This window comes from Mesorhizobium sp. C395A (genome assembly GCF_030323205.1).
Taxonomy (GTDB): domain Bacteria; phylum Pseudomonadota; class Alphaproteobacteria; order Rhizobiales; family Rhizobiaceae; genus Mesorhizobium.
Map to the genome: position 1 here is coordinate 1,187,351 of NZ_CP100473.1, position 220,151 is coordinate 1,407,501.

General features: G+C 62.2%; 233 protein-coding genes, 3 tRNA genes and 4 pseudogenes (1 of these 240 cut by a window edge). 136 read left to right on the plus strand and 104 right to left on the minus strand.

The window, feature by feature from the left end; genetic code table 11:
* Position 1: 1 nt before the first annotated feature.
* Entirely contained in the window at positions 2-1,195 is a 1,194-nt protein-coding gene (locus NLY37_RS05785) for an OpgC family protein (RefSeq protein ID WP_023742861.1), read from the plus strand.
* A gap of 15 nt (positions 1,196-1,210) precedes the next feature.
* Here NLY37_RS05785 and NLY37_RS05790 read toward each other — a convergent pair whose 3' ends face one another.
* Complete coding sequence (locus NLY37_RS05790; protein ID WP_023682412.1) at positions 1,211-2,293, minus strand: LacI family DNA-binding transcriptional regulator; 1,083 nt, start codon at positions 2,291-2,293, stop codon at positions 1,211-1,213.
* Positions 2,294-2,439: 146 nt separating this feature from the next.
* On the opposite strand from NLY37_RS05790, the gene NLY37_RS05795 reads away from it, so the two are divergent.
* A complete protein-coding gene (locus NLY37_RS05795) occupies positions 2,440-2,583 on the plus strand; it encodes a hypothetical protein (protein ID WP_023742860.1) in 144 nt (47 codons plus the stop codon).
* A gap of 63 nt (positions 2,584-2,646) precedes the next feature.
* The gene (locus tag NLY37_RS05800) at positions 2,647-2,790 is read left to right on the plus strand and encodes a hypothetical protein (protein WP_023697463.1); all 144 of its coding nucleotides are present in this window, start codon (positions 2,647-2,649) and stop codon (positions 2,788-2,790) included.
* A gap of 36 nt (positions 2,791-2,826) precedes the next feature.
* On the opposite strand, the gene NLY37_RS05805 is transcribed toward NLY37_RS05800, so the two are convergent.
* Together NLY37_RS05805 and NLY37_RS05810 are read right to left on the minus strand one after the other, a co-directional pair.
* Positions 2,827-3,201, minus strand: a complete 375-nt coding sequence (locus NLY37_RS05805; RefSeq protein ID WP_023697462.1) for a DUF423 domain-containing protein — start codon at positions 3,199-3,201, stop codon at positions 2,827-2,829.
* A gap of 43 nt (positions 3,202-3,244) precedes the next feature.
* Positions 3,245-4,510: a multidrug efflux MFS transporter gene (locus tag NLY37_RS05810; RefSeq protein ID WP_023697461.1), complete on the minus strand. Its 1,266-nt coding sequence runs from the start codon at positions 4,508-4,510 to the stop codon at positions 3,245-3,247.
* A 150-nt stretch (positions 4,511-4,660) separates the two neighbouring features.
* Here NLY37_RS05810 and NLY37_RS05815 point away from each other — a divergent pair, with 150 nt between their 5' ends.
* Both NLY37_RS05815 and NLY37_RS05820 read left to right on the plus strand, forming a co-directional pair.
* Positions 4,661-5,326 carry a GntR family transcriptional regulator gene (locus NLY37_RS05815; RefSeq protein WP_023742859.1) on the plus strand — a complete coding sequence of 222 codons (666 nt, stop codon included), beginning with the start codon at positions 4,661-4,663 and terminating at the stop codon, positions 5,324-5,326.
* 109 nt (positions 5,327-5,435) lie between these two features.
* A complete protein-coding gene (locus NLY37_RS05820; RefSeq protein ID WP_245259900.1) occupies positions 5,436-5,669 on the plus strand; it encodes a DUF982 domain-containing protein in 234 nt (77 codons plus the stop codon).
* Positions 5,670-5,741: 72 nt separating this feature from the next.
* On the opposite strand, the gene NLY37_RS05825 is transcribed toward NLY37_RS05820, so the two are convergent.
* Positions 5,742-5,900, minus strand: coding sequence for a hypothetical protein (locus NLY37_RS05825; protein WP_023673009.1), 159 nt, complete (start codon positions 5,898-5,900; stop codon positions 5,742-5,744).
* Positions 5,901-6,078: 178 nt separating this feature from the next.
* Here NLY37_RS05825 and NLY37_RS05830 point away from each other — a divergent pair, with 178 nt between their 5' ends.
* A complete protein-coding gene (locus tag NLY37_RS05830; protein WP_023742858.1) occupies positions 6,079-7,050 on the plus strand; it encodes a glycosyl transferase family 90 in 972 nt (323 codons plus the stop codon).
* Between the two features lie 20 nt (positions 7,051-7,070).
* On the opposite strand, the gene NLY37_RS05835 is transcribed toward NLY37_RS05830, so the two are convergent.
* Positions 7,071-8,114, minus strand: a complete 1,044-nt coding sequence (locus NLY37_RS05835; RefSeq protein WP_023689518.1) for an aldo/keto reductase — start codon at positions 8,112-8,114, stop codon at positions 7,071-7,073.
* Between the two features lie 243 nt (positions 8,115-8,357).
* Here NLY37_RS05835 and ppk2 point away from each other — a divergent pair, with 243 nt between their 5' ends.
* Positions 8,358-9,278, plus strand: a complete 921-nt coding sequence (gene ppk2 / locus NLY37_RS05840) for a polyphosphate kinase 2 (protein WP_023736466.1) — start codon at positions 8,358-8,360, stop codon at positions 9,276-9,278.
* A 189-nt stretch (positions 9,279-9,467) separates the two neighbouring features.
* Here the strand turns inward: ppk2 and NLY37_RS05845 are convergent, their stop codons facing one another.
* Both NLY37_RS05845 and NLY37_RS05850 read right to left on the minus strand, forming a co-directional pair.
* Positions 9,468-10,112 carry a dihydrofolate reductase family protein gene (locus NLY37_RS05845; protein WP_023742857.1) on the minus strand — a complete coding sequence of 215 codons (645 nt, stop codon included), beginning with the start codon at positions 10,110-10,112 and terminating at the stop codon, positions 9,468-9,470.
* Between the two features lie 109 nt (positions 10,113-10,221).
* On the minus strand, positions 10,222-10,917 hold the full coding sequence (locus tag NLY37_RS05850; protein WP_023682403.1) for a winged helix-turn-helix transcriptional regulator: 696 nt from the start codon (positions 10,915-10,917) through the stop codon (positions 10,222-10,224).
* Between the two features lie 176 nt (positions 10,918-11,093).
* Between NLY37_RS05850 and NLY37_RS05855 the strand changes: the two genes are divergently transcribed.
* Positions 11,094-11,420, plus strand: coding sequence for a DUF1330 domain-containing protein (locus tag NLY37_RS05855; RefSeq protein WP_023693250.1), 327 nt, complete (start codon positions 11,094-11,096; stop codon positions 11,418-11,420).
* A gap of 34 nt (positions 11,421-11,454) precedes the next feature.
* Here the strand turns inward: NLY37_RS05855 and hemB are convergent, their stop codons facing one another.
* Together hemB and NLY37_RS05865 are read right to left on the minus strand one after the other, a co-directional pair.
* Positions 11,455-12,510, minus strand: coding sequence for a porphobilinogen synthase (gene hemB / locus NLY37_RS05860; protein WP_023742856.1), 1,056 nt, complete (start codon positions 12,508-12,510; stop codon positions 11,455-11,457).
* Positions 12,511-12,598: 88 nt separating this feature from the next.
* On the minus strand, positions 12,599-13,105 hold the full coding sequence (locus NLY37_RS05865; RefSeq protein ID WP_031246478.1) for a pyridoxamine 5'-phosphate oxidase family protein: 507 nt from the start codon (positions 13,103-13,105) through the stop codon (positions 12,599-12,601).
* A 180-nt stretch (positions 13,106-13,285) separates the two neighbouring features.
* Between NLY37_RS05865 and NLY37_RS05870 the strand changes: the two genes are divergently transcribed.
* The 17 genes from NLY37_RS05870 to NLY37_RS05950 all read left to right on the plus strand — a co-directional run bounded on the left by NLY37_RS05870 (position 13,286) and on the right by NLY37_RS05950 (position 28,550).
* Positions 13,286-14,323 (plus strand): enoyl-CoA hydratase/isomerase family protein, encoded by a 1,038-nt coding sequence (locus NLY37_RS05870; protein WP_023708672.1) that lies wholly within the window; start codon positions 13,286-13,288, stop codon positions 14,321-14,323.
* The gene (locus NLY37_RS05875) at positions 14,320-14,742 is read left to right on the plus strand and encodes a DUF6163 family protein (protein ID WP_023682398.1); all 423 of its coding nucleotides are present in this window, start codon (positions 14,320-14,322) and stop codon (positions 14,740-14,742) included. Before NLY37_RS05870 ends, NLY37_RS05875 begins: the two co-directional genes overlap by 4 nt.
* 203 nt (positions 14,743-14,945) lie before the next feature.
* A complete protein-coding gene (gene ldtR / locus NLY37_RS05880; RefSeq protein ID WP_023672997.1) occupies positions 14,946-15,461 on the plus strand; it encodes a transcriptional regulator LdtR in 516 nt (171 codons plus the stop codon).
* A 378-nt stretch (positions 15,462-15,839) separates the two neighbouring features.
* The gene (locus tag NLY37_RS05885; protein ID WP_023708671.1) at positions 15,840-17,093 is read left to right on the plus strand and encodes a L,D-transpeptidase family protein; all 1,254 of its coding nucleotides are present in this window, start codon (positions 15,840-15,842) and stop codon (positions 17,091-17,093) included.
* Positions 17,094-17,454: 361 nt separating this feature from the next.
* The gene (gene glyA / locus NLY37_RS05890) at positions 17,455-18,768 is read left to right on the plus strand and encodes a serine hydroxymethyltransferase (protein ID WP_023669349.1); all 1,314 of its coding nucleotides are present in this window, start codon (positions 17,455-17,457) and stop codon (positions 18,766-18,768) included.
* 80 nt (positions 18,769-18,848) lie between these two features.
* A complete protein-coding gene (locus NLY37_RS05895) occupies positions 18,849-19,433 on the plus strand; it encodes an invasion associated locus B family protein (protein WP_023708668.1) in 585 nt (194 codons plus the stop codon).
* 138 nt (positions 19,434-19,571) lie between these two features.
* A complete protein-coding gene (gene nrdR / locus NLY37_RS05900) occupies positions 19,572-20,066 on the plus strand; it encodes a transcriptional regulator NrdR (protein ID WP_023669351.1) in 495 nt (164 codons plus the stop codon).
* A gap of 2 nt (positions 20,067-20,068) precedes the next feature.
* The gene (ribD, locus tag NLY37_RS05905) at positions 20,069-21,199 is read left to right on the plus strand and encodes a bifunctional diaminohydroxyphosphoribosylaminopyrimidine deaminase/5-amino-6-(5-phosphoribosylamino)uracil reductase RibD (protein WP_023708667.1); all 1,131 of its coding nucleotides are present in this window, start codon (positions 20,069-20,071) and stop codon (positions 21,197-21,199) included.
* 1 nt (position 21,200) lies between these two features.
* Positions 21,201-21,818, plus strand: a complete 618-nt coding sequence (locus NLY37_RS05910) for a riboflavin synthase (protein ID WP_023708666.1) — start codon at positions 21,201-21,203, stop codon at positions 21,816-21,818.
* A complete protein-coding gene (locus tag NLY37_RS05915; RefSeq protein ID WP_033003183.1) occupies positions 21,818-21,997 on the plus strand; it encodes a hypothetical protein in 180 nt (59 codons plus the stop codon). The genes NLY37_RS05910 and NLY37_RS05915 overlap by 1 nt, the downstream gene beginning before the upstream one ends.
* A gap of 78 nt (positions 21,998-22,075) precedes the next feature.
* Positions 22,076-22,570 carry a 6,7-dimethyl-8-ribityllumazine synthase gene (gene ribH, locus NLY37_RS05920; protein WP_023693260.1) on the plus strand — a complete coding sequence of 165 codons (495 nt, stop codon included), beginning with the start codon at positions 22,076-22,078 and terminating at the stop codon, positions 22,568-22,570.
* On the plus strand, positions 22,567-23,067 hold the full coding sequence (gene nusB / locus NLY37_RS05925; RefSeq protein WP_023682390.1) for a transcription antitermination factor NusB: 501 nt from the start codon (positions 22,567-22,569) through the stop codon (positions 23,065-23,067). Before ribH ends, nusB begins: the two co-directional genes overlap by 4 nt.
* Entirely contained in the window at positions 23,064-24,281 is a 1,218-nt protein-coding gene (locus NLY37_RS05930; protein WP_023742853.1) for an MFS transporter, read from the plus strand. Before nusB ends, NLY37_RS05930 begins: the two co-directional genes overlap by 4 nt.
* A gap of 178 nt (positions 24,282-24,459) precedes the next feature.
* The gene (osmF, locus tag NLY37_RS05935; protein ID WP_023742852.1) at positions 24,460-25,371 is read left to right on the plus strand and encodes a glycine betaine ABC transporter substrate-binding protein OsmF; all 912 of its coding nucleotides are present in this window, start codon (positions 24,460-24,462) and stop codon (positions 25,369-25,371) included.
* 316 nt (positions 25,372-25,687) lie between these two features.
* Positions 25,688-26,851 (plus strand): ABC transporter permease, encoded by a 1,164-nt coding sequence (locus NLY37_RS05940; protein ID WP_023742851.1) that lies wholly within the window; start codon positions 25,688-25,690, stop codon positions 26,849-26,851.
* A complete protein-coding gene (locus tag NLY37_RS05945; protein ID WP_023742850.1) occupies positions 26,848-27,786 on the plus strand; it encodes an ABC transporter ATP-binding protein in 939 nt (312 codons plus the stop codon). Before NLY37_RS05940 ends, NLY37_RS05945 begins: the two co-directional genes overlap by 4 nt.
* The gene (locus NLY37_RS05950; RefSeq protein WP_023700549.1) at positions 27,783-28,550 is read left to right on the plus strand and encodes an ABC transporter permease; all 768 of its coding nucleotides are present in this window, start codon (positions 27,783-27,785) and stop codon (positions 28,548-28,550) included. The genes NLY37_RS05945 and NLY37_RS05950 overlap by 4 nt, the downstream gene beginning before the upstream one ends.
* Before the next feature lie 40 nt (positions 28,551-28,590).
* Here NLY37_RS05950 and NLY37_RS05955 read toward each other — a convergent pair whose 3' ends face one another.
* Positions 28,591-28,821, minus strand: coding sequence for a hypothetical protein (locus tag NLY37_RS05955; protein ID WP_156933970.1), 231 nt, complete (start codon positions 28,819-28,821; stop codon positions 28,591-28,593).
* Between NLY37_RS05955 and NLY37_RS05960 the strand changes: the two genes are divergently transcribed.
* Positions 28,811-30,952, plus strand: a complete 2,142-nt coding sequence (locus NLY37_RS05960; RefSeq protein ID WP_023689501.1) for a sodium-translocating pyrophosphatase — start codon at positions 28,811-28,813, stop codon at positions 30,950-30,952. The genes NLY37_RS05955 and NLY37_RS05960 overlap by 11 nt on opposite strands.
* Before the next feature lie 77 nt (positions 30,953-31,029).
* Here NLY37_RS05960 and NLY37_RS05965 read toward each other — a convergent pair whose 3' ends face one another.
* Both NLY37_RS05965 and NLY37_RS05970 read right to left on the minus strand, forming a co-directional pair.
* Positions 31,030-32,028, minus strand: a complete 999-nt coding sequence (locus tag NLY37_RS05965) for a glycosyltransferase family 2 protein (protein ID WP_050588460.1) — start codon at positions 32,026-32,028, stop codon at positions 31,030-31,032.
* Between the two features lies 1 nt (position 32,029).
* The gene (locus NLY37_RS05970) at positions 32,030-32,575 is read right to left on the minus strand and encodes a dTDP-4-dehydrorhamnose 3,5-epimerase family protein (protein WP_245270997.1); all 546 of its coding nucleotides are present in this window, start codon (positions 32,573-32,575) and stop codon (positions 32,030-32,032) included.
* A gap of 300 nt (positions 32,576-32,875) precedes the next feature.
* On the opposite strand from NLY37_RS05970, the gene NLY37_RS05975 reads away from it, so the two are divergent.
* Both NLY37_RS05975 and NLY37_RS05980 read left to right on the plus strand, forming a co-directional pair.
* Positions 32,876-33,337, plus strand: a complete 462-nt coding sequence (locus NLY37_RS05975) for an anthrone oxygenase family protein (protein ID WP_023742847.1) — start codon at positions 32,876-32,878, stop codon at positions 33,335-33,337.
* Positions 33,338-33,412: 75 nt separating this feature from the next.
* Positions 33,413-33,970 (plus strand): hypothetical protein, encoded by a 558-nt coding sequence (locus NLY37_RS05980; RefSeq protein ID WP_023742846.1) that lies wholly within the window; start codon positions 33,413-33,415, stop codon positions 33,968-33,970.
* Between the two features lie 43 nt (positions 33,971-34,013).
* On the opposite strand, the gene NLY37_RS05985 is transcribed toward NLY37_RS05980, so the two are convergent.
* Positions 34,014-34,928: a LysR substrate-binding domain-containing protein gene (locus NLY37_RS05985; RefSeq protein WP_023700544.1), complete on the minus strand. Its 915-nt coding sequence runs from the start codon at positions 34,926-34,928 to the stop codon at positions 34,014-34,016.
* Positions 34,929-35,136: 208 nt separating this feature from the next.
* On the opposite strand from NLY37_RS05985, the gene NLY37_RS05990 reads away from it, so the two are divergent.
* Positions 35,137-36,177 carry a helix-turn-helix domain-containing protein gene (locus tag NLY37_RS05990; RefSeq protein WP_198024959.1) on the plus strand — a complete coding sequence of 347 codons (1,041 nt, stop codon included), beginning with the start codon at positions 35,137-35,139 and terminating at the stop codon, positions 36,175-36,177.
* A gap of 99 nt (positions 36,178-36,276) precedes the next feature.
* On the opposite strand, the gene NLY37_RS05995 is transcribed toward NLY37_RS05990, so the two are convergent.
* The gene (locus tag NLY37_RS05995; RefSeq protein WP_023669368.1) at positions 36,277-36,789 is read right to left on the minus strand and encodes an outer membrane protein assembly factor BamE; all 513 of its coding nucleotides are present in this window, start codon (positions 36,787-36,789) and stop codon (positions 36,277-36,279) included.
* Between the two features lie 115 nt (positions 36,790-36,904).
* Between NLY37_RS05995 and NLY37_RS06000 the strand changes: the two genes are divergently transcribed.
* From NLY37_RS06000 to NLY37_RS06030, 7 genes are all read left to right on the plus strand, one after another.
* Complete coding sequence (locus NLY37_RS06000; RefSeq protein WP_023742844.1) at positions 36,905-37,447, plus strand: ubiquinol-cytochrome C chaperone family protein; 543 nt, start codon at positions 36,905-36,907, stop codon at positions 37,445-37,447.
* A gap of 15 nt (positions 37,448-37,462) precedes the next feature.
* A complete protein-coding gene (locus NLY37_RS06005; RefSeq protein ID WP_023742843.1) occupies positions 37,463-38,011 on the plus strand; it encodes a YceD family protein in 549 nt (182 codons plus the stop codon).
* Between the two features lie 147 nt (positions 38,012-38,158).
* A complete protein-coding gene (gene plsX / locus NLY37_RS06010) occupies positions 38,159-39,229 on the plus strand; it encodes a phosphate acyltransferase PlsX (RefSeq protein WP_023700539.1) in 1,071 nt (356 codons plus the stop codon).
* A 9-nt stretch (positions 39,230-39,238) separates the two neighbouring features.
* Positions 39,239-40,210, plus strand: coding sequence for a beta-ketoacyl-ACP synthase III (locus tag NLY37_RS06015; RefSeq protein ID WP_023689495.1), 972 nt, complete (start codon positions 39,239-39,241; stop codon positions 40,208-40,210).
* Between the two features lie 104 nt (positions 40,211-40,314).
* Positions 40,315-40,638 (plus strand): integration host factor subunit alpha, encoded by a 324-nt coding sequence (locus NLY37_RS06020; protein WP_006201891.1) that lies wholly within the window; start codon positions 40,315-40,317, stop codon positions 40,636-40,638.
* Positions 40,639-40,772: 134 nt separating this feature from the next.
* Positions 40,773-41,315: a MerR family transcriptional regulator gene (locus NLY37_RS06025; protein ID WP_023669374.1), complete on the plus strand. Its 543-nt coding sequence runs from the start codon at positions 40,773-40,775 to the stop codon at positions 41,313-41,315.
* An 84-nt stretch (positions 41,316-41,399) separates the two neighbouring features.
* The gene (locus NLY37_RS06030) at positions 41,400-41,702 is read left to right on the plus strand and encodes a hypothetical protein (protein WP_023669375.1); all 303 of its coding nucleotides are present in this window, start codon (positions 41,400-41,402) and stop codon (positions 41,700-41,702) included.
* Positions 41,703-41,775: 73 nt separating this feature from the next.
* Here the strand turns inward: NLY37_RS06030 and NLY37_RS06035 are convergent, their stop codons facing one another.
* Positions 41,776-42,045, minus strand: coding sequence for a hypothetical protein (locus NLY37_RS06035; RefSeq protein ID WP_023715401.1), 270 nt, complete (start codon positions 42,043-42,045; stop codon positions 41,776-41,778).
* A 418-nt stretch (positions 42,046-42,463) separates the two neighbouring features.
* Between NLY37_RS06035 and NLY37_RS06040 the strand changes: the two genes are divergently transcribed.
* Entirely contained in the window at positions 42,464-42,667 is a 204-nt protein-coding gene (locus NLY37_RS06040; RefSeq protein ID WP_023697438.1) for a hypothetical protein, read from the plus strand.
* Positions 42,668-42,857: 190 nt separating this feature from the next.
* On the opposite strand, the gene NLY37_RS06045 is transcribed toward NLY37_RS06040, so the two are convergent.
* Both NLY37_RS06045 and NLY37_RS06050 read right to left on the minus strand, forming a co-directional pair.
* Entirely contained in the window at positions 42,858-43,064 is a 207-nt protein-coding gene (locus NLY37_RS06045; protein ID WP_084559020.1) for a hypothetical protein, read from the minus strand.
* A gap of 161 nt (positions 43,065-43,225) precedes the next feature.
* Positions 43,226-43,840, minus strand: a complete 615-nt coding sequence (locus NLY37_RS06050; RefSeq protein WP_023669379.1) for a hypothetical protein — start codon at positions 43,838-43,840, stop codon at positions 43,226-43,228.
* 296 nt (positions 43,841-44,136) lie between these two features.
* On the opposite strand from NLY37_RS06050, the gene NLY37_RS06055 reads away from it, so the two are divergent.
* Positions 44,137-44,418 (plus strand): helix-turn-helix domain-containing protein, encoded by a 282-nt coding sequence (locus tag NLY37_RS06055; protein ID WP_023689492.1) that lies wholly within the window; start codon positions 44,137-44,139, stop codon positions 44,416-44,418.
* Between the two features lie 77 nt (positions 44,419-44,495).
* On the opposite strand, the gene NLY37_RS06060 is transcribed toward NLY37_RS06055, so the two are convergent.
* On the minus strand, positions 44,496-44,948 hold the full coding sequence (locus NLY37_RS06060; protein WP_023742841.1) for a cupin domain-containing protein: 453 nt from the start codon (positions 44,946-44,948) through the stop codon (positions 44,496-44,498).
* A 244-nt stretch (positions 44,949-45,192) separates the two neighbouring features.
* Here NLY37_RS06060 and NLY37_RS06065 point away from each other — a divergent pair, with 244 nt between their 5' ends.
* Positions 45,193-45,654 carry a YbaK/EbsC family protein gene (locus NLY37_RS06065; protein WP_023689490.1) on the plus strand — a complete coding sequence of 154 codons (462 nt, stop codon included), beginning with the start codon at positions 45,193-45,195 and terminating at the stop codon, positions 45,652-45,654.
* Positions 45,655-45,704: 50 nt separating this feature from the next.
* On the opposite strand, the gene NLY37_RS06070 is transcribed toward NLY37_RS06065, so the two are convergent.
* Positions 45,705-45,781, minus strand: a tRNA-Pro gene (locus NLY37_RS06070).
* Positions 45,782-45,924: 143 nt separating this feature from the next.
* On the opposite strand from NLY37_RS06070, the gene NLY37_RS06075 reads away from it, so the two are divergent.
* Complete coding sequence (locus NLY37_RS06075) at positions 45,925-46,893, plus strand: glycosyltransferase family 8 protein (RefSeq protein ID WP_023742840.1); 969 nt, start codon at positions 45,925-45,927, stop codon at positions 46,891-46,893.
* A 47-nt stretch (positions 46,894-46,940) separates the two neighbouring features.
* Positions 46,941-47,924 carry a glycosyltransferase family 8 protein gene (locus tag NLY37_RS06080; RefSeq protein WP_023742839.1) on the plus strand — a complete coding sequence of 328 codons (984 nt, stop codon included), beginning with the start codon at positions 46,941-46,943 and terminating at the stop codon, positions 47,922-47,924.
* 108 nt (positions 47,925-48,032) lie between these two features.
* Here the strand turns inward: NLY37_RS06080 and NLY37_RS06085 are convergent, their stop codons facing one another.
* The 5 genes from NLY37_RS06085 to NLY37_RS06105 form a co-directional block, all read right to left on the minus strand.
* Positions 48,033-48,722 carry an FkbM family methyltransferase gene (locus tag NLY37_RS06085; protein WP_245271000.1) on the minus strand — a complete coding sequence of 230 codons (690 nt, stop codon included), beginning with the start codon at positions 48,720-48,722 and terminating at the stop codon, positions 48,033-48,035.
* Positions 48,723-48,940: 218 nt separating this feature from the next.
* Positions 48,941-50,209, minus strand: coding sequence for an O-antigen ligase family protein (locus tag NLY37_RS06090; RefSeq protein WP_023742837.1), 1,269 nt, complete (start codon positions 50,207-50,209; stop codon positions 48,941-48,943).
* Positions 50,206-51,741, minus strand: coding sequence for an undecaprenyl-phosphate glucose phosphotransferase (locus tag NLY37_RS06095; RefSeq protein ID WP_023708658.1), 1,536 nt, complete (start codon positions 51,739-51,741; stop codon positions 50,206-50,208). The genes NLY37_RS06090 and NLY37_RS06095 overlap by 4 nt, the downstream gene beginning before the upstream one ends.
* An 86-nt stretch (positions 51,742-51,827) precedes the next feature.
* Positions 51,828-52,958, minus strand: coding sequence for a glycosyltransferase (locus tag NLY37_RS06100; RefSeq protein WP_023742836.1), 1,131 nt, complete (start codon positions 52,956-52,958; stop codon positions 51,828-51,830).
* Between the two features lie 7 nt (positions 52,959-52,965).
* Positions 52,966-53,529 (minus strand): polysaccharide biosynthesis/export family protein, encoded by a 564-nt coding sequence (locus NLY37_RS06105; RefSeq protein ID WP_023669390.1) that lies wholly within the window; start codon positions 53,527-53,529, stop codon positions 52,966-52,968.
* A gap of 263 nt (positions 53,530-53,792) precedes the next feature.
* On the opposite strand from NLY37_RS06105, the gene NLY37_RS06110 reads away from it, so the two are divergent.
* Positions 53,793-56,018 carry a GumC family protein gene (locus NLY37_RS06110; protein ID WP_023742835.1) on the plus strand — a complete coding sequence of 742 codons (2,226 nt, stop codon included), beginning with the start codon at positions 53,793-53,795 and terminating at the stop codon, positions 56,016-56,018.
* A 98-nt stretch (positions 56,019-56,116) separates the two neighbouring features.
* Here NLY37_RS06110 and NLY37_RS06115 read toward each other — a convergent pair whose 3' ends face one another.
* The 6 genes from NLY37_RS06115 to NLY37_RS06140 all read right to left on the minus strand — a co-directional run bounded on the left by NLY37_RS06115 (position 56,117) and on the right by NLY37_RS06140 (position 62,100).
* A complete protein-coding gene (locus tag NLY37_RS06115) occupies positions 56,117-56,953 on the minus strand; it encodes a GNAT family N-acetyltransferase (protein WP_050588092.1) in 837 nt (278 codons plus the stop codon).
* A gap of 5 nt (positions 56,954-56,958) precedes the next feature.
* Positions 56,959-57,705 (minus strand): aspartate/glutamate racemase family protein, encoded by a 747-nt coding sequence (locus NLY37_RS06120; protein WP_023742833.1) that lies wholly within the window; start codon positions 57,703-57,705, stop codon positions 56,959-56,961.
* Between the two features lie 2 nt (positions 57,706-57,707).
* A complete protein-coding gene (locus NLY37_RS06125) occupies positions 57,708-58,526 on the minus strand; it encodes an ABC transporter permease (protein ID WP_023742832.1) in 819 nt (272 codons plus the stop codon).
* Position 58,527: 1 nt separating this feature from the next.
* The gene (locus NLY37_RS06130) at positions 58,528-59,439 is read right to left on the minus strand and encodes an ABC transporter permease (RefSeq protein ID WP_023742831.1); all 912 of its coding nucleotides are present in this window, start codon (positions 59,437-59,439) and stop codon (positions 58,528-58,530) included.
* Positions 59,440-59,675: 236 nt separating this feature from the next.
* The gene (locus tag NLY37_RS06135; protein ID WP_023689479.1) at positions 59,676-60,965 is read right to left on the minus strand and encodes an ABC transporter substrate-binding protein; all 1,290 of its coding nucleotides are present in this window, start codon (positions 60,963-60,965) and stop codon (positions 59,676-59,678) included.
* Between the two features lie 34 nt (positions 60,966-60,999).
* Positions 61,000-62,100: an ABC transporter ATP-binding protein gene (locus NLY37_RS06140; RefSeq protein ID WP_023742830.1), complete on the minus strand. Its 1,101-nt coding sequence runs from the start codon at positions 62,098-62,100 to the stop codon at positions 61,000-61,002.
* Between the two features lie 264 nt (positions 62,101-62,364).
* Here NLY37_RS06140 and NLY37_RS06145 point away from each other — a divergent pair, with 264 nt between their 5' ends.
* Entirely contained in the window at positions 62,365-63,075 is a 711-nt protein-coding gene (locus tag NLY37_RS06145) for a GntR family transcriptional regulator (protein ID WP_023697427.1), read from the plus strand.
* Positions 63,076-63,078: 3 nt separating this feature from the next.
* On the opposite strand, the gene NLY37_RS06150 is transcribed toward NLY37_RS06145, so the two are convergent.
* Entirely contained in the window at positions 63,079-64,308 is a 1,230-nt protein-coding gene (locus NLY37_RS06150) for a GNAT family N-acetyltransferase (RefSeq protein ID WP_023669399.1), read from the minus strand.
* Between the two features lie 91 nt (positions 64,309-64,399).
* On the opposite strand from NLY37_RS06150, the gene NLY37_RS06155 reads away from it, so the two are divergent.
* The gene (locus NLY37_RS06155) at positions 64,400-65,458 is read left to right on the plus strand and encodes a polysaccharide deacetylase family protein (protein WP_023742829.1); all 1,059 of its coding nucleotides are present in this window, start codon (positions 64,400-64,402) and stop codon (positions 65,456-65,458) included.
* 15 nt (positions 65,459-65,473) lie between these two features.
* On the opposite strand, the gene NLY37_RS06160 is transcribed toward NLY37_RS06155, so the two are convergent.
* Positions 65,474-65,689, minus strand: coding sequence for a DUF2842 domain-containing protein (locus tag NLY37_RS06160; RefSeq protein ID WP_023669401.1), 216 nt, complete (start codon positions 65,687-65,689; stop codon positions 65,474-65,476).
* A 151-nt stretch (positions 65,690-65,840) separates the two neighbouring features.
* Here NLY37_RS06160 and NLY37_RS06165 point away from each other — a divergent pair, with 151 nt between their 5' ends.
* Complete coding sequence (locus NLY37_RS06165) at positions 65,841-66,965, plus strand: COX15/CtaA family protein (RefSeq protein WP_023742828.1); 1,125 nt, start codon at positions 65,841-65,843, stop codon at positions 66,963-66,965.
* Between the two features lie 53 nt (positions 66,966-67,018).
* On the opposite strand, the gene NLY37_RS06170 is transcribed toward NLY37_RS06165, so the two are convergent.
* From NLY37_RS06170 to speB, 3 genes are all read right to left on the minus strand, one after another.
* Positions 67,019-67,858, minus strand: a complete 840-nt coding sequence (locus tag NLY37_RS06170; protein ID WP_023742827.1) for an aminoglycoside phosphotransferase family protein — start codon at positions 67,856-67,858, stop codon at positions 67,019-67,021.
* Between the two features lie 64 nt (positions 67,859-67,922).
* The gene (gene argC / locus NLY37_RS06175; RefSeq protein WP_023742826.1) at positions 67,923-68,849 is read right to left on the minus strand and encodes an N-acetyl-gamma-glutamyl-phosphate reductase; all 927 of its coding nucleotides are present in this window, start codon (positions 68,847-68,849) and stop codon (positions 67,923-67,925) included.
* Between the two features lie 29 nt (positions 68,850-68,878).
* Positions 68,879-69,880 (minus strand): agmatinase, encoded by a 1,002-nt coding sequence (speB, locus tag NLY37_RS06180; protein ID WP_023669405.1) that lies wholly within the window; start codon positions 69,878-69,880, stop codon positions 68,879-68,881.
* Positions 69,881-69,978: 98 nt separating this feature from the next.
* On the opposite strand from speB, the pseudogene NLY37_RS06185 reads away from it, so the two are divergent.
* Positions 69,979-70,193: pseudogene (locus NLY37_RS06185) on the plus strand (glycerophosphodiester phosphodiesterase family protein); the annotation flags it as partial.
* A 186-nt stretch (positions 70,194-70,379) separates the two neighbouring features.
* Here the strand turns inward: NLY37_RS06185 and NLY37_RS06190 are convergent.
* The gene (locus NLY37_RS06190) at positions 70,380-71,252 is read right to left on the minus strand and encodes an aldo/keto reductase family oxidoreductase (protein WP_023742825.1); all 873 of its coding nucleotides are present in this window, start codon (positions 71,250-71,252) and stop codon (positions 70,380-70,382) included.
* Positions 71,253-71,343: 91 nt separating this feature from the next.
* On the opposite strand from NLY37_RS06190, the gene NLY37_RS06195 reads away from it, so the two are divergent.
* A complete protein-coding gene (locus NLY37_RS06195) occupies positions 71,344-72,243 on the plus strand; it encodes a LysR family transcriptional regulator (RefSeq protein ID WP_023742824.1) in 900 nt (299 codons plus the stop codon).
* Positions 72,244-72,510: 267 nt separating this feature from the next.
* Here NLY37_RS06195 and rpsI read toward each other — a convergent pair whose 3' ends face one another.
* From rpsI to NLY37_RS06210, 3 genes are all read right to left on the minus strand, one after another.
* The gene (gene rpsI / locus NLY37_RS06200) at positions 72,511-72,993 is read right to left on the minus strand and encodes a 30S ribosomal protein S9 (protein ID WP_023669408.1); all 483 of its coding nucleotides are present in this window, start codon (positions 72,991-72,993) and stop codon (positions 72,511-72,513) included.
* A 1-nt stretch (position 72,994) separates the two neighbouring features.
* On the minus strand, positions 72,995-73,459 hold the full coding sequence (gene rplM / locus NLY37_RS06205) for a 50S ribosomal protein L13 (RefSeq protein ID WP_023669409.1): 465 nt from the start codon (positions 73,457-73,459) through the stop codon (positions 72,995-72,997).
* Between the two features lie 217 nt (positions 73,460-73,676).
* Positions 73,677-74,141, minus strand: a complete 465-nt coding sequence (locus NLY37_RS06210; RefSeq protein WP_023742823.1) for a PaaI family thioesterase — start codon at positions 74,139-74,141, stop codon at positions 73,677-73,679.
* Between the two features lie 145 nt (positions 74,142-74,286).
* Between NLY37_RS06210 and NLY37_RS06215 the strand changes: the two genes are divergently transcribed.
* The 6 genes from NLY37_RS06215 to NLY37_RS06240 all read left to right on the plus strand — a co-directional run bounded on the left by NLY37_RS06215 (position 74,287) and on the right by NLY37_RS06240 (position 78,783).
* On the plus strand, positions 74,287-75,108 hold the full coding sequence (locus NLY37_RS06215; RefSeq protein ID WP_023742822.1) for an enoyl-CoA hydratase: 822 nt from the start codon (positions 74,287-74,289) through the stop codon (positions 75,106-75,108).
* A 12-nt stretch (positions 75,109-75,120) separates the two neighbouring features.
* Positions 75,121-75,543: a VOC family protein gene (locus tag NLY37_RS06220; RefSeq protein ID WP_023742821.1), complete on the plus strand. Its 423-nt coding sequence runs from the start codon at positions 75,121-75,123 to the stop codon at positions 75,541-75,543.
* Between the two features lie 8 nt (positions 75,544-75,551).
* On the plus strand, positions 75,552-76,328 hold the full coding sequence (locus NLY37_RS06225; RefSeq protein ID WP_023682312.1) for an AAA family ATPase: 777 nt from the start codon (positions 75,552-75,554) through the stop codon (positions 76,326-76,328).
* Positions 76,325-76,846: a CoA-binding protein gene (locus NLY37_RS06230; protein ID WP_023711525.1), complete on the plus strand. Its 522-nt coding sequence runs from the start codon at positions 76,325-76,327 to the stop codon at positions 76,844-76,846. Before NLY37_RS06225 ends, NLY37_RS06230 begins: the two co-directional genes overlap by 4 nt.
* A 167-nt stretch (positions 76,847-77,013) precedes the next feature.
* Entirely contained in the window at positions 77,014-78,294 is a 1,281-nt protein-coding gene (locus NLY37_RS06235) for an O-acetylhomoserine aminocarboxypropyltransferase (protein ID WP_023742820.1), read from the plus strand.
* A 141-nt stretch (positions 78,295-78,435) separates the two neighbouring features.
* Entirely contained in the window at positions 78,436-78,783 is a 348-nt protein-coding gene (locus NLY37_RS06240) for a cupin domain-containing protein (RefSeq protein ID WP_023742819.1), read from the plus strand.
* Positions 78,784-78,803: 20 nt separating this feature from the next.
* Here NLY37_RS06240 and NLY37_RS30910 read toward each other — a convergent pair whose 3' ends face one another.
* From NLY37_RS30910 to NLY37_RS06255, 4 genes are all read right to left on the minus strand, one after another.
* Positions 78,804-79,235, minus strand: a complete 432-nt coding sequence (locus NLY37_RS30910) for a type 2 periplasmic-binding domain-containing protein (RefSeq protein ID WP_502882094.1) — start codon at positions 79,233-79,235, stop codon at positions 78,804-78,806.
* Positions 79,178-79,504: a transporter substrate-binding domain-containing protein gene (locus NLY37_RS30915; protein ID WP_502882095.1), complete on the minus strand. Its 327-nt coding sequence runs from the start codon at positions 79,502-79,504 to the stop codon at positions 79,178-79,180. Before NLY37_RS30915 ends, NLY37_RS30910 begins: the two co-directional genes overlap by 58 nt.
* An 18-nt stretch (positions 79,505-79,522) precedes the next feature.
* Positions 79,523-80,770 carry a cytochrome P450 gene (locus NLY37_RS06250; protein ID WP_023742818.1) on the minus strand — a complete coding sequence of 416 codons (1,248 nt, stop codon included), beginning with the start codon at positions 80,768-80,770 and terminating at the stop codon, positions 79,523-79,525.
* Between the two features lie 107 nt (positions 80,771-80,877).
* Entirely contained in the window at positions 80,878-81,468 is a 591-nt protein-coding gene (locus tag NLY37_RS06255) for a hypothetical protein (RefSeq protein ID WP_023742817.1), read from the minus strand.
* A gap of 309 nt (positions 81,469-81,777) precedes the next feature.
* On the opposite strand from NLY37_RS06255, the gene clpP reads away from it, so the two are divergent.
* The 4 genes from clpP (at position 81,778) to NLY37_RS06275 (ending at position 87,131) form a co-directional block, all read left to right on the plus strand.
* On the plus strand, positions 81,778-82,407 hold the full coding sequence (gene clpP, locus NLY37_RS06260; protein ID WP_023682306.1) for an ATP-dependent Clp endopeptidase proteolytic subunit ClpP: 630 nt from the start codon (positions 81,778-81,780) through the stop codon (positions 82,405-82,407).
* Positions 82,408-82,702: 295 nt separating this feature from the next.
* The gene (clpX, locus tag NLY37_RS06265; protein WP_023682305.1) at positions 82,703-83,977 is read left to right on the plus strand and encodes an ATP-dependent Clp protease ATP-binding subunit ClpX; all 1,275 of its coding nucleotides are present in this window, start codon (positions 82,703-82,705) and stop codon (positions 83,975-83,977) included.
* A 273-nt stretch (positions 83,978-84,250) separates the two neighbouring features.
* Positions 84,251-86,662, plus strand: coding sequence for an endopeptidase La (lon, locus tag NLY37_RS06270; protein WP_023682304.1), 2,412 nt, complete (start codon positions 84,251-84,253; stop codon positions 86,660-86,662).
* Positions 86,663-86,858: 196 nt separating this feature from the next.
* Complete coding sequence (locus NLY37_RS06275; protein ID WP_023669423.1) at positions 86,859-87,131, plus strand: HU family DNA-binding protein; 273 nt, start codon at positions 86,859-86,861, stop codon at positions 87,129-87,131.
* A 91-nt stretch (positions 87,132-87,222) separates the two neighbouring features.
* Here NLY37_RS06275 and NLY37_RS06280 read toward each other — a convergent pair whose 3' ends face one another.
* Positions 87,223-88,245, minus strand: a complete 1,023-nt coding sequence (locus NLY37_RS06280) for an aldo/keto reductase (protein ID WP_023705034.1) — start codon at positions 88,243-88,245, stop codon at positions 87,223-87,225.
* Between the two features lie 184 nt (positions 88,246-88,429).
* On the opposite strand from NLY37_RS06280, the gene NLY37_RS06285 reads away from it, so the two are divergent.
* Both NLY37_RS06285 and NLY37_RS06290 read left to right on the plus strand, forming a co-directional pair.
* The gene (locus NLY37_RS06285) at positions 88,430-88,996 is read left to right on the plus strand and encodes an SIS domain-containing protein (protein WP_023669425.1); all 567 of its coding nucleotides are present in this window, start codon (positions 88,430-88,432) and stop codon (positions 88,994-88,996) included.
* Between the two features lie 3 nt (positions 88,997-88,999).
* On the plus strand, positions 89,000-89,743 hold the full coding sequence (locus tag NLY37_RS06290) for a creatininase family protein (RefSeq protein WP_023742816.1): 744 nt from the start codon (positions 89,000-89,002) through the stop codon (positions 89,741-89,743).
* 112 nt (positions 89,744-89,855) lie between these two features.
* Here NLY37_RS06290 and NLY37_RS06295 read toward each other — a convergent pair whose 3' ends face one another.
* The 3 genes from NLY37_RS06295 to NLY37_RS06305 all read right to left on the minus strand — a co-directional run bounded on the left by NLY37_RS06295 (position 89,856) and on the right by NLY37_RS06305 (position 93,661).
* Positions 89,856-90,773: a carbohydrate ABC transporter permease gene (locus NLY37_RS06295; RefSeq protein ID WP_023669427.1), complete on the minus strand. Its 918-nt coding sequence runs from the start codon at positions 90,771-90,773 to the stop codon at positions 89,856-89,858.
* A 9-nt stretch (positions 90,774-90,782) separates the two neighbouring features.
* Complete coding sequence (locus NLY37_RS06300) at positions 90,783-91,898, minus strand: carbohydrate ABC transporter permease (protein ID WP_023705032.1); 1,116 nt, start codon at positions 91,896-91,898, stop codon at positions 90,783-90,785.
* 98 nt (positions 91,899-91,996) lie between these two features.
* Entirely contained in the window at positions 91,997-93,661 is a 1,665-nt protein-coding gene (locus tag NLY37_RS06305; protein WP_023705031.1) for an ABC transporter substrate-binding protein, read from the minus strand.
* A gap of 273 nt (positions 93,662-93,934) precedes the next feature.
* Here NLY37_RS06305 and NLY37_RS06310 point away from each other — a divergent pair, with 273 nt between their 5' ends.
* The 6 genes and pseudogenes from NLY37_RS06310 (at position 93,935) to NLY37_RS06335 (ending at position 98,256) form a co-directional block, all read left to right on the plus strand.
* A complete protein-coding gene (locus NLY37_RS06310; RefSeq protein ID WP_023823241.1) occupies positions 93,935-94,987 on the plus strand; it encodes an ABC transporter ATP-binding protein in 1,053 nt (350 codons plus the stop codon).
* A gap of 42 nt (positions 94,988-95,029) precedes the next feature.
* Positions 95,030-95,482 (plus strand): RbsD/FucU family protein, encoded by a 453-nt coding sequence (locus tag NLY37_RS06315; RefSeq protein WP_023711516.1) that lies wholly within the window; start codon positions 95,030-95,032, stop codon positions 95,480-95,482.
* 4 nt (positions 95,483-95,486) lie between these two features.
* Positions 95,487-96,416: a ribokinase gene (rbsK, locus tag NLY37_RS06320; RefSeq protein ID WP_023742815.1), complete on the plus strand. Its 930-nt coding sequence runs from the start codon at positions 95,487-95,489 to the stop codon at positions 96,414-96,416.
* 272 nt (positions 96,417-96,688) lie between these two features.
* Positions 96,689-97,057 (plus strand): annotated as a pseudogene (locus NLY37_RS30745) (alpha/beta fold hydrolase); the annotation flags it as partial.
* 278 nt (positions 97,058-97,335) lie between these two features.
* Positions 97,336-97,491, plus strand: coding sequence for an alpha/beta fold hydrolase family protein (locus NLY37_RS06330; RefSeq protein ID WP_023742813.1), 156 nt, complete (start codon positions 97,336-97,338; stop codon positions 97,489-97,491).
* Between the two features lie 390 nt (positions 97,492-97,881).
* Positions 97,882-98,256: a hypothetical protein gene (locus NLY37_RS06335; RefSeq protein WP_245270996.1), complete on the plus strand. Its 375-nt coding sequence runs from the start codon at positions 97,882-97,884 to the stop codon at positions 98,254-98,256.
* A gap of 61 nt (positions 98,257-98,317) precedes the next feature.
* Here NLY37_RS06335 and NLY37_RS06340 read toward each other — a convergent pair whose 3' ends face one another.
* Complete coding sequence (locus NLY37_RS06340; RefSeq protein WP_023700514.1) at positions 98,318-99,331, minus strand: NADP-dependent oxidoreductase; 1,014 nt, start codon at positions 99,329-99,331, stop codon at positions 98,318-98,320.
* 92 nt (positions 99,332-99,423) lie between these two features.
* On the opposite strand from NLY37_RS06340, the gene NLY37_RS06345 reads away from it, so the two are divergent.
* The 5 genes from NLY37_RS06345 (at position 99,424) to NLY37_RS06365 (ending at position 104,429) form a co-directional block, all read left to right on the plus strand.
* Complete coding sequence (locus tag NLY37_RS06345; protein WP_023742812.1) at positions 99,424-100,356, plus strand: LysR family transcriptional regulator; 933 nt, start codon at positions 99,424-99,426, stop codon at positions 100,354-100,356.
* 194 nt (positions 100,357-100,550) lie between these two features.
* Positions 100,551-100,955, plus strand: coding sequence for an MAPEG family protein (locus NLY37_RS06350; protein WP_023682292.1), 405 nt, complete (start codon positions 100,551-100,553; stop codon positions 100,953-100,955).
* A gap of 645 nt (positions 100,956-101,600) precedes the next feature.
* Positions 101,601-102,506 carry an SMP-30/gluconolactonase/LRE family protein gene (locus NLY37_RS06355; RefSeq protein WP_023693321.1) on the plus strand — a complete coding sequence of 302 codons (906 nt, stop codon included), beginning with the start codon at positions 101,601-101,603 and terminating at the stop codon, positions 102,504-102,506.
* A 68-nt stretch (positions 102,507-102,574) separates the two neighbouring features.
* A complete protein-coding gene (locus NLY37_RS06360) occupies positions 102,575-103,747 on the plus strand; it encodes an alpha-hydroxy acid oxidase (RefSeq protein ID WP_031246463.1) in 1,173 nt (390 codons plus the stop codon).
* Entirely contained in the window at positions 103,740-104,429 is a 690-nt protein-coding gene (locus tag NLY37_RS06365; RefSeq protein WP_023682289.1) for an RraA family protein, read from the plus strand. Before NLY37_RS06360 ends, NLY37_RS06365 begins: the two co-directional genes overlap by 8 nt.
* Positions 104,430-104,442: 13 nt before the next feature.
* On the opposite strand, the gene NLY37_RS06370 is transcribed toward NLY37_RS06365, so the two are convergent.
* From NLY37_RS06370 to NLY37_RS06400, 7 genes are all read right to left on the minus strand, one after another.
* Entirely contained in the window at positions 104,443-105,396 is a 954-nt protein-coding gene (locus NLY37_RS06370; protein WP_023669440.1) for a response regulator, read from the minus strand.
* 64 nt (positions 105,397-105,460) lie between these two features.
* Positions 105,461-106,480 (minus strand): chemotaxis response regulator protein-glutamate methylesterase, encoded by a 1,020-nt coding sequence (locus tag NLY37_RS06375; protein ID WP_023682287.1) that lies wholly within the window; start codon positions 106,478-106,480, stop codon positions 105,461-105,463.
* 22 nt (positions 106,481-106,502) lie between these two features.
* Positions 106,503-108,776 carry a hybrid sensor histidine kinase/response regulator gene (locus tag NLY37_RS06380; protein ID WP_023742810.1) on the minus strand — a complete coding sequence of 758 codons (2,274 nt, stop codon included), beginning with the start codon at positions 108,774-108,776 and terminating at the stop codon, positions 106,503-106,505.
* On the minus strand, positions 108,773-109,477 hold the full coding sequence (locus tag NLY37_RS06385) for a chemotaxis protein CheW (RefSeq protein WP_084559018.1): 705 nt from the start codon (positions 109,475-109,477) through the stop codon (positions 108,773-108,775). Before NLY37_RS06385 ends, NLY37_RS06380 begins: the two co-directional genes overlap by 4 nt.
* Positions 109,477-110,718 (minus strand): CheR family methyltransferase, encoded by a 1,242-nt coding sequence (locus NLY37_RS06390; protein ID WP_023742809.1) that lies wholly within the window; start codon positions 110,716-110,718, stop codon positions 109,477-109,479. Before NLY37_RS06390 ends, NLY37_RS06385 begins: the two co-directional genes overlap by 1 nt.
* Positions 110,715-111,182, minus strand: a complete 468-nt coding sequence (locus tag NLY37_RS06395) for a chemotaxis protein CheW (RefSeq protein WP_023700505.1) — start codon at positions 111,180-111,182, stop codon at positions 110,715-110,717. The genes NLY37_RS06390 and NLY37_RS06395 overlap by 4 nt, the downstream gene beginning before the upstream one ends.
* 23 nt (positions 111,183-111,205) lie before the next feature.
* The gene (locus tag NLY37_RS06400; protein ID WP_023689447.1) at positions 111,206-112,843 is read right to left on the minus strand and encodes a methyl-accepting chemotaxis protein; all 1,638 of its coding nucleotides are present in this window, start codon (positions 112,841-112,843) and stop codon (positions 111,206-111,208) included.
* A gap of 1,103 nt (positions 112,844-113,946) precedes the next feature.
* Between NLY37_RS06400 and nanR the strand changes: the two genes are divergently transcribed.
* The 14 genes from nanR to NLY37_RS06470 all read left to right on the plus strand — a co-directional run bounded on the left by nanR (position 113,947) and on the right by NLY37_RS06470 (position 126,016).
* Entirely contained in the window at positions 113,947-114,654 is a 708-nt protein-coding gene (nanR, locus tag NLY37_RS06405) for a transcriptional regulator NanR (RefSeq protein ID WP_023742808.1), read from the plus strand.
* A complete protein-coding gene (locus tag NLY37_RS06410; RefSeq protein WP_023742807.1) occupies positions 114,654-114,959 on the plus strand; it encodes a putative quinol monooxygenase in 306 nt (101 codons plus the stop codon). Before nanR ends, NLY37_RS06410 begins: the two co-directional genes overlap by 1 nt.
* Before the next feature lie 47 nt (positions 114,960-115,006).
* Positions 115,007-115,783, plus strand: a complete 777-nt coding sequence (locus tag NLY37_RS06415) for an HpcH/HpaI aldolase family protein (RefSeq protein WP_023726880.1) — start codon at positions 115,007-115,009, stop codon at positions 115,781-115,783.
* A gap of 14 nt (positions 115,784-115,797) precedes the next feature.
* A complete protein-coding gene (locus tag NLY37_RS06420) occupies positions 115,798-116,850 on the plus strand; it encodes an NAD(P)-dependent oxidoreductase (RefSeq protein WP_023742805.1) in 1,053 nt (350 codons plus the stop codon).
* Between the two features lie 120 nt (positions 116,851-116,970).
* Entirely contained in the window at positions 116,971-118,626 is a 1,656-nt protein-coding gene (locus tag NLY37_RS06425) for an extracellular solute-binding protein (RefSeq protein WP_023742804.1), read from the plus strand.
* Positions 118,627-118,713: 87 nt separating this feature from the next.
* Entirely contained in the window at positions 118,714-119,655 is a 942-nt protein-coding gene (locus NLY37_RS06430) for a carbohydrate ABC transporter permease (protein ID WP_023705662.1), read from the plus strand.
* Positions 119,656-119,696: 41 nt separating this feature from the next.
* Positions 119,697-120,503 (plus strand): carbohydrate ABC transporter permease, encoded by an 807-nt coding sequence (locus NLY37_RS06435; protein ID WP_050588456.1) that lies wholly within the window; start codon positions 119,697-119,699, stop codon positions 120,501-120,503.
* Positions 120,504-120,515: 12 nt separating this feature from the next.
* Positions 120,516-121,610, plus strand: coding sequence for an ABC transporter ATP-binding protein (locus tag NLY37_RS06440; protein WP_023705660.1), 1,095 nt, complete (start codon positions 120,516-120,518; stop codon positions 121,608-121,610).
* Positions 121,607-123,580 carry a D-apionate lactonase family protein gene (locus NLY37_RS06445; RefSeq protein ID WP_023742803.1) on the plus strand — a complete coding sequence of 658 codons (1,974 nt, stop codon included), beginning with the start codon at positions 121,607-121,609 and terminating at the stop codon, positions 123,578-123,580. The genes NLY37_RS06440 and NLY37_RS06445 overlap by 4 nt, the downstream gene beginning before the upstream one ends.
* 199 nt (positions 123,581-123,779) lie before the next feature.
* Complete coding sequence (locus NLY37_RS06450; RefSeq protein WP_156933967.1) at positions 123,780-123,983, plus strand: hypothetical protein; 204 nt, start codon at positions 123,780-123,782, stop codon at positions 123,981-123,983.
* A 36-nt stretch (positions 123,984-124,019) separates the two neighbouring features.
* Positions 124,020-124,514: a YidB family protein gene (locus NLY37_RS06455; protein ID WP_023742801.1), complete on the plus strand. Its 495-nt coding sequence runs from the start codon at positions 124,020-124,022 to the stop codon at positions 124,512-124,514.
* A 55-nt stretch (positions 124,515-124,569) separates the two neighbouring features.
* Positions 124,570-124,929: a DUF4112 domain-containing protein gene (locus tag NLY37_RS06460; protein WP_084559017.1), complete on the plus strand. Its 360-nt coding sequence runs from the start codon at positions 124,570-124,572 to the stop codon at positions 124,927-124,929.
* Positions 124,930-125,144: 215 nt separating this feature from the next.
* Positions 125,145-125,402, plus strand: a complete 258-nt coding sequence (locus tag NLY37_RS06465; RefSeq protein ID WP_280938695.1) for an ATP-dependent DNA ligase — start codon at positions 125,145-125,147, stop codon at positions 125,400-125,402.
* Entirely contained in the window at positions 125,402-126,016 is a 615-nt protein-coding gene (locus tag NLY37_RS06470; RefSeq protein ID WP_280938694.1) for an ATP dependent DNA ligase, read from the plus strand. The genes NLY37_RS06465 and NLY37_RS06470 overlap by 1 nt, the downstream gene beginning before the upstream one ends.
* Here NLY37_RS06470 and NLY37_RS06475 read toward each other — a convergent pair.
* The 3 genes from NLY37_RS06475 to NLY37_RS06485 form a co-directional block, all read right to left on the minus strand.
* Complete coding sequence (locus tag NLY37_RS06475; RefSeq protein ID WP_084559016.1) at positions 125,945-126,136, minus strand: DUF3606 domain-containing protein; 192 nt, start codon at positions 126,134-126,136, stop codon at positions 125,945-125,947. The genes NLY37_RS06470 and NLY37_RS06475 overlap by 72 nt on opposite strands.
* Before the next feature lie 579 nt (positions 126,137-126,715).
* Positions 126,716-127,753 (minus strand): sensor histidine kinase, encoded by a 1,038-nt coding sequence (locus NLY37_RS06480; protein ID WP_031246460.1) that lies wholly within the window; start codon positions 127,751-127,753, stop codon positions 126,716-126,718.
* Entirely contained in the window at positions 127,753-129,240 is a 1,488-nt protein-coding gene (locus NLY37_RS06485) for an ATPase domain-containing protein (protein ID WP_023742796.1), read from the minus strand. The genes NLY37_RS06480 and NLY37_RS06485 overlap by 1 nt, the downstream gene beginning before the upstream one ends.
* 137 nt (positions 129,241-129,377) lie before the next feature.
* Between NLY37_RS06485 and NLY37_RS06490 the strand changes: the two genes are divergently transcribed.
* Positions 129,378-130,203 (plus strand): IS5 family transposase gene (locus NLY37_RS06490; RefSeq protein WP_286441865.1). Its coding sequence is split into 2 segments (ribosomal slippage): positions 129,378-129,884 and positions 129,886-130,203, totalling 825 coding nucleotides; the frame shifts between segments, so codons are not numbered across the junction.
* Between the two features lie 118 nt (positions 130,204-130,321).
* Here the strand turns inward: NLY37_RS06490 and NLY37_RS06495 are convergent.
* On the minus strand, positions 130,322-130,525 hold the full coding sequence (locus NLY37_RS06495; protein ID WP_023682266.1) for a CsbD family protein: 204 nt from the start codon (positions 130,523-130,525) through the stop codon (positions 130,322-130,324).
* A 273-nt stretch (positions 130,526-130,798) separates the two neighbouring features.
* Positions 130,799-131,413: a CGNR zinc finger domain-containing protein gene (locus NLY37_RS06500; RefSeq protein WP_031198225.1), complete on the minus strand. Its 615-nt coding sequence runs from the start codon at positions 131,411-131,413 to the stop codon at positions 130,799-130,801.
* A gap of 137 nt (positions 131,414-131,550) precedes the next feature.
* Between NLY37_RS06500 and NLY37_RS06505 the strand changes: the two genes are divergently transcribed.
* Entirely contained in the window at positions 131,551-132,522 is a 972-nt protein-coding gene (locus tag NLY37_RS06505) for a DMT family transporter (RefSeq protein ID WP_050588487.1), read from the plus strand.
* 276 nt (positions 132,523-132,798) lie between these two features.
* On the opposite strand, the gene NLY37_RS06510 is transcribed toward NLY37_RS06505, so the two are convergent.
* The 4 genes from NLY37_RS06510 to NLY37_RS06525 form a co-directional block, all read right to left on the minus strand.
* Entirely contained in the window at positions 132,799-133,158 is a 360-nt protein-coding gene (locus tag NLY37_RS06510) for a hypothetical protein (protein WP_245271038.1), read from the minus strand.
* 21 nt (positions 133,159-133,179) lie between these two features.
* Entirely contained in the window at positions 133,180-133,392 is a 213-nt protein-coding gene (locus NLY37_RS06515) for a helix-turn-helix domain-containing protein (protein ID WP_050588486.1), read from the minus strand.
* A gap of 697 nt (positions 133,393-134,089) precedes the next feature.
* The gene (locus NLY37_RS06520) at positions 134,090-134,980 is read right to left on the minus strand and encodes an adenylate/guanylate cyclase domain-containing protein (RefSeq protein WP_023715432.1); all 891 of its coding nucleotides are present in this window, start codon (positions 134,978-134,980) and stop codon (positions 134,090-134,092) included.
* A gap of 405 nt (positions 134,981-135,385) precedes the next feature.
* A complete protein-coding gene (locus tag NLY37_RS06525; RefSeq protein ID WP_023697399.1) occupies positions 135,386-136,414 on the minus strand; it encodes a LacI family DNA-binding transcriptional regulator in 1,029 nt (342 codons plus the stop codon).
* Between the two features lie 355 nt (positions 136,415-136,769).
* Here NLY37_RS06525 and NLY37_RS06530 point away from each other — a divergent pair, with 355 nt between their 5' ends.
* The 14 genes and pseudogenes from NLY37_RS06530 (at position 136,770) to NLY37_RS06595 (ending at position 150,688) form a co-directional block, all read left to right on the plus strand.
* Positions 136,770-138,383 (plus strand): extracellular solute-binding protein, encoded by a 1,614-nt coding sequence (locus NLY37_RS06530; RefSeq protein WP_023682259.1) that lies wholly within the window; start codon positions 136,770-136,772, stop codon positions 138,381-138,383.
* Positions 138,384-138,464: 81 nt separating this feature from the next.
* Complete coding sequence (locus NLY37_RS06535; RefSeq protein WP_023669474.1) at positions 138,465-139,325, plus strand: carbohydrate ABC transporter permease; 861 nt, start codon at positions 138,465-138,467, stop codon at positions 139,323-139,325.
* On the plus strand, positions 139,322-140,278 hold the full coding sequence (locus NLY37_RS06540; RefSeq protein ID WP_023834197.1) for a carbohydrate ABC transporter permease: 957 nt from the start codon (positions 139,322-139,324) through the stop codon (positions 140,276-140,278). The genes NLY37_RS06535 and NLY37_RS06540 overlap by 4 nt, the downstream gene beginning before the upstream one ends.
* The gene (locus NLY37_RS06545) at positions 140,275-141,366 is read left to right on the plus strand and encodes an ABC transporter ATP-binding protein (RefSeq protein ID WP_023743528.1); all 1,092 of its coding nucleotides are present in this window, start codon (positions 140,275-140,277) and stop codon (positions 141,364-141,366) included. Before NLY37_RS06540 ends, NLY37_RS06545 begins: the two co-directional genes overlap by 4 nt.
* Position 141,367: 1 nt before the next feature.
* Positions 141,368-142,429 carry an ABC transporter ATP-binding protein gene (locus NLY37_RS06550; protein WP_023743527.1) on the plus strand — a complete coding sequence of 354 codons (1,062 nt, stop codon included), beginning with the start codon at positions 141,368-141,370 and terminating at the stop codon, positions 142,427-142,429.
* A 35-nt stretch (positions 142,430-142,464) separates the two neighbouring features.
* Complete coding sequence (locus NLY37_RS06555; protein WP_286441880.1) at positions 142,465-143,562, plus strand: Gfo/Idh/MocA family protein; 1,098 nt, start codon at positions 142,465-142,467, stop codon at positions 143,560-143,562.
* A 26-nt stretch (positions 143,563-143,588) separates the two neighbouring features.
* Positions 143,589-144,503 (plus strand): sugar phosphate isomerase/epimerase family protein, encoded by a 915-nt coding sequence (locus tag NLY37_RS06560; RefSeq protein WP_023741761.1) that lies wholly within the window; start codon positions 143,589-143,591, stop codon positions 144,501-144,503.
* Between the two features lie 55 nt (positions 144,504-144,558).
* On the plus strand, positions 144,559-145,500 hold the full coding sequence (locus NLY37_RS06565; protein ID WP_023689426.1) for a sugar ABC transporter substrate-binding protein: 942 nt from the start codon (positions 144,559-144,561) through the stop codon (positions 145,498-145,500).
* A 61-nt stretch (positions 145,501-145,561) separates the two neighbouring features.
* On the plus strand, positions 145,562-146,566 hold the full coding sequence (locus NLY37_RS06570; RefSeq protein WP_050586906.1) for an ABC transporter permease: 1,005 nt from the start codon (positions 145,562-145,564) through the stop codon (positions 146,564-146,566).
* Positions 146,563-147,345 carry an ATP-binding cassette domain-containing protein gene (locus tag NLY37_RS06575; protein ID WP_198018654.1) on the plus strand — a complete coding sequence of 261 codons (783 nt, stop codon included), beginning with the start codon at positions 146,563-146,565 and terminating at the stop codon, positions 147,343-147,345. Before NLY37_RS06570 ends, NLY37_RS06575 begins: the two co-directional genes overlap by 4 nt.
* Positions 147,346-147,355: 10 nt before the next feature.
* Positions 147,356-148,531 carry an aldose 1-epimerase family protein gene (locus NLY37_RS06580; protein WP_023741760.1) on the plus strand — a complete coding sequence of 392 codons (1,176 nt, stop codon included), beginning with the start codon at positions 147,356-147,358 and terminating at the stop codon, positions 148,529-148,531.
* Positions 148,532-148,648: 117 nt separating this feature from the next.
* Complete coding sequence (locus NLY37_RS06585) at positions 148,649-149,743, plus strand: fatty acid desaturase family protein (protein WP_023739476.1); 1,095 nt, start codon at positions 148,649-148,651, stop codon at positions 149,741-149,743.
* A 27-nt stretch (positions 149,744-149,770) separates the two neighbouring features.
* Positions 149,771-150,081, plus strand: a pseudogene (locus tag NLY37_RS06590) (Rieske 2Fe-2S domain-containing protein).
* A 406-nt stretch (positions 150,082-150,487) separates the two neighbouring features.
* Positions 150,488-150,688 (plus strand): hypothetical protein, encoded by a 201-nt coding sequence (locus NLY37_RS06595; protein ID WP_156929821.1) that lies wholly within the window; start codon positions 150,488-150,490, stop codon positions 150,686-150,688.
* Positions 150,689-150,942: 254 nt separating this feature from the next.
* Here the strand turns inward: NLY37_RS06595 and NLY37_RS06600 are convergent, their stop codons facing one another.
* From NLY37_RS06600 to NLY37_RS06620, 5 genes are all read right to left on the minus strand, one after another.
* Entirely contained in the window at positions 150,943-151,155 is a 213-nt protein-coding gene (locus NLY37_RS06600; RefSeq protein WP_023743179.1) for a DUF3606 domain-containing protein, read from the minus strand.
* Positions 151,156-151,482: 327 nt separating this feature from the next.
* On the minus strand, positions 151,483-151,689 hold the full coding sequence (locus NLY37_RS06605; protein WP_023708917.1) for a hypothetical protein: 207 nt from the start codon (positions 151,687-151,689) through the stop codon (positions 151,483-151,485).
* 195 nt (positions 151,690-151,884) lie between these two features.
* Positions 151,885-152,325: a hypothetical protein gene (locus NLY37_RS06610; RefSeq protein ID WP_023749387.1), complete on the minus strand. Its 441-nt coding sequence runs from the start codon at positions 152,323-152,325 to the stop codon at positions 151,885-151,887.
* 38 nt (positions 152,326-152,363) lie between these two features.
* Positions 152,364-152,720, minus strand: a complete 357-nt coding sequence (locus NLY37_RS06615) for a hypothetical protein (RefSeq protein ID WP_023743177.1) — start codon at positions 152,718-152,720, stop codon at positions 152,364-152,366.
* 188 nt (positions 152,721-152,908) lie between these two features.
* Positions 152,909-153,421: a DUF4142 domain-containing protein gene (locus NLY37_RS06620; protein ID WP_023743176.1), complete on the minus strand. Its 513-nt coding sequence runs from the start codon at positions 153,419-153,421 to the stop codon at positions 152,909-152,911.
* Between the two features lie 647 nt (positions 153,422-154,068).
* On the opposite strand from NLY37_RS06620, the gene NLY37_RS06625 reads away from it, so the two are divergent.
* Positions 154,069-154,566: a hypothetical protein gene (locus NLY37_RS06625; RefSeq protein WP_031253499.1), complete on the plus strand. Its 498-nt coding sequence runs from the start codon at positions 154,069-154,071 to the stop codon at positions 154,564-154,566.
* Between the two features lie 597 nt (positions 154,567-155,163).
* Positions 155,164-155,313 (plus strand): hypothetical protein, encoded by a 150-nt coding sequence (locus NLY37_RS06630; protein ID WP_023834193.1) that lies wholly within the window; start codon positions 155,164-155,166, stop codon positions 155,311-155,313.
* A gap of 141 nt (positions 155,314-155,454) precedes the next feature.
* Here the strand turns inward: NLY37_RS06630 and NLY37_RS06635 are convergent, their stop codons facing one another.
* Positions 155,455-155,970 carry a hypothetical protein gene (locus NLY37_RS06635; RefSeq protein WP_286441902.1) on the minus strand — a complete coding sequence of 172 codons (516 nt, stop codon included), beginning with the start codon at positions 155,968-155,970 and terminating at the stop codon, positions 155,455-155,457.
* A 551-nt stretch (positions 155,971-156,521) separates the two neighbouring features.
* Here NLY37_RS06635 and NLY37_RS06640 point away from each other — a divergent pair.
* Positions 156,522-156,659, plus strand: coding sequence for a hypothetical protein (locus tag NLY37_RS06640; RefSeq protein WP_023743172.1), 138 nt, complete (start codon positions 156,522-156,524; stop codon positions 156,657-156,659).
* A gap of 439 nt (positions 156,660-157,098) precedes the next feature.
* Here the strand turns inward: NLY37_RS06640 and NLY37_RS06645 are convergent, their stop codons facing one another.
* Positions 157,099-157,560 (minus strand): Ros/MucR family transcriptional regulator, encoded by a 462-nt coding sequence (locus NLY37_RS06645; RefSeq protein WP_084559042.1) that lies wholly within the window; start codon positions 157,558-157,560, stop codon positions 157,099-157,101.
* Positions 157,561-157,830: 270 nt separating this feature from the next.
* Between NLY37_RS06645 and NLY37_RS06650 the strand changes: the two genes are divergently transcribed.
* The 3 genes from NLY37_RS06650 to NLY37_RS06660 all read left to right on the plus strand — a co-directional run bounded on the left by NLY37_RS06650 (position 157,831) and on the right by NLY37_RS06660 (position 159,763).
* On the plus strand, positions 157,831-158,580 hold the full coding sequence (locus NLY37_RS06650) for a Crp/Fnr family transcriptional regulator (protein WP_023708903.1): 750 nt from the start codon (positions 157,831-157,833) through the stop codon (positions 158,578-158,580).
* A gap of 365 nt (positions 158,581-158,945) precedes the next feature.
* Complete coding sequence (locus tag NLY37_RS06655) at positions 158,946-159,296, plus strand: sensor histidine kinase (protein ID WP_023743171.1); 351 nt, start codon at positions 158,946-158,948, stop codon at positions 159,294-159,296.
* Between the two features lie 23 nt (positions 159,297-159,319).
* Positions 159,320-159,763 carry an ATP-binding protein gene (locus NLY37_RS06660; RefSeq protein WP_023743170.1) on the plus strand — a complete coding sequence of 148 codons (444 nt, stop codon included), beginning with the start codon at positions 159,320-159,322 and terminating at the stop codon, positions 159,761-159,763.
* A gap of 145 nt (positions 159,764-159,908) precedes the next feature.
* On the opposite strand, the gene NLY37_RS06665 is transcribed toward NLY37_RS06660, so the two are convergent.
* From NLY37_RS06665 to NLY37_RS06680, 4 genes are all read right to left on the minus strand, one after another.
* Complete coding sequence (locus NLY37_RS06665; protein ID WP_084559041.1) at positions 159,909-160,202, minus strand: helix-turn-helix domain-containing protein; 294 nt, start codon at positions 160,200-160,202, stop codon at positions 159,909-159,911.
* A 314-nt stretch (positions 160,203-160,516) separates the two neighbouring features.
* Entirely contained in the window at positions 160,517-160,816 is a 300-nt protein-coding gene (locus tag NLY37_RS06670) for a DUF1236 domain-containing protein (RefSeq protein ID WP_023743169.1), read from the minus strand.
* Positions 160,817-162,053: 1,237 nt separating this feature from the next.
* Positions 162,054-162,338 (minus strand): hypothetical protein, encoded by a 285-nt coding sequence (locus NLY37_RS06675; RefSeq protein ID WP_023743168.1) that lies wholly within the window; start codon positions 162,336-162,338, stop codon positions 162,054-162,056.
* Between the two features lie 408 nt (positions 162,339-162,746).
* Complete coding sequence (locus NLY37_RS06680; RefSeq protein WP_023743167.1) at positions 162,747-162,923, minus strand: hypothetical protein; 177 nt, start codon at positions 162,921-162,923, stop codon at positions 162,747-162,749.
* Between the two features lie 881 nt (positions 162,924-163,804).
* Between NLY37_RS06680 and NLY37_RS06685 the strand changes: the two genes are divergently transcribed.
* Together NLY37_RS06685 and NLY37_RS06690 are read left to right on the plus strand one after the other, a co-directional pair.
* On the plus strand, positions 163,805-164,014 hold the full coding sequence (locus tag NLY37_RS06685; RefSeq protein WP_156933983.1) for a hypothetical protein: 210 nt from the start codon (positions 163,805-163,807) through the stop codon (positions 164,012-164,014).
* Positions 164,015-164,102: 88 nt separating this feature from the next.
* A complete protein-coding gene (locus tag NLY37_RS06690; RefSeq protein ID WP_156933982.1) occupies positions 164,103-164,549 on the plus strand; it encodes a hypothetical protein in 447 nt (148 codons plus the stop codon).
* 756 nt (positions 164,550-165,305) lie between these two features.
* Here the strand turns inward: NLY37_RS06690 and NLY37_RS06695 are convergent.
* Positions 165,306-165,382, minus strand: a tRNA-Asp gene (locus tag NLY37_RS06695).
* Between the two features lie 217 nt (positions 165,383-165,599).
* Between NLY37_RS06695 and NLY37_RS06700 the strand changes: the two genes are divergently transcribed.
* A tRNA-Val gene (locus tag NLY37_RS06700) sits at positions 165,600-165,675 on the plus strand.
* 42 nt (positions 165,676-165,717) lie between these two features.
* On the opposite strand, the gene NLY37_RS06705 is transcribed toward NLY37_RS06700, so the two are convergent.
* A complete protein-coding gene (locus tag NLY37_RS06705) occupies positions 165,718-166,578 on the minus strand; it encodes a toll/interleukin-1 receptor domain-containing protein (protein WP_023739412.1) in 861 nt (286 codons plus the stop codon).
* A gap of 736 nt (positions 166,579-167,314) precedes the next feature.
* Positions 167,315-167,893, minus strand: coding sequence for a hypothetical protein (locus NLY37_RS06710; protein WP_245260457.1), 579 nt, complete (start codon positions 167,891-167,893; stop codon positions 167,315-167,317).
* Positions 167,894-167,950: 57 nt separating this feature from the next.
* Here NLY37_RS06710 and NLY37_RS06715 point away from each other — a divergent pair, with 57 nt between their 5' ends.
* Entirely contained in the window at positions 167,951-168,772 is an 822-nt protein-coding gene (locus NLY37_RS06715; RefSeq protein ID WP_156933981.1) for a M15 family metallopeptidase, read from the plus strand.
* Here NLY37_RS06715 and NLY37_RS06720 read toward each other — a convergent pair whose 3' ends face one another.
* From NLY37_RS06720 to NLY37_RS06740, 5 genes are all read right to left on the minus strand, one after another.
* Positions 168,773-169,543: an SDR family oxidoreductase gene (locus NLY37_RS06720; protein WP_023743160.1), complete on the minus strand. Its 771-nt coding sequence runs from the start codon at positions 169,541-169,543 to the stop codon at positions 168,773-168,775.
* Positions 169,544-169,555: 12 nt separating this feature from the next.
* On the minus strand, positions 169,556-170,551 hold the full coding sequence (locus NLY37_RS06725) for an ABC transporter permease (protein WP_023743159.1): 996 nt from the start codon (positions 170,549-170,551) through the stop codon (positions 169,556-169,558).
* Positions 170,552-170,712: 161 nt separating this feature from the next.
* Complete coding sequence (locus NLY37_RS06730; RefSeq protein ID WP_023743158.1) at positions 170,713-171,753, minus strand: sugar ABC transporter substrate-binding protein; 1,041 nt, start codon at positions 171,751-171,753, stop codon at positions 170,713-170,715.
* A gap of 41 nt (positions 171,754-171,794) precedes the next feature.
* Positions 171,795-172,559 (minus strand): ATP-binding cassette domain-containing protein, encoded by a 765-nt coding sequence (locus tag NLY37_RS06735; RefSeq protein ID WP_023669142.1) that lies wholly within the window; start codon positions 172,557-172,559, stop codon positions 171,795-171,797.
* Positions 172,556-173,722, minus strand: a complete 1,167-nt coding sequence (locus tag NLY37_RS06740; protein ID WP_023743157.1) for an ROK family transcriptional regulator — start codon at positions 173,720-173,722, stop codon at positions 172,556-172,558. The genes NLY37_RS06735 and NLY37_RS06740 overlap by 4 nt, the downstream gene beginning before the upstream one ends.
* 211 nt (positions 173,723-173,933) lie before the next feature.
* On the opposite strand from NLY37_RS06740, the gene NLY37_RS06745 reads away from it, so the two are divergent.
* Positions 173,934-175,115, plus strand: coding sequence for a M24 family metallopeptidase (locus NLY37_RS06745; RefSeq protein WP_023743156.1), 1,182 nt, complete (start codon positions 173,934-173,936; stop codon positions 175,113-175,115).
* Positions 175,116-175,162: 47 nt separating this feature from the next.
* Here the strand turns inward: NLY37_RS06745 and NLY37_RS06750 are convergent.
* The 3 genes and pseudogenes from NLY37_RS06750 to NLY37_RS06760 form a co-directional block, all read right to left on the minus strand.
* Positions 175,163-175,420: pseudogene (locus tag NLY37_RS06750) on the minus strand (ABC transporter permease); the annotation flags it as partial.
* 93 nt (positions 175,421-175,513) lie between these two features.
* Positions 175,514-176,797, minus strand: coding sequence for a M23 family metallopeptidase (locus tag NLY37_RS06755; RefSeq protein WP_023743155.1), 1,284 nt, complete (start codon positions 176,795-176,797; stop codon positions 175,514-175,516).
* A 164-nt stretch (positions 176,798-176,961) separates the two neighbouring features.
* Positions 176,962-177,429: a peroxiredoxin gene (locus NLY37_RS06760; protein ID WP_023706427.1), complete on the minus strand. Its 468-nt coding sequence runs from the start codon at positions 177,427-177,429 to the stop codon at positions 176,962-176,964.
* Positions 177,430-177,613: 184 nt separating this feature from the next.
* Between NLY37_RS06760 and NLY37_RS06765 the strand changes: the two genes are divergently transcribed.
* A complete protein-coding gene (locus NLY37_RS06765; RefSeq protein WP_023743154.1) occupies positions 177,614-181,000 on the plus strand; it encodes a YhdP family protein in 3,387 nt (1,128 codons plus the stop codon).
* A gap of 17 nt (positions 181,001-181,017) precedes the next feature.
* Here the strand turns inward: NLY37_RS06765 and tyrS are convergent, their stop codons facing one another.
* Positions 181,018-182,271, minus strand: coding sequence for a tyrosine--tRNA ligase (gene tyrS, locus NLY37_RS06770; protein WP_023743153.1), 1,254 nt, complete (start codon positions 182,269-182,271; stop codon positions 181,018-181,020).
* A gap of 254 nt (positions 182,272-182,525) precedes the next feature.
* Between tyrS and NLY37_RS06775 the strand changes: the two genes are divergently transcribed.
* The 4 genes from NLY37_RS06775 to NLY37_RS06790 all read left to right on the plus strand — a co-directional run bounded on the left by NLY37_RS06775 (position 182,526) and on the right by NLY37_RS06790 (position 186,214).
* Positions 182,526-183,260: a glycosyltransferase family 2 protein gene (locus NLY37_RS06775; protein WP_023739402.1), complete on the plus strand. Its 735-nt coding sequence runs from the start codon at positions 182,526-182,528 to the stop codon at positions 183,258-183,260.
* Entirely contained in the window at positions 183,253-183,585 is a 333-nt protein-coding gene (locus tag NLY37_RS06780) for a lipid-A-disaccharide synthase N-terminal domain-containing protein (protein ID WP_023669132.1), read from the plus strand. The genes NLY37_RS06775 and NLY37_RS06780 overlap by 8 nt, the downstream gene beginning before the upstream one ends.
* A 58-nt stretch (positions 183,586-183,643) precedes the next feature.
* Positions 183,644-185,287, plus strand: coding sequence for an ArnT family glycosyltransferase (locus NLY37_RS06785; protein WP_023743152.1), 1,644 nt, complete (start codon positions 183,644-183,646; stop codon positions 185,285-185,287).
* 195 nt (positions 185,288-185,482) lie between these two features.
* Positions 185,483-186,214: a phosphatase PAP2 family protein gene (locus tag NLY37_RS06790; RefSeq protein WP_245271018.1), complete on the plus strand. Its 732-nt coding sequence runs from the start codon at positions 185,483-185,485 to the stop codon at positions 186,212-186,214.
* 38 nt (positions 186,215-186,252) lie between these two features.
* Here NLY37_RS06790 and NLY37_RS06795 read toward each other — a convergent pair whose 3' ends face one another.
* Complete coding sequence (locus NLY37_RS06795) at positions 186,253-186,900, minus strand: FMN-binding negative transcriptional regulator (protein ID WP_023743150.1); 648 nt, start codon at positions 186,898-186,900, stop codon at positions 186,253-186,255.
* A gap of 212 nt (positions 186,901-187,112) precedes the next feature.
* Positions 187,113-187,787 (minus strand): alpha/beta hydrolase, encoded by a 675-nt coding sequence (locus NLY37_RS06800; RefSeq protein WP_023669128.1) that lies wholly within the window; start codon positions 187,785-187,787, stop codon positions 187,113-187,115.
* A gap of 255 nt (positions 187,788-188,042) precedes the next feature.
* Between NLY37_RS06800 and NLY37_RS06805 the strand changes: the two genes are divergently transcribed.
* The 7 genes from NLY37_RS06805 to sufA all read left to right on the plus strand — a co-directional run bounded on the left by NLY37_RS06805 (position 188,043) and on the right by sufA (position 195,275).
* Positions 188,043-189,206, plus strand: coding sequence for a cysteine desulfurase family protein (locus NLY37_RS06805; protein WP_023690212.1), 1,164 nt, complete (start codon positions 188,043-188,045; stop codon positions 189,204-189,206).
* 187 nt (positions 189,207-189,393) lie between these two features.
* On the plus strand, positions 189,394-190,911 hold the full coding sequence (gene sufB, locus NLY37_RS06810; RefSeq protein ID WP_023743149.1) for a Fe-S cluster assembly protein SufB: 1,518 nt from the start codon (positions 189,394-189,396) through the stop codon (positions 190,909-190,911).
* A 31-nt stretch (positions 190,912-190,942) separates the two neighbouring features.
* Positions 190,943-191,698 (plus strand): Fe-S cluster assembly ATPase SufC, encoded by a 756-nt coding sequence (gene sufC, locus NLY37_RS06815; RefSeq protein WP_023684862.1) that lies wholly within the window; start codon positions 190,943-190,945, stop codon positions 191,696-191,698.
* A 40-nt stretch (positions 191,699-191,738) separates the two neighbouring features.
* A complete protein-coding gene (gene sufD / locus NLY37_RS06820; RefSeq protein WP_023743148.1) occupies positions 191,739-193,007 on the plus strand; it encodes a Fe-S cluster assembly protein SufD in 1,269 nt (422 codons plus the stop codon).
* Between the two features lie 132 nt (positions 193,008-193,139).
* On the plus strand, positions 193,140-194,381 hold the full coding sequence (locus NLY37_RS06825; RefSeq protein WP_023743147.1) for a cysteine desulfurase: 1,242 nt from the start codon (positions 193,140-193,142) through the stop codon (positions 194,379-194,381).
* Positions 194,382-194,402: 21 nt separating this feature from the next.
* A complete protein-coding gene (locus tag NLY37_RS06830; protein WP_023669122.1) occupies positions 194,403-194,789 on the plus strand; it encodes an SUF system Fe-S cluster assembly protein in 387 nt (128 codons plus the stop codon).
* Positions 194,790-194,894: 105 nt separating this feature from the next.
* On the plus strand, positions 194,895-195,275 hold the full coding sequence (gene sufA, locus NLY37_RS06835) for a Fe-S cluster assembly scaffold SufA (RefSeq protein ID WP_013532156.1): 381 nt from the start codon (positions 194,895-194,897) through the stop codon (positions 195,273-195,275).
* 144 nt (positions 195,276-195,419) lie between these two features.
* Here the strand turns inward: sufA and NLY37_RS06840 are convergent, their stop codons facing one another.
* Positions 195,420-195,917, minus strand: a complete 498-nt coding sequence (locus NLY37_RS06840; protein WP_023743146.1) for a GFA family protein — start codon at positions 195,915-195,917, stop codon at positions 195,420-195,422.
* 83 nt (positions 195,918-196,000) lie between these two features.
* On the opposite strand from NLY37_RS06840, the gene NLY37_RS06845 reads away from it, so the two are divergent.
* On the plus strand, positions 196,001-196,324 hold the full coding sequence (locus tag NLY37_RS06845; protein ID WP_023724213.1) for a TfoX/Sxy family protein: 324 nt from the start codon (positions 196,001-196,003) through the stop codon (positions 196,322-196,324).
* A gap of 203 nt (positions 196,325-196,527) precedes the next feature.
* On the opposite strand, the gene NLY37_RS06850 is transcribed toward NLY37_RS06845, so the two are convergent.
* Positions 196,528-197,445 carry a pseudouridine-5'-phosphate glycosidase gene (locus tag NLY37_RS06850; protein ID WP_023726931.1) on the minus strand — a complete coding sequence of 306 codons (918 nt, stop codon included), beginning with the start codon at positions 197,443-197,445 and terminating at the stop codon, positions 196,528-196,530.
* Positions 197,446-197,515: 70 nt separating this feature from the next.
* Positions 197,516-198,460: a carbohydrate kinase family protein gene (locus NLY37_RS06855; RefSeq protein ID WP_023709317.1), complete on the minus strand. Its 945-nt coding sequence runs from the start codon at positions 198,458-198,460 to the stop codon at positions 197,516-197,518.
* A gap of 282 nt (positions 198,461-198,742) precedes the next feature.
* On the opposite strand from NLY37_RS06855, the gene recA reads away from it, so the two are divergent.
* Together recA and alaS are read left to right on the plus strand one after the other, a co-directional pair.
* The gene (gene recA / locus NLY37_RS06860) at positions 198,743-199,846 is read left to right on the plus strand and encodes a recombinase RecA (RefSeq protein ID WP_023669117.1); all 1,104 of its coding nucleotides are present in this window, start codon (positions 198,743-198,745) and stop codon (positions 199,844-199,846) included.
* A 273-nt stretch (positions 199,847-200,119) separates the two neighbouring features.
* The gene (alaS, locus tag NLY37_RS06865; RefSeq protein WP_286442831.1) at positions 200,120-202,786 is read left to right on the plus strand and encodes an alanine--tRNA ligase; all 2,667 of its coding nucleotides are present in this window, start codon (positions 200,120-200,122) and stop codon (positions 202,784-202,786) included.
* 112 nt (positions 202,787-202,898) lie between these two features.
* Here alaS and NLY37_RS06870 read toward each other — a convergent pair whose 3' ends face one another.
* The 4 genes from NLY37_RS06870 to NLY37_RS06885 form a co-directional block, all read right to left on the minus strand.
* On the minus strand, positions 202,899-203,483 hold the full coding sequence (locus NLY37_RS06870) for a demethoxyubiquinone hydroxylase family protein (RefSeq protein WP_023743145.1): 585 nt from the start codon (positions 203,481-203,483) through the stop codon (positions 202,899-202,901).
* Between the two features lie 14 nt (positions 203,484-203,497).
* Positions 203,498-204,112 carry a glutathione S-transferase family protein gene (locus tag NLY37_RS06875; RefSeq protein ID WP_023743144.1) on the minus strand — a complete coding sequence of 205 codons (615 nt, stop codon included), beginning with the start codon at positions 204,110-204,112 and terminating at the stop codon, positions 203,498-203,500.
* Positions 204,113-204,122: 10 nt separating this feature from the next.
* The gene (locus NLY37_RS06880) at positions 204,123-205,334 is read right to left on the minus strand and encodes an NADP-dependent isocitrate dehydrogenase (protein WP_023669114.1); all 1,212 of its coding nucleotides are present in this window, start codon (positions 205,332-205,334) and stop codon (positions 204,123-204,125) included.
* Positions 205,335-205,415: 81 nt separating this feature from the next.
* Positions 205,416-205,568, minus strand: coding sequence for a hypothetical protein (locus tag NLY37_RS06885; RefSeq protein WP_023756448.1), 153 nt, complete (start codon positions 205,566-205,568; stop codon positions 205,416-205,418).
* Here NLY37_RS06885 and NLY37_RS06890 point away from each other — a divergent pair.
* The 3 genes from NLY37_RS06890 to murI all read left to right on the plus strand — a co-directional run bounded on the left by NLY37_RS06890 (position 205,551) and on the right by murI (position 208,024).
* Positions 205,551-206,399 carry an RNA methyltransferase gene (locus NLY37_RS06890; RefSeq protein ID WP_023743143.1) on the plus strand — a complete coding sequence of 283 codons (849 nt, stop codon included), beginning with the start codon at positions 205,551-205,553 and terminating at the stop codon, positions 206,397-206,399. The genes NLY37_RS06885 and NLY37_RS06890 overlap by 18 nt on opposite strands.
* 81 nt (positions 206,400-206,480) lie before the next feature.
* Positions 206,481-207,089: a DUF805 domain-containing protein gene (locus NLY37_RS06895; protein WP_023743142.1), complete on the plus strand. Its 609-nt coding sequence runs from the start codon at positions 206,481-206,483 to the stop codon at positions 207,087-207,089.
* Between the two features lie 146 nt (positions 207,090-207,235).
* Positions 207,236-208,024 carry a glutamate racemase gene (gene murI / locus NLY37_RS06900; RefSeq protein ID WP_023697564.1) on the plus strand — a complete coding sequence of 263 codons (789 nt, stop codon included), beginning with the start codon at positions 207,236-207,238 and terminating at the stop codon, positions 208,022-208,024.
* 83 nt (positions 208,025-208,107) lie between these two features.
* Here the strand turns inward: murI and NLY37_RS06905 are convergent, their stop codons facing one another.
* Positions 208,108-209,490, minus strand: coding sequence for an RNB domain-containing ribonuclease (locus tag NLY37_RS06905; protein WP_023743141.1), 1,383 nt, complete (start codon positions 209,488-209,490; stop codon positions 208,108-208,110).
* Between the two features lie 162 nt (positions 209,491-209,652).
* On the opposite strand from NLY37_RS06905, the gene NLY37_RS06910 reads away from it, so the two are divergent.
* Positions 209,653-209,841 (plus strand): DUF3008 family protein, encoded by a 189-nt coding sequence (locus NLY37_RS06910; protein ID WP_023743140.1) that lies wholly within the window; start codon positions 209,653-209,655, stop codon positions 209,839-209,841.
* Positions 209,842-209,924: 83 nt separating this feature from the next.
* Here the strand turns inward: NLY37_RS06910 and NLY37_RS06915 are convergent, their stop codons facing one another.
* Positions 209,925-210,125, minus strand: a complete 201-nt coding sequence (locus tag NLY37_RS06915; RefSeq protein WP_023690200.1) for a hypothetical protein — start codon at positions 210,123-210,125, stop codon at positions 209,925-209,927.
* Positions 210,126-210,511: 386 nt separating this feature from the next.
* Between NLY37_RS06915 and rpsD the strand changes: the two genes are divergently transcribed.
* The 4 genes from rpsD (at position 210,512) to NLY37_RS30920 (ending at position 213,437) form a co-directional block, all read left to right on the plus strand.
* Positions 210,512-211,129 carry a 30S ribosomal protein S4 gene (gene rpsD / locus NLY37_RS06920; RefSeq protein WP_023669107.1) on the plus strand — a complete coding sequence of 206 codons (618 nt, stop codon included), beginning with the start codon at positions 210,512-210,514 and terminating at the stop codon, positions 211,127-211,129.
* Between the two features lie 107 nt (positions 211,130-211,236).
* Positions 211,237-212,124 carry a tRNA 2-thiocytidine(32) synthetase TtcA gene (ttcA, locus tag NLY37_RS06925; RefSeq protein WP_023743139.1) on the plus strand — a complete coding sequence of 296 codons (888 nt, stop codon included), beginning with the start codon at positions 211,237-211,239 and terminating at the stop codon, positions 212,122-212,124.
* Complete coding sequence (locus tag NLY37_RS06930) at positions 212,114-212,941, plus strand: inositol monophosphatase family protein (RefSeq protein WP_023743138.1); 828 nt, start codon at positions 212,114-212,116, stop codon at positions 212,939-212,941. Before ttcA ends, NLY37_RS06930 begins: the two co-directional genes overlap by 11 nt.
* 85 nt (positions 212,942-213,026) lie before the next feature.
* Positions 213,027-213,437, plus strand: a complete 411-nt coding sequence (locus tag NLY37_RS30920) for a UCP034077 family protein (protein ID WP_023669104.1) — start codon at positions 213,027-213,029, stop codon at positions 213,435-213,437.
* A 57-nt stretch (positions 213,438-213,494) separates the two neighbouring features.
* Here NLY37_RS30920 and NLY37_RS06940 read toward each other — a convergent pair whose 3' ends face one another.
* The gene (locus tag NLY37_RS06940; RefSeq protein ID WP_023743137.1) at positions 213,495-214,763 is read right to left on the minus strand and encodes a multidrug effflux MFS transporter; all 1,269 of its coding nucleotides are present in this window, start codon (positions 214,761-214,763) and stop codon (positions 213,495-213,497) included.
* Between the two features lie 118 nt (positions 214,764-214,881).
* Positions 214,882-215,217, minus strand: a complete 336-nt coding sequence (gene grxD, locus NLY37_RS06945) for a Grx4 family monothiol glutaredoxin (RefSeq protein WP_023669102.1) — start codon at positions 215,215-215,217, stop codon at positions 214,882-214,884.
* Between the two features lie 163 nt (positions 215,218-215,380).
* Between grxD and NLY37_RS06950 the strand changes: the two genes are divergently transcribed.
* Positions 215,381-216,211 (plus strand): phosphodiester glycosidase family protein, encoded by an 831-nt coding sequence (locus NLY37_RS06950; protein WP_023743136.1) that lies wholly within the window; start codon positions 215,381-215,383, stop codon positions 216,209-216,211.
* Between the two features lie 12 nt (positions 216,212-216,223).
* On the opposite strand, the gene NLY37_RS06955 is transcribed toward NLY37_RS06950, so the two are convergent.
* The 3 genes from NLY37_RS06955 to purL form a co-directional block, all read right to left on the minus strand.
* On the minus strand, positions 216,224-216,457 hold the full coding sequence (locus NLY37_RS06955; protein WP_010909092.1) for a BolA/IbaG family iron-sulfur metabolism protein: 234 nt from the start codon (positions 216,455-216,457) through the stop codon (positions 216,224-216,226).
* A 99-nt stretch (positions 216,458-216,556) separates the two neighbouring features.
* The gene (locus tag NLY37_RS06960) at positions 216,557-217,081 is read right to left on the minus strand and encodes a hypothetical protein (protein WP_023669100.1); all 525 of its coding nucleotides are present in this window, start codon (positions 217,079-217,081) and stop codon (positions 216,557-216,559) included.
* Positions 217,078-219,309 carry a phosphoribosylformylglycinamidine synthase subunit PurL gene (gene purL / locus NLY37_RS06965; protein ID WP_023743135.1) on the minus strand — a complete coding sequence of 744 codons (2,232 nt, stop codon included), beginning with the start codon at positions 219,307-219,309 and terminating at the stop codon, positions 217,078-217,080. The genes NLY37_RS06960 and purL overlap by 4 nt, the downstream gene beginning before the upstream one ends.
* 186 nt (positions 219,310-219,495) lie before the next feature.
* Here purL and NLY37_RS06970 point away from each other — a divergent pair, with 186 nt between their 5' ends.
* Complete coding sequence (locus tag NLY37_RS06970) at positions 219,496-219,660, plus strand: hypothetical protein (protein WP_023669098.1); 165 nt, start codon at positions 219,496-219,498, stop codon at positions 219,658-219,660.
* A gap of 30 nt (positions 219,661-219,690) precedes the next feature.
* Here NLY37_RS06970 and NLY37_RS06975 read toward each other — a convergent pair whose 3' ends face one another.
* Positions 219,691-220,151, minus strand: the end of a protein-coding gene (locus NLY37_RS06975) for an aminotransferase-like domain-containing protein (protein WP_023743134.1). Its footprint extends 949 nt past the window's final position; the window shows 461 of its 1,410 coding nt (coding positions 950-1,410); the start codon falls outside the window, past its right edge; it ends in the stop codon at positions 219,691-219,693.

The window sequence follows — 220,151 nt, forward strand, 5'->3', positions numbered from 1 at the left end:
GATGACCCTGCCAGTTCCGCCCGATCGCGCCCCGCGTATCGCCGATCGCGACACGCGCATTGACGTGTTCCGTGCGCTCGCACTCCTGACCATCTATATCGACCACGTGCCGGGCACCGTCTTCGAAGCGCTGACCTACAAGAATTTCGGATTCTCGGACGCGGCGGAAGCCTTCGTGCTGATTTCCGGCATGTCGGTCGCACTCGCCTATGGCAACAAGTTCCAGCCGGGCGGCCGGCTGCTGGCGATGTTGAAGATGTGGCGCCGGGCCGGCGTGCTTTACAGTGCCCACATCGTCACCACCATGGTTGTGATGGCGTTGTTCTGCGCCGCGGCGGTGTACGGCCGGCGGCCGGAACTGCTCAAGCTGATCAACATCGAGCCGCTGATGAAGAACACGCCGGAGGTCATGATCGGCATTGTCACGCTCGGCCACCAGCTTGGCTACAACAACATTTTGCCGGTCTATGCGGCGCTGCTGTTGATGGCGCCGCTTTTCCTGCTCTTCGTCAGCTACCGGCCGCTCCCGGCGCTGGTCTTTTCCGGCGCGCTGTGGCTTGCCGCCGGCCTCTGGCAGATCGCGCCGCCGAACTATCCCGAGCCCGGCTTCTGGTTCCTCAACCCGCTGTCCTGGCAATTCCTGTTCAACATCGGCCTTGCTGGCATGCTGCATGTCAGGCGCGGCGGCACAATTCCCGTCAATCGTTGGCTGGTGGGCGCCGCGGCGACCTATGTCGCGGCAGCGGCGGTCTGGGTGCACAGCCCGCTCTGGGGCGAGATAACGTGGTTTAACCTGCCCGTGGTGATCGGCGGCTTCGACAAGACGTTCCTGTCGCTGCCGCGGCTCCTGCACATATTGGCGGTGAGCTATCTGATCGTCGCCCTGCCGGCTTTCTCGAACCTGTTCCGTCTCAGCCCGGACCATCCGCTTGCCCTGCTCGGCAAGCGCTCCTTGCCGGTGTTCCTCGCCGGCACGCTGATCGCCATGGCGGCGCAGGTGATGAAGCTGATCAATCCGGGCGGCTTTGCCTATGACGTCTTGCTGATTTCGGCCGGCATCGCCATGCAATTCGCGCTCGCCTTCTATCTGGAGTGGCTGTCCGGCATCGGCTTGGGCAAAAAGCCGGTTCGCAAAGAAGCGCCAGCCGTTCACCAGACCTTCGGCATGCCCGCGATGCCAAGGCTAAGCCGATGATCCCACATCAGCCGCCTAGCTAGCAGGCGAGGGGCCGGACGACCCCCGCACCACAAGATCGACCGGCAGCAATTGCCGGTGCTGCGAGCCGTCATTTTCGAGGATCGCTTTGACGGCCAGCCGGCCCATCTCGGCGATCGGCTGGGCGACAGTGGTTAGTGGCGGCTCGGAGTCGGCGCCTTCCGGCACGCCGTCGAAGCCGACGATTGACACATCGCCCGGCACGGCAATGTTACGCTCGCGCAGCCAGTCGAGCGCATGCAGCGCGATCTTGTCCGACATGGCCAGGATTGCCGTCGGCGTCTGCGGCAGCGCGAAAATATGATCGAGGCCGGCCCGCACGCTCGCCTCGTCATTGAGGGTTTCGTAGATTGGCACTTGCGAGACGTCGATGCCGAAGCGGGAGAGCTCGCCGAAATAGCCACGCAGACGGTCGCGTGTGCCCGAGTAGAGGGATGTCGTCTCGACTTGCTCCTGCGTGACGGGACCAAAGCCGGCGTCGGCAGATTCCAGGGCGAGTACGGCAAAGCTGCGATGGCCGAACTCGGCCAGATGGCGCGCCGCCAGACCCGCGCCGGCGACGTTGTCGACGCCGATCGCAGCGACCGCCTCATTTTCCGAATCGAGATCAAGCGCCACGAAAGGCAGTTTGCGTTCGCGCGCCAGTTCGACCAGCCGCGACCCACCCTCGATGCAGAACACGATGAAGCCGTCGACCAGGGCGCTCTGGATGTTCCAGGCGAGCTGCTCGCTGTTGGCGGCCGAGACCAGCGAAATTCCGGCGCCGGTGGCGTCGCAGGCCTGCGAAATGCTGGCCATCATGACGCGGGCAAAGGGATCGTCGAAGAAATAGGACAATGGTTCTGCCGTTGCCACGCCGATGGCGTTGACCTTGCCGGCGCGCAGCAGCCGGCCCTTGGGATCCGGGCCGGCATAGCCCATCGCTTCCGCCGCCGCCTTGACCCGCTCGCGGACCTCTTCGCGCACGATTTCCGGGCGAGCGAACACGTTGGACGCGGTACCGTGCGAGACCCCGGCCGCCTTGGCGATGTCGGCAAGCCGCACTGGTCTCGTCTTGCCGGAGGTCAATGCCGTCATTTTCGTCCCCTGAACCGGAGCCTGTTTAGCACTTTCGTTGGATCGGTTCAAATTTTCCCTTGATCGGACGGCGGAGAGGGTCTATATTTGAATCGATCCAAGGGATTCATCAAGTAGAACTTGGATCGATTCAAGAGGAGGGTGCCATGCATCCCGTGAATTATCTGTTCGAAGACATCTACGGCGATGATTGGGGCATGGTCTCCGACGCCGCCACCCGCAGGCGCCGCGACAAGGTCAGGCCGTGGTGGCGTGACCTGCAATACCTTGTGAAACGCAAGCGCAGCTGATCGGCCAGACATTTTCGTGCCAGCTGATTGGATCGATTCAAGTTCTTGAAGAGGAGAACGAACATGCATCCCGTGAAACATCTGTTCGAAGACATTTATCGCAATTACTGGGGTATCTCGCCTGCCACGGAGCAGCCGCAACGGCGGCGGCCGACCAAGCCTGCCAAGCGCAACCGCGACCTGCTGCCGGAAAGCCGGCAGGATTAAATCTGCGATATTTGATGGGGCAGGGTTCTTGCCCCGTCAGGTCCGTTGTCGCACGAGCGCCGAGGCCGCGATCACCAGCCAGCCCGCGATGAGCAAGGTGCCGCCGATCGGCGCCGACATCGGGAACAGCCGCGATCCCACGAAATCCCGTGCCAGCAGATCGCCGCAGAACAGAACAAGCCCGACGAGCAGCACCAGGCTGCCGATCCGCAAGATCCGGCTTGCGCCGGCGAGGCCGACGGCCAAAAACACCGGCGCATGCATGATCAGGAAGGATGCCGCAGTGCCGACGAAGGCGCCGCCGAGATGCGCTGATGCCGCCGACAGCGCCACGCCCGCCGCGCCGGCGAGGCCGCCGGCGAAAACGAGGATGCGCGCGCTGTTTGCTGGTGCTGACTCGGCTATGCTCATGTCTCGGGCTCCGTGATTGACGATAGGCGGCGCAACCTGTCTGTCAGGATTTTTCCGATATCGCCAGCATGTCGCGCGTGCGGCGCGCCTGTGCCAGCCAATTATACACGGCACCGCCCGCCATCAGCACCGACGTGCCGAGAAACACCGCGCGCATGCCGAAATGGCCGCCGACGAAGCCGCCCAGCAGCGGCCCCGCGACCTGGCCGACATATTGCGCCGAGATTGCCAGGCCGAGCACATTGCCGCCGACGCCGTCGGGAACATTGTGGCGGATGACGCTGGTGATGCAGGGCAACAGCCCGCCCAGCACCAGACCCATAAGGAACCGCAGCCCGACCAACTGCCAGCTCTCGGTGACGAAGGCCTGCGGTATCAACAGCAGCGCCGAGACGGCCAGCGATGCGACGATGACGTTCCAGTGGCCGATGCGGTCGGCGAGTTTGCCCAGCCGTGACGCCGACAGGATGGCGCCCAGCGCCGCCGCCGACATGACGACACCTGAGACCAGGGTCACCCGGCTTGCGTCCGCGACCAGTTGCTGGACGTAAACGGTGATGATCGGCTCGATCGACATGTTGGCGAAGGTGAACAGCATGCCGGTCGCCAGCATGGCCACGACAGGGCGTTTGTCGGGGATCTGCGCCCAACTTCCCTTTGGTTTCTCCTCGCGTTTTGCCTGCATTGGCGGGCGAGGCATCTCCTTTATCAGGAACGTCGTCGCCAGCGCCGCCAGGAAAATGACGCCGCCCGCGATGAGGAAGGTGGCGCGAATACCGATCAATGGCGGCAGCGCGCCGCCAAGCAACGGGCCGACCAGGGAGCCTGCGGTGATGCCGGCCGACAGCACGCCGAGCGCCCAGCCGGAGCGCTTCTTCGGCGTCTGCATGGCGACAAGGATCGTCGAGCCTGAGGAATAGCCGCCGGCAAAGCCGATCAGCAGGCGCAAAAGCACCAATTGCCAGACGGTCTGCACCATGCCGGTCAGCGACATGCAGATCGCCATGCCGAAACTGGCGCGCACCAGCATCACCTTGCGGCCGTAGCGGTCGCCGAGCCGCCCCCACAGCGGTGCGACAAGGGCCGCGGCAAGGAAGGTGGCGCCGAAGGCGATGCCGGACCATTGCACGATCGCCGCGTGGCCCACGGCGCCCAGCTGTTCGACATAGAGCGGCAGGAACGGCAACAATAGCGTCATCGCCACAAGCGTGCTGAACGATCCGGCAAAGCACACGAACAGGTTGCGCCGCCAATGAATGTTGTAGGCGGAAGGCGCTTCGGCGGCCTGCGCTGCACTGTCCTGCGGCATGTCCTGTCCTGTCCGCTTGCTGCGGATACCATTTTGGGATACCAAGTTGGTACCCTCATGGACGCAAAGCCCGGCTGCTGTCAATCAGGCGCTCTCAATGTGATCGGCAAGACCAACGGGCAAGGCCGATCGCCAGCAATGGAAGCAACTATGTCGCAGATGCACATCGTAGAAAAAGCGCTTCGCGAGATGATCCTTGGCCTCGAGGTCGGTCCTGGCGAGCGGCTGACGGAGCGCTGGATCGAGAGCCGCTTCGGCGCCTCGCGCACGCCGGTCAGGGCAGCCCTGCTGCGGCTGGAGACGGAAGGGCTGATCTGCCGCGACGGGCGCGGCTGGACCGTGTCGCCGATCAACCTTGCCGAACTGGAACAGATCGCGGTGTACCGCGAAGCGGTCGAGGTCGCGGCGGTCAGGCTGACTTCGGCGCTGGCCGACAGGAGCGCAGCCGATGTCATCGAGGCGATGCTGGACTCCTGCGACACTGCCACGCCGCGCGAGGAATGGCACCGCGTCGGCATGGATTTCCATATCGAACTGGCGCGGCTCTCCGGCAACGAGTTCCTGTTTCGGGCCGTGCGCGATGCCATGACGCGGCTGTCGCGGGCGCGCTGGCTGGAGGTGCGCGACGAGGCGGCCCTTGGCCGCGCCTGGAGCGAGCATCACGCCATTCTGGCGGCGGTGCGGGCCGGCGATGCCGATGCGGCGGCGGCGCGACTTTCGGCCCATATCGCCGGCAGCCGCGACCGCCTGGTGACGTCGTTGCACAATGACCGGCGCGGCCTGCGCGCCAGGGGTTTTGCCGTCGTCGCCGCTTGATACTGGTCACGAAAACGAAAGAACGCCGTCGCGATCCGCTTTCGGCCTCGCTTCGCGGACGCCGATGGCGTAAGAGGCGGCCATGGAAAACAACCGATTTGAAACACCCGTGACCGTTAAGTCGGGCACGGAGGGAAGCACTCAGCTCTTGCGTACGGTGCGCGAGGCTTCCGATTACCTGCTCAACAGCTGGCCCGGCAAGCGCAGCCCCAAGCACCGCGAAGCGCTGCAGGCCTGCCATGACGCGCTGGCCGGCGACAAGCCGGCGATGATAGCAAGACGCGCCTTCATCGCCGCCGCGCGCGAGGTCAACGTCTTCGTCAGCGACAAGGCCCCGGCCTGATCACATCGGCCTGATCAGACCGGCATTTTGCCAGGATCCGGCCCGTTTCGTGGGCCGGTGATCCTGTCTTGCCTATTTTTCTGTCTCGGTGTCGGTTTTCGAACTTGCCTCGTTCTCAGGCTCGGCGCGCTCCTTGGCCGCGACCTTGGCGGCGAGCTTCTCCGCCTTCTTGGCGGCCTTCTGCCGGTCGCGCTCTTTGCGTTCCTGACCGTAATTCGGTGGTCGAGCCATATCGTTTCCTTTCGCTGTGCCTGATCCTGCCTAGAAGCATTGGCCGGCAAACACAACAGCGCCGCGAGGGCAGATGCCAGCGGTTCTGGACTTGCGTGATGGCGAACACAATGGTTTAGAAAAGGCTGCGGGACAGTTGCTGGAGCCGCCGCCGACCGATTTCGAATCAAAACGACCGATGGCCACGCTTCAAAGAAACGCACAGAAGCTGATCTACTATGCGCGCAACGCCATGCGCGACATCGCGCCGCCGGTTCTTTTCCGGCGCCGGCTCGGCCGGCTGCTCGATCAGGCCAGGCTTTCCGACGCATCGGTCCGCCAGCGGCTCAATTACTACAACACGCTGCGGGAGCCTTTTAGCCCCAGCCCCGAGGCCGTGCCGGTCAGCCGGCTGCCGTCGGACCGCAGCATGTACTATTACGATCTGAAGGAGTTCACCCGTTATTTCGACCCAGGTCTGCGCATCGACCTGGAATTCGGCGACGTCATCGAAGTGCCGAAGATGCCGTCGATCGTCAAGGACCGGCCGATAGCCGGCGACAACGGCAACGGCGTCCTATTCAAGCTGAACAAGTTCCGTCATTTCTACATGCCGGCCGACGATGTCGCCTTCGCCGACAAGCATCCGCTCGTCGTTTGGCGCGGCGAACTCAACAATCCGATCCGCACGCTGTTGCTGGACGCAGCCCGCAATCTGCCGTTCTGCGATGTCGGCACGCCGAGGGCGACAGCACCTGCGGAATACCGCAAGCCCTATCTCAGCATCGATCAGCAGCGCCGCTACCGCTACATCATCTCGCTCGAAGGCAATGATGTCGCGACCAATCTGAAATGGATCATGAGCTCGAACTCGCTCTGCCTGATGCCGCCGCCGACTTACGAGACCTGGTTCGCCGAGGGGCAGCTCGAGCCCGATGTCCATTATGTGCCGCTGGCGCCCGACTTCAGCGATCTGGCCGAGCGGGTGCATCATCTCGAGCAGCATCCGGCCGAGGCCCAGCGCATCGTTGCGGCGGCCAACGCCTATTGCCGCAAATTCGCCGACGAGCGGGCCGAGCAGGCGATCTGCCTGCTCGTGCTCTACAAATATTTCGTGCTCAGCGGCCAGATCGAGCCCGATCCGCAGGTCTGGCGGTTTATCGCGGGCTAGCGGCTTCCGGCGCCCTTAAGTCAGATGACGCTGCGGTCCATAACCAGATCGGCCGGGCCGAAGCGGTCCTTCGCCGTAAACTGCTGGTGCCAGTAGGGATAGAGCACCGGCGGCCGGCTGACGGCATCGAGACGCTGGCGTTCATCAAAGGACAGCGTCAGGCTTGCCGCGGCGAGATTGTCTTTCAACTGGGACTCATTGCGTGCGCCGATCACCAGCGAACTGACGGCTGGCCGGCCGAGCAGCCAGGTCAGCGCCACCTGGGCCGCCGAAACGCCGCGTGCCGCACCGATGTCGACCAGCACATCGACGATCCGCCACAGACGGTCTTCGTCGCGGATCGGCGGTTCCGACCAGCCGCCGATCTGGCGCGCCGTCGGGCTGTCGCGGCGGTATTTTCCCGACAGGAGGCCGCCGGCGAGCGGGCTCCACACCAGCACGCCAAGGCCCTGGTCGACCGAGATCGGCAAGAGCTCATACTCGGCCTCGCGTGCTTCCAGCGTGTAGTGGATCTGCTGGGTGACGAAGCGCGGCTGGTGCTGGCTGTCGCTGATGCCCAGCGCCTTCATGACCTGCCAGCCGGAATAGTTGGAGCAGCCGACATAGCGGATCTTGCCCTGGGCAACCAGCGTGTCGAGCGCGGCGATGGTTTCCTCGAGCGGCGTCGCGCCATCCCATTCGTGCAGGAAATAGATGTCGATGACATCTGTCCTGAGGCGCTTCAGGCTCTTCTCGCATTCGCGGATCAGATGATGGCGCGACAGGCCTTCGTCATTGGGGCCCTTGCCGATCCGCATGCGCGCCTTGGAGGCGATCAGCACGTCGTTCTTGCGCTTGCCGCCGAGCGCCTCGCCGATGATCTCTTCCGACAATCCGTTCGAATAGACATTGGCGGTGTCGATGAGATTGATGCCGGCATCGATGCAAGTGTCGATGATGCGCGAGGCCTCCGCGAGATCGGAATTGCCGACGGCAGCGAACGGCCCGCTGCCGCCGAAGGTCATGGTTCCCAAGGTCAGCGCCGAAACTTTCAAGCCGGAACGGCCAAGCGTGCGGTATTCCATGTCAGATCCTCGTAGTTTTGGTGGGGAGGCGGTTTTAGCAGGAAAGGGCGGGGAAGCCCGAACGGGTCCGCCATTTGTAGGACAATTTGAGCGGCTTGTCGCCATCCCAGGGCGATGGATCGGCAATGCTCGCTGGTTTGCAGTGATGACCGGCTGGCCGGCGGCTTGCAATAAAACCGTCATTGGCGGCCTATATCGAGTCGGCTCAGGGTTTCATGTCAGCCGGCAAGCGGAGCAGTGGAAATGACCGAGTTGAAGCAGAATTCTCCGGCCAGGGATTGGCTGGAAGCCGAACTCGCCGACACGCTCGACGAGGACTATGAGCTTGAAATGTCGGAGCCGGCGCTGTCGCTGGAGATCGCCAAGATCTACAAGAACGCGCATCCGCCGTCGATCGACCGCATGCAGTATTTCCGCGACCTGATCGGCTTGCAGTCGGAACTGATCAAGCTGCAGTCCTGGGTCGCCTACCACAAAAAGAAGCTGGTGGTGGTTTTCGAAGGACGCGATTCCGCCGGCAAGGGCGGCGTCATAAAGCGCATTACCCAGCGCCTTAACCCGCGCATCTGCCGCGTCGTGGCGCTGCCGGCGCCGACCGAGCGCGAAAAATCACAATGGTATTTCCAGCGCTACGTGCCGCATCTGCCGGCCGGCGGCGAGATCGTGCTGTTCGACCGCTCCTGGTACAACCGCTCCGGCGTCGAGCGGGTGATGGGCTTTGCCGAACCCGATCAGGTCGAAGAGTTCTTCCGCGACGTGCCGGAGTTCGAGCGCATGCTGGTCCGCTCCGGCGTCACGCTGGTCAAATACTGGTTCTCGATCACCGACGAGGAACAGCAGATGCGCTTCATGATGCGCATCCACGATCCGATGAAGCAGTGGAAGCTGTCGCCGATGGACCTGCAGTCGCGCGTGCGCTGGGAGCAGTACACCAAGGCCAAGGAAGAGACGTTTGCCCGCACCAACATCCCAGAGGCACCGTGGTACATCGTCGAAGGCAACGACAAGAAGCGGGCGCGGCTGAACTGCATCGACCATCTCCTCAAACAGCTGCCCTATGAGGACGTGCCGCACGAAGAAATCACGCTGCCCGAGCGGGTGTTCAACCCGGAGTACGAGCGCCAGGTCCTGCCGCGCGAGCTTTACGTGCCGGAGAAGTATTGAGCACTTTTCCTTCTCCCCGTTTCACGGGGAGAAGGTGCCCGAAGGGCGGATGAGGGGCAGCGCCGGCATCGGCGAATTCACAGTCGTCGGACGCTGCTAACCTCCAAAAGCAGCGCTGCCCCTCATTGCCTGCCGGGCATTTCTCCCCGTAGAACGGGGAGAAAGAAGCCTGCGCCTATCACTTCGCCACTACACCCGCTTGATCGTCACATGCGTGGCGAGCGCTGTCGCCACCTGCTCGGTGCACTGGTAACCCAGCTTCAGCATATCCAGCCCGGCAAACAGGCTCTCGCCCCTCCCGAGCAACACTGGCGACACAGCCAGATGCAACTCGTCGATGAGCTTCTCCTTGAGATATTGCCGGATAGTGGAAACGCCGCCGCCGACGCGGACATCCTTGCCGCCGGCCGCAGCCTTTGCTTGTTCGAGCGCGGCGTGGATGCCGCCGGTAACGAAGCGGAAAATGGTGCCGCCTTCCATCACAATGGAGTCACGCTTGTAGTGGGTCAGCACGAAGGTCGGCACATGATAGGGCGGGTTGTTGCCCCACCAGCCCTTCCAGTTCTCATCCGGCCATTCGCCGCGGATCGGGCCGAACATGTTGCGGCCGAGGATCCAGGCGCCGACATTGTCGAAGCTGCGGACGGTGAACCGGTCGTCCACATCGGTGCTGCCGCCATCCTTGCCGACCATCTCGTGGAAGGTGCGGGTGCCGGTCATCCATTTGTGCAGATCTTCGCCACCAACGCCGAGCGGATTTTGCAGGTCCTGGTCAGGACCGGCGCCGAAACCGTCGAGCGACAAGGTGAAGGCATTGACGCGCAGTTTGGACATGGAAGACTCCCTTTGGTGACCAGTTGTGATTTGCAATCAGTATTCAAACTGATTGCATTTTGCAACTAGTATTTTTAGAGGCAAGCGATCTGTGGAATGCGCAGGGACCTCAAGCCGCCACGCGCTTCGGCATCACCGCAAACGGGCTGAGCCCAAGCCAGATCTGCATCTTGCCGGCGACGTCGAGATCGCCGGTCAGGCTGATCTTGTCGCGTTCCTTGTGAACTGTCGTCAGCCCCATCCAGATCGAGGTCATGGTGCACAGATCGGTCGAGACGTAGAGATCGACGTCGAAGCCCGGATCGTACCAGCAAAGATCGACCTCGCCCTGCTTTTCGACGATCAGCCACCACGATCGTTTTGACGCCGGCAGGTCATGGTACAGGAATTGTATCACGGTGCGCCCGTCCGGCAGCGGACTGGGGTTCAGATTGCGCCGCATGTCCCACATCAGCAGCGACGGATCGAGGTTTTTGAGCGACAGCCTGGCCTCGACCCATTTCTGGCCCCAAAACCCCATCGCCTCGACAACCGGGCGCAAATCCCGGCCCGCCTCGGTCAGCCGGTATTCGAACACGCCCTTCTCGGTCGCGATCTCGGTCCGCTCGACGATGCCGCCGGCCTCGAGGTCCTTGAGCCGTTGCGACAGAAGGGTTGGCGACATTTTCGGCACGCCGCGGCGCAAATCGTTGAAGCGGGTCGATCCCGCCACCAGTTCGCGCAGCAGCACCATGGTCCAGCGTGTGCAGAGCAGCTCGGCGGCCATGGAGAGCGGGCAGAATTGCTTGTAACCGGCTTGTGTCATGTGGTGAGCTCCAAAAGATGTTGCCGGACCTTATTCAGAAAACCTGAGTTCAGCCAGTACAGAAGCTGTACTGGCACCCCCGGTACAGTTCTGTGACTGGAGCGGTCCGGCGCCGCCATGCGAGGCAGCGGTCACGTCACCGGGCAGTCCGGTGCCGATCCATGAGGAGTTGGACAATGACCGCTTACGTGATCGCAGACATCAAGGTGAAGGACGACAAATGGGTGCCGGCCTATGCCGCTTCGGTGCATGACCTCGTCCACAAGCATGGCGGCAAGTATCTCGCCCGCAGCGGCAATGTGAAGACGCTGGAGGGCAAGCCGCTCGACACCAGCCTGATCGCCATCATGGCGTTTCCGTCGGCAAAGGCAGCCGAAGCCTTCACCAACGATCCGCAATACGCTCCGTTTGTGGCGGAGCGTCAGAAGGGCAGCGACAGCCGCTTCCAACTGATCGACGATACCGATCTCGCCGGAACGATTCCTTATTTGCCAAAGGCGTGAGGAAAAGCCGGAACCCGGAGCATCCAGGTTCCGGCTAACCCTTCAGCAGCTGCGCCACTTCCGGCGCGAAGTAAGTCAGGATGCCGTCGCAGCCGGCGCGCTTGAAGGCGAGCAGCGATTCCAGCATCGCCTTTTCGCCGTCGATCCAGCCATTGGCGGCCGCCGCCTTGATCATCGAATATTCGCCCGAAACCTGGTAGGCGAAGGTCGGCATTTGGAACTCATCCTTCAGCCGCCGGATAATGTCGAGATAGGGCAGGCCAGGCTTGACCATCAGCATGTCGGCGCCCTCGGCGAGGTCCTGCTCGGCCTCGCGCACCGCTTCGTCGGAATTGGCGTGGTCGAGATAATAGGTCTTTTTGTCGCCCTTGAGCAGGCCGGCGGTGCCGACCGCCTCGCGGTAGGGGCCATAGAAGGCGGAGGCGAATTTCGTCGCATAGGACATGATCGCCACATCCTGAAAACCATTGGCGTCGAGTGCGTCGCGAATGGCGCCGATGCGGCCGTCCATCATGTCGGACGGCGCGATGATGTCGGCGCCGGCCGCGGCCTGGATGACGGCCGCGGCGGTCACCTGTTCCACCGTCTCGTCATTGACGATGATGCCGTCGCGCAAGATGCCGTCATGGCCGTGCGAGGTGAACGGATCGAGCGCGGCATCGGTGATGATGCCGATCTCCGGCACCGCGTCCTTGATGGCGCGGGTGGCGCGGTTGATGATGTTTTCCGGGTCGAGGATGTGCGATCCCGTTTGGTCGCGCAGGCTGAGTTCAACATTGGGGAAGGTGGCGATCGCCGGAATGCCGAGCTTAGCGGCCCGCTCGGCCTCCTTGACGGCGAGGTCCAGCGACAGGCGGAAGACGCCGGGCATGGCGGCGATCGGCTCGCGCGTGTTCTTGCCGTCGATGACGAAGATCGGCCAGATCAGATCGTTCACCGTAAGCCTGTTTTCCTGCACCAGGCGGCGCGACCAGTCGGCCTTGCGCATGCGCCGCAAGCGGCGGCTGCCGGTGATCTCGTCGACGCTGCGCGCACCGGCGGGCTTTGCCGGCGCGAATTTGTTGCTCGTCGCGGGGGTGAATTTGTTCATCGCAAAAACTCCGGGTCGGGGCGGCTTTTACCACGAGGCCTTGCCGCTGACCAATGCGACACGATTGTGCCAGTCGATAACGCGCTGCTTACGGCTTCGGCGGCCACGCCAGATCGGGGCCGGTTTTGAAGAACGACACATTGTTGGTGAAGATGCTCTTCGGGGCAAGCCGGATCAGGCGCCCGTCCGGATGGCCGATGTCGGCCACATTGTCGATGAACCAGCGGTTCCAGGTCGCCTCCGGGCCGAGATATTTGTGCAGCAGCCGTTTGAAGCGGTTCGGCGCCATCGGCTCGATGGTGGCGGAGCCGCGCAGGCCGAGATGCAGCAGGATGCCGGCCTCATTGTCGAAATGGACGATCTCCACGGCGCAGCGCGGGTCGCGTTCGAGGTGTTTGACAGCACTTGCCCCGGTCGAGCCGAGCAGCCAGATCGCAGCGTCCTCCCAGATGAACCACATCGGCGCGTTGCGCGGCGCGCCGTCAGCGGTCACGGTCGCCAGATTGGCCATCAGCGGGCGGCTGAGAACATCATCCGGGTCGAACTTTTTCGGCATCTCCCAGCCATGGCTCGGCGCTGCGGTTTCAAGCGTCATGCGTTTGTCCCTGCATCAGAAGAAAGGCTGTTTTGCCCGGCAATTTTGCGCGCATTTCTGTCGGGGGCAAAGCACGGTCGCGTTCCCTTGCGAAAATCCAAACCGCGCCCGCCGGTTGACGCACCCATGCGCCACCTTTAGCACTTCAGTCCCGCAGGCGCGGGGAGGGATTCTCTGACGATGGATTTTGGCGGCGGCGACGAGATCCGCTTCGAACGGTTGGGCAAGGCAGGCGTCGTCACGCTGACGCGGCCGCAGGCGCTCAATGCGCTGACACATCGCATGATCAAGGCGCTGGACAAGGCGCTCGACGCTTTTGAACGCGATACCGGTGTCGATGTCGTCGTCGTCAAGGCCGAGGGCAGAGCGTTTTGCGCCGGCGGCGACATCATGCACGTCTACGAGGCCCGCGCCGGGAAGCCGCCGGTCGAGTTCTTCGCCGACGAATACCGGCTCAACGCCCGCATCAACAGTTACAAAAAGCCCTATGTCGCGCTGATCGACGGGATCGTGATGGGCGGGGGCGTCGGCATCTCGTTCCACGGCTCGCAGCGTGTGCTGACCGAGAACGCCCAGTTCGCCATGCCCGAAGTCGGCATCGGCTTTTTCCCCGACGTGGGCGGCAGCCATCTGCTGCCTGACCTCGGCGGCAGCTTCGGCATGTATCTGGCGCTGACCGGCAACCGCATTCGCTATGGCGATGCGCTGTGGTCGGGCCTGGCCACCCACACCATCAAGGCCGCTGACCAGGCTGCCTTTCTTGACCGGCTCTGCGCCAATGGCGATCCGGAATCGGTGCTGCGCGGCTTTTTCGTGCCGGCCAGGCGCGAGACCGGCCAGCCGGTGTTGGAAGCCATTGCCCGGCATTTTTCCCAACCCTCGCTCGCCGAAATCCTCGAGAGCCTGGAGCGGGCGGCAGGCGCCGACGAGTTTGCCGCCAAGACGCTGGCCACCATCCGCACCCGCTCGCCGACCAGCCTTAATGTCGCGTGGCGCCAGATCAGCGCCGGGCTGACGCTGTCGATGGAAGCCTGCATGAAGATGGAGTTCCGCATCCTCAACCGCATGCTGGCCGGGCACGACTTCTATGAAGGCATCCGCGCCGTCCTCGTCGACAAGGGTTCGACGCCGCAGTGGCGGCCGGCAAGCCTGGCCGAGGTCGACGCTGCTTCGGTGGACGCCTATTTCGCGCCGCTCGAACGGGAGCTCGAACTGTGAGCGAGGTCACGTCGCGGCGCATCGTGCTGCAGCCCTCGGGTGTCGAGATCATCTTCGCCTGGTTCCAGCGCGTCATAGCGGGCTATTGCCTGCTGTTCGGCATCCTGTACTGGATCCGGCTGATCGGCTTTTATCCCGGCCCGCTGTGGCGCTTCGACCTGATGCCGGTGCACTGGCAGGTCGTGGCGGTGATGCTGGCCGTGTTCTTCCCCTTCGCCGCCGCCGGCCTCTGGATGCTGGCGTCGTGGGGCCCGGTGATCTGGTTCATCTGTGCTGTCACCGAGACCATCATGTATGCCGGCTTCCCCGATCTGTACGGCCACCGGCCGCTGATCGTCTTCTCGCATGCCGCGGTGGCGCTGCTCTACATCGCCTTCCGCGTCGTTATCTGGATGCGCAAGCGCCCCGCGCGCGCCTGAAACGCCGCCCCGCAGCCATTGGGTAAATCTTTAGGTTAATTATCCTTGCTCGGGTGACCGTTCGTTAAGCGTCTTGCGAAACCTATTACCGGTAAGCTCTTGTTAGCCCTAGCGTTTAAGTCGAATTTTATGAGTATTCGATAGTGTCGCAATCAAGGTGAAAAACAAAAAATCACCAGGGCGACAAACGAGAGGCAAAGACAATGATCAATTCGCGTCCGGCGGCGAAGACCGCCAACGTATCCGACGATCGCCGCGAGGCTATCCGTTCGCTTTACATGGAATCGCTGCAGCTGGTGGAGCGTCTGCATCGCCGTCTGCTTGACGTGATCAAGGACGAGTTCGACCGCAACGGCCGTTCCGACATCAATGCCATCCAGGCGCTGCTTCTGTTCAATATCGGCAATTCCGAACTGACCGCCGGCGAGCTGCGCTCGCGTGGCTACTATCTCGGCTCGAACGTCTCCTACAATCTGAAGAAGCTGGTCGATCTCGGCTTCATCAACCACCAGCGCTCGCGCATCGACCGCCGTTCGGTCCGCGTTTCGCTGACGCCGAAGGGCAATGAAGTGGCGGAAGTCGTCGCCGGTCTCTATGAGCGCCATGTCGGCTCGATCGAACAGGTCGGCGGCATCAACAGCGAAGAGTTCAAGCAGATGAACCGCGCGCTGCAGCGCCTCGACCGCTTCTGGAACGACACCATCGCCTACCGGATGTAATCAGCGGGCCATTGAATAGCAGCTGCGCCGGAAGAAGCGCGGCCGGAGGAAAGTCTCAGCCAACAGGCCGGTGCCGAAAAGCACCGGCCTTTTCTTTTCGAGCCGCCGGCGCTTCCAAATTCGGCGTAAGCCACGTTGCCGCCATATTCGCGGTGGAAGCGGGGATGCGGGTGATGCGGCGGCGAAAGCTGTTCGCGCGCCTGTAATGTCGCATCGCGGTCCGCTTTTCACGGCTCAGTGATGCAGGTCATGGTTGGCTAATTGTTAACAGTGCCAACTTTAGAGTGCGGGCGATATCGCCCAGGATCGAGCACGTAGCCGAACGCTGCAACAGCCAAACGCTAGAAGCCAAACACGACAAGAATGTCTGGAACGTCCATGAGAACCAGCCGCCGCCTTTTCCTTTCCGGAGCTTCCGCGCTCGCCGTTGCCATGGTTGCCAATGCCGCCAGCGCGCAGGATGTGATCGACGATATCCTGAAATCGTCGGGCCGCGGCAATTGGGACGACCAGTTCGATGCCCGCGCCTCGGAGGGCGGCAAGGTCGCCTCGACGCTGCCGATCTTCAGCCTGCAGACGGTCGCCTTCACCGAACAGGCGGTGGCGCAGTATCAGAACATCGTCGCCCAGGGCGGCTGGGGCGAGGTGCCGGCGACCAAGAAGCTGCAGCTTGGCGTCGACGATCCGGACGTGGTGCCGCTGCGCAAGCGGCTGATGGTTTCGGGCGACCTGGCGCAGAGCGCCGGCATTTCGACGTCGTTCGATTCCTACGTCGACGCCGCGGTCAAGCGCTTCCAGGCGCGCCATGGCCTGCCGGCCGACGGCGCCATGGGCAAATACACCTATGCTGCGATGAACGTTTCGGCGCAGATCCGCCTCGGTCAGCTGCAGACCAACCTGGAGCGCCTGCGCGAAAAGGCCGGCACGCTGGGCAGCCGTTATGTGCTGGTCGATATCCCGGCGGCACAGATCGAGGCGGTCGAGAACGATCGCGTCGTGCTGCGCCACACCGCAATCGTCGGCAAGATCGACCGCCAGACCCCGGTGGTCAATTCCAAGATCAACGAGATCATCGTCAATCCTTACTGGAACGCGCCGGTCTCGATCGTGCGCAAGGACATCATTCCGCTGATGCGGAAGAACCCCGACTATCTCAAGGACAGCCACATCCGGCTGTTTGCGCCTGATGGCAGCGAAGTCGATCCGATGACTGTCGACTGGTCGACGGATGATGCCGCAAAATACCGCTTCCGCCAGGATCCGGGTTCCGGCAACGCCATGGCCTCGGTGAAGATCAACTTCCCCAGCCCCGACGGCGTCTACATGCACGATACGCCGCAGCAAAGCCTGTTCGGCAAGATGATGCGCTTCGATTCTTCGGGCTGCGTGCGTGTCCAGAACGTGCGCGACCTCGTCACATGGATCCTGCGCGACACACCCGGCTGGGACCGCCAGCATTTCGAGGCGACCATCAAGACCGGCGAGAACACGCCGGTGCAGGTCGTCAACCCGGTTCCGGTCCACTTCCTCTATGTGTCGGCCTGGTCGACGGGTCCGGGCGTCGTGCAGTTCCGCGACGACGTCTACGCGCTCGATGGCGCCAGCGAACTGCAGATCACCTCTTCGCTTTAGCGGCTGATCTCGTTTTAGGAAAGGCCACCGCAAGGTGGCCTTTCCGTTCGAAGTCCCATGACGCCGAGCGCATCGCCGTGCGCGACATGTTAAGCAGCGGCGCGATCAACGACCATACGGCGCGGGCGCTGTTTACCGAGATCACGCTCACCGAAGCCTTGCTGCAGGGGCGGCAGGAGCGAAAATAGCGGTACAGGGCCGCTCTGGCGCAATCCGGCCAGCAAATTTCGCGCTGCAAACGTGGCGAGGCGAAAACAACTGTGTTAATGGCGCGGCAATGCATGTCGCCCGGAACCGTGCAGCGGTTTCGGGGCAACGATATGCATAGAAATAAATGCCCCGAACCGAAGGATTTCAGGCCATGGCAACTGCAGCGGCAGCGTCGAACAAATTCGAATCCTTCTTCGAAACCACGCTGGAAGATGCCGATCCGGAGATCTTCGGCTCGATCCGCAACGAGCTTGGCCGCCAGCGTCACGAGATCGAGCTGATCGCCTCGGAAAACATCGTTTCGCGCGCCGTGCTCGAGGCGCAGGGCTCGATCATGACCAACAAATACGCCGAGGGTTATCCGGGCAAGCGCTATTATGGCGGCTGCCAGTTCGTCGACGTCGCCGAGGAACTCGCCATCGAGCGCGCCAAAAAGCTGTTCGGCTGCAACTTCGCCAATGTCCAGCCGAATTCCGGCAGCCAGATGAACCAGGCGGTCTTCCTGGCGCTGCTGCAGCCGGGCGATACCTTCATGGGCCTCGACCTGAACTCCGGCGGCCACCTGACGCACGGCTCGCCCGTCAATATGAGCGGCAAATGGTTCAAGGTCGTTTCCTATGGCGTGCGCAAGGACGACCATCTGCTCGACATGGACGCGATCGAAAAGACCGCGCATGAGACCAAGCCGAAGCTGATCCTGGCCGGCGGCACCGCCTATTCGCGCATCTGGGACTGGAAGCGCTTTCGCGAGATCGCCGATGCGGTCGGCGCCTATCTGATGGTCGACATGGCCCATATCGCCGGCCTGGTTGCCGGCGGCGTGCATCCGTCACCGCTGCCGCACGCCCATGTCGTGACCACGACCACGCACAAATCGTTGCGCGGCCCGCGCGGCGGCATGATCCTGTGCAATGACGAGGACATCGCCAAGAAGATGAACTCGGCGGTTTTCCCCGGCCTGCAGGGCGGCCCGCTGATGCATGTCATCGCCGCCAAGGCGGTCGCCTTCGGCGAGGCGCTGAAGCCGAGCTTCAAGCTCTATGCCGAGAGTGTCGCCGCCAACGCGAAGGCGCTGGCGTCGAGCCTCAAGGAAACCGGCCTCGACATCGTCTCCGGCGGCACCGACAACCATCTGATGCTCGTCGATCTCAGGCCCAAGAACGCCACCGGCAAGCGCGCCGAGGCAGCGCTCGGCCGCGCCAACATCACCTGCAACAAGAACGGCATCCCGTTCGATCCGGAAAAGCCTTTCGTCACCTCGGGCGTGCGTCTGGGCACGCCGGCCGGCACCACGCGCGGCTTCGGCCAGGCCGAGTTCCGCGAGATCGGCAAGTTGATCGCCGAGGTGCTGGACGGGCTGAAGGTCGCCAATTCCGACGAAGGCAATGCGGCTGTGGAAGCAGCCGTGAAGGCCAAGGTCGTGGCGCTGACCGATCGTTTCCCGCTCTATCCCTATCTCGGTTGACCGCCAGCGGCGCATCGTCTTTTATCCCGCGCTCTGCGCCGCTTGCTGTCCGGGGCGGCGCGGCCTGTGGAGATCTGACGATGCGCATGTTCCATCCTGCCGTTCTGGCCTTCCTCGGCTTGCTTGCCACCTTCACTGTGTCGTGCGCGATCGCCGAGGAGCAGACGCAGCCGGGCACGGATATCCCGGCCACCAGCACCTTTGGCAGGTGGACCACGATCATCGATGCGCTCGACACCGGCCAGGATTCGCACAAGACCTGTGCGGCCTCGACAGCCTTTGTCGACGGCAACGGCAATGCCGGCACGCTGACGCTTTCGATCTCGACTGGCGACGCCCTGCCGCCCGATGCCTATCCGGCGATCATGTTCACCATCGCCAACAAGGAGCTGCCGACCGGCAAGAAGATCGCCGCGACCTTTGGCGACCCCGGCGTCAAGGTTTCCGCGACCGTCTATTCCAATGATGCCGGCCGCCCGAGCTGGACCGTCGACAACCAGGCCAAGACCAGTCTCGCTTTGTTGCGGGCCATGCGCCAGGTCATCTCGCTCGACGTGACGTTCGGCAAGCAAGCCGTCGCCAGCATCCCTATGGACGGCTTCACCAAGGCCTACCGCAACCTCGGAACGTCCTGCGGCTTCCCGACCAAGGACGTCGCGCCCTGACATATCTGGCGCGGCTGGCAATTTTCCTCCCGCCTCGCTATCTCTGAGGGCGCGAGCGGCCGTTGCCGAACCTTTGCCGTCCCGGCAAAAACCTCTAAGCCTATCGTTCCGCCAGAATCGCCAACCTGAAGGCTCTCCATGCGCTGTCCCTATTGCCAGTCCGAAGATACGCAGGTGAAGGATTCGCGCCCCGCCGAGGATGGCGCGGCGATCCGCCGGCGGCGCGTCTGTCCCGATTGCGGTGGCCGTTTCACCACTTTCGAGCGCGTCCAGTTGCGCGACCTCGTGGTGGTGAAGAAGTCCGGCAGAAAGGTGCCGTTCGACCGCGACAAGCTCTTGCGTTCGGTGGAGATCGCGGTGCGCAAGCGCAATGTCGATCCCGAGCGCATCGACCGCGCCGTCACCGGCATCGTGCGCCAGCTCGAAAGCTCCGGCGAGACTGAAATCGCCTCGGGCGAGGTCGGCCGGCTCGTCATGGAAGCGCTGAAGTCGCTCGACGACGTCGCCTATGTCCGCTTCGCCTCGGTCTATCGCAATTTCCGCGAGGCCAAGGACTTCCATGACGTGCTGGGTGAGCTCAAAGGTGACGAACTCAAAGGCGACGAGCTGAAGAGCGAAGAGGACGCCGGCTGAGCATGGCAAGCCAAACGTCAGGGAAGGCCGATCAGCAGGCCCTCGATCGCCGCTTCATGGCCGCGGCGCTGAGGCTCTCGCGCAGAAATGCCGGCCGCACCTCGACCAACCCTTCCGTCGGCACCATAATCGTTCGCGACGATGGCGCCGGCCCGATGATCGTCGGCACAGGGGTCACCGCTGTTGGCGGCCGGCCGCATGCCGAGACCGAGGCGCTGACTGAAGCCGGCGAGTTGGCGCGCGGCGCCACCGCCTATGTCACGCTGGAGCCCTGCGCCCACCATGGCCGCACCCCGCCTTGCGCCAACGCGCTGGTCAATGCCGGAGTGGCGCGGGTCGTCGGCGCCGCCAGCGATCCCGATCCGCGCGTCTCCGGCAAAGGCTATGCCATCCTGCGCGCCGCCGGCATCGAAGTGGTCGAAAAGGTGCTGGTCGAGGAAGCCGCCGAGCAGATGGCCGGCTATTTGATTCGATCCATGAAAAAGCGTCCGGAAGTGACTCTGAAGCTTGCGCTTTCCAGCGACGGCAAGATCGGCAGGCATGGCGCCGGCCAGGTCGCGATCACCGGCGATATCGCCCGCCGCGAAGTCTATCTGATGCGCGCCGAAGCCGATGGCATACTGGTCGGCATCGGCACGGCGCTGGAGGATGATCCCGCGCTCACCGTGCGGCTGCCGGGGCTGGAGAACCGCTCGCCGGCGCACATCGTGCTCGACCGCCAGATCAGGCTGCCGGAAGCCTCGAAGCTGGTCTCCGGCACCGACCGGGTGCCGCTCTATGTCGCCGCGAGCCTGGAGGCTGATCCGCTACGGCGGTCGGTGCTGGAGCGTGCCGGCGTGCGCTTCATCGGCACCGAAACCCATGAAGGCGGCGTGGCCTTGCCGGAACTGCTCGAGGATCTCGGCGCGCTCGGCATGGCCAGCGTTCTGGTCGAAGGCGGCGCCAAGGTAGCCAGCGCCTTCCTCGCCGAAGGACTGATCGACCGCATCGTGCTGTTCCAGGGACCGGAAGCGATCGGCGAGGGCGGCATTGCATCGCCCATCGACGCCAACCATATCCCGGCAGGCTTCCGCAAATTGCGCGAGATGCGCTTCGGGGAAGACAGCTATGCCGAATGGGTGAGAGATATCTGAAATGTTCACTGGAATTGTCACCGATATCGGCACCGTCGCGGCCGTCAAGCCGCTGAGCGAAGGCGTCGGCCTGCGCATCGACACCGCCTATGACCCCGCGACGATCGCCATCGGTGCCTCGATCTCCTGCGGCGGCGTCTGCCTGACGGTGACGGCGCTGCCAGACGGCGGCTCGAACGCCCGCTGGTTCGAGGTCGAAGCCTGGGAAGAGGCACTGAGGCTGACCACGGCGTCGGGCTGGAAATCAGGCACCAAGGTCAATCTCGAGCGGGCACTGAAGATCGGCGACGAACTCGGCGGCCACATCGTGTCGGGTCATGTCGATGGCATGGCCGAAATCGCCGAGCGCAAGGATGAAGGCGATGCCGTTCGCTTCACGCTGGAGGCGCCGCGCGAACTGGCGAAATTCATCGCGCCCAAGGGTTCCGTCGCACTCGACGGCACCTCACTCACCGTCAACAAGGTCGAAGGCGCCCGTTTCGACGTGCTGTTGATCCATCATTCGCTGACCGTGACCACCTGGGGCGAGCGCAAGGTCGGCGACAAGGTCAACCTCGAGATCGACACCATGGCCCGCTACGCCGCGCGGCTGGTCGAGGCCGCGAAGGAAGGTTTGTGATGACAAAAGACGAAATTCACTTCGGGCAGCGGGAAGAGCTCCACACTGAGGACGCGCTCGGCCTCAGTTTTTCGGTCAACGATCGCAAGGTTTTCCCTGAAGCTCTGATCAATGCTCAGCCCATAAACGATCGTCTTCGCGATACAGTGCGTCGGTATCGCGAGGCTACCGGTATCTGACGGCCTCACCTCCAGCAATCTTCCGCTTGCGATCAAACCGGCTTCGGCCTAAGTCACCGGCTACCCCCGGAGACATTCATGGCAGGCACATCCCAACACGGCAAAGCGTTCATTCGCCCGAAGAAGAAGGCCCACCTTCTGATTATCGAGGCGCGCTTTCATGACGATCTTGCCGACGCGCTGCTCGACGGCGCGACGAGCGCGCTCGACGAAGCCGGCGCGACCTATGACGTCGTCACCGTTCCCGGTTCGCTGGAAATTCCAGCAGTGATCACTTTTGCGCTCGACGGCATGGGCGAGGGCGGCAAGGACTATGATGGTTTTGTCGCGCTCGGCACCATCATTCGTGGCGACACCTATCATTTCGACATCGTCGCCAATGAATCGAGCCGCGCGCTGATGGATCTCTCGGTGCAGGAAGCGATTGCGATCGGCAACGGCATCCTGACCACCGAGAACGACGCGCAGGCCTGGACGCGCGCCAAGCGCTCGGAGGGCGACAAGGGCGGCTTTGCCGCGCGCGCGGCGCTGACCATGATCGCGCTCAAGGAGAAGCTGGGAGCGCAATCGTGAGCGAACCCGCTTCGCCCGGCCAGCCCGCGATACGCCACGCCAACAAGCGTGGCGCCGCCCGTCTGGCCGCCGTGCAGGCGCTTTACCAGATGGACGTGGCCGGCAGCGGCGTCTTCGAGATCACCGCCGAATACGAGGCGTTCCGGCTCGGCAAGGAAGTCGACGGCGCGCTTTATCGCGAGGCCGACGCGCAGTGGTTCCGCGCCATCCTGGCCGGCGTCGTCGAGAACCAGACGACCATCGATCCGATCATACGCCAGGCGCTGACGGAAGACTGGCCGCTGTCCAGACTCGATTCGACGTTGCGCGCCATCCTGCGCGCCGGCGTCTACGAACTGATGAAGCGAGACGACGTGCCGGTGGCCGTCATCGTTTCGGAATATGTCGACATCGCCAAGGCCTTCTACGAGGAAGACGAGCCGAAGCTGACCAACGCCGTGCTCGACCGTGTGTCGCGCCGGGTGCGGGGCGAGGGGCGCGGCAAGGACGCATTGTGACCGGCACCGTCGCCGGCGCAGCAAGGGAAGCGCGCCGCACGGCGATCATCCTGGCGACGTCGCAGGCGATTATCGGTTCGGCCGCGCCGATTGCCATTTCCATGGGCGGGCTGGCCGGGCAATATCTGCTTGGCCCCGATAAGTCGCTGGCAACGGCGCCAATCACCGGCTTCAACATCGGCGTGGCGCTCGGCGCGTTGCCGGCCGCGGCCATCATCCGCTGGCTCGGCCAGCGCGGCGGCTTCATGACCGGCACCATCGTGACCGCGCTTGGCGGCGTCATCTCCACGCTGGCACTGTTCCACGCCAGCTTCTGGCTGTTCGCTTTCGCCCTGCTGGTGATCGGCGTCGGCGGCGCCTTCGTCCAGCAGTTCCGCTTCGCCGCCGCCGATAATGCTCCGCCCGAATTCAAGGCGCGCGCCATTTCCTTCGTGCTGGCCGGCGGCGTCATCACCGCGATCCTCGGGCCGCAGATCGTCATCTTCACCCGCGAATTGCTGGCGCCGGTGATGTTTGCCGGCTCGTTCTTGGCCATTCCGGTTCTGGCGGCGGCCGGCGCCATGATCCTGTCATTCCTGCGCATCCCGGCCAAGGCTCCCGGCCACGCGGAAGTCGCGTCAAGCGACGCCCGGCCGCTGTCCGAGATCGTCACCCGGCCGCGTTTCGTCGCGGCACTGTTTTGCGCCGTCGGCAGCTATGCGCTGATGAGTTTCGTCATGACCGGCGCGCCGCTGGCCATGGTCGGCTGCGGCCTGTCGACGGACGACGCCACGCTCGGCATTTCCTGGCATGTGATGGCGATGTTTGCGCCGAGCTTCTTCACCGGATCGCTGATCCATCGCTTCGGCGCCGAACGCATCGTCGCAACCGGCCTGGTCCTGCTCATCGGCTGCGCCGCGGTGGCATTGTCCGGCCTGCATTTGTGGCAGTTCTGGACGGCGCTGATCCTGCTTGGCCTCGGCTGGAATTTTGCCTTCATCGGCGCCACCTCCATGGTCGCCGACAGCTACCATCCGTCCGAAAAGAGCAAGGTGCAGGGCTTCCACGACTTCGTCCTGTTCGGCTCCGTCGCCTTCGCCTCGCTAATGTCGGGCGCCATCTACAATGCCTGGGGCTGGGAGATGCTGAACTGGCTGGTTTTCCCGGTCGTCGCCCTCTGCTTCGTCGCCCTTGGCGCGCTCAAACTGACCGGATCGCGCAAAGCCCGCGCCTGATCCGGTTCTATCTTTGGCTTGGCACGACGTGTCAGCATGGCGGCGGCCGAAATCGCGGCGACCGCACAAAATTATTGCGTCTGTACCCATTGTTATGAAACCGTGTGCCCCGACGGGGCGTTGAAGCCATGCTCATATGCGGCCACCGCATTTCGGTCCAAAGCAAGGGGTTTTCACAATGTTTTCAGTCAAGATTCTGGCCGGCGCGGCGTTGGCGCTCGGCATCACGGCCGCCTCCGCCAATGCCCAGGTGGTCGTCTCCTCGAAGATCGACACCGAGGGCGGCGTGCTCGGCAACATCATCCAGCTTGTGCTCAACGCCAACAACATCAAGACCACCGACCGCATCCAGCTCGGCGGCACGCCGGTGGTACGCAAGGCGATCACTGCCGGCGAGATCGACATCTATCCCGAGTACACCGGCAATGCCGCTTTCTTCTTCGAGAAGGCCGACGATCCGGTCTGGAAGGATGCCGCCAAGGCCTATGAGACCGCCAAGAAGCTCGACTATGACGCCAACAAGATCGTCTGGCTGTCGCCGTCACCGGCCAACAACACCTGGGCGATCGCGCTGCGCAAGGAGGTTGCCGAGACCAACAAGCTGGCGACCCTGACCGACTTCGGCAAATACGTCGCCGGCGGCGGCACGGTGGTTTTGGCGGCGTCGGCTGAGTTCGTCAATTCGGCGGCAGCCCTGCCGGCGTTCCAGACCACTTACGGCTTCACGCTGAAGCCGGAGCAGTTGATCACGCTTTCGGGCGGCGACACCGCCGCGACAATCGGTGCTGCCGCCAACCAGACCAACGGCGCCAACGCCGCCATGGTCTACGGCACCGACGGCGGCATCGCGCCGTCCGGCCTGGTCGTGCTCGCCGACGACAAGGGCGTGCAGCCGGTCTACCAGCCGGCGCCGATCATCCGCGAAGCGGTGCTGAAAGAGCATCCGGAGATCGAGACGCTGTTGAAGCCGGTGTTCGCCAAGCTCGACCTCATCACGCTGCAGGAACTCAACGGCCGCGTCCAGGTCGGCGGCGAGCCGGTCAAGGGTGTCGCCGAGGACTTTCTGAAGAAGAACGGGTTTTTGAAGTAGTCAGCGCATAGCTGATCGTGACGCTGGTGCGAGACACCCCTCTCTGGAAGCTGCTGATCTCCCCCCTTTCGGGGGAGATGTCCGGCAGGACAGAGGGGGGTGCTGTCCCGCCGACCTCACAACCGGTAGCAGGTGCGTGCCTCGACAGGGTTGCTTCCGAACAGGCCGACGCTCGAAAGCTGACGATCCTTCACACCCCCCTCTGGCCTGCCGGCCATCTCCCCCGCAAGGGGGGAGATCGGACTTCGCGTCGGCTTGCGCCGATCACCAGCGTAGTCTGCGCAACGTGGAAAATCGCTCCTCATGAGGGGCATCCATGACCCTGCGTTTCGACAAGCTCGGCATGGTTATCGCGGCGATCGTTGCCTATGCGGCGATTCTGGCTCCGTTCGCCACCTTCCGCGCCAATCGTATCGTCCCCGGTCAGGCGCGCTCGATCCTGGAGGCGCTGCCGGCCACAGTCGGGCCGCTACTGCTGGCGATCGTCGTCGTGGCCGCAATTGTTGCCTTGCTGAAAACCCCGCTTGTCCTGCGCCTGGCCGCAAGCGTCGTGGCGCTCGCCGCCCTTGCCATCCTGATCGGTGTCGCCGGCACCTTCCTGATGCCGGCCGGCAACACCTTCGCCCGCATCTCGCCGGCTTCCGGGTTCTGGCTGTTGATCTTTGCCTTCACATTGTTGCTCGCCGACGTGCTGACCAGGCTCAACCTGTCGCCACCGGCCCGCGTCGGCGTGCTCGTCGTCGCGGCGCTGGCCATCGGCTTGTTGCTGATATCGGGGCAGTGGGACAGCCTGTCGATCCTCAAGGAATATGCAAACCGCGCCGATAGTTTCTGGGCCGAAGGCTCCAAGCACATCACACTGGCGCTGGGGTCGCTGGCGGCGGCGGTGATCGTCGGCCTGCCGCTAGGCATTCTATGCCATCGCGTCGAACGGTTGCGCGCCGGTGTGCTCAACGTGCTCAACATCGTCCAGACCATACCCTCGATCGCGCTGTTCGGCCTGCTGATCGCACCGCTCGGCTGGGTCGCCACCCATGTTCCGGGTGCCGCAGCGCTCGGTATCAGAGGCATCGGCACCGCGCCCGCCTTCGTTGCCTTGTTCCTCTATTCGCTGCTGCCGGTGGTGGCCAACACCGTGGTCGGGCTTGCCGGCGTACCCCGCGCGGCCAATGATGCAGCGCGCGGCATGGGCATGACCGATGGCCAGCGCCTGTTCGGCATCGAGTTTCCGTTGGCCTTTCCGGTGATCCTCACCGGCATCCGCATCGTGCTGGTGCAGAACATCGGCCTGGCCACCATCGCAGCACTCATCGGCGGCGGCGGCTTCGGTGTGTTTGTGTTTCAGGGCGTTGGCCAGACGGCGATGGACCTGGTGCTGCTGGGCGCCGTGCCGACGGTGGCGCTGGCTTTTGCCGCGGCCATCATCCTCGACGCAGTAATCGAAATGACCGCCACCAGGCGCAGGGTTGAAACGGCATGATCGAGATCGAAGGCATTACCAAGCGCTATGACGCGACGACCGTGGTCAACGACGTGTCCATGGTCGTCGAGCCGCGCACGGTTTGCGTCATTGTCGGTACCTCCGGTTCCGGCAAGACGACGCTGCTGCGAATGATCAACCGGCTGGTCGAGCCGACCGCCGGCGTCATCAAGCTCGACGGCAACGACAACCGCACGCTGCCCGGCTACGAGCTGCGCCGCAGCATCGGCTACGCTATCCAGGGCCACGGCCTGTTCCCGCACCGCACCGTTGCGCAGAACATCGCCACCGTGCCGGTCCTGCTGGGCTGGGACAAGGACCGCATCAAGGCCCGCGTCGATGAGTTGATGACACTCTACCAGCTCGACCCCGAGGCCTATGGCCCGCGCTACCCGCACGAACTGTCCGGCGGGCAACAGCAGCGTGTCGGCGTCGCCCGCGCGCTCGCCGCCGAGCCCAATGTGCTTCTGATGGACGAACCGTTCGGCGCACTCGACCCGATCATCCGCACCAAGGCGCAGGAAGATCTGCTGGCGATCCAGAAGCGCTTCGGCACCACCATCATCCTCGTCACCCACGACATGGAGGAGGCGGTCCACATGGGCGACAAGATCGCCGTCATGGATGCCGGAAAGCTGGTGCAATACGCCAAGCCGGAAGAGATCCTGGCGCGGCCGGCGAACGCCTTCGTCGAAACCCTGGTCGGCGCCAGCGAAAAGCCGTTCCGGCTCTTGTCGCTCGGCCGCGTGCGCGAGGCCGTGGAAAAGGGGTCTGCCGAAGGCGAGGCGATCCCAGGCGACGCCAGCCAGCGCGACGCGCTGGCCGAGCTTCTGTGGTCGGGCCGGCCGGCGCTGCCGGTCAAGGGCGAAGACGGCAAGCCGCTCGGCCGCGTCACCGTCGACGGGCTGGTGAAGCGCGCGGCGAGGCCGGCATGAAAGGGGCCGGTCTAAAAGCCTGGCTGCCTTCGCTGCTCAGGCTTGCCCTGGTGGTGCTTCTCATAGCCTTCGTCACCAATCCCGGCTGGTTCGAGCCGCTGTTGAAGCCGCTGACCGAAAACAATGCGCCGGCGATCTACAATCAGGGCAGCCTGCTGACGCTGACCCTGCTGCATCTCAGGACCGTGCTGATCGCTACCGTCGCCGCAACCATCGTTGCCGTGGCGCTTGCCATCCTGGTGACCAGGCCGGCGGGCGCCGAATTCCTGCCGCTGTCGCGCAGTCTGGTCAATATCGGCCAGACCTTTCCGCCGGTGGCGGTGCTGGCGCTGGCGGTGCCCGCCGTCGGTTTCGGCGAGAAGCCGACGCTGATTGCGCTGTTTCTCTACGGCCTGCTGCCGATCTTCGAGAACGCGCTGACCGGCCTAACGACGCTGCAGGGCAACATCATGGAGGCCGCGCGCGGCGCCGGCATGACCGGCTGGCAAAGGCTGATCAAGGTTGAATTGCCGCTGAGTGCGCCGATCATTCTGGGCGGCATAAGGCTGTCGGTGGTGATCAGCCTGGCCACGGCGACGATCGGTTCGACGGTTGCCGCCAAGACGCTGGGCGAGGTGATCATCGCCGGCCTGCTGTCCAACAATCTCGCCTTCGTCCTGCAAGGCGGCCTGATCGTCGCGGCGCTGGCGGTGCTGATCTATGACGGACTGTCCGCCATCGAGCGCTATACGGCGCGCAAGATGGGGCAGGAGACTGGCGACTGACCTTCGCTGGACTGCGGGCAAAGCATTGACTGACGCCGCGTCATTTCAATCGATCTAATAGCAGCGCATCGGCAATGGGAATGTTGTGGCCTAAACCTTTTGGCTGAAAGCGGGGCAAAAACCGAACAATATCTTGACGTTCCGAGCCGTGTTTCGCATACACCGCTGCGAAGGACGGATTCCGCCTAGGCTTATCCGCTCCCCGCACCAACGGCCCAGGGAGGGGTTCTTTTGGGCCATCAATCGAGGAAAATTCGGCAATGACCATCATTTCTGCCGTCATCGCCTGCGGCTTGCTTTCAATCCTTTACGCCATCTGGGCGACACGATCGGTTCTTGCAGCCGATCAGGGCAATGCACGCATGCAGGAAATCTCCGCCGCCATCCGCGAAGGCGCGCAGGCCTATCTGGCGCGCCAGTACACCACCATCGCCATCGTCGGCGTGGTCGTGCTCGTGCTCGCCTGGTGGCTGCTTTCGATCACCGCCGCAGTCGGCTTCCTGATCGGCGCCGTGCTTTCGGGCGCCGCCGGTTTCATCGGCATGCACGTCTCGGTGCGCGCCAATGTGCGCACCGCGCAGGCGGCGTCCAACAGCCTCGCCGCCGGTCTCGACATCGCCTTCAAGTCGGGCGCCATCACCGGCATGCTGGTGGCTGGCCTGGCGCTGCTCGGCGTGTCGATTTACTACTATATTCTGACCGGCCCGATGGGCCTGCAGCCCAATGACCGCATCGTCATCGATGCGCTGGTTTCGCTCGGCTTCGGCGCTTCGCTGATCTCGATCTTCGCCCGTCTGGGCGGCGGCATCTTCACCAAGGGCGCCGACGTCGGCGGCGATCTCGTGGGCAAGGTCGAAGCCGGTATTCCCGAAGACGATCCGCGCAACCCGGCCACCATCGCCGACAATGTCGGCGATAATGTCGGTGATTGCGCCGGCATGGCCGCCGACCTCTTCGAGACCTATGCGGTGACCGTCGTTGCCACCATGGTGCTGGCTGCCATCTTCTTCGGCGGAACCGCCGCTCTGGGTGCGGCGATGCTCTATCCGCTCGCCATCTGCGGCGCCTGTATCCTGACCTCGATCGTCGGCACCTTCTTCGTCAAGCTCGGTTCCAACGGCTCGATCATGGGCGCCCTCTACAAAGGCCTGATCGTCACCGGCCTGCTGTCGATCGTCGGTCTCGGTGTCGCTACCTCGGCAACCGTCGGCTGGGGCGAGGTCGGCACCGTCGCCGGCATGACCATCATCGGCAAGAACCTGTTCATCTGCGGCCTGATCGGTCTCGTTGTGACCGGTCTCATCGTGGTGATCACCGAATATTATACCGGCACCAACAAGCGCCCGGTGAACTCCATCGCCCAGGCCTCGGTGACCGGTCACGGCACCAACGTCATCCAGGGACTTGCGGTGTCGCTCGAATCGACCGCACTGCCGGCAATCGTCATCGTCGGCGGCATCATCTCGACCTACCAGCTCGCCGGCCTGTTCGGGACGGCGATCGCGGTCACCACCATGCTCGGCCTGGCCGGCATGATCGTCGCCCTCGACGCCTTCGGCCCGGTCACCGACAATGCCGGCGGCATTGCCGAAATGGCCGGCCTGCCCAAGGAAGTGCGCCACTCCACCGACGCGCTCGACGCGGTCGGCAACACCACCAAGGCGGTGACCAAGGGCTATGCCATCGGTTCGGCCGGCCTCGGCGCGCTGGTGCTGTTTGCGGCCTATTCGAACGATTTGAAGTTCTTTGCCGCCAATGGCGACAAATATCCGTACTTCCAGGGCATGGGCGATGTCTCCTTCGACCTCTCCAATCCCTACGTCGTAGCCGGCCTGATCTTCGGCGGTCTGATCCCGTATCTGTTCGGCGGCATCGCCATGACGGCCGTCGGCCGTGCGGCCGGCGCCATCGTCGAGGAAGTGCGCAAGCAGTTCCGCGAGGATCCGGGCATCATGGCCGGCACCTCCAAGCCGAACTATGCCCGCGCCGTCGACCTTCTGACCAAGGCGGCGATCCGCGAAATGATCATCCCCTCGCTGCTGCCGGTGCTGGCGCCGCTCGTCGTCTATTTCGGCGTGCAGCTGATCTCGGGCTCCAAGGCGTCCGCCTTTGCGGCACTCGGCGCCTCGTTGCTCGGCGTCATCGTCAACGGCCTGTTCGTCGCCATCTCGATGACTTCGGGCGGCGGCGCCTGGGACAATGCCAAGAAGTCGTTCGAGGACGGTTTTGTCGACAAGGACGGCGTCAAGCACCTCAAGGGGTCCGAAGCGCACAAGGCTTCGGTCACCGGCGACACGGTTGGCGATCCCTACAAGGACACCGCCGGCCCGGCGGTCAACCCGGCAATCAAGATCACCAACATCGTGGCGCTTCTGCTGCTGGCCGTGCTCGCGCACGGCTAAGGCAACGCCACTGCTTCAGGAACAAACCCGCGGGAGCGATCCCGCGGGTTTTTGTTTGAGATTTACGCTGGTGGCAGTCAACCCTCATCCGGCTCGGTCCCCACATCGCCGCGCTTGCTGTAGCGATCCAGCAATTCGCTCACGCCAGGTTCGCGCTCAGGCATCGGCGCCAGGCCACGCAGGCGCCGCAGCTTGGCAAGGAAGGCGCCTCGCTTATACTTGCGGCGGAAGGCGCGGGCGCGGGGATGGATGCCAAGAGCCGCCATCAGCCTGCGCCTGAGATAACTCGATGCCGCCAGGCGAATGGGTTCGCCCGCGCAGCCAAGGATTTTCACGCGCAAGGCGTCCGGCGTCTGCATGGCATCCAGAAGATCCTTCTGTTCCTGCGCATTGTCGCCGAGATAGGAACCCTTGCGTATGCCGGAATGCAACTTGATCACCGTGAGGTGCGGCATCGTCGCGATCACCGCGCCCTTTCGCCATGCCCGAAACAGCCAGTCCTGCGAGCTTTCGCAAAAGCACTGGCTGGCGGGTCGCCAAGGTCCGAGCAGGCTGAACGAAGCGCGGCGAAACATGTGTGCCGAGCCAAATCCTTCCGTCGTGACGGGGTCGTAAAAACCATCCTTGCCGATCCCGAAGATCGAATTGACAGGATTGCCGGCCGCCGACGGCGGCTGGATGACGGCGCCGCGCGCCAGCACCACGTCGGCGCCCGAGGCGTCGATCCAGCCGGTCATCGCCGCCAAATGGTCGGGAAACCACAGATCGTCGTGGTTGAGCAAGGCGACGAAGCGGCCACGCGCCCTGGCAAAGCCGATATTGTTGGGACCGGACTGTTCGCCGAAATTGACGGGAAGATCGATGTAGACGATGCGGGTATCGTCAAATTCGGCGGCAACGGCCGCCGTATCCGGCCTGCAATCGTCGCCGATGACCAAGGCTTCCCAGTCTTGCAACGTCTGGCGCATGACGCTGGTCAATGCCTGCCGCAGTGCTGCCGGCCGGTTGTGCGTCGCGATCACGATCGAAACCAGCGTTTCGCCGCCGGCCTGATCGCGCTGCGCCGATGCTTCCACGCTACACCAGTCTGTAGGGAATGTGGTCGGTGTCTGGCGGCAGGCGCCAATGGTCGGGCTGATCGTAGGCATAGGCCTTGTCGACGAGGTTGAGCAGCACCGCCGTCTCCGCTCCGAGCGAAACAACACCGTGCCATATTCCGGGGGGAATGATGACGACCGCCGGGCGCAACGGGCCGATAATCTTGTGCCAGACGGCGCCGAAGGTCGGCGAGGCCTTGCGTCCGTCAAACAGCGAAATGCGGACGCTGCCGACGCAGCAGAATAGCCGGTCGGTGGTCACCGCATGGGCATGCCAGCCTGTCACCGCGCCGGGATACAAGGTGCGTTGGAAGATCTGGCCGACCGGTTCGGAATCGAGCTCCCACTCCTTGCGAAAAATCTCGGTCAGATAGCCGGTGGAGGTTGCGACCGGCCTTATCTCCTTGACCCTCACGCCATCGATCGCCACCGGCTCGATGGGCATCCAGTCAGGCGTGACCACCTGGCCGTCAGCCGTTCCGGTCGCCATCCAGCCTGTCGGTTTTGTCCGGTTTTTGTCCTGCACGGATGCTCCCCCAATTCAGCGTGATGCGCCATTGGCCAGCACGGTCTGATACGAATTTGACCGGTCGCTGGCAAGTACGCGTCAAGGTTTGCTGATAGGTTTCGACCCCACGGCACTTGATGTTTCCGACGCAATCGGAGGGCCGCATTGCCCAAAACATCGTTCCGTTCTGCCCAAGCCCGGACCGTCCGCCTGCTTTAATACCCCGGCCATTGGCCAGGACATTGCAATAGGCGCGGTGTCGGGCTCGCCTCTGCGGCGATTTTGGCCAGGGAAACGACATTCGGGCAGGGAAAAGACATGGACATTTTCTTGATGGCGGCTTCGCTTGCGCTGGCTGGAATTATTGCCGGCATCTACGTCTCAGGCGTAATCCACGATTTTCGCATCAGTGATCTTACCGCCGGCCAGTACATGGCCATGCATCAGATGCGCGACCGGACGTTTACCCGGGTGATGCCGTCCGTCAGGCTGACGACGCTGGTGCTGATCGCGGCGATGGCGATGTTTGCGGTCGATGCCGGCCTGCCGCGCATCCTGACCATCGTCGCCGCGGCGCTGGTGGTGATCGACATTGGCTTCACCGTCAGCCGTCAGGTGCCGCTCAACAAACAGGTGCAGAGCTGGACGCCGGTGACCATCCCCGATGATTGGGCGCAGACGCGCGACAGCTGGGCGGCCAACCACAATTTGCGCCTTGTGCTTGGACTGGCCGAATACGCCTGCCTGTTTGCCGCGGTCATCCTGACGCTCAGCCGGTGATTCAGTTTTTACGGAACGCCGCGGCATGGGTCGGCACTTCTGCCGGCCGCCGCCGTTGAAAACAGGAGTATTGCCATGCTGCATCACGCTTCATTCAACGCCCGCGATCCGCAGGCCGTCGCCAGCGTCCTTGCCGAAATGCTTGTCGCCACCGCGGTTCGTGCGCCGTCGCCGCCATTTCCTGAGGGCGCATGGTTTGTCTGCCTCGGCGACGATTTCGGCTCGCTGATCGAAATCCTGCCGTGCGGCACGGTTCTGGACCAGCAAGCGCCGCTCGGCATCGGCTTCGACCCGAACATGCGCCTGCGCTCCGGCTCGCATGTGCTGCTCAGCACGCCCAATTCGACCGAAACCATCCAGGGCATTGCCGCCCGCATGGGCTGGCATAGCGAGCTGATCGATGCCCGCCTGTTCAAGGTGCTCAAGGTCTGGGTCGAGGACGAAACCCTGGTCGAATTCCTGACGCCCGAGATCGCACCGCTATACCGCGCGACATTCGCCTGGGGTGGCATGGCGACACTCGACGCCAAGCTGCGCGAGCTGGAGAGCCGGATGGCGGCAGCGCTTGCCGCCAAGGCGGCGAACCAGTCGGGCCGCAAGGATGAGCAACTGGCCGATACGATGAGTCCGTGAGCCCCGACGCCTTCCGATGAGAGCTCCTGGACGGCCGCCGAGGTCAACCGGCGCCGGTGTTGTCGCCGGCTTCCGCCTTCAGCCAGTTGATGAACGATCTGGCAGGCTCCCAGGCGGAGATGGACGGGTGGACGACGACGTAGTGGTTCCAGTTCGTCGGTATGTCCGTCGTCAGGAGGCGGACGAGCCTGCCGGTCCGCAAATCGCTCTCGACCAGCGACTTCCTCGCGATAGCGACGCCCAGACCGCTCGCCGCCGCTTCGACCGCCAACAAGGTGCCATTCAGATTCATGCCGTCGCCAACCGTATCCAGCGGCAGATTGTTTCTCTCGAACCAGTGGCGCCAATTGGCGCCGCTCTCGTCATTTTCGGCCGTCGTGTCGAGGATGCGGAACAGTCGCAGCACATCGTGCTGGTCTCTGACCGGGCCGTTGGCGGCGAGATAGTCGGGACTGACGACAGGAAAGATCGCATCTGCCATCAGCCATTCGGTCTCGACGGCCGGATAGTGTCCGCCGCCGAAACGCAATGCGATGTCGACTGTTCGCTGCGAAAGGTCGACGACTGCAAGATCCGCATTGATGTCGATCTCTGTTTCGGGATGCTTTTTGCGAAACCTGTGCAGGCGCGGGGCCAGCCAGCGTACGGCATGCGAAGGAATGGCAGTGACCCTCAGCCTCGTGCGCTCGTTGCGCGCGACACTCGCGACCGTGCTCTGGATTTCCAGCAATGCGCGTCGCACGCCCGCGGACAATCGTTCGCCTTCAAGCGTTAGTTCGACGCGGCGGACATGGCGGGTGAACAGAAGCACGCCGAGATCGGCTTCGAGATCGGCGATGCGGTGGCTGAGCGCGCTTGGCGTAACATTCAGCTCATCGCCGGCGCGCTTGAAGCTGCCCAGCCGGGCAATGACCTCGAAAGCACGAATGGATTCCAGTTGTGGAAGCCGTCTTGTCATTTGCCGGTACCCGATCCTGCCCCTGGGTTCCTTAGCATGAATGAACAAAGCTCATCCATAGCTTCGTAAATAGTCTTTTGTCCAAGTGCGCAAATCATTGTAGCCATCCAGTGCCCCCCGATTGCCGCCGTCGGATGAGAGGCCGTTCATGGAACGAGCCTCGACTACGAACGACAGTGAAATGAAGACAATCGCTTGGGAGTACCCCATGACTATTCGACCCCCCGAGTTTGCGTATGCGCGCTTTTCGACCGCCATGTGGCCGCGAGCGGAATGGCGAAACGTCTATTGCGACCTGTTGCGCCGGATGGTGACCGACATGGATTTTAACGTCACGGAGGAAAAGCTCTCCGTCGACGCGACCATCCTGCGGCTGCCGGGCGTCGGCATTGCCGATTCGAGGACCACCGCCTTCCGCACCATCCGTTCCAGCGCCATGGCCAAGGGGACCGATGACTACATTTTCTTCATGTGTCTGGAGGGCGCTGCCACCTTCTCGCATCTCGGCCGCGAGGCCAGCATCGAGGCCGGCCAGGCAATCCTTCTGTCCTCCTCTGATCCGCATGTGATCGAGCGGGCGATGTCGCATCATCTCTTCATCACCATCCCCAAGGCAGCGCTCGGGCCCATGGCTGCGAATGCGGATGCCGCCCTGATGACGCCGATGTCATGCGTGGGCGAAAAGTTCTTGCTGCTGACCAGCTATGTCCGTCTGCTGATGCAGGAGCCGAACCTGGCCGCGTCCGAATTGCGCTGGCTTGCCGCCAAGCACATACAGGACCTTGTCGCGGTCGTGGTCGGGGCAACGCAGGACGCCACTGAGGTCGCCGCAGGCCGCGGCATACGCGCCGCGCGGCTGCGCGCCATCAAAGCCGATATCGAAAGCAATCTGGCTTCCGGCGATGTCGGGTCCGACGCGCTGGCCGGGCGCCACCGCGTCAGCGCGCGCTATATCAGAAAGCTGTTCGAGGGTGAGGGTACCTCGCTGTCGCAGTTCGTGCTCGGCCGGCGGCTGGCGCTGGTTTGCAGCAAGCTATCCGACCTGCGCCTGGCACACCGCACCATCGGCGCCATCGCCTTCGACGCCGGCTTCGGCGATCTCTCGACCTTCAACCACGCCTTCCGCCGGCATTTTGGCATGACGCCTTCGGAAGCGCGGCAGAGTGCGGCTGTGCACCGCGCCTCGCTGGAGCCCGGCGGCCGAACAGGCCACGCGCGGCAAAGCGCGACGGGTGTTGCGGCCGCATGACCTCAAAACAAAAGCCCGCAGGATCGCTCCCGCGGGCTTTTGGTCGCCTGAGATGGTGTCGCTTCGGGGGAAGCAAAATCTAAGGAAGGCGGTCGCTTCTTAGGCGCCGCCGCCAGGAATGGGGGGCGCCAGTTTGCTGGCGCCTTTGATGATCTGGCTGAGGAAGTTCTGGTCCTTGCCGCCGGTCGGCGTGGTGCGCGAGATGAAGTCGAAAATCTTGCCGTCCTTCAGACCGTAATTGGCAATCTGGGTGACGCGCCCGTCCTCGCCAAAATACACCGCGAGCACTTTCTGGTCGACCAGGCGCGGCTTGTCGAAAGCGACATAGCGCTTGCGCGTCTGCGAAATGTAATAGAACGCCTCATTGTCGAAGGTGGCTTTCGTCGATGGCGTGCCGAGCGCCAGAAGCACCTGTTCGCGGCTGGAGCCCACCGGCACTGAATCGACCGCCTGCTGGTCGATAACATAGCCCTGCGTCAGCGTCTCGCTAGGGTTAAGGTCGCCGAACATCTTGGACGAATTGCAGCCCGACAGCGCGGAAGCCACCAGCACCAGCGAAACCGCGGCGGTGGCCCCAGGCAGAAAAGTCGACTTGAATTTCAGCGCGCGCAACAACAACTCCATTAGCTGGCCGCAACTTGCGCTGGGCGGCAAAACCGGTAAACCAGCTTGCTTGCCGATGCAACAAGGCCCATTCAAACAATCGGTCCCCAGGAGACCACCCTCAATGTTCCAGCGCCTTTTTGGCCGCGAACGCAACGCCAACCGCGCTATCACCGAGGCGCTTTACGCACAAATCGTGGCGGCGGCGCGGCAGACCGTGTTTTATTCCCACTGGAATGTGCCGGATACGCCGCTCGGCCGTTTCGAGATGCTGTCGCTGCATATGTTCCTGTTTCAGCACCGGCTCCGCGGCGAAGAGGGCGTCGCGCATGAGGTCGCGCAGGTGCTGATCGACGAGTTCTTTCTCGATGTCGAGCATTCGCTGCGGGAACTGGGCATTGGCGATGTCGGCGTGCCCAAGCGCATGAAGAGGCTGGCCAAAATGTTCTACGGCCGTACCGCCGCCTATGACGACGCGCTGGAACGCAGCGACCGCGACGCGCTTGCCGCCGCCCTGGCGCGCAATGTCAGACCCGATGCCGGCGCCTGGCCGCAAGCCTTGCCGCTGGCGTCCTATGTAATCGATGCCGCAAGGCAGCTTGAAGCACAGCCGTCTGAATCGATCGTTTCCGGTGCCGTGGCGTTTCCCGTCGCGAAAGCGGAGTGAGGAGGGGAGACCAAGATGAAACATGTGGACACGCCTAGCCCGGTCTCATTTGCGGCCAATGTCGGCCGCCTGCCGCACAAAGGTTTGCAGGTGGTGATCGACGCCGACGCCGCGCAGCGCGCAATGCTTGCGCGCGAGCACGAGCTGCTTTCGGTCGAAAACTACCGTGCTGAGCTTTTGGTGGCGCCGTGGAAGCGCAATGGCGTCAAGGTCAGCGGCCGCGTCGAGGCTGATATCACCCAGGCCTGCATCGTCACCCTTGAGCCGGTCGCGGCCCATATCGACGAAGAGGTCGAGGCGCTGTTCCTGCCCGAACAATCCAAACTCGGATGGCAAGGTTTCGAAGGCGGTGGCGAGATCCTGCTCGACGCCGAAGGGCCGGACAGCCCGGAAACTTTCTCCGGCGACACGATCGACGTCGGCGCGCTCGCCGAACAGTTCTTCGGGCTGGCGATCGATCCCTATCCGCGCAAGGCAGGCGCCTCTCTCGATGCCGCCGGCCCGGACGAGCCCGTCGAGAATGAATTCCAGCAAAAGCTGCGATCCTTGCTTGGAAAATCCTAAAACACGAAGCGATCGGAGAAAAGCCGGTTGTGCGGCAGCCCAAAACCGCTATTTTCGCCGAACCTTCGCGAGCCCCCGAATTTCGCGAGTTTAGTATTTCTTTCGCGGGCCATGTGCCCTGGCCCAAGCTAGTGAGATAAAGACCGCGTGATCAGGATTTCCATCGATGCCATGGGTGGCGATCACGGGCCAAACGTGGTCATCCCGGCACTCATGACGGTCGCCGTCAGGCGTCCCGACATCCGCTTCGTCATATATGGGCGCGAGGAATTGGTGCGCCCCGAACTCGCCAAATTCCCCAAACTGGCCGAGGTCAGCGAGTTCCACCATTGCGAAGTCGCGGTCAGGATGGACGACAAGCCGAGCCAGGCGCTGCGCCACGGCCGCTGGAAGTCGTCGATGTGGAAGGCTGTCGAAGCAGTCAAGAGTGGCAGCGCGCAGGCCTGCATTTCGGCCGGCAATACCGGCGCGCTGATGGCGATGTCGAAATTCTGCCTGCGCACGATGGCGACCATCGACCGTCCGGCGATCGCGGCGATCTGGCCCACGATGCGCGGCGAGAGCGTGGTGCTGGATGTCGGCGCCACCATCGGCGCCGATGCGCACCAGCTGATCGACTTTGCCATTCTCGGCACCGGCATGGCGCGCTCGGTGTTCGGCATCGACCGGCCGAAAGTCGGCCTGCTCAATGTCGGCGTCGAGGAGATCAAGGGTCAGGAAGAGGTCAAGGAAGCCGGGCGCATGCTGCGCGAGGCCAACATGGCCTCGATGAATTATCATGGCTTCGTCGAGGGTGACGACATCGGCAAGGGCACGGTCGACGTGGTCGTCACCGAGGGCTTTGCCGGCAACATCGCGCTCAAGACGGCAGAAGGCACTGTGCGCCAGATCTCAGGCTATCTGCGCGCCGCGATGAACCGCACGCTGATGGCCAGGATCGGCTATGTCTTCGCCAAGGGCGCTTTTGACCGCCTGCGCGAAAAGCTCGATCCGGGCCGCTCCAATGGCGGCGTTTTCCTGGGTCTGAACGGCATCGTGGTAAAGAGCCATGGCGGCGCCGATTCGGACGGTTTCGCGGCAGCGATCGAGCTTGGCTACGATATGGTGCGCAACAATCTGATCGACCGCATCGAGGCCGATCTCGACCTGTTCCATGCGCGCAACCCGCATGCCCAGGCAAGCAGGAAATCCGACGCCACCGTCGACGAAAAGGAATAGGAAAGAGCTTTGATCAGATCAGTCGTGCGCGGCACCGGTGCTGCGCTGCCCCGCCGCATCATGAAGAATGCCGATTTCGAAGGCATGGTCGAGACCTCGGACGAGTGGATCGCCCAGCGCACCGGCATCCGCCAGCGTCATATCGCCGCCGATGACGAGACGACGGCGTCGCTGGGCGAGGCGGCGGCGCGCGCAGCGCTCGACAATGCTGGTCTTACGCCTGCCGACATCGACCTGATCGTGCTGGCGACCTCGACGCCCAACAACACCTTTCCGGCGACCGCCGTCGAGATCCAGAACCGGCTCGGCATGCATCACGGCTTTGCCTTCGACCTGCAGGCGGTGTGCTCGGGCTTCGTCTATGCGGTGACCACCGCCGACCTCTACATCAGAGGCGGCCTCGCTAAGCGCGTGCTGGTGATCGGCGCGGAGACCTTTTCGCGCATCCTCGACTGGAGCGACCGCTCGACCTGCGTCTTGTTCGGCGACGGCGCCGGCGCGCTGGTGCTGGAAGCGGATGAGGGCACCGGCGGCATTGCCGACCGTGGCGTGCTGGCGATGAGTCTGCGCTCCGACGGCGCCCACAAGGACAAGCTTTTCGTCGATGGCGGTCCCTCGACCACCGGCACGGTCGGCCATCTCAGGATGGAAGGCCGCGAAGTGTTCAAGCACGCCGTCGGCATGATCACCGACGTCATCGAGGCGACGTTTTCGCAGGCCGGCATAACCGCCGACGACCTCGACTGGTTCGTGCCGCATCAGGCCAATAAACGCATTATTGACGCTTCGGCCAAGAAGCTCGGGATTGCTGAGCAAAAGGTGGTGGTCACCGTCGATTTGCACGGTAACACCTCGGCTGCTTCCGTGCCGCTGGCGCTTTCGGTGGCCGTCGCCGACGGTCGCATCAAGAAGGGTGATCTCGTGCTCCTGGAAGCGATGGGCGGCGGCTTCACCTGGGGCGCGGTTCTCGTTCGCTGGTAAGTGCCGAACGGTCCGGTTTCGGTCCTTGACCTTGCCGGATCAATTACTTAGGCTCTGCCTTTACCTGTATCGATTTATGTTTTTTGAACTGATGGGACGGTCGCATGGGGGGAAAGACACTTACGCGCGCCGACCTTGCCGAAGCTGTTTACCGTAAGGTCGGCTTGTCACGCACTGAATCGGCAGAACTCGTCGAAGCGGTGCTGGACGAAATCTGTGAAGCCATCGTACGCGGCGAGACGGTGAAGCTGTCGTCCTTCGCCACCTTCCACGTCCGTTCCAAGAACGAACGCATCGGCCGCAACCCCAAGACCGGCGAGGAAGTGCCGATCCTGCCGCGCCGGGTGATGACCTTCAAGTCGTCGAACGTGCTGAAAAGCCGTATCCTGCGCTCGCACCAGAACAGCAAGGCCAAGGGCGGCAAATAGGTTCTGCCGCAGGCTTCGGTTGAAAACGCCGGGCCGTTTTGACGCCGGGCTTGAATATTGTTTCATAAACCGCTGAAATGATACCCGATTCGGCAGACTGGGCCGGATCGTCGTCCAGCGTGAGGATTTCGCCCATGGACAAGAGCCCCGACGCTTTCCGCACCATCAGCGAGGTCGCGGAGGATCTGGATCTGCCGCAGCACGTGCTGCGCTTCTGGGAAACCCGTTTCAACCAGATCAAGCCGATGAAGCGCGGCGGCGGCCGCCGCTACTACCGGCCGCAGGATGTCGAACTGATCAAGGGCATCCGCCACATGCTCTACGACCAAGGTTACACGATCAAGGGCGTGCAGAAACTGCTGCGCGAGAACGGCAACCATTTCCTGGTCGCGATCGGCAATGGCGACATGGCTGCCGTCGAAGCGATCTCGCAGCGCAGGCAGGCCGATCAGGTGCCGCTGACTCCGGCCGCCCAGCCTCGCGGCATGGATGACGAGATGCTGGTCGGCCAGCCCAAGGTAAAACCCAGCCGCCGCTTTTTCGGCCTGGGCAAGACCGAGGAGGAAGGTCCGGTCCAGCCCGGCGCGTCGAAACTATCGCGCGACAACCGGGCCTTGCTGCAGGAGGCGCTGTTTGACCTCCTGGAGTGCAAGCGTCTGCTCGACCAGGTGCGCTAACCTTTCCGCTGCCTCGGGCAAGCAGACCGGAACCGGTTCTGCGGCCATGCGTTTGGCCTTCTCTCAAAAAGAAGGAAAACAATCATGGTATCGCTTTCGACCCTCTCCGATCTCGATCTCGAAAAGCAGGTCGCGACCCTTTCCAAAGAGCTCGCCGCGTTGCGCAAAGTCGTGGCCAAACGCGGCGGTGCTTACTACGAGGACGGGCGCGATGCCGCTTCGGACTATTATGGGCAGCTTGCCGACCTTGTCAGCGATGCGCTGCCGGCGATCAGGAAGCAGGGCAGGGCGATCGAAAAGACGGCGCGCGATCGTCCGGCAACAGCCGCTGCTGTTGGGTTGGTCGTGGTCGGCCTTCTCGCCAGCCTGTTGCTCAGCCGGCGCTAAAACAATTCACGAAAACAAAAAGAAAATGGCGGCCGTCCCGCGGACGGCCGCCATTTCCCTGATCTGCGGCCGATTACTTGGCGAGCTTGATCTTGGCCTGCGGCGAAACCTGCGCGGTCTGGCTGCACTTGCCATAGACAGTGCCATTCTTGTCCGTGGCGTCGGTATAGGTGCCTTTGCACTCGATCGAGAGCACCAGGCAATGACCGGAGCCCTTGCAAACCGCGCCGCCGTCGCCCGTGGGATGCGTGCCGTTGGCGAAAGCCGAGGTCGGAACGGAAGCCGAACCGAAGGCCGAGACGACGAAAGCCGCGGCGAGCGTGATGCGCTTGAAGTTGGTCATTTGAGCATTTCCTTCTCTGGATCGAGGATCGCCACCATGGCGTCCTTCTGTGTTGGGATCGCCTTATCGGCGTCCATGCCGGGTTAGTGCGGCCTCCAAAGCAAAGGTTCATGCGTGGTTCGAATTTTCTTCGCATTTTTTTGCGACGTCGATTTTTAGCCTTCGCCAACTGACGGCGCCTGGCGGGGCCGGGCGGGCATCGATCATGCATTTCGCGTGAAGGCCGCTGACGTAGCGGCGCGGCATCCCATGCGAAGGTCACACCGTGGCGTGCCCAAATGGCCAGCCAAGACCGAGTCCGCGCCCGGCTCTTGTCAGGTGGCGGCAGCAGTCATTGCCGCCACTTGGCACCGCGCTTTCTGCCACTCCCGGCTGCGACTATAACGCCAGTCCAAAGGTACCGGCGGAGGAGACGGGCGTGGTCGCAAATTACATCGACGAGTTCATCATGTTCTGCGCTGGGCTGTGGATGACAGGCGTTGGTTTTGGGCTGCTCCAAAGTCCTTTTCAGGCCCAACAAGGTCAGCAGCCATGGTGGCTGCAGGTCGCGAAGCATTTCAAATGGATGGGACCGCTTTTGATTTTGATCGCAATAGTGCTCGCGTTCGCGGCGCCGTCCTAGCGGGTTCCGACGGCATTGAGAGACCCGTGGTGTCCTGCAGCTGGCAACCTGTGTTTGCTCGCATTCTGACGCATGGGCGCCATCGAATCCTGCCTTCAGCTTTTCCACGTGTCGCCTGGCAAAAACCAACGGGAAGGCGGCCTTGGCGAGGACTCCAGGGCCAGCCTTCCCGTTGGGCAAGTCGGCCGTGTCAGGCCTTCTTGGCCTCCACCTTCTTGTGGTGGTGGTGGTGGTGGTGATGGTGATGGTGATGGCGGTGATGCTTGTTGTGATGATGATGATGGTGGTGATGCTTCTTGTGCAGCGGTGCTGCGTCGGCGCTGCTGGCGCCGATGAGCGGCAGAGAGACAGCCAGGGCAAAAGCCAGCCCGAGAGCCGACAGGAGGGACTTCTTCATGACTTCGTTTCCTTTTCTGCGCGGGCTGAATTTGGCCGTCACCGAGCAAGATCGGTGCCGGTGAACCCCGCAGTCATGACTATCGCCTCCGAACTTTTCGACAGTTTTTCCGGACTGTAGAATTTTGTTTCTGGATTGTGTCTGGCGGCTTCGTCGGCAACTTACATCGGCGGAATGACGCCGTTTGTGCCGACAACGACCCGGCCCGCGGTCAGCTTGCCGTCACTGCCGCGCTCGGCGTTGACGAACACCACAGCGCCAGGCTTGAGGTCGGCGGGCGTCGCCGGCGCGAAGGTCACCACCGGCGTCGTCTGCGGGATCGCGATCTGCTTTTTCTGGCCATTGTCGTAGGTCAGCGTCACCGTGCGACCTGCAATCTCGGTGACATCGGCGACCGTGCCGTTGGTCATCCGGCTGTTGGGCTCGAGATCCCACGGGCGGTCGCCTTCGCCGGCGCCCTTCAGCGCGGCCGGGAAGATCACCACCTCGAGCGCGCCGCTGCCGCCATCGGCCTTCGAAACAGAGGCAATGCCGAGGAAATCGCCTTGCTTGATATCCCCGGCATCCGCCTTGGCGACGCCGGAAATCTTCCACCCTTCAGCCAGCGCGATGGCGTCGGTAGCGCCTTCGCGGGTCTTCACCGTCAGCGTCGCTCCGGCAAAGGCGGTCACCGTGCCGCGAATGCGCACGGCCTCGGCGGCTTGCGCCGCGACCATGCTCGCGCCAGCGAGGCCTGAAATCGTGGCGAGCACGATGGCTGATGTCTTGAATGTCATGGATCTGATCCTCTTGGGAAAAGCTGGCCCGATGCGGCTGCCAGCAACATCAGGCTAACGCGCGAGCGGCGCAAAACCGCTGAACACTTCGGCCTGCGGCCCTTCAAAAGAACTTGATTGGGAGATCGGGGCGGAGATCCTATATGTGCCCTGGCGCCTGCGGTTTTGACGCCGGTTCACGATGCTGTGACGGTCGGTTTGGGCCTTGGCAAATCGCCGTCAAGCGGGCATTGTCCCGGCTCTCAGGCAACACCCTATCATTTGATCCAAAACTCTTTAGCCCCATGGAGTTGCCAATGCCCCAAACTGCAAAACACGAACCCTTCTCCAGGCTGGCGGCCGACGTTGCGCTCGAGCACCCCGGCCTCAAAGCCATCCGGGAGACAAAGGGATACAGTATTGAAGAGCTTTCCCTGACCTGCGGTCTGTCGACCAGCGAGATTGCCGACATAGAGAGCGGCAAGGACACCGATCCGACGAAACTTCGCCGGATCGCCGCAGCATTGCAATTGCCGGAAACGGCCCTGATCGATGCCCCGGCGCCCACGGCGCCTGTGGAAAACCGGTCCGTTTCATAAACAACGGCCAAGCGTCGTTCAACAAGCCCGCCATGGTTTGCCCTGGCGGGCTTGTTGCATTCGCCCAACGGCGAATGTCACTTCTTGCTCGGATCGTCCGCCGGGTTGACGTAGGTGATCGCGAACGGCCCCTCGCCATGAACCTGGACGATCGTAGCGCTTGTCGTCCAGGCGTAATGGTTCATTCCCTGTGGGGCTACGCCGAAGCCGCCGGCGGTCAGTTCGATGCCCTTGGTCTCGTCGAGCTTGTCGCCCATGCCGATATGAAAATTGCCGGAAATCACCGTCACATATTCCGAGGTGGGATGGTTGTGCGCGGCAATCCTGTAGCCGGCCGGCAGCTTCAACCGCAGCACGTAGATGCCGTCCTTCGAGGGGTCCCCGGCGATGACAGCCATGTCCGCGCCGGCGGGCAGCACAGCAGGAGCAGGGCCCCATTTGATGGCGTCCACGTTCATCGGCATGTCGTCGGCAAGCAGCGGTGCCGTCCCGATAAGCAGCAGCGCCAGAGCCGAGGCGAGCTTGAGCATGATGATCTCTCCGGTTGGTCGTGGGAGCACAGCATCAGCGCCGGCCCTGATCCATTGCGACCTACCAATGCAGCAGCCCGAACACATCTCCCGCACGGGGGATGCGCCTTGTGTTGCTGACATGCGGCGCGACCCGCCCGGCCTGGTACCGCTGCAGCCGTCGAGGGGCGGGGAGGTTGCCGCCGACCGAGCGTGAAGCTATCCAGTGTGAACGCTAACCGTTTTCGAATGGGACAATGCCGAGATGAGCCTTGAATCCGTGCGCGCCTTCCTGGCTGCCCATGCGCCCGATGTCGAAGTGCTCGTCACCGAAGCGAGTTCCGCGACGGTGGCGCTGGCGGCTGAGGCGCATGGCGTGGAGCCGGCGCAGATCGCCAAGACCATCTGCCTGCGCGTCGGCGGTGAGACGATGCTGATCGTGGCCGGCGGCATGTCGAGGCTCGACAACCGCAAGTTCAAGGACCGTTTCGGCGGCAAGCCGCGCATGCTTGACGCCGACGAGGTTGTCGCGATTACCAGCCATCCCGTCGGCGGCGTCTGCCCATTCGGCCTGCCGGCGCCGCTGCCGGTCTATTGCGACGTCTCGCTGCGCGCCTTCGATGAAGTCGTGCCCGCGGCCGGCGCCACCAACGCCGCTGTAAGGCTCAGCCCGCAGCGCATGGCACAGATTGTCGGCGCCGAATGGGTCGACGTCTGCCAAGGATGAATGTTGGTGATTTGAGAGCAGGACCTTTGGGGGCAAGTCCTGTCTAAAAATGGTCGGAGTGGCCGGATTCGAACCGACGACCCCTTGACCCCCAGTCAAGTGCGCTACCGGGCTGCGCTACACTCCGGACCGCGCAAAGCCATATATTTTCAAGGGGTATGGTGCAAGCGCTAAAACGGCGCGCCGGGCCTGAAAGTCGCCAGCATTCGGCCTTGTCGCCGCAACGCCAAGGCGATATGGCTCGCGCAGTATCGATACGAAGGATTGCGCGTGGCAAGTTCCTGTTTTTTTCTGGCGGCCGACGCCAATTATTTTCCGTATGCATGCTTGGCGGCGCGCAGAATTCTGGATGTTTCGGGAGACGCAACGCCAGGCTTCATCCTGCATGTCGGCGCACGTGATGCCGATATGCGTGTTGCTGAACGCCTGCTGAAGAACCGTCTTCGCATAATGGACGTTTCGGGGCTGTTTGCGGAGGCTGGCCATACTTTCCGGCCAAGCAATGTCGGCACTTTTGTTCGGCTTTTCGCCGACCAACTGCCTCAGTTCGCGGACTATGACCGCATCGCCCATGTCGATTGCGATGTTCTGTTCAATCGAGATATCGCGGACCTCGTGGGCCAGACACTTCATGCTCCGTTGTTGGCCGCTCACGACGATTACATGTATTTCCGCCCGGGCTATCGGAACAAACTGTCGATGCAGCCGGGGGCGCCTTATTTCAACGCCGGCATCATCGTCTTCAACATGCCGCCGGTGCGTCAACAGGGACTTTTGCACCGCGCCAGAGATGTTGCCGTTGCCGGGCAAATGAACGATCAGAACGCGCTGAACATCGTCTTCGAGGGCAAGTGGCAGACGATGCACCCGAACTGGAATTTGATGTCCAACGATACGAAGGAGTTTCGGTTCTTCCAAGCCTATGCGCGGCATTTCGCCGGCGGCAAGCCATGGGGGAGCCAGGTCGATGTGGAGCCTGAGGCGCTTGCCGTCTGGCGCGATCTGGCAAGGGATACGCCATGGCTTGAGCCCTTCCGGCAGCGTATTCCCTTCGAGCGGGGCGTCATGAGGCGGTACGCCCGCAGGTTCGACGGTATCATGGGGATGTTGCCGAACAAGGATCGGTATCGGCGGCGCGCACGGTACGACGGCAGCAAGGTGCATAAGATATATGCCGAGCATGCTGACGCCGGGGCGATGGCTGTGCAGTTTCCGGAAGTACTCGGCGGTTTCGCCTGAGACCCGCAACGGAGCTCCCGCGAGTGGGTCAGGCAACAGGTTGTAGCATGTCGCAAAATTCGTGTTTCTTTTTCGCCACCGACCAGAGGTATTTCCCGTATGCCAGCCTGGCGGCGCGCCGCGTGCTGAATGTGTCGGACCACCTCGACGGCTTTATTTTGCACACCGGTGTCATCTCCAACGAAGACCGAGCTATCGGAGAGCGTCTGCTCGGTGGGAAGATCCGCATCCTGGATGTCACGAAATTCATGGAAGCGACAAACTTCAACCGCGGAACGCACCCAACCCTTGCGACCTACATCAGGCTGTTTGCCGATCAATTGCCGGAGTTCGAACCATATGACCGCATCGCCTATTCCGACGCCGATGTGCTTTTCAACAGATCGATAGAAGACCTCTGCAACGTCCCGCTCAACGCTCCGCTGCTGGCCGCACACGATGAGCAGACCTATTTCGACGTAAAGTATCGACAGCATTTGCCGATGCAGCCAGGCGCGCCGAAGTTCAATGCCGGCGTGCTGGTGTTCAACATGCCACTGATCAGGCAGGAGGGGCTTCTGGAGCGTACCCGGCAGTTGGCCTCCGAGCAGGTTTACGGGATGGATCAAGGTGCATTGAACGTGGCTTTCGAGGGCAGGTGGCAGACGATGCACCCGTTCTGGAACGTGATGACCAACTACACCAGCCAGATTTCTTTCAGCCGCTGCTACGCCCGCCACTTCGCCTGGGGCAAGCCCTGGGACCGTCCGCCGGTCGGTGTCGAGGTCGGCGCCATGGCGATCTATCGTGATCTGGCGAAAGGCACGCCCTGGGCCGGCCGTTTCAACAGCAACTGGCCGATCAAGAGAGGCATATTGAAAAACCTCGGCCGCAAGTTCGACGCCATCAGCGGGATTTTGCTGAACGACGAGAAGCGCAAGCGACGGGCGCGGTTCGACGCCGAAAAGGTCAGCGCCATCTTTGCCAGCCATGCGGACAATTCGATGTTGGCCGTGCAATACCCCGAACGGGTAGCTGGCATAGCCAGATAGAACTTGACGCTCCGCCGAGCGCGGTTCCTCCCGCCAATCTTCCTCGATAAGTCTATTGCCTCGCTGGTTGATGCCCTCCGGCTAGCACGCTCAAGGCCGAGCCGATACTTAGCTCCAATCCAGATTGATGTTGCGGATGCCTTCCTGCGCGATCCGGCCCCGCAGCTTGCCGATCCGGTCGGCCAGGTCTGGCGAGAACCGTTCATGTGTCTCGACCAGGATTTGTCCAATCGAACGGTGAATGCTGGCGTCCAGCATGGCTTCGATGCATTCCGCTTCGGCCCCTTCTATGTCCATCTTGACGATGGCGATCGGCTCATGGAGACCTTCCAGGAACTGCACCAGGTCAACCACCTCAACTTCAAAGCTTTTCCCGTTCGTGTGTTCGTGTGTCTGGATCAGGGACGACGATTCGGTCCTGCGGAGATCGCTGACGTCCGGCCTCTGATGGAATGTGGCCGCTCGCGCTGATCCACCAACAGCCTTCGGAATGATCGTCACCCGGTCGTTGTTGCCAAACCTTTTCGTCAAAATCTGGCGAGCAACAGGGTCAGGCTCGAAAGCAATCACCCGCATCCCATAGGCTAGTACATGTCCCGTGACGTCGCCAATATTGGCGCCGAGATCGATGAACAGACTATCGGCGGGAAGCTTTTTCATAAGCTGATGGAAGTCGTATTCGGCCTGCCGCACACGCCGCGGGGGCCTGTGCCATCGGCGATACGCGTACCAGCGCAGCATGAATTCGAAATAGCTTTCCCTCAGCATAACCACGCCCGTCAGATTAGTGGCGCCCACCAACCCGGAATATTATCCAGCCCGGCAAGCACGCCAACTCAATTGGAATTTTGTCAGTCGCGTTTAGCGACGTTTTCCCACCATCACAACATAAATGCGCCGCCGGCAACCGTGCTCAATTCGACCAGGGGTTGGAGCAAGCAGATCAAAGCCTGCGAGGGCCTGCACAACCCCGGTATTGGCGTGCGCGGCTGTTCCTGTCCTTTAGGATTACTCGGCTACCTCGGTTGCGCCACCGCCCGCAACCCGCGCTGATGCCTGTATTCCAGCGCGATCGCGCCCCAGATCAGGCCGAGCAGCAGATAGACATGGCGCCAGTGGTCGATATCGATGAAGGTGCCGAGCCCGATATTGCCGATGAAAGCGACGTAGGCGCAGAGCAGATAGGGCTGCCACGGCCGGTCGCGCAAAAGGATGCGGAAGCCGGCCGCGATCGTCCACAGCGTCAGCGACAGAAACGAGACGAAGCCGAGCCAGCCATAATCCATCAGCGTCTTCAGCCAGATGTCGTGCGTGTCTTCGCCGAAAACGGTGCCGAACACCAGCGGGCCGATGCCGAGCGGATGTTCGAGCGCCATCTCGAAGCCGATCGTGTAGCGGGCAAAGCGGCCAAGGCGCGCCGTGTCGTAGCTCTGTTCGAGCTGGGCGCGGCTGGAAAACATCTCGCCGACGCCGGGCAGCTGCAGGATGACGATCATGGCGACCACCAGCAGGGTGACGGCGGCTATGCTCATGATGATGACGCGCAGCCGGAACTTGCCGCTGTTGCTTTGCAGGAACAGGGCGCCGGTGAGCTGGATGGCCGAGACGGCGAACATGCCCCAGGCGCCGCGCGAGAAGGAGAAGAAAATGCCGGCGGTGATGATCAGCAGCGGCACCGCCAGAAGCGGCATGCGCGCGATCGAGCCGGTCAACAGGAGATAGAGCAGATAGATGCCGGGCAGCACCAGGAATGGTCCGAACACGTTCGGATCCTGGAAGGCGCCCTGGGCGCGGTCGTATCTGGTGAAGATTTCAGCGCCCGGGAAAGCGTGGAAATAGCCGGCAATGCCGAGCAGCGAGGTCACCACCGCGGAGACGACATAGGCGATGAAGATCAGCCGGTAGAGGCCGGGCTGCATCGCCGTCACCGACGAGAAGAACACCGCGGTGAACGCGAGAAACAGCGAGACGGCGAGATAGAGCGGTGTGTTGGCGAGATCGGCCATCTGAGTCATTGCAATCATGCCGCCGATGTTCATCGTGATCAGCAGCACCAGCAGCGGCACGGCCGCGCGCGATATGCGCAGGCCAAACAGCCCCCACGCCCCGATCAGCCCGACCATGAAAAGATCGTAAGGCGCCGGCTCGTCGATGACGAAGCCTGACAGGAAGACGCCGAAAAACACCGCGCCCGACGATATCAGCGCGATCAGCTTGGCATTGACCGCCGAGGGCGGCAACGTGTTGACCGCAGCCTGCGGCAAATCATGGGAAATCGCGCTCAATAGGCGTTTTCCGTATTGAGCAGCCGCAGCGGCGTCATGAGCAGGATGCGCAGATCGAACAGCATCGACCAGTTCTCGATGTAATAGAGGTCGTATTCCGTGCGCATGCGGATCTTCTCATTGGTGTCCATCTCGCCGCGCCAGCCATTGATCTGCGCCCAGCCGGTGACGCCGGGCTTGACCTTGTGGCGGGCGAAATAGCCGTCGACCACCTCGTTGTAGAGAAGGTTGTGCGACTGCGCGGCAATCGCATGCGGGCGCGGACCGACCAGCGACAGAGTGCCGAACAGCGAGTTGAAGAACTGCGGCAGCTCGTCGATCGAGCTCTTGCGGATGAAGCGGCCGACGCGGGTGACGCGCGGATCGTTCTTGGTCACCGTCTGCTTGGCGGTCGGGTCCGAGCGATCGGTATACATGGAGCGGAATTTGTAGACTTCGACGATCTCGTTGTTGAAGCCGTGCCGCTTCTGCTTGAACAGCACCGGACCCTTGCTGTCGAGCTTGATGGCGATGGCAGTCGCCAGCATCACCGGTGAAAACAGGATGATGCCGATCAGCGAGAAGACGATGTCGAAGGCGCGCTTGGCGACCGAATCCCAGTCGTTGATCGGCCTGTCGAAGATGTCGAGCATCGGCACCGAGCCGATGTAGGAATAGGCGCGCGGGCGAAACTGCAAAGCGTTCGAATGCGCCGAGAGCCGGATGTCGACCGGCAGCACCCAGAGCTTCTTCAGCAGTTGCAGCACGCGCGTTTCGGCAGTCAGCGGCAGCGACACGATCAGCATGTCGATGCGCGCGATGCGGGCGAATTCCATCAGCTCCGAAATGGTGCCGAGCTTGGGATAGCCGGCCACGATCGGAGGCGAGCGCTTGTCGCCGCGGTCATCGAAGATGCCGCAGATGCGGATGTCGTTGTCTGGCTGCTTCTCGACCGAGCGGATCAGCATCTCGGCCGCCTTGCCGCCGCCGACGATGACGGCGCGGCGTTCCATGCGGCCGTTGCGCGCCCAGCGCCGGATCAGCTTCGACATCACCAGCCTGAGGCCGAACAGCAGAAGCAGGCCGACGACAAACCAGGTGCCGAACAGCAGACGCGAATAATCCTCCGACATTTTCATGATGAAGGCCGTCAGCGCCATCAGCGCGAAGGTGCCGGCCCAGACCATCAGCACGCGACCGAGATTGGAGATCGGTCGCATCAAGGCGGAGATCTGGTAGCAATCGCTGACGTCGAGCAGCACCACAGCCACGAATGACGCCGCGGCAATGGTCAGCGGATATTGCCAGGCGAGATAGTTGAAGAAGCCGACAAAATGGAAGTAGAGCGCGAGCCCCGACAGGAACAGCAAGCCGAATTCGACGATGCGCAGTACGCCGCTGACCATGACCGGCGACATCGTATCGCGCCGGTATTGCGAGGCGACCTGGCGGGCAACACTGTTCATGCCGCCGGGCGTGGGGCTCTCGGCAGGACTGCCGAATTTGCGCACCGCATCGGCCGAAAAGCGGCGCGTGGGGTCGGTCTCGTTCATCGGGTTTCCCACAAGGTTCCGCCATGACGATAGCAGAAAGAGAGCTAAAAAAACCTTGAGAACAACTTGTGGTTTTGGACGGTCGTCTATCTGTTGAGCGCGGCGAAATAGGCCTTTTCGATTTCGGCGGCCATCACATCGGCGCCGAATCGCGCCCTGAGCCTGGCGGTGTCGGGCATGACGCGCCGGTAGGCGTCGAGATCGCGCAGCGCTTCACCCACCTTGTCGCCGAGTTGGCGCGGATCGGGACGGATCAGGGGAGGGGATCCCTCACCGAAGATTTCGGGAATGCCGCCGACGGCCGTGGCGATCATCGGCCTGCCTGCGGCCAGCGTCTCCAGCACGATATAGGGCATGGCTTCCGCGCGCGACGGCACAACCACGAGGTCGGCCAGTGCAAAGGCCTCCCTGGCTGGCATAGGCGGCAAGAAGCGGACCTGTTTTTCGAGGCCCAGCCGTTTCACCTGCGCATGGTAGCGCGGCAGGTCGTCGCCATCGCCGACCATGACCGCGGTCAAGCGGCGCTCAAGCTGGGACCCGGCCAGCACCAGCGCGTCGATGAAAATGTCAGGTCCTTTGAGGTCGCGCATCATGCCGATGTAGAGCAGGTCGGCTGCGTCGGGCTGTGCGACCACCGGTTCGAACTCGGCGGCGCGCAGGCCGTTATAGACCAGCGTGTTCGGGATAGGCGGTTCGCCGACCTTCTTGCGATAGGTGCGCCGCTCATAGTCGGAGACGAACAGCAGGCAGTCGGTGAAGCGCGCCATGAAGCGCTCGAGCGCGAAGAACAGCTTTCCGGTGGTCGTCGTTTCGTCGTAATGGAGGGAGCCGCCATGCGGCGAATAAAGGCGGGCTACGCGAGACCTTGATACCCGCAACAATGAGCCGAACAGACGGGCATAGGCGCCACCTTTGGCGCCGTGCCCGTGCAACACGTCCGGCCGCAATTCCTTGATGATTCGATAGGTACGCCAAGCGGAGGCGAGGTCGCCCGGTCCGACATGGCGCTGCATCGGCGTGCGATGGATACCGAGCGCCAGGCTGTCCTTCATCTGGTCGAACAGGCGTTCCTCGTATTGGCCGCCGGTGGTCGAATCGCAGACGATGCCGACAGCATGTCCGGCGGCGAGCTGGGCCTCGGTCAGGTCGCGCACATGCCGGAAGATCCCGCCGACGGGTGAGCGAAAGCAGTGGACGATCCTGAGCTGGTCCGCCACGTTGATGTCAGAACAGGCGTTCGCGAACGTAGACCGTGTCGCCCGGCAGCAGCGGATCGGAGGTAACCACCCGGCCTGTCATCACCTTGCCGTTGATGTCGCGGGTGATGTCGACGCTTTCCTGGTTGGCGCGCGGCGAGAAACCGCCAGCAATCGCGATGGCCTTCTGCACGGTGAGGCCCGGCACGTAGGAATACTGGCCGGCGGCACCCACTTCGCCCATGACGAAGATCGGCCGGTAGCGATCGATCTCGACCGACACGTCGGGGTCGCGCAGATAGCCTTGGCGCAGTTTGTCGGCGAGCGCTTTTTCCAGCTGCTGGGCCGTGTGGCCGCGCGCCGGCACCGCGCCGACCAGCGGGAAGGACATGTAGCCGGACTGGTCGACACTGTAGGTGTTGGTCAGACCGTCCTGTTCGAACACCGTGACGCGGACACGGTCGCCGGCGCCGAGCCGATACGGCTGGTCGAGTACCTCGTGGAAGGCCGCCGGCGTCGGCCGGTAGCTGGAGCAACCGGCGAGCATCGACACGGCCAGCAGAGCGCGAAACAGACCAGCAGCGCTTTTCATGATCGGACACACACCTTCGTCGCTATGGCCGCCAGGACACGGCGGCAAACCTTAAGGATCTGGGTTCGTTATCATCCTGTTAGGGTTAATGGCCGGTAAAGGGACGCGGCCGATTTGGCGGCAATCGACAAAAAGCCGTATAGTTTTGCTGGCTTGTTTACCGGATGTCAGCAAACCCTAACAGCTGCTTACCGCGATCTTAACGGCTGAGTTACCATAGTTGTTTACGCTACCATCTAGCCTCATGTCCGGAGCAGGAATGCATGTCCGACCAGTCCGCGGCCGCAGATGTCGATGTCGACCTGAGACAGCTCTTCGCCAGCCTGGCGCGGAACTGGCTGCGCATTCTTGTGATCACGCTTCTCGTCACTGGTCTCGCCTTCGCGTTCGCGTGGCTTGCCACGCCGCATTATAAGGCCACGACGCAGCTGAAAATCCAGTTGAGCGAATCGGCCTATACGCGGCCTGCCGGCACCAATGAAGACGATAAACCTGTGCTCGATGCGGAAGGTGTAGCAACCGAGGTTCAGGTCATTTCCTCGTCCGACATTCTCAATAAGGTGGCTGGCAATCTGAACCTGGGCGACAAGCCCGAGTTCAACGATGCGCTCGGCATGTCGCCGGTAGCCCGACTTCTTGTCATTGCCGGACTGAAAAGTGATCCGGCAGAGATTCCGCTCGAAGAGCGCGTGCTGACTAAAATGCGCGACAAGCTAAACGTCTATGGAGTGGAGAAGACGCGTGCCATCGCCGTCGAATTTTCCTCGGAAGACCGCCAGCTTGCCGCCGATATTCCGAATGCCATCGCCAAGGCCTACATGGCCTATCAGGCGGATGCCAAGACCACGTCGAACGCGGCCGCGACAGCCTTCCTCGGGCCGGAGATCGACGAGTTGCAGAAGCAGGTCAGGGATGCAGAGGCCAAGGTCGCGGCCTTCCGTTCCGCCCAGTCGGACCTGTTGATGGGCGGCAACAATTCGGTGCTGGCGACACAGCAATTGTCCGAGCTATCGACCGAACTGTCGCGTGTGCGCGCCAGCCGCGCTTCGGCCGAGGCGACGGCCGAAAGGGTGCGCCAGGCTTTGCAGAATGGCGGCTCGCTGGACGCTGTACCCGAAGTGCTGTCTTCCGATCTGATCCAGCGGCTGCGTGAGCGTCAGATCGAGCTCAGAACCAACATCGCCGATCTTTCCACCACCTTGCTCGACAACCATCCCCGCCTGCGGGCGATGAGGTCGCAGCTTGCCGATCTCGACGGCCAGATCCGCAACGAAGCGCAAAAAATCATGCGCGCGTTGCTGACGCAGGCGCAGACCGCCCAGGCGCGCGAAAACCAGCTGATATCGGACGTCAACAAGCTGAAAGCGGCGTCGTCGCGCGCCGGCGAGGAGCAGGTCCAGCTGGATGCGCTGCAGCGTGAGGCGAACGTCCGGCGCCAGCAGCTCGAATCCTACATGGCGAGCTTTCGCGAAGTGTCCTCGCGCAAAAACTATCTGCCGGTCGATGCCAGCGTGTTTTCCGAGGCGCGCGTGCCATCGGAGCCCTATTTCCCCAAACTCGTCCCGATCGTCGGCGCTGCCTTCGTCGGCTCGCTGCTGCTGATGTCGGTCATCACGCTTCTGCAGGAGCTGTTTTCCGGCCGCGCCATGCGCCCGGCGCCCGGCGCCCGCTTGGACCGCATCGAACAGGTTGCGATGCCGGCAATGTCGGCGCCGGTCGTCGACCCGGAACCGGCCGCAGTCGTGGCCGAGGAGGTGGTCGATCGGCGGACGGCCATGGAGTCTGAACTGGCGCCCGAGCCGGAGCAGGAGCCGGCTCCTTCAGTGCTGGAAGGAGCAGCGGCTGCCGATCCAGAACCGCAATCCGAACCCGAGCGGGTACGCTCCAGCCTTGGCGAGATCGATGTCGAGAAGGCGGCGGAAAAGCTGATCGCCAGCGGTGCTGCGCGCGCCATCTTCGTGTCGCCCGAAGGCGATGAGGCGGCTGCATCGGCAGTGCTGGTAGCGCGCGAAGTCTCCGACGCTGGCCTGCGTGTGCTGCTGCTCGATCTCACGGCGTCAGGTGCCGCCTCGCGGCCGATGCTGGACAGCGGACTTTTCCCCGGCATCACCAATCTGCTGGCTTCGGAAGCGCAGTTCAGCGACGTCATTCACGCTGACCTCTATTCCGACTGCCATGTCGTTCCCGTCGGCACCGCCGATCCGGTTCGCGCCATGCGCGCCGCCGACCGGCTGCCGATCATCATGCAGTCGCTGACCACCGCCTATGATCTGGTCATTGTCGAATGCGGACCGGCCGATGCGCAAGGCATCAGCCGACTGGTCGGCGACAGCACTGAGGTCTTCATGTCCATGCTGCAGGCGGACGATGAGGTGGCGCAGGCCGCCGTCGAGCTGATCGAAAGCGGCTATCCCGACCTCACTCTGGTGACGCCGATCGGCCACGAGACGCCGGGTAACCCCGTGCCGGGACGACGTAGCGCCGCCTGAGACATCAGACAATTCGACTTAGGCGGCGCTACTACGGATCGGCTCGTCCATCGCCCGCCGGCTCCCGAAAAACCAAGCCTGTCAGTCGGCGCCGGGATCTACCCCAACTCCAGGGTCGTCACGCCAAATATTCGGCGCGAGTCGACCTTCGGAGGCGGGCCCTTGTACATGCGCGTGGTGGTGAAGGTCGGCCTGAAACCAATTGCTGAAAGCGCCGTGGTGAAATCGAAATTTTCGGCAGGAACGTCGATATGCAGGTCGCCACCTTCGCATGCGGCAGCCAGACTGCCCATGAGCTGCATCGCCGTCTCGGTGTCGTCGGCAAACAGCGGGCCGATCTTGTAACCCGAACGGCAGGGACGAGCCACGGCGTAGCCTATGGTGCCGAGTGAACTGATCGCGGCGAACCCGCAATGCGGCGGCTGCGCCCAGCGGTGCAGGAAGGCTCGTCGAGGCGCGGGGAAACAGCGGGCGTCATAGGCGATGATGTCGGGCACGAGTTGCGTGGTTATCATGCGCACCCCTTCGCTTCGGACGGGCGGGGTCGCGATACGGCCGCTGAAGCGGATGGTTTCGTACGCCGAGCTGAATCCCGTGCGGCGATAATTCGCCAGCTGCGCGGCGACCCCGTCGAGGCCGACCGTTCGGCCGGCCAGCCTGGCCATGCCCGCATTCCAGACTGCTTTGCCATGGCCTTTGCCGCGCATGTCTGGTCGGCAGATGTAGAGACCGATGAAACCGAAGTTGCCGCCATAGGCGACAGCCGAGATGGCGGCGGTCATCTCGTTGCCGACAAAAGCGCCGATGAACCCCTCAGGATCGGTTGGCCGGAACGCTGCGGCATCGTCAAGGCCAGGGTTCCAACCTTCAGCCGCCGCCCAGTCGATGAGAACGGTCAGTTCCGGCGGAGACAATGCGCGGACGGTAGGCTTCATAGCGTTCACTCCGCGGCGACCACCCCCGGCGAGAAGGATTTCAGCACGCCGCGATAGGGCTTGGCCAGCGGACTGGCATAGGCGCCGCGCTTTGAGGTCGACAGGCCCAATGCGATCAGCGCCTCGGCCTGTTTGAGGGCGGCGCCGACGCCGTCGATGACGGGCAGATCAAACTCTTGCTGCAACCGGTGTGCCAGATCGGCCATCCCGGCGCAGCCGAGCACGATGGCCTCGGCGCGGTCTTCCGCTATGGCGCGGGCGATCTCGGCGCGCAGTTTCTCGACCGCGCCGGAAGCAGCGTCTTCAAGCGAGAGTACGGGAATGTCGGCGGCGCGCACGCGCGCGCGCCCGGCCATGCCGTAGCGCCGCACCAGCCCCTCGACAGGGACACGCGAGCGTTCGGTGGTCGTCACCACTGTGAAGCGCTGGGCAATGTAGGAGGCGACACTGAGTGCGGCCTCGCAGATGCCGATGACCGGAATGGAGGCCATGGCGCGTGCCGCATCCAGGCCGGTATCGTCGAAGCAGGCGATGATGGCGGCCTGAGCCCCGGCACGTTCGCCGGCGGCGATCTCCATCAAAAGGCCGGGCACGGCCAATGCCTCGTCATAATAGCCCTCGATCGAGGCCGGCCCCATCGAGGAGGTGACCGCGATCACCTCGGTCCCGGCGCCGGCAACGCCGCGCGCCGCCGCCGCGATCGTCTCGGTCATGCTCGCCGTCGTGTTGGGATTCACCACCAGTATCTGCACAATCAAACCCTGGCCCGCTTGCGGCCGACATAGAGGATGGCGCCCAGTGTGGCCAGGATCACCAGGAAGGAGAACACGGTGGTCACCGTGCCCAGCGCATAGAGCACCGGCGTCGTGACATTGGTGGTCATGCCGTAGATCTCGAGCGGCAGCGTGTTGAAGGTGCCCGACGTCATCAGCGTGCGGGCGAACTCGTCATAGGACAGCGTGAAGCCGAACAGGCCGACGCCGATCAGGCTCGGCGCGATCATCGGCAGCACGACATGGGCGAAGGTCTGCCAGGAGTTGGCGCCCAGGTCACGCGCGGCTTCCTCATAGGCGGGCGAGAAGCGGTTGAAGACGGCGAACATGATGAGCACGCCGAAGGGCAAGGTCCAGGTCAGGTGCGCGCCGAAGGCCGACGTGTACCAGGCCGGGCGGAAGCCGACCTGCTGGAAGACGACGCCGATGCCGAGCGAAATGATGATCGAGGGCACGACGAGGCTGGCGACCGCCAGGTAGAACAAAGCGGTGGTGCCGCGAAATTTTTGCCGGAAAGCGAGCCCTGCCAGCAGCGACACGACGACGGTGACGATCATCACCATGAGGCCGAGCACGAGCGAGCGCTTGAAGCTGCCGCCGAAATCGCCGACCGCCTGGCGCTCGAACAGATTGGCGAACCAGTGCAGCGACACGCCATTGAGCGGGAAGGTGAGGCCGCCGGTCTCGCCTTGGAAAGAAAGGATCAGGATCGCCGACAGCGGGCCATAGAGGAACAGCACGAACAGAGTGAAGAAGACCGCAAGCACATAGAATTCGAGGGTGCGTTTTTCGTGGCTCACCTCAAAGCTCCTTGCGGATGTCGACGATGCGCAGGATGCCGGCGACCATCGACAGCACCAACACCAGCAACACCACGGCATTGGCGGCGGCTGCGGGATACTGCAGCAGCGACATCTGGTTCTTCATCATCAGTGCGACCGACGCGCTCTGGCCGCCCGACATCACCTGCACGGTGGAGAAATCGGCCATCACCAGCGTGACGACGAAGATTGTGCCGATCGCCATGCCGGGCTTGGCCAGCGGGATGACGACGTTCCACAAGACCTGCCAGCCGGACGCGCCGGCATCGCGCGCGGCCTCGACCAGCGAGCGGTCGATGCGCATCAACGTGTTGAAGATCGGCGTTACCATGAACAGCGTGTAGAGATGCACCATGGCCAGCACCACGGCGAATTCCGAATAGAGCAGCCATTCGATGGGTTTTGGCACCAGCCCCAATTGCACCAGCGTCGAGTTGATCAACCCGTTACGGCCAAGCACCGGGATCCACGAGATCATGCGGATGATGTTGGAGGTCAGGAAAGGCACCGTGCAGACAAGGAACAGCACCATCTGCATGGCGGTGGTGCGGATATGGAAGGCGAGGAAATAGGCGACCCAGAAGCCGATGAACAAGGTCAGAGCCCAGACGATGGCAGCGAATTTGATGGTGTTGAGATAGGTCTTCCAGGTGACCCATGATCCCAGCACGTCGGAATAGTTCGTCGTCAGGAAATCCGGATACATGGCGGCGAAGTCATAATCCCAGAAGGAGACGACGACGATCATGATGATTGGCAAGAGCAGGAACGCACCGAGGATGAGCGCCAGCGGCGCCGATTGCAAATAGGGCGTGACGGCGCCAAGGGAGACGCGGCGGCGTCTGGCGGGCTTGGCTGCTGCGATGGCGGGGCGTTCGAGCGCGACTGTCATTGGGAAAATCCTCCGCGTGATCGCGATGACTTGCGATCCTTCGCGCCCCCCTCTGTCCTGCCGGACATCTCCCCACGAGCGGGGAGATCGAACTCTCATAACGGCCTTCGCCAAACTCCAACGTTGCTAACGAAGAGCCGGCCATGACGCTGCCAATCTCCCCCCAAGTGGGGGAGATGTCCGGCAGGACAGAGGGGGGCGCGAAGGATCGCAACATCACAGTGAACGCGTCCGCTCTACGCCGCGATGAATTCGTTCCAGCGCTTCACCATGTAGCGGTCCTCGTCCATGACCGAGTTCCAGCAGGCGACCTTGCCCATACGCTCTTCGAACGAGCCGCCGTCGCGCACGGCGCCGGCCTTTTCCATGACGGTGCCGTCCGGCGCCTTGATCTCGCCCTTGGCCGGCTTGCCTTCGATCCAGTAGCCCCATTCGTCCTCGGACATGAACTTCTTGGCCGAGACCATATTGGCGGAATAGTAGCCCTGGCGGTTGAGATAGCCGCCGACCCAGCCCGACGTATACCAGTTGATGTATTCGTAGGCGGCGTCGAGCTCGGCGCCCTTGAGATGGGCGGCAAGGCCAAGGCCGCCGCCCCATGAGCGATAGCCCTCCTTGAGCGGCTGGAAGCGGCATGCGATGCCTTTGGAGCGCACGGCAGCGACGGCCGGCGACCACATAGACTGGATGACCACTTCGCCCGATGCCATCAGGTTGACGCTCTCGTCGAACGACTTCCAGAAGGCGCGGAACTGGCCGGCCTGCTTGGCCTTGATGAGGAAGTCGATCGTCTTGTCGATCTCTTCCTTGGTCATGTTGCCCTTGTCGGCATATTTGATGTTGCCTGTGGCCTCCATGATCATGGCCGCATCCATGATACCGATGGACGGGATGTTAAGGATCGCGGTCTTGCCCTTGAAGGCCGGATCCATGATGTCGGCCCAGGTGGTGATGTCGCGGCCGACGAGGTCGGGCCGGATGCCTAGCGTATCGGCGTTGTAGATCGTCGGCACCATGGTGAACCACTTGGTCGGCGCCTTGGCGAAGGTCTTTGAGTCCTGCGCTTCGACATAGCCGACCGTGTGCGGCGCGGTGCCCTGGGCAATGATGCTGTCGGGCGTCAGCTTGCCGGTTTTGAACAACGGCACCAGCTCGTCGTAGTATTTCAGCTTACTGACATCCATCGGCTGCAGCACGCCGCTCGGGAACACCTTCTTGCAGATCCAGTATTCGATGTCGGCGATGTCATAGCTGTCGGGCTGGGTCACGGCGCGCTGGGCGGCCGCGTCCGAATCGGTCGCCGTCATTTCCAGCGTGATGCCGAGGTCGGCCTTGCACTTGTCGGCGATCGCGTTCAGGTTCGACACGCCGGTGCCGAACTGGCGCAGCGTGATGTTGGACTGCGCCCAGATGGTCGGGAAGCCTGTAATGGCGCCCGAGCCTGCGGCGAGGCCGACGGCGGCCGCACCTGTCTTGAGCAACGAACGTCGCGAAATTCCGGTCTTTGTTTCTACTGTTTTTGTCATTCCTATTCCCCTGTTTTGTTTTGCTTCGTTGAATTCATGAATGAAGGCGGCCGAGGACGATGGCGTCCTCGGAATCCCAGGCGAGCGGTACGGCGTCGCCAAGGGCGACGGGTTTGGCGAAGAAGTCGGAATCGTCGATGATAACGGTGAAATCGTCGATGCCGCCGCCGGTGACCGACAGCTTCACCGTGGCGCCGCGATATTCGATGTTGGAGACGATGCCGGTGAAGCCGAGGCCGGGAGAGGGTGCTTCGCCGATGCGCACATGGTCGGTGCGGATGGCGATGTCGATCGGCGTGCCCACCTCCTGGCCCGCCTCCCGGCCTTGCCCGCGGGCGGCGAGCGAGGCGCCACCATTGACGTCGAAGACGACCATGCCGTCGCGCGCGCCGGTAACCCGGCCGGAGATGACATTGTGGTCACCCATGAAGCGCGCGACGAAGGCGGTGGCCGGCCTTTCGAACACATCTCGCGGCGGCGCCGCCTGTTCGATGCGGCCGTCATTCATCACCACGATCAGGTCCGCCAAGGCCATGGCCTCTTCCTGGCTGTGGGTGACGTGGACGAAAGTGATGCCAAGCGAGGTCTGCAATTTCTTCAGCTCGGCGCGCATGCGTATCTTCAGGAACGGGTCGAGTGCCGACAGCGGCTCGTCGAGCAGCAGCGCCTCGGGATCGGTGATCAGAGCGCGGGCGAGTGCAACACGCTGCTGCTGGCCGCCGGAAAGCTGCGCCGGCCGGCGCGTCGCATAGGCCTCCATCTGCATCAGCTTGAGCATGTCGAGCGCCTTGGCACGGCGCTGCTCCTTGTCGACGCCCTTCATCTTCAGGCTGAAGGCGACATTGTCGACAAGGTCGAGATGCGGAAACAGCGCATAGGACTGGAACATCATCGCCGTGCCACGCTTTGCCGGCGGCAAGTCGGTGACGACGATGTTGTCGAGGCGGACATCGCCCGACGAAATGCTTTCGTGGCCGGCGATCATGCGCAGCGTCGAGGTCTTGCCGCAGCCGGAGGGGCCAAGCAGGCAGCAATAGGTGCCTGCCGGTATCTTCAGGCTGATGGCCTCGACGGCAGTCGTCGTTCCGTACACTTTCGAAACGGAGACGATGTCGATCTCGGCGGCTTTGGACATTCAGGCTTCCCCGTTTGGTCGCGTCAACCAATGCATTATGCGTGCCAATCGGCGAGATTCGGCCAAGCGTTTGAATCATCAGCAAAATCGGAATTCGTGCCCACTGCCTAGCCGGTGGGCTATCTTGTGCATTGCACAAATTATGGGCGATTGTGCGCGATCCGCGCAAGAATCGTATGCAATCTTTTTTGGCTTCGTGTCCACTTTGCCTCTCGTGCGCAGGCGACGAGTTGCGCTAGAAAGAGGCTGGGAACCATCATCGCCATGAACATTGCCGATCAGATCCATTCCGCCGACAGCGCCAACCAGGATCGCGCCCAGGCGATTCGCGACAATCTGCGGGACGCCATCGTTGACCGTCGGCTGACGCCCGGCACCAAGCTGTCGGAAGGCGAGGTCGGCACGCTGTTCGACGTCTCGCGCACGGTCGCGCGCGCGGCGCTGCAGATGCTGTCCTTCGAGGGGCTGGTGCGTACCGAGCGCAACCGTGGCGCCTTCGTCGCCAACCCTACGCCCGAGGAAGCGCGCCAGGTGTTCGCATCGCGCCGGCTGATCGAGCCGGGCATCGCCATTGCCGCCTGCGGGCGGGTCACAGCCACCGATATCGCTGCGTTCCGCGCGCAGCTCGACGAGGAAGGCCGCTTCATCGCCGAGCGCGGCCCAACCGCGCGGCGCTCCGAAATCAAGGCATCAGGCGATTTCCACCTGCTGCTCGCCTCCGTCGCCGGCAATGCCATCCTGCAGCGCTTCATGGAGGAGCTGGTGGCGCGTTCGTCGCTGGTGATCGCCCTTTACGGACGATCCGGCGTGTCGGCCTGCGGACACAGTGAGCACACGGAAATGGTCGGCGCGCTGGAAAGCGGCGATTGCGGGTTGGTGAGCCGGCTGATGCTGCACCATATCGACCACATCGAGGCGGATCTCGACCTGCGGGTCAGGGCCGGCCCGGCGCTCCGCGAAGCGCTGAATTTCTGAACGCTAGTTTTCGTCGTCCGTGGGAGCGGGCGCTGCCTGTCCGGCGGCCTTGCGGCGCAGCATCTTGGTCAGCTTCCAGACCGTCGGGTTGTTCTTGATGAAGGCTTTCGCCCGTGCGCCCTGCCGCAGCGCCGACGCCAGGGCGCGTCCCTTCAGCGTCAGGGGCGCCAGCACCTCGAAATGCTGGGTCTCGATATCGCACCAGAGCCGCTTGTAGGGCTCGTCGCCGACCGAGAAATCATAGACATCGAAGCCTGTTTGGCACGCTTCCTCGATGATGTCGAAGAAAAGGAAATCGCCGGGGCTGGTGTGGCCGAGATCGTCCTCGGCGATGGCGCCGAATTCGCAGATCAGGCGTTTGCCCGAGCGGCTCGAGCCGGTGATTGCGCGCAGCTTGCCGGCCACTTCGAGCCCATGCAGCACAAAGGCCGGTTTCTCCTCGGCCAGCGCGCCGGCGAAGAGGGCACGGAAGAAAGCCCGCACCTCCGGCTCGCCGAAGACATTGGCGATGCCCATCTTGGCGAAACGGAACTCCTTCATCTCGAAGAAAGCGTCGAGCAGCCGGTTCACGTCTTCGGGTGTCTGCGCCTCGATGCGGCGATGAACGCCGACCGCCTCGAATTTGCGTGTCTGCGAACGGTGCTTCTTGCGCTTGCGCTTGCCGCCCACACGCGACAGCAGCGCATCGAAACCACCGTCGAGATTGACGGCGAGCGACAGGTTTGGGCTCGGAAAGTTGGAGAACGCCACCAGCGGATTGGCAACGCCATCGAGGTCGGGCAGAAGCCTTTCCAAGGCAACGAGATCGATGTCGGGACGCGCCTTGCCGATCGCCGTCACCAGCCTGCGGATCCCCCCGGCATCTGCCTTTGCCAGCCATGCCGGATCGGCGGCGGCGAAATTGCCGTTGGCATGGCGCCCGCCCATGAAGCGGGCGACGCGGAATGGACCAGTTCGCGTGATTTCCAGTGCCAGTGCAAAGACCGGCCTGTCCTCGATTGTCAGCGTGGCAATGACGGCATCGGGATTAGCCTGCGCCGTCCAGGCACGAACCCAGTCCGCGCTTTGCGCCGGCGCAAACAGCGCCGAACGGCAGAATTCGCCGTAAGAGGCGAGCGCGGCAGCATCTGCGATCGACACCGACAGACTGGTCTGGTCGGCAGCCGGCGTGCGCGCAGACGCCTTGCTTGCGGCGAGCCGATTGCCGTCAAATGACGCGGTGGCGTCAACCATACCTCAATCCTTAAGGCGTATTCGTCGCGATCAGGAGTTCGCGTCGGCGCGTTCCGTGCTTGGATCGAGCCTAGGCGCAAAAGGTGAATGAATGATCGACGGTGGTGAGGCAGTTCGGAAACTGGCGCTTAATATCGCCCGCTTTACCGGCCTTGCACCGCTGGCCAAGCCGTTTGTCGGCGGCATTGGCGCCATCCTCATGTTGCATCGGGTCACCGCCACGCCGGAGAAGCCGGACGGCGTTAACCGCCACCTCAACATCGCCCCGCGATTCCTCGACGCTCTCGTCGCCGACATGAAGTCGAGGGGCTATGCCTTCGTCACCCTCGACGAGGCGATCGAGCGCATCAAGGCCGGCGGCAAGGACGGCCAGTTCGCCACCATCACCGCCGACGACGCCTATCGCGACAACATGACCGAAGCGCTGCCAGTGCTCGAAAAGCACGACGCGCCGATCACCATCTATGTCGCGCCGGGTCTGATCGACGGCAGCGCCGATTTATGGTGGGACGTGGTCGAGGATATCGTCAACGCGCGGGAGCGTTTGACGCTGGCGACGCCGAAGGGGCCGGTGACCATAGACTGCTCGACCCACAGCAAGAAACTCCACGCCAATGCGCGTCTGCATGCCTATCTGACGCTCGAGGTGCGCGAGGAGGATCAGCGCGCCGTGCTGCGCGATCTGGCGCGCTCGAACGGCATCGACCTCGATGGCTTGCGCCCAAGCACGCTAATGACCTGGGACGATATCCGCGCCGTGGCCGGGCACAGGCTGGTGACGATCGGCGCGCATACGGTCAACCACCGCAATCTGAAGCGGCTCGACGAAGCCGATGCGCGCCATGAAATCGTCGACGTCAGGCGCCAGCTGCAGGCGCAGCTCGGCGAAGACCCACGTCATCTCGCTTACCCCTATGGTTACGCCAGCGCTGTCGGCTGCCGCGAAGTGGGCTTTGCCCGCGACGCCGGCTACGCCTCGGCGGTGACCACTCGCCACGGCGTGCTGCACGCCGAACATGCCGGCTTCCTGCACGCGCTGCCGCGCATTTCGATCAACGGCCGCTACCAGAGTGTCGCCCATATCCGCACCATGTTGTCGGGCGTGACGACCCCGCTGGCCAATGCCGGCAAAATGGTCGTCACCATCTGACCTGGGTCGGGCGCTTCAGCCTTTCGGCGGCGGCTCCAGGATCAGCCATTTGATGATGCCCATCGCAGGCAGCACCCAGAACAGGCCGCTGAACAGGAAGAACAGGAAATGCACCAGCGGGCTGGATTGCGACAGCTGCGCGACCGCTATGATCGACGCGACCAGCGCATAGATGATGACCAGCGCCACCAGTAGGAAGGTTCCGATCAGCTTTTTCAGGCGGATGGGCATGAGCGTTCTCGTTGATCGCCTCCGCTTAGGCCCAACCGGGGGCGCGTGCAACCCGTGACTTGCGGCGCGACGGCGTGCCGCGCCGTCCGGTCTTGTCAGCCGGGTTGCGATGGTTCACCAATCCGCCACGTCAACCTGCCGGGACCAACCCATGGCCGCCATATCAGCCGCCGCGCCTTACATTGACCGCGATCGCGATCTGCAAAACCGGGCTCTGCTGCGCGGCTGGCTTTATGTCGTGCTTCTGGTGCTGTTTGCGCTGGTGCTGGTCGGCGGCGCCACCAGGCTCACCAATTCCGGCCTGTCGATCACGCAGTGGAAGCCGATCCACGGCGTGATACCGCCGCTCAACGACGCCGAGTGGCAGGAGGAGTTCCAGCTCTACCAGAAGATTCCGCAATATGCCGAGCTCAACAAGGGCATGAGCCTGGACGCCTTCAAATCGATCTTCTGGTGGGAGTGGGCGCACCGTATCCTGGCGCGCAGTGTCGGCCTGGTCTTCGGCCTGCCGCTGCTGGTCTTGTGGGCGACGCGCCGCATCGAGCGCGGCCTTGGGCCAAAGCTGGTCGGTATTCTGCTGCTTGGTGGCCTGCAAGGCGCCATCGGCTGGTGGATGGTGGCCTCCGGCCTGATCGACCGGGTCTCCGTCAGCCAGTACCGGCTGGCCACGCATTTAACGCTTGCCGCCCTGATCTTCACCGCCACCATGGTGGTCGCGCGCGGGCTGGCGCCGCATTCGGAGCCTGCCGCCGACCGGCCCACACAAAGGCTGGCCGGCTTCATCGTGCCGCTGGTGCTGGTCCAGATCTATCTCGGCGGCCTGGTCGCAGGGCTCGACGCCGGCCTGAGCTACAACACCTGGCCGCTGATGGACGGCAAGGTGATCCCGTCAGATTTGCTTCTGCTCGAGCCGGCCTGGCGCAACTTGTTCGAGAACCCGAAGACGGTGCAGTTCGTCCACCGACTGGGCGCCTACACGGTCTTTGCCGTCGGGCTCTGGCACATGATCGCGACACGCCGGCGTTTACCAGGCACGACACACGCACGCCGCGCGACGCTGCTGTTTCTGCTGATGCTGGTCCAGGCCTCGATCGGCATCGGCACGCTGCTGATGCAGGTGCCGCTGCACATGGCGCTGACCCATCAGGCCTTCGCGCTTGTCCTGCTGGGATTTGCCGCCGCCCACTGGCGCGGCACCAAAGGCGCCTATCCACTGCCAACGCGGCCGCCCATGAACGCAGGTACATCGTCTACGGTGTCTTGGCCGTCGCAATAATCTATTTCGCGAACGAACTGCCTCGCTACGTCTAACGCGCGAGGCTGCGCCGGTCAGAAGCTGAGCCGCACCTTTCGGATCACTCCCGCAACCGACAGCTCGCGGTTCTCGTCGACCGCATTCTCGTCCTCATGATGCCATGCGGCCGACAGGCAGCCATAGGCGATGGCATGGTCGAGAATGGCAGCCGGCGTCTGGCCGAGTGTCCTGGCGAAGATCTCGGCCATATGCGCGATGCGCTCGGGATCGAGGCAGAGGTCGTCGCGCCCCAGTGGGTTGTAGAACAGATTGGCGGCGTCGAAGCCGGGATCGCCGAGCACGCCCTTCGGGTCGATCGCCAGCCAGCCGCGCGCACCGTGCAAAATGTTGTCGTGATGCAGGTCGCCATGCAGCGGCTTGACCGCATGCGGGGCATCGAGCAGCCGGTCCGCGATTTCGGCGGCCTCGATATAGAGGTTGTGCTCTCCGGCGTCGCGATCGGCTCCGGCCTTTTTGAACAGGCTGGCAAACCGTGTCCGCAGCGGCTGCAGGTCCGGCGGGGCAGGGTGTCTTGAGGGCGAGAACAGTCTCCCCATCAACTCGGCCGCGATTGCGGTCGCGGCGTTGTCGCCTTCCTTGGCCAGAACTTCGGAAAGCAGGGTGTCGCCGGCATATTCCAGCAGCATGCGGTGGCCGTCCCGGCCAAGCAGCCGCACCGCGCCTTCGCCGCGCCGCCATGCGAGATAGTGCTCGCCGCGCAACTCGTCCTCGACATCGTCGAATGGTTTGAGCGCCTTGACGATGGCCGGCGAGCCGTCCTCACGCCGCACCTTCCAGATGCGGCTCGAAAAAGTCTCGGCAATGAGCTCGGGCGCGCTGATCTTCCAGCGCTTTGGAAATGCAGGCGCGTCCATTCAGAGCGTGATGCCGAAAAGTGTTAAGCGGTTTTCGGGCGACAGAATGCTCTCTCCAACTGAATTAAAGGCCGAGCATCAGATCCATGTTCTGAACGGCAGCACCCGAGGCGCCCTTTCCGAGATTGTCATAGACCGCAATCAGCAGCGCCTGTGCCCGGTCGTCATTGGCAAAGACATAGACCTTCATGCGGTTGGTGCCGTTATAGACCTCGGGATTGATCTCGGGCAGGCGCTCCACGTGCTCGTAAGGAGCTACCTCGACCACGCCGCCCTTGATGGCGGCAAAATGGTCGGCGATTGCCGCGTGCAGTTCGGCGCCGGCCGGCACATGGCCGAGCCCGCCGAGCTGCAGCGGCACCACTGTGATCATGCCTTGGGCGAAATTGCCGACCGCCGGCTGCATGATCGGATCGTGCGACAGCTTCGCATAGGTGCGCAGCTCCGGCACATGCTTGTGCTGCAGGGTCAGCCCATAGACCTGGAATTCAGAGGCATCCTCGCCCTTGGCGACATAGTCCTCGATCATCGGCCGGCCGCCGCCCGAATAGCCCGAAATGCCATTGACCGTGATCGGGAAATCCGCCGGCAGCAGGCCGGCGGCGACCAGCGGCCGCAGTGTCGCGATCGGTCCTTGCGGCCAGCAGCCGGGATTGGCGACGCGTTTCGCATTGGCGATGATCCTGGCCTGATCCTTGTCCAGCTCGGCAAAGCCATATTCCCAGCCCTCGGCGACGCGATGCGCCGTGGAGGCGTCGATCACCTTGGTGGTGTCGTTGGCAATCAGCGACACGCTTTCCTTGGCAGCCGCATCCGGCAGGCACAGGATGGCGACATCGGCGGCATTGAGGAACTCGGCGCGCGCCGCCGTTTCCTTGCGGCGCTCGGCCGGGATCGAGATGATCTCGAGGTCGCCGCGCTCGGCCAGCAGCGCCCGGATCTGCAGGCCGGTGGTGCCGTGTTCGCCATCGATGAAGATTTTCGGTTTCATGTGCCCGTCAATTCCCTGCTAATTCAGGCCTATATGCCCTGGCCATGGTTTGCCGCGCCATGGTTGCCGCTGTTCAGCTCTTCCGCCCGCGCTTTTCGCTCGGCCACCAGGCCGAGATAGTGCATGGCCACCATCGAGCCGGCGATCGCCGTTATATCGGCGTGATCATAGGCCGGCGCAACCTCGACGACGTCGGCGCCGACAATATCGACCTGGCCGAGCTGGCGCAGCGTCGACAGGATTTTCGCCGAGGACGGTCCGCCGGCAACCGGCGTGCCGGTGCCGGGCGCAAAGGCCGGGTCGAGGCAGTCGATGTCGAAGGTGAGATAGGTCTTCCTGCCGCCGGTGCGGTCGACGATCGCATAGGCGATGTCGGAAGCCCGCATCTCCTCGATCTCGTGACCGTAAAGGATCTTGATGCCGAACGTATCGGGGGCATGCGTGCGGATGCCGATCTGGATCGAGCGGTCGGGGTCGATGATGCCTTCATTGACGGCGCGGCCGACGAACGAACCATGGTCGATGCGCTTGCCATCGTCAGGCCAGGTGTCCTGGTGCGCATCGAACTGCACCAGCGCCAGCGGCCCGTGGATGGCGGCATGTGCCTTGAGCAGCGGCCAGGTGACGAAATGATCGCCGCCGAGCGACAACAGGAAGGCACCCGATTTCAGGATCTTCGCCGCCTCGCGCTCGATCGTGCCTGGTGTCTTCTGGTGATTGCCCGAATCGAGCAGGCAATCGCCATAGTCGATGACGGCGAGATGCTCGAACAGGTCGCGCGAGAACGGATATTGCGGGTCGTTGTCGAGGATCGCCGAGGCGCGGCGGATCGCCTGCGGCCCGAAGCGCGCGCCCGGCCGGTTGGTGACGGCGGCATCGAACGGAATGCCCCACACGACGGCGTCCGCGCCCTTTGCATCCTTGGTGTATTTGCGCCGCATGAACGACAGCGCGCCGGCATAGGTCGGCTCGAAGGAAGGCCCCGTCTTGGAGCGGGCGGTGAACGCGTTGTCGATGGTCTGGTTCGCCATTACGGGTCCTTCTTTGTTCATCGGGCTGCCACAACTATAGAACCGGCACGCAAGATGCCAGTCACAGCTTGGCGAAGGACTTGTATAGCCAAGGCGCAAGGCCCGGCGGCTTCCTCTCCGGCGGCTGCGGCGATGAACTGGCGGTGCAGGCCGGCATTTCGGCCGAGATCACGGTTTCTGGGCCGAACGCGGCGTCACCATCATCCAGACCGACGAACCGAAGGCTGCGATTGGCTGGCTGGGGGCCAATGGGTTTCGGGTGCCTTATGTGGATGAGGCGAAGCCGGCCGAGCCGGCAAATACGGCGAGTATCATTGGAGCGGAGGCTGGAACTGCAATCTCCCTCCTTGAGGGGGAGATGGCCGGCAGGCCAGAGGGGGTCGCCTCGCGTGGAGCGCTAACCTCCCTCTGCCGCTGAGAAATGGTCCAGCCCGGTCGAACCGACCCCCTCTGTCGCCTTTGGCGACATCTCCCCCTCGAGGGGGAGATTGCTGGCGCTTCACGCCGCTTTCGCCACCCCATCCAATTCCCTTAGCACATCGGCCGACATCTCCAGTTCCCGCGCCGCCAGGTTCTCTCTCAAATGCCCGATCGACGACGTCCCCGGGATCAGCAGGATGTTCGGCGAGCGGCGCAGCAGCCAGGCGAGCGCAACCTGCAAGGGTGTGGCGCCGAGCCGCGCGGCCACATCCGACAAGGTCGACGACTGCAGCGGGCTGAAGCCGCCGAGCGGGAAGAACGGCGTGTAGGCGATGCCGGCGCGCGCCAGTTCATCGATCAACGCGTCGTCGTCGCGATGCGCCAGATTGTACTGGTTCTGCACGCAGACGATCTCGGCGATCCCACGGCCTTCCTCGACCTGCGCAGGGGTGACGTTGCTCAGGCCGATATGGCGCACCAGGCCCTTGCGCTGCAATTCGGCAAGCGCGGTCAATTGCGCCCCGATCGAGCCCTCGGCCGGACCCATCACCCCGAACATGATGCGCAGATTGACGACATCCAGCACCTCAAGGCCGAGATTCCTGAGATTGTCGTGCACGGCCTGCTCAAGTTCCTTGGCGGAATAGGCAGGCCGCCATGAGCCGTCGCTGCCGCGCCGCGCCCCGATCTTGGTGACGATGACGAGGTCTTGCGGATAGGGCGCCAGCGCTTCGCGGATCAGCTGGTTGGTGACATGCGGGCCATAATAGTCGCTGGTGTCGATGTGGTTGACCCCGGATGCCACCGCTTCGCGCAGCACAGCAATGGCCGCGTCCCGATCTTTCGGCGGACCGAAAACGTGCGGGCCGGCAAGTTGCATGGCGCCGTAGCCGAGCCGTTTCACGGTGTGGCTGCCGAGGGTGAATGTGCCGGATTTTTGGATGGTGGACATGGTCGATCTCCTTTGAGGAGGCGAAGATAGACGCTGCTCAACCTTGGGATAATAAGGTACAATCCGTACAGCTTGTGCGGAATGGCGAACAATGATGGATCTTGGCGATCTGAATGCTTTCGTGACGGTGGCGCGTGCCGGCGGTTTTCGCGAAGGGGCTCGCGCCGGCGGCGGCAGCGCGTCGGGCCTGAGCGAAGCGGTGCGCCGCCTGGAGACGCAGCTCGGCGTCAGGCTGTTCAACCGCACGACACGCAGCGTTGTTCCAACCGACGCAGGCCTCAGCCTCTTGGGAAGGCTTGGCCCGGCGCTGTCGGAGGTGGAGGCGGCCCTCGACGTGGTTAATGGCTTTCGCGACAGGCCGGCCGGTTCGCTGCGCCTCAACGTCCCGGTCAGCGCCGCGCGGCTGATATTGCCCGACATCGTTCCGGGCTTCCTCGCCGCCTATCCCGGCATTCGGCTGGAGGTCATCGCCGATGAGAACTTCGTCGACGTACTGGCGGCCGGCTGCGACGCCGGCATCCGCTATGACGAGCGACTGGAGCAGGACATGATCGCGGTGCCGATCGGACCGCGCGTCCAGCGCTTCGCCACTGGCGCCAGCCCCGCCTATCTCGATCGCCATGGGCGGCCGCAGCACCCGAGCGATCTGCTTGGCCATGCTTGTCTGCGCGGCCGTTTTGCCAGTGGTTCGATGCTGCCGTGGGAATTCGAGCGCGACGGCGAGGTGGTGCGGGTCGACACGACGGGGCCGTTGATCGTGCGCATCGGCGGGGCGAGCGATCTTGCCGTCCATGCGGCGATTGCCGGCAGCGGCATCGTCGCTCTCTTTGAAGGGTGGCTTCGCCCTCACTTCGAAAGCGGTGACCTGGAGCCCGTGCTCGAACCGTGGTGGCAGAGCTTTCCCGGGCCATTTCTGTACTATCCCGGACGGCGTCTGGTTCCGGCGCCGCTACGGGCGTTTATCGATTACATCAAGGCCGGCAAGTTCTGAGACTTGAACCGAGGCGGGCGCCATCACCCCACCCGGCGCTTCGCGCCGACCTCCCCATCGAGGAGAGATAGGGCGTCGCGCTCTTACGGTAGGGTTTTGGTGTCAGCCGAGCCCCCGTGGATTGTTCAGGGCGGCAAAACTGCCGTGACCCCTACCTCCCCTCGATGGGGAGGTCGCGCCGAAGGCGCGGGCGGGGTGACTGCCGTGACCGCAAAACAAAAAAGGCCGCCCGGAAGCGGCCTTTCGATTGCTTGAAGCCCGATACGCTTAGCGCTTCGAGAACTGGAAGGAACGACGGGCCTTCGCCTTGCCGTACTTCTTGCGCTCGACGACGCGGCTGTCGCGGGTCAGGAAGCCGCCCTTCTTGAGCACGGCGCGCAGTGCCGGCTCATAGTAGGTCAGCGCCTTGGAGATGCCGTGACGAACGGCGCCGGCCTGGCCGGACAAGCCGCCGCCGATGACGGTGGCGACGATGTCGTACTGGCCGGCGCGGTTGGAAGCGATGATCGGCTGGTTGAGGATCATCTGCAGGACCGGACGCGCGAAATAGGTCGCGAATTCCTTGTCGTTGACGACGATCTTGCCCGAACCCGGCTTCACCCAGACGCGGGCGATGGCGTTCTTGCGCTTGCCGGTGGCATAGGCGCGGCCCGACTTGTCGAGCTTCTGGACATGGACGGGTGCTGCCGGCTGGGTGTTGGTGTTGCCGGTGGCGGCGCCCAATTCTGCGAGCGAGGAAAGCTCAGCCATCTTATGCAACCTTCTTGTTCTTGGCGTTCAGCGCGCCGACGTCGAGGGTGACGGGCTGCTGGGCGACATGCGGATGTTCCGTGCCTGCATAGACGCGGAGGTTCTTCATCTGGCGACGGCCGAGCGGCCCGCGCGGGATCATGCGTTCGACGGCCTTCTCGACGACACGCTCGGGGAAACGGCCCTCGAGCAGCTGGCGCGCGGTGCGCTCCTTGATGCCGCCGGGGTGACCGGTGTGCCAGTAATAGACCTTGTCGGTGAACTTCTTGCCGGTGAACACCACCTTGTCGGCATTGATGACGATGACGTTATCGCCGTCGTCGACATGCGGGGTGAAGGTGGGCTTGTGCTTGCCGCGAAGATGATTGGCGATGACAGTGGCGAGACGGCCGACGACGAGACCCTCGGCGTCGATCAGCACCCACTTCTTCACCACATCCGCAGGCTTCTGCGAAAAGGTTGCCATGGATTTTTCTGCTTTCGGTTAGGACCTTCCGAAGAAGGCGTTTCTTGTTGCTTGGATTGGCGACAAGGCCCTTGCCCGCCGCCAATAACAAAACGGCGGCCTTTGGGGGCCGCTGCTTCGTGACGGCTTATAGGCGAGGGGAGTGGGCACGTCAAGGCGCGGGAAAAGCACGTCTGCTCGTAAAGTGTAATAAAAACAAAGGTTTGATCAAAAGGTATTATTTTACCACATCGGCGGAGCGCTTCGGCGGGATCGAATAGGTGCCGGTCGCATGCGCTACCGTGTGTTCCTTCGGTCCGGCGACTATGTCGATATCGAACACCATCAGGCTCTTGCCCAGCTTCAGGATGCGGCAATGGCCGTCGATCGGGCCGGCCTCGGCCTTGCGGACGAAATTGATGTTGAGGTTGACGGTAACCGAAAGCGCATCCGGCCCGGCATGGCTGAGCACGCAGACATAGCCGCCAATGTCGGCCAGCGTGAACAGCGACGGACCCGATACCGTGCCGCCGGGACGCAAATGCCGTTCGTTGGCGTTGAGCCGCACCGTGCAGCCGCCGGGAAACACATCGAGCGCCTCATACGACGTGAACTCGTCGTTGAGCTGGGGGTAGACGCTGGCCATCAGCGCATTGACTTCAGCCGCCGTCAGCACCGGCTTGAGATTGTCCTGGGCGGGCATGTCGGTCTCTCGTTCTATGCCGGGCCTGTATGAACGCAATGATGCGCTTCTGGCAACACCTCTGGCGCAAGCGATGGGTGTTGATGAAACTCGATCCGATATTAGATAGTCTGGCGGCGCCCGGCGGAATCGCGGAGACCTTGTCATGGCCGAAATCCTTTCTATCAAACCTGTTGCCATAGACGGGCCGGTCATCGCCAGGCTGGACAAGGGCGTGCTGCGCCTGACGCTCGCCAATCCGCCCGCCAATGCCTTGTCGCTTTCCGTCATGGCGGCATTGAGCGCCGAGCTCGACGATGCCAAGGCCAACAAATCGGTCCGCGTCATCGTCCTGGCGGCCGCCGGGAAAGTCTTCTGCGCCGGTCACGATCTCAAGGAAATGACCGCGCGCCGCGCCGACGCCGACAAGGGCAAGGGGTTTTTCGAGCAGACATTTTCGGCTTGCGCGGCGTTGATGCAGCAGATCGTGCGCCATCCGCTCCCGATCATCGCCGAAGTCGATGGCCTCGCCACCGCCGCCGGGCTGCAGTTGGTTGCCAGTTGCGACCTCGCCATTGCCTCGCATGAAGCGACCTTCTGCACGCCGGGCGTCAATATCGGCCTGTTCTGTTCGACGCCAATGGTGGCGCTGTCGCGCAACGTGTCTCCCAAGCACGCCATGGAGATGCTTCTGACCGGCGAGACCATCGATGCGGCAACCGCCAAGGAATTCGGCCTGGTCAACCGCGTCGTGCCGCGCGAATACCTGAATCAGATCGTCACCAAATACGCGCAAACCATTGCCTCCAAATCATCTCTGGTGGTCAGGGCCGGCAAGGAAGCGTTTTACGCGCAGGCCGAGATGGGGTTGGCGGACGCGTATGCCTATACCGGCCGCGTCATGGTCGAGAACATGCTGGCCCGCGACGCCGAGGAAGGCATCGGCGCCTTCATCGGCAAGCGCAAACCGGAATGGATGGACGAATAGGCTTTTCGACCCATGGAACCACGCATCTCCATCATCACCATCGCCACCGACGATCTCGAGCGCGCCGTGCGCTTTTACGAGGGCATGGGCCTGAAGCGCCACGCCGGCATCACCGATGGCGTCGCCTTCTTCCAGATGGGCGGCGCCATTCTCGGCCTGTTCCCGCGGCCAAGCGCCGAAGAGGATTCAGGCATTGCCTTCGCCGCAGCACCGTCGGCGTTCTATCTCGCCTACAACACCCGCTCCCATGCCGAGGTTGACGAGGTCTTGGCCGCAGCCGAGAAGGCCGGCGGCACAATCGTCAAGCCGGCCGGCCGTGCCTTCTGGGGTGGCTGGTACGGCTATTTCGCCGATGCCGACGGCCATGTCTGGGAAGTGGCGCACAATCCGGCCTTCCCGATCGCGGATGACGGCACCATCTCGCTGCCGGACTGAGCGTCCGCATGGGCTATCGCAAGCAACTGACGCGGCTTAAGGCGCCTTATCTCAAACGCATCCTGATTGACCCCGAGCGCGTGGAAGATTGGGAAAAATATCCCTGGAACCTGCCGCTGTTCCGCGGCCGCGAATTCGAGCTCGAATTCACCACGCCGATCACCATCATTGTCGGCGAAAACGGCACCGGCAAATCGACGCTGCTGGAAGCGATCGGCGCGGTGGCCGGTTACGACGAAGCCGGCGGCGGCAAGGGCTACATGCCCGTCGACCACTCCGGCGCCATCGACGAGAGTGGTGCAGCGCTTGCCGACACGTTGCGCGGTCACTGGCTGCCGAAGGTCACAGCGGGTTGGTTCTTCCGCGCCGAATCTTTTTACACGGTTGCCCGCTATCTCGATCAGGCGGCGCTGGAATCTGGCGGGGCGCCGCCGGATTTCCTGTCCTGGTCGCATGGTGAAGGGTTCATCCGCTTCTTCGAGGAGCGCTGCCGCCGGCAAGGTATCTACATCCTCGACGAGCCCGAAAGCGCGCTGTCGCCATCGCGGCAGATCGAGCTGCTGAAGATGCTGCGGCGCATGGACCGGTCCGGCACGGCTCAAGTGATCATGGCGACGCACTCGCCGCTGCTGATGGCCTGTCCGGGCGCGCGGCTGTTCCGCATCAGCCGCTTCGGCCTCGACCCCACAGATTTCACCGATACCGATCATTTTCGCATGATGCGCGACTTCTGCACGGACCCGCAGTCCTTTATGGAGGAAGCACTGAGGGAGACCGACGAGTGAATCACGATAGCTACGACAATGCCTATATCGGCGGCATCCTCAATTCTGTGAAGACCATCGCCATGGTCGGCGCGTCGGCCAACGATGTCAGGCCGAGCTTTTTCGTGCTGAAATATCTGCTGGCCAAGGGCTTTTCGGTGTTTCCGATCAATCCGGGGCAGGCCGGCAAGGAAATCCTCGGCCGCATGACCTATGCCAGCCTTGCCGATCTGCCGGAGCCGGTCGACATGGTCGACATCTTTCGCGCCTCTGCATCGGTGCCCGGCATTGTAGATGAGGTGCTGAAGCTCGACCCCTTGCCGAAGGTGATCTGGATGCAGCTTGGCGTGCGCGACGACGAGGCGGCCGCGCGTGCCGAGGCGGCCGGTATCAAGGTGGTGATGAACCGCTGCCCGAAGATCGAATATGGCAAGCTGTCGGGCGAGATCGGCTGGACCGGCGTCAACTCCGGTGTGCTGTCGTCGAAGAAGCCGCTGATGCGGTCGGGATTCCAGAGTTTCGGTGTGCGCCAGAAGTAAGGCAGTGAATGGTGAATGGTGAATAGAAGGATTTTCCTGGAAGCCGGGTAAAGCCGCATATGAGCGGCTTGCAATCAAGGTGGGACTGGCCGACTTTGCGACCACCATTTATCGCTCACCATTCATCATTTCACCATTCACACGTTTACCGCTCAGGGAGGTTTTCGATGACCCGCACGCCCGGTTTCAACACGCTCGCCGTCCATGCCGGCGCCAAGCCCGACCCGGCAACGGGCGCACGCGCCACGCCGATCTACCAGACGACCTCCTTTGTGTTCGACGATGCCGACCATGCCGCCTCGCTGTTCGGGCTGAAGGCCTTCGGCAACATCTACACCCGCATCATGAACCCGACCCAGGCGGTGCTGGAAGAGCGGATCGCGGCGCTCGAAGGCGGCACGGCTGCACTTGCCGTTGCTTCCGGCCATGCCGCACAGGTGATCGTGTTCCACAATCTCATGCGGCCTGGCGATAATTTCGTCGCCGCCACAAGGCTTTACGGTGGTTCGATCAATCAGTTCGGCCATGCCTTCAAGAATTTCGGCTGGGAGGTGCGTTGGGCCGACACCAACGACATCTCCACTTTCGAAAGCCAGATCGATGGCAAGACCAAGGCGATCTTCATCGAGAGCCTGGCCAATCCCGGCGGCACCTTCGTCGACATCGAGAAGATCGGCGACATCGCCCGCAAGCACGGCTTGCCGCTCATCGTCGACAACACGCTGGCCTCGCCCTATCTGGTGCGGCCGATCGAGCATGGCGCCGACATCGTCGTCCATTCGCTGACCAAGTTCATCGGCGGCCACGGCAATTCGATCGGCGGCGCCATCGTCGATGGCGGCACGTTCGACTGGTCGAAATCCGGCAAATATCCGATGCTGTCGGAGCCGCGCCCCGAATATGGCGGCCTTGTCCTGCACGAAACCTTCGGCAATTTCGCTTTCGCCATCGCCGCGCGCGTGCTTGGCCTGCGTGACATCGGCCCGGCGATTTCGCCGTTCAATGCCTTCCTGATCCTGACCGGGCTGGAGACCTTGCCGCTCAGAATGCAGCGCCATTGCGACAATGCGGTCACCGTCGCCGGCTGGCTGTCCAACCACCCCAAGGTCGCCTGGGTCAACTATCCCGGCCTGCCCAGCGACAAGAACAACGCGCTGCAGAAGAAATACTCGCCGCAAGGCGCCGGTGCTGTCTTCACCTTCGGCCTGAAGGGCGGCTACGAGGCCGGCATCAAGTTCGTCGAGGCGCTCGAACTGTTCTCGCACCTGGCCAATGTCGGCGACACCAAGTCGCTGGTCATCCATCCGGCCTCGACCACGCATCGCCAGCTTTCCGACGAGCAGAAGGTCAAGGCGGGTGCCGGACCGGACACGGTTCGGCTTTCCGTCGGCATCGAGGATGTCAACGACATCGTCGCCGATCTGGAACAGGCTTTGGCTAAGGTTTGATTTTCTTAGTGAGTAGTGAGTAGTGAGTAGTGAGTAGTAGTCGGTATTCATTAGTTAGCAGTGATTAGTGACTAGCCATCCGCGTCGAGGGAGCGCTTTCCACTCACTACTCACTACTCACTAAACTGTTGGAGGCAAATCCTGTCCGCGCATTACCAGACAATATCGACCGACAGCGTCGACGCCGAGCATGGCGCACCGGCGCCGGATCGCCTGATTGCGGGCGATCCGAAATTCCGCACCTGGAATGTCGAAGAGCGCGATGGCGGCCTCTACGCCGGCATCTGGGAAGCGACGCCGGGCAAATGGCGAATCGTTTATGACGAGTGGGAGTTCTGCCACATCCTGTCCGGCGTCTCGGTGGTTGCCGAGCACGGCGGCGAGGCCCGCACGGTGCGCGCCGGCGACAGCTTCGTGCTCAGGCCAGGCTTCAGGGGCAGCTGGGAAGTGCTTGAAACGACCCGCAAGGAGTATGTGATCAAGCTCTGACGCTCGGTCGCGCTTGGACTTCACAAAAGCCGATCGATGTCAGTGTCGGAAAAGCCGTATCCGCTCATCATCTCCCTGTGCCAGGGACTTCCAAGCAACTCACTGAGACATAAATCGACGCGCTGGAGCAGGGTGGCACTGCCTTTGGCGAGAGCGAAAGCGCCGGGCGCTGGCTGTTTTTCGACTGCCGGGACGTCGACGACGTCGAGAGGCGCGTCGGGTCGCCGGCTCAGAGAGCCGCGATGCGCGAGCGCTGCACTCGCATAGGCATGCACCACGCCGGCCGCGACGGCGTTAGCTGCTTCGGCCTGAGTGGCAAATATCCTTAGCCGTTCGGGCTGAATAGCGTTTTGCAGGGCCGTCCGGTGCTGGATCTGGCCCGATATGACGCCGATCAGCGCGACGGACCGATAGCCATCGAAGGCGCGGGGATTGTCTTTCGCGACCAGCAATCCATCCGCAGCATCCAGATCGGCCTTGTGAACTCGACCAGCTTCCGGCGGTCGTCGGAAATGAACAGGCCGGTGGTTATGTCCCACCGATGTTCGGCAAGCCCAGGCAGCAGTTCGGCAAACTCGGTCTCGATGGGCAAAAGTTCCAGCCCGAGCGTCAGGCAGACCCTCGTGGCCAGTTGGGCATCGCTGCCGCCCAGACGTCCCGATCCGTCGATAAAGCAGAAGGGTGGTTCCTGTAGAAAGGCGAATCTCATTTTCTCGGGCATGCGTCGGCTCCGCCGTCCTCACAAGCTCACAATGAGCTTTTCCAGCCCATGGAAATGATAGGTGTCGCGGAAGCGCGGCTCCTCCGCAAGATGGAGTTGCGGCTGCCGCTCGAACAGGGTTTTCAGCGACACCTGCAACTCCAGCCGCGCCAGCGGCGCACCGATGCAGAAATGGATACCGGCGCCGAACGAGACATTCTTCTGGTCTGGTCGGCCGGGCCGGAAGGCGCCAGGTTCGGCAAGGGCAAGCGGATCATGATTGGCCATGCCGAGCAGCAGGCCGATCGTCTCGCCCGGCTGTACGACAACCCCGGATGTCACCTCGACCTCCTGATAGGCGTAGCGGGTGAACATGTGCAGCGGCGCGTCGAAGCGCAGGCACTCCTCGACCGTCGCAGCGGTTGCTTCCGGCGAGGTGAAGAAACGGCCGGGGTCGCCGCCTTGCGCCAGCAACGTGCGCACGGCGTTGCCGGTTTGATGGACGGTCGCCTCGTGGCCGGCATTGAGCAACAGGATGGCGGCCGAGACCAACTCGTCTTCCGACAGCTTCTGGCCATCCTCTTGCGCCGCGATCAGCAGCGACAGCAGGTCGTCGCCAGGCTTCTTGCGCCGCTCAGCGACATAGCCACGCAAAAAGTCGGAAAAATCGCGCGCGGCGCGATTGGCCGCTTCCTCGGTCTCGCGCGTCCGGCCATGCATGTACATGGCCACCATCCGGTGCGACCAGTCGAGCAGTTGCGGCCCCACTTCCACCGGCACGCCAAGCATTTCGGCAATGATGGTGATGGGCAAGGGCGCGGCGAAGCTGGGCAATAGATCGACCTGGCGCGGTTCGAACCGGTCGATCAGTTCATTGGCCAGCGCTTCGACGCGCGGTCTCAGCCGCTCGACCTGGCGCGAGACGAAGGCGCGGTTGACCAGGGTTCTGAGCCTGGTGTGCACCGGCGGCTCCAGCTCCAGCATCGAATTGCTCTCGATGCCGTCGAAAGCGGCCAAATGCGAGCGATCCTCGCCGATGCCGCGGCTGTCGGGAATGCCGGCCGGGTTCTGGCGGCCGAAGCGGCGGTCGCGCAACAGCCGGTTGACGTCGTCGAAGCCGCCAAAGCACCAGAAGCCGAATTCCTCCCAGAAGAAGGCATTCGATGCGCCATGCAGGAAGGCGTAGGCGTCGTAGGGGTTCTGGAAAAACGCCGGTTCGTGCGGATCAAGCCGCAGGCGGCGCGTGGCTGGATCAAAGGCGAGGTAGGGCGGCATGGATGTGGTCATGCCAGACCATTACCGCGGCTTGCCGGCTTGGTGCCAGACCGGATGTTGGCACCCGACGGCCCTATGGATTGAGCCAACCGAGACGGACCTCGGCGAAGTACCGAAGTCTAATCCTCGCAATGCCTGGCAATATGCACGCGGCGCCAGCTGGTCGAGCCTTCCTGCACCACCACCCGGCGCGCCACCCTCTGGTATGACGGCGCTATCTGGGTGACGTGCCGCCGCTCGGGCCGCACCAGCACTTCATGGGCGACGCTCTCATATTCGGCCGGCAGCACAACCCGGCGGGTGCGCTCCGGTTCAACCACCACCGTTTCGGCGACGCGCGCATAGCGCGCCTTGCGCCACACCTTGCACAGCACCTTGCGGCCGTGGATGACGCGCCATTCCCAGGCATAGCCGCCATCGTCGACCTGGACCGTGCGGTAAACGGTGCGGGTTCTCGCCGGTACGATGTCATAGGTGACTCGGGGCGGCGCGATCTGCTCGACGCGCTCCATGGTGCCATAGATCGGCGGATCATAGTCGACCAACTGCCCGCCGGGACTGACCATGACGTCTTCATAGACGGTGTCATAGAGCGCCGGCCTGTGCACCGGCTCATAGCATTCGGCGGCCCGGCCGTCGGCAACCGCATCGGACACCATGCCGAGACCGGCAAGGCCGGAAATGGCGAGGCAAACAGTTTTCCTGATCATGGCACTCCCCCTGTTTGAACGCGAGAAGGTGAGGTTCAACGTTGAACTGTAGGGGATGGTTCTCCGGGGGAAAGCGGTTTCGCCGCGTTTCGTTAAGCGACGGGGTTAAGGAATTGCTACACCGCAAAAACGCCGTTGGCCGCCTTCGGGCTTCCCTTGCGCGGAAACCTTGATTCGACTTAACCAGATGGCTAGGAGAGGCGGCCTTGCGCTAGGGTGAGCCGGCATCCTATTTACATTCTAACCATCAAGAACCGATTCTGCCCGATTTCCCGGCGCCGGAATCCCCATCTCCAAAAAGGGTAGTCCATGAAGAACCCCGTCGAAACCTACATGAACCTCGTTCCGATGGTGGTCGAGCAGACCAATCGCGGCGAGCGGGCCTACGACATTTTCTCGCGCCTGCTGAAAGAGCGCATCATTTTCATCACCGGCCCGGTCGAAGACGGTATGGCGACGCTGGTTTGTGCACAGCTTTTGTTCCTCGAGGCCGAGAACCCGAAGAAAGAGATCAATCTCTACATCAACTCGCCGGGCGGCGTGGTGACCTCGGGCATGGCGATCTACGACACCATGCAGTTCATCAAGCCGGCGGTGTCGACGCTGTGCATCGGCCAGGCGGCGTCGATGGGCTCGCTGCTTCTGACCGCCGGCCACAAGGACATGCGTTTTGCCACGCCGAACGCCCGTATCATGGTTCACCAGCCTTCCGGCGGTTTCCAGGGCCAGGCCTCCGACATCGAGCGGCATGCGCAAGACATCATCAAGCTGAAGCGCCGCCTCAACGAGGTCTACGTCAAACACACCGGCAAGAGCTACGAAGACATTGAAAAGACGCTTGACCGCGACCATTTCATGACAGCCGACGAAGCCAAGGATTTCGGCCTCATCGACAAGGTCATTTCGTCGCGCGAGCCGGTCGAAGGCGCTGCGGCATAAGCGCTGCATGGCAGTTGCGTGGCTGGATAACGCGCTTTTGCTGGGATTTGCGGCATTTCGGCCACAATTGGCTGTTCCCTCGGTGGATGGGATTGCCTACGTTAAGGCTATGTTGATTTTCGACGGCTTAGCTTTGTGCAGGGTTGGCGCGAATCATTGCGACGTTTTCTGATTTGTGTTTCGTACGGAATGCGTTGCGGGAGCCGGGACACTGGCGGCGGCGAATTCCCGCGATAGATAGGATATACGCCCTTTCAGCCAGACCATCGGCGGGCGGCCATGAAAGGACAGGAAAATGAGCAAAGTCGGCAACAACAGCGGTGATTCGAAGAACACGCTTTATTGCTCGTTTTGCGGCAAAAGCCAGCACGAGGTGCGCAAGCTGATCGCCGGCCCAACGGTGTTCATCTGCGACGAGTGCGTCGAGCTATGCATGGACATCATCCGCGAGGAGAACAAGACCTCGATGGTGAAGTCGCGCGAGGGCGTGCCGACCCCGCAGGAGATCCTGAAGGTTCTCGACGACTATGTCATCGGCCAGCCCTACGCCAAGCGCGTGCTGTCGGTGGCTGTCCACAACCACTACAAGCGCCTGGCGCATGCCGGCAAGAACAACGACGTCGAATTGGCGAAGTCCAACATCCTGCTGATCGGCCCGACCGGCTGCGGCAAGACGCTGCTTGCCCAGACGCTGGCCCGCATCATCGACGTGCCCTTCACCATGGCCGACGCGACGACGCTGACCGAAGCCGGTTACGTCGGCGAGGACGTCGAAAACATCATCCTGAAGCTGCTGCAGTCGGCCGACTACAATGTCGAGCGCGCCCAGCGCGGCATCGTCTACATCGATGAAATCGACAAGATTTCGCGCAAGTCCGACAACCCATCGATCACCCGCGACGTGTCGGGCGAGGGTGTGCAGCAGGCGCTTCTGAAGATCATGGAAGGCACCGTTGCCTCCGTGCCGCCGCAGGGCGGCCGCAAGCATCCGCAGCAGGAGTTCCTGCAGGTCGACACCGCCAATATCCTGTTCATCTGCGGCGGCGCCTTCGCCGGGCTGGACAAGATCATCTCGGATCGCGGCAGGAAGACTTCCATCGGCTTCGGCGCCATCGTGGCTTCGCCCGAGGATCGTCGCACCGGCGACGTGTTCCGCCTGGTCGAGCCCGAGGATCTCTTGAAGTTCGGCCTCATCCCCGAGTTTGTCGGCCGTCTGCCGGTCCTGGCGACGCTTGAAGACCTCGACGAGCCGGCGCTGATCCAGATCCTGACCGAGCCGAAGAACGCGCTGGTCAAGCAGTATCAGCGGCTGTTCGAGATGGAGAGTGTCGACCTGACCTTCCATGAGAATGCGCTGTCGGCGATCGCCAAGCGCGCCATCGAGCGCAAGACCGGCGCCCGTGGCCTGCGCTCGATCATGGAAGCGATCCTGCTCGACACCATGTTCGAACTGCCCGCTCTGGAAGGCGTGCGCGAAGTGGTGATTTCGGAAGAAGTGGTGACCGGCAGCGCCCGGCCGCTCTACATCTATTCCGAGCAGAAGGAAAAGAAGGGCAACGTCAGCGCCTGATCTGGCATCTGGCCTAACCTTTTTATGGAACGGCGCCCGCGGGGCGCCGTTTTGCTGTGGTGAGGTACCGATCCTTGTGACGGAGTGGATGAACGAACGTGTCGACCCTTGATCTTTGCCCCTCGTGCATCCAACTAACATCGGAAGGCCGTGGTGCCGAATTCTGTGCTGTAAAACTCCCGTCACAAACGGTGGTAGGCGGAACGATCCCCGGTCGTTAATATGAGATTCGCGGTTGGCTCAATTAGCGGCCGCGACATGAAAGGTTGGACAATGGCCAAAATATCCAAGGCTCCCAGCGACGGCGTCTTCGCAGTCCTCCCACTGCGCGACATCGTGGTGTTCCCGCACATGATCGTTCCGCTCTTTGTCGGGCGTGAAAAGTCGATCAAGGCGCTGGAAGAGGTTATGGGTCAGGAAAAGCAGATCCTGCTTGCCACCCAGATGAATGCCGCCGATGACGATCCCGAGCCCGATGCGATCTTCGACATCGGCACGCTCGCCAATGTGCTGCAATTGCTGAAGCTGCCCGACGGCACCGTCAAGGTGCTGGTCGAAGGCGCTTCGCGTGCCAAGATCGTCTCGTTCACCGACCGTCCGGACTTCCACGAAGCTACCGCCACGGCGCTGGTCGAGCCGGAGGAGGAAGAGGTCGAGGTCGAGGCGCTCGCCCGTTCGGTCGTCACCGACTTCGAAAACTACGTCAAGCTGAACAAGAAGATCTCGCCTGAAGTGGTGGGTGCCGCCAGCCAGATCGACGACTATTCCAAGCTCGCCGATACGGTTGCTTCGCACCTCGCCATCAAGATCCCCGAGAAGCAGGAGATGCTGGCCACCCTGTCCGTCAAGGAACGGCTGGAAAAGGCGATGGGCTTCATGGAAGCCGAAATCTCCGTCCTGCAGGTGGAGAAGCGCATCCGCTCGCGCGTCAAGCGCCAGATGGAGAAGACGCAGCGCGAATACTACCTCAACGAGCAGATGAAGGCGATCCAGAAGGAACTCGGCGAAGGCGAGGACGGCCGCGACGAGGCCGCCGAGATCGAGGCGCGCATCAAGAAGACCAAGCTCTCCAAGGAGGCCCGCGAAAAGGCGGAAGCCGAGTTGAAGAAGCTGCGGACGATGTCGCCGATGTCGGCGGAATCGACCGTCGTGCGCAATTACCTCGACTGGATCCTGTCGATCCCGTGGGGCAAGAACTCCAAGGTCAAGCAGGACCTGGCGTTTGCGCAGAACGTGCTCGACACCGATCATTTCGGCCTCGACAAGGTCAAGGACCGCATCGTCGAGTATCTCGCCGTGCAAAGCCGCCAGAAGAAGCTGAAGGGGCCGATCCTGTGCCTCGTCGGCCCTCCCGGCGTCGGCAAGACCTCACTCGGCAAGTCGATCGCCAAGGCGACCGGCCGCGAGTTCATCCGCATGGCGCTTGGCGGCGTGCGTGACGAGGCCGAGATCCGTGGCCACCGCCGCACCTATATCGGCTCGATGCCCGGCAAGGTCATCCAGTCGATGAAGAAGGCCAAGAAGTCCAACCCGCTCTTCCTGCTCGACGAGATCGACAAGATGGGCCAGGACTTCCGCGGCGATCCGTCATCGGCTTTGCTCGAGGTGCTCGATCCCGAGCAGAACTCGACGTTCATGGACCATTACCTCGAGGTCGAATACGACCTGTCGAGCGTGATGTTCGTGACGACGGCGAACACGCTGAACATCCCTGCGCCCCTGATGGACCGCATGGAGATCATCCGTATCGCCGGCTACACCGAGGACGAGAAGATCGAGATCGCCAAGCGTCACCTGATGCCCAAGGTGATCCGCGATCATGCCCTGCAGCCGAAGGAATTCTCCGTCGGCGAGGACGCGATCCGCGGCATCATCCAGACCTACACCCGTGAAGCGGGCGTCAGAAGCCTGGAGCGCGAGCTGATGAAGCTCGGGCGCAAGGCGGTGACCGAGATCCTGAAGACGAAGAAGAAGACGGTGAGCATCACGGCGGCGAACCTCGCCGATTACCTCGGTGTTCCGCGCTTCCGCTTCGGCCAGGTCGAGGCCGACGATCAGGTCGGTGTCGTCACCGGTCTTGCCTGGACAGAAGTCGGCGGCGAGCTGCTGACGGTCGAAGGCGTCATGATGCCCGGCAAGGGCCGCATGACGGTGACCGGCAATCTGCGCGACGTGATGAAGGAATCGATCTCGGCGGCGGCCTCTTATGTCCGCTCGCGGGCCATCGATTTCGGCATCGAGCCGCCGCTGTTCGACAAGCGTGACATCCACGTCCACTTGCCCGAAGGCGCCACGCCGAAGGACGGTCCGTCTGCAGGTGCTGCCATGGCGACAGCCATCGTGTCTGTCATGACTGGTATTCCGGTCCGGGCTGATGTGGCGATGACTGGCGAGATAACGCTTCGCGGCCGCATCTTGCCGATCGGCGGCCTCAAGGAGAAGCTGCTCGCCGCATTGCGCGGCGGCATCAAGAAGGTGCTGATCCCGGAAGACAACGCCAAGGATCTGGCGGAGATACCGGACAATGTGAAGAACGGTATGGAGATCATTCCGGTCTCACGTGTCGGCGAGGTTCTGAGGCACGCGTTGGTGCGCATGCCGGAGCCGATCGAGTGGGTCGAGCCAGTCAATCCGCCGGCTTCCACCGATACCGTTGACGATGCTGGAAAGTCGCTTGCACATTAGAAACTACTAAAGTTGCAGTGCACAAAGAGAGAGCCGGGCCTTGAGCCCGGCTTTTTCATGTGAAAAACCCACCTTTTCCGGGCTTTTTTCGACTTATTTCCGGCTTTTTGACTTGGGTTTGCGAGCGCTTCTTTCTAAAGTCCCTCTCCTGCCGGATGAGTCGAAAGTTCCGGTTTTCTCATGGAAGGGAATTTTTATGAACAAGAACGAACTGGTTTCCGCTGTCGCTGAATCCGCGAGCATTTCGAAGGGTGACGCACAGTCGGCGGTTGAGGCGGTGTTCTCCGTCATCACTGGCGAACTGAAGAAGGGCGGCGATGTACGGCTCGTCGGCTTCGGAAATTTCACCGTCTCCAAGCGTGCGGCATCGACTGGCCGCAACCCGCAGACTGGCGCGGAAGTGAAGATTCCGGCGCGTACCGTGCCGAAGTTCTCGGCCGGCAAAGGCCTCAAGGACGCGGTCAACTAAAAATTTTTTCAGAGAATGTTGGAAAGCCGGGTTCGCCCGGCTTTTCTTTTGCCTCGATCGCGGCAAGCCGTCAGCCCGCTGAGGCGCGCCTTCAGCCCACCGGCGCATCCGCGCGCATCAGGCCTTCCTGCTTGAGGTCCGCCCACAGCGCCGCGGGCAGCTTGGCATCGAGCAGGGCGCGGTTGCTTTCGACTTCGCTCGGCCGCTGGCCGCCGGGGATGACCGACACCACGGAAGGGTGCAGCAGCGGAAACTGCAGCGCCGCCTCGATCAGCCTGACGCCATGGCGCTCGCAGACGGCCTCGATGCGCCCGACGCGATCCATGATGTCCCTTGGCGCCTCGGAGTAATTGTAATAGGCGCCTGGCTTCGGCCCGGTCGCCAGGATGCCGGAATTGTAAGGACCGCCGAGAACGATGCCGATGCCGCGTTGCTCACAGAGCGGCAGGAAGGTGGCAAGCGCTTCCTGTTCCAGCAGCGTGTAGCGCCCGGCCAGCAGGAACAGGTCGAAGTCGCCACGCTCCGCCAGCGTCTGGCAAACCTCCCATTCGTTGATGCCGCCGCCGAAGGCCTTGATCACGCCCTGGTCGCGCAGCGCAACCAGTCCGTTGTAGCCCGAGGCCATGAATTCCTCGATGCGCTGGTCTGACGCCTCCTTGCTGCCATGGGTGAAGATGTCGAGGTCATGGACGAAAAGGATGTCGATGCGGTCGACGCCAAGCCGTTCCAGCGACGCCTCGAACGAGCGCATGACGCCGTCATAGCTGTAGTCGTAGACCTCCTTGCGCGTCGGTGTGTCGAAGAACTTGCCGATGCCGGTTCGCTCCTCCGGCGGGCAGGCGCGCAGCAGCCGGCCGACCTTGCTCGACAGCACGTAGTCGTCCCGGCTTTTGCCGCGCAGGAAAGCATTGAGCCGCGTTTCGGCGAGACCCAGGCCATAGAGCGGCGCGGTGTCGTAGTAACGGCAGCCGGTCGCCCACGCCGCCTCCAGCGTTGCGTTGGCATCCGCGTCAGGGACGGCGCGGTAAAGGTTGCCGAGCGGCGCGCTGCCGAAGCCAAGCTCGGTGAAGTCGAGGCCGCCATTGCCGATGCGGTCGAAATGCCGTGTCTTCATGTCGTGCTGATTTCCTGGATTGATTTGTCTGACATGACACTATCACGCCGCTGGCTCAGCAAAAGCCGCCATGGCCGTTGGACAGGCATTTTCGCGGTGATAGCATGAACAAAAACAAGCCTTTCTCCGAAAGCGCGCAACCGAAATCACCGGCCACAAACCCAGCCGGACAGATGGGACTCTCATGACGAATGCCGGCTCGGATATGTTTTCGACCGCCCTGCAAGAGCTGGGCGCCGTACTGGCGCGCGTCGACGAAGCCGGCATCGACACCGCCTGCGAAACCCTGGCCCGCGCGCAAAAGATCGTCGTCTATGGCTGCGGCCGCGAGGCCTTGCAGCTCAAGGGTTTCGCCATGCGCCTCTATCACCTCGGGCTTGAGGTGTCGGTGGTCGGCGACATGAACACGCCACCGCTTGGCGCAGCCGATGTCTTCCTGGTCAGTTCCGGCCCGGGCGAGACGACGACGGTGCTCACCTTGATGCAAGTCGCCCGCAAGGCCGGCGCCACCGTGCTTTTGCTCACCGCCGAGGCAGGCAGCAGTGCGGTCGCGCTTGCCGACTTCACCTTGCTTATCCCGGCGCAGACCATGGCGCGCGACCAGGGGCCGCAAAAGACATCGCTGCTGCCGATGGGCTCGGTCTTCGAAGGGGCGCTGTTCCTGCTGTTCGAGGTCATGGTGCTGAAGCTCAAGGCGCTGACCGGCCAGTCGTCCGAGGCCATGCGCGCCCGCCACACCAACATGGAATAGATCATGCGCTACGAACTGATGCTGCCGCACCAGATCCGCAAGGCGATCGCCGAGAACTGGCCGGTCGCTCTCCCGCTCGGCGTGCTCGAATATCACGGCGAGCACATGGCTGTCGGCATGGACACGCTGGCCGTCATCAAGACGCTGGAGCTCTACGAGAAGGAGGCCGACATCGTCATCCTGCCGGCTTTCTACTACGGTGCGGCGAGCTATGTGGTGGCAGCACCCGAAGGCAACGGCTCGGTGCAGGTCGGCGGCAACCAACTGGCGCCGTTCGCCGAAGAATTGTTCTACAGCCTGCTGCGCATCGGCTTTCGTAACATCAACGCCATCATCCACCACCAGACCGAGAACTTTGCCGCCGGCATGCCGACCGATCTCGCCTTCAAGGCCGCCGGCCGCCAGGCGATCTTCCGCTTCCTCGAGAAGCAGCGCGGCGAGGGCTGGTGGGGCTCAGACGGGATGGCCGATTATTATGCCGGGCACGCCGCCGGCGAGAATTTCTTCAACTGGGTGCAGGTGCACCCGCTAATGTCGGCTGCCATGAACGGGAAGTATCCGTTCGATCATGCCGGCATCGGCGAGACGTCGCTGATGCTGGCGCTGTGTCCGGAAGCGGTCGATGCCGGGCGTTTTGCGGACAATACAAGCTGGTACACGGTGAGTGCCAAGGACGCCTCGGCGGAGCTTGGGCAGAAGGGCGTCGCGATGATCATGGATCATCTCACGGAAATCCTGAGGCGCTAGCTACGAGACTGTCGGGCGGCTTTCGTATTTTCGTTATCTTAGGGTGTGCGCCGCGTCGCTTCGCTCCTTGCTTCGCCCTAGGATGACGAAGCGATGGGGGGCTGCCTCTCGCCTACTTCACCGCCCCAGCCGTCATGCCCATGATCAGATACCGCTCAAGCGCAATCCCGATGACCGCCAGCGGTGCGATCGCGGCGGTGGCAAGAGCCGCCATCGACCACCAGTTGATGCCTTGCGAGCCGGTCTGGCTCGCCACCATGACCGGGATGGTCTTGGCGTCCGTCGAGGTCAGCAGCGCGGCGAAAAAATACTCGTTCCAGCACAGCACCATCGCCAGGATGAAAGCGGCGACCATGCCCGGCAGCGCAATCGGCATGACGATGCGGAAAAAAGCGCCCCAGATCGACAGGCCGTCGACCAGCGCTGCCTCCTCGAGCTCGACCGGGATCGAGTTGAACTGGTCGCGCATGATCCAGATGACGATCGGCAGCACCATCAGCGTGTAGAGCAGGATCAGGCCGATGCGTGTGTCGAGCAGGCCGACCTCGCGGTAGAGCACCAGGAAGGGCAGGGCCAGCACCACCGGCGGTAGGATCAGCTGCGACAGGAAGAAGAAGGAGATGTCCTCGTTCTTGAACCAGGCGAACTGATAGCGGTAGCGGGTCAGCCCATAGGCGGCGAGGCTGCCAATGACGATGGCGAGGCTCGACGCACCGACCGAGGTGATGACCGAATTCATGAAGCGCTTGAAAAACTCCTCCCGCACCGTCGAGGTCTGGAAGATCGAATCCGGCGACAGGCCGAGCGAGCGCCAGCCCTTCCAGTCCGGCTGGAAGTCGACGAACGGGATGAGGTGTCCTTGCGTGACGTCGACCGCGGTCTTGAACGAGGTGGTGATGGTCCAGTAGATCGGGAACAGGCAGATGAAGGCCCAGAACGCCAGCGCGCCATAGATGAAGATGCGATTGGCCAGAAAACCCAGCGGTGAGCGGATTTCCGAGGCAGCATAGTCGGTGGTCTGGACGCTCATTGTGCCTCGTCAGTTCACGTTGCGCACGAAGCGATTGGCGAATTTCAACAGCCAGGTCACGAACACGACGATGATGACGAGATAGGCCATCGCCAGCATGGTGCCGTAGCCGACATTCGAACGGTCGCGGTATTCGCGGTAGATGAAGCTCGACACTGAATCCGTGGCGCCGCCGGGGCCGCCGGAGGTGACGGTAATGATGATGTCGGCAAGCTTCAGCTTGAAGATGATGCGCAGGATCACCGCCGTGACCGACACCGGCAGCATCAGCGGGAAGGTGACCTGCCAGAAAGTCTGCCAGGGCGTGGCGCCATCGACGCGCGCCGCTTCCAGCACGTCGCGCGACATCGCCTGCAGGCCGGCAAGCAGCATGATCATCATGAACGGGATGAAGGTCCAGGCGTCGAGCACCATGATCGAGATGCGGGCGGTGATCGGGTTGGAGAAGAAGGCGGGGTTTTCCCAGCCGAAATGGCGCGCCAGCGTCGCCGCCGGCCCGAAACGGTACTCCATCAGCGATTTGCCGATCATCCACGACACCGCGACCGGCGACAGCATCAGCGGCATCAGGAAGACGACTCGGAAGAATTTGCGCGCCCGGATCTGCGCGTTGAGCAGCAGCGCCAGGCCGAAGGCAATCACATACTCAACCAGCACGGCGAGCACATAAAGCACCATGTTGAACAGCGCGTTGCGGTAGTAGGGATCGGCCAGCATCTGCCAGAAATTGTCGAGCCCGTTGAACTTGCGGCCGGAAAAGGACGACAGGTTCCAGTCGGTCAGCGCGATATAGAAGCCGAACAGCGTCGGGAAGATCACCATGGCGATGGTGAACAGCAGCGCCGGCAGCAGGAACAGCGCGCGCTGGCCGTCCTCGCCGCGCGTCAGCACCTGGCCGATGCCAAGCGTCACGCCCCACAGAACATAGGCGTAGACGATCGGACGCCAGGTCTCGAAGCCGAGCGTGGTGATCTCGTTCTTGTAGAGGATCTCAAACGCGATCACCGCCAGCAGGCCAAGCGTGGCGGCCGCCATCAGGGCAAAACCCGCCCGCTTGCGGGCCGGCGAGATCAGATCGGCTGGGCCGGCGTTGGCCGGCCATACATTGGTGGTCTGGTCAGCCACGCGTCCCCGTCCGTTTAAAAAATCAAGCCTGCGACCGGCCCGAGCCGGTCAGGTCCGGCGGCTTGCACCGCCGGACCTGTTGTCACGATAGGATCAGCCTACACGCCGAGCGAGGCCTTGTAGAGCTTGATCTGGTTTTCGCGGCCGATCTGGTCGGTCAGCTTCTCCCAGGCCGCGGCAATGGCGTCGGCGCCTTCCTGCGCCTTCATCTTGCCGGCGAATGTGTTGGCCAGAATGTCCTCGGCAGCCGAATAGTACTGGAAGATGCCGGGGATGCGCGGTTCGATCGCCGCGTTCGGATGGTTGTAGCTGTCGGCTTCCGACTTCAGATACGAGGTGATGAACGCCTCGTCGTAGCCTGCCGCCACCCATTCGGGAATGTCGAAATGCGAGTTGCGGTAGGGCTGGAAGCCGGACGGATACATCGCCGTCCAGATTGACAGGTCCTTGCCGCCGAGATGAGCGGCGGCCGACCATGCCGCTTTTTTCTTCTTTTCGTCCGTATCGACGCGGGCCATGACATAGACGCCCCAGCCGAGATAGGCACAGTTTGGCGCATAGTTCGGGCCGCTGGCGAGTTTGTCCCAGGCGCCGGTCTTGGCATTGTAGACGTCGTCGGATCCCGGCAGGATCGAGAAGCCGGTGACGTCGCCGATGACCGAGCTATCGTTGGTCTTGACGTTGGAGCCGACGTCGCCCCACCAGGTGACCATTGAACCGGTGCCGGCCAGGAACTGCTGGAAGGCTGTCGTGTTCGGGTCGGCGTTGATCTGGTCGGCGGGCTCCGACGGCAGCGCGTCGATGACGTCCTGGATGGCGCGCACCCAGGCCGGATTGTTGATGCGCGGCTTCATCGTGTCGGCATCGAACAGCCAGGCCTTGTCGTCGGGATGCTTGGCATAGGCGGTGGCGCGGCTGCCGAGGAAGTAGAAGCCGAAGCCGCCCCAGGCCTTGGGCGCATCGAGATAGCCGAAGACGTCCTGGTCCTTGAACTTCTTGCCCTTGAGGAATTTTGTGACGGCCTGGACTTCCTGCCAGGTCTTCGGCACACCCCATTCGGTGGTCGCACCGCCGTCCTTCCACGCCTTGGCGAGGTCGGCATCGGCAAAAACGTCGGTGCGGTAGTTGAAGTTGTGCGCATCGCCATCGACGGTGATCCGGTACTGCTTGCCGTCCCAGGTGCCGACCGGCGGCTGCAGGTAGGCCACGACATCCTTCATGTCGATCTGCTCTTTGACCCAGTCGGGCATCTCGGAGGTCAGGCCCTTGCCGCAGACATCGCCTTCGAAGGGCGCGCCCATCTCGATGATGTCGAAGTCGACGGTGCCGGTGGCGATCGACTGCTGCAGGCGGGCATTGTAGTCGGCCTGCGCCAGGTCGATCCAGCTGATCTTGGCGCCGGTATAGGCCTCCCACGGCTTCAGGAAGCCGCGGAACAGCACATTGTGCAGGTTCTGGTTGTTGAGGCCCATGAAGGTGAGCTCGACGCCGGCGAATTCGCCTTCCTTGACATTGGCCTTGGTGGCTTCCAGGCAGAGTTCGCCTACCTTCTGGAAGTCGGCATCCGTCGGCTGGCCTTTGCCGACGCCGGGGATCTGCAGAATTTTGGAGCGTAGCTCGCTGGCGGCTTCAGCCGGGCGGGTGAAAGCGCCGAGCCCAGCGCCCGATGCGGCGGCAATCGCGGCCATCGAGGCCGCGCCTTTGAGTATGTCACGCCGGGTGGCACCCGCGCGGACGAGTTTTTCGTACAGACCGACTCTCATCTATTCCTCCCAGAACAACAGTCGTGAATTAAAATGCCAATCCCTCCGACGCCGAAACGTCGGCGGTTCTCCTTTATCATACGGGGACGTGGGACCCCACCCTGCGTCGCCTGGAGCTCCGATTTTCGGATAAAAATCCGACTGCCGGATTGGCAACAGCTAATATTTGCGTAATCGATTACCTTGTCAACACGAATGGCTTTTTATCGATAACATACCGACTTGCCCTTGCCGTTGGCAATGGCTAGCTTCACCGCGAGAAAAGGGGGGACGATGGCTCAAGTCGCGATCAGCAATGTGGCCAAGGCGTTCGGAACCGTCAAGGTCCTGCACGAGGTCAGCGTCGATATCGCCGATGGCCAGTTCGTGGTGTTGGTCGGCCCGTCGGGCTGCGGCAAGTCCACGCTGCTCAGGATGGTGGCCGGGCTGGAGACCGTCTCCGGCGGCACGATCGCCATTGGCGAGCGCATCGTCAACAATCTGCCACCGGCCAAGCGCGACATCGCCATGGTGTTCCAGAACTACGCGCTCTATCCGCACAAGACGGTGGAGCAGAACATGGCGTTTGCGCTGAAGCTGCGCAAGACCGATCCAGCCGTGGTCGCCGAGCGGGTCAAGCGCGCCGCCGACATTCTCGACCTCAATCCGTACCTGAAACGCTATCCGCGCCAGCTATCCGGCGGCCAGCGCCAGCGCGTCGCCATGGGCCGCGCCATCGTGCGCAATCCGCAAGTCTTCCTGTTCGACGAGCCGCTCTCCAATCTCGACGCCAAGCTGCGCGTGCAGATGCGCACCGAGATCAAGGAACTGCACCAGCGGCTGAAGACCACCACCATCTACGTCACCCACGACCAGATCGAGGCCATGACCATGGCCGACAAGATCGTGGTCATGCGCGACGGCCGCATAGAGCAGGTTGGCGCGCCACTGGAATTGTTCGACCGGCCGGCCAATCTGTTTGTCGCCGGCTTCATCGGCTCGCCGTCGATGAACCTGCTCAAAGGCGTGGTGCGCAAGGTCGACAAGGTCGAGATAGCGGGCACGCTGTTCCCGATCGCGGCCGGCAGCGCCGCCAAGGAGGGCCAGGCCGTGGTCTATGGCGTGCGGCCCGAGCATCTCGAAATCCATCCCGACGGCGTGCCGGCAAAAATCTCGGTGGTCGAGCCGACCGGTTCCGAAACGCTGGTCTTCGTGCGCTTCGGCGACGGCGAGATGGTGGCGCTGTTTCGTGAGCGCCACGACTTCAAGCCCGGCGACACGCTCAATCTCAAGCCGCGCCTCGACCAGGTCCATCTCTTCGACGCCGAGACCGGCAACCGGCTCTGATTTCCAATCGACTTTGACCAAACCTGTTTGACGAGGACTGCCATGCTCAAAGGGATCAACCCATTGCTCAATGCCGATGTGCTCCAGGCGCTCAGGGCAATGGGACACGGCGACGATCTGGTCATCGCCGACACCAATTTCCCCGCCGATTCGGTGGCAAAGCAGACCGTGCTCGGCAAGCTGCTGCACATCGACGCCTCGGCGGCCGATGTGGTCAAGGCGGTGCTGTCGCTCTATCCGCTGGACACTTTCGTCGACGATGCGGCCGCGCGCATGGAGATCGTCGGCAAGCCGGACGAGATCCCGCCGGTGCAAAAAGAGGTGCAGAAGGAGATCGACAAGGCGGAAGGCAAGGCCTGGCCGATGATCTCGGTCGAGCGCTATGCCTTCTACGAGCGCGCCAAGAAAGCCTATTGCGTCATCCAGACCGGCGAGCGCCGCTTCTATGGCTGCTTCGCCTTTCGCAAGGGCGTCGTGCCGCCGGACGCCGAGTAGGGCTATGGCGTCGGGCAAACCTGTCGTCATTCTGGGCGTTTTCGTCGCCGACACCGCCTACCGCGCCGATCGACAGCCGCGCATGGGTGAAACCATTCTTGGTAATTCCTTCAAGCTGGGACCGGGCGGCAAGGGCTCGAACCAGGCGGTGGCGGCAGGCAAGCTCGGCGCGGACGTCACCTTCCTGACCCGGCTTGGCGTCGATGCTTTCGCCGACATGGCCAAGGCGACCTGGGCAGAGGCGAGCGTCAAATCCGCCGTCATCGAGACGCCGCAAAGCTATACCGGCGCGGCCTATATCTTCATCGAGGAGACAACCGGCAACAACGCCATCATCGTCAGCCCGGGTGCGGCGATGCTGATCTCGCCTGAAGACATCGAGGCCAACGCCGGCCTGATCGGCGGCGCCGGCGTCTTCGTCACCCAGCTCGAGCAGCCGATCGACGCGGCACTGCGCGCACTCGAAATCGCGCGCGGTGCAGGGGTGACCACCATCCTCAATCCGGCGCCGGCGGCCAAGCTGCCGGACCGCATCTATACGCTTTGCGACTATGTCACCCCCAACGAGACCGAGGCCGAAGAGCTGACCGGCATCAAGGTTTCTTCGATCGACGAGGCTCGCCGCGCCGCCGACAGCCTGCTCAAAAAGGGCGTCGGCTCGGTCATCATCACGCTCGGCGAAAAAGGCGCGCTGCTGCACACGGCCGCTCGGTCCGACCATGTTCCCGTGGTCAGTGCCGGTCCGGTGGTCGAAACCACCGGCGCGGGCGATGCCTTCAATGGCGGCCTGGCCGCCGCACTCGCCAAAGGCGTGGAGCCGCTGCAAGCCGTCCGCTTCGCCTGCGCCGTCGCCGGCATTTCGGTGACAAGGCCGGGTACGGCGCCCTCCATGCCGACGCTGCAGGAGGTCGAGGCGCTGCTGGCCAAGGGGTGACGTCGTTGCGGGAGAGACCGAATTCAGATCCGACCGGATCTGAATTTCCACATGAAAGACCATGTTCTAGACGATTATGTCACATTTCTCCTGAGGAGAAATGGCGCGAGTGACGGGGCTCGAACCCGCGACCTCCGGCGTGACAGGCCGGCGAAAACGCCTGATTAATCAACGAATGGTTTCAATTCCTCACGCTCTCGAATTTGCGGGAAAAAGCGCGAAATTGAAACTTGCTTATCAGAACTCCTCGTCAACTCCGCGAGATATTAACTTTGATCGACGCATCCGCTGCTGCCAGCCTAGCGGCTGGACCGGGACAGACTGCTCCCGGCGACTTCTGGATCGGCTGGAGACGGCAGATCGATGCGCTCGCTTCCGCCGGATTCCGGGTCATCGTTCCCGACCAGAGGGGCTACAACACCAGTGACAAGCCGAAAGCCATCCGTGAATACACGCTCCCGAAGCTCGTCGGCGATGTCGTTGCCATCGCCGACGCGCTCGGCATCGGAAGGTTTCACCTCCTCGGTCATGACTGGGGCGGTATCGTCGCCTGGGCGGCAGGCGCAAAGCTGCCGCACCGCCTGGAAAGGCTCGTCATCCTGAACGCGCCCCATCCCGAGGTGCTGCTTGCCCATTCCTTGCGATCTCCGACCCAGTTCCTGCGGAGCAGCTATGCGGCCTTTCTTCCAGTTCCCCTTGCTGCCGGAGGCTTTTCTGGGGGCGGGGCGCTCGGCTCTGCTGGCACGGGCGCTCATCAAATCCAGCCGAACAGATGCCTTCACGGCGGAGGAAATCGCAGAGTATCGGCAGGCCTGGGAACGGCCGGGGGCGCTGACAGGCATGCTCAACTGGTATCGGGCGCTGCGCTTCCGCCCAAGCCTGAAGGAGGATCACGACGCCGACCCTTGTACTGTGGGGGATGCAGGACCAAGCTCTGGAATATGGCCTGGCCGAGCGCAGTCTGGCCCTTTGCAACGATCGGGGCCTGCAGACGTTCGAGAAGGCGACGCATTGGGTACAGCGCGAAGAGGCCAGCGCGGTGAATGCCGCGCTTCTGGCGTTCCTGGACGGCTGAGATGCCGTTCCGTTCTGCAGGTGGCCTGACTCGCCGTGATCTCCTGACCGTGCTCGCTGCCGCGGTCACAACCCACCACCTTACCTCCTCTGCTGATGCAGCATTGGCAGAGGCCTCAACGGAGCATCCGATGCCACACGTCGTCCTTCTCGGGGATTCGATCTTTGACAACGCTGCCTATGTCGCGCGCGGGCCCGACGTAGTGCGGCAGCTGCGGGAGCGCTTGCCGGAGGGGTGGCGTGCAACGCTAAACGCCGTCGACGGCGCCGTCACAAGCGGCGTCGAGCGGCAGCTTGAACGGCTCCCCAGGATGCTAGCCATCTTGTCGTCAGCGTCGGTGGCAATGATGCTCTTCGTCATGCAGGGATTCTGGAGCAGGGGGCCTGTTCGGTGGCCGAGGTTCTGGACAGGATCAGCGATATCCGGGAGGAATTCGAGCATGACTACTGTACGATGCTCGAGGGGGCGCTGGGCCAAAACCTACCCACCGCTGTCTGCACGATCTACGAGGCGCGCTTTCCCGACCCACAGCGTCGTAGACTTGCCGCAACTGCCCTGACGGTCCTCAACGACGTCATCACCCGGGCGGCGTTCTCGCGCGGTTTGCCGCTCGTCGACCTGCGCTTGGTATCGAATGAGGACGCGGACTTCGCCAATCCTATCGAACCGTCAGTGCAAGGCGGCGCGAAGATCGCGGCAGCCATCGCGGCACTTGTAGTCGAGCACGATTCAGCCGGACGTCGGTCGGTGGTCTTCGTCGGCTAAACGGCGTAATCGCGCCCGATCGTCTGCACTCCCGATGGTCGGTCGGACTGAAAGCAACAATTCAGACGGCCAGCACGATCTTGCCTTGAATACTGCCGTCGGCGGCGCGCTCATGTGCGCGCGATGCCTCGGCCAGCGGGAATGTGCTGTCGATGACGACACGCACAAGGCCGTCGTCGAGCAGGCGGGCGGCTTTTGCCAACTGCGCGCCATTGGATCGAACCTGTGTGGATGAGACCGTGATCCCCAGCCTCTCTGTCTCTTCGTGACCAGCGAAGCCCAGTGGGTTGACCAGGAACAGCGCGCCGCCCGGCTTCAGAACATGGAAGAAGCGCTCCATGTCCGCGCCGCCCACCGCGTCGAGGACAAGGTCGACGTCTCGAACGACATCTTCCGCCGCGGTTGTCTTGTAGTCGATGAATTGATCCACGCCGAGATCGCGCATCAGCGCCTCGTTCTTGGCCGATGTCACCGCGATGACGCGCGCGCCCCGCCATTTCGCCAACTGGACGGCCAGATGCCCGACACCGCCTCCGGCACCATTGATGAGCACCGTCTTGCCGTCGAGGGGCACCGGCTCATGCGGTAAGGGCTGGAACGGATTCGGCTCGTCGTGGCCAAGTTCGATCAAGAACTGCCATGCCGTCAGAAGCGACATCGGCGCACCAGCCGCATGAATATGGTCGATGCCGGCTGGTTTCAATGCAACATGCGATGCCGGCACACTGACATAATGCGCGTAGGCATTGCTACCCGTCATCAAGTTATCGGGGAAGCGAACCATTGCGTAGACCTCGTCACCGATGCTGAACTCAGCGACGTCAGCGCCAACCGCTTCAATGACGCCCGACACGTCCGTGCCGAGAATCAGTGGGAAGGACGCGTTGGGTCGCCATTCTGGCGGCAGTGCGCGATAGCCATCCCGCAGATACCAGTCGGGCGGATTAAGCCCGGCCGCCTGGACTCGGACAAGCACCTCGCCGGGCTTCACACCCGGCCTAGGCGCGTCTTCGTACACCAGCATCTCGGGACCACCGAATGCGTGCAGACGGACTGCCTTCATCTTATCGCTCATTGGTGAAATCTCCGCTCATCCATGTCATTGGAGCGAATCTAGCGGCATGACCGCCGGTTGATAATCGGTGCCGATGGCGGTTAAGTAATGCCATGGCGGAACATATCACTTTGGATCGGCTCACTGGCATCATCGCCTTCGCGCGTGCGGGATCGCTGGGCAGCTACACGGCAGCGGCGCGCGCGCTGTCGATTTCCCCTTCGGCGGTCAGCAAGAGCGTCCAGCGGCTCGAGCGGCATTTAGGAGTGTCGCTGTTTACCCGTACAACGCGCTCGCTCACCTTCACGCCCGAAGGGCGCGACCTGCATGAGCGCGCGCTGCGTCTGCTACGCGAGGCGGAGGAAATAGAGCAGGCGGCAATGACCGCGCGCTCCGAACCATCGGGCACGTTGCGCGTGGCCGCGTCGCTGCCGATCGGACTGCATCTGATCGCTCCGGCTTTACCGGCTTTCCGTCGGCTCCATCCGAACCTGATCGTCGATCTCAGGCTGGGTGACCAGATGGTGGACATGATCGAGGAAGGGATCGATGTCGCCATACGCATCGGTGATCTGGCTGATACCCGGCTACTATCACGCAAGATCGCACCCCATCGGCTTTGCTGCTTCGCCTCGCCAGCCTATCTCGAGGAACGCGGCACACCGACCCATCCCGATCACCTGGAAGGGCACGACACCGTCAACCTTCGATATCAGAGCACAGGCCAGGCCTTTCGCTGGCCCTTCCGGATTGGCGACCGTGAAATCGAGATCGTGCCCAATTCCGGTGTGGTCGCCGATGCCAGCGATGCCGTGCTCATCATGCTGGCAGCCGGCGGTGGGATAGGCATAGGCGCCTCCTTCATGGCGGCTCCCTATGTGAAGCGCGGCGAACTGGTCCCAGTGCTGTCCACGTTCGCGGTCGAGCGAAACAATGTCACCGTGCTCTGGCCGGCAAGCCGACGCGCCAACCCCGCCGTGCGCGCCTTTCTGACCATGCTCGACGCCGCTTTCACTCTGCGAATGGCAGCTTCAAGCATCGACTGATCTGGCGCGGAAGGGTCGCTAAAGGGCGAAAGCGGTCAATCCTGCTGATTGGCTGAACGGCAGCTATTCCGGGCACAACGTCCAAAAGCTGCTATTCCGTTTCGGCCCCACTACAGGCCGCCCCTCCTCGTCGAATAGCATTAGACTAGTTGATCGGCTACAACGACCTAGATTGCTAGCAACGGGGAGGGCACATGTCGGCGAGTGCTTACGCATTGACTGGCTTCATCTCGTGGGCGCTGGCCCTGCTGATCGTGATGGAAGTTATCCGGAGCTACCTGGTGATCTCTGGGCAAGTCCCGGCAAACGGCTTTACGCCAGATAACGGAGCCCTCTCCCCGTTTATGCGGAGGTTAGCCCGTGCCCACGCCAACTGCATTGAAGGGCTTCCAATCTTCGGAGGTCTGCTCGGAGTCGCGATCATCATTTCAAAGACAGATGTCACGGATCCCTTGGCCTCCACGATGTTAGGCGCACGTATAGTGCAGTCGGTGATCCACCTCGTCTCAACCAGCCAACTCGCGGTCAGTCTCAGGTTCACCGCGTTCGCTGTGCAAATGGTGATTGGTGCGTATTGGTGCTGGTTGCTGTTGATCTGAAGAGTGGCGGAGCCCCGACGCAAAAGTGGGCCACCTCGATTCCGGGAGCCTTGGCAAACCCACTCCGGATCGTGACCCGAAAGACTGTCCCTTTTGACAGGCGAGCGAACCGCAAAACTGGCAGTGGCAAAACCGCCGTTGAGGCATGATATTGGTGTTGGATTTTGGGGCTACTCCCCAGCTTCGGAGAAGGATCGGCGTTCAGAGAGCAATTTGCACGCCTGGGCGCTGCGGCGCTCCCCAGCTTTTGGCCACACGCACGCCCTGCAAACGCTCGGCTCAAGAGCGCCTGGCAGCGGAGCAGAGAATTGTTGGACTTTGTGAGTGTTAGAGGGAGAGGAACTGAGATTCAACCTTCTCCACCTGCACTTGTTCCTTGCACGCTGGCCTCAGCAGCACCTAATCCTGCCACCCAACCTGGAGGAGCAAGCCAGTGCTACCGAGCTATGTAGACACCGATCGGCTCGCGCTGTAGCCATAGGCCTCCGCCCGTCGGGGTTCACCGGCGCCGGGGTGGGGGGGCGGCCTAGGGGGGCCAGCAACGCGCACGTCAGCCAAGCTATCTTTGAGTCGCCAGGTCCGGAGACCGCCAGGCTGGATTATACCCGACAAATCTTGTTAGGCTGCCGTTCTGGGGGTCGCACGATGAACGAGGTTGAAAAGCTGGCCGTCGAGGTTGTCGCGACCGGCCTTGGCTGGCCCGAGGGCCCGACGGTGCTGCCCGATGGCCGAATTGTCATCGTCGAAAGCTATCGCAGCCAGCTGACGGCCATAGATCGCGACGGAAGTGCTCGCCAGTTCGCGTATGTTGCCGGAGCGCCCAACGCCTGCGTTCTCGGATCGGATGACCTGCTCTATGTCTGCCAGAACGGCGGCACGACCGGACCTTGGCGGGCCGCGGACATGACGACGCCATCGATCCAGCGGGTTGCCGAAGGCGGAAAGCCGGAAATCCTGCTGAGCGAAGTCGCGGGCATTCGGCTCAATGGGCCAAACGATCTTGTATTTGCTGCTGACGGCCGGCTCATCTTCAGCGATCCCGGCACATACAACCCGGGGAATCCGGACCCAAGCTACATTTTTGCCGTCAACCCCGATGGCAGTGCTTACCTTGCTCTCGGTTTCGACAAGCCGACCTTCCCCAATGGTGTGGCGATCGAAGCCGACGGCTCGATCATTTGGGGGGAGTCCTATACGGGGCGCGTCAAGCGGCAGCGTCCGGATGGTTCCGTCGAAGACCTGGGCCGCTTGCCTGGGGCCAATCCGATCCCGGACGGGCTGAAGGTCGGAGCCGATGGCCGCCTTTATGTCACGGATATTGCCGCCAACGGCATTCACGTTCTGAAGCCCAACGGCACAGCGGAGGGTTTCTTCGTCTGCGGCAAGGCAACGACCAACTGCGTCTTCTCGGGCGAGATGCTTTGGGTGACAAATGCCGGCGTGCTGGCGACCGGCAGCGATCCCTCCTTTGAGGGAACACTCTCCTGCGTGCGTGTTCCGGGAGGCGGTGGACCGACGCATCATGGTCGCATCGGCGGAAAGCAACCGTGAGTAGCTCCTCGTCCGCCTCAAACACAGGCGATGACCGCGGTGCGGGCGGTGCGGCATCGTCTGCTTCGATGGCGGCGTTGAAGTGCCTGTACAGCGTGGCCGCGGTCCGCGTCGCCGCGCGGCGGACTTTGCCACGCCCGGTGTTCGACTTCGCCGATGGCGGTGCCGAGGATGAGCGAACGCTGCGCCGGAACGAGCAAGCTTTCAACGAGGTTGCCATTCTGCCGCGACCACTCAACGGTGCAACGACGCGAGACCTTTCCCTTGACCTCTTCGGCGCGAAACTTGCCATCCCGCTGGGCATCGCGCCAACCGGCCTGGCTGGGCTGTTCTGGCCCGACGGCGAGCGCGCAGCCGCCCGAGCCGCAGCGGCCGCAGGGACATTCTACTGCGCCAGCCACGGATCGGTCTGCACGCTGGAGGATATAGCAGCCACCGGAAGTAGCCCACGGTGGATGCAGGTGTTCGTCTATACCGATCGCGGCTTCACCCGAGAAATGGTGGATCGGGCGCGTGCCTCAAGCTACGACGCGCTGGTGCTCACCATTGATAACCAGATGCTTGGCAACCGTGAACGCGACATCCGCAACGGTTTTGCCATCCCGCCGCGCTTCGGTGTGGCCGGAACCCTCGCGGCCGCCACCAAGGCGGCGTGGCTTCTTCGTATGCGCACCCGACTCCCGAAACTGACTTTCGGCAACTACGCGCGCCCCGGAGATACGGCGACGGTCGGTGCATTGGCGGGCCGAATGGCCGCAATGCTCGATCCCGGACTCTCCTGGGCCGATGTCGACTGGCTGCGCACTGTCTGGTCCGGACCGTTGTTGCTGAAAGGCGTCCTGCATCCCAGCGAAGCCGCCGAGGCTGTAGCCCGAGGAATCGACGGCATCATCGTATCCAATCATGGGGGACGTCAGCTTGACGGCGCCGCCGCATCCCTGGACGCGTTGACGGCGGTTGTCGCGGCTGTCGCCGGCCGCGTACCAGTGCTTATCGACGGCGGCATCAGGCGAGGCTCTGACGTCGTCAAGGCCCTGGCGCTCGGCGCCTCGTGCTGTCTGATCGGGCGGCCGCAGTTGTGGGGGCTCACGGTCGCCGGCGAGGAGGGGGTACGCCACGTGCTCGAACTCTACCGCAAGGAGATCGACCGCGTCATGGGACTGATGGGCGCGCGGAGCCTGCGCGACCTCGGGCCGGACTGTATTTCGTTCGTTCAGGGAATGGGGCCGCTACATGATTGAAGACCCACCACTGCTCACCATCAAGCGCCGTTTCGAACGGCCCGCAGCAGAAATCATCAGTGCTTTTGCGGGCGTGCCGGTTAGCCAGGTCGTAGACGCGATGGGGGGACGCGGCGCCTTGCATTATGCGATCAAGCCACTGTCGCCAGCTACTGCGACGATGGTCGGCGTCGCCGTGACCTGTCACTGCGGTCCCGCCGACAACCTCGCCCTGTTTGGAGCACTGGATGCCGCAGCAAGTGGCGATGTCATCGTCGCGGCCACCGACAGCTTTGCCGGTACCGCGGTAACTGGCGATCTCGTGCTCGGCATGGCGCGCAACAAGGGGGTCGCCGGCTTCATCACTGACGGTCTGGTGCGCGACGTTGTCGGGATCGAGGCGGTCGGGTTGCCGGTTTACTGTGCCGGGGTCATTGCGAATTCGCCTGCGCGAAATGGTCCAGGCACGGTCGGATTCCCGGTGGTGCTGGGAGGAGTGACTATCTCGCCGGGAGACATACTGGTCGGCGACCGCGACGGTGTCGCCGTGGTGCCTCGCCTGGAGGCTGAGACTGTGCTGGCCCGGCTCTCCGCCATCAGGGCGGCTGAGAAAACTCTTGATGGCCTGGTGCGGCAAGGTCTCGAGATGCCCGACTTCGCCAAGGTCGTCCTCAAATCGAACAGGGCGCGCTTCGTTGACTGAGATGTGAGCTTCTCTAGCTGCGGGACATATGAAGCGCAACACGATTTCGTCCTTCCGATTTGGCACGAAACAGAGCCAAATCGGCGGCATTGACGAAATCGTTTGGCGTCTCGTTCTCGGTGGGCACCGCTGTTGCGACGCCGACGCTGATGGTCACGCGATCCGGGCCGTGGGGTATGTTCAACTCTCGCACGCTCTGGACGAGCCGCTCGGCGATCGCACTGGATTGTTCCAGTATGGTGTCGACCAGCACGATGACGAACTCTTCGCCTCCGTACCGCGCAGCGAGATCGGTGGAGCGGCCGGAACCGCTCTGGATTACGCGGGCGATTTGCTTCAGCACATCGTCGCCGGCCATATGGCCATAGGTATCGTTGTATCGTTTGAAGTTATCGGCATCGATCATCAACAGCGACAGTGGGGACTGTGCGCGAAAAGCGCGTTTCCATTCAGCCGCCAGATATTCGTCAAAATAGCGCCTGTTACCGAGACCTGTCAGGCCATCGATCCGCGTCAGACGTTCAAGCTCTAGATTTGCACTGATCAGCTGTCGCTGGCTTTCCCTCAGCGCTCGGTGTGCCGAGTCTCGCTGGACGTGATCCAGATAGGCCCGCGTGTGATATCGAATGCGTGCAATCAACTCGATACGATCCGGCAGTTTGACGAGATAGTCGTTCGCGCCCGCAGCGAAGGCTTCGCCCTTGGTGGCTGGATCTTCCTTGCTCGACAGCACAATGACTGGAACCGCGCGTGTCGACGCATGCTTCCTGTATTCTCGCACCAGATGTAGCCCATCCACCCCGGGCATGACGAGATCCTGCAGGATGACGGTTGGCTTTACCTCATCCGCGACCGTCATCGCTCTCAACGGGTCGGTGCAGAAGTGTAAGGAAATATCGGGCTCGTTGGCTAGGGCGCGCCTGACCGCCTCGCAAACCATGATCTGATCATCGATGAGCAGAACCATGGATGAATAGTTATCTGCAAGTGGCGGGACCAACTCTGGTTCTTGCGTCATCGGAAGGGGCCTTTCACGTGGAGCGCTCGCAGGCTTCGATTATACGTGAGCCGATCGCACCCAAAGGAAGAATATCAACAGCCGCGCCGATGTCGGCGGCGGCCTTCGGCATGCCATAGACGGCACTGGTTGCTCTATCCTGCGCGATTGTGAGATGTCCCTTGTCACGGAGCTGTCTCAGCCCGCGCGCACCATCCCTGCCCATGCCTGTGAGCAGAACACCAATCACCGAGCCAGGCCACCATTGCGCCGCACTTTCGAAGAACACATCTACCGACGGCCGATAAACATTGTCCTTGGGGCTGGGCGTATAGCCAAGTTGCTGAGCTGACTTGAAAACCAGATGATCCGCAGAACTGGCAACGAGAACGGTGCCCGCTTGTGGACTATCCCTTTCCCCCGCCGGACGGATCGGGAGACGCGTATGCTGCCCTAGCCAATCAACAAGGCCTGGAACGAACTGAGCATCGAGATGCTGGACGAGCACAATCGCGCCGCGAAAATCAACGGGAAACGCGCTCAGGACTGCGGCAACGGCAGCCGGCCCGCCCGCAGAGGCGCCGATTGCTATCACGTGTCGAGTTGACGGCTCAGCCGCACGTGACATCCGCCTTTTTGCCTGGGTAGGCGCATCGCCGATCAACTTGCCTATCGTTCGTATCTTGTTCGTCAAAAGCCGGGCGGATTGCGAGGACGCGTTGCCTTCGATGCCCACTGACGGAATATCGACTGCGTCAAGCGCGCCATGACCCATTGCTTCGTAGACGCCGGCGAGGTTGGCTTCGATACTGGCGGTCACCAGCAAGATTGAGCACGGGGTTTCCGCCATGATTCTGCGGGTCGCTTCCACGCCGTCCATCTCTGGCATCGCTAGATCCATGAGTATCAGATCCGGCAGATCACGTCTGCAGACCTCGACCGCCTCACGCCCATTAGTCGCGATCCACGCGACCTGATGTTCGCCGGTCAACAGAACCAGTCGACGCAGAAGTTCAACCGCCATCGGCATGTCGTTAACTACGCCGATTCTCATTCGTTGGCTTCCAATCTCGATCTCATTCAGCCGCCTCGCCAATCATGTCCACGACGGCATGGATCAGCGCCTCGTCCTGAAAACTACTCTTGGTCAGATAATAGTCCGCACCTGCGTCGAGCCCGCGCGCGCGATCTTCTTCCCGATCCTTGTATGAAACGATCATAATGGGTGTGTTCTTGAGATCAGCGTCCTTTCTGATCAAACTCACCAGCTCGATGCCATCCATGCGAGGCATGTCGATGTCGGTGACGACGAGATCGAAAGGACCAGACCGGACGGCATTCCACCCGTCCATGCCGTCTACCGCCACTTCGACCTCATAACCGTAATTGCCGAGCATCTTGCGCTGGAGTTCGCGAACCGTCAGTGAATCGTCAATCACGAGCACGCGCTTGCGCCTGCTCGCTTCGGGACCGCCCGCGGCGCGCCGAAGAGCTCGAAATCCGCTGGACGATGCAAGCTTTTCCACCGATCGGATCAGATCGTCGACGTCGAAGATCAGAACAGGCGAACCGTCTTCCATCAGGGCCGCTGCGCTGATGTCCTTGATCTTGGCAAACCGTGGATCGAGAGGTCTGATCACTAACTCGCGTTCCCCGAGAAAACGGTCAACGATCAGGCCGTACGCATCGCCCCGACCCGCATCCACGACGACGACCGATAGTTCGTTCGGTTCCGATCCGGGCTCACCTCGATCGAGCACCTCGCGAGCGGTGACCAGCCCGATCTGTCGATCGTTCAATCGAAAATGCGGCCGGCCCTGCAGGACGTTGATCTCCGTCCGCTGCAGTTTCAAAGTCTTGGAAATGGCAGCGAGTGGAAAAGCATAGGGCTCTCCATCGACATCGACGAGCAGCGTGCGCAGGACCGACAATGTCAGCGGCAATTGCAGTTGAAATCGGGTTCCGTGGCCAAATTCTGAGGAGACGCTTGCGACTCCCCGGACTTCCTTCGTCATGGCTTGCACTGCATCGAGCCCCACACCGCGACCTGAGACGTCGGTAAGGCCCGCTTTCATGGAAAAGCCTGGCAGAAACAGAAATGCGAGCAATTCGCTTTCGCTGAGTGTTTCAGCACTTTCCCTGGTTGCAAGTTGCCGGGCGACGACGGTCTCGCGCAGCTTCGAGAGCTCTATCCCCCTGCCGTCGTCCACCACGGCTATCTGCAGCAGCCCGGCATTGTGCCTCGCTTCGAGCCTGATGAGCCCCTCTTCGGGTTTGCCCATCGCGAGGCGCTCCTCAGGCGGTTCAAGCCCATGGTCTACAGCGTTGCGCAGAAGGTGCCCCAAAGGGGCATCGAGCTGCTCGAGGATATCGCGGTCGATGCCGGTCGAGCCGCCTACGATCTCCAGTCGCACCCGCTTGCCAAGGGTACGACCGAGGTCGCGGATCATTCTCGCATAGTGTCGCACGCCGTCCTCAAAAGGCCGCATCCGGCTCGCCAACGTTTCGTCGTACAATCTGTTGGCAAGATCGGTCGCTTTCCGATCCACTGAATCCAACTCATCGAAACGCTCCGCCAGGAACGCTTGGCTCAACCGAAGCTTTCGCTGCGCTTCAGCCAGCGCCTCCACCACCGCCGCATCGTTTGAAACCGGCGGCAGCACTGCATGAAGATTGTCGAATGCACTTGCGAGGTCCGATTGAAGTCGCTTCAGCCGTAGCAGCCCGTCAGCGAATGGCCTGAGCCGCCGAGCTTCCATCAGCGACTCGCCAGCCAGCCCGAGCAATCGGTTCAGGCTGTCTGCCGTCACCCGAACCATTCTATCAGAGCTGATGCTGCCGTGGGCTTGCGGCACCGCCCCAACGAGGAGGTTCGCTGAAGAGGTCGTCGCCAGTTGCTCCTGGGCATGATCTGGAGTTGCGAAATCAGCTGCAGAATCTTGGGGCCCGGGCTTTGCCTGGGGGAGGGACAACCCCTCGAACTTCGCGAGAAAGGTTTCGACTTCTGAGTTGGCGCTCTCGCTCGATGATCCCGATGCGATCAATTTCAAAAGGTCAGAACCTTGCAGAAGCGCGTCTATATGCTCCCGTCGCACCCTCAGATGCCCGCGTTGCGCTGCGACCAGGCAGTCTTCCATCGCATTTGCAACTTTGACTGCGGGCATCAGGTCGATGATGCGGGCAGCTCCTTTCAGGGAATGCGCGGCACGCATGCATGCTTCCAGGGCGTCGGCGGCGATAGGATCGCGTTCGAGTGCCAGAAGTCCAGAGGTCAGAGCCCGTGACTGCGTCTCCAGTTCGGCCTGGAAGAGGCTGAGCATCGAAACCTGGCTGAAGTCTTCATCTGTCATGCGATGCTCCGATCCAGCATCGTGAGCAGTTGTCGTGGATCGAGACAGCCAACGGCTCGTCCTTGCCATAGCAGCACGGCAACCGTAGCGGCAGACAGTGCCTTGCCAATCATGGCCGGAACAGCGAGAGTGTCGCGTTCCTGGTACCGATGTAAGCCGTGGATCTCATCAACCATAAAAGCAACCCGCTTGTCGCGCTCGCCTACCACGACAAGGCGGCGAAATACCTTGGTTCGTGTGCCTTGTTCCCCTTCCTTGCGCTCGTCTATCCCGAGCAATTCGGCCAGGGACAGGCAAATGAGCAATTCACCACGGACATTCGCAATGCCGAGCAGTGCACTGTTCCTGCGATGTGGAAGTGAATGAACGCGACGAGATTCAGCCACTTCATGAAAAATACCGACCGGAAGTGCCAGCCATTCCTCCCCCAAACGGAAGAGAACGGCCGTCTGCAGCGCGTCGCTGTCTGCCGAATCGATCCCTGCACGACCAGCGTTGTCAGGCCATTCGTCGCGAGATGCCGAGGGAGCTGCACGGTCGAGGAGGCGTCGTGCGATCTTCTTGTAGGTCGGGCAATTGCGGCAGTGGAGATGCTGCTCTAGTAGCGGACATGACTTGTCACCCCGTACGCCTATTTGCCGCCAGCAGTCGTTGATTTCGATCTCCTCCACCGGCTGAGCGATCCTTGTCGAAGCCGCCATCAACTGCCGCTCCTTTTCTGGACCCGACCCAGCCGGCCGGCCAGCGCCTCGGCGCCGTTATGGTCGCCTTGCTTGCTAAGCAGCAAAGCCAGATGGACAAGAGCTTCTAGATGATTTGGCGCGAGATAGAGCGCCTTGCGATAACTTTGCGCGGCTTCGGGTGCAGAACCATCCGCATCCTGGACGAGGCCTAGCAGGTAGAAGATTTCTGCGGAAGGACCGAACTCCCTGAGATGCGCCAGGGCGACCTCCTGTGCCTCCTTTACGCGTCCTGCATTGGCGATCCGTTCAACCGCGATGAGGCTTTCCGAGGCGTGTGCAAGCGGCTTGGCCGGAGCCTGCCCGCGGCCTTCATTGCCAATTGTCGGTCGGAACGGACGAAGAGGCTCGCTCTTGTTGACCTTAGGGCTTAGCGTCCGCACCGGGACGGCGGCCGAAACTTTCGGCGCCGTGGTCTTGACGGGCTCCGATTTCAGAAAGGCGAAGGCCAATGGCCATTCAGCGGAAAGAAAGCCATGCACCCTTGGAAGAGCTGCTTCCGCCGGACCGACCAGAAGAAGTCCGTCTTTGGCCAGCAGGTCCTTCAGGCAGATCAATGCGCGATCCTGCAGCTCTCGATTGAAATAGATCAGCAAATTGCGGCAAAGCAGGATGTCATAGACCTCTTGCCCGAAAGGCGCGTGAGAACCGAACAAGTTTCCTACCATGAACCGAACCTGTTTCAGCACCCCAGCAACAGGCCGCAACCCGCCCTCGGCCGCTTCGAAATAGCGATCCTTGAATTCTAAATGGCTGCCGCGAAACGAATTGCGGCCATAGATGGCGTGTTCAGCCGTCGCGATATTGCGGCTGCTGACGTCCACGCCATCGATCTTGAACTCATGTGCCTCAAAGCCGGCATCGAACATGGCCATGGCGACCGAGTAAGCCTCTTCGCCGGTTGAACATGGCAGGCTCAGGATTCTTATCGGCTGAGCAGGCTTGTGCGCGCGCGCATGCCGCGCCAGCATCGTGAACGCTTCTCGGTCGCGAAAGAACCAGGTCTCTGGGATCACCACCGCATTGATCAGCTCCTGCAGCTCCTGCGAGGAACCGGCCAAGTGTTGCCTATAGGCCTGAGGGTTGGTTATCCGGCATGCTTCCATCCGTTCTCTGACCGCCTGACGAACCACTGTCGGACCAACGCTGGCACTGTCCAGTCCAATGGTTTCCGTCAGGAGCTTTTCTATTGCTCCGGTCATTGATCACCTATTGCCGCCTGGCGGAGCAAAGCGGTACGAATCTCTTCCGAAAGCAGCGCTTCCACTTTGACCCACTGAATGATCTCCAAACCATCGGAAGCCACCGGCCCAAGATAGGGCGGGGTTCCTGGTTCCAGTCCGAACGGCGCGAAATCGGCCGGGTCTCGCTCGATCGTATCCGTCACCCGTTCCGCGATCAGCCCCAGCAGGCGTCGCTCGCCATCATCCGCCGGATAGCGCGTCACAACGATCCGGGTGCTCAACAGGCGCTCCGATGGTCGGCCAAGCGCAAGAAGGGTGACATCGATCAGGGGGATGGGTATTCCGTTATAGCTGACCAAACCCACCACACCAGTTGGCGCACCCGGAAGAACTTTCACGTCGATATAGGGCAGCACCTCTTCAATTTTGTGGACATCGATCAAGTAGCGATCCGGACCCATGCTGAAGGCGAGGAATAGCATTGTCACCTCCTACTGCCGGCTCGCTATGCTCGTAGCTTGAACCTCGATATGCTACTTCGCATGCCGCCTGAGACTTGATTGAGCTCGTCGATCGCGAGCGTCGATTGCTGAAGGGACTCGACTGTTTGCTGAGCTGCCTCGCTTAGCTGGGTTAGCGTGTCGCTGATCTGCCCCGCGCCGGTCGCCTGTGCTTGCATGCCTTCATTGGCGACTTCGAAACGTGGCACCAGCCCCTGAACCTGCTGAATGATCTCGAAGAGTTGCCCGCCGACCTGCTGGATGTCCTGCATACCCCGACGGACCTGCTCGGAAAACTTGTCCATGCCCATCACCCCGGCCGCGACTGCCGACTGGATGTCCTTGACCATTTGCTCGATATCGTAGGTGGAGACAGCTGTCTGGTCCGCGAGCCTTCGGATTTCCGTCGCCACCACTGCAAAACCCCGGCCATATTGGCCTGCCTTCTCCGCCTCGATGGAAGCGTTGAGCGACAACAGGTTCGTCTGATCGGCCACTTTGGTGATGGTCGTCACCACCTGATTGATGCTGCCGGCTTTCTCGCTCAGGATCGCCAGTTTGGAATTGATCGCGCCAGCCGCTTCCATGACCTGCTGCATGGTTTCTTCCATACGGGTCAGCCCCGCTTGCCCCCCGCCAGCCACGGCAGCGGTTTGTTCGGCAACTGTGGAGACCTCGTTCATCGTGCGGACCAGTTCGTTTGATGTGGCGGAGATTTCCTTGGCTGTCGCTCGGATTTCTGTTGTGGTCGCTGCGATTTCAGTCGCAGTTGCCTGCTGTTGCTTGGAGGTGGCGGCGATCTCAGTTATCGACGTGCCGACCTGTATGCTGGACCTTTGAACCTGACCAATGAGGGTTGTGAGATCGTCCGCCATTGCGTTGAAGCCGTCGGCAAGCACGCTGAATTCGTCTCGGCGCCTCAGATCGAGCCGTTCGCTGAAGTCGCCTTGCCGCATCAATTGAACCGCGTCGACCAAACGGGTGAGCGGACCTGTAATGGCGCGAAACAGCTGGTAACCCAAAAGAAGGGCTAGCCCGAGGGCTATCAACAAGCCAACGCTCAAACCGACTTCGGCCGTTCTGACGATCGAGCTGATCCGCTGCGTCGCGCTGTTTGCCTCGCCTCTGTGATCCTCAACCATGGCCTGCAGAGCGGACTGCAATTTTACAAAGATCGGCTCTACTTCGTTCTTGATAGCTGGGCTTTCATTGGGAGTTTCACCTTTCGACAAGGCAGCCCGGCTTGTTTCCAGCACAGCAGTTTCAGCCAGACGGAATTGGTTGGCGAGTTGTTTGACGGCTGCATAATTCTGCTTGTCGATATCGGAGACGATCGTTGCCTCATAGTCGTCCATCGACCGCTGCACCTGGTTGCGATTGGTCGTGATCGCGTTTTCAACCGTGCTTCTGTCTGACGGGTTGTCCTGAAGGGCATATTCCTGAAGCAGACTATGGGCCGCCATCTGGCCCGTCATGATCTCGGTACTGTGATAAAGGTCCGGAAGGATGCCCTTCTCGACCTCAGTCGCCTCCTCCCCCGCCTGAAGAAACCAGGCGTACGCGATGAGGGCTATCACGGACATGACCACCAGAACGGCTGCGAAACTGACGAGGATGCGGTGGCGTATTGTCAGACTCTTCATGGAACCGGTTCACCAATGGGGGGCATCGTGGGCTGCGCGACAAGCGCTCGTTCCGACATATTCGAAAAGGTGCGTCGAAAAGCGGTAGTCTGATGCTGAATGGTTTCTTTTCCGTTCCATAGCTAATGATGGCGAGGCGGCTCGCCAATCGGCGCCGCCAGAAGCGGTGGTCAAAGGACGACTGCCGTCCACGCACATCAGCCCGAGATCGGCTGGATGGCACGCCGCGTCAGGAGGAGCGTGGATGAGCTGCTTGAGGCCACGAATTGAATGACTGCTTAGGCCAGGTCGAGGCAAGAAAGCCGACGTCCTGCTTGCTGCCCCTAAGCTGCCAGGCGGGAACGCGCCTCATATCAGCCGTCCAGCATGATCGTCGCACTGAAAGCGGATCGCCGAAACCACATGTCGCAAACTGGCCAGCGCGTAGATTGGCGCCGAGTACGGGTTCGACATGCGCAGGTGACGATAACTAAATGGCAAGCGCCCCCGCCTGAGGCCCCTCAGGACTAAAATGATCTTGAGACAGTTTCAAATGCGCATCCTCAAGCGGCGGCCGCCAACCGCACAAGGATGAGCACAACGTGACGAGCGCTCTGGAGCGTAGAGGGGACTAACCCGACAATCCCTTCCTTTGCGACATTGCGGCGGGGAAAAAGATTACGAGATGGAGCAGGCGTATTGCCAAAAGGGTCCAGCAGCGAGAGTTCGCGTTTTCCGCCTCGGCTGTGAACCCGCTTCCATTCGCTGATCTTGCTCAGGTCGAGGTCTACTTGCCATCGAGGGCTCATGTCCCAGCTCATAAGCAGGCGGTTGGGTAGGTCTCGGCCAGCACACGGCCCGGTGGCACTCCTGGGGTCCACACCGCAGGTTCAAACTGACCACCGACCCAGGGTTCGAAGACCGTTCCCGATCGGAACACCGAGCAGATTGTGCTCGCTCTCCCTCAAGTTACTGAAATCTTCGTGAAGACATTGAAGGCGTCGCAAAGGACGCCTCGACAACGACGGAGTGCTTTAAGGGCCCGGCCACCGGATGCTTAGATCTCGTTGACAAGGGGTGCTATGGGATCATAACGTACCTGATTGGTATAACAGGTATGCCACATGATCGGAGTTCTGATCAAACAGCGGAAGCTTTCGGACGAGGTGGCAGCGCACCTCGAGCGGATGATCCGAGAGGGAGAGTTGGCCGAAGCCGACCGTCTCCCATCTGAACGGGAACTCATGCGGCAGTTCGGGGTAGGGCGGCCTTCCATCCGTGAGGCGCTGCTGCATCTGAGCAAAATGGGCCTTGTCGAGGTAAAATCGGGGGAGCGTGCCCGCGTCACTCGACCCACTCCTCAATTCGTGATCGACGCCCTTTCAGGGCCGGCTCGGCACATGATTTCGGCGCCGGGAGGGGTTCACGACTTCCAGAGCGCGCGGTTGTTTTTCGAGGTCGGCCTTGCCCGCAACGCCGCTGTGCATGCTACCCCGGAAGACATTGAGAGCCTCAAGGAGGCGCTCGAACTCAACCGTCAATCAATCGGCGACCTGGCGCGCTTCGAGCGCACGGACGTAGACTTCCATTACGTGCTGGCGGTAATCACCCGCAATCGGATCTTTACAGCTATTCACGCGGCGTTGGCTGAATGGTTGCTCGAACAGCGTCGCACCACATTGGCCAAGGGTCAAGACCGCAAGGCTTACCAGGCTCATCGCGAAATCTTCGAGGCCGTGGCCGCGCGCGATCCAGACGCGTCAGAGACGGCCATGCGCAGCCATCTCGAATATGTGGCCAAGCGGTACCTGCAACTTGCGAGGCCCAAGTGATGACCGGATTTGTCGTCTGGGTCGATTTCCGCCTGAGGCCTGGTGCCCGGGACAGGTTCCGAGAACTTGTCGACGCCAATGCAACCGCGTCGATGCGCACCGAGGCCGGCTGCCGCCGCTTTGACGTGACGGAGGCGCGTGGCGAACCGGATCGGGTCCTGCTCTATGAAATTTACGATAGCGAGGCCGCATTCGAGGACCATTGCCGCACCGCTCATTTCGACGAATTCAATACGCGGAGCGCGCCGCTCGTCGTGACCAAGTTGGTGACGACCTGCGACCTCGTTCTTGAGGCCACGCATTGAAGAGAACGTAGGCGGATTGCCCCATTGGGGCGAACGGGAGGAAGTGCATGTCAGAGCCAAGTCTCAGGGCGTTAGCATCTCACAGGCGGGTCAAGCTCGGTACGCTCGTCGCCGAGTTCGCCACGCCGGGAATCGGTCACATCCTGAAGTCCGCTGGCTGCGATTTCGTCTTTTTCGACATGGAGCATTCGGGATTTAGCTTGGAGACGCTGAAGAGTGCGATTCGCTATTTCGAGGCGGCTGACCTGCCGGTCATGGTGCGTGTGCCATCGCAGGACTACCACTTCCTTGCCCGCGCCATGGATATGGGCGCCGAAGGCCTGATCGCGCCGATGGTGAGCAGCGTCGAACAGGCGCAGCACATCATCAATTCCATGAAGTACCACCCTGCCGGCGCCCGCGGCGTGGCGCTGCAGATCGCTCATGACCGCTACCGCCCAGGCTCGGTCGCTGATAAATTCGAGGCCGCCAACAAGCGCTCCACGTTCATCTGCCTGATCGAGACCGCCGACGGCGTCAAGAACATTGACGGCATCGCGGGACTGGACGGGGTTGATTGTCTTTGGGTCGGACATTTCGATCTGTCCGTCTCGCTCGGCATTCCTGGCGACTTCGCCCACCCCACTTTCACTGCTGCAATGGCCAAAATCGTTGCCGCCGCCAAAAAGCACAACAAATCGCTTGGACGCTTGGTGCCCAACGTCGCCCAGGGACACGAGTTCTACGCACAGGGCTTCGATTTCATTTGTTATTCAGGCGACGTTTGGGTCCTGCACGACGCGATCGCCGACGCGGTTTCCAAGATCCGGGCCGGGTGCCAATAGGAGCGGAGGAGACGATGGACGGCGTAGAATTCAGGGTGGCGCTTTCCGGTGATTTCCGCAAGCCGGACGGCTCGCCGACCTACCCAGATTTCGATCTGGAGCCGCTGCGCAATGCGACAGGTGTCGAGATGGTGTTCCTGGAGTCAAACAGTCCGCTTCGCGCCGACCAACTTGAGGATTTCGATGCGCTCATCCTCCTCGCCCATCGTTTCGATGCCACGAGTGTCCCCAGGAGCGGCCGCCTGGCCGTTGTTGCCCGCTTCGGGGTCGGCTACGACACTGTCGACGTTGAGGCATGCACCGCAGCCGGTATTGCCTTGGTCATCACGCCCGATGGCGTGCGACGGCCCGTCGCCGTATCCGTCATCACCTTCATGCTGGCGCTGACCGGCAAGCTGCTGACAAAGGACGCGCTCACCCGCAAAGGGTCTGTTGGTTTTGAGAAGCGCTCCGAACATATGGGGGTCGGCCTCGTCGGGCGTACGCTTGGGTCGCTGGGCATCGGCAATATCGGTGCCGAGGTCTTCCGCTTGGCGAAGCCCTTTGACATGCAATTCATTGCCCATGACCCGTTTGCCGACAAGGGGGTCGCTGCCGACCTGGGTGTCGAGCTGGTCGGGCTGGAGGATCTGTTTCGCCGCGCCGACGTGCTGTCGGTGAGTTGCCCCCTGTCGCCCCAGACCCACCACATCGTCAATGCCGAGCGGATCGCCCTGATGAAGCCGACAGCTTACCTGATCAACACCGCGCGCGGCCCGATCGTCGACCAGAAAGCGCTGACGCAAGCGCTGCAGGAGCGCCGCATCGCCGGCGCCGGTCTCGACGTGCTGGAACAAGAGCCTCCCGAGGCAGACGATGCGATCCTCAAACTCGACAATGTCATCCTGGCGCCGCACGCGCTTTGCTGGACCGACCAGTGCTTTGCCGGCAACGGTGCCGCCGACGTCAAAGCGGTAATGGAGGTGCAGCGTGGTCGCGAGCCGCGCGGCGTGGTCAATCGCGAGGTGCTTTCGAGCGAGCTGTGGAAGACCAGGCTGTCTGGGCTCGCCGCCCGCTTTGGAACCTAGGAGGACACTGATTTTCGGCGCGCCGCCGCGGCCTCTTTGCGGCGACCTTACGGGAGGAAATGCTTGACCGCTGCGCCGGCGGACGAGTGAAGCAAAAGGAAAATGGGAGGACCAAGCACTATGAACGATCGTGAAAAACGTGACTTTCAGGCAGGTCTCGAAGCAGAGGTCGACGCCTTCATGCGCGGCGAAACCACCCGCCGAACTTTCATCACCCGCTTCGGTCAGATGACCGGCATGTTGGCCGTGTCCGGCCCGCTGCTGGGGATGATGACCGATTGGGCGCTGGCGCAGCAAACATTGGAATTGGCGGACGCCACGTCGCCGCTCGGCCAGGCGCAGGCCGCAGCCCTGAAAGCATCGAAGGAAGGGCCTCCGGACGGTTCCGCCTTTCGCGCGGCGGAGGCGGCCAAGGCGCATTCGGGCGTCACCCTCAACATGACCTACGAGGCTGGCCTGCAGGCACTCGACCCGCGCAATTTCAGTGGGCCGATGTGGGAGCAGCTTACCGGGATGAAGTCGAATGTCGTCGAGCTGTCGAACCCGGACCAGTACTCCAAGGCGGTCGCCGAGCACATCGCCGGCTCGGGTGCCTATGACGTCCTCGACATCTCGCCGGCCTGGACGCCGTCGCTTGCCGATGGCGGCGTCATCGCCCCTCTAGACGACTACATCGCCAAATACATGAACCCGGCAGACCTCGAGGACTATCATCCCCTGTACAAGGCGCTGCCGACCTACAAGGGTAAGATCTGGGGGTTCTTCGACGACGGCGACATGTTCGCTCTCTACTACCGCAAGGACATTTTCGAGGACCCTAAAATGGTGGAGGCTTACCAGGCGAAGTTCAACGCCAAGCTTGGACCGCCCAAGACATGGGAAGAATATGCCCAGATCGCCCAGTTCATCACCGACCAGATGGCGCCAAAGGTCTATGGCGCGGGACATTTCCGCAAGGCGGGCAGCCCCGGCAATCAGTTCGACTTTCTGCAGCAGTACCGGGCCAACGGCGGAAAACTCTTCGGCGACGACATGAAGGCAGGTTTGGTTTCGGATGCCGGCGTCAAGACGCTGACAAACATGCTCGCCGCAAACAAGGCCTCGATCCCCGGCAACAACGAGCTCGACGCCGTCTCCTTGTGGGCGGCTTTCCTGACCGGCAAAGTCGCGATGATCTATTCCTGGCCTCCTAGCGGCCGTATGGCGGCCAACTATTCGCAGTCGGCCACGGCAATCAACTTCATTCCGCAGTCCCAAATCGCCGGCAAGGTCGGCTATGCCGTGGTTCCGGGAAATCCGGAACATGCCACCGGCTACAACAAGGCACTGTCGGCCGACTCGCCCAACGCTGAGGCGGCGTATCTGTTCATGCAGTGGGTATGCTCGCCACCCGTCTCGCTGGCACGTTGCATGCTGCCCTACGCTCTACGCGACCCGTACCGCATCTCGCACTTCAAGTCCGAGCTCTACGGCGCGCTCTTCCCGAGTGCCAAGGAGTACCTTGCCAACCTCAACAACTCGGCAAATGTCGGTCTGCTCGACCCGATCATGCCAGGCGCGCAGGACTACTTCTTGAGCATCGATCGCATGTGCACGGCGGTGTGGGCTGGTGCGGATCCGAAGGCGTCGCTTGAAACGGCGGCCGCCGAGTGGAACGAGACGACCGACCGACTGGGTGTGGATTCGCAGAAGGGCTTCTACACCGAGTTCTTGAAACTGCCTGGCGCCACCGCCGACAACACGGTGGAAAAACTTGGCATGGCGGTCACCCTCTGAGGGCAGGCGGACTTCTCTGGAGCAATCGGTGTTGCGGGCGCTTGGCTCGCAACACCTCCCCGCTAAGCGGCGATTTTGGATACGCCTATGCAGCCCACCGCCACGATCCGTCGTTTGAAGGCAGCCGGCGCACCGCCCCGGCTGTCTGCCTTTGCTCAATGGGCAGACCGTCATTTCAAGTGGCTGCTGGTCGGCCCCGCTGTGCTGCTGATATTGGCACTGTCGATCTATCCGCTTCTGTTCTCGCTGGTGGTATCCTTCATCAACTACGACTTCCAGGTGCCGGGCCACGCCTTTGTCGGATTGAAGAACTTCGAGCGGGTCGTGTTCGATCCCGTAGCACGTTGGTCCCTGTTGCTGACAGCATCGCTGTCGGGCATCAGCGTCGCTATAGAATTCGTTCTCGGCCTCTTGGTGGCGCTGACAATGGTGCGCAGCTTTCCGGGCCGCGGTGTGATCATGTCGATCCTGATCGTGCCGCTGTTCATCAGTCCGGTCATCGTCGGCCAAGCCTGGACGCTGCTTTTACAGCGGCCTTTCGGACCGACGAACTATATCCTGACGCAACTATTGGGGCAGGAGGTTACGATCGGCTGGATGACGGAGCGCCCGTGGCTCTACGTCTCGCTGATCATCGCCGATGTCTGGCAGTGGACGCCGTTCATGTTCGTCATCCTGCTCGCCGGGCTGACCGCAATCCCACCCAATCTCTATGAGGCGGCAGAACTCGACGGCGTGAACGCCTGGCAGGTTTTTTGGGCGATCACGCTCCCGCATCTCGGGCCGATGATGCTGCTGGCGCTGACCTTCCGTCTGCTCGACGCAATCCGTATGTTCGACACCATTTTCATCATGACAGGGGGTGGCCCGGGAACACAAACCTACACGGCCTCCTATTATCTTTATACCATCGGCTTCACACAGTTTCATCTGTCGCAGGCAACAGCAGGAAGTTGGCTGTTCCTGATCTTTACGGCGCTCATCGTGACGTTGCTGGTGCGTCGGCTCTTGAAGGTAGAACCGGTCTGATGGCCGCCGTCGCGCCCGCCCGCCGCAGGAAACGTCGGTCGTTGCCGATCGGCCGAATTCTGCTGCTGGGGTTCTTCCTGGTGTTCGTGCTGTGGCCGCTCTACTGGATGTTCAACACCTCCATCAAGCCCAGCGACGACTACCTCACCGTACCGCCTGTCTGGTTCCCCGCCGCTCCGACGCTTGTCCACTACAAAGCTGCGCTGTTCGCCTATCGTGGTCTCGACGGGCTCATCAACAGCCTGATTATTTCGCTTTCGGCCACGGTGCTTTCGGCGCTGCTCGGCACGCTGATGGCCTATAGCCTGGCGCGCTACGACACCGGCGGCAAGCATCTGTCTTTCTGGGTGCTGTCGCAGCGCTTTTTGCCGCCGATCGGGATCGTGCTGCCGGTGTTCCTGATCTATCGCCAGGTCGGGCTCTACGACACTCATGTCGGCCTGATCATCGCCTATACGGTCTTCACGCTGCCGGTCTCGGTGTGGATGATGTTCGCCTATTTCCGCGGCATGCCGAAGTCGATGGAGGAGGCGGCCCTCGTCGATGGCTGCACGAGATGGGAGGCGTTCTGGCGCGTTGCCATGCCGCTCGCAGCACCGGGCATCGTCGCGGCGGCTGTCTTCGCCTTCATTGCATGCTGGACGGAGTTCTTCTTCGCTCTGATCTTGACCAGCCGAACTGCCTTTACACTGCCAACGGTCTTCCGCGCCTTCATCGGCTTCCAGGGCGCGCAATATGGCGAAGCCGCGGCCCTTGCCATCGTCTCCCTTGTGCCATCGATCGCCCTCGGGGTCCTTGCTCAACGTCATCTGGTGCGCGGGCTGACGCTCGGCGCCGTTCGCGGTTAGGAAAGCTCCCGCATGGCCGAAGTCAAAATTACCGGCTTGCACAAGCGCTACGGCGCGTTCCATGCCGTGCGCGGCATTGACCTCCACATCCGCGACGGCGAGTTCACCGTCCTGGTTGGACCGTCCGGCTGCGGCAAGTCCACGCTGCTCCGGACCATCGCCGGCCTGGAGGAGATATCGGAAGGCACGATCGAGATCGGCGGCGAGGTGGTCAATGATTTCCGGCCGCGCGATCGCGACGTGGCAATGGTGTTTCAAGATTATGCGCTCTATCCGCATATGAGCGTGGCCAAGAACATTGGCTTCGGCCTCAAGGCTCGCAAGATGCCGAAGCCAGAGGTCGAGGTGCGCGTCGCCGAGGCGGCACGCATGCTTGGCATCACTCCCTTGCTGGGGCGTTTTCCGCGCCAATTATCCGGTGGCCAGCGCCAGCGCGTCGCCATCGGCCGCGCCATAGTCCGCAACCCCCGCATCTTTCTATTCGACGAGCCGCTGTCCAACCTCGACGCACAGCTTCGCGACGAAATGCGCGGCGAAATCAAACGCCTTCACCAGGACATTGCGACAACGATGATCTACGTCACCCATGACCAGATCGAAGCGATGACGTTGGCTGACCGTATCGTGCTGATGCGCGACGGGTTGATAGAGCAGCAGGGCGCGCCACTCGAGTTGTTCGAGCACCCGGCCTCCACGTTCGTCGCTGGGTTCCTGGGTTCGCCGCGGATGAGCTTCCTGCCAGGCACCCTTGCCTTGGACGCAGGCGCCGCTGCCATCCGGCTCGCAGATGCACTGCTACCCTTAGCGCCCGGCAGGGGGCTGAAGGGCGTCGCGGACGGACAGCAGGTGCTGCTCGGGTTAAGGCCAGAACACCTCACTCGTGCGCACACTGCCATGCCGGAGCAGGGCACGTTTCGCTATGAGGCAACGATCGACCTGCTGCAGCCGACCGGCTCGCGCAGTTACGCGACATTCCGACTGGCCGGCGCGCCGGTGATGGCTGAGCTGCAGGCGCACGATGTCAGCCGTCCGGGCGAGAAGCTTGCGATCGACATCAACATGAACCGGGCCTCGATCTTCGACGCCACGACGGAGCGCGCAATTTGACCTCGACAGCTTCCCTGGCAGTCCGCTTGTGTGGCACCGAGCAGCTCGAGGCACCGCTGCGCACACTGCGCGCCGGATCCTTGTCGGTCGCCTTCGACAATGGCGCCTTGCGTTACATCCGCATCGGGACGATCGAGGTCTTGCGCGGAATCTCGTTTCTTGTACGGGACGAAAACTGGGGAACATGTACCACCGTTCTCGATGATCTGCGGATCGACGAGAGGCCGGATGCGTTCGCCATTGAATACCGTGCAACATGTGCCGCAACATCCGGCCGCCTGATTTACCGGGCGCGCGTCTCAGGCAGTGGCGATGGTGCGCTGTCGTTTGTGGCGGAGGCAGAGCCCGAGACTGACCTTTTGACGAATCGGACCGGCTTCGTGGTCCTTCATCCGATCGAGGGCTTAGCCGGCAAGCCGATAAAGGTGCTGCATGAGGATGGTCACGACGAGCTATCGTTCTTTCCGGACCACATCGATCCAAAATGTCCGTTCACCGACATCCGGGCGTTGTCGCACGAGATCGCGCCTGGGATCTGGGCGACATGCACCATGGAGGGTGATGCCTTTGAGATGGAGGACCAACGCAATTGGTCTGACGCCTCCTATAAAACATATGTCCGCCCTCTGCGTCGCCCGTGGCCTTACAGACTGCCCAGGGGCCAGAAATTCACGCAGGCCGTCCGGCTTCACGTGTCAGGAACGCTCCCTGCCGGGACGTCTGAAAATCGAAATCCACTCATCAACCTGACGATCGGCGGACCGGTCGGCCGAGTGCCCCGCACTGGCGTCGGCGTCGCCGCCGACGAGGCAAAGCACGCGCTCGAAACCCCCGAGCTCCTACGACGAATGGCTCCTCAGTGGATGGTCTGCCAGGTCGATCTCCGGATCGCACACGGCCAGGACGAACTAGAAAGCTACGCCGCGCTCGCACGGCTGACCGGCGCTGGAGTGGTCCTCGAGATTATCACCAAGGGCACGCGCGATCCATTCGGCGAATTGGCGCCGGTCGCGGATGCTGTCGACTCACTCGGCCTCAAACTAGAAGCTGTCTCCGTCTTTCCGGCGCAGGACATGACATCCGTACAGCCGGGAGCACCGTGGCCGACTATGCCCAGCTTCCACGAAAGCTACTCCGCCGCTCGCCGGGCTTTCCCGGGCATCGCGCTGGGCGGCGGCATGGCCGCTTACTTCACCGAACTCAACCGCAAGCGTCCGCCAGCCGAAGCGCTCGACTACGTGACCTTCACCACCTGTCCAAGCGTGCACGCCGCAGATGATGTCTCGGTGATGGAGACACTTCAGGCAATCCCCCATCTAATCCGCTCCGCGCATGCTTTCATGGGGGAACGCTTGCCACTGCGTATCGGTCCCATCCAGCTCGGCTGCCGTGAGAACCCATACGGAAAATCCACTGCGCCGAATGAAGCGAACGCTCGCGTCTGTCTATCGCGCATTGATCCTCGTCAGCGCGGGCTGTTCAATGCGGCTTGGACTGTCGGATATTTCGCGGCCTGCGCTCGCGAAGGAATCGAGGCCGTCGCGTTCGGTGACTTCGCCGGCCCCTTTGGCCAAATCCATAGGAAGGCTGATTTCGTGCAGCCATGGTATGATCAGCAGGATGGCCCAACGGTCTATCCCGCTTTCCATGTCTTGGCTGGTCTCTCAAAGCTCGGCGGAGCCACCTTGCTGTCCGTAGGAACTTCCGGCGCTGACGGCGTCGCCACGATCGCGGCTGAAAAAGATCGCCGCGTGACCCTGTGGGTCGCTAACCTTACCGCCAAGACGCAATCTGTGCGGCTTTCGGATTCGCCGAGCAGCGCCCGCATTGCTCTTCTCGGCGCCGAGCAGTTCGAGCGGGCGGCAACCGATCCCGACTTCATGGAAAGTTCCGCAAGACCGCTGGATGATCAAAGCATCTCGCTTGGCGCCTACGCCGTCGCGCGAGTCGACCTCGATCGATCGTCTTAGGCCTAGTCGATGTTCGCTGTTTGGCCAAACCCCCGTCAAAGATGAGGGTGGTAGTTCCATACTCTAAGGCAGCGCGTGGAATCCATCTCGCTTATACGTTGTACTATCGCGACGGCGACCTGGCTCGCTAGGTTCCGTCTGCCGAGACGCCAAGTTTTGAGGCCGCTCGCGCCGAAGCGATCCGTTGGGAATGGGCCTGTTGGCTGATCTGGGCGATGACGATATGACCGGATGGTTAGTGCGCATGCGCGATCAGGCAGGCAACGAGCTTTGCACGATCAACGTCTGCGAGGCCGAAGCCGCACCGCAAACGGAAACAAGCCGGTTAGGCAGCACCGCTCACCTCTGTGTCGATACGCCAGCCCTTATTCAATTAGATCGTCGCCAGTCGGAACTTTTGTGATGTTGAGCCCTTGTCCATTGAACAGTGGAGGTACCAATGGCTAACCTGGGAAAATTGGCGATCGCGATGCTCGGCGTCTTGGCATACCAAAATCGCGACAAGATCGGCGACATGATCCGTGGAGCGGGTGATCGCAACCCAAATGATCCGCAAGGCGGGATTCTGGATCAGCTTTCAAAAGGCGTTTCGGGGACCGCGCTTGGCGATATTCTCGACCGGTTCAGAGGGGCAGGCGCCGGATCGAAGGTCGATTCGTGGGTAGGCACCGGCCCGAACGAGCCGATCCAGCCAAGCGAGGTGGAAGCAGCCATAGACGAAGACACCCTGACTTCCCTCTCGATGCAGACCGGCCTTTCGCGCGAGGAGCTCATAAGCCGGATCACGCGAGATTTGCCTGAGGCCGTCAGCAAAATGACGCCTACTGGTGAATTGCCCGTTGAGGCGCCGAAAGGCTCCGGTGAGACGACCTTGCTCGACGACGTGCCATCGCACAGGACGCAAGCGAATTCAGGCGGTCAAAGCGATATCTAAGGTGACGGCTATCCATCAGGGAGAGATACTAAATCGTACTGGCGCGCGAGGTGGCATGATCGGGCAGGGCGGTCACGGTGGTCATACAGCAAACGTACTTGCCGAGTTGGATCTATTGGCCGCGCTACTCGATTCCCGCTGGCGCATTCCAGGCACATCAATTCGTTTTGGACTGGATGCGCTCGTAGGTCTGGTCCCCGTACTCGGAGATGCGGCGACGGGCATTGTCTCGGCCTACATCGTCTTGCGAGCTCGAAACGTCGGCGCCGGAAATGGGTTGGTCGCCCGCATGCTAGGCAACGTGCTGCTGGACACGCTCGTAGGAAGTGTCCCAATTCTCGGCTCGATCTTCGACGTCTATTTTAAGGCGAACAATCGCAACATCAGACTGCTGCGCCGTCACATCAACAAGTGAGGCGGATAAGCAATCGTCGCGATGCAATTCTTCTAAAAGGCTCGGAACCGACCGGGGCGCTGGGGCTTGACTCGCGATTCCTGGAGTCGCGAGCATAGGACAGTGCCATTGAACGGCTTTCGTTCATCGAGTTCCAATCGCCCACACTGGTCGAGAAAGCTCCCGAAGGCGGAGATTGGCTTCACGAGATCAAATATGACGGCTATAGGACGCAGCTGGTCGTTGAAGGCGGAAAGGCGCGAGCATTCACGCGTCGCGGCTACGATTGGTCCCACCGTTACAAGGGGATTGTTCAGGCCGCGGCAAGCCTGCCGGTCAAATCCGCTATCATCGATGGTGAAGCTGTCGTCCTGGGCGACACCGGCCTGCCGGACTACCAAGGCCTGGAACGGGAGCTGGGCAACCCAAGTTCGCTACGGATGACTCTCTACGCTTTCGACCTCCTGTACCTCGATGGCCGTGATAACCGTTAGTGAAGCGCAAGGCTGCGCTGAAGAAGCTGCTGACCGAAACCGAGCCAACCCTGACTTATGCCGAGCATCTGGAGGTGAACGGCAAGGATATGTTCGACCATGCCTGCCGGATGGGCATAGAGGGAATCGTATCGAAGCGAGCGGATGCTCACTACCGCTCGGGCGTCCAGACCAGTTGGGTCAAGGTCAAATGTGTCAAGAGCGACACTTTTCCAATCGTGGCTTTCGTCGAGAAACTTGGCGCGCAGCCGCGCCGCATCGCATCGTTGTACATCGGCAGGCGAGAGGGCGACCGGCTGCTTTATGCCGGGAAGGCCCAGACCGGCTATACGCTGGACGCAGCCCGGCGCGTTAGGGAGCGGCTTGATCCGCTTGTTGTCGCCAAGTCACCGCTGTCGGAGCCGATCAAGAAGCCCAAGGCGACATGGGTCAAACCAGACGTTCTTGCCGAGGTACAATTCAGTGGCGTGTCTGACCGCGGCATCTTGCGGGAGGCGGTCTTCAAGGGACTACGCGAGGAGCCGCGTGATGCGTCGCGACCATCAGCCGATATCAGCCCGTTTTCTTGCCTCGCGTTCGAGCCTCTTCCGGTCGTTGCCGTGTTCTCTGATTAGCTCGCGGACCTGTTCTGGCGTGATACGATGCTGTTTGGCGAAATAGCGAACCTCATAATCTTCATCGACTGATACACGGTTGCGATCTCGAAAATCACGCATGCTCTTGTCGTCTGCCATTATCTTTCCTCCTGATCAGAGAAACAACGACCGACGTTGTATGTTCCCGGCGCCTCACTTCGGCCGCCAGAGGCGCGGGCTGTCCGACCGTACTGGGGCCGCAGCCATTGCGAAGGTGATCTGGCGAAAGTTGGTCGGCCAAAGGCGAGGGTGATTTCGTTTGCTGTTCGGGATAGCTGACCGTGGATCGAGCCTGCCTGCGGGCCTCTTGGTTTTTTACGACGCCAGTCGGAACCCAGACGGGTCGCAGATGATTCAGATGCGCATCCGGGCTATCAACGAGGATCGTGAGCAAAATGGCGGGGGGTGACCACGAAGGCGACAAAGCTGCGCTCCGGGAAAGCCCAAGTTTCGTCTAGGACGCATGACCCGGCTCACAGCGCCGCGGCACGAGTTCGACTTTATCACCAAGGTCGGCCGCATAGACCACGCCGGAGCTCTCGCAATGTTGCAGAGGCATATGGGAGATCGAGAGGCGGTCTTTCGGAACTGATGGCTCGGCCAGAGCGCTAGACCAGCCTGCCGAGTGACGCTCAGTTAATCCCTATCGCGGCGCCCAGCCTGCCTTTCCGTTGCCGCTCAGTAAGCCGGCACAAGGCGCGTGTTTCGCAACGGCAAGGCCATGGTGAACTGCAAGCCGTCACGATGGTAGTTCAATTCGATCTTTGCGTTGCATTGCACGGTCACGACTTTTTCCAGAAGTGTCGTGCCAAACCCCCGGCGACTGGGCTGCTCTACTTTCGGCCCATCTCGTTCCCGCCAGTCAAGATTGACGATCTGTGTATCGCCGGACCCGCCTAACGACCAGCGGACATCAAGGCGGCCTCCCGTTTGCGAAAGCGCGCCAAACTTCGACGAATTGGAGGCCAGTTCGTGGAAAGCCATCCCGACGGGGACCGCAATGTCGGCGACTAGCGCTACGTTCGGGCCTTCCATAACGATACGCGGCCTGTCGCGCGTCTCATAGTGGTCAAGCTCGCTTTCGAGCAGCTTGTGCAGGGAGGCAGTCTGCCAATAATCGTCGGTAAGCATCGAATGGGTCTGGGCCAGGGAAACGAGCCTGGCTGAAAAATCGCGTACGAAATCATCGACGTTGCCGCTCGACTTGGCCGTCGCGCCCATCATGGCGCGAACGTTGGCCAGCGTGTTCTTGACGCGGTGATGCAGCTCGCGGATGAGCAATTTCTGCCGATCGGCGACCTCCCGCTTCTGTTCGATGTAGGACTGGACCTCACGCTGGCGGGCGCGGGCACGCAAGGCGGAGCGCACCGAGTTGGCGAGGCTCGAAGCCAGAAATGGCCGTTCAAGCACGATCAGATAGCGGTCCAGAAATGCCATCCGCGTGTCGACTTCGTTCCCCCGCATCGTCAGAAGCACGATCGGAAAATCCGACCATGCGGGTTGGGCTTCAAGCCAGGCCGCAAACTGCGTTCGATCGGAACTGAGCAGGGCCTCCTCGGCCACGACAAGGCACTGAGCCTCGTCGAGAAGCTGCACTGCCTCTTCCAAGCTGCCGCACACACGCAAGGCAATCTGGTTTGTAGCCAGGATGGAGGCCGCGATCCTCGCGTCACGGCCAAGCGGCGCCAGCACGAGAACGGCGGGGCTGGACGACATCACAGCGCCTTATCCCTCAGAAGGTCTGTCGGCTTGCCTTCAAATTCCGGAGATCCCATCAGGATGCCGCGGAATTGTTCCAGTGGCTCACCTACGGCCACGCCGTTACCGCCGATTTTAAACTCACGAATCGTCTCTTCGTGGGGGCCGACACGTTTCTTGACAACGGAAATCGCGCGTCTCAACTGACCTGCGTTCTCGAAGAAGCGCAGAAGCATGATGGAATCGCAGAGATAGGTCATGTCGACCGGCGCTGCCGTTTGCCCAAACAGCCCGTGATTGGCCAACAGCAGGATCGTCGCCACTGCCTTCTGATTGAGATAGGTGAGGATCTCGTGCATCTGAAGCACCAGATGTTGTTCTTCGGACATGGCATTGAGATAGCCAGTTAGGCTGTCGATCACGACGATCCGCACATTGGATTCTTCGACGGCCGCTTGGATGCGCGAAGACAATTCGCCTGGTGAAAGCTCAGCCGGATTGACAGATTCAAGCATCAGCGTGCCGTCCTCGGCAAACGGCTCCAGGTGCATGCCGAGCCCGGCGGCGCGCGCCAAGAAGATGCGCTTTGTCTCGTCAAACAACAGCACCAGCACACGCTCGCCACGCTCGAGTGCGGCATAGCAATAGGTGCAGGCAATGGTAGACTTGCCAACGCCAGACGGCCCCATCAGCATCGTGCTGGTACCACGGGCCAGCCCGCCGCCAAGCAGGGTGTCGATCCGGTTGTTGCTCATGGCCGGCGTATCATGCTCGGCCACCTCATGCTCGGCTGCAACGAGCCTCGGATAGGCGATAACGCCGCCTGGGCGAATTACGAAATCGTGAAAGCCGCCCCGGATCTGCACGCCACGCATTTTGATCACGCGTAGCCGCCGGCGCTCTCCACCATAGACCGGCGACAGCTGCTCCATCCGTATGACGCCGTGACTGATCGAATGCAAATTGAGGTCATCCTGCTCAGCGGTCAGGTCGTCGAGCATAAGCACCGTCACATTGTTGAGCATGAAGAAGCTCTTCAATGCCAACACCTGGCGCCGATACCGCAATGACCCTTGCGATAAAAGTCGAATTTCAGAGAGCGAATCGAACACCACGCGATCGGGTCTGACGCGTCCGATCTCGGCCATGGCAGACTGCACGGTTTCGCCGAGTTCCAATTCCGAGGAATGGATCAATGTCTGTAGCTGCGCCGGATCGAAACTGAGCTCTGGCGGCACAAGTTCAAGAATTTGCACCCCCTTCAGGTCCCAGCCGTGACGGCCAGCAACCGAGAGCAGTTCGCGCTTGCTTTCTGACAAAGTGATGTAAAGGCATGTCTCGCCTTTCTTGGCGCCCTCGATCAAAAACTGGAGGCCAAGAGTGGTTTTTCCAGAACCTGGTTTCCCTTCGATAAGATGGGAGCGGTTCCTGGCGTAGCCGCCACGAAGAATGTAGTCGAGCCCACTAACTCCAGTTGCGATCGCTGAGGCGTCGTCTCTGTCCAACTAATCCCCCAATGTAATTTCGAGAACCAGATAACGACGGGCACCTTTGGCGGTTCCACGTCTCTCGGTGAGAGACCGTTTTGAAAATCGGCTTGCCGGGGGTTTCGTCTGAGGCTGGGTTATGATTCAAGCTTTAGATGTGGACAAAGCAGAGCCGTGGCCGGATGGCCCAGATCGCCAAGAAGACCAAGCGCTACCCGTCTGATTTGACGGACGAGGAGTGGGAGCAGTTCGCACCGCTGATGCCCAAACCTGGGCGTCGCGGCCGTCCGCGCGAGGTTGATTTCCGGGAGGTGGTCAACGCCGTGCGCTACCTGGTCCGCTCGGGTTGCGGTTGGCGGATGCTGCCGATCCATTTCGGACCCTGGCAAACGGTCTACGGCTGGTTCCGCGAGTTGGCTCGGCGCTTTCTGTTCCAGACCATCCACGACGTGGCGCTGATGCTGGATCGCGAACGAGCCGGGCGCGAGGCCAGTCCCACGGCTGGTGTGATCGACAGCCAGTCGGTCAAGGCTCCGCAAGCTGAAACAAGGGGTTATGACGCCGGCAAGAAGATTGTCGGCCGCAAGCGACACATTGCCGTGGATACGGATGGGCGGCTGTTGATTGTCAATCTCACCACCGCCGACATCTCCGACAGTGACCGGCGCTCAGGCGATCCTGGATGGTATCCGCAGGCGCTGGCCCTGGGTGAAGCATCTGTTCGCCGACGGCGCCTATGACCGGCTGAAGCTCATGGACAAAGCCACCTATCTCGACTTCGTGGTCGAGATCATCCGTCGATCCGACGACCAGAAGGGCTTCCAGATCCTGCCCCGCCGCTGGGTCGTCGAGCGGACCTTCGGCTGGATGACAAGATGGCGCCGCCTCGTGCGCGACTACGAGCAGCGCATCGACGTCTCGCAAGCCATGATCCTTGTCGCTATGGGCGGCAATCTCATCCGCCGAAACGCTCATCCGTGAATTTCAAAACGGACTCTGAGCTCTATTGTCGTGAGACGAAAAGGCGACAGGAAGCGCGGCAAAAAAGGGCGCCGTACCTCTCGGAGCCCTTTTTCAAGTTCAGTTTGGAACCGGCGACCTACCAGCCTTGCCGGCCATACCAGTCATCGATGTCGCGCTGAGCGCGGTCCTTCTCAATGCCGTAGCGCTCCTGAATCTTGCCTTCCAACTGATCGCGGTTACCGGCAATACGGTCCAGATCATCGTCTGTGAGTTTGCCCCACTGTTCCTTGACCTTGCCCTTTACCTGCTTCCAATTGCCTTCGACACGGTTCCAGTCCATGGCACCTATCCTCGTTTGTTTCGGACTGAGAAAAACGCCGTAACGCTACCGGAGTTCCCGTCAAGTTTGAGCAGATCGACCGATCGAAGCGTGGCGAGGTAGGCGGCCCCGAAGCAACCCGCTCTGGAACGCGATGATGGCTTGCCGCGCCGGCTGTGTTCTCCACAGTCTTGGCCACAGTCGCTCGCGAGACTAGCTTCGTTGGACAAACAGCGACAGGGATAGCGTGAAGCCAACTATGCTGCGTTGGTCATCCAAGCCTGGCGTCAGATACTAATTCTTGCTGTTGGGAGCCATGTTCCCTGCGGCTTTTGCCCTGAAGCGCCTTACCCGGCTGCGTGTGCCGCAGCTCTCATCCGAGCACCACCGCCTGCGCCCGCCACGCGAGGTGTCAATGAAAAGCCAACCGCAGTTCGGCCCGGTGCACTCGCGCACGCGGCGGCGGTCATTCCTGGACACCAAAAACTCGGCTGTCTCAAAGGCCACGCGGTGGCCGATCGTGTTCAGACTGGCTGCGTCGGTCCACTGCCAAGCGAGGCGGTCGCCGGACGGGAAAAGCGAGCGCTTCGGCAGGGCTAGGGCGACTGCATCGCGCACGATTTGCAAGGCATCGTCCGGCACCCGGGCGCCTGCCGCCTCGGCCTGGAGAGCCGCGTAAACGGCCTCGCGCAAAATCTTGGCCTTTTCCAATGCCGCCTCCGCAAGGAGCGGGCGGGCGGAAGCCTCCGCGAGCAGTGCTCGCGCCTCATCGACGTCGATCAAATCGGCACGTCCAGCCCAGACGACCAGGTCGGCATAGGTCTGCAAGAGGTCTGGGCCCCATACATCGCGTCGCGCGTCGACCGTGTTGACGAAGTCCAGGCAGGCGTGACCGCCAACCATGCGCATGTCGACGATAGTCTTCGCACAATCCATCCCCGGAAACATCGGTTGGCGGAACCGTATTGGCAAGAGGCCGTTGTAACGAAATAAACGTCTTTTGGCCGTTACGACGAACCAACAACGCCCAGCGAAGGCTGCTTCCGATGAACCGCAACACAGCGACATTTTTGGTTTTATGTGTGATCTGGGGCACCACGTGGATCGGTATCAAGGCAGGGATCGCCACCGTGCCGCCTCTGATGTTCGCAGGCACGCGTTTTACAGTAGCCGGCTTGCTGATCCTCAGTGCGACGCGCCTAAGGGGCGCTGCTCTACCACGGGTGGCGAAAAGGAGTTGGCCGCGCCTTTTCGTTGTTACGTTGTTCATGATTCCGCTTTGCTATGGCCCACTCTTTTGGGGCATGCTCTACATCGATACGGGCACCGCGGCTGTTCTTGAGCTTTCGCTGACCCCCGTCACGCTGCTTGGGTTTGCGTTGCTTCTGGGGGACGAACGCTATGACGGCCGCAGGCTCTTTGCGATTTTGCTCGGTGCGGCCGGTCTGTGCGTCCTGTTCGGGCCCGAAGCCTATGCTGGTTGGACACACGCAGACCAGCAGGGCAGGGGGCTCCGGCTGCTGGCGATGACAGCGGTGGCGTCGGCAGCTGTAATCTATGCATGGGGTTCGGTGCTCGCGCGGCCGCTTCTTGAGGTATATTCATCGGACTTCATCGCCGGCTTCACCACCCTTTTCGGGGGCGCATTCCTAATTCTCATCTCACTCGTTGTGGAGCCAGGCGCGGCCGCGGCTCTAAAAGGCGATTGGGGCTGGCCGGCCTGGGTCGGGTGGCTGTTCCTCGTGCTGTTTGGTTCGTTCATAGGCTACACACTCTTTATCCAGCTCCTGCACGAAATCGGCGCCTCGCGCGCCGGAGCATTTGCCTTCGTCTCACCCGTGATTGCCGTCGTGCTTGGCATCATCACCTACGGCGAGGAGGTTAGCCTGATCGACATCATCGGCATGGCTATCATGCTCTTCGCAGCGTTTCTTGCGCTACGCGAGCGCAAACAGGAAACATCATCCGCTTCCCCGCCGTTGATTCCACGCTCCGCGCGGGCCGATGGCAGAATATGAAAGACGGCGCGCGCATCCAGCCGCCAATCAGCCTTGAGATGGAAAAGCACAAGGTTCGCGTCTATGCGAAAAGAGGGCTTTCCCGGCAGCGTATCCCGCTTACCACCGGCGGCGAGGAAAGCTCCAGCTCATATGACAACACTAGTCGGCGAGGGATTTTGCCGAGTTGCTGTCAAGATTGCAGGCGGGATTTGATGGAAAAATCGCGAGGCTGCAATCAGCGACCTATTCGTTCCGATCGCGATGTAGGCTATCCGCCAACGCGTCGACAAAGTGTCAGTCGCATCGCTTCAGTTCCGCCACCTGAACGCCGAGACGGAATGCCTGACCATCGGCATAAGAACGTGCATAGCTTTCTGCTTCGAACGGAAACGTCAGGGTGCTGCCGTAGGCGGTGACGCGGACCGTCCACTTCTTGTCGCGAACGAGTTCGACCGAATTGTCGGGCGACGTCATGATTTCCTCCGGCACCAGCAAGGCGAAGGCACGGATAACGTCGCAAAGGTCGTTTGAATGCAAACAATCCGACACGCTCATGTCGCTTGTTTTATACGCCCAGACTTTCTCTCGATTAGAGCAGCGCCCGGCTGCAATGTCGGTGGCGTTAAGTCCCCTAGCTGCCAAGACCTTTCCCATTGGGTCGGTCCCCTTGCGGCGTCACGCAGCGACCTTTCTGAACCCAATCGCCGAGATCGTCAGCCCGCAGTGTCTTCGAGAATAGCCGGCAAGCCGGTCGGCGCGAATGGCAACTCTGCGCGACGACTGCTTCAACAACTTTCGCGACTGGCTCATGTGAACGTCGACCACCTGGGCGCTCACACTGGCTTTCTGCGACCAGCCAGCTGCGATGAATTCATCACGGCTGATCACCTTTCAGGATTCTCGAGCATGTGGCGCAGCAACTTGAACTCGATCGGCCCAAGAGGAATCTCCCCCCGGTGCTGCAAACACGGTCGTATCGAGCTCCATCTCGACGTCGCGATATGTCAGTGGTCTGCGCTTCTGCGCCAATTTCGTGACGGTAGCCCAATCGCGAGCCTTCGCAGGTGGTCGAGGAGCTATTGCGGCGCAAATGGTCTGATGAAGCGTTCATCGACCCCGGGCAGCAACAGCCGGTGCTGACCTTCCAGCGCCTGGGGATATCAAGGCGACACAGGGCAGGGAATTGGTCCGGGCATCCCGCTTCAGCCGGCCGCTCCCGTCGCCAGCTCATTGTCTGACGACAGTCCAGCACAATTCCCACGCACCGGCCTTTTCGCGGCAAGACCTAGCGCGTCATCGATCGAGCGGGCCAGCTTGCTGCCGAAACCATCCACCTGCAGAATGTGGCCTCGGAGCAGGTAGAACTCCGCATCCCGCGAGGGAGATGCACCGGCCGCGGCTCCGTCGAACTCAGCGAGGGAAACGGAAGTCAGCTCTTCGCAGTTCAACTTCGAGAGCAGACGTTCCTGGATTGGCCTTGGCACATTTGTGAACGGTCGATTCCAATGGCTGTCAAAGAGTACGGCGCGACATTGAGGCGCCAGCGAACCAGCTCGAAACCGGTCGAGCTAGTATCCGGGCCGGGTCAATCCGAGACAATTTCGTAGTGAAGAAGCTGGGCTTCGTCGAGGGCCGACTTCACTCCAGGCGAGATGACGCCGGAGCCGAAGAGGATAATATCTTCACGGCGTACGAATACTTCGTGGCCGAGTCCCATGGACACAAATGTGCCCGAAGAGCTTCGTTCGAGAAGCCGAGCTCTGCCATTCAATATGGTGAAGGCGGCGTGGCGCCTCGATACCCAGGGCCGCTCGACGATGATATCGCATTCCGCCGATCTGCCGATTGTCACGGATTCGCCGTTTCGACAGGATCGCAGCTGATCTCTGTAGCGGATGACCAGATGAATCTGCCGCGGCAGGACCGAGCGTCTATCTGTAGTGGCGCCATGGCTGGTGATCTGCGTACCGGGGGCCCCATCGTCGCTCCACAGGGTATAGACATCGAAGAACTCTTGCTTCCCCTTCAAGGCCATTTTGTCGAGGAGCCGCAGGCCCTTGCGGCTTCTCGGGGAAAGGGCTTCGCAGAAGCTCTGGCTGATCAGCACCTCTCCGGGGTTCGCCGTGGTGGACAACCTTGCGGTGACATTGACAACGTCACCGAATATCGCGCCCCGCGCGCGAATGACCGCCCCGAAATGCAATCCGATACGGGCGCTCAACGGCCCTTTAGTCAGTTGATGGGTAATTTGGCAGACGGCCCTCAGCGCCATTTCCGGGCTCTCGAAGAGGCTGAGTATGTCATCGCCCTTCGAGTAAATGAAATCACCACCGTGCTTGGCGACGATCTCGCGCATCGTGTCCAGGCAATCCGAGACCTGCTGTAGAGCGGCATCGTCTCCGATCCGCTCATAGAGTGGCGTGCTGCCCACGACATCAGCTAAGAGGACTGCGGCAAGAAGCGTTTCCTGGTCCATCGATCTCGTGTCCGACCCAAAAAGTCAGCGTGCGTGTATAACACACGAGGTTGCCTGCGACATATCTGCTCGTGCGCCAGGGGCCGGGGCGATGCCTCAGGTGATCGTCGCGGACGGACGGGCGTATGCCATTCGTCGGCTTCGTGCCGACATCCAGAACCCTCTTCGCCCCAATCGTTCGCGACTTCGGTGCTATGAGTGGACTTGGTCTTTTAGGCTGACCGAGTTGCAACGGGCGACGGCCTTCTCATGCACCATCAACCACGACCCGATCTCGGCCCTCCGACTTCGCACGGAATAGTGCCAGATCGGCGGCTTTGACGAGATCATTCGGGCTCTCGTTCGTATTTGGGACCGGTGGCGACGCCAACGCTGTGCTTTGCGATAAGATCACGGATCCATTGATCAGATTTCAGGTATATTCTCTTTGAAGATCACCTGAAGTCGTGGTTGATGCGGTTCATAGTTCAGGTGCCTGACAGAGTGGCTTAAAATGTTGAGCGCTTCCCGCGCCTCGACGCGCGGATTTTGATCTATGACCGCATCGAGCGTCCCATCCAACAAAAGTTCCTTGGTGCCGTCTGTCACCTCGTGGCCGAGAAAGAGAATGTCTTTGGCGCGTCCACGCTCCTTCAGCGCCCGAGCGATGCCGGTGTTGCCGGCGCCGACATTGTAGATCGCGGCAAGATCGGGGTGCCGGTCCAGAAGCGCTGATGCTTCCGAATAAGCCTTCTCTCGGTCATCCAGCATTTCGCGCATCTCGACGATCTCGAGATTGGGCGACTCCTCGGTCAAGATGTGCCGGAATCCCATTTCGCGTTCCTCATGGCCGCGATAGGACAGCGAGCCGGCGAACAGCGCCACCTTGCTTGGGCGTTCCGACCCCATGAAGCGGTTGAGCAGATAGCCGGCCAGCCGCCCCGCGGCGCGGTTGTCGATGCCGATATAGGCCACTCTCGGAACATGCAGGATGTCGGAGGCGATGGTCACCACCTTGACGTCATTGGCCGACAGCGAGCGGATCGCCTCGCGCACCGTTGGATGATCGAGCGCGATCACGCCGACGCCTTGTGTCTGTCCACGCAATTCTTGCAGCAGGCGGGCGAGCCGGTCGGGGTTGAAGCCCTCTATGGTGGCGATGTGGACGTCGAGATCGGGGCGCGCTAGGGCCTGCGCCTCGATGTGTCGATGCAGCATCTTGATGAAGGAATTGGTGCCGGCCGGCAGAGCGAAGTCGAGACGGATGACCTCTCCAGGTGAGGGCCTGGGCGGCGCTCCGTTCGGGCCCTCCGCGATGTAGCCGAGGCGCTGCGCCATTTCGAGCACTATCTCACGCGTGCGCGCCCGCACACCGGGCCTGTTGTTCAGCACGCGGTCGACGGTGGCGGCGGAAACGCCGGCTTCCCGGGCTATGTCAGTCAAGGTGGAACGCACCGTCTTCATCTCCTCAATGCATAAGATCGCACAATGCCGCTAGCCCGTCCGACGGCCATAGCTGCCAGCCATCAGCGATTCTGATGGGAAATGATGTATCCAGCCTAAGCCGATGCGCAAGGAGGTTGGGCTAAATCGCGTCGCCCGGCGTGATAGTCGCGTGCCAGAAAGGCAGATTTCCCATCAAATCGAGGCATTGAGCCGGTGTGTCGACCTTTGCATGACGTATTTTCTCCGCAGTTGCGGTGTTACGATGTATTTTGAGTATTTATGAAGTTGACAGCCTTCCGGTGCTGCCGTCAATATCCCTCAATGGGCTCGTGGAGGAAACATCGGGCCTGAGGGAGGAATTCCAATGTCTGATTTGATCCGCATATCGCGACGCGGCTTGTTGGCGTCCGGAGGAAAGGCGGCGGCGTTCGTGGCTGCGGCCGGTATCGCACCGCAATTCATCCGTCCCGGCCGTGCCGTTGCGGCCGACGCGCTGGCGCCAGGCATGGTAGGCGGCCCCACCGGTTTCGAGGGCGCCGAGCGCTATCAATATGGCGCCGACACGCCGGAAGGCCGTGCCGTTGAGGCGGCCAAGGCCTTGAAGGGAGCAGGCAAGGCGCCGGCCAAGATCGTGCTTGGCCTGTCGGATGGCTCGATTGGTCAACTCACACAGCCTTTCCCGGCGGGTGCGCCGTCGATCAAGGAGCTGTGGGAAAAGGAAACCGGCATCCAGATTGAGATCGTCGGCCTGCCGAACGGCCAGGAATTCACCAAGACGATGCAGGACATCTCCACCAAGGGTGGGGCCTATGACATCTACTCGACGGAATGGAACCGCCTCGGCGACCTTGCCGAGACCGGCGGCATCGCCAAGCTCGACGACTTCGTCGCCCAGTACAAGCCCGAATGGGACGATCCCAAGACAGGCTATGTCGACGGCGCCAAGGGCGTGTCGCTGCTCAACAAATATCGCGGGTCCAACTATGGCGTGTCGCTGGACGGCGACTTCCAGACCTGGGTCTACCGCACCGACCTGTTCGGCGACGCCGCCGAGCAGAAGGCGTTCAAGGACAAATTCGGCTACGATCTGGCGCCGCCGAAGACCTGGAAGCAGCACAGTGACATCGCGGGCTTCTTCCAGCGGCCCGACAAGGGCCTGTTCGGCTCCACCGACCTGCGCAACCAGGGCTGGGGCTACACCAACTGGTATCAGCGCTATGTCTCGATGGCATCGCCCAACCAGTTCCTGTTCGGCGACGACGGCAAGCCGCTGATCAATTCCGAGCACGGCATTGCCGCCACCAACGAATATGTCGGCTCGCTCGTTCATCACTCGCCGGACGCGATCTCCTGGGGCTGGCCGGAGCAGTATGGAAATTTCGCCAAGGGCGGCGCGGCGATGACCTGCGCCTTCTCGAACCTGCCGAAATTCCTCGACAATGCCGGCAACAAGGATTCCGCCGTCACCGGCAAGATCGGCTCGATGCTGCCGCCCGGCCGCGAAGTCGACGGCAAGCTGATCAGCCGTTCCGTGCTGTGGTTCTCGCTGACCGGCATGGTCTCGTCTCAGTCGAAAAACCAGGAGGTCGCCTACCTCTTGCTGCAGTGGCTGGGCTCCGCCCGCATCTATGCCTGGATGAGCGCCAATCCGGGCGGCTATCTCGATCCGTTCCGGCTCTCGGATTTCTCCGATCCGCTGGTGCGCCAGACCTACCACGCCTACCACATCGACGTGGTGCGCGAGACCGTCGCCCGCACGGTGCCGACGATCAACTATCCCGGCGCCACCGCCTTCCACAACGCATTGGACGAAAACCTGATGGCGTCGCTGACCAAGGCCAAGACGGCGGAACAGGCGATGGCCGACACGGAAGCGGAGTGGAAGAAGATCGCCCGCCGCATCGGCGAGGACAAATTGCTCGAAGCCATCAGGACGAACAAGGAGGCCTGGCCGACGGTTCTCGACCCGATCAGCTGATCCGTCTCCCTGGATCAGCGCTGGAGGGGAGGAGCATCTGTTCCTCCCCGCCGCAGTCAACGCCACCAGCAAAGCAGCCAGATGAAGCGTTCCGTCCCCTTCGAGATATTCCGCTACGCCGCGATCTTCGCGGCGATGGCGGTGACGCTGGTACCGATCCTGTGGATGGTGTCGATGGCCTTCAAGCCGATCGCCGAATGGTCGGCGACCGGCGCCGACCTGACATGGTGGCCGAAGAACCCGACGCTCGGCAATTTCCAGTTCGTCTTCGGCGAGTCCAACAACAATCTGATCGTGGCGCTCGACCGCACCGCGCTGAAGCCGATCCTGTCGTCGCTGCTGTCTTCGGTGTTCGGCACGGCGATCGCAATGTCGGCGGGCACGGCTGCGGCCTACGGGCTGTCGCGTTTCGGCTCCGGCCAGAACCTGCCGCTGGCGCTGATCCAGCTCAGGCTGTTTCCGCCAATGGCGGTGATGATCCCGGTCATGATCATGTGGGCCTTCCTGAACTTCACCGACAGCTGGTTTGGCCTGGCCCTGATCTACGGCATCGTCACCCTGCCGTTCGCTTTCTGGCTCATGAAGACCTTCTTCGACGACATGCCGCGCGAGATCGAGGAAGCGGCGCTTGTCGAAGGCTGTTCGCGGCTGCGCGTCTTCACGCGCATCACGCTGCCGATGATGCGCGCACCGCTGGCCAGCGCCGCCCTCTTCGTCTTCATCCTCAACTGGTCGGACTATCTGATCGCGCTGCTGCTGACGACGCGTGAATGGGTGACGATCCCCGTCTACATGGCCTCGCTGTCCTCCTCGATGACCGGGCAGCTCTATGGCGCCAAGGCCGCGCTCGGTCTTATCGCCGCGGTGCCGCCGGTCATCATGGGCATCGCCATCCAGCGCCATCTGGTGCGCGGACTGACGTTCGGCGCGCTCAAGCAATGAGCGCGGTGACCGTGACTGTCTCAAAGGACGCAAAGGCCGCGCTTGGCAAGCCCGCGCTGCGGGACGAGGGAGCGCGGCTGGGATTCCGCCTGACGCTGCCGGCGCAGGTTTTGGTGCTCTTCATCTCCGTCTTCCCGCTGCTGATGCAGCTCTACATCAGCGTCACCGACTGGTCGCCGCTCTCCGGCCTCGGCTGGTGGAACGCATGGGAGATGTGGAACAGCTTCGCCAACTACACCGACCTTGCCGCCGATGCGCGCTTCTGGAGCGCGCTGAGGCGCACGGCCATCGTCATGGTCGTGTGCGTGCCTGTCGAATTCCTGCTTGGCCTGGCATTGGCGACGCTGTTCGCGGACGATTTTCCGGGCAAGCGGATCTTCTATTCGATCCTGCTGATGCCGATGATGGTGGTTCCGGCGGTGGCCGGCTACATGTTCTTCATGCTGTTCCAGTCGGGCGGGCCGCTGAACGACATCCTGTCGGCACTAAGCGGTTCCCGCGTCACCATCGCCTGGCTGTCTGACCCCACACTGGCCCTGATCGCGGTGATCATCGCCGATATCTGGCAGTGGACGCCGCTGATGTTCCTGATCCTGCTTGCCGGCCTGGTCGGCGTGCCGCAGGACCAGATCAAGGCGGCGACCCTGCTCGGCGCCAATCCGTGGCAGCGCTTCGTCACCATCGTGCTGCCGAAGATGAAGACGATCATCATCATCGCGCTGGCGATCCGCGTCATCGAGAACTTCAAGATCTTCGACACGCTCTACATCATGACCGGCGGCGGCCCCGGCGTCGCCACGGAGACGATCTCCGTCTACATCTACAAGGTCACGACGCAGGACCTGATCTGGGGCTATGTGGCGGCGATCGCGCTGGCCATCCTGGTCGTGCTTTCGATCGTTGCCGTATTCGCCATGAAGCGCATGGCGCGGGCGAGGCTGGTGCCGGCATGAGCGCGATCCAGCTGCGCAACCTGGTCAAGACCTTTGGCGAGTTCACGGCGCTGAAGACCATGGACCTCGACATCGCCGATGGCGAGTTCATGGCGCTGCTCGGGCCTTCGGGCTGCGGCAAGTCGACAACGATGAACATGATAGCCGGCATGGAGGAGCCGACCAGCGGCAAGATCCTGTTCGGCGAGCGCGACATGGCCGGCGTGCCGATGGGCCGGCGCGGCGTCGGCTTCGTTTTCCAGAACTATGCCATCTTCACCCACATGACGGTGCGCCAGAACCTTGGCTACGGGCCGCGGATGCGTGGTGCGGCGAAAGCTGAGATCGACCGCCGCGTCGGCGCCACCGCCGAGCTGCTGCAGTTGACGCCGCTGCTCGACCGCAAGGCCGACCGGCTCTCGGTCAACATCCTGCAGCGGGTGGCAATCGGACGCTCGGCGATCATGGAGCCGGCCATCTTCCTGCTCGACGAGCCGCTGTCCAATGTCGACGCCGCCTTCCGGGCGGTAATGCGGACCGAGCTCAAGCAGCTGCAGCGCCAGTTCAGGCAGACGATGGTCTACGTCACCCATGACCAGCTCGAGGCCATGACCATGGCCGACCGCATTGCCGTCATGGATCACGGCGTGCTGCAGCAGGTGGGAACGCCGCTGGAAGTCTACAACAATCCAGCCAATGTCTTCGTCGCCCGCTTCATCGGCGCTCCGGGCATGAACCTGCTGAAGGGAAGGCCGGCGGAGAGCGACCGGGGCCTGGTGGTCGATCTCGGGCCACTGGGGGTCACGCCGACGCTGCCGGATGCGCTGGCCGCCACCTTGCGCGGATCGCGCTCCGAGGTGCTTTACGGCTTCCGGCCCGAACAGGTGTCGCTGGTGCAGAGCGGGCAGGGCCTCGCCATGCCGGTGAGCTTCGTCGAGCGGATCGGCGCCAGGACCATCGTCCATCTCGGCGATGGCGAGACCGCCGTGAAGGCGGTGTTCGACAATGCTGTCGGACTGTCGATCGGCGAGCTTGCCGTCGTCGCCCCCGTGGCATCGTCCGTGCGTGTCTTCGATGCCCGCAGCGGCATTGCGATGAAGGCAGGTTGACATGGCCGATATCGTCTTTCGCAATGTCAGCAAGCGTTACGGCACGACGCTCGCCGTCGACGACGCCTCGTTCACCGTCAATGACAACGAATTCTTCTGCTTCTTCGGGCCGCCGCTGTCGGGCAAATCGACAATCCTGCGCCTGGTGCTCGGGCTGGAGACGCCTGACGCCGGAGAGATCCTGATCGGCGGCAAACCGGTCAACACCGTCTCGCCGGCCGAGCGCAATGTCGCCATGGTGTTCCAGAACCTGGCGCTGTTCCCCCATATGAGCGCGCGCGACAATGTGCGTTTCCCGCTGGTCGAGCGCAAGGTCGCCGAGGCCCAGATCGAAAAGCGTGTCGCCGACGTCGCCGCCAAGCTGCATATCGGCCACATCCTTCACAAGCCGCCGGCGCAGCTTTCCGGTGGCGAGCGGCAGCGCGTGGCCATAGCCCGCGCCCTGGTGCGCGACCCGAACGCCTATCTGATGGACGACCCGATCTCTGCGCTCGATGCGCGGCTGCGCGAGGAAACGCGCGTCGAGCTCAAGCGCATCCAGCGCGAACTCGGCAAGACGCTGATCTACGTCACCCATGACCAGGAAGAGGCGATGTCGATCGCCGACCGCATCGCCATTCTGGAGAATGGCAGGATCCGGCAGATCGGCGCTCCGGCGGAGATCTACGACCGCCCGGCGAACACCTATGTGGCGCGACTGCTTGGTTCGCCGATGATGAACATCCTCAAATCCGTTCGCGGCGACGGTGGCATCGAGGCCGCAGAAGGCACGGTCAGCATCGCCGATCGCGCTGCTCCGGCCGACGCGATCGAAATCGGGCTCAGGCCGGAGGACATCCAGGTCCGGCCCTGGGTCGACGGGGGCGTTGGCCGCCCGGCACGCGTGTTCGAGGTCGAGCCGCTTGGCGGCTACACGGTGGTAACGCTCGCCGCCGGAGAGGCGCGGCTGAAGGCGCTGCTGCGCGGCCAGCCCGACATCAGGCCGGATGCGGCGGTAGCGATATCCTGCGAGCCGGCCCGGGTGCATTATTTCGGGCAGGACGGAGGCGCGTTGGCGAGATGATCGCGGCTGCGAAAACAGAATTGCGGGAGGAAGACATGGCGAGCGAAGGCTTCGAGCCGGACGTGAAGGTCCGCACGAAAGAATACCGTATCGGCTGCATCGGCGCCGGCATGATCATGGCCGAGTGCCATCTGGCAGCCTATCGCGAAGCGGGGTTCAACGTGATGGCGATCGCCTCGCGGACCCGTTCCAATGCGCAGAAGGTCGCCACGCGTTGGGACATCCCGACCGTGCACGACACGCCGGAACAGCTGATCGAGAATCCCGAGATCGAGATCGTCGACCTTGCCTTTCCGCCCGACCAGCAGCCGGCGCTGATCCGCCATGCGCTGAAGCAGCCTCACATCAAGGCGATCCTGGCGCAGAAGCCACTGGCGCTGTCGGTCGATGAAGCCGTGAAGCTGCGCGACGAAGCATCAAAGTCCGGCAAGATCCTCTCGGTCAACCAGAACATGCGCTACGACCAGTCGATGCGCGTTCTGAAGCAGATCATCGACAGCGGCGCGCTGGGCGACATCGTCTTCGCGCAGATCGACATGCATGCCATCCCGCACTGGCAGACTTTCCTTCAGGACTACGACCGGCTGACGCTCGCCAATATGAGCGTGCATCATCTCGACGTGCTGCGCTTTCTGTTCGGCGATCCCTCGGAAATCACCACGCTGACACGCAAGGACCCGCGCACGACATTCGAGCATAGCGACGGCATCACCGTCTCGACGCTGCGCTTTCCCTCCGGCGTGCTCGCCGTGTCGCTGGAGGATGTCTGGTCCGGACCGCGCCAGGAGGGCTATCTGGACGACCAGCACATCAACTGGCGCGTCGACGGCACCAAGGGTGTCGCCAAAGGCACGATCGGCTGGCCGAAAGGCGCTGCCTCGACGCTGACCTATGCCTCGACCGAGACGACCGGCGGCGAATGGGTCAGCCCGAGCTGGGACACGATGTGGTTCCCGCATGCCTTCATCGGCGTGATGGAGCAATTGCAGCATGCGGTGAAGACAGGCGCGCCGCCGGCGCTCTCCGTCGCCGACAACGTCAAGACAATGGCACTGGTCGAGGCCGGCTATCGCTCGATCCACGAGGGCCGCACCGTCAAGCTTTCCGAAATCTCGATAAAATCAGCCAACTGAATCGCTTACAGGGAGGAATTCACATCATGATGCAGGCAGGTATTTTCACGGGCTATTTCCGGTACGGCCTCGAAGAGACGGCAAAGAAGATCCGCGGGCTCGGTTTCAACACGGTGCAGCTCGACCTGCATTTTAGGGATATCGATCTGTCGGCCGGGCAGATCACTGAGGAAAAGGCCAAGCAGGTGCGCGACGTCTTCCGCGACAACAACCTGCCGATCTGCTGCGTGTCGGGCTACACCAACATCATCCATCCCGACAAATCCGAGCGCGACAAGCGCGTCGGCTATCTCAAGGAGATCATCCGCAACGCCCGCAGCTTCGGCTCGCCCTACGTGATCTCCGAGACCGGTACCTACAACACCGAATCCGACTGGGTGCATCACCCGAAGAACAAGACCGAGGAAGGATTCGAGGAATGCCGCAAGGTGATCGCCGAGCTTGCCCAGACCGCCTATGACCATGGCGCGGTCTTCCTCCTCGAGACCTACGTCAACAACGTCGTTGGCTCGGTCGAGGAGACGGTGAAGATGTTCGCCCACGTCGACCATCCCGGCCTCGGCCTGCTGATGGATCCGACCAACTATTTCGAAACCCACAACATCGACAGGATGGACCAGATCCTGAACCAGGTGTTCGATACGCTGACCGACAAGATCAAGATCGCGCATGCCAAGGACGTCAAGCGTTCGGGCAGCGACAAGTCGGAAAAGCATGCCGACATCGGCGACGAGGATGCGATGGAGAGCCACACCTTCCGCGGGGTCGGCGAGATCGAGCTGCCGGCGCCCGGGCTGGGATCGCTGAATTACGATCTCTATCTGCAGCGGCTGGCGGAAAAGCACCCAAACATCCCGGTCATCATCGAGCATCTCTCGGAAGACGACGTGCCGCGCGCGAAGAAATTCCTCGACGGGAAGTTCCGCGCCAACGGCCTGTGAGCGCCGGTTGCGCCGCCGGCGCATGGCGGCGCAACTCCAACCAAGGGAGGAATGAATGTTGAAATTCGCATTGAAAGTGGCTGCCGCGGCAACGCTGGTGGCCGGGGTCTCCTTGAGCCTGCCGGCATTCGCGCAGGACGGCCAGAAGACCTTCTATCTGCTGTCGCATGGTGGCCCTTCGGACGCGTTCTGGATCGACTGGAATGCCGGCGCGACCAAGGCCTGCGACCAGCTCAAGGTGACCTGCAAGATCTCGTTCAGCGGCGGCGACATGGCGGCGCAGAAGGAGGCTTTCAACTCGGCGCTCGCCGCCAAGCCGGACGGCATCGCCACCACCTCGGCTCAGCCCGGCCTGTGGACGGAGGAGGTGAAGGCCGCCAAGGCCGCCGGCATACCGATCGTGTTCTTCAACACCGACGATCCGGCGACCGGGCGGCAGGCCTATGTCGGGGCCGACCTCAGGGAAGCGGGCGTCATCTGGGCCAAGTATCTCGTCGACCACAAGATGGTGAAGCAGGGCGACAAGGTGTTCCTGCCAGTCGAAGTGCCGGGCGCCAGCTACCAGCAGCTGGAGACCGAGGGCATCGCCAGCGTCTTCGATCCGCTCGGCATCAAGTACGACGTGGTCGATTGCGGCACCGACCCGGCCGGCATCATCGCCAAGATGACCGACTACATGGTCGCCAACAATCCGCCGGCAATCATTGCACTCGGCGATTCCGTGGCAGCAAGCATCAAACGCGTCTTCGACGGGGCCGGTGTGTCGGCCGGCAAGGTCCCGGTCGTCGGCTGGGGCAACTCAAAGGAGACGGCCGAGGCGGTCAAGTCCGGCTTCGTCAATGCTGCGGCCTGGCAGTACCCGTCGGCGCAGGGCTTCATGCCGGTGGCGCTGCTCGGGCTTGCGGCCTCTGGCGAGCCGATCGGCTACGACATTCACACATTCAGCCTCTACGACGCCTCGAGCGTCGAGCCGATCCTGAAACTCTACAACAAGTGACGACAATCGGCGCCCGCCCCGAAATGGCGGGCGCCGGACGAAACGCATGGTCCTGACAGATATGGCAATCACAGCAGACGACGACACGCAGCGAGCGAAGGGCAGGTCTGCGCTGCTGCGTTCGCCGCAATTCTCCTCGCTCATCATCCTCATCGTGCTGCTCGTGGTGTTCGCCATCGCCGACGGCAACTTCCTGTCGCCGCTCAACATATCCAACATGATGGCGTTCCTGCCCGAGCTCGGCATCATCGCTCTCGGCATGACGCTGCTGCTGACGGCGGGCGAGTTCGATCTGTCGGTCGGCGCCGTGTTCGGCCTTGCGCCCGTCGTGGTGATGCTGCTGGTGCAGAATGGCGGTATCGACATCGGCGTCGCCCTCCTGGCCGGGCTTGTGCTGTGCATCGCGATCGGCGCCATCAACGGGCTGATCGTCACCAAGATCGGCATTTCCTCGTTCCTGGTCACGCTGTCGATGCTGCTCGTCGTGCGCGGCGCGGCGCTCTACATCACGCAGGGATTCCCCCTGAAGTCGTGGGACCAGCCCGGCTTCTTCGTCACGCTGCTTGCCGGCAGCTTCAATGTAGGCTCGTTCCGGTTCTACACCTCGCTCTGGTGGTTCATCGGCCTGTCGCTGCTGGCGATTTACATCCTGCGCTACGCGAAGCTCGGCAACTGGATCAGCGCCATCGGCAGCAACCGCAACGCAGCGGTGGCGCGCGGCGTGCCGGCCGACGCGGTCAAGATCTGGCTGTTCATCCTGACCTCGGTGGTGGCCGGGCTGGCCGGCATGATCAGCGCGTTCCGGATTTCGGCCGCCTCGCCGGTGGCCGGCACCGGCTACGAACTCGAAGTGATCGCCATGGTGGTGGTCGGCGGCACGGCGCTCACCGGCGGGCGCGGCACCATCCTCGGCACCATCGTCGGCGCGCTGATGCTGCGCGCCATCCGCAACGGCATCGTGCTGATCGGTGTGCCGGGCTTGGCATACAACATCTTCGTCGGCGTCATCATCCTCGCCATGCTCATCCTGCACGCTTTGCTGCAGAAGAACGCCGCAAGGAGCTGAGGATGGAAGTGCTGCGTCTGCAAGACCTGCAAAAGTCCTTCGGCAACGTGCGTGCGCTGAAGAACGCCTCGTTCACCCTCAACGAAGGCGAGGTGGTTGCCCTGCTTGGCGACAATGGCGCCGGCAAGTCGACGCTGATCAAAGCGATCTCCGGCGTCTTCCCGGCCGACCACGGCGACATCTTCGTGCGCGGCGAGAAGGCGTCGATCCGCTCGACGCGCGACGCGATGGACCTCGGCATCGAGACTATCCATCAGGACACATCGCTCGCGCCGGACCTCAGCATCGCGCGCAATCTTTTCTTGGGTCGGGAGCCGGTCAATTTCGGCTGGCTCGGCGTGTTCGCGCCCCTCGACCTCGCCAAGTTTCGCAACGCCGCCTCGGCGCTGCTGAAGCGGGTCGGCATTTCGAAAAAGCTCGATGCAGATGCGCTGGTGAGCACGCTCTCGGGCGGTGAGCGGCAATCGATCGCGATCTCGCGCGCCATGCAGTTCGCCGCCAAGGTGATCATACTCGACGAGCCGACCAACAATCTTGGCGTCGAGGAAACCCACGGCGTGCTGCGCTTCGTCAAGGAGGTGCGCGACGCCGGCCACTCGGTGCTGCTCATCACCCACAACATCCACCACGTGTTCCAGGTCGCCGACCGCATCATCGTCATGCGCCGCGGCGAAATCGTCGCGGAACAAACGGTCGCCGACACCGACCTGTTGACGGTGGAAAGCATCATCACCGGCGCCGACATGTCGGCCTTGCTCAAGGAGGCGAGGGCAAAGTGAAGGACGTCGCATGGTAGAGCTTTACGGCAAGACGCTGTCGCGAAGGCAGGTGGCCGAGCGGTCCGGCATGCTGTCGCAGTTCGCCGGCGTGCGACTGATGACGCTCGGCGACGGCGTGGAGCGCGGCATCCGGATGCTCGAGTTCCGCACCGGCTCCGGCCTGCGCTTCACGGCGCTGGTCGACCGGGCGCTCGATATCGCCGATTGCGACTTCCGGGGCCAGGCGATCGGCTGGCATTCGCCGAGCGGCTTTCGCCACCCCGGACTGCACGAGCATGAAGGGGAGGACGGCTTCGCCTTTGGCCGGTCGTTCTCGGGGTTGCTCGTCACCTGCGGCCTCGACCATATACTGGGCCGGGAAGACGTGCCGGCCGAAAGCTACAATTATCCGGGGCGCAAGCGGGTATTGCATTCGCTGCATGGCCGCATCGGCACCGTGCCGGCGCGGCTGACCGGCTACGGCGAGGCCTGGGACGGCGACCGGTGCGTGCTGTGGGCGGAAGGCATTGTCCAGCAGGCAACCGTGTTCGGCGAGGATCTCCAGTTGCTGCGCCGCATCGAGGCCGATGTCGGCGGCACCGAGATCCGCCTGTCGGACCGCGTCGTCAATCACGGTTTCAGCCGCACGCCGCATATGTATTTCTATCACGTCAACGTCAGCCATCCCTTGCTCGACGAGGGTTCGCGCTACCTGGCGCCGATCCGGGATGTCGTCTGGGCGGCGCACGCCGGCGAACGCTACGAGGCGCAGAAGGTCGGCTACCGAACCGTGCCGGCGCCGCAGCTGGGATTCAGCGAGCAGGTCTGGGAGCACGAGCTTGGCGCCGATGCGGCGGGCGAGGTGCCGGTGGCCGTCGTCAATGACCACCTGGGCCTCGGCTTCGAGGTCGTTACCCGCAAGGATCAGCTGCCCTGCACCTATCAGTGGCAGAACTTCCAGGCCGGCCTATATGCGTTGGGAATCGAACCCTCGACGCATCATGTTCTGGGCAATCTCGCCGCGCGCGAACGGGGCGAGATGATCTGGCTGGACCATGGCGAAAGCCGCTCCTATGACGCCGTGTTCCGGGTGCTCGACGGTGCCGGTCAGATCGCCCAAGCGGAAGCGAGGATAGGGTCGATCGCCCGGCAGCCGCAACAGGATTACCCTGCGCCGTCGGGCGCTTTTGCGAGACTGCAGGCGTGACCGGCTTGAAACACACGATCGGTTGCCGCGGCGGGCGGGAAGTGCGCCGGAATACGGAAGCAGGCGCGGCCCGGCCGACCCCAGGCGGCCCTTGCGGAGCGCAGGCGGGAAACGGAGATGACGATGACGGCAAGCAGGAAGCGCGACTACAGCCTGGTCGGTGAAAGCACCAAGCGCGCCATCGAGACCGGATTGGCTTCGGCCGAATGGTATCACACCGATGTCCCGCGCAAGGCGATCAAGGAGTTGATGCAACGCTCCGACGGGCCGGCGATCCGCGACACGATCATCTGGGTCGCGGCGATCCTGGTGTCGGCCGCCGGCATCGTATGGTTCTGGGGCACGTGGTGGGTGGTGCCGTTCCTGTTCGTCTATGGCGTGCTTTACGGCTCGTCGAGCGACTCGCGCTGGCACGAATGCGGCCACGGCACCGCGTTCCGGACGCGCTGGATGAACGATGTCGTCTACCAGATCTCAAGCTTCATGCTGATGCGCAACCCAGTGCAATGGCGCTGGAGCCATGCCCGCCATCACACCGATACCATCATCGTCGGCCGCGATGCCGAAATCGCCGTCATGCGCCCCCCAGATCTGCTGCGGGCGGCGCTCGCCTTCACCGGTATTCTCGATTTCCGCTATTCGCTGCCGACGCTGGTGCGCCAGGCGTTCGGCAAGCTGTCCGATGAAGAGAAGAGCTATATCCCCGAGATGGAGCAGCACAAGGCGGTGATCGCTGCGCGCTGGCATGTCGCCATCTATGCGGCGACAGTCGGGCTGGCGTTGTTCACGTGGTCACTGCTGCCGCTGGTGCTGATCGGCCTGCCGCGCCTCTATGGCAGCTGGCACATGGTGCTGACAGGGTTGCTGCAGCATATCGGCCTGGCCGACAATGTCGTCGACCACCGGCTGAACACGCGCACCGTCTACATGAACCCGGTCAGCCGCTTCATCTACTGGAACATGAATTACCATGTCGAACACCATATGTTCCCGATGGTGCCCTATCATGCGCTGCCAAGACTGCACGAGCTGATCAAGCACGACCTGCCGGTGCCGAACCCGTCGATGTGGCATGCCTATCGCGAGGTCTGGCCGGTGCTGCTTCGACAGCTGAAATATGAGGATTTTTATCTCGAGCGGAAATTGCCGCCGACAGCCAGACCCTATCGCGGCGAATTTCACCAGGTGGATATGTCGGCGGCCGCTGAATAGCGATAGCGAATTTTGCCGGAGCCGGAGATGGCTGACTGGATGAAGCGTGCGCGGTGGACGACATCTCGAAAGAGGATGTCATCTGCTTCGATCCTCGCGGCCGCAGCTTCGCGGTTTGCCGCTCGCCCAATGACGAGTTCTTCGCCACCGACGGATATTGTACGCATGAGAAGGCGCATGCGGCCGAAGGGCTGGTGATCGACGACGTCATCGAATGCCTTGAAGCATATTGGCCGCTTCAATTGCGGCCGGCCAGGCCAAGGGCGCGCCGGGTCTGCGTCAATCTCGCGATCTATCCGGTGAGAATCGAGGCCGGCAAGGTGATGCTCCAGATCTGACGCTTGGTAACCGGTCCAGCACCGCGTTTAGCAAAGCAGAGTGACGTTTTCATAGCCGAAAGAGACGGACCGTGGCCGATCTGCGCCATGAAGGCTAAGCCAGCTGACCATGCTGCGCGTGCTGGTCATTGACGTGGCCGAGGGGCGCCGAGCGGGCAGGGGTCGATCGTCTCGGTACCGCTGGAGCTGTGCTGAACCCTATATCGCGATGCGGCCCCCAGCCTGTTCACCGTGCGGACTAGAATTTCTTCGAGATCGGCACCGCCGGCGGTTTTCTTAGTTGGGCTTTCCGCCTCTGATCGACGAGGTCCTGATTCACTGCTGCTTCTGCTGATCAGCTTTGAGGTGCTGATTGTGCGGTTTGATCTGGCAGCGTTGATACTGGGCGCCACCGCGATCGAAGCGGATGGACAGCGCCTACCGCAGCGGCAAAACGACCGCTGAGCAAGATCAGTGTGAGGGAAGGAGATGGAATTTATTGGTGCGCAGCAAGCGCGGCAAAGCTGCGCAGCTGATCGTGGCTGGAAAGCGTCGCTACAAAGGCGGTGCGTTTGTCAGCTTGGAAGCCGACACGCGTCCGGCAGGCGACGGCGATCTCGCTGGCTGACTGCGGCGCGGGATTATTGTTGAACGACGGCAGGAAGTAGGCTCGGTCCGCCGTGCGTCCAGGACTCGCGTTCGAGTGGATTATGGTTCGGGGTGACGATAGCCGATCTGCGCAGCCCCGAACCTCCAGCGCTTTCCGCATGTTGGGCAGGGGTAGAATTGTCACTTTCACGCTCGATCTGCTCCGCGTGTGCGTCAGGATGATGCTACACTCAAACTCTCGAAGGTTCATGATCCTCTTCGGTAGCGACGGATTCATGCCGTAAGCGAGCCGCCCCGGGAAACTGATTTCAATTCCTTCGCAGCCGCGGTCAACGAGGCGCGGTCATTCCCGGCGGCTATGATGAGCTCCATCGCCTGCTCAGGCGTTATGCCGTTCTGCTGGGCAAAATGGAAGTGTTCGTTGCGTTCGTTGGACGAGACCCGGTTCCTGTCGCCAAAATCACGCTCGCTTTTGTTGTCCGTCATCATCTTCTCCTTCAACCTCAATTCGTCGGCCCGAACCGCCCGCTGGAGCAAAACTTCCGAAACCGCCGTACGCGAATGCCCATCGAGCCTCGCTAGGGCTGCTGTGAGTAGAAGTAAGCTCCAGCTGGCGAAAGCTGGGGGAGCTTGTCCAATGCCGGGGTGGGCTCGGCGCACGCCGTGGCATCGCTCCGGCGACTTTCACCACCCGCCCAGAACACGGGTGGGAGCAGCCTCGGAATGTTTGCCCGACCGCCAGGCAATGAAGATGGAACTACGCGACACCGAGTTCCTCGTCCTGTGGCATCAGCAGACGCTCTCGTGGATGTCTTACCCGGCATTCTCGCCCGAATGATCGAAGTGGATGGCGAGGCCAAAGGCGAGCGCTCGCTCGGCGATCATATTGACAAGATGGCTTTCGCCGATCGACAGCGCCGGAAGGGCCTCTTTCAACGCCTCGAGAGCATGCCGTGTCGACAAAAGACCCCGCCGCTTGCGGCTGCTCACATATTGATCGATCAGGCACTCCAGTGGCATCTGCCTGCCTCCGCTTCGGACAGGATCTCGTAGCGTGGCTGCGGAGCGACAGCATTCACATTGGTTAAGAGACGGCGGCGAACGCCATCATGCATGCCGCCAACAGACGGCGGTGGGGCTGATTTACGCCGGGTTGGAGCGCTATCCTAGGGTAAGCATGGCGCGACCGTCGCGCCGGGTTCGGACATTTCGATGCTACTGCTCCGGTACCGCGGAGGTTTGTGGATGGTTGCGTGCCGCCTCGGCGATTTCCGGAATGAACTTCGTCGCGGTGCAGCTTCGGTTTACATTGGCGCGGGCGGTAAATACCTCTTGCCCGCAGACTTGCGAAGCGAGCGCGATCGGCACATGCACCGCCAGTGGCAACTCGGTCTCAGCCACTCCTAGATGTCTTGCAACCTGTTGCTTCACCTCCGGCCGGCCGAGCGAGACGTCAACGCCGACATCATCCTTGGCGGTCGGCGACGATCCTTGCGCCGGCAGACGATCGTGCTTGCCTGTTTGCGATGAGTCGCCGGATTGTTGAGCCGGCTGACTTGTCTGCGCAGATGCCTGGGCGCCCAAAATCAGCGAGGCCCCCAGCCCCAAAAAAGCCCGGAGCCCCAAAGACACAATCCGAAGTCCGAATGTGCTCATTGTCATGTTCCTCACCGTGGGTTCAAACTTGGCGCCGCTCAGAGGTCGGTGTTGCTTCGGCCTCTTTCGAAGACAGGGATGTCTTCCTCGTCCTCATCATTGTCACCGGTTGGTATGTCCTCGGCGTAGCTGCGGGTCAGTTCCTCGGTTTCGCTTAAGCCGTCCATCGTCTCATTGGCGCCTGCCCCTTCATCATGACGACCGGTAATTTCGCTGCGGGGCCTTGCGCCGAGCGGCTGGTCGACATCGTCGGCTCCCACGAAACCTGGCTCCGCGCCGTGCCTGTCTTCGTGGCCCACGGGGCTGTCCAACACGGCGGCATCCTCCGGGCGAATGGGTTCATCATTGGCGAAGTCACTTCGTCTCGAATGCGAGGTCTCGTTTTGCTTTGGCATGTCAGGTCTCCTGTTCGTTTGGCAACTTCGACGACGCTGGTGCTTGCACGCCGGACTACCTGAGCGACGCACCTTTAGAGTTCCTGCATCGACCACCGCTTAAAGGTTGCAGCGTCCCTGAGGGCGGAGGCAGTGTTGGCCACAGACTCCACAGCGCCGCGAAGAACCAACGTCGTGGCCAGATCCACTCAGCCCTGAGAACCGCTCTTGCTCAGTTGCTGGGCATGTTTGAAATGCTGCCGGATCACCGGCGCGGTCTTTTTCGCATGAGCCGCCAGATGTTTTGCCTGACCGTTTTCTGCATAGGAGGTCATCAGCGTCAGGGCTTCCTGGTGCGCTGCCACCTGGGCGTCGATATAGGCGTTATCGAACGCCCCGCTGCTGTCGTTGCTCAACGCTTCCAATTGGGCAGCATGCTTGCTTGTCATCTCCGGCGCCACTGCGACGTCGTCCTTCTTTGCCGCCGCAATGAGCCGCTTGGAAGAAGTCGTGTGGTCCTTGATCAGCATGCGAGCGAATTCCTTCACTCGTGATGTCTTCGATTTCCGCAGCGCCAACTCACTCGACTGGATCTCGAACATGTCTGAACTCGCAGCTGCTTTGACAAATTCCTGCGGGGACGTCGTCGCGGTCTGAGCCATTGCCCCCGGGCTGATGAGACCGATGGCGATCGCAGCCAAAAGCGCTTTGACGAAATGCATGTTGTGCTCCTGCAATATTGCTTAACTGGCCCAACACGGCCGAGCTGCCGTTGTTCCCCTTGTTGTGACAATAAATACGGGGCGGCAGGCGTAGACCCCGGATGGCTCCGGCTCAGGGCTTTGATCATAGATCCGGCCGTAGCCAAGACCGGTGACTGCGCGGAGCTCAGCGCGGCGGTCGGCTTGGTGGGCAGCACGTTGTGCGACATTCAAATCTCCGAAAGAAATCGTCGGCCATCGTCGCGATGCTTCAGGCAGACCAGTGCGATTTTGTAGGGTTGCGCTGACGGGATTCTGATTCCGCCCGCCGGTCGGGTTCGTCAAGAGGAGCTAATATAGCATTGTATGTCAGATCGGCGGTATTAGCCGCTTACTGATCGTCGCATGGTCCATCTCTGAATCTTGTTGCACCGCACAATATTATTGACGATGGGGTGCTTAGGCAAGGATATTGAATGACAAGTAGAGGAATCACGTCCTAGTAAAGTAAAATTTTATTATATCTGACTCTTGCTATTACCAAGTAATGACCCAAGACGCAGCTTTCGCGGGCCGTTAGCTTGTTTTTTAAACTCTAGTGCGTCACTATCGGGTCCGCAAATGCCCAAAAATGTCCCATCCTTTGAAGGGCAACAAGGAGGCGTACTATGGCAAGAATTTTTGAAATTCTTATGGGCAGTCTGACTGCCGGATCTGTTCTCGCAATTCTTTGCATGCCAGCGACAGCAGCTGGAATTAGTGTCGGAGGCGTCGGCGGGGTATCCGTCGGCAGCGGAGGCGCCAGCGCTAATGTGGGCGGCAACAGCGGCGCTACGGCTAGCGTGTCCCTAGGCGGTTCTGGGGCAAATGCCGCAGCCTCCGTCGGCGACACTGGCGGAGCGACTGCTTCCATCGGAACCGGCAGCGCCAATGTCGGTGTCGTCACCGGGGTTGGTACCGACGTAAATGTCGGCGTTGGAACCAATCCAGCCGCCAACCCCAGCAACCCGACCGCTTCGAGCAACCCGAATCTGGCTAGCGTTGTCGGCGATATGTCGAACGCCCAGGTCACTCGGATGAAGAAGCGCTGCGTCGAAGTGCTTAGCAACGAAGACACCTATGATCGTGACCTGCGCCGGCTCTGCCTGCTGATCTCGCGCCGCTAACCAGCGACCCCTTTCCGACCTGTCGGGGCTGTCGACATGACACTCTCCAGTTCCGACAGTGGAAGCCCGCCCGCCGAAAGGTTGGGCGGGCTTTTACAGTCAGCGTCCTTCCATCCGCAGCAGACAATCGCGCTTGGCATCAGCGACCTGGCCGAGCAAGCGATGGAAGACCGCGCGGACAAGCTGGGCATATCCTGCGCAGAGGAAGTCGGCAGCGTGTACGCGGCGATTCTCGGTGCTATCATGCACCGCGATGCCGCTTGGCTGACTGACCGAGGCCGCGCTATATCGCGCCCGGCGGGCGTATTCAGCTCAGCGAGCCTCTGCCGGGGGAAGCCAAGACCATCTTTCACTTGCTCGACAAGGCCGGACTTGAAGGCAAGGTGTCGAAGCGCAAGGACAGCAAATACCGTCGACCAACTGGCTGAAGGCCAAGTGCTTTGCGAACGACGAGTTCGATCTGCTCGGCGTCGAGCGTGAAGCGGGCAAGCCGGCGTTCGCTGAGGATGACACAAATCGCCGTGCCTAAGAAAGATCAGGAGCGCGCCACCTACGCCTGGATGTACGGCGCCCAAGCGCGCAAGGATGGCAAGGAGCGTGAGGTGCCATTACTGGCAGGAACATGCCGACGGGTGGCTGCAGGGTTTTGACGGTGTGCCGATGGCTGGTTTTGGAAAGACCAAGACCGTCAACGACGAGATGGAAGCCGAGGTCGACGAAGCCGCCGTCGAGCGGCCCGACGAATAGCCATTTTGCCATGTGCCGTATGTTCGTTTTTGATTGAAGAAAGGGTTTCGTTGGGCCTATAAAGATTGCGTTTACCATTGCCTTTTTGGGAGGATGCGATGGTTGCAACGCCCATAGATATCGCTCAAGCGGCCACTGCGACTACGGCCACCTTGCTGAAGTGGCAGAAGTCCATGGAGGAACGCGCCACGTTTCGCCAGAACATGGATCAATCGCGCAGGGCGATCCAAGCCTCACGCGATCTGCTGAAGCGCCTTCGTCAACGTCATCGCGACGACGATAGCGGCGCGGATGCGCTAAAGGATAGCCGCCAGGGCAGATGTGAGACGGAGGTCCGGGAACGGATTGGGGCCACGTGCGGCACCTAATGTCGCGATGGTGATGGCCGATGATGTGCTTGAACAGGAGATTGCCCATCTCCTGCATTGCCGTCATATCCGGGTAAGCCGCTAAAACGGAGCCTTCACCACCGACGCTGCCGAGCAGCGGGATCAACACGAAGCTGTCATCCCGAAACTTGCTTATGGTGGTGATCGTGAAGAAATCGTAGTCGGGATAGGCCTCATCAAGCAGGGCGCTGATCTCGGCGAGGAATTCAGGCGTCTCGAACTGTGCGCCGATCGGCGGCACCACAATCATGTCTTTGCATACTTGCATCTCGCGCCTTCCCAAGCCGTCTCATCGTGAGCGGCTGTTCCGCCAAGGTCAAATCACGTCTTCCCTGCCGATGATCTGGAGTCAGCAAAGTTATTCACACGTCGACAAGATGGTTAGAATTGTCGCGGTTCGGTTAAGACCTCGATCATGAGGCGTGGCGCATCGTGTTGTTGGGTCTACATATTGCCTTCCTGACCCTACCCGGTAGCTCAAGCCCGTTGCCGTAATTGGCAACGGGTTTTTTTACGTCTTCATCTGGCACAGTTGATCTAATGGTATGGAAACGCGACGACAACCAAGCAATTCTGCCTTAAGCGGTCGATTCCTCGGATGTAGCCGTGACTACGAAAACCCGCTGTTGCGCGCGCGGCGGGGTTTCTTGGCATCAAGACGCTACCCCGCCCTCAGGCCCGTTGCTTAATTGCGGCGGCCTTTACAGGTCCGGCGCCGCTATCTACTGCTGAATAGGTGGAGTCACGAGACCCGGAAAGGGCAACACGTTGCCGCCCGTCCCCCGCCGGCGGCGCAGTTCAATCTCGCGATAGACCAGGGTGCCCATCACCATTTCCGCGCTGGCGATTTCCGAATCTCGATGGCAACGACTTGAGCAATTGGTGCAGCTGTCGCGTTTCCATGGTCGCAATGTGGGCGGCAATGGCTTCGATGCTATCGCCCAAATTCGCCAGTAACCCTGCGGACATCTGCATCGCGCTACTCTACAGCCGGGAAAACGTGTTGAGATGCAGACGCGTCCTTTGGCCTTCTGCAAAGGCCAAAGCATAGGATTCGAGCTTGAATGATCGGGTGAGTTCCTGGTCTTCCTCGACCACGCGAACAAACCACTCGCCACAGGCTTCGCCAACTTCGACACAAGGGCGTGCTTTGCGAATTGGAATGATGTCAGCCAGGGCGTTGCCTCCCAGCAATCAGGCCAAACGGGATTGTAACGTCGTAAGCGGTCTTCAACAAGAAGAGTTTGGGCAGCAATACGAAACTGAGGTGTGGGCCACAAATGGCCGGCGCCATGGGTTGGGGAACCTGGGTGGGCACCGGCCAAGAGCGGACAGGTCCGCCGCGATGCATACATCGTCGATTGGTGCCGCGGTGGTAATGGTGTGATCGCGGAAGCTACGCTTTAGCCTTAGCCGCCGGCCTTGCCTTGCCCGTTACAGTTGCCGTGGGCTGCGGTGCCTTCCTACCCAGACCGATCGACTTCGCCATGGCAGACCGTGAGGCCGCATAGTTGGGAGCGACCATCGGATAAGTGGATGGCAAGTTCCACTTTGTTCGATACGCGTCAGGAGTGAGACCGAAATCCACGCGCAGATGTCGCCGAAGGGTTTTGAACCGCTTACCATCTTCAAGACAGATGATGTAATCGGGAAATACTGACTTCTTTGGATTTACCGCAGGCACTGGTTCTTCGGTCGCGGCAGCCACGCGATGGCCAATCCCAGACAGCGACGCGTGCACTGAGGCTATCAGGTCCGCCAAACCCGCGACCGGCACGGGATTGTGGCTGACGTACGCCGATACCACATCCGCCGTGAGTTCTACCAGTTCAGGGGCGTGGTCGGGGGCGTCGGTCATGGTGTGAGTCCTCGAATTTGAGAACGATCTATTATAGCTGCTGCCGCAGCTGCGCAACTCGAGGCCCGATGATGGGCCGCTTCCCTCGTAAGCACCAATCCTGTTGAGCCTGTGTTTGCCGATGGAGGAAAGGACCATCCGAAGCAGTGCCAGACTTATCACAGGTTAAGTCGGTCCGGTGTTTATGATATAAGGTCGGGCATCATTCGCGTTCTGCTGGCCGCGGGTGACTGAGAGACCATAGCGCTCCCGCCCAAACGGAGAGCCGACATGCTTTATCAAAGCCCATTAACCGCCAAGTTCCATCGTGCCTTCACCCTCACGTCAGGTGAGCGTCAAGCTCTCGACGCGGTAAGAATAAGGATCGTTGCGATTGGCGCAAACCAGAACTTGGTTCGGGAAGGCGACCAGCCGTCCCGGTGCATAATGGTCCTGGCTGGCTTAGCCAGCACCTCGAAGGTAACAGGAGACGGGAAGCGTCAGGTCACTGCTTATCATGTGCCTGGCGACATGCCCGATCTGTTGAGCCTGCACCTCGATCTGTTGGATAGCGACGTTCGAACGGTGAGCGCTTGCAGTGTTGGCTTCATAGATCACTCGGCTATCCGGCTGCTCTGCGAACGCCACCCCAGGCTGGCGGCAAATCTTTGGCGAACGACACTGGTTGATGCATCGATTTTCCGCGAATGGGTGGTCAATGTCGGGAAGCGCCAAGCGCTTGGCCGAGTGGCCCACCTTCTCTGTGAAATCATGCTACGTATGGAAGACGCCGGACTCGCGTCCGATCAAACCTGCGCTTTTGCTGTGACTCAAGCTGACCTTGGCGAGGCGACAGGGCTGTCGGCAGTCCACATCAACCGCACGCTCAAGTCTCTTCGGGAGAAGCGCCTTACATCACTTGTGAATGGCCAATTGACTATCCATGATTGGGAAGGACTGGCCTTTCTTGCTGAGTTCCGGCACGATTACCTGCACTCAGCAAGGACCAATAAAACGGCCGAGTTCATGTCAATGCACTGATTGCTCCAGGGGAAAATCGCCAGAAATGCGGATTGGCTCCAAGGGTAGCCGGACCACTTGTTGGCCTTCGCTGACCATCAGCGGTGCGATCGCCCCCCAAACATGTTTTGCCATGGTGGCGCGGCGGAAATGATCAGCAGGTTGATACCAAGCCTGTCTGGCTTGCTTCTTTTTGATGCGGCAGGCGGGGCCGCCTTGCCCCAGGCCAAACGCAGGCCCCAAACGAACCCGGCCTCACTTGGTGCACGCTCCTTTTACCGCGCGGTCAATGCTTTGATGGCGCGTCGAAGCGTTAGCGCAAGGGGTTCACTTGCGCGCAGAGTGCATTCGAATGCTTACCGGCCCACACGGCGTTGACTATCCGTATGGCCGTCTGGGTCGTGGAGGTTAACTGGGACGGGACACCTGCTCTCCTTGCCAGCCTTCGGGACGTTTCCTCGCAGCGTGCGCAGGAGGAACGTCGACGTCAATCCCAGAAGCTCGGAGCAATTGGCCGCCTCGCAGCCGGCATAGTTCACGATATCAACAATCTGATAGCAGCGTTCGACTCGGGCCTGCGGCTCCTGCAAAAGCAACTCGCCGAAAATCCCGGCGATCCGAAATCAGCCATCCTGATCGACGAACTGCTCAAACGAACACAGAACGGCGGGGCACTTACGCAGCAATTGCTTGCGTCTCTCGGAGCCAGTCGCTTACGCCCGAAAGCATTGATCTGAACGGACGGATCGAACAGCTTTCGATGCTGCTGGAACGAACGCTCGGGAGTGCAATCAAAATTGAACGCAACTTGGACGCGGCGCTTGGCCCTGTTCTGGTCGACCCCAACCAGCTCGATGTCGCCATGCTCAATCTGGCGGTGAACGCCAAGGACGCCATGGCCGGCGTGGGAACGCTCACAATCGAGACTAGCGATGTCCCGGACGACATCGACGATGGGCATTCACTGGCGGGTTCGTGCGTTCGTATGACCGTGCGCGATGCCGGTTGCGGCATGAACAAGGAGATTCTGGCGCAGGTCTTCGAGCCGTTCTTCACCACCAAACCCGATGGACGCGGGACCAGACTTGGACTTAGCCAGGTTTATGGCTTCGTCAAACAATCCGGTGGGCACATTCGGATCGAGAGCGAAGCTGGTGAAGGAACAAGCGTCCATCTTTTTCTGCCGCGTGTGCAGAAGCAGTAACCAGGCTCTGCCGGTATCGTCTTTGCATTGGGTATCGCGGGAGTGACGTGGCCAGTCCGCCAAAGCAATCCCGTAGAGCGACATAATGGGTTGGTTAGCGGCCGCTTTAGAGATCGGTGCAGAGGGTACACGGGCTTGTCCCCCTTTATCCTTTTTTCTCCCGGCCGCGCCACCGTCTATTATCGGCGGCTAGGCCGCTATCACCTTCTGAGCGGGTTAGCGATGGAGTGCCTTGGACGGTGAAAACGATTCCGGCATCCTCAAACGCTTTGCGGATGGCGGCCATGTTGTGGGGACGCGGTTTCCTGTATCCGTTCTCAAAAGCGCTGATCACCATCTCGCTAAGATTGGCCTTGGCGGCCAGTCGCACACGCGGCCAGTTCAGTAGGGCTCGTGCTGCTCTGACTTGATCTGCTGAGAGTAGGGTTCGGCTGTCCATAGCCAGTCGAACATTTAGTATCGCTAAACTGTTCCTCTTGACCTTCTGCGATTTCTAACGGTGTGAGGCCGGCTTGTCGGAAGCCGTCATCGATTATGGCTGCAACCTTTCGGACGGTTGTTGCCTCGGCTCCAACAAGACGTGCTGCCTGCATTCTTGCTTGGAGATCAGCCAAGCGGGCAACCAGGGCTTGCGTCCTCTCGAGTTCAGGGTTCGTCATGTTCATTATCCAGCTGAGTGGCAATTTGAATGAGTAGCGTTTGAATGCACACACTCGCCACCCAAGGGTGGCGAGCGTGGGTTCGTTCGAAATCTCAGTCGTAGACCTTGACAATCTTGCGGGTGCCCGGATCGACCAGGACCGTGCGGTTGTCGACCACCACGTAACGGAATTTGACGTTCGGGACCTCGTGGATCTCCACAGTTTCCGGCAGAGCTGTCCCGACGTTCAATTCCACGCCGGGAAGGTTCACCGAAGCCAAGGGCTGCTTCTTGACATACTCACGGATGACCGTGTCCTGTTCCGGCTGGATGATAATGTCGTCAGCGGCGGCGGAGCCGATCCCAGCCAAGAGCAACATGGCTGCGGCGGTGTTCACAAAGTGCATCTTCATATCTTCTCTCCTGCAAGGACCGGCACACGACGATCATCGTCCCGCACTGCCCGGCAACCAACTTTGAACCGGGGTAAACGTTCCCGCCTACGCACCTTTGTCTAATCCGATTGGTCTAAAGTCCGACCGTACAACGCAATGGTCTTACCTTTGGACTAGGCGGAACGGATTAGGGCTTCAGGTTGTTGGTTCTCCACAACGGGAGAGAACAAATGGATCAAAGTGTTGGCCAGGCGCGATGGTTGCTCGCACCGATTTTTGCAACAGCCGTTACCTTTCTGGTAATGGCGGTCGTCCTTAGCTGACATGTCTTGGATCGGCGCAGCCAGGTCCCTTCCTGCGCTGATAGGATTCGCGAGTTGCTTGAGCGGCTGGCGAATCCTCTATTTTACCGTGCGCTGGGCCTGCTCCTTCAGCAGGCGGGGCGCTTCGTTCAGCTCATGTAAGTTGGGAGGTTTACTATGCATCGGCGATCCTTTTTGACAGCGATGTTTGGCGTTGCAGGGGCAGCAGCCTTTGCAAGCGCGGTCCGGCCTATCAACGCATTGGCCGGTGTTCCAGCGGCCAAAAGCGGCATTCTCGAAGAACTCGACGCGCCAGACGCCTTCGACAACGAAGGTACTCACGCGGAAGTGGAGCCGGTCAACCATCGGCGCTACTACGACCAAGATTACGACCCAGACTACGACCCAGATTACTACCACCGGCGCCGCCGCCGGCGGGGCTGGAGAAGAGTCTGCCGTAGTTACTGGCGACACGGGCGCCGTCGGGTCCGGTGCTATCGCCGACGTGGTCCTTCGGTCGTCTTGCGATTTTAGCTAGTCGGCTGCTTCTGCCCATGGCCCGTTCCGGCTGACGTGCTGAGAACGGGCCGGTACGATTCCTTTTTCGTGGCAAACGCAATCCATCTGAGGGCACTCATCAGCAGCGCCGATGGACCTGACTTACAGCTTGGTGGTGTCGCTGTGGTGCGCCAGGAGCGGTCTGACGATCCCTCTTGTGCAGCCCTTCGGCTGCCGCCAGCCTGGGAAAGCTTTTCGGAACGTTTGGTTCTGGCCGTTAGGCCACGGGGCCAAGCTCAGCCATCAGGACACCCCGCAAGCGATGAGCAGCGGGGCCTGGTAAGGCCCGGCGACCTCCTTTTGGCATACGGGGGAGAAACCAAGAAGGGCGCCGAGCCTTACCGGCGCTGCTTTGAGGCAGACGACGCCGGACGAGATGAGAGTAGGCGATCATGCTAATTTCTGCGAACCATGCGAATGAGGGAAAGCCGTGTGCGATTCTTCGCTATCCAGCCACGAACCTCTGCCTTTCGGACATGGCGGTCCGTCGCTCGATCGATGATGAAGAACGCCTGATGTAGCTGCTCGACTTCGTAGAGCCCGACCCGGATCTCGAACCCTGTCTGGCCAGTGGCATCGAAGTCACCGGGACCAATGACAGGGAAGGCGACGACGATGGCGAAGCGGACGACGAGCGCGAAGCCAACGATGCCGATTATGGCTTCATAGAGGGAGGGCAAGGCCTATAATTGTCCGGTCGAGAATGAATAGCCCGCTGCCTCACGGTGGACTGGCTTCAGTTTTTGTGCGGCACGATGTAGCGACTGCTCACCGCACCCGCCCCTGTGCCCCGCGTGACGACAATCGTGCTATACCCGGCTGGAACGGAACCTGTAGCGGAGGGGTCGATCGAACTGCATCGCCCGACGATCTCCCCGTTGGGAGCGCCCTCGAGCCTCACGGCTAACGCCAACTGGCATGTGTCAAGGGATCCGAACATGGCCGGTGATGTATCGAGTGGCTTGCAGACTCCCTGGGCGGGACTGCAAGAAAGCAAAATCATCACAGCTGCAGTTGCCGGATCCATTCGTGAAGCTCCGTTGTTCGACGAGCCTCAACGCAGAATAGCGAGCTTTGTTTCGTCGGTGCTAAAATACGAGTTTTCTGGTCTGGCTCACGGGGGCGGGCTTTTCATTGTCACAGCTTTCGCCTCTCAATTGTCCCGATCCCGAACGGTAAAACAGCCATCCGACGAGACACACCGAGGGGATTGCGATGGCCAGAAGGATGCCGCCGGCAATGTTCACCATCAACATGAAATCCATCGGACCTCTCCCTCTTATATGCCGACAGTCGGAAACTCGTGAAATCAACATGGGTGAACAGGTTGCGAACATGCTGCTACGGTTTTTGCAGAGCCAAGAGATGAGACGAGACGGACCAGCACGACAGGGACTAGCTCTCGTCGCAACAAATTGACACACAAGGACTCGACGGAGTCGAACGGCAAGGGCAGGGACGCCATCAAGCGAATTTCAAAACAGATGCCTTGGCCGACGGGTAATCGCTGATAAGATCAAGGTATGCCCTGAGGTGACGTCACAAGGCAGTGTGCTTGGGTGTCGATCGGGCGGGCGGGTCGGAGAGGAACGGCAAATTCGGTGATGTCGCAATCGTCGGCATCACGAGCCCGCTGTATGGCGCTTAGAGCTTCGAACTCCCGCTTCGGCGCGGTGTCCATTTCGTTGCCGAAGCAAGTTCGTGACCGTGAAATCAGCTAACCGGCGCCGAAGGAGCGTCAGCATGGCGACGCCGCAGGCGAGACGCCGGGCCGCCGCCCCAAACGAGGGTGCCGTTTCAAGGCTGGTGATTTGGCCAGAGCACAGGGTGCGATTCTGACTACGCACAAGCCAGACGCTGTCATGGCGATGCTGGGTGGCCGGGCGTAGCGGCTTCGAAGCCGCCGATTACAAGTATTCTCGCTCTGTGGCTGCCGATTCTGCGATTAAGGATTGGATGAATAGGCATGGGGGAGAAAGGCCGCTATTCTAAGCCTCATTCCCCCTCGATGCAGGAATAACGAGATCATGGAGTAGGAAAATCTCATGCTATGCGGCGGAGGTGCTTACACGGGCGAGATTCACACCCGCCCAACGACAAGGCGCCCATCCGCTGCCCGATGGACGGTGGATAGAGTTTTGGTGTCATGAGCCAAACCCACACATTACAACCGTCATCTATCCGCGTCCCGGTACAACCACGGCTGGTGCCGGCGATCAAGGCGGCGCGTTATCTCCACCTGACGCTGCGGGAATTCATGGAATTTCTGCCCGCGTTGCAGGATCAAGGCTTTCCCAAGGCCTGCCCAATCACCGGCAACTACGACATGGTTGCGATCGACGCCTGGCTCGGTTAACGCTCGGGTCTTGCAGGATCAGGATCCGGCGCGCAGTCTAGCATTGACATTGCAAGAGCGAGGCTGGCGACCCTTGGGTAAGATCAAGTTGAAGCACTACGTCATCCGTAAGGGCAAATACGGCTACTGGCTGCCGACGCCGAAGATGGTCGAAGCTGGCTTCAGATGCATTTCCTGTGGAATCGACGGGCCTGAGGCTCGGACGATAGCCCGGGAGTGGGAAGACCGCTGGCAGGAACTCCGCAAGGGCAGGGAGCCGTCGCGCCTGCATGTATGGCCAAAGGATTCCATCGGAGACGCCTTTGCACGCTATCGCCGCATGGATGCATGGAAGCGCAAGCCACCGCGCACCCGCGAGGATTGGGAGCGCGGCTGGACCTTCATCGAGCCGTACTTCGCCGACCTGCCGCCAGCCGACATCACCCTCGAGCTGCTCGACGACTGGTATGGCCGTCTGCTCCGGGTCAAAGGTGTCGACATCGCCTACCGTGCCGTAAAGCGTGGCGTTCGCTGTATAATTTCATGGCCGGCATGAAGCTATGCCCGCCCGGCTCCGACCCATCGCAGGCGATCCGCCGCCAGACGCCACCACCGCGCCACCAGACCTGGACGGCAGGCGAGGCGGGGCGCCTGGCGCGCCGGCTACCGCGAACTGGCCTGCATCATCGCCGTTGCGTGGGACACGAGCTTCTCACCCGTCGACGTGCGCACGCTCACACCGGCGCAGGCAATGCAGACAGCACAGGAATGGGGTTTTCTGATTGCACGCAGCAAGAGTGGCGAGGCGGCTTTCGGCACGCTGTCGTCACGCACGCAGCGCCTGGTGCTGGCCTATGTCGAATCCTAGGCGTCACCCTGCTTGACGATGCGCCGATCTTTCGCTCGCGCGGTTTCGCGCCGGGCCCGAAGGGCGGCCGGCCGCGCGCCGGCGTGCCTTACACGAAGGATTCTCTGGTCGACGACTTTGCCGATCTGCGCACGCTGGTATTCGGGACATCGGAGAAGCGGCGGCTGATGGACATGCGGCGTTCCGGCGCGGTCGAGGCGAATGCCGGAGGCGCGTCGGTCGAGGCAATCTCGGCCAAGATGGGCAACTCGATCGACGGGAACAAGGCGCTACAGAAGACCTATATGCCGGTCAATCTGGCCGCCGTCCGCTCAGCTGACGCCAGCCGCCGCAAGGGCAGAAAAGCTGCTTGGTCTGGAACGGAACGAATACAGAAAGTTGAAACTCTCCGGAGAATGAGAGTTGAAACTTTTCAAGGGGCGGTAGCTAACCCCTTGAAATTAATGGCGCGAGTGACGGGGCTCGAACCCGCGACCTCCGGCGTGACAGGCCGGCACTCTAACCAACTGAGCTACACCCGCGCATTGGACGAGCACGTGTCAGCCGTGTTCGTCGTTGGGGCGGTGGATAAGGGGTTCGCCACCGGGTGTCAAGCGCAGCTGGACAGCATAAACGCATCAGGAGAAGGTTTTTTGACAGGCGGCACTTTGCCCGCGAAAACCACTGTGCGGCTAAGCTAGCAGCTGCTCATTTGGCCTTGCGAAGCCGGTTGCGACCGCTTAAAGGTCCGGCCGGAGCGGGCGATTAGCTCAGTTGGTAGAGCGCTTCGTTTACACCGAAGATGTCGGCGGTTCGAGCCCGTCATCGCCCACCACTCAAGCTCTTGATAAATCGGTGCTTGCCCGGAGTTACGGTCTCATATCCGGTTGTACGCGTTGTCGGCATTCTGCTTCCTGGCCTTGTCGCGTTCGAAAGGGGTGACGCAGACCAAGTCGCTCTCGAACGCTTCACGCCAGACGTAGCCGTCGCGGCAGGTGCTGTCGCCGTAAGGTCCGCCGGTCGGCGAACGGTTGTTGCGGGCATTTGCATTCTGGGCCTGCACCTCGCCGTAGTCGGCAGGACTCACGCACACGCTGTCGCCGAAGATCGCCGATCGCCAGACGAATCCTTCCTTGCATCCTTTGGCCTCGATCGCTGCGGGCTCGATAGGCGACGGCAAAGGGGAGGGCCTCGGCCACAACGCCACCGTTGTCCCGCCGATGCCGAGCGCGATCATCGCGGCCAGCCCGTACAGCAGCCAGAGCCTCGGCCGCCGCGCCGCTGGCTTCGCTATCGCCGACGCAATCGCCGCCATATCGTCGTTGAAGCGCTCGTGGCGGACCTCCATGGCTTGACGCTTGGCCAGGTCCTGCAGATCGGGTGGCAAGGCGCTTTTCTTTGGCATGCTGGCGCCGTTGACGAGCACGGGGATGACGCGCACCCCAGCCTGGAGTGCCGTACGGATCTCCTTGCGCACGAAGTCGTCGGGGGACTCCAGCCGAACCTGGCCCTGCTCATCGGTAAGCGCGGCCCACTGCGGCCCCACGATCGCCAGCATGATTTTGCAACTGGCCAAACTGCGGGCAAGCGCCACCTCAAAGTCATCGCCGGGGTTGAGCTTGTCGACGTCCATGAAGATGGACGCATCAGGAAGCGCGCGGTTCAGATTATCGTAGACGCGGCCCGCCACGCCGGAATCGGTCTGCCGCCGGTAGTTGATGAATACGTCGCCAAGCAAGGCCTGCCTCTTCCCACATGAACGAGAAGGCCTCAAAGTAGCATGAGCGGTGACCTCGCAGCTAGTCTGGCGACAGACTGGCCATTACTGCGGATGCAGTCCGTTTCACGTCTCGCCAGAGGACACATGCACCGGCCCTTCGCGTCGCACGGTGGACTAAGTACAAGAGGCCATTACGGCGCGTCGCCAAAGCGGAATATACACAAATGTCTTCCGTCTGGATGGCAGCTGCAGAGCAAGTTCGGCCCACGCCCGCAACGCCAGGCGAACAATGCCTTTACCGGATTAACTTGGCGTATCCGGAAAAGCAGGTTCCTCCGGAAGGGCAGGGTGTTCTGGAAGGGTGGGTTCACCTGCACGGGTAGGTTCATCAGGAAGCTTAATATCTTGAGCGTCTATGCAATGTCGCTCTCTCAAAACCGGGGAACCGCTTTTGAGCGCCACGCATTGGGTGAGCACAGAAAGACGATCGGCTCCGCCACTTCTTCCTGTTTCGGCTCGCCGATGCGGGCAAGCGTGTACTTGTCGACGTTGTTCGCATACGGCTTCGATATCGGCGTAGGTGCCGTGTCACCGTGCCGCGATAAGGGTTCACAGCGGTCGAGTTGACGATAGCGTTCTCAGCGAAGATGTCGGCGGTTCGAGCCCGTCATCGCCCACCATATCTGGCCGACCATATCTCGAATGCCGGGCGCGGCCGCAACGAGCCGCACCCGCCGTTCTTCCCCGGCGCCACCTATCGTTTGACGTAGCAGTTCTTCTTCACGCGGCGGATGGGATCCTCGCCAAAGGCGTCGACGCTGCATGTGACGCCGTTCCTGAATACGCCCTGGACGTACTGGCCACGCGCCCCGTATCTCACCAGTTTGCGGCCACGGAACTCGCAGAACCGCCCCTCCGAGGCGCAGGCCACCCATCTGCCGCCGCCCTGGCCGTAGTCGTCATCACCGTAATTGTCATCGTCGTTGTTGTCGCCATAGTCGTCACCGCCGCCGCGCCTCACGATGTAGCAAGCCTTGTCGCGGCCAGGCGCCGGGTCCCCAAAGACGCGATTCGTACACGGCACGGCACGACGATCGATGAAGCGCGAAGTGGTCTGCCCGCGCGCGCCGTAGACCACTTCCGAGGGGTAGGGCAGGCGGCAGATTTCGCCTTCGTCGGCGCATCGCTGCATCCGCTGGGCGGATGCGGTGGCTGGAAAAAGAATAGAGACGGACGAGGCCAGGCCGACCAGGCAGATGAATGTAAACGTCATCCGGATCAAAGCATTGAAGGTTTTTGACACGATTTGTCTCCCGTTCGATTCGACCAGCATGGTACAGCAGCCTTGTTAAATACACGATGAACGAAAGCCCTCCGGGAAGGCAGGACAATGATGGATCATCCAGGGCGCCTGATGCTGCGGTTGCTGTTCGCATTGGCAATCGTCGGCACTGGACGCTTCGCCTATGCAGGGAATGCGGGCGACGGCGTCGACCAGCCGGCGGCCAAGGCCGCCTTGCTCAAGGCCTATCCCGGACTTTTCACCATTTCGGGCAATGTACTGACCTGGACCGACGGCACCACGATGGTGTGGGACGACGGCAAGGCGCGCGACGCCGACGCGCTGCTGGAGAGCCCTGACATCGAAGACATGTTTCGCTACGTCTATCCCGGAGCAGCGGAGGGCGCGCTGGTCCCGGCCGAGGATTTCGATCCCGGCCGCATCCGCAACGAACCTTTCTTCGAGAAGCTCTACGGGGCAAGTGCCGCCGAGGTGGGCAAGCACATCGCCAACCTCAAATGGTTGCCGAAGCTCGGCAAGAAGACCGTGCAGGTCACCAGGATTTTCGGCATCAACGACCGGCTGGGCAAGGTCTCCGCTGCGCTTGAGGCGATGCCCGCGGAGCTGAGCCGTTACGGGCTCAAGTCCGGCGGCGGCTTTGTCTGGCGGCCCATCGCCGGCACGAACCGGTTGAGCGTCCACTCCTTCGGGGCGGCCTTCGACATCAATGTCGGCTTCTCCGACTACTGGTACAACAACAGGAACAAAACCAACCCCAAGGCCCCCATTCCGTTCAAGAACCGGATCCCGCTGGAAGTCGTGGAGTTGTTCGAGAAAAACGGCTTCATCTGGGGCGGGCGCTGGTATCACTACGACACCATGCATTTCGAGTACCGGCCTGAATTGCTGCTTTACAACAAATCCGGCTGATCACGGCGGCAGCAGCCGGAAATCCTTGCCTTCGGGCAGCAACTGGCCGCCGTCGACGATGATGGTGGTGCCGGTGATGTAGCTGGCATCGTCCGAGGCGAGGAACAGGAAGGCATTGGCGACATCGCGCGGACTGCCGAGGCGTCCCAACGGGATCGAATCCTCCATGTTCTTGATATAAGCGGCGCCCCGATGCAGCTCGATCGCTTCGGTCAGGATGTTGCCGGGCTCGACGCCGTTGACGGTGATGCCGTAGCCGGAAAACTCCAGCGCCGCCGAGCGGATGAAGCCGTTGATGCCGGCCTTGCTGGCGGCGTAGTGGCCATGGCCGGGGCTGGTGACATGCGGACCGGTGATCGATGAGGTGTAGAGCATGCGCCCGTAGCCTTGCGCCTTCATCGGCGCCAGCGCCGCCAGCGTGGCATTGAAGGTGCCGCGCAGATTGACCGCCATCACCCGGTCCCAGTCGCCCGGGCTGGTGTTCTCGATGAGCTGCCAGGGATAGATGCCGGCATTCTGCACGATGATGTCGAGACGACTGTGGCGGCTCAATGCCAGGGCTACCGCGGCCTCAGCATCGGCCATTTGCGAGATGTCGGTGCGGATGAAGGCAGCGCCGAGCTCTTCCGCGGCCGCTTGACCGGCCTCGGCTTCGCTGTCTGCCAGGACCAGCCGCGCGCCTTCCTCGGCAAAGCGCTGGGCGATGCCCTTGCCGATGCCGCGCGCGCTTCCGACGATCAGCGCGACTTTGCTTTCGAGCCGTCCTGTCATGCCAGCCGTCTCCTATGCCAGTCTTTGGCGAATGGTTTGCTTGAAGGCGTCGAGCAGCACGGCGGCGAGCACAAGCAGGCCGTGGATCACCTGGGTGAAATTGGCCGGCAGGCCCATCAGGTTGATCGCCGTGTTGATGGAGGAGAGCAAAAGCACGCCGGCATAGACGCCGGGCAAGGTGCCGACACCGCCTTTCAGGCTGACGCCGCCGATGACGACGGCGGCAAAGGCGTTGAACAACAGCCCGGTCCCGAGATTGGCGGTGGCGCCCGAGGTGCGGATGGCGAGCAGCCAGCCGGCGAGGCCGGCAATGGCGCCGGCAAGCACGAAGGCGATGATCAAATTGCGATTGACGCGGATGCCGGCGCGGAAGGTCGCGGTCTCGTTGCCGCCGATCATCACGAGGTGGCGGCCGAACGGCGTCTTGGCCATGATCAGCGAGAACAGGACGAAACAGGCGACAGCGATCCAGGCGGTCAGCGGCAGGCCCGCCAGCCGCTGGATGCCGAACCAGCGGATGGCCGGCGCCAGATCCTGTGCCGAGCGGCCGCCGGAAATCACCAGAACCAGGCCGCGCACCCAGATGTAGGACGCCAGCGTGATGATGAAGGCGCTCATCTTCACCTTGACCACGAGATAGCCGTTGAAGACGCCGATGAGGCCGCCGACGGCGAGCGCAACCAGCAGCGAAACCGGAACCATCAGCCATTGCGGATTGAGCTGTATGCCCATGCCGATGCCCGATGAGCAGAACAGGATGCCGACCGCCATGGCGCTGAGTGCGGCCACCGATTCCACCGACAGGTCCATATGGCCGGCAATGATGACCAGCGACAGGCCGATCGACATCACGCCGAGAACGCTCGAGGCCTCGATGATGTTGGCGAAGATGCCGAGCTGGAAGTAGTTCGGGACGAAGATGGAAAAGACAACCAGCACAAAGATCAGCATGAACCAGACGAGGTTGTCGAGGACGAACTCCAGGGCTTTGCGGGTGCGCGGGTTCATGGGCTGATCCGGTTGGCGCTCCCGAGAAAAATCAGGCTGAGAAATCAACTCGATTTCGTCGGGTTCAGGCGCGGGTTTAGGTTCGCCACGGTGTCCTGGGACGCGGCGTCGTGAATGGGCAGGCTCCGGGCCGCAATGGCCCGGAGCGCTTCGCTAGGCTACTATTCGACAGACTTGATCGTGTCCGTCGGCGGCTTCTGGTTGCCCCAGAAGGCCGGATTGTCGACGTTTTCCTTGGTAATGGCGGCGCCCGGGATCTTGATGTTGGGGCCCCAGCTCTCCTTGGTTACTGTCGACTTCAAGCCGAGCACGTCATACTCGCCAGGCTTGATTTCCTGCTTGCCGGCGATCTTGTCCATGAACATCGCCACGGCCGCGGCCTGCGCGTAGAGCGGTTGCTCGACTTCGACATTGAGCCAGCCCTTGCGGATCAGGTCGAGACCGACCGGAGCGCCGTTCGAGCTCATCAGCATGACGTCGCCCGGCTTCCTGCCGGCGGCCTCGAGCGAGGCGACGGCTGCGACCGACAGGTGCGCGGCATGGCTGAAGATCAGGTCGATGTCGGGGTTGGCGAGCATCTGGTCGGCAACGATCGTGCCGGCGTTGCTGGCTTCCCATTGCATGGCCGGCAGCGAGATGATCTTGACGTCAGGAAACGCCTTCAACTTCTCCTCGAAACCCTTCTGGATGTCGAGCGTGTAGGGATCGCCGGGATCGCCGAGCACCTGCAGGATCTTGCCCTTCACCGAACCGTTCTTGGCGGTCAGAAGCTTTTGCGCCTGCTCGGCGGCGACGTAGCCGATCTCGACCGTGCCCGCCACCGAGGTGAAATCGGACGGGGTCGAGGTGATCTGGCGGTCGAACTCGACCACCGGGATGCCGGCTGCACGCGCCGCTTCGATGGACGGCTTCAGCGCGTTGAAATCGACGGCGGCCAGGATGATCGCCGCCGGCTTCAGCGCAATGACGTCGTTCATCTGCGATTGCTGCGCGTCAGTCTTGTTATCGGCGTTGAGTGTTTTCACCTCATAGCCGACCTGCTTGAGGAACAGCTCCAGCGCGCTCACCGAGCCGGTCTGGAATTCATCGAGCAGGGTCGGGACCATATAATAGACGGTGCCCTTGGTCTGGGACATTGCCGGCGTGAGCGAGGCAAGAGCCAGTGCCAGGATACCGAAGACAAGAACCAGTATTCGCTTCATGTCGTTCGCTCCTCTTTTATACCGGACCCCTCTTTTGTCCCTCAACCTGCCGGTCCGGCACCGGCAAGCGTCTCACCGGTGATCATGTTGATCACCGCATCGGGACTTGTTTTGTTGCGTGCGACATCGCCGGCCACGACGCCTTGCCGGATCACCACGATCCGGTCGGCAACCTGGAAGGCCTGTTGCATGATGTGGGTGATGATCACGACGCCGATGCCCTGGTTGGCCACCTGGCGGATCATCTCGAGGCCGCGCCTGGTCTGCTCGACGCCGAGTGCCGCGAACGGCTCGTCCAGCAGCACCAGCTTGCCGCCCCAATGGACGAAGCGGTTGAGCTCGATGGCCTGGCGCTGGCCGCCCGAGAGATGCTCGACATTGGTGCGCAGCGACGGAATGCGGGTGCCGGCACTGGCCAGCGCCTTGCCGACGACGGCCTCCATGGCGCGCTCGTCGAGGATGGGGACACCGAGAACCTTGCGGGTGATTTCGCGGCCCATGAAGAAATTGGCGACGACGTCGACATTGGTGCAGAGCGACAGGTCCTGGTAGACGGTCTCGATCCCGGCAGCCTTGGCCTCGGCCGGCGTCTTCGCCAGAAACTCCTTGCCCTCGAACAGCATGCGGCCGGAACTCGGTTCGAGGCCGCCGGCGATGATCTTGACCAGCGTCGACTTGCCGGCGCCATTGTCACCGAGCAGCGCCACGACTTCGCCCTTGCCGATCGAGAAGCTGATGCCCCTCAGCGCGTGGATGGCGCCGTAATTCTTGGTGACGTTTTCGAGTACCAGCAGCGGTTCGGTCATGCCGCCACTCCCTTGCTGTGCATGAGGTCTGACCGGCGCTCGCGCTCGGCAATGAACATCTGGCCGAAGCGCGGCGACAGCACGCCCGAAACGGCCAATGCGGCAGCGCCGCGCAGCACCGAATGCTTGCCGCCGGTCGCCACCGTCACGCGCGGTGTCTTGCGGTCGCGCCGCGCCGAGACCGAATTGGGGAACTGTCCGGCCGCGCTGACCAGCTTTTCCAGCAGGTCTGTGGGCGCAAGCCCGCCGAGGATCACGGTTTCGGGGTCGAATATATTCTCGATTGTGACGATGGCGTTGCGGAAGATCGGCGCGATCTCGGCCACCCAGGCGGCATCGCTGATGTTGCGGCGGCGACGTGCTTCCAGCGAGAGATACCGTTCGAGGCAGCCGCTGTTGCCGCATGGGCAAGGCTCGCCACCGGGAACGGCAGGGATGTGTCCGATTTCGCCGGCATTGCCCCAGGCGCCGCGCATCACCGCGCCGTCATGCACGATGACGCCGCCGAGGCCGACGCCGAAATAGAGGTAGTAGTATTCGGAATAACCGGAGCCGAGACCGTAAAGCCGTTCGCCCATGGCCGCCGCCGCCATGTCGGTTTCGAAGAAGGCCGGCAGCCCGGTCGACGCCGCCAGCCGTTCCGGCAGCGCGACATCCTTCCAGCCGGCCATGGTCGTCGGGCCGACGAAGCTCATCGACTCCACGCCGAACGGTCCAGGCAGCGCCATGCCGATGCCGAGCACGCGTCCGCCGGGCCGCAGCGCGGTCAACTCGGGCACCATCGCGCCGATCAGCTCGAAGGCATGGTCGGGCGTCGCATGCGGCGCCTCGCGATGCATGCTCTCGATGACATCGCCGCTGAGATTGATGAGCGCCGCGTCGATCCCCAGCGGGGTGAGGTGGACGCCGACGGCATAGCCGCCCTCGGGGTTGATCCTGAGCGTCGCCGGCGGCAACCCGCGTCCGCGCGGCTCTTCGCGCAGCGACAGCACATAACCATGCTCTTCAAGTTCGCGAACGATGGTCGATACGGTCTGGACGGTGAGGCCGACCCGGCCGGCAATGTCGCCGCGAGCGATGGGACCGTGAAGACGGATGGACTCCAGCACGATGCGCCGGTTGTAAGGCCGCCCGAACTCCTGATTGGTCCCCCGCAGTGTCATGTCCCGCGCCCCATAGGAAGACCAAGACTTGCACAGGCAATTTATTCAGTCAAATGGAATTCAAAAATAATTCGTGACGGTTCCCGGGCGCGCTGCAGGACCTGTCCCATTCGTCGCGCTGGCCGATTGCAGCCGGGCTGAAACCACCGCAATGGTGAATGACGTCAGGCGGGCGCGGGGCTCGCCGGCCAACAATCCAGCAGGAAAACCGATGATCGAATTGCCTTTTGCGCGCGATGAGTACCAGCGGCGGCTCAAGAAGATCCGCGCCGAGATGGCGGCGCGTGGGCTGGAACTGCTGGTAGTCAACGATGTCGCCAACCAGCATTACATCACCGGCTATGACGGCTGGTCGTTCTACACGCCGCAGGTCGTGCTGGTCCCGATCGAAAACGAGGCCGAGCCGGTCTGGATCGGCCGCGCCATGGATGCGGCAGGCGGCTTGCTGACGGCCTGGATGAAGCCGGAGAATGTGGTCGGCTTCCCCGAGGACCACGTGCAGCGCGCCGATCGCCATCCGATGGACTGGATAGCGGCCTGGATCGTCGCCAAGGGCTGGGGCGCGAGACATATCGGCATCGAGCTCGAAGCCTATTATTTCTCGCCGAAGGCGCATGCCCGGCTGGTCGCCGGCCTGCCCAATGCGAAATGGCACGACGCCGATCTCCTGGTGAACTGGATCCGCGCCGTGAAATCCGCTCCAGAAATTGCCTACCTGCGCAAGGCGTCGACCTTGGCTGAAGCAGCTGTTGCGCGGGCCTTCGAAGTCATTGCGCCAGGTGTGCGCGAGTGCGATGCGATTGCCGCGATCCAGGCGACGCAGATCGCCGGCAGCGCGGACTTCGCCGGCGACATCACGGCACTGCCGCCGACCATCCTCGGCGGCGAGAATGCATCGGCTCCGCACATCATGTGGAGCGACCGGCGGTTTGGAGAGGACGAGACGATTGCGCTCGAACTTGCCGGTGTCTGCCGCCGCTATGCCGCCGGCCTCGCCCGAACGATGCAGCTCGGCAAGACGCCGGCCCGTGTCGCCGACACCGCAAAGGCGGTGATCGAAGGCATGGATGCGGTGCTCGACGCGGTCAGGCCGGGGACCACAGCCGAAGCGGTCGAGGCCGCATGGCGCAAGGTTATCCAGCGCTACGGGCTGAAGAAGGAATCGCGCATCGGCTACTCCATTGGCGTCGCCTATCCCCCGGATTGGGGCGAGCACACGATCAGCCTGCGGCCCGGCGACAAGACCGCGCTGCAACCCGGCAATGTCGTGCACTCCATTCTTGGCATGTGGATGGATGGCTGGGGCATCGAGATCAGCGAGACCATTCTGGTGACCGAGACCGGCCATGAGACGCTGACCAAATTCCCGCGAGACATCCATGTCAAATCCTGACCGGTCAGCCACGACGGACGCCACCGCGACCCGCCTGACGCATCTGCTCAATATTGGATCGTCCGGCGCTCGATCAGCACCACAAGACAAAACAGGACGATCGACAGGCCCGATGACAGCACGATCGCCGCGTAGAGGCGGTCCGACTGGTAGTTGAAGGACGCCTGGACGATCAGCGCGCCAAGTCCTTGGTCGGAGCCGATCCATTCGCCGACAATGGCGCCGATCACGGCGGTGGCCGAGGCAATCCTCAGCGATGAGAACAGCATCGGCAAAGCGCGCGGCAGCCGCAGGCTCCAGAACGTGACGCCGGAGCACGCGATGTCGGATTGCCAAACAACAGGATGGTACAACAGGTGAAGGAGGCGGGGGCGTGCAACCAGCCGCCTGGCCTGACCCTACAGATACTGCTCGACCTTCTTGCCGACGGTCAGGAAGCGCAGCGGGTCGATGGCCTCGCCATTGTGGCGGACTTCGTAGTGCAGGTGCGGGCCGGTCGAACGGCCGCTGCTGCCGGTTTTGCCAATGATGTCGCCGGCTGCGAGTTTTTGGCCGACGGCAACGTCGATCTCGCTCAGATGGCCGTAGCGCGTGGCAAAGCCGTTGCCGTGATCGACCTCGACCATGCGGCCATAGCCGCCGTTCCAGCCGGCCTTGGTAACGATTCCGGCCGCCGTGACCTTGGCTGCCATGCCGACCGGCGCGCGGAAATCCATGCCCGAGTGCAGGGCAGCGGTGCCGAGGATGGGGTCAGTGCGCACGCCGAACGGGCTGGTGACGGAGTGGCCCGGCGCCGGGTTGGCGAGCGGCAGCCGCCGCGCCTCTTTCTTCAACTGGTCGAGCGTATCCAGCGCCTCGTCCAGTTCCTTGAACTTGCTGTCGAACATCATCGAGCTGTCAAGCGGGATCAGCGGTCCGCCGACATCGCTTTCGTTTTTGCCGAAATCACTGTCGACCGGCAGACCGGCCGCTTCCAGCGCCTGGGTGATGGCATCGGCGTTCTTGTAGGCGTTGTCGGCCAGGGTTTCGATGCGGGTGAGTTGCTGGCTCTCGATAGCCTTCAGTGAATCATTGATCGAGACGAACAATTTGTCGGCGCGGTCCGCAGCCGTTTCGCTGGGCAGCGGATCGGAACGTGTCGACCACAGCGAGAATGGCCTGGTGTCGCCCGAACCAAGGCTGGCGACCGAATAGGCGAGTGGCTCGCCGCCAGTCAGTTCGGCATGTTCGTCGGGTTTTGTTGTCGCTGCGGCATCAGCGGTTGGCAGCGTCCCGACTTCGTTTTCGGCCCGCTCGAGAATCGGGCCGAGGCGGCCATGGCGCTGGCTGAGCTGGCTCTGCCGCTCGATCAATTCGCTGACCTTGGTTTCCATCAGTTTTTGGTCGAGAAGCTGGCGGCTGGTGATGCGGTCGACCTGCGCGCGCAATGCGGAAATGCGATCTTCATAGGCCTGCTGCATGCGCGCCTGCCGGGCCGTGGTGGCGCCGATCAGATCGTCGCGCAGTACGAGATAGGAGGTCGCCAAGAGATAGCCGATGGCGATCGCCGCCAGTGCCGAGCCGAAAAAGGCGACGAGCCACGGCCGGATGGTGAAATGCCGTATTTCATTGCCCCGCGCAATGATGACCGTATGCGGCTCCTTGCGCCTGCCGAAGACCGCTGACTGACCGGTTAGGTTCACGGGACCAAGCTTTCGTTACGACACCAACGAAGCCCGATTACACATTATTAGGGTTAACAAAGTTTTGCCGTCGCGGGCGCGCTTGTGACCAACGGTGTCAGCCAACCGCATATATGTCTTATGCCCCTAATGCACTGCGCGGCGTTGGCCAGATCGGTGGCGCCTCAGAGCGCGCGGACCGCCTCCAGCACTGCTTCGGCATGGCCTTTCACCCGGACCTTGCGCCAGATCCCGGCGATCCGCCCGTCCTTGCCGATCAGGAACGTCGCCCGCTCGACGCCCATATAGTTGCGGCCATACATCGTCTTTTCGACCCACAGATTGTAAGCCTCGATCACCTTGCGCTCCTCGTCGGCAACCAGGTCGACGGTGAGATCGTATTTGGTTTTGAACTTGTCGTGCTTCTTCACGCTGTCCGGCGACAGGCCGATCACCACGGCGCCGGCCTTTTCGAACTCCGGCTTCAGCTGCGAAAAGCTGATCGCCTCATTGGTACAACTTGTGGTGTCGTCCTGCGGATAGAAATAAAGTACAACGGGCTTCCCCCGCATCGAGGCAAGGCTGATCGAGCCGCCGCCGTCGCGCGGAAGATCGAATTGCGGCGCAACGTCGCCAACGTCGAGATCAGCCATATCAATGCCCTTGTTTGAGGTTACGCGGCCCTAAATCAAAGAGATAGAGCATGATGCCTGGACAAACGGAAACCGTTTGTCCGAGAAAACCGCCTCACACTTTTCGGCATCATGCTCTAGCCTGCGTCGTTATAGTGTCGGGCGGGGATTCGTCCACGATCGAATTCGCACAACGGAAAATTGCGTGGATCAGGAAGAACCGCAGCACGAGAAAATCCGGTTCAGGCGTGACGAGATCACCGACCTGGGGGCTTTCCCGTCCGCTTGCCGCGTGCCGCCGCTCGGCAAGGCACGGATCGGCCGCGGCTTTCGTATTCTTGTTCGCGCATTTGCCGGCATTGGAGCCCTTGTGCTGCTGGCAGCGGCCGCCGTCTACGTCATCGGCGCCACCGGCATCGGCAGCGAACGGCTGCGGTTGGAAGCCGAAACGGCGATCGAGAAACTGGCCGGTTTCGACGTCAAAGTCGCCGTCGGTCCTGCCAGCCTGACACTTGACGGATCGAGCTTCATTGCGCTGCAGGTCAAGGATGTCAGCGTCGAGACGGCCGACGGCAAGCCGATGGCCGATGCCGGGCGCGTCCGCTTCGGCATCCGGCTGGTCCCGCTGCTTTCGGGCGAGGTTCGGCTGACCAGCGCCAGGATTTCCGACGCCCATATCGTCACCGCGGCAATGCCGTCGGGTGGTGACTGGATAGCGCGCCTGCGCAATCAAGACGGTCTCATCGATCCGGAAAAACTGGCCGCCGTCGTCTTCAGTGACGTCAATCGTGCACTCGATGCCGTGCGCGAGGATTCGATGCGCCGCATCGATCTCAAAAATGTCGCGTTCGAGCTGCCCGAGGCCGGATCGGTCAAGCTGGTCACGATCGCCAACGCCACGGTGCTGCAGTCGGGCCCCGGCAGCATGGAGTTCTCGTCCGAGGCGGATGTCGATGGCCGCGCGCTCACCGTCACGGCCACCGCCACCCGCGATACGAGCTCGATGCGCGTTACCGCCTTGAACGCCGCCATCGACATGGCGGATGTCGCGGAGACAACGCCGGCGGCCGGCGGGCGAACCGGCGCGATGGCTTTGAAGCTCACCGGATCCGAAGGCTCGGGCGAGACCGATTCGCGGCTGACGGGCTCGCTGTCGCTAACCGGCTCGGTGCTCGACCTCGGCACACGCGGGCTGTTGCCGGCCGATGTCGATGTCGACGCCGCCCTTGTCTCCGGCTCCAACAAGATCGATGTCGGCAGGCTGGTTCTAAAGACCGGGCGCTCGGCGTTCAATTTCGCCGGCTCGATCGGGCCAAAGCCGTCGACCGGCGCGGCCGGCGAGGAGCCTTCCTATCGTTACGACCTGACCAGCGACGGCTCGACGCTGGCGCCTTCGGAATCGCCCGAGCCGGCGCTGAATTTCTTCGCCCGCATCGCCGGCGTCTATCAGATCAAGAGCCGCAAGCTTGTCGCCGACCAGATCGGCATCAGGTCGGGATCGGGGGGCGAAGTGCTGGGAACCGCTGCGGTTTCCTTCATCGACAACGGACCGCCGGGTATCTCGGTGTCGCTCAACGTCCACGACATGGCGGTCTCGCACGTCAAGCAATTGTGGCCCTGGTTCTCCGCCAAGAACGCGCGGCTGTGGGTGCTGCAGAACCTGTTTGGCGGCCGCGTCGTCGATGCCAGCCTGCAGTTCCAGGTCGTGCCGGGGCGTCTCGGCAACGGCGTGCCGCTTTCGGCCGACGAGGTGTTCGGCCGCTTCCAGGTCGAGGGCTCGCGTTTCGACACCGCCGGCCGCATTCCGCCGATACGCGATGCCGTCGGCGTCGTTTCCTTCCACGGCAACGATGTCGACGTCGCGCTGTCCTCGGGCAGCGTCTATATGCCGAGCGGCCGCACCGTGGCGGCAAGCAATGGCACACTGTCGGTAAAGGCGGCAAACCACCCGCCGGTGATCGGCGCGCTCGACATCGACGTCGCCGGCGAGGCGCCGGCCATCGCCGAACTTGCCTCCTACGAACCGATCAACGCCATGCGCCATGTCGGCATCTTGCCGGACGACCTGTCGGGCACGGTGACCGGCCACGTCAAGGCCGACATTCCGTTGCAATCCGGCGTCGACACGTCGAAGCTCGATTGGCTGGTATCGCTCGACTACAAGGACCTGTCGCTCGCCAAGCCGTTCGAAGGCCAGATGGTGACCGATGCCGACGGTTCGATCGAAGTCGGGCCCGACAAGGCGGTGATCTCTGCCAAGGCGCGGCTGAACGGCATTCCAGCCGAGCTCGATCTGGTCGAGCCGCTCAGGGATGGCGGCCCGCCGCGCAGCCGCAAGGTGGCGCTTGTGCTCGACGACAAGACGCGCGCCATCGCCATGCCTGGCCTGTCGCCGCTGATTTCCGGCACCATCAAGGTGGCAATCGACAAGAGCGGCGAAGGCGGCAGCCAGAACGTCGACGTCGACCTGACGAGCGCCAGGCTGGACATTCCCTGGGCAGGCTGGAGCAAGGGGCCGGGCATTGCCGCCAATGCCACTTTTACCATGACCAAGTCCGGCGATACCACGACGCTGTCCGACTTCGACCTCGACGGAAAGAGCTTTTCGGTCGAAGGCGATGTCGTCCTGGTCAAGGGCGCGCTGTCTTCGGCCCGCTTCAGCAAAGTCGCCTTGAACCGGGGCGACGACGTCGCCGTGACGGTGAAGCGGTCGGGCAAGGGCTTCGCAGTCGACGTCAGCGGCAACGCGCTCGATGCCCGCTCGCTGATCAAGCAGTTCACCTCCGACGTCGATACCGCCACCAAAACCACCGGCACGGACGCGGTTTCGGTTAGCGCCGACGTCAATTCGCTAAGCGGGTTCCATGACGAGGTCCTGTCCAATTTGAAGCTCGACTACAGTGCCGCCGGCTCCAGGGTGAACAGGCTCAAGGTCAGCGCCGCGGCAAGTTCCGGCGCCGCCATCACCATCAGCAATACGGCAGGCAATGGTGCTCGCGCGCTCACCATGAAGTCGGCCGACGCAGGCGCCATATTGCGCTTCCTCAACATCTACGAGCATATGGAAGGCGGGTCGATCACGCTGGCGCTCAGCGGCGCGGCCGACGGGCCGATGCGGGGACAGGTCGATTCGAGCAACTTCTTCATCGTCAATGAACCCAAGCTCGCCTCGATCGTCTCGACCACGCCAACCGGTGACAGCCGCAGCCTGAACGAAGCGGTCAAGGGCAAGATCGACACTTCGCGGGTAAAATTCGAGCGCGGCTTTACCGAGATCGACAAGGGCAGCGGCTATTTGAAGCTGGCCAATGGCGTGCTGCGCGGCCCGCGCATCGGCACCACCTTCCAGGGCACGCTCTACGACCAGAACAACAATATGGACATGACCGGCACCTTCATGCCGGCCTATGGCCTCAATCGCATCTTTGGCGAGTTGCCGCTGGTCGGCGCGCTGCTCGGCAATGGCCGCGACCGCGGGCTGATCGGCGTCACCTACCGGCTTAAGGGCAACGCCAACAAGCCGGTGCTGGACATCAACCCGCTATCGGTGATCGCGCCGGGCATTTTCCGCTCGATCTTCGAATATCGTTGAGGATCCCAGAAGACGGCTCAGACCGGCCGCACCAGAACGTGTTTTTTCTTGCCCACTGAAAGCTTTGCGACGTTTTCCGGACTCAAATCCTGAGGTGTCACCATCCGCCGGTCGTCCGAAACCGGCTGGTCATTGAGGCGCACGGCGCCACCCTGTATGTGACGCCTTGCCTCGCCGTTGGACCCGGCAAGGCCCCCGCTGACCAGCAGCGACAGGATGCCGATGCCAGCTTCCAGCGCCGCGCCATCCACCTCGACGCTCGGCAGGGTTTCGGCCGTCACGCCTTCCTCGAACGTCTTGCGCGCGGTTTCCTCGGCGGCGAGCGCCGCCTCGCGGCCGTGCACGATGGCCGTGGTTTCGGTGGCCAGCACCTTCTTGGCCTCGTTGATCTCCGAGCCGCCAAGGGCTGCCAGCCGCGCGATCTCCGACAGCGGCAGCCGGGTGAAGATCTTCAGGAAGCGCTCGACGTCGGCATCCTCGGTGTTGCGCCAGTACTGCCAGAAATCATAGGGCGAGAAGAGATCGCCGTTCAGCCACACCGCGCCCTTGGCCGATTTGCCCATCTTGGCGCCCGACGATGTCGTCAGCAGCGGCGTGGTCAGCGCATAAAGCTGCGGCGTGCCCATGCGGTGGCCGAGATCGACGCCGTTGATGATGTTGCCCCACTGGTCCGAACCGCCCATCTGCAGCCGGCAGTCGTGGCGGCGGCTGAGCTCGACGAAATCATAGCCCTGCAGGATCATGTAGTTGAATTCGAGGAAGGACAGCGACTGTTCGCGCTCGAGCCGCAGCCTGACGCTGTCGAAGGTCAGCATCCGGTTGACCGAAAAGTGGCGGCCGACATCGCGCAGGAACTCGACATAGTTGAGCTTCATCAGCCAGTCGGCATTGTTGACCATGATGGCGTCGTTGCCGGTGTCGCCGAAGCGCAGGATGCGGCCAAAAATGCGCTTGATGCCTTCGATGTTGGTGGCGATCGCTCCGGGCGTCAAAAGGCTGCGCTGGTCGTCGCGGAAGGACGGGTCGCCGATCATCGAGGTGCCGCCGCCCATCAGTGCGATCGGCCGGTGTCCGGTCTCCTGCATCCAGTAGAGCATGGTCGCCGATATCAGATTGCCGATGTGCAGGCTGGTCGCCGTGGCGTCGTAGCCGACATAGGCGGTCACGGTTTCCTTCGCGAAAAGTTGATCCAGCCCGGTCTCATCCGAAATCTGGTGGATGAAGCCGCGCTCGCTCATGACGCGCAGGAAATCGGACTTGAAGGCGGACATTGTTTCTTCCTGAAAGCGCCGGGTCCGAACGGCCCGGCATGGCCTGAACGCGGGCGTTTAGCATCCAAGCGCGTCAAGCAAAAGTGGTTTCCGATTTTGCGCCGGCATGGACAGCCTATTCTGCACTGCCGCGCATGCTTGCTTCATCCTGTCGGCTGGCGTAATGAGGCGCCGCGCCAACGGGTTCGATCCGCTGGAACGGCACCGCACGGCATCCACCGAATGCCATATCTTGTGACAGAGCCCGACGCGATATGCCGGACGCATTGATATCCATCGTCATTCCCTGCCGCAACGAGGCGGCGAACCTGCCGCTGCTGATCGACGAGATCGAGGCGGCGATGACCGGGCGCGATTTCGAAATCATCGTCGTCAATGACGGTTCGACTGACGACACCGCTTCGGTGCTTGCCGCTGAAGCCGCCAAACGTCCGTTTCCGCTTCGCCAGCTGCGGCACGAAAAATCCGCCGGCCAGTCGCTTTCGGTGCGCTCGGGCGCTTGGGCGGCGCGCGGCTCGATCGTCGCCACCATCGACGGCGACGGCCAGAACGACCCGCAATATATCCCCGTGCTGGTCGATGCGCTGCGTCGGGCAGGGCCCGATTTCGGCGCCGCGCAGGGGCAGCGATTGAAGCGCCGCGACAGCAAGATCAAGCAATTGGCATCGCGTTTCGCCAACTGGCTGCGCGGCGCGATCCTGCATGACGACACCCGCGACACCGGCTGCGGCCTGAAGGCGATCCACACCGATATCCTACGCAAACTGCCCTTCTTCGACGGCACGCATCGTTTCGTTCCGGCCCTGGTCATCCAGGAAGGCTACCGCGTCGTCCATTGCGACGTCGTCGACCGCTCGCGCCGCCACGGCAAGTCGAATTACGGCATCTTCGATCGCGGCCTGCAGGGCGCGCTCGATCTCGCCGGCGTCTGGTGGCTTCGGCGCCGGCGCCGCAGAATGCCAAAGGTAGAGGAAATCACGCATGGCTAACGTGTTTCAGGAATTGGCGACCTGGCTGCACCAGGTTTTCGTCAAGCAGTTCGACGCCTGGGTTCTGCTCGGCTTCGTTGCCCAGTTCTTCTTCACCATGCGCTTCCTGGTGCAGTGGATCGCTTCGGAAAAGGCCAAGCGCAGCGTCGTGCCGATCGCTTTCTGGTTCTTCTCGCTGTTCGGCGGCGGGCTGCTGCTCGTCTACGCCATCCAGCGTGAGGATCCGGTGTTCATCGCCGGCCAGGCCATGGGCATGGTGATCTATGTCAGAAATTTATGGCTCATCGCCAATGAGCGCAAGGCGGCGATGACCAAGGTCGACTGAGCCACCAGTCCCGCCAAATCCAGTCTGTCCGGTGTTGACCAGTCTGTCCGGTGTCGAAATGAGCAGGAACTACATCTTTCTCTTCCTGTTCAGCCTGATGATGACGGCGTCGGGACTGGCCTCTTTGCCGCCGCTCGACCGCGACGAGCCGCGCTTCGTCCAGGCGACCAAGCAGATGACGGAGACCGGCGACTATGTCGACATCCGCTTCCAGGACGCGTCGCGCTACCAAAAGCCGATCGGCATCTACTGGCTGCAATCGGCGGCGGTCACGCTGAGCGGCGAGGGGGCACAGGCGCCGATCTGGATTTACCGGCTGATCTCGGCGCTGGGCATCGCCATCGCCGTCGTCGCAATCGCCTGGACCGGGGCCAATCTGTTCGGCGCCAATGCCGGTCTTGCCGCCGGCCTGGTCATGGCGGCGATTTTCGCCACCGCCTTCGAAGGCCGTGACGCCAAGACCGACGCGATGCTGCTTGCCTGCTGCGTTCTGGCGCAAGGCGCGCTGGCGCAGATTTATCTGGCATCGCGCCGCGACGAGCCTGTCGCCGGCCATCTGCCGTGGATTTTCTGGGCTGCGCAGGGCGCGGCGATCCTCATCAAGGGGCCGATTGCACCGCTGCTGTCGGCGCTGACGGTGCTCACGCTGGTTGCTTTCGAGCGCGACTGGCGCTGGCTGGCGAGGCTGAAAGCCGGGCGTGGGCTGATTCTGGTGCAGTTGATCGTGCTGCCTTGGCTCGCCCTCATCACCTGGAAGAGCAACGGCGCCTTCCTGCAGCAGGCCGTCGGCAAGGATATGCTCGGCAAGGTCGCGCAAGGCGAGGAGTCGCACGGCGTTCCGCCGGGCTTCTACATGCTGACCTATTGCCTGTTCATGTGGCCGTTCGGCCTTGTGGCGCTCGGCGCCGGACTGCAGGCGCTCAACCGATTGCGCGACGATCCGCGCCTGCGTTTCTGCCTCGCCTGGTACGTTCCGTTCTGGCTCGTCTTCGAATTGATCTCGACGAAACTGCCGCATTATGTGCTGCCGGCCTATCCCGGCATGGCCCTGCTCATCGGCTGGCTTTTGACGCTGACGCCGCAAGAGGCAAATGCGCCGCTCAGGCGCTGGCAGACATGGCTGTGGTGGGCGACCGCATTCGGCACCGTTCTGGTGACCGTCGGTCTCGCCGTGCTTTGCGTCGGTGCGCCGATCTATCTCATGAAGACATTTTTATGGTGGAGCGTTCCGGCCGCCGCGGCAGCATTGGGCGCCGGCTACCTCGCTGTTTCGCGCCACACGCTGGTGCCGCTGGTCCGCATCGGCGGGGCTGCGGTTTGCGCCGGTATAACCTACGCCCTGCTGTTCGGTGTCATCGTGCCGTCACTGAAACCGATTTGGATGAGTCGGGAAATCGAGGCGGCGGTTCGCGCCGATCGTCCCTGTGAGATGAGCGTGCTCGCCTCCGCGCAATATCACGAACCGAGCCTGGTATTTCTGGTGGGCACAAAGACGGTACTGACCGATGTCGACGGGGTTGCGCAACATCTGCTTGGCGATCCGGCCTGCGCGCTGGGCCTGGCGCCGGTCGGCGATGAAAAACGGCTGGATGACCTGCTGGCAGGGCAAGGCAAGAAGGCCAGCCGCGTCGCCGAGATCGACGGCATCAACTATTCGTCAGGTGATAAATTGTCGCTCGGCCTGTACCGTGTGGCGAACTGATAGCTCTTCAATGATCGCGCCGAGCTCCGCATGTTGATGAAGTCGCCATCGCCGGCGCGTGCCGCTTTGCCTGCCATGCTCCGGCAGTCTGTCGCTAATTTCCGCGATACCTTCGGGATTGTACGGCATCGCCTGGCGACGCGCCCGGCGCGCTACCCGAAAATCCTGTGGTCGGTCTGGGTTGTGGCCTGGCTTTTGCTGACGATCGCGGTGTCGCTCCGTTTCGACCATCTTGGAGGGACCATGGCGAGGCAGTGGGCTTCAGGCTCGACCAATGTCTTCCGCATCGCCGAGTTTTTTACCTTCTTCGGCCTAGGCGGCTGGTATCTTGTCCCGTCGGTACTGGTGCTGATTGCCGCGAATCTGACGGATTGGCGCAGCCTTTCCCGGCGCGCGCGGATGACCTTCTACAACTGGACCTGCTTTGCTTTCATGGTGCTGGGTTCGATCGCACTCTCGGCCATGGTCGTCAACGTGCTGAAATATGGCGTGGGCAGAGCCAGGCCGATGAATTTCGACAAGCTCGGCGATCTGTCGCTGCATCCTTTTTCCTTGGAGGCGCGCTTTGCCAGCTTCCCGTCCGGCCATGCCACGACCATGGGCGTCATTTTCGGCATTGCACTGCTGTTGTTGCCCCAGCGCAGATGGGTGCTGCTGGCAGCAACCTTGTCGGTCGCATCGACCCGGATCTTTATCGGCGCGCACTACCCGAGCGACACTGTCGCCGGATTCGGCCTTGGCTGTGCTGTTGCCATCGTCTGCGCGATGGTGCTTGGCCGGCTGGGATGTATCTTCCGCTACACGGCGTCGGGGTTGCCGGTGGCAAAAACTACGTTCCGCCTATTCCGTCGGGCTCGCAAACCAAACCAAAACGATGCGCCGAGACAGACGAATTTCGGCATTGGAGCAGCGCCGGCAGGCAACTGAATTGCTGACGCCTTTGGAACCATCTAAGACCACCCCAGCTAGCTGTCGATGCCGCCCCAACTCCGCACCAGCCGAGCCATGTCGGGCGCGCCGGCGGCTTCCTTCTCCAGCCCTTCGGCGACACCGACGCGGTCGGCGACAGGCCGGTTCTGGCTGACTTTCCACTTGCCGCTGATTTCGGCGATCTCGATCTCAAGCCCGACAATGCCCTTGATTTGCGACTGGATGAAGGTAGGCGGCGCATCGGTCACCGCCCAGGGTGCCTCGCGGGCGCCTTCCTGCGACAGCGTCAGCTCGGTGATCTGCTGTGCGATCCAGGCGGAATCCTCGATCACTCTGACGGTTCCTCGCACCTGGACAATGGCGTAGTTCCAGGTCGGCACGACCTTGCCGGTCTCGCGCTTGGTCTCGTACCAGGACGGCGTCACATAGGCGTCGGCGCCCTGGAAGACGACCAGCACCGGCGATGTCGGATTGTCGGCCAGCTGACGCCATTGCGGGTTGGCCCTGGCCAGATGGGCGCGCAGCCGGCCATTCGGCCCAACCTCTGCATCAAGCAGGAAGGGAATGGCATTGGCGACCGGGCCATCGGCGCCGTTGGAGATCAGCAACCCCAGCGGATGCGTCCGGATCAGCCCGTGCAGGACGTCCGGCCGCGTTTCCTGGAAATGGGGAGGCTGGTACATGATCGGTCATGCCTTCTTGCGCTGGCTGAACCGGCATTGTGCACCGTTCAGCCGAGCCGCGCCACATGTCAGGCTGGCTTCACCGTTTGGATCAGCCGAAATGGCATTGTCGCGCCCATGATGGGCACGACTGTGACGGCATCGGACCGGGAGTTTTTGTTTTGACGCAATTCCGGACGGAAAACCCGTTTACACTTTTCCTGGAATTGCTCTTAGCGCAGCCGCTTCGGCCGCGGATCGGACAATTCGCCGGCCAGCCGTCGGTCGAGATAGTCGGCGCATTCCTCGAGCAGCAGATCGGCGTCGTTGGCGAAGAAGTGGTTGGCGCCTGGCAAGGTCTTCTGCGTGATGGTGATGCCCTTTTGCGTGTGCAGCTTGTCGACCAGGCCCTGCACATCCTTGGGCGGCGCCACTTTGTCGGCATCGCCATGGATGATCAGACCCGATGACGGGCAGGGCGCCAGGAACGAGAAATCATAGGTGTTTGGCTGCGGCGCGATCGAGATGAAGCCCTCGATCTCGGGCCGGCGCATCAGAAGCTGCATGCCGATCCAGGAGCCGAAGGAATAACCGGCCACCCAGCAGCTCTTGGAATCCGGATGCAGCGACTGCACCCAGTCGAGCGCTGCGGCGGCATCCGACAATTCGCCGGTGCCGTGGTCGAATTCGCCCTGGCTGCGGCCGATGCCGCGGAAGTTGAAGCGAAGCGTGGTGAAATCGCGCTTCTGGAACATGTAGAAGAGGTCATAGACGATCTTGTTGTTCATCGTGCCGCCGAATTGCGGGTGCGGATGCAACACGATGGCAATCGGCGCGCTCTTTTCCTTGGAAGGCTGGTAGCGGCCCTCCAGGCGGCCGGCCGGACCGGTGAAAATGACCTCAGGCATGAAATACTCCAAATGGCATACGAATGCGCGGCGCCCGGAACAATTCTTACTCCAGCCCCAGCCCTTCCGGGCCTTGACGCAGGGCAAGCGTCTTCTTAGAAGCTAGTTTAGAATTGTTCAAAACTGGATAGCCAGCCGTGACGGCCCGGCCATCCTCGCCGCAAGCCGCGTAAATAGGACGTCTTGCCTTGCAATTTCAAGGAAATAACGCGCTATCCTTGCGGAAAGGGTCTTGACGGGATCGATTGGGTGAAAATGGCCGCAGCACGCGCCTATCTCGACTACAATGCCAGCGCGCCGCTCATTGCCGAGGCGCGCGAGGCGATGATTGCCGCGCTCGATCTCGTCGCCAATCCGTCGTCGGTGCATGCCGAGGGGCGCGCGGCGCGGCGCCTGATCGACACTGCCCGGCGCGATGTGGCAGCACTTGTCGGCGCCAAGGCCGAGCATGTCGTCTTCACCTCGGGCGCGACGGAAGCCGCATCGACGCTGCTGACGCCGGATTGGCGGATGGGCCGTGGCACGGTGCGCATGAGCCAGCTCTATGTCTGCGAGGCCGACCACCCTTGCCTGTTGAACGGCGGCCGCTTCCCGGCAACACAGGTTTCGCGGATCGGCGTCGACGCCGATGGTATCGCTGTGCTCGCTCATCTGACAGCCGCTCTGGCCGCGCATGACAAGGCCGAAGGCCTGCCGTTGGTCGCGATCCATGCGGCCAACAACGAGACCGGCGTCATCCAGCCCATTGAAGCCATCGCCGCGATCGTCAAGGCGGCGGGCGGCATTCTGGTGGTCGACGCGGTGCAGGCTGCGGGCCGTGTTCCCATCGATATGTCAGCGGCTTACGCCGACTATTTGATTCTGTCTTCGCACAAGATCGGCGGCCCCAAGGGTGTCGGCGCCGTCGTTGCGGCAGCCGATCTGATGATGCCGAAGCCGCTGATCAATGGCGGCGGCCAGGAAAAGGGCCATCGCGGCGGCACCGAAAACCTGGCGGCCATCGCCGGCTTTGGCGCCGCGGCGCGGCAGGCTTTGGCTGGACTGAAAGACGTCGAAGCGATCGCGCAACGCCGCGGCGAGGTCGAGAAAACACTCAAAACGCTGGTGCCGGACGCAGAAATCTTCGGAACCGGCGCGCCAAGGCTTGCCAATACGACATTCTTCGCTATTCCCGGCATCAAGGCCGAGACGGCGCAGATCGCGTTCGATCTGGCTGGCGTGGCGCTGTCGGCGGGATCGGCCTGTTCGTCGGGCAAGGTCGGGCCGAGCCATGTGCTGAAAGCCATGGGTTACGGCGACAGCCTCGGCGCTTTGCGCGTGTCCATCGGCCACGCAACGAGTGCCGGGGATATCGAACTGTTCCGTGCTGCGCTGGCCGGTATTGCCCAGCGCCGGGCGGGCAGGGAACAAGCCGCCTGAGGCGGCGACAAAGAATTCAGGCCCTCGCGGCCTGGTAGAGCCGTGCGTTTGCAAGTGGCCGGGTGAATTCCCGGCCGAGACGCACTATATGAAACTTACGCCGCCTTCTGCGCCTCATGGGCAGCCCTGGCGATGCCATAGTTTGAAAACTGTCGGGCCTTGACCCCGGCGTGGATGGAGAACGCTTATGCCTGCTGTGCAGGACACGATCGATCGGGTCCGAAAGATCGACGTCGACCAGTACAAATACGGATTCCAGACAGAGATCGCGATGGACAAGGCCCCCAAGGGCCTGAGCGAAGACATTATTCGCTTCATCTCGGCCAAGAAGGATGAACCGTCCTGGATGCTGGAATGGCGTCTGGAAGCATATCGGCGCTGGCTGACGCTGGAAGAGCCGACCTGGGCGCGCGTCCATTATCCGAAGATCGATTTTCAGGACCTCTATTACTACGCGGCGCCCAAGAGCACGCCCGGCCCGACCTCGCTGAGCGACGTCGATCCCGAGCTGTTGAAGGTCTACGAGAAGCTCGGCATTCCGCTGCGGGAACAAGAAATCCTCGCTGGCGTGCAGAAGACCGACGCGTCCGATCTCGAGGAGCCCAGCGACAACGTCTACAAATCGGGCCGTGTCGCGGTGGACGCGGTGTTCGATTCCGTTTCCGTCGTCACCACGTTCAAGAAGGAGCTGGCGCAGGCCGGCGTCATCTTCTGCTCGATCTCGGAGGCCATCCGCGAGCATCCGGAGTTGGTGCAGAAATATCTCGGCTCGGTCGTGCCGACATCCGACAATTTCTACGCCACACTGAATTCGGCTGTCTTCACCGACGGCTCGTTCGTCTTCGTGCCCAAGGGCGTGCGCTGCCCGATGGAGCTGTCGACCTATTTCCGCATGAACGAGAAGAACACCGGCCAGTTCGAGCGCACGCTGATCATCGCCGAGGAGGGGGCTTACGTCTCCTATCTCGAAGGCTGCACGGCGCCGCAGCGCGACGAGAACCAGCTGCATGCCGCCGTCGTCGAACTGGTGGCGCTCGACGATGCCGAGATCAAATATTCGACGGTGCAGAACTGGTACCCCGGCGATGCCGAGGGCAAGGGCGGCATCTACAATTTCGTCACCAAGCGCGGCGACTGCCGCGGCCACCGTTCGAAGATCTCGTGGACACAGGTCGAGACCGGTTCGGCGATCACCTGGAAATATCCCAGCTGCATCCTGCGTGGCGACGATTCCTCCGGCGAGTTCTATTCGATCGCCGTGTCGAACGGCTATCAGCAGGTCGACAGCGGCACCAAGATGATCCATCTCGGCAAGAACACGTCGAGCCGCATCATCTCCAAGGGCATTGCCGCCGGCTTCTCGCAGAACACCTATCGCGGCCAGGTCTCGGCGCATCGCAAGGCGACCAACGCCCGCAACTTCACCAATTGCGATAGTCTCCTGATCGGCGACCAGTGCGGCGCCCACACCGTGCCCTACATGGAAGCCAAGAATTCGACGGCGCAGTTCGAGCACGAAGCGACGACGTCGAAGATTTCCGAGGACCAGAAATTCTACGTCATGCAGCGCGGCATTCCCGAGGAAGAGGCGATCGCGCTGATCGTCAACGGCTTCGTCAAGGATGTTATCCAGCAGCTGCCGATGGAGTTCGCGGTCGAAGCGCAGAAGCTTATCGGCATCAGCCTCGAGGGCTCGGTCGGCTGACCGGACAATATATATATCCAGGAAAGAAAAAATGCTTGAGATCAAGAATCTGCATGCCCGCATCGTCGATGACGGCACCGAGATCATCCGCGGCCTGAACCTGACGGTGAAAAACGGCGAGGTCGCCGCCATCATGGGCCCGAACGGCTCGGGCAAATCGACGCTGTCCTATATCCTCGCCGGCCGCGAGGACTATGAGGTCACCGAAGGCGATATCCTCTATAATGGCCAGTCGATCCTCGAAATGGATCCGGCCGAGCGCGCCACCGCGGGCATCTTCCTCGCCTTCCAGTATCCGATGGAGATACCTGGTGTCGCGACCATGGAGTTCCTGAAGGTGGCGATGAACGAGCAGCGCAAGGCGCGCGGCGAGGAGCCGCTAAAAATTCCGGAATTTTTGAAGCGGGTGAAAGAGGCGGCAGCCTCGCTCTCGATGGACATGGCGATGCTGAAGCGGCCGCTCAATGTCGGCTTTTCCGGCGGCGAGAAGAAGCGGGCCGAGATCCTGCAGATGAAGCTGCTGGAGCCAAAGCTCTGCGTGCTCGACGAGACCGATTCAGGCCTAGACATCGATGCGCTGAAGATCGTCTCGGACGGCGTCAACGCGCTGCGTTCGCCCGACCGTGCCATCATCGTCATCACCCACTACCAGCGCCTGCTCGAGCACATCGTGCCCGATAGCGTGCACGTCCTATACAAGGGCCAGGTGATCAAGTCCGGCGACAAGTCGCTGGCGCTCGATCTCGAAGCCAATGGCTATGCCGGCGTGATCGGCGAAGCCGCGTGAGACGCCAGGTCATTTTGTACCAAAAGACAGGGCCAAGCTTATGAACATGCATTCGACACCCCAGCGCACCCAGGCCGAAACGGCGCTGATCGACGCTTTCGGCGAGCGGCTGTCGCTGCTGCCGGGCGACGGTGCGGTGATGCTGAAGCGCGACGACGCCATCGAGGCGATCAAGCACGGCCTGCCGACGCGGCGCATCGAATCCTGGCATTACACTGACCTGCGCCGGCTGTTGGCCGCGGTGCCGGCGTTCGATCCGACGGCCGCCGCCAAGGGGCTGGCTCCCATCGTCGAAGGTTCCGCCGTGCTGGCGGTTCTGAACGGCGTCTCGAGTGCGAAATTCCCTGCCATCGAAGGCGTGACCGTCCAGCGCCTGTCGGAAAAGCTGACCGATGGCTCGATTGCGCCCGGCCTCGACCCCTATGGCAGCGATGACACCATTGGCGCGCTGAACACTGCTTTCGTCGCCGACGGCTATTTCGTCGACATCGCCGATGGCGCAGCACTGGAAAAGCCGATCGAATTGCAGAACGTGCAAGCCGGCGGACAGACCCATGTGCGCTTTCCCGTGCGTGTCGGCGCCGGCGCCAAGGCTGCGATCGTCGAGCGTCAGGCGGGCGAGGGCGCGGCTCTGGCCAGCTCCGTCAGCCAGCTGGTGTTGGGCGAGGGCGCCGAGGTGACCTGGCTGATCATCCAGGAACAGCCGGAAACGGCCACCCATCTGGCGCAGTTCAAGGCGCATCTCGGCAAGAATTCGAAGCTGACGCTGTTCTTCATGAATGCCGGGGGCAAGCTTGTGCGCCAGGAGATCGTGGTGAAGACCACGGGCGAAGGCGCCGACTTCAAATTGCGCGGCATCAACCTTCTGGCCGGCGACACCCACACCGACGTGACAATGGTGCTCGACCATGCCGTGCCGCATACGACATCGACGGAAGTGATCCGCAATGTCGTGACCGGCAAGGCGCGCGGCGTCTTCCAGGGCCGCATCAACGTCCACCAATACGCGCAGAAGACCAACGCCAAGATGGCCTGCAACACGCTGCTTTTGTCGGATGATGGCGAGTTCTCGACCAAGCCGGAGCTGGAAATCTTCGCCGACGACGTCATCTGCGGCCACGGCGCGACCGTTACCGAGATCGACCACAACCATCTGTTCTACCTGATGGCTCGCGGCATCGACGAGAAGAGCGCCCGTGGCCTGCTGGTCAAGGCGTTCGTCGCCGAAGTGATCGAGGAACTGGACGACGAAACCATCGTCGAGGCCCTGGAAACAAGGCTGGACGACTGGTTCGTGGCGCATGGGTAGCGCCTCCCCTTCTCCCCTTGTGGGTCCGAAGGACGGGCGAGGCAAGTGACTCGCCCCGGGCGGTGGCCGAGCGAAGCTCGGTCGGGTGAGGGGTGCGTGACGAAGTGAGGCGGTGCCTCAAGAGAGCTTGTAATGGACCAGAAGATCGAAACAACCCCATACGACGTCGAGGCGATCCGCCGCGACTTCCCGATCCTGTCGCGCGAAGTCTACGGCAAACCGCTGGTCTATCTCGACAATGGCGCCTCGGCACAGAAGCCGCAGGTGGTGCTGGATACGATCCAGCACGCCTATTCCCAGGAATACGCCAACGTCCATCGCGGCCTGCATTTCCTGTCCAATGCCGCGACCGACGCCTACGAGAAGGCGCGCGAGACGGTGCGCCGCTTCCTCAACGCGCCAAGCACCGACAACATCGTATTCACCTCGAACACGACCGCGGCGATCAACACCGTCGCTTACGGCTATGGCATGCCCAATATCGGCGCGGGCGACGAGATCGTTCTGTCGATCATGGAGCACCACTCCAACATCGTGCCGTGGCATTTCATCCGGGAGCGGCAGGGCGCCAAGCTGGTCTGGGTGCCGGTCGACGATCTCGGCATCTTCCGCATCGAGGAATTCGAAAAGCGCCTGACCGACAAGACCAAGCTCGTCGCCATCACGCATATGTCGAACGCGCTGGGCACGGTGACGCCGATCAAGGAGATCGTGGGCGTCGCGCATTCGCGCGGCATTCCCGTACTTGTCGACGGCAGCCAGAGCGCCGTGCACATGCCGATCGACGTCCAGGACCTCGACTGCGATTTCTTCGTCTTCACCGGTCACAAGGTTTACGGGCCGTCCGGCATCGGCGTGCTTTATGGCAAGAAGGATAGTCTCTCGGCCATGCGCCCTTTCATGGGCGGCGGCGAGATGATCGAGGAAGTGACGGAAGACGTCGTCACCTACAACGAGCCGCCGCACCGCTTCGAGGCCGGCACGCCGCCGATCGTCCAGGCGATCGGGCTGGGTGCAGCATTGGAATACATGGAAAAGATCGGCCGCGAGCGCATCGCCGCGCACGAGGCCGACCTCATGACCTACGCGCACGAGCGGCTGCGCGCCATCAACTCGCTGCGCATCTTCGGCGACGCGCCGGACAAGGGCGCCATCATTTCCTTCGAATTGCAGGGCATTCATGCCCATGACGTGTCGATGGTGATAGACAGGCAAGGTGTTGCCGTCCGCGCGGGCACCCATTGCGCCCAGCCGCTGTTGAAACGCTTTGGCGTAACCTCCACATGCAGGGCATCGTTCGGCATGTATAATACCAGGGCCGAAGTCGACGCTTTGGCCGATGCGCTGGAAAAAGCGCGCAAGTTCTTCGGGTGACAGGTTCTTTGGATGACGACTATGGATGATGCGAGCCACACCACCGCGCCGGAAGCGGCCGTCAATCCGCTGGTTTCCGCCTCGGCAATTCCCGCCGACGAGCTGGCGCGGCTGACCGACGACATCGTCTCGGCGCTGAAGACGGTCTATGACCCGGAAATCCCGGCCGACATCTATGAGCTCGGCCTCATCTACAAGATCGACATCGAGGACAACCGCGCGGTCAAGATCGACATGACGCTGACCGCGCCCGGCTGTCCGGTGGCCGGCGAAATGCCCGGCTGGGTGGAAAACGCCGTCGGCGCCGTCGAAGGCGTCTCCGGCGTCGAGGTCAACATGACCTTCGACCCGCCCTGGTCGCCCGACCGCATGTCGGAAGAGGCGCAGGTGGCGGTGGGCTGGTACTAGGTTGACTGAGGTTGGTGCACTTGCACCAGTGGTAAAACTTCACCATTTTAGGTGAGGAATCATTCGGCAGGCCTTGAACCTGCATGGAATGGAAGAGGAAAAAGAATGGGACGCTTCGCCGTCATCACGATGACCGAAAAGGCAGCCGACCGGGTGCGCGAGATCGTCGCCACGCGCGACAATGCGCATGGCATTCGCCTCGGCATCAAGAAGGGCGGTTGCGCCGGCATGGAATATACGGTGGACCTGGTGACCGAGCCCAACACCAAGGACGACCATATCGAACGCGACGGCGCGCATGTCTATGTCGCGCCCGAGGCTGCGCTTTTCCTGTTCGGCACCGAGATGGATTTCGAGCAGACGACGCTGCGCACCGGCTTCACCTTCCACAACCCGAACCAGAGTTCGGCCTGCGGCTGCGGCGAATCCGTCGAACTGAAGCCCGCCGACCTGAAGGCGCTGGCTGAAGCGCGCGCTTCCGCCTGATCTTTCCTTCGCCCCGTTCACGGGGAGGTGAGGAATGGTCCGCGCAGCGGGCGAAAAGCCAATTGCTTGGCTTTTCGAATGACGAACGGCCCGAAGGGCCGGGTGAGGGGCAGCGCTAACCATCGGAAGTCGCGCTCCGAGTCCTCACTTCACCCACATCTTCGTCCGCTTGTGCCAGTCGGCGATCGATTCCTCGGGATAGACGTCGAACGCCTTGTCCTTTTTGCCGATCACCGGCTCGACCCAGCTCGCCTTGTATTTCAACATCAGATGCACCTTCTCCGGCGGCTTCGGCAGCTCGCTGTCGATTGCCGAGGCGAACGGGTGGACCAGCTCCGGCCATGTCGGATCGTAGAGCCAGAGCGCCGAACCGCACTTCTTGCAGAAATTGCGCTCGCCCGTCGAAATCTCACACTTTGGATGCTCGTCGTCCGCGATCTCGGCCTGGTAGACGCCGAGATTGCGCTTGCCCTTGATTTTCAGCGTCTTGTAATCGGCGCCGAGATTGATGGCGAAGCCGCCGCCGCCCTGCTGCTTGCGGCAGATCGAGCAGTAGCACAGCATGAACGGCACCGGCGTGTTGCTCTCCACCTCGAAATGGACGGCATCGCAGCGGCAGGATCCCTTGAGCAGCAGCGGCATGACAGAACTCCGACGGATGGCTCTCAACTTGCCAGCATGGTTTTTGGTTGCAGCCATGGCAAGCCCGGTGACATGATTGCGGCATGGACAATGAACGCATCGAAGAACTGTTCGAAGGCCTCGGCCCGGTCAGTATCCGAAAACTGTTCGGCGGCAAGGGTATCTATTTCGACGGCGTCATCGTCGCTATCGTGCTGCGCGGCGAATTGCTGCTCAAAGCTGACGAGCAAAGCGCGCCCGACTTCGAAGCCGCCGGCTGCAAGCAATGGACCTATACCGGCACCCGCCACGGCAAGCTGGTCGCGATGCCGTACTGGAGCATTCCCGACAGTGCTTTTGACGATCCCGACGAGATGGTTGTGTGGGCGCGCCGGGCCTATGAGGCGGGGCGGCGGGCGGGGAAGTGAACCGGGACCGCCGCGTTTCTTCCAGCCCCCCACTGTCCTGCCGGACATCTCCCCCGCAAGGGGGGAGATCAGTTGTCACATTGGCCTTCGCCAATCACCAACGTTGAAAATGGGAGCCTGCGGCTAAGCTGTTAATCTCCCTCCTTGCGGGGGAGATGGCCGGCAGGCCAGAGGGGGGTGCTGTCCCGCCGACGTAGGCGATCCTACAGCGCCTTCGCAATCCTCGCCGCCAACCGCGCATTGTTCTCGACCAGCGCGATGTTGGTCTTCAAGCTCCGGCCGCCGGTCAGTTCGAGGATTTTGCCCAACAGGAACGGCGTCACCGCCTTTCCGGTCACATTCTGCACTTCCGCCGCCTTCTGCGCGGCCTCGATATAGCCGGCCATCTCGTCGGCCGGGATTTCATCGTCCTGCGGCACCGGGTTGGCGATCAGCATGCCGCCGACCAGGCCAAGTGCCGCCCTGGTCTTGTAGAAATGCGCGATCTCTTCCGGTCTGTGCAGGGTCAGCGGCGCGCGGAACGGCGAATGCCGCGACCAGAAGGCCGGCATCGTCTCGCAGCCATGGCCAATCACCGGCACGCCGCGCGTCTCCAGCACTTCCAGCGTCTTTTCGATGTCGAGGATCGCCTTGGCGCCGGCCGAGACGACGATGACCGGCGTGCGCGCCAACTCGTCGAGATCGGCCGAGATGTCGAAGCTCTTTTCCGCGCCCTTGTGGACGCCGCCAATGCCGCCGGTGGCGAACACCTTTATCCCGACCATGTCAGCGGCGATCATGGTGGCGGCGACCGTGGTGCCGCCGGTGCGGCCTTGCGCCACCGCAAAGCCGAGGTCGGCGCGCGACAGCTTCATGGCATCGCCGGTCATGGCCAGCGACTCGCGCTCGCCGTCGGACAGTCCGATCTTGATGCGGCCGGCGACCACGGCGATCGTCGCCGGCACCGCGCCATTGTCCAGGATGATCTTTTCGACATTGGCGGCCATGGCGCCATTGTCGGGGTAAGGCATGCCATGGGTGATGATGGTGCTTTCCAGCGCCACGACGGGGCGGCCAGCGGCGAGCGCCTCGGCCACGGGCGCGTGGAGGTCGATGAAGGGGCGGGCGCTTTGCGGTGTCATGATGGTCTCCGATCCGGAGATCCGCGCGTCCGCTTGGACGTCGCGCTCCGGCAATGGCAATTGGCCGCCCTCATGCCATTTCCTGCGCGTCGGGCACAAGAGCCAGTGCCTCAGTGAAGGTCGCAATCGTGAAGGCCGGAACCGCGTCGGCGCTTTCAATGGCCAGCGTGGCGGCGGCAACGCCCTCGCGCAATGCCTGGCGCAGGGGCAGGCCGCGCAGCAGGGCAGCGATGGTGGCGCCGGCCAGCGCGTCGCCGGCGCCGGTGACGTCGGCGACTTTTCTCGGCGCCGGCGGCAGGATAGAGAAGGCGCCGGCTTCGTCGAATCCCAGCACCGGGCCGTCGCCCGCCGTCACCACGCCACTGGTGAGGCCGCTGCAGCGCAGTCCGTCGACGGTCTCGCGCTCGGTGGCATTGGCATCGACGCCGGCCAGCACCATGGCCTCGCGCCGGTTCATGAAGACCTGCGCGAGTTCCTTCAGCACCGGTATCAGCCGCACCACCTTGGCCGGCGAAATGGCAATGGCGAACACCGGCTTGCCGGCGGCGAGCCCCACCAGCCGCTCCAGCGCCGTTGATGGCAGATTGGCGTCGCAGAGCACCGCATCGGCCTCGGCGACCACCTCGCGCACCTTGGAGCGGCGGATCTGCTTGGGGAACGCCAAATCGTAGAGCGCCATATCGGCAAAGCCGGTGATCAGCTCGCCGTCGCGATCGATCAGCGCCGTGTAGCTCGGCGTCGTGCGGTCGAGGAAAACCGCCGACAGGTCGGCAATGCCGGAGTCGGCGATGGCGCGCGCAACCGTCTCGGCCGAGGCATCGCCGCCGCGCACCGACAAAAGCGAGGCCGAGACGCCGCGCCGCACCAGGCTGCGCAGCGCGTTGAATACGCCGCCGCCGACATCCTCGCGCATCGTGCCGGGGTTGGACGCCGCGGGCACGTACGTACCCGACACCTGGCCGCGGCGATCGATATGGGCGCCGCCCACCGCCAGTATCTTTGCTGATTTCACCATGCCGGCGATATGACCTTTGTTATTCGAGCCGCACAAGCGCTAGGCTGTGCGACCGAGCTTCGCAGGCGAGCCGGCGATTCGGCCGATCGAAACAGCCGGAGCATCTGGCCCAATGCGGAACGCGTCCGAAAACCAAACCACGAGACAAAAAAAGAACAAATCCGGATAATGATTGTTTTTCAGTTATTTGATCCCTCTTGCCAAACGAGAACAAAAGTAGTACAAAATGGGCAGGGATTACGGATTGTCCGGCCTTCATTGACGACCAAGGGGTGATGTATCATGGCTCAGAATTCTTTGCGGCTTGTAGAGGACAAAGCGGTGGACAAATCAAAGGCTCTGGACGCGGCGCTGTCGCAAATCGAGCGCGCCTTCGGCAAGGGCTCGATCATGCGGCTTGGCGCCAATGAGCAGGTCGTCGAGATCGAAACCGTGCCGACCGGATCGCTGGGCCTCGACATCGCGCTTGGCGTCGGCGGCCTGCCGCGCGGCCGCATTGTCGAGATCTACGGGCCGGAAAGCTCGGGCAAGACGACGCTGGCGCTGCATACGGTGGCGGAAGCCCAGAAGAAAGGCGGCATCTGCGCCTTTGTCGATGCCGAGCATGCGCTCGACCCGGTCTATGCCCGCAAGCTCGGCGTCGACCTCGAAAACCTGCTGATCTCGCAGCCCGACACCGGCGAGCAGGCACTTGAAATCTGCGACACGCTGGTGCGTTCCGGCGCCATCGATGTGCTGGTCGTCGATTCGGTGGCGGCACTGACGCCGCGCGCTGAAATCGAGGGCGAGATGGGCGATTCGCTGCCCGGTCTCCAGGCTCGTCTGATGAGCCAGGCGCTGCGCAAGCTGACCGCCTCGATCTCGCGCTCCAACACCATGGTCATCTTCATCAACCAGATCCGCATGAAGATCGGCGTCATGTTCGGTTCGCCGGAAACCACGACCGGCGGCAACGCGCTGAAATTCTACGCTTCGGTGCGCCTCGACATCCGCCGCATCGGCTCGGTCAAGGACCGCGACGAGGTCGTCGGCAACCAGACCCGCGTCAAGGTGGTCAAGAACAAGCTGGCGCCGCCCTTCAAGGTGGTCGAGTTCGACATCATGTATGGCGAGGGCGTCTCCAAGACCGGCGAACTGGTCGATCTCGGCGTCAAGGCCGGCGTGGTCGAGAAGTCCGGCGCCTGGTTCTCCTACAATTCGCAGCGTCTCGGCCAAGGTCGCGAAAACGCCAAACTGTTCCTGCGCGACAATCCCGACACGGCGCGTGAGATCGAACTTGCGCTGCGGCAGAATGCCGGGCTGATCGCCGAGAAATTTCTTGAAAATGGCGGCCCCGAGCGCGGCGAAAGCGACGACGGCTTCGAGGAAGAATCCGGCGCCATGTAGGGCACGGCCAGAGTTCGGCCATAAAAATCGAGTCTATTATCCGATGCTTAAGTAACCGAGTTCTTTAGTATTGCGTTTCAAACCGCCGGCCTTCGCGCCGGCGGTTTTCGTTTTTGGGCAGCGTGAAGCCGGCTTGGCAGTTGCCGGGATGGCCCAATTCCGTGTTTCTGGACAGGGTGGGGCGTGCCCGCTAAAAGGCCAAGTCAATCTTCTAAAAAGCAGAGACCAGTGTCCGCCGGCCGTGCCGGCGGTTTTCGCGAAAAGGCAGCAGTCATGAGTGGCGTGAACGAGATCCGGTCGACATTCCTCGACTATTTCCGCAAGGAGGGCCACGAGGTCGTGGCCTCGAGCCCGCTGGTGCCGCGCAACGACCCGACGCTGATGTTCACCAATGCCGGCATGGTGCAGTTCAAGAACGTCTTCACCGGCCTGGAGAAGCGGTCCTATTCGCGCGCCACCACCGCGCAGAAAAGCGTGCGCGCCGGCGGCAAGCACAACGACCTCGACAATGTCGGCTACACCGCGCGCCATCTGACCTTCTTCGAAATGCTCGGCAATTTCTCCTTCGGCGACTATTTCAAGGAGCGCGCCATCGAACTGGCCTGGAACCTGATCACCAAGGAGTTCGGGCTGAACAAGGACAAGCTGCTGGTCACCGTCTATCACACCGATGACGAGGCGGCCGGCTTCTGGAAGAAGATCGCCGGTTTCTCCGATGACCGCATCATCCGCATCCCGACCTCCGACAATTTCTGGGCTATGGGCGACACCGGACCGTGCGGGCCGTGCTCGGAAATCTTCATCGACCGTGGCGAGCACATCTGGGGCGGCCCTCCCGGCAGCCCGGAGGAGGACGGCGACCGCTTCCTTGAATTCTGGAACCTGGTGTTCATGCAATATGAGCAGGTCACCAAGGATGAGCGCATCGACCTGCCGCGGCCGTCGATCGACACCGGCATGGGCCTGGAGCGCATGGCCTCCATCCTGCAAGGGGTGGAGAGCGTCTTCGAGACCGACCTGTTCCGTCATCTGATCGATGCGGCCTCGTCAGCGCTCGGGCAGGGCCCGGACAAGGAGACGGTCGCCTCCTTCCGCGTCATTGCCGATCATCTGCGCTCGTCCTCCTTCCTGGTTGCCGACGGCGTGCTGCCGTCGAACGAAGGCCGCGGCTATGTGCTGCGCCGCATCATGCGCCGCGCCATGCGCCATGCGCAGTTGCTCGGCGCCAAGGAGCCGTTGATGTGGAAGCTGGTGCCGGCGCTAGTGCGTGAGATGGGCCAGGCCTATCCCGAACTGCTGCGCGGCGAACAGCTGATTACCGAGACGCTGAAGCTCGAGGAGACACGCTTCCGCAAGACGCTGGTGCGCGGCCTCGGCCTGCTCTCGGAGGCGACGGATACGCTGCACGCCGGCGATATGCTGGATGGCGAGACGGCGTTCAAGCTCTATGACACGTACGGCTTCCCGCTCGATCTGACGCAGGACGCACTGCGCCAGCGCAACATCTCGGTCGACCTTGCCGGCTTCACCCATGCGATGGAGCAGCAGAAGGCCGAAGCGCGCAAGCATTGGGCTGGCTCCGGCGACGCGGCCACCGAGACCATCTGGTTTTCTGTACGCGAGAAGGCCGGCGCCACCGAATTCCTCGGCTACGAGACCGAACAGGCGGAAGGCCTCATCCAGGCCCTGGTCAAGGACGGCAAGACAGTCGATAGCGCCGGCAAGGGCGACGCGGTGGCGGTGGTCGTCAACCAGACGCCGTTCTATGGCGAGTCGGGCGGCCAGATGGGCGACACCGGCATCATCTCCGGCGAAGGTTTCTCGATCGAGGTTTCCGACACGCAGAAAAAGGCCGACGGCCTGTTCGTGCATCTGGGCAAGGTGACGAACGGCACGGTCAAGCCAGGTGCAGCCGTCGAGCTGAAGGTTGACCATGCGCGCCGCACCCGGCTGCGTGCCAACCATTCGGCAACGCATCTGATCCATGAGGCGCTGCGCGAGGTGCTGGGCACCCATGTCGCGCAGAAAGGTTCGCTGGTCGCGCCCGAGCGCCTGCGCTTCGACATCTCGCACAACAAGCCGATCTCGGCCGAAGATCTCGAAGAGGTCGAGCGCATGGCCAACGAAATCGTCGTCCAGAACAGCCCGGTGACGACGCGCCTGATGTCGGTCGATGACGCCATTGCCGAGGGCGCCATGGCGCTGTTCGGCGAGAAATATGGTGACGAGGTGCGTGTCGTTTCGATGGGCACCGGCGTGCATGGCGCCAAGGCCAACCGGCCCTATTCGGTCGAGCTCTGCGGTGGCACCCATGTCCGGGCGACCGGCGATATTGGTCTGGTCCGTGTCGTCTCCGACAGCGCGGTCGCCGCCGGCGTGCGCCGCATCGAGGCGCTGACCGGCGAAGCCGCACGAAAATATCTCGACGAGCAGGACAGGCGCCTGAAGGCGACGGCGGCTGTGTTGAAGATTTCGCCGGCCGACGTGCCGGCGCGTGTCGAGGCGCTGCTCGAGGAACGCAAGAAGCTCGAGAAGGAACTGAGCGAAGCCCGCAAGAAACTCGCGCTGGGCGGTGGTGCCGCGGCCGATGCTCCGGCCACCACCGAAACCGTCGCCGGTATCGGCTTCCTCGGCAAAGCGGTTTCCGGCGTGTCGCCGAAGGATTTGAAGCCGCTGGCCGATGCCGGCAAGACTTCGCTCGGCTCAGGCGTCGTCGTCTTCGTCGGTGCGGGCGAAGACAACAAGGCAAGCGTCGTGGTCGCAGTGACGGACGATCTCGTCGGCCGCTTCAGCGCTGTCGATCTTGTGCGCGTTGCCTCGGCCGCATTGGGCGGGCAGGGCGGTGGCGGACGGCCCGACATGGCGCAAGCCGGCGGCCCGGACGCCTCGAAGGCCAATGATGCGATCGCCGCGGTGAGGGCGGCGCTGGAGGCAGCCTGAAAGCCACCCTATGTCGTATCTGGTTTGTGTGCGGCTTTCCGGCCTTCGCCGCCGTGCTTGCCATTCTGTGGCTGATAGTGGCAAGCCGGCAATCAGCTCTTAGACGGTCCGTCTAGCTAGTTCTTTTCGCCGCCTTCAGGGCGCGCGTCATTCTGCTGGAATCGCCCCAGGTGGACAGCCAGATCAGCACGTCCGTGGCGATCGAAATCAGCGACCGTAAAAAGTTCAGCGCCGGGCCGGGCGATTTCAGCTGCTCTTCGGCGTGATGGAGATGGGCGAGCTCTTCCTCGCGGATCGCCAGGATGATGCCGTGCAAGTCGTGGTCGCGATTGGCGAGGAAAAACAGCTGATCGTCCAGATGGCGATGCACCGCCGCTTCAACCGCCGCCGTGCAGGCCCAGATGCCTTGCGGACCGAGCAGGGCGGTGACAAAACCCAGCACCCAGCCACCCCAGCTCCAGAACTGCATCACCCGGCACGGTCGCGACCGCCGCGCCGGCATGGCGGCGCGGAACGCAGCGCAATGCGTGCGCTCGTGCCCAAGCATCTCCGACAAGGATGGCACGCAATCCGGCCATAAGCGCCTGGCGACAAGAATCTGCGCCGAATAGATCCTGATCGCACCGAACTCACCGGCGTGGTTGACCCTGACAATTCTGGCGACGGTGAGCGCGTCCTGGCGAGATGGGTCAGCCATGGCCCGAACCCATATCAGCCCGCCGCCAGGCTCGGACGTTTTGCGATGCCCTCCCACCAGGCCTGGATGTCGGCGAACGCCGCAAGCAGCTTTTGCCCGTCGGCGACCTTGACGAAATAGGCGATGATGGATGCCGCATGCAGGTCGGCCAGCGTCAGCTGGTCCCCGAGCAGCCACGGCCCGGGAGGGTTGAGTGCGGTGAGCACCCGCAGCACCGTTTCCGCCTGGCGCAGCCCGTTAGCGACCAGTGCCTCGTCTGGCGCTTCCTTCTCAAGCCGCTCGACGGCGACGTCCCAGACCATCGATCTGTAGGCATAGGCGTCGAGCATGCCGATGATCTGGTTCATCGTTGCGCGGGTGCGGGCGTCTTTTGGCTGCAGTGCCGGGCCGTCGAACGCCTCGTCGACATAGCGGGCGATTGCGCTGGTTTCGAACAGGCGAAACCCGCCGTGCTCGAAGGCCGGAATGCGGCCGAAAGGGTGATGCTCGAAGTACCAGGCGGGAGTGCCCTCGGCGGCAAAGACATCGACCGGCACAAGGTCGTAGTCGATGCCTTTTTCCGCCAGCACGAGGCGGACCATGCGCACATAGACGCTGTAGTCCGCCCCGTAGACGACCGGCTTGGCCATGGCTGCCGGCTTACGCCATCGCCTTCTGCAAATTCTCGTCGATCTTGTCGAGGAAGCCGGTGGTCGACAGCCATGGTTGGTCGGGACCGATCAAGAGCGACAGGTCCTTGGTCATGAAGCCGCTCTCAACCGTCTGGATGCAGACCTTCTCCAGCGTGTCGGCAAATCGCTTCAACTCGGCATTATCGTCGAGCTTGGCGCGGTGGGCGAGGCCGCGCGTCCAGGCGAAGATCGAGGCGATCGAATTGGTCGAGGTTTCCTCGCCCTTCTGGTGCTGGCGATAGTGGCGCGTCACGGTGCCGTGCGCGGCCTCCGCTTCCACCGTCTTGCCGTCCGGCGTCATCAGCACGGAGGTCATCAGGCCAAGCGAGCCAAAACCTTGCGCCACCGTGTCGGACTGGACGTCGCCGTCATAATTCTTGCAGGCCCAGACATAGCCGCCAGACCATTTCAGGGCGGAGGCCACCATGTCGTCGATCAGCCGGTGCTCGTACCACAGCTTCTTCGCCTTGAACTCGGCCTCGAATTCAGCCTCGTAGACCTCCTGGAAAATGTCCTTGAAGCGGCCGTCGTAGGCTTTGAGGATGGTGTTCTTGGTCGAGAGATAAACCGGATAGTTGCGCAGCAGGCCGTAATTCAGCGAGGCGCGGGCGAATTCCCGGATGGAGTCGTCGAGATTGTACATCGCCATGGCAACGCCGGCGCCGGGTGCGTCGTACACGTCATGCTCGATCACCTTGCCGTCCTCGCCGACGAACTTGATGGTCAGCTTGCCCTTGCCGGGGAAGCGGAAATCGGTGGCGCGATACTGGTCGCCGAAAGCATGACGGCCGACGATGATCGGCTTGGTCCATCCCGGCACCAGACGCGGCACGTTCTTCATGATGATCGGTTCGCGGAAAATGGTGCCGCCGAGAATGTTACGGATGGTGCCGTTCGGCGACTTCCACATCTTCTTCAGCTTGAATTCCTCGACGCGCTGCTCGTCGGGCGTGATCGTCGCGCATTTCACGCCGACGCCCCATTTCTTGATGGCATTGGCCGAATCGATGGTCACCTGGTCGTTGGTGGCGTCGCGGTGCTCGACGCCGAGGTCGTAATATTCGAGCTTCAGGTCGAGATAAGGGTGGATCAGCTTGTCCTTGATGAACTGCCAGATGATGCGGGTCATCTCGTCGCCGTCGAGCTCGACGACCGGGTTCGCCACCTTGATCTTCGCCATGAAAAGAATGCCTCGCTTTTGGGGAACAAAACGGCCTCGCCCGCATGGCTTCGGCCGGGTATGCGGAGCGTATATCAAAGCCTATTTGGCCGCGCAAACGACCATCCGTGCAGAATGGGTCGTCTGTGCCGCGACCGGTGTTTGCAAAAGCTTCATTTTGCCGAGCGGATGTGGCAGGGAACGCTGAAATGCCGCAAACAGCAGTTCATTGAGATCATGTCCGCCGTCGATCATCCTGAAAACGCATCCGCCGCCGGGCCGGCGATCATCCTGGTCGAGCCGCAGCTCGGCGAGAATATCGGCATGGTCGCGCGCGCCATGGCCAATTTCGGCCTTGCCGAACTGAGACTGGTCAACCCGCGTGACGGCTGGCCGAGCGAGAAGGCGCGCGCCGCCGCCAGCCGCGCCGACCATGTCATCGATGCCGTAACAGTGTTCGGCGACCTGGCGTCCGCCGTCGCCGACCTCAACTTCGTCTTCGCCACCACCGCGCGCGAGCGCGACGGCTTCAAACCCGTGCGTGGTCCGGTCGAGGCGGGCAGGGCGCTCAGGGCGCGTCAGATAGCCGGCCTGCGCACCGGCATCTTGTTCGGCCGCGAGCGTTTTGGGCTCTACAATGACGAGGTCGGGCTGGCCGACGAGATCGTCACCTTCCCGGTCGATCCCGGCTTTTCGTCGCTCAACATCGCCCAGGCCGTGCTGTTGATGTCCTATGAATGGATGAAATCCGGCCTGAAGGACGAGACGGCGACCAATTTCTCCAGCCCTGAAATGAAGCCGGCAAGCAAGGAAGAGTTGCACGGGCTGTTTGCCTATCTCGAAGGCGCGCTCGAAGCGCGCGGTTATTTCCGCCCGGCGCCCAAGAAACCCAAGATGGTCGACAATCTGCGCGCCGTCTTGACGCGCGCCGGTTTCGCCGAGCCGGAACTGAAAGTGCTGCGTGGCATCATCTCGTCGCTCGACCGGTTTTCGCCGGCCATGCCGCGCGGTGACGGCTCGCCGGGAGACGATCCAAGGCGTTTGCCGGCCGCTGCGCGAAAACCCCAGGCAGACAAAGAAGATTAGAAATCGCTAAGCTTCGAACGGCTGAAGTAACCGAATTTTATTTGCCTCTCGTCCATTGTTGTCAAAACGGTGGGGTGGCAAATGTTCACGTCCAAAATCGGCCGTATGCGCTTCTTCTTCTATTCGCTCGGCGTAGCCCTGCTCGAGGCCGTTCTTGCCGTGCTGTGCATCGTTGGCACGATCGGCTTTGAGGGGCTGGTCAACTCGGCGCCCGGTCCATCGCGGCAAGGCATGGCAGGCGCGGTTCTGGTCGTTTCCCTCCTGGCTGTGGTCATGCGTGCCAACATCGCCTGGCGACGCAGCCGCGACGCCAACGGCAAAGCCTGGATCCTGTGGTCCTACGTCGTGTTCTGCGCCATCTACGCCTTTCTGCAGGCAGGCACGCTGCTGGTCATCGATTTCAACAATCCGGAAAGCACGTCCAGCGGTTTGAACCTGCTTGCGCTGTCGATCTTTGGCCTTTGGTGCACGATTCTGGTGGCTAAGCCGGTGGCGGGCATCAATATCGACGAACTGACATCGGTTTTCGATTTCGATGGCGATACGCCCATGCCTGCGGGATCCGGCCGGATGGCCAGCAGCACGGCACAGTCTTCTATGCGCAACGCCACACCGGCCACGCGCTCGGTGCCGTCCGCCCAGCCTCTGGGCCGTCCGCGGCCCGCCGGCTTCGGCAAGCGCGGGCTCTAGAGCAACCGAGGCAAGGTCGTCTTCGCCGGCTTTGCATGGAAGTTGCTAACATTCGCCACTTCAAGGCCATGATGGTTGCAGATAGAACGGCATTGGCCAATGACCGCCAAGCCTTCTGATCCAGCCTCTTTCATGGTCCGTTATCAATGAGCCACCGTCCGATCCTGATGTTCGATTCCGGCGTTGGAGGATTGACCGTGCTGCGCGAAGCGCGCGTGCTGATGCCTGACCGGCGCTTCGTCTACGTCGCCGATGACAAGGCCTTTCCCTACGGCGCCTGGGAAGAGCCGGCGCTGCAGGCCCATATAGTCGAGCTCTTCGCCAAGCTGCTCGACCGTTTTGATCCGGAAATTTCGGTCGTCGCCTGCAATACCGCTTCGACGCTGGTGATCGATGCGTTGCGGGAAAAATTCCCTGGCCATCCCTTTGTCGGCACCGTGCCGGCAATCAAGCCGGCGGCCGAGCGCACCCGGTCCGGGCTGGTCTCGGTGCTGGCGACGCCGGGCACGGTGAAGCGCCAGTACACGCGCGACCTGATCGGCAAATGGGCGCAGAAATGCCATGTGCGGCTGGTCGGCAGCAACAATCTCGCCGGACTGGCCGAGGCCTACATGCGCGAGGGCTTTGTCGACGAGGAGGCCGTGCGTGCCGAGATCGCACCGTGTTTCGTCCAGCATGACGATTTGCGCACGGACATCGTCGTGCTCGCCTGCACGCACTATCCGTTCCTGGCCAATCGCATGCGCAAGACCGCGCCCTGGCCGGTCGACTGGATCGACCCGGCCGAGGCGATTGCGCGGCGCGCTCTGTCGCTGCTTCCGGCTGTCGACGGGCCATTGCCGCAAAGCGAGCCCGACATCGCCGTCTTTACCTCGGGAAAGGCGGACTTCGCCATCGGCCGGCTGATGCAGGGTTTTGGATTGAGCGCGCGCTAATGCATGTCGCCCAAAAGTGCGCAGCGGTTTTGGGACAACGACATGCATAAAACGAAAAAACTAAAGCGCGTCGCCGACGCGCTTTAGGCAGGCTCGAAGACAATGACGCGCCGATCCGGATCGGCCGAAACAAGCCTTAGCGTCAGGCCATCGCCCTGCCTGAACCCTGAGGCCTTCACATTCGCAACGACAGGCATGTCCGAGAGCTGAACGCGCACACGCTGATCACCGACGTCGGTGACGACGGCCTTGAATGTTTCACCCATGCGCCCCCTCAGCATCACCGCCTCGGCAAGGTCGATGGCCGCGTGGTTGATCTGCGAGGCGCGGGCGCCTGCGCGGCCCATCACCTTCGGCAGTCTGGAAAACGCCTCGGTAACGGCTTGCGGCACCGGCTGGCCGTTGGCGATGGCTAGCACGCAGCGCACGACGTAGCGATCGGCCAGCCGCCTCAGGGGCGCGGTGGCGTGGGCATAGGTCGCGGCCATCGCCTCGTGCCAGGGGACAACGCCTTCTTCATAGGGTTGGTAGGACGCACCGGAGCCGGCGCGGCGGATTTCCAGCATCAGCGCTGCCTGTTGCATGTTGGTCGGATCGAGGGTTCGCTGATAGTCGGACAGGCTGGTCGAAGGAGGCCAGGACAGGCCTAAGGCCCGTGCCGCGCTGCGCAGTCTTTGTACTTTGGAAGCATCGGGCGGCGCCATCACCCGGAACAAGCCGGTCCGGTGTGCCAGCATGGCGTCGGCAATCGCCATGTTGGCGGCCAGCGAAAGTGCTGCGTTGTCTTGCTCGGATTGCAGCAGCGGTCTGAACGCAAGCTGGAACGTGCCATCGGCAAGCTGTTCCACCTCCTGCTCGGGCGGGTCGACGCGCGAAGCGCCGCGACGGTCTTCGGCCGCCGCCATGCGCCGCGCGATTTCGGCGAAGCCGACTGGGACGTCGGCGGCCTGCACGCTGTCATAGGCGAGCTTGGCGCGGCTTTGAATGATTGCCCGCTCCGCGCCATCCAGCCTTACCGCTCCGTCGTCGGCGATCCGGACCGTGAAGATGACAGCCGGACGCGGACCGCCGGGCAGCAAGCTCGCGGCGCCCTCGGCAATGACCCGGGGATAGAGCCCGGCCTTGCCGTCCGGCAAATACAGGGTTTCGCCCCGCGCCCAGGCTTCGCGATCCACCGCGTCGCCGTCCGCGACGAACCAGGCTACGTCGGCAATCGCATAGTGCAACAGAAGGTCGCTACCGCTCGCTTCGATCGAAAACGCTTGGTCAAGATCGGTGGAAGTCGCGGGATCGAGCGTCACGAAGGGCATCGCCGTGCGGTCGGCATGCTGGTCGGGCACGCGCCTGGCCGCCGTCTGTGCCATGGCCATTACATCAGGGGGAAATCCCTCCGGCACATGGAACTCGGTGCGGATTTTCGCGAGGCCGGTGGCGAGTGCCTGCGAGGGATCGTTCAACGATTTCATGGCGCCGTCCTACACCGGCGTTGCGGGCACGGGAAGGTGGTTTTGCCGGCAGTGCCGGCCGACCATGGGCAGGCATGAGCGCGGAACGGAAGTTGACCGCCAGCGCTGGAACCGTCGCCGGAGCGCAACGTTTCTTCCCCTGGCAGCAAAGGAGGAGCCGATATGCCTGCAACCTCAAAAGCACAGCAAAAGGCCGCTGGCGCAGCCCTGTCGGCCAAGCGCGGCGAGACCAGGAAGAGCGAACTTCAAGGCGCGTCGAAGTCGATGTACAATTCGATGAGCGGAAAACAGCTCGAGGAATTCGCAGAGACCAAGCGCAAAGGCCTGCCGGAGAAGAAATCGGCAGACTGAAACCTTGAACCGAGTCGATAAACAAAGCCCGTGGCCGAAACCACGGGCTTCTTCGGTTCAGGCCAAGCCCGAAACCCCTGACGTCACCAGCAGCGCTTCACCTTGTAGCGGATGACCTTCTTGTGGCCATGCCGCCAGATGACCTTCTTCTTCACCACGACATGGCAGGTCTGACGATGCTTGTGGCCCTGCCAATGCTTGGCCATCGCTGGCTCGGGCACGGCGATCGACATCGTCCCGGCCAGGACGGCTGCACCGACCAACGAGAGGAAAAACTTCTTCATGCGACTTCGGGCTCCTTTGGCTCCAGTCCCTTCCTAAATGCCGTCGGCGCAACAACCTCCCGCCGCATCCGGCACGGCACTCAACGCCAAAGACGTGATATGGTTGCCGGGCCCAGCGCCAGCGACGCGCTTGACTCTGCTCAAATCTCCGTTTAACGAGCGCACCAACACCGGGCCGCAATGCCCGGTTGTTTCTTTTGCATGGCAAGCCCGGGAAAGCAGGTTTATCGTTTCCTGGGTTTTGTCTAGACTGACGTGTCCCGTGGGTTTTCCGCCGCGTTGCGTGGGAAAACCCTGTCAGGCCTCGAAAACGGAGGCCAGAGGAGGGCGCGTTTCCTTCACCCGGACCATGAGGCTCCGGGTGGTTTGTTTTGAAAGGGAATGCGATGAGCAAGCGCGAATCCGCGAAGTACAAGATCGACCGCCGTCTCGGCGAAAACATCTGGGGCCGCCCGAAGTCCCCGGTCAACAAGCGTGAATACGGCCCCGGCCAGCACGGCCAGCGCCGCAAGGGCAAGCTTTCCGATTTCGGCCTGCAGCTGCGCGCCAAGCAGAAGCTGAAGGGTCACTATGGTGATGTCTCCGAAAAGCAGTTCCGCAAGGTCTATGAAGAGGCTGATCGCCGCAAGGGCGACACCTCCGAGAACCTGATCGGCCTGCTCGAGTCGCGTCTCGACGCGGTCGTCTACCGCTCCAAGTTCGTGCCGACCATTTTCGCGGCTCGCCAGTTCGTCAACCACGGCCACGTCAACGTCAACGGCAAGCGCGTCAACATCGGCTCGTACCGTTGCAAGCCGGGCGACGTCGTCGAAGTGCGCGAAAAGTCGAAGCAGCTGGTCATCGTGCTGGAAGCGGTCGGCCTCGCCGAGCGCGACGTGCCGGACTATATCGAAGTCGATCACAACAAGATGGTCGCGACCTTCTCGCGCATCCCCGGCCTGGCCGACGTTCCGTTCGCCGTGCAGATGGAGCCGAACTTGGTCGTCGAATTCTATTCGCGCTGATCGATCGCTTTTCTGCGATACCGGAAAGGGCCGCCCGTCGAGGCGGCCTTTTCTTTGTCGGCCATGTCCGCTAATCCGGCACTCTCGGCTATGGAAAGCGACAAGCCATGAACATGCTGGCAGACATCGAAACAGTTGAACCGATTGCTGAAGGCGGCTTCCATCCGCTGTTTGCCGACGTGCCGTCTTCCGTCGAGTTCAACAAACTGCGCAAGCGGCTGTTGCGGTTGACCCGTCAGGCGGTCGATGATTTCGCCATGGCGAGGCCCGGCGACCGCTGGCTGGTGGCCTTGTCCGGCGGCAAGGATTCCTACGGGCTGCTGGCCGTGCTGCTCGATCTCAAATGGCGCGGGCTGCTGCCGGTCGAGCTGCTGGCCTGCAATCTCGACCAGGGCCAGCCGAATTTCCCGAAGCACATTTTGCCCGATTACCTCGATGCGCATGGCATTGCCCATCGCATCGAGTATCAGGACACCTATTCGGTGGTCACCGACAAGCTGCCTCAGGGCAGCACCTATTGTTCGCTGTGCTCGCGGCTGCGGCGCGGCCATCTCTATCGCATCGCGCGCGAGGAGGGCTGTTCGGCGCTGGTGCTCGGCCACCACCGCGAGGACATTCTCGAAACCTTCTTCATGAATCTGTTCCATGGCGGCCGCCTTGCCGCCATGCCGCCAAAGCTGCTCAACGACGACGGCGACGTCATGGTGCTGCGGCCGCTGAGCTACTGCGCCGAGGTCGATCTGGAGAAATTCGCCGCCGCGATGAAATTCCCGATCATTCCCTGCGATCTCTGCGGCAGCCAGGAAGGCCTGCAGCGCAACGCCACGAAGGCGATGCTGGACGATATGGAAAAGCGCATGCCGGGCCGCAAGGACACGATGCTGCGCGCGCTGTCCAACACCAGGCCCTCGCATCTGCTCGACAGAAAGCTGTTCGATTTTGCCGCCCTCAATGGCAGCCTCAGCACAGGACAAGACATTTCCGATGATATTTGACGACCAAGCGATCGACTGGCTGGCGGAGCTTCTCGCCGATGCAGCCAAGGCCGAAATCATGCCACGCTTTCGCCGGCTGGGCGAGGGCGACATCAGACAGAAGACCTCGGCTGCCGACCTGGTGACCGAGGCCGACATCAACGCCGAGCGGCTGATCACGGCCAGGCTGCGCGAGCGCTATCCCACGGCGATGATCGTCGGCGAGGAAGCCTGTTCCGACAATCCGGCGCTGCTTCAGGGGCTCGGCGATGCCGACCTCGCCTTCGTCGTCGACCCGGTCGACGACACCTTCAACTTCGCCTCCGGCGTGCCGCTGTTCGGCGTCATGCTGAGCGTCGTCGTCAAGGGCGAAACCGTCGCCGGTATCATCCATGACCCCGTAGGCCGGGACTGGCTGATCGGCGCCAAGGGCGCCGGCAGCCATATCCGCCATGCGCATGGCGCGCTGGAGACGGTGCATGTCGCCGATGCCGTGCCGATCTCGCAGATGACCGGCTCCGTCTCCTGGCAATATCTGGCGGAACCGCAACGCTCGCTCCTGGCGCGCAACCAGACCAAGACCCTGTCGCAGTTCGGCTATCGCTGCGCGGCACATGAATACCGTCTTCTGGCCAGCGGCCATGCCCATTTCGTCGTCTACAACAAACTGATGCCGTGGGACCATCTGGTCGGTGTGCTGATCCACGCCGAGGCCGGCGGCTACACCGCGCGGATCGACGGCAGCGCCTATCTGCCCTCGCATGTCGACGGCGGCATTCTTGTCGCCCCGGACAAGGAAAGCTGGCAGGAGTTGCGCAGGGAACTCTGGGCGCAATAATCGGTCCAACTGCTGGTAGAGGCTTTCGTCAAGTATATTGGCTCTGTTATAGTGTCCAATCTCTCGCGAAGTCGGAAGCTGCGAAATGAAACATCGGTCCGCAATTGTTGCAACAGCGCTTGCACTTGCCTTGGCCGCCGCTGGCGCCACTGAGGCAAGATCGCAGGAACGGGCGTGCGGCAGTCGCGATCCCGTCGATACCATAGACGAGATGTTTTCCGCGATCTTTGCCTGTTGGCAGCCGCCGCCTGGAAGTGCTGGCATGACCCTGACGCTGAGTTTCTCAATTCGCAAAAACGGCACGCTGATGGGCAAACCGCGCGCCACTTTCTCCCATATGGGAGATGATGCCTCGCTCAACCGGGTCTTTGTGTCATCCGTGCTCGAAGCTCTCGACAAGGCTCTGCCGATGCCTCTTTCGGACAGCATGGGTGGCGCCATCGCAGGGCGCCCGCTGTTCCCTCGTTTCACGGCAGTGATTGGCGGCGCATCCTGAAACGCGTCGCATAAAGGTGGATGCGGTTTTGAGACCAACAATCTCAAGGCGCGTCGCTCAATGCAGGTCGGTGACGTGCCCTGAAATGGGTGGGTTGTGCGGCTGGAACATCTTGCCGCGCTCGGCGATCAGGATCATCAGCAGGGCCGCAACCGAGACGCTGCAGAACCCTGCGGCCAGCGGTGTCACCGTGCCATTGAAGGCCTGGCCGATCTGCGCGCCGATGATGGCGCCGAGAAAGGTCTGCATGAAGCCCAGAATGGATGCGGCGGTGCCGGCGAGCTCGCCGAGCGGCTCCATCGCGAGCGCGTTGAAATTCGCGCCGAGCCCGCCGAAAGGCAGCATCGCAGAGGCAAAGAAGGTGATGAACAGCCAGAGCGGCATGTTCATTTCGAGCGAGACGACCAGCCAGGCAAGGCTGATGCACAGGAACAGAAGCAGCGCGCCTTGCGACAGCCGGCGCATGCCGACCCGTCCGACCAGCCGCGAGTTGAGGTAGTTCGAGAAGGCCAGCACGCCCGCAACGCCGGCGAAGATGACCGGGAATAGCTCGCCGACGTGGAAGATGTCGATATAGATCTGCTGCGCGGAGATGATGAAGCCGAACATGGCGGCGAAGATGAAGGTGCTGGCGAAAGCATAGCAGAGCGTGAGGCGGTTTGTGAGCACGATGCGGAAGCCGTCGATCACCGAAGAGACAGTCAACGGCCGGCGATGTTCGGGATGAAGAGTCTCCGGCAGGCGCAGCAGCGACCACGCCGACACGATCAGCGCCCCGACCGCCATGGTGACGAAGATCCAGTGCCAGGTTGCGAACAGCATGATGACCTGGCCGATCCCGGGCGCGATCACCGGGATGGCCATGAACACCATGAAGATCAGCGACATCACCTCGGCCATGCGCCTGCCGTCGAACGTATCGCGCACGATCGAGACGGCGATGACGCGTGTGGCGGCAGCACCGATACCTTGCACAAGCCGGCACAGCAACAGGATGGCGAAGGACGGGGCGATGGCCGCGGCCGCAGCCGCCACGACATAGATCGCCAGCCCGGCGACCAATGGCGCGCGGCGCCCGAACCGGTCCGAAATCGGCCCGAAGAAAAGCTGTCCGCCGCCGAAGCCGAGCATATAGGCGGTGATCACATATTGGCGGTGGTTTTCATTTTCGACGCCGAGCGTGGCGCCGATTTGCTGCAGTGCCGGCAGCATGATGTCGATGGCCAGCGAGTTCAACGCCATCAGTGCCGCGCACAGCGCGATGAATTCCCAGCGCGGAATAGGCAATTTGCGTGCCTGTTGCGGCGCTTTTGCTGGCTGGTCCACGGCGGGTCCGATCTTCAAAACGAATATGCGCCGGCATGCCGGCGCATAAGTTCGTCCTCACTCCGATAGGGGGAGGTAACATTTTGCCGGGGCGGGGCTGCCCCGTCTCAACTCAGAATCAGGCTGTCGCTTTGACGCTGACGCCCTTGTCGACGAGCAACGTCTGCAACTCGCCCGCCTGGAACATTTCGCGGATGATGTCGCAGCCGCCAACGAATTCGCCCTTGACGTAGAGCTGGGGGATCGTCGGCCAGTTCGAATATTCCTTGATGCCCTGGCGCAGTTCGGCCGAGGTCAGCACGTCGACGCCCTTATAGTCGGCGCCGATGTAATCGAGGATCTGGACGACCTGGCCGGAAAAGCCGCACTGCGGAAAACCGGGCGTGCCCTTCATGAAAAGGACGACGTCGTTGCCCTTCACTTCGCTGTCGATGTAGTCGTTGATGCCGCTCATGAGATATCCTTTCACGCCTGTGGGAGTCAGGCTCGAAGCATAGCCATCAAATAAACCCATAGATGGGCCGAAACAAGATGTTTGCGCCGCCGTCGCGGAAATGGCGCAAAGGATCGCCTGTCTTGGGCCAAGCATCCGAGCCGATTGCAACCTTCGGAACATGATGAAAAGACGATATGGTGCCGCCCTTCCGATCGCCATCCTGCTGGCGGCGATTGCCGTTGTCTGGTGGCCGAGACGCCCGGAGCCGCCGCCGCTGGTCATTGGCGGTGACCTGCCCGCGCCTTGCCGGAATGTCGCCTTCGAGGCGGTGACCTATGTCGTCTGCGAGACCGATCTTCGCGCCGACAGCATCGGTGTTTTCCACGCCGGCGCCGATGGCAAGCCTTTTGGTTCGCTCGAAGCCTTCGACAAGGCGGTTGCGGGCGAGGGGAGGCCGGTGCAGCTCGCCATGAATGGCGGCATGTATCACGAGGATTTGTCGCCGGTCGGCCTGCTGGTCGAGAACGGCAGCGAAAAGTCACGGCTCAATCTTGCCGACGGCGAAGGCAATTTCTTCCTGAAACCGAACGGCGTCTTTCTGGTGGGCAATGACGGCAAGGCGGCTGTCATGGAAAGCAACGCCTATGCCGTCGCCAAACCCGATGTCGCCTTCGCCACGCAGTCGGGCCCGATGCTGGTGATCGACGGCCAGATTCATCCACGCTTCGAGCGGAACGGAACCTCGCGCTACATCCGCAACGGTGTCGGCGTGCGCGATGAAAACACCGTTGTGCTGGTGATCTCGCGGTCTGAGGTCAGTTTCGGCAGCTTTGCGCGGCTGTTTCGCGACGCGCTACAATGCCGCAACGCGCTGTTCCTCGACGGCGCGGTCTCCGCGCTGTCGGATGGGAAAAGAATGATCGTCGGCGGAAAATACCCGGCGGGCCCGATCATCTCAGTGTCGGCGAAGCCGATCACGTCAGTGTCGGCGAAGCAGCCGCAGAAACAGTAGGCCAGTCTGGCTTCAGTCCGGCACGCTGGTCTGCAGGGCCAGCGCGTGCAGCACGCCGCCCATATTGCCCTTCAGCGCATCATAGACCATTTGGTGCTGCTGGACGCGGCTCTTTCCGCGGAAGCTTTCGGCCACCACTTCGGCTGCATAGTGATCGCCGTCACCGGCGAGGTCGCGGATCGTCACCTTGGCGTCCGGAATGCCGTCCTTGATCAGTTTTTCGATGTCGTGGGCATCCATTGCCATGGCAAAATCCTGTTCTGGGCGGCTAGGCACGAGTGACTCGGACGGCAGCCTAAAGCCTTTCTGGTCCGGGTTGAAGCCGTTCTGTCGGCGACGCAGTGTCTAAGGGCCATCCTGCCGCGGGTGAACCACACCATCTTCGGTAATGTCGTCGCGGGTCGAGAACCCCCGGCCAAGGCTGAACACCAGGACATAGAGCGGGATGTTGAGCGCCAGGTTGATAATCGGGAGATAGCTGGTCATCTGCCACAAGGGCGAAAAGAATGGTTGGCCATAGCCGTCGCAGATCAGCGATGACCCGTATTCCCACAGCGCGCCGGTAATGACCGCAATGGCAAAGAGCTTGATGCAGGTGGCGACATGCCTTGCGCGCGCCGGGTTCGGCAAAAGGCGGCTCCACAGCACCAGGCAGACGATGGGGATCGCATAGATCAGACTTTGCAAGGCCAGCATCTGCAGTGTGCCATTGGCCGCCTCAATGAACTGGTCACGCCTTTCCAGCAGCGGACAGACCTCGCTCGAGGTCGTCGACAGCAGGAAAAAGACGAACGGCCCGAGGAACCAGAAGAAGAACAGCGACGGCCAGAAGACGACTGCGATCAGCGTCCGGGCTGCCAGGCTGGTCAAATGGACTTGTCCATGAAGTTCGGGAACCAGCCTTCGTGGGCGGCGGTCAATTCGCTGACCGGGATCGCCCTGGCATCGCCGAGCTTCAGTTCGTTTCCACCGGTCGAGCCGATCCATGGCGCAAAGATGCCGAGCTTGCTCTGTTCCTCGCGGATGGCGTCCCATTCCTTGCTCTGCGGATCGACGGACAGCGTCAGCAGGTAGCGGCCCTGGTCTTCGCCGAACCAGACCGGGATCGGGTCGGTGCCGGCGAGCCCCGGAATGGTGGCGCCGATGCCGGACGCCATCGCCATTTCGGCCAGGGCTATCGCCAAGCCGCCATCGGAAAGGTCATGCGCCGCGGTCACGACGCCCGACGCGATCAGCGCGCGCACATGGTCGCCGACGCGCTTTTCATGCGCGAGGTCGACGGATGGCGGCGGCCCGTCGGTGCGGCCATGGATGTCCCTGAAATAGGCGGACTGGCCGAGATGGCTGCCCCAGCTTGCGGGCGCGCCGACCAGCAGGATCATCTGGCCCTCGGCGGCAAAGCCGATACGGGTCATCTTCGACCAGTCGGCAATCAGCCCGACGCCGCCGATGGTCGGCGTCGGCAGGATGCCCTGGCCGTTGGTTTCATTGTAGAGCGAGACATTGCCCGACACGATCGGGAAGCCGAGCGCGCGGCAGGCATCGCCAATGCCTTTCACCGCGCCGACCAGTTGGCCCATGATCTCAGGCCGTTCCGGATTGCCGAAATTGAGGTTGTCCGTCGCCGCCAGCGGCAGCGCGCCGGTGGCGGTAAGGTTGCGCCAGCATTCGGCCACAGCCTGCTTGCCGCCTTCATACGGGTCGGCCTCGCAATAGCGCGGCGTCACGTCGGAGGAGAAGGCGAGCGCCTTGGTCGGATGGCCTTCGACGCGCACAACGCCGGCGTCGCCGCCCGGAAGCTGCAGCGAATTGCCCTGGATCAGCGTGTCGTACTGCTCCCACACCCACCGGCGCGACGACAGGTCCGGCCCGCCGAGCAGTTTCAACAGCGCATCGGCGACATCGGCCTTCGGAGCATCGCCGGCGGCAAGCGCCGCAGGCTTCTTCGGCTCGACCCAGGGGCGGTCATATTCCGGCGCCTTGTCGCCAAGGTCCTTGATCGGCAGGTTGGCGACCTCGTCACCCTGGTGAATGACGCGGAAGCGCAGATCGTCGGTGGTCTTGCCGACAATGGCGAAGTCGAGGCCCCATTTGTGGAAGATCGCCTCGGCTTCCTTTTCCTTCTCGGGGCGCAGCACCATCAGCATGCGCTCCTGGCTCTCCGACAGCATCATCTCATAGGCGCTCATGCGCTCTTCGCGCACCGGCACCTGGTCGAGGTGAAGCTCGATGCCGAGGTCGCCCTTGGCACCCATCTCGACCGCCGAACAGGTGAGGCCGGCCGCACCCATGTCCTGGATGGCGATGACGGCGCCGGACGCCATCAGCTCAAGGCAGGCTTCGAGCAGGCATTTTTCGGTGAAGGGATCGCCGACCTGCACGGTCGGGCGCTTCTCGTCGATCTTGTCGTCGAACTCGGCCGAGGCCATCGTGGCGCCGCCGACGCCGTCGCGGCCGGTCTTGGCGCCGAGATAGACGACCGGCAGGCCGACGCCCTTGGCTTCCGACAGGAAGATCGCATCGGTCTTGGCAAGGCCCGCGGCAAAGGCGTTGACCAGGATGTTGCCATTGTAGCGGGCGTCGAAATTGACCTCGCCGCCGACCGTCGGCACGCCGAACGCATTGCCGTAGCCGCCGACGCCGGAAACCACGCCGCTGACAAGGTGCCTGGTCTTGGGATGGTCCGGTGCGCCGAAGCGCAGCGCATTCATCGCCGCAATCGGCCGCGCGCCCATGGTGAAGACATCGCGCAATATGCCGCCGACGCCGGTCGCCGCACCCTGGTAAGGCTCGATGTAGGAGGGATGGTTGTGGCTCTCCATCTTGAAGACGACGCAGTCGCCGTCGCCGATGTCGACCACGCCGGCATTCTCGCCCGGACCCTGGATGACCTGCGGCCCTGTGGTCGGCAGCGTGCGCAACCATTTCTTCGAGGATTTGTAAGAGCAGTGCTCATTCCACATCGCCGAGAAGATGCCGAGTTCGGTAAAGCTCGGTTCGCGCCCGACCAGGTCGAGGATGCGCTGGTATTCGTCGGGCTTCAGCCCATGCGCGGCGATGAGTTCCGGGGTGATCGGCACGGAATTGGAAATGGTCATGGGCGGCGATTGATGTCCATGGGAGAGGGGAATTTGAGTCCCTCATATCGCAAGCTTTGGCGTGATACACCCCATCGGATGACGAAAAACGCCGGAAAACACAAGGCGACGATGGTAGCGGGGCGCCGTTGGGGAACGCTATGGCATCCCGGCCGTTAGGCCTCAAACCAATCAGGAGATTTCAACATGGCCACCAAGCAAGGCAAGAAAGACAATCGCCTCTCCGACAAGGAGGCCATGCATATTGCCGAGACCACCGACGTTTCGCCCAAGCAGGCCAAGGACCTGGCCGAGAAGCACGGCAAGGACAAGGGCGCGAAGGAAGCCAAAAACTTCAAGGCAGAGGGCTGAACCTGAAGATCGGGATACAGGAGGACCGAGTCAGGACGAACTGTCGTAGCCGGCGCGGCCTTCCTCCAGCAGCCGCCGGATCACCGCGACGCCGCCGGTGATGTCCTCGCGCCGCCTTGGCTGCGAGACACCGAAACGCACGCCGTGAAAAACCTGCTCGGAACGCCCCGCCTTGAACTCGTCCTCGTCGTCGAGGAGCACGCCATTTTCGAGGCATGCGCTCCTGAACGTGCCGGACAGCCAGGGATCGGGCAGCGTCAGCCAGACGAAGGGCACGCTGCCGTGTGACTTGAAGGCGAAACCGGCCAGTGTCTCGCGCACGATGGCGATCCGGGTGGCAATTTCGGCAATGCTGCGTTTGCGGATATCGCCAGCCTGCCCTGACAGCACCAGCCGCGCATTCACCTCCGCCAGCAGGAACGGCATCCCGCCGGTCATCATCTTGTGGGCGACGCGGATGCGATGGCGATAGGCGGGCGGGCAGGAGAGCC

Bases quoted from the DNA above. Each gene is read 5' to 3' on its own strand.
- NLY37_RS05785 (WP_023742861.1), top strand. From the start codon at position 2: ATGACCCTGCCAGTTCCGCCCGATCGCGCCCCGCGTATCGCCGATCGC.
- NLY37_RS05790 (WP_023682412.1), bottom strand. From the start codon at position 2,293: ATGACGGCATTGACCTCCGGCAAGACGAGACCAGTGCGGCTTGCCGAC.
- NLY37_RS05795 (WP_023742860.1), top strand. From the start codon at position 2,440: ATGCATCCCGTGAATTATCTGTTCGAAGACATCTACGGCGATGATTGG.
- NLY37_RS05800 (WP_023697463.1), top strand. From the start codon at position 2,647: ATGCATCCCGTGAAACATCTGTTCGAAGACATTTATCGCAATTACTGG.
- NLY37_RS05805 (WP_023697462.1), bottom strand. From the start codon at position 3,201: ATGAGCATAGCCGAGTCAGCACCAGCAAACAGCGCGCGCATCCTCGTT.
- NLY37_RS05810 (WP_023697461.1), bottom strand. From the start codon at position 4,510: ATGCCGCAGGACAGTGCAGCGCAGGCCGCCGAAGCGCCTTCCGCCTAC.
- NLY37_RS05815 (WP_023742859.1), top strand. From the start codon at position 4,661: ATGTCGCAGATGCACATCGTAGAAAAAGCGCTTCGCGAGATGATCCTT.
- NLY37_RS05825 (WP_023673009.1), bottom strand. From the start codon at position 5,900: ATGGCTCGACCACCGAATTACGGTCAGGAACGCAAAGAGCGCGACCGG.
- NLY37_RS05830 (WP_023742858.1), top strand. From the start codon at position 6,079: ATGGCCACGCTTCAAAGAAACGCACAGAAGCTGATCTACTATGCGCGC.
- NLY37_RS05835 (WP_023689518.1), bottom strand. From the start codon at position 8,114: ATGGAATACCGCACGCTTGGCCGTTCCGGCTTGAAAGTTTCGGCGCTG.
- ppk2 (WP_023736466.1), top strand. From the start codon at position 8,358: ATGACCGAGTTGAAGCAGAATTCTCCGGCCAGGGATTGGCTGGAAGCC.
- NLY37_RS05845 (WP_023742857.1), bottom strand. From the start codon at position 10,112: ATGTCCAAACTGCGCGTCAATGCCTTCACCTTGTCGCTCGACGGTTTC.
- NLY37_RS05850 (WP_023682403.1), bottom strand. From the start codon at position 10,917: ATGACACAAGCCGGTTACAAGCAATTCTGCCCGCTCTCCATGGCCGCC.
- NLY37_RS05855 (WP_023693250.1), top strand. From the start codon at position 11,094: ATGACCGCTTACGTGATCGCAGACATCAAGGTGAAGGACGACAAATGG.
- hemB (WP_023742856.1), bottom strand. From the start codon at position 12,510: ATGAACAAATTCACCCCCGCGACGAGCAACAAATTCGCGCCGGCAAAG.
- NLY37_RS05865 (WP_031246478.1), bottom strand. From the start codon at position 13,105: ATGACGCTTGAAACCGCAGCGCCGAGCCATGGCTGGGAGATGCCGAAA.
- NLY37_RS05870 (WP_023708672.1), top strand. From the start codon at position 13,286: ATGGATTTTGGCGGCGGCGACGAGATCCGCTTCGAACGGTTGGGCAAG.
- ldtR (WP_023672997.1), top strand. From the start codon at position 14,946: ATGATCAATTCGCGTCCGGCGGCGAAGACCGCCAACGTATCCGACGAT.
- NLY37_RS05885 (WP_023708671.1), top strand. From the start codon at position 15,840: ATGAGAACCAGCCGCCGCCTTTTCCTTTCCGGAGCTTCCGCGCTCGCC.
- glyA (WP_023669349.1), top strand. From the start codon at position 17,455: ATGGCAACTGCAGCGGCAGCGTCGAACAAATTCGAATCCTTCTTCGAA.
- NLY37_RS05895 (WP_023708668.1), top strand. From the start codon at position 18,849: ATGCGCATGTTCCATCCTGCCGTTCTGGCCTTCCTCGGCTTGCTTGCC.
- nrdR (WP_023669351.1), top strand. From the start codon at position 19,572: ATGCGCTGTCCCTATTGCCAGTCCGAAGATACGCAGGTGAAGGATTCG.
- ribD (WP_023708667.1), top strand. From the start codon at position 20,069: ATGGCAAGCCAAACGTCAGGGAAGGCCGATCAGCAGGCCCTCGATCGC.
- NLY37_RS05910 (WP_023708666.1), top strand. From the start codon at position 21,201: ATGTTCACTGGAATTGTCACCGATATCGGCACCGTCGCGGCCGTCAAG.
- NLY37_RS05915 (WP_033003183.1), top strand. From the start codon at position 21,818: ATGACAAAAGACGAAATTCACTTCGGGCAGCGGGAAGAGCTCCACACT.
- ribH (WP_023693260.1), top strand. From the start codon at position 22,076: ATGGCAGGCACATCCCAACACGGCAAAGCGTTCATTCGCCCGAAGAAG.
- osmF (WP_023742852.1), top strand. From the start codon at position 24,460: ATGTTTTCAGTCAAGATTCTGGCCGGCGCGGCGTTGGCGCTCGGCATC.
- NLY37_RS05940 (WP_023742851.1), top strand. From the start codon at position 25,688: ATGACCCTGCGTTTCGACAAGCTCGGCATGGTTATCGCGGCGATCGTT.
- NLY37_RS05945 (WP_023742850.1), top strand. From the start codon at position 26,848: ATGATCGAGATCGAAGGCATTACCAAGCGCTATGACGCGACGACCGTG.
- NLY37_RS05950 (WP_023700549.1), top strand. From the start codon at position 27,783: ATGAAAGGGGCCGGTCTAAAAGCCTGGCTGCCTTCGCTGCTCAGGCTT.
- NLY37_RS05960 (WP_023689501.1), top strand. From the start codon at position 28,811: ATGACCATCATTTCTGCCGTCATCGCCTGCGGCTTGCTTTCAATCCTT.
- NLY37_RS05955 (WP_156933970.1), bottom strand. From the start codon at position 28,821: ATGATGGTCATTGCCGAATTTTCCTCGATTGATGGCCCAAAAGAACCC.
- NLY37_RS05975 (WP_023742847.1), top strand. From the start codon at position 32,876: ATGGACATTTTCTTGATGGCGGCTTCGCTTGCGCTGGCTGGAATTATT.
- NLY37_RS05980 (WP_023742846.1), top strand. From the start codon at position 33,413: ATGCTGCATCACGCTTCATTCAACGCCCGCGATCCGCAGGCCGTCGCC.
- NLY37_RS05985 (WP_023700544.1), bottom strand. From the start codon at position 34,928: ATGACAAGACGGCTTCCACAACTGGAATCCATTCGTGCTTTCGAGGTC.
- NLY37_RS05990 (WP_198024959.1), top strand. From the start codon at position 35,137: ATGACTATTCGACCCCCCGAGTTTGCGTATGCGCGCTTTTCGACCGCC.
- NLY37_RS06000 (WP_023742844.1), top strand. From the start codon at position 36,905: ATGTTCCAGCGCCTTTTTGGCCGCGAACGCAACGCCAACCGCGCTATC.
- NLY37_RS06005 (WP_023742843.1), top strand. From the start codon at position 37,463: ATGAAACATGTGGACACGCCTAGCCCGGTCTCATTTGCGGCCAATGTC.
- NLY37_RS06020 (WP_006201891.1), top strand. From the start codon at position 40,315: ATGGGGGGAAAGACACTTACGCGCGCCGACCTTGCCGAAGCTGTTTAC.
- NLY37_RS06025 (WP_023669374.1), top strand. From the start codon at position 40,773: ATGGACAAGAGCCCCGACGCTTTCCGCACCATCAGCGAGGTCGCGGAG.
- NLY37_RS06030 (WP_023669375.1), top strand. From the start codon at position 41,400: ATGGTATCGCTTTCGACCCTCTCCGATCTCGATCTCGAAAAGCAGGTC.
- NLY37_RS06035 (WP_023715401.1), bottom strand. From the start codon at position 42,045: ATGACCAACTTCAAGCGCATCACGCTCGCCGCGGCTTTCGTCGTCTCG.
- NLY37_RS06045 (WP_084559020.1), bottom strand. From the start codon at position 43,064: ATGAAGAAGTCCCTCCTGTCGGCTCTCGGGCTGGCTTTTGCCCTGGCT.
- NLY37_RS06050 (WP_023669379.1), bottom strand. From the start codon at position 43,840: ATGACATTCAAGACATCAGCCATCGTGCTCGCCACGATTTCAGGCCTC.
- NLY37_RS06055 (WP_023689492.1), top strand. From the start codon at position 44,137: ATGCCCCAAACTGCAAAACACGAACCCTTCTCCAGGCTGGCGGCCGAC.
- NLY37_RS06060 (WP_023742841.1), bottom strand. From the start codon at position 44,948: ATGCTCAAGCTCGCCTCGGCTCTGGCGCTGCTGCTTATCGGGACGGCA.
- NLY37_RS06065 (WP_023689490.1), top strand. From the start codon at position 45,193: ATGAGCCTTGAATCCGTGCGCGCCTTCCTGGCTGCCCATGCGCCCGAT.
- NLY37_RS06080 (WP_023742839.1), top strand. From the start codon at position 46,941: ATGTCGCAAAATTCGTGTTTCTTTTTCGCCACCGACCAGAGGTATTTC.
- NLY37_RS06095 (WP_023708658.1), bottom strand. From the start codon at position 51,741: ATGAACGAGACCGACCCCACGCGCCGCTTTTCGGCCGATGCGGTGCGC.
- NLY37_RS06105 (WP_023669390.1), bottom strand. From the start codon at position 53,529: ATGAAAAGCGCTGCTGGTCTGTTTCGCGCTCTGCTGGCCGTGTCGATG.
- NLY37_RS06110 (WP_023742835.1), top strand. From the start codon at position 53,793: ATGTCCGACCAGTCCGCGGCCGCAGATGTCGATGTCGACCTGAGACAG.
- NLY37_RS06115 (WP_050588092.1), bottom strand. From the start codon at position 56,953: ATGAAGCCTACCGTCCGCGCATTGTCTCCGCCGGAACTGACCGTTCTC.
- NLY37_RS06130 (WP_023742831.1), bottom strand. From the start codon at position 59,439: ATGACAGTCGCGCTCGAACGCCCCGCCATCGCAGCAGCCAAGCCCGCC.
- NLY37_RS06135 (WP_023689479.1), bottom strand. From the start codon at position 60,965: ATGACAAAAACAGTAGAAACAAAGACCGGAATTTCGCGACGTTCGTTG.
- NLY37_RS06140 (WP_023742830.1), bottom strand. From the start codon at position 62,100: ATGTCCAAAGCCGCCGAGATCGACATCGTCTCCGTTTCGAAAGTGTAC.
- NLY37_RS06145 (WP_023697427.1), top strand. From the start codon at position 62,365: ATGAACATTGCCGATCAGATCCATTCCGCCGACAGCGCCAACCAGGAT.
- NLY37_RS06150 (WP_023669399.1), bottom strand. From the start codon at position 64,308: ATGGTTGACGCCACCGCGTCATTTGACGGCAATCGGCTCGCCGCAAGC.
- NLY37_RS06155 (WP_023742829.1), top strand. From the start codon at position 64,400: ATGATCGACGGTGGTGAGGCAGTTCGGAAACTGGCGCTTAATATCGCC.
- NLY37_RS06160 (WP_023669401.1), bottom strand. From the start codon at position 65,689: ATGCCCATCCGCCTGAAAAAGCTGATCGGAACCTTCCTACTGGTGGCG.
- NLY37_RS06165 (WP_023742828.1), top strand. From the start codon at position 65,841: ATGGCCGCCATATCAGCCGCCGCGCCTTACATTGACCGCGATCGCGAT.
- NLY37_RS06170 (WP_023742827.1), bottom strand. From the start codon at position 67,858: ATGGACGCGCCTGCATTTCCAAAGCGCTGGAAGATCAGCGCGCCCGAG.
- argC (WP_023742826.1), bottom strand. From the start codon at position 68,849: ATGAAACCGAAAATCTTCATCGATGGCGAACACGGCACCACCGGCCTG.
- speB (WP_023669405.1), bottom strand. From the start codon at position 69,880: ATGGCGAACCAGACCATCGACAACGCGTTCACCGCCCGCTCCAAGACG.
- NLY37_RS06190 (WP_023742825.1), bottom strand. From the start codon at position 71,252: ATGTCCACCATCCAAAAATCCGGCACATTCACCCTCGGCAGCCACACC.
- NLY37_RS06195 (WP_023742824.1), top strand. From the start codon at position 71,344: ATGATGGATCTTGGCGATCTGAATGCTTTCGTGACGGTGGCGCGTGCC.
- rpsI (WP_023669408.1), bottom strand. From the start codon at position 72,993: ATGGCTGAGCTTTCCTCGCTCGCAGAATTGGGCGCCGCCACCGGCAAC.
- rplM (WP_023669409.1), bottom strand. From the start codon at position 73,459: ATGGCAACCTTTTCGCAGAAGCCTGCGGATGTGGTGAAGAAGTGGGTG.
- NLY37_RS06210 (WP_023742823.1), bottom strand. From the start codon at position 74,141: ATGCCCGCCCAGGACAATCTCAAGCCGGTGCTGACGGCGGCTGAAGTC.
- NLY37_RS06215 (WP_023742822.1), top strand. From the start codon at position 74,287: ATGGCCGAAATCCTTTCTATCAAACCTGTTGCCATAGACGGGCCGGTC.
- NLY37_RS06220 (WP_023742821.1), top strand. From the start codon at position 75,121: ATGGAACCACGCATCTCCATCATCACCATCGCCACCGACGATCTCGAG.
- NLY37_RS06225 (WP_023682312.1), top strand. From the start codon at position 75,552: ATGGGCTATCGCAAGCAACTGACGCGGCTTAAGGCGCCTTATCTCAAA.
- NLY37_RS06235 (WP_023742820.1), top strand. From the start codon at position 77,014: ATGACCCGCACGCCCGGTTTCAACACGCTCGCCGTCCATGCCGGCGCC.
- NLY37_RS30915 (WP_502882095.1), bottom strand. From the start codon at position 79,504: ATGCCCGAGAAAATGAGATTCGCCTTTCTACAGGAACCACCCTTCTGC.
- NLY37_RS06250 (WP_023742818.1), bottom strand. From the start codon at position 80,770: ATGACCACATCCATGCCGCCCTACCTCGCCTTTGATCCAGCCACGCGC.
- NLY37_RS06255 (WP_023742817.1), bottom strand. From the start codon at position 81,468: ATGATCAGGAAAACTGTTTGCCTCGCCATTTCCGGCCTTGCCGGTCTC.
- clpP (WP_023682306.1), top strand. From the start codon at position 81,778: ATGAAGAACCCCGTCGAAACCTACATGAACCTCGTTCCGATGGTGGTC.
- clpX (WP_023682305.1), top strand. From the start codon at position 82,703: ATGAGCAAAGTCGGCAACAACAGCGGTGATTCGAAGAACACGCTTTAT.
- lon (WP_023682304.1), top strand. From the start codon at position 84,251: ATGGCCAAAATATCCAAGGCTCCCAGCGACGGCGTCTTCGCAGTCCTC.
- NLY37_RS06275 (WP_023669423.1), top strand. From the start codon at position 86,859: ATGAACAAGAACGAACTGGTTTCCGCTGTCGCTGAATCCGCGAGCATT.
- NLY37_RS06280 (WP_023705034.1), bottom strand. From the start codon at position 88,245: ATGAAGACACGGCATTTCGACCGCATCGGCAATGGCGGCCTCGACTTC.
- NLY37_RS06285 (WP_023669425.1), top strand. From the start codon at position 88,430: ATGACGAATGCCGGCTCGGATATGTTTTCGACCGCCCTGCAAGAGCTG.
- NLY37_RS06290 (WP_023742816.1), top strand. From the start codon at position 89,000: ATGCGCTACGAACTGATGCTGCCGCACCAGATCCGCAAGGCGATCGCC.
- NLY37_RS06295 (WP_023669427.1), bottom strand. From the start codon at position 90,773: ATGAGCGTCCAGACCACCGACTATGCTGCCTCGGAAATCCGCTCACCG.
- NLY37_RS06305 (WP_023705031.1), bottom strand. From the start codon at position 93,661: ATGAGAGTCGGTCTGTACGAAAAACTCGTCCGCGCGGGTGCCACCCGG.
- NLY37_RS06310 (WP_023823241.1), top strand. From the start codon at position 93,935: ATGGCTCAAGTCGCGATCAGCAATGTGGCCAAGGCGTTCGGAACCGTC.
- NLY37_RS06315 (WP_023711516.1), top strand. From the start codon at position 95,030: ATGCTCAAAGGGATCAACCCATTGCTCAATGCCGATGTGCTCCAGGCG.
- rbsK (WP_023742815.1), top strand. From the start codon at position 95,487: ATGGCGTCGGGCAAACCTGTCGTCATTCTGGGCGTTTTCGTCGCCGAC.
- NLY37_RS06330 (WP_023742813.1), top strand. From the start codon at position 97,336: ATGCAGGACCAAGCTCTGGAATATGGCCTGGCCGAGCGCAGTCTGGCC.
- NLY37_RS06340 (WP_023700514.1), bottom strand. From the start codon at position 99,331: ATGAGCGATAAGATGAAGGCAGTCCGTCTGCACGCATTCGGTGGTCCC.
- NLY37_RS06345 (WP_023742812.1), top strand. From the start codon at position 99,424: ATGGCGGAACATATCACTTTGGATCGGCTCACTGGCATCATCGCCTTC.
- NLY37_RS06350 (WP_023682292.1), top strand. From the start codon at position 100,551: ATGTCGGCGAGTGCTTACGCATTGACTGGCTTCATCTCGTGGGCGCTG.
- NLY37_RS06355 (WP_023693321.1), top strand. From the start codon at position 101,601: ATGAACGAGGTTGAAAAGCTGGCCGTCGAGGTTGTCGCGACCGGCCTT.
- NLY37_RS06360 (WP_031246463.1), top strand. From the start codon at position 102,575: ATGGCGGCGTTGAAGTGCCTGTACAGCGTGGCCGCGGTCCGCGTCGCC.
- NLY37_RS06365 (WP_023682289.1), top strand. From the start codon at position 103,740: ATGATTGAAGACCCACCACTGCTCACCATCAAGCGCCGTTTCGAACGG.
- NLY37_RS06370 (WP_023669440.1), bottom strand. From the start codon at position 105,396: ATGGTTCTGCTCATCGATGATCAGATCATGGTTTGCGAGGCGGTCAGG.
- NLY37_RS06375 (WP_023682287.1), bottom strand. From the start codon at position 106,480: ATGAGAATCGGCGTAGTTAACGACATGCCGATGGCGGTTGAACTTCTG.
- NLY37_RS06380 (WP_023742810.1), bottom strand. From the start codon at position 108,776: ATGACAGATGAAGACTTCAGCCAGGTTTCGATGCTCAGCCTCTTCCAG.
- NLY37_RS06385 (WP_084559018.1), bottom strand. From the start codon at position 109,477: ATGGCGGCTTCGACAAGGATCGCTCAGCCGGTGGAGGAGATCGAAATC.
- NLY37_RS06390 (WP_023742809.1), bottom strand. From the start codon at position 110,718: ATGACCGGAGCAATAGAAAAGCTCCTGACGGAAACCATTGGACTGGAC.
- NLY37_RS06395 (WP_023700505.1), bottom strand. From the start codon at position 111,182: ATGCTATTCCTCGCCTTCAGCATGGGTCCGGATCGCTACTTGATCGAT.
- NLY37_RS06400 (WP_023689447.1), bottom strand. From the start codon at position 112,843: ATGAAGAGTCTGACAATACGCCACCGCATCCTCGTCAGTTTCGCAGCC.
- nanR (WP_023742808.1), top strand. From the start codon at position 113,947: ATGATCGGAGTTCTGATCAAACAGCGGAAGCTTTCGGACGAGGTGGCA.
- NLY37_RS06410 (WP_023742807.1), top strand. From the start codon at position 114,654: ATGACCGGATTTGTCGTCTGGGTCGATTTCCGCCTGAGGCCTGGTGCC.
- NLY37_RS06415 (WP_023726880.1), top strand. From the start codon at position 115,007: ATGTCAGAGCCAAGTCTCAGGGCGTTAGCATCTCACAGGCGGGTCAAG.
- NLY37_RS06420 (WP_023742805.1), top strand. From the start codon at position 115,798: ATGGACGGCGTAGAATTCAGGGTGGCGCTTTCCGGTGATTTCCGCAAG.
- NLY37_RS06425 (WP_023742804.1), top strand. From the start codon at position 116,971: ATGAACGATCGTGAAAAACGTGACTTTCAGGCAGGTCTCGAAGCAGAG.
- NLY37_RS06430 (WP_023705662.1), top strand. From the start codon at position 118,714: ATGCAGCCCACCGCCACGATCCGTCGTTTGAAGGCAGCCGGCGCACCG.
- NLY37_RS06440 (WP_023705660.1), top strand. From the start codon at position 120,516: ATGGCCGAAGTCAAAATTACCGGCTTGCACAAGCGCTACGGCGCGTTC.
- NLY37_RS06455 (WP_023742801.1), top strand. From the start codon at position 124,020: ATGGCTAACCTGGGAAAATTGGCGATCGCGATGCTCGGCGTCTTGGCA.
- NLY37_RS06460 (WP_084559017.1), top strand. From the start codon at position 124,570: ATGATCGGGCAGGGCGGTCACGGTGGTCATACAGCAAACGTACTTGCC.
- NLY37_RS06475 (WP_084559016.1), bottom strand. From the start codon at position 126,136: ATGGCAGACGACAAGAGCATGCGTGATTTTCGAGATCGCAACCGTGTA.
- NLY37_RS06480 (WP_031246460.1), bottom strand. From the start codon at position 127,753: ATGTCGTCCAGCCCCGCCGTTCTCGTGCTGGCGCCGCTTGGCCGTGAC.
- NLY37_RS06495 (WP_023682266.1), bottom strand. From the start codon at position 130,525: ATGGACTGGAACCGTGTCGAAGGCAATTGGAAGCAGGTAAAGGGCAAG.
- NLY37_RS06500 (WP_031198225.1), bottom strand. From the start codon at position 131,413: ATGCGCATGGTTGGCGGTCACGCCTGCCTGGACTTCGTCAACACGGTC.
- NLY37_RS06505 (WP_050588487.1), top strand. From the start codon at position 131,551: ATGAACCGCAACACAGCGACATTTTTGGTTTTATGTGTGATCTGGGGC.
- NLY37_RS06510 (WP_245271038.1), bottom strand. From the start codon at position 133,158: ATGGGAAAGGTCTTGGCAGCTAGGGGACTTAACGCCACCGACATTGCA.
- NLY37_RS06520 (WP_023715432.1), bottom strand. From the start codon at position 134,980: ATGGACCAGGAAACGCTTCTTGCCGCAGTCCTCTTAGCTGATGTCGTG.
- NLY37_RS06530 (WP_023682259.1), top strand. From the start codon at position 136,770: ATGTCTGATTTGATCCGCATATCGCGACGCGGCTTGTTGGCGTCCGGA.
- NLY37_RS06535 (WP_023669474.1), top strand. From the start codon at position 138,465: ATGAAGCGTTCCGTCCCCTTCGAGATATTCCGCTACGCCGCGATCTTC.
- NLY37_RS06540 (WP_023834197.1), top strand. From the start codon at position 139,322: ATGAGCGCGGTGACCGTGACTGTCTCAAAGGACGCAAAGGCCGCGCTT.
- NLY37_RS06545 (WP_023743528.1), top strand. From the start codon at position 140,275: ATGAGCGCGATCCAGCTGCGCAACCTGGTCAAGACCTTTGGCGAGTTC.
- NLY37_RS06550 (WP_023743527.1), top strand. From the start codon at position 141,368: ATGGCCGATATCGTCTTTCGCAATGTCAGCAAGCGTTACGGCACGACG.
- NLY37_RS06555 (WP_286441880.1), top strand. From the start codon at position 142,465: ATGGCGAGCGAAGGCTTCGAGCCGGACGTGAAGGTCCGCACGAAAGAA.
- NLY37_RS06560 (WP_023741761.1), top strand. From the start codon at position 143,589: ATGATGCAGGCAGGTATTTTCACGGGCTATTTCCGGTACGGCCTCGAA.
- NLY37_RS06565 (WP_023689426.1), top strand. From the start codon at position 144,559: ATGTTGAAATTCGCATTGAAAGTGGCTGCCGCGGCAACGCTGGTGGCC.
- NLY37_RS06570 (WP_050586906.1), top strand. From the start codon at position 145,562: ATGGCAATCACAGCAGACGACGACACGCAGCGAGCGAAGGGCAGGTCT.
- NLY37_RS06580 (WP_023741760.1), top strand. From the start codon at position 147,356: ATGGTAGAGCTTTACGGCAAGACGCTGTCGCGAAGGCAGGTGGCCGAG.
- NLY37_RS06585 (WP_023739476.1), top strand. From the start codon at position 148,649: ATGACGATGACGGCAAGCAGGAAGCGCGACTACAGCCTGGTCGGTGAA.
- NLY37_RS06595 (WP_156929821.1), top strand. From the start codon at position 150,488: ATGGACAGCGCCTACCGCAGCGGCAAAACGACCGCTGAGCAAGATCAG.
- NLY37_RS06600 (WP_023743179.1), bottom strand. From the start codon at position 151,155: ATGACGGACAACAAAAGCGAGCGTGATTTTGGCGACAGGAACCGGGTC.
- NLY37_RS06605 (WP_023708917.1), bottom strand. From the start codon at position 151,689: ATGCCACTGGAGTGCCTGATCGATCAATATGTGAGCAGCCGCAAGCGG.
- NLY37_RS06610 (WP_023749387.1), bottom strand. From the start codon at position 152,325: ATGAGCACATTCGGACTTCGGATTGTGTCTTTGGGGCTCCGGGCTTTT.
- NLY37_RS06615 (WP_023743177.1), bottom strand. From the start codon at position 152,720: ATGCCAAAGCAAAACGAGACCTCGCATTCGAGACGAAGTGACTTCGCC.
- NLY37_RS06620 (WP_023743176.1), bottom strand. From the start codon at position 153,421: ATGCATTTCGTCAAAGCGCTTTTGGCTGCGATCGCCATCGGTCTCATC.
- NLY37_RS06625 (WP_031253499.1), top strand. From the start codon at position 154,069: ATGGCAAGAATTTTTGAAATTCTTATGGGCAGTCTGACTGCCGGATCT.
- NLY37_RS06635 (WP_286441902.1), bottom strand. From the start codon at position 155,970: ATGCAAGTATGCAAAGACATGATTGTGGTGCCGCCGATCGGCGCACAG.
- NLY37_RS06645 (WP_084559042.1), bottom strand. From the start codon at position 157,560: ATGACCGACGCCCCCGACCACGCCCCTGAACTGGTAGAACTCACGGCG.
- NLY37_RS06650 (WP_023708903.1), top strand. From the start codon at position 157,831: ATGCTTTATCAAAGCCCATTAACCGCCAAGTTCCATCGTGCCTTCACC.
- NLY37_RS06655 (WP_023743171.1), top strand. From the start codon at position 158,946: ATGGCCGTCTGGGTCGTGGAGGTTAACTGGGACGGGACACCTGCTCTC.
- NLY37_RS06660 (WP_023743170.1), top strand. From the start codon at position 159,320: ATGCTGCTGGAACGAACGCTCGGGAGTGCAATCAAAATTGAACGCAAC.
- NLY37_RS06665 (WP_084559041.1), bottom strand. From the start codon at position 160,202: ATGGACAGCCGAACCCTACTCTCAGCAGATCAAGTCAGAGCAGCACGA.
- NLY37_RS06670 (WP_023743169.1), bottom strand. From the start codon at position 160,816: ATGAAGATGCACTTTGTGAACACCGCCGCAGCCATGTTGCTCTTGGCT.
- NLY37_RS06680 (WP_023743167.1), bottom strand. From the start codon at position 162,923: ATGGATTTCATGTTGATGGTGAACATTGCCGGCGGCATCCTTCTGGCC.
- NLY37_RS06685 (WP_156933983.1), top strand. From the start codon at position 163,805: ATGAGCCAAACCCACACATTACAACCGTCATCTATCCGCGTCCCGGTA.
- NLY37_RS06710 (WP_245260457.1), bottom strand. From the start codon at position 167,893: ATGCTGGTCGAATCGAACGGGAGACAAATCGTGTCAAAAACCTTCAAT.
- NLY37_RS06715 (WP_156933981.1), top strand. From the start codon at position 167,951: ATGATGGATCATCCAGGGCGCCTGATGCTGCGGTTGCTGTTCGCATTG.
- NLY37_RS06720 (WP_023743160.1), bottom strand. From the start codon at position 169,543: ATGACAGGACGGCTCGAAAGCAAAGTCGCGCTGATCGTCGGAAGCGCG.
- NLY37_RS06725 (WP_023743159.1), bottom strand. From the start codon at position 170,551: ATGAACCCGCGCACCCGCAAAGCCCTGGAGTTCGTCCTCGACAACCTC.
- NLY37_RS06730 (WP_023743158.1), bottom strand. From the start codon at position 171,753: ATGAAGCGAATACTGGTTCTTGTCTTCGGTATCCTGGCACTGGCTCTT.
- NLY37_RS06735 (WP_023669142.1), bottom strand. From the start codon at position 172,559: ATGACCGAACCGCTGCTGGTACTCGAAAACGTCACCAAGAATTACGGC.
- NLY37_RS06740 (WP_023743157.1), bottom strand. From the start codon at position 173,722: ATGACACTGCGGGGGACCAATCAGGAGTTCGGGCGGCCTTACAACCGG.
- NLY37_RS06745 (WP_023743156.1), top strand. From the start codon at position 173,934: ATGATCGAATTGCCTTTTGCGCGCGATGAGTACCAGCGGCGGCTCAAG.
- NLY37_RS06760 (WP_023706427.1), bottom strand. From the start codon at position 177,429: ATGGCTGATCTCGACGTTGGCGACGTTGCGCCGCAATTCGATCTTCCG.
- tyrS (WP_023743153.1), bottom strand. From the start codon at position 182,271: ATGTCCGCCTTCAAGTCCGATTTCCTGCGCGTCATGAGCGAGCGCGGC.
- NLY37_RS06775 (WP_023739402.1), top strand. From the start codon at position 182,526: ATGCCGGACGCATTGATATCCATCGTCATTCCCTGCCGCAACGAGGCG.
- NLY37_RS06780 (WP_023669132.1), top strand. From the start codon at position 183,253: ATGGCTAACGTGTTTCAGGAATTGGCGACCTGGCTGCACCAGGTTTTC.
- NLY37_RS06785 (WP_023743152.1), top strand. From the start codon at position 183,644: ATGAGCAGGAACTACATCTTTCTCTTCCTGTTCAGCCTGATGATGACG.
- NLY37_RS06795 (WP_023743150.1), bottom strand. From the start codon at position 186,900: ATGTACCAGCCTCCCCATTTCCAGGAAACGCGGCCGGACGTCCTGCAC.
- NLY37_RS06800 (WP_023669128.1), bottom strand. From the start codon at position 187,787: ATGCCTGAGGTCATTTTCACCGGTCCGGCCGGCCGCCTGGAGGGCCGC.
- NLY37_RS06805 (WP_023690212.1), top strand. From the start codon at position 188,043: ATGGCCGCAGCACGCGCCTATCTCGACTACAATGCCAGCGCGCCGCTC.
- sufB (WP_023743149.1), top strand. From the start codon at position 189,394: ATGCCTGCTGTGCAGGACACGATCGATCGGGTCCGAAAGATCGACGTC.
- sufC (WP_023684862.1), top strand. From the start codon at position 190,943: ATGCTTGAGATCAAGAATCTGCATGCCCGCATCGTCGATGACGGCACC.
- sufD (WP_023743148.1), top strand. From the start codon at position 191,739: ATGAACATGCATTCGACACCCCAGCGCACCCAGGCCGAAACGGCGCTG.
- NLY37_RS06825 (WP_023743147.1), top strand. From the start codon at position 193,140: ATGGACCAGAAGATCGAAACAACCCCATACGACGTCGAGGCGATCCGC.
- NLY37_RS06830 (WP_023669122.1), top strand. From the start codon at position 194,403: ATGGATGATGCGAGCCACACCACCGCGCCGGAAGCGGCCGTCAATCCG.
- sufA (WP_013532156.1), top strand. From the start codon at position 194,895: ATGGGACGCTTCGCCGTCATCACGATGACCGAAAAGGCAGCCGACCGG.
- NLY37_RS06840 (WP_023743146.1), bottom strand. From the start codon at position 195,917: ATGCCGCTGCTGCTCAAGGGATCCTGCCGCTGCGATGCCGTCCATTTC.
- NLY37_RS06845 (WP_023724213.1), top strand. From the start codon at position 196,001: ATGGACAATGAACGCATCGAAGAACTGTTCGAAGGCCTCGGCCCGGTC.
- NLY37_RS06850 (WP_023726931.1), bottom strand. From the start codon at position 197,445: ATGACACCGCAAAGCGCCCGCCCCTTCATCGACCTCCACGCGCCCGTG.
- NLY37_RS06855 (WP_023709317.1), bottom strand. From the start codon at position 198,460: ATGGTGAAATCAGCAAAGATACTGGCGGTGGGCGGCGCCCATATCGAT.
- recA (WP_023669117.1), top strand. From the start codon at position 198,743: ATGGCTCAGAATTCTTTGCGGCTTGTAGAGGACAAAGCGGTGGACAAA.
- alaS (WP_286442831.1), top strand. From the start codon at position 200,120: ATGAGTGGCGTGAACGAGATCCGGTCGACATTCCTCGACTATTTCCGC.
- NLY37_RS06870 (WP_023743145.1), bottom strand. From the start codon at position 203,483: ATGGCTGACCCATCTCGCCAGGACGCGCTCACCGTCGCCAGAATTGTC.
- NLY37_RS06875 (WP_023743144.1), bottom strand. From the start codon at position 204,112: ATGGCCAAGCCGGTCGTCTACGGGGCGGACTACAGCGTCTATGTGCGC.
- NLY37_RS06880 (WP_023669114.1), bottom strand. From the start codon at position 205,334: ATGGCGAAGATCAAGGTGGCGAACCCGGTCGTCGAGCTCGACGGCGAC.
- NLY37_RS06890 (WP_023743143.1), top strand. From the start codon at position 205,551: ATGTCCGCCGTCGATCATCCTGAAAACGCATCCGCCGCCGGGCCGGCG.
- NLY37_RS06885 (WP_023756448.1), bottom strand. From the start codon at position 205,568: ATGATCGACGGCGGACATGATCTCAATGAACTGCTGTTTGCGGCATTT.
- NLY37_RS06895 (WP_023743142.1), top strand. From the start codon at position 206,481: ATGTTCACGTCCAAAATCGGCCGTATGCGCTTCTTCTTCTATTCGCTC.
- murI (WP_023697564.1), top strand. From the start codon at position 207,236: ATGAGCCACCGTCCGATCCTGATGTTCGATTCCGGCGTTGGAGGATTG.
- NLY37_RS06905 (WP_023743141.1), bottom strand. From the start codon at position 209,490: ATGAAATCGTTGAACGATCCCTCGCAGGCACTCGCCACCGGCCTCGCG.
- NLY37_RS06910 (WP_023743140.1), top strand. From the start codon at position 209,653: ATGCCTGCAACCTCAAAAGCACAGCAAAAGGCCGCTGGCGCAGCCCTG.
- NLY37_RS06915 (WP_023690200.1), bottom strand. From the start codon at position 210,125: ATGAAGAAGTTTTTCCTCTCGTTGGTCGGTGCAGCCGTCCTGGCCGGG.
- rpsD (WP_023669107.1), top strand. From the start codon at position 210,512: ATGAGCAAGCGCGAATCCGCGAAGTACAAGATCGACCGCCGTCTCGGC.
- ttcA (WP_023743139.1), top strand. From the start codon at position 211,237: ATGAACATGCTGGCAGACATCGAAACAGTTGAACCGATTGCTGAAGGC.
- NLY37_RS06930 (WP_023743138.1), top strand. From the start codon at position 212,114: ATGATATTTGACGACCAAGCGATCGACTGGCTGGCGGAGCTTCTCGCC.
- NLY37_RS30920 (WP_023669104.1), top strand. From the start codon at position 213,027: ATGAAACATCGGTCCGCAATTGTTGCAACAGCGCTTGCACTTGCCTTG.
- grxD (WP_023669102.1), bottom strand. From the start codon at position 215,217: ATGAGCGGCATCAACGACTACATCGACAGCGAAGTGAAGGGCAACGAC.
- NLY37_RS06950 (WP_023743136.1), top strand. From the start codon at position 215,381: ATGAAAAGACGATATGGTGCCGCCCTTCCGATCGCCATCCTGCTGGCG.
- NLY37_RS06955 (WP_010909092.1), bottom strand. From the start codon at position 216,457: ATGGCAATGGATGCCCACGACATCGAAAAACTGATCAAGGACGGCATT.
- purL (WP_023743135.1), bottom strand. From the start codon at position 219,309: ATGACCATTTCCAATTCCGTGCCGATCACCCCGGAACTCATCGCCGCG.
- NLY37_RS06970 (WP_023669098.1), top strand. From the start codon at position 219,496: ATGGCCACCAAGCAAGGCAAGAAAGACAATCGCCTCTCCGACAAGGAG.